At 72.9% G+C, this 175,777-nt stretch carries 142 protein-coding genes and 4 pseudogenes (1 of these 146 running past the window's edge); 70 read left to right on the top strand and 76 right to left on the bottom strand.

Features of this window, described 5'->3' with window-relative positions; all coding sequences use genetic code 11:
* From ACWCV9_RS17950 to ACWCV9_RS17940, 3 genes are all read right to left on the bottom strand, one after another.
* On the bottom strand, positions 1 to 4,721 hold a 4,721-nt coding region (locus ACWCV9_RS17950), incomplete at its 3' end, for a beta-ketoacyl synthase N-terminal-like domain-containing protein (RefSeq protein WP_450787692.1).
* 70 nt (positions 4,722 to 4,791) lie between these two features.
* Positions 4,792 to 6,612: an acyl-CoA dehydrogenase gene (locus ACWCV9_RS17945; RefSeq protein ID WP_450787690.1), complete on the bottom strand. Its 1,821-nt coding sequence runs from the start codon at positions 6,610 to 6,612 to the stop codon at positions 4,792 to 4,794.
* 323 nt (positions 6,613 to 6,935) lie between these two features.
* The gene (locus ACWCV9_RS17940; RefSeq protein WP_450787688.1) at positions 6,936 to 7,640 is read right to left on the bottom strand and encodes an FAD-dependent oxidoreductase; all 705 of its coding nucleotides are present in this window, start codon (positions 7,638 to 7,640) and stop codon (positions 6,936 to 6,938) included.
* A gap of 244 nt (positions 7,641 to 7,884) precedes the next feature.
* Between ACWCV9_RS17940 and lpdA the strand changes: the two genes are divergently transcribed.
* Positions 7,885 to 9,285 carry a dihydrolipoyl dehydrogenase gene (gene lpdA / locus ACWCV9_RS17935; protein WP_385840820.1) on the top strand — a complete coding sequence of 467 codons (1,401 nt, stop codon included), beginning with the start codon at positions 7,885 to 7,887 and terminating at the stop codon, positions 9,283 to 9,285.
* 50 nt (positions 9,286 to 9,335) lie between these two features.
* Here the strand turns inward: lpdA and ACWCV9_RS17930 are convergent, their stop codons facing one another.
* Positions 9,336 to 10,847 carry an IucA/IucC family protein gene (locus tag ACWCV9_RS17930; RefSeq protein WP_450787686.1) on the bottom strand — a complete coding sequence of 504 codons (1,512 nt, stop codon included), beginning with the start codon at positions 10,845 to 10,847 and terminating at the stop codon, positions 9,336 to 9,338.
* 167 nt (positions 10,848 to 11,014) lie between these two features.
* Between ACWCV9_RS17930 and ACWCV9_RS17925 the strand changes: the two genes are divergently transcribed.
* From ACWCV9_RS17925 to ACWCV9_RS17915, 3 genes are read left to right on the top strand one after another with little or no spacing between them, the layout of a single operon-like run.
* Complete coding sequence (locus ACWCV9_RS17925; protein ID WP_450787684.1) at positions 11,015 to 12,532, top strand: IucA/IucC family protein; 1,518 nt, start codon at positions 11,015 to 11,017, stop codon at positions 12,530 to 12,532.
* Between the two features lie 9 nt (positions 12,533 to 12,541).
* Positions 12,542 to 13,804, top strand: a complete 1,263-nt coding sequence (locus ACWCV9_RS17920) for a VWA domain-containing protein (protein ID WP_450787681.1) — start codon at positions 12,542 to 12,544, stop codon at positions 13,802 to 13,804.
* Positions 13,804 to 14,607 carry a hypothetical protein gene (locus ACWCV9_RS17915; protein WP_450787679.1) on the top strand — a complete coding sequence of 268 codons (804 nt, stop codon included), beginning with the start codon at positions 13,804 to 13,806 and terminating at the stop codon, positions 14,605 to 14,607. The genes ACWCV9_RS17920 and ACWCV9_RS17915 overlap by 1 nt, the downstream gene beginning before the upstream one ends.
* Positions 14,608 to 14,700: 93 nt before the next feature.
* Here the strand turns inward: ACWCV9_RS17915 and ACWCV9_RS17910 are convergent, their stop codons facing one another.
* The gene (locus ACWCV9_RS17910; protein WP_450787678.1) at positions 14,701 to 15,327 is read right to left on the bottom strand and encodes a winged helix-turn-helix transcriptional regulator; all 627 of its coding nucleotides are present in this window, start codon (positions 15,325 to 15,327) and stop codon (positions 14,701 to 14,703) included.
* Between the two features lie 81 nt (positions 15,328 to 15,408).
* Here ACWCV9_RS17910 and ACWCV9_RS17905 point away from each other — a divergent pair, with 81 nt between their 5' ends.
* The 5 genes from ACWCV9_RS17905 to ACWCV9_RS17885 all read left to right on the top strand — a co-directional run bounded on the left by ACWCV9_RS17905 (position 15,409) and on the right by ACWCV9_RS17885 (position 21,085).
* Positions 15,409 to 16,617 carry a pyridoxal phosphate-dependent aminotransferase gene (locus ACWCV9_RS17905; RefSeq protein WP_450787676.1) on the top strand — a complete coding sequence of 403 codons (1,209 nt, stop codon included), beginning with the start codon at positions 15,409 to 15,411 and terminating at the stop codon, positions 16,615 to 16,617.
* Positions 16,618 to 16,786: 169 nt separating this feature from the next.
* Positions 16,787 to 18,592: a trypsin-like serine protease gene (locus ACWCV9_RS17900; RefSeq protein WP_450787675.1), complete on the top strand. Its 1,806-nt coding sequence runs from the start codon at positions 16,787 to 16,789 to the stop codon at positions 18,590 to 18,592.
* 39 nt (positions 18,593 to 18,631) lie between these two features.
* The gene (locus tag ACWCV9_RS17895; RefSeq protein ID WP_450787674.1) at positions 18,632 to 19,195 is read left to right on the top strand and encodes a DUF4232 domain-containing protein; all 564 of its coding nucleotides are present in this window, start codon (positions 18,632 to 18,634) and stop codon (positions 19,193 to 19,195) included.
* Between the two features lie 94 nt (positions 19,196 to 19,289).
* The gene (locus ACWCV9_RS17890) at positions 19,290 to 20,450 is read left to right on the top strand and encodes a serine hydrolase domain-containing protein (protein WP_450787673.1); all 1,161 of its coding nucleotides are present in this window, start codon (positions 19,290 to 19,292) and stop codon (positions 20,448 to 20,450) included.
* Between the two features lie 35 nt (positions 20,451 to 20,485).
* A complete protein-coding gene (locus ACWCV9_RS17885) occupies positions 20,486 to 21,085 on the top strand; it encodes a histidine phosphatase family protein (protein WP_450787671.1) in 600 nt (199 codons plus the stop codon).
* 15 nt (positions 21,086 to 21,100) lie between these two features.
* Here the strand turns inward: ACWCV9_RS17885 and ACWCV9_RS17880 are convergent, their stop codons facing one another.
* Positions 21,101 to 25,291: a molybdopterin-dependent oxidoreductase gene (locus tag ACWCV9_RS17880; protein ID WP_450787669.1), complete on the bottom strand. Its 4,191-nt coding sequence runs from the start codon at positions 25,289 to 25,291 to the stop codon at positions 21,101 to 21,103.
* 84 nt (positions 25,292 to 25,375) lie between these two features.
* The gene (locus ACWCV9_RS17875; RefSeq protein WP_450787706.1) at positions 25,376 to 25,909 is read right to left on the bottom strand and encodes a DUF2690 domain-containing protein; all 534 of its coding nucleotides are present in this window, start codon (positions 25,907 to 25,909) and stop codon (positions 25,376 to 25,378) included.
* Between the two features lie 65 nt (positions 25,910 to 25,974).
* Here ACWCV9_RS17875 and ACWCV9_RS17870 point away from each other — a divergent pair, with 65 nt between their 5' ends.
* The gene (locus tag ACWCV9_RS17870) at positions 25,975 to 26,595 is read left to right on the top strand and encodes a hypothetical protein (RefSeq protein ID WP_450787668.1); all 621 of its coding nucleotides are present in this window, start codon (positions 25,975 to 25,977) and stop codon (positions 26,593 to 26,595) included.
* Positions 26,596 to 26,676: 81 nt separating this feature from the next.
* A complete protein-coding gene (locus tag ACWCV9_RS17865) occupies positions 26,677 to 27,105 on the top strand; it encodes an acyl-CoA thioesterase (RefSeq protein WP_385840806.1) in 429 nt (142 codons plus the stop codon).
* On the opposite strand, the gene ACWCV9_RS17860 is transcribed toward ACWCV9_RS17865, so the two are convergent.
* The 9 genes from ACWCV9_RS17860 to ACWCV9_RS17820 form a co-directional block, all read right to left on the bottom strand.
* Positions 27,100 to 27,729: a TMEM175 family protein gene (locus ACWCV9_RS17860; protein ID WP_450787666.1), complete on the bottom strand. Its 630-nt coding sequence runs from the start codon at positions 27,727 to 27,729 to the stop codon at positions 27,100 to 27,102. The genes ACWCV9_RS17865 and ACWCV9_RS17860 overlap by 6 nt on opposite strands.
* 84 nt (positions 27,730 to 27,813) lie before the next feature.
* On the bottom strand, positions 27,814 to 29,181 hold the full coding sequence (locus ACWCV9_RS17855; protein ID WP_450787664.1) for a nucleobase:cation symporter-2 family protein: 1,368 nt from the start codon (positions 29,179 to 29,181) through the stop codon (positions 27,814 to 27,816).
* Positions 29,182 to 29,425: 244 nt separating this feature from the next.
* Entirely contained in the window at positions 29,426 to 30,811 is a 1,386-nt protein-coding gene (locus ACWCV9_RS17850; protein ID WP_385840803.1) for an 8-oxoguanine deaminase, read from the bottom strand.
* Between the two features lie 75 nt (positions 30,812 to 30,886).
* Positions 30,887 to 32,299 (bottom strand): nucleobase:cation symporter-2 family protein, encoded by a 1,413-nt coding sequence (locus ACWCV9_RS17845; RefSeq protein ID WP_450787662.1) that lies wholly within the window; start codon positions 32,297 to 32,299, stop codon positions 30,887 to 30,889.
* 65 nt (positions 32,300 to 32,364) lie between these two features.
* Entirely contained in the window at positions 32,365 to 33,288 is a 924-nt protein-coding gene (gene pucL, locus ACWCV9_RS17840; RefSeq protein WP_450787660.1) for a factor-independent urate hydroxylase, read from the bottom strand.
* 4 nt (positions 33,289 to 33,292) lie between these two features.
* On the bottom strand, positions 33,293 to 33,700 hold the full coding sequence (gene uraH / locus ACWCV9_RS17835) for a hydroxyisourate hydrolase (protein WP_450787658.1): 408 nt from the start codon (positions 33,698 to 33,700) through the stop codon (positions 33,293 to 33,295).
* Between the two features lie 4 nt (positions 33,701 to 33,704).
* Positions 33,705 to 34,217 (bottom strand): 2-oxo-4-hydroxy-4-carboxy-5-ureidoimidazoline decarboxylase, encoded by a 513-nt coding sequence (gene uraD, locus ACWCV9_RS17830; protein ID WP_450787656.1) that lies wholly within the window; start codon positions 34,215 to 34,217, stop codon positions 33,705 to 33,707.
* A gap of 182 nt (positions 34,218 to 34,399) precedes the next feature.
* Entirely contained in the window at positions 34,400 to 34,762 is a 363-nt protein-coding gene (locus ACWCV9_RS17825) for a helix-turn-helix domain-containing protein (RefSeq protein ID WP_450787655.1), read from the bottom strand.
* Positions 34,759 to 35,022 (bottom strand): hypothetical protein, encoded by a 264-nt coding sequence (locus ACWCV9_RS17820; RefSeq protein WP_385840797.1) that lies wholly within the window; start codon positions 35,020 to 35,022, stop codon positions 34,759 to 34,761. Before ACWCV9_RS17820 ends, ACWCV9_RS17825 begins: the two co-directional genes overlap by 4 nt.
* A gap of 160 nt (positions 35,023 to 35,182) precedes the next feature.
* Between ACWCV9_RS17820 and ACWCV9_RS17815 the strand changes: the two genes are divergently transcribed.
* The 4 genes from ACWCV9_RS17815 (at position 35,183) to ACWCV9_RS17800 (ending at position 39,335) form a co-directional block, all read left to right on the top strand.
* Positions 35,183 to 36,022 (top strand): TIM barrel protein, encoded by an 840-nt coding sequence (locus ACWCV9_RS17815; RefSeq protein ID WP_450787653.1) that lies wholly within the window; start codon positions 35,183 to 35,185, stop codon positions 36,020 to 36,022.
* A 42-nt stretch (positions 36,023 to 36,064) separates the two neighbouring features.
* Positions 36,065 to 36,985 (top strand): 2-hydroxy-3-oxopropionate reductase, encoded by a 921-nt coding sequence (locus tag ACWCV9_RS17810; RefSeq protein ID WP_450787651.1) that lies wholly within the window; start codon positions 36,065 to 36,067, stop codon positions 36,983 to 36,985.
* Positions 36,986 to 37,158: 173 nt separating this feature from the next.
* Positions 37,159 to 38,622, top strand: coding sequence for a catalase (locus ACWCV9_RS17805; RefSeq protein ID WP_450787649.1), 1,464 nt, complete (start codon positions 37,159 to 37,161; stop codon positions 38,620 to 38,622).
* A 479-nt stretch (positions 38,623 to 39,101) separates the two neighbouring features.
* Positions 39,102 to 39,335 carry a hypothetical protein gene (locus ACWCV9_RS17800; RefSeq protein WP_450787647.1) on the top strand — a complete coding sequence of 78 codons (234 nt, stop codon included), beginning with the start codon at positions 39,102 to 39,104 and terminating at the stop codon, positions 39,333 to 39,335.
* An 83-nt stretch (positions 39,336 to 39,418) separates the two neighbouring features.
* Here ACWCV9_RS17800 and gcl read toward each other — a convergent pair whose 3' ends face one another.
* Entirely contained in the window at positions 39,419 to 41,206 is a 1,788-nt protein-coding gene (gene gcl, locus ACWCV9_RS17795; RefSeq protein ID WP_450787646.1) for a glyoxylate carboligase, read from the bottom strand.
* Positions 41,207 to 41,474: 268 nt separating this feature from the next.
* Here gcl and ACWCV9_RS17790 point away from each other — a divergent pair, with 268 nt between their 5' ends.
* Positions 41,475 to 42,197 (top strand): hypothetical protein, encoded by a 723-nt coding sequence (locus tag ACWCV9_RS17790; protein WP_450787644.1) that lies wholly within the window; start codon positions 41,475 to 41,477, stop codon positions 42,195 to 42,197.
* Positions 42,198 to 42,230: 33 nt separating this feature from the next.
* Here ACWCV9_RS17790 and ACWCV9_RS17785 read toward each other — a convergent pair whose 3' ends face one another.
* Both ACWCV9_RS17785 and ACWCV9_RS17780 read right to left on the bottom strand, forming a co-directional pair.
* Positions 42,231 to 43,823 (bottom strand): AMP-binding protein, encoded by a 1,593-nt coding sequence (locus ACWCV9_RS17785; protein ID WP_450787643.1) that lies wholly within the window; start codon positions 43,821 to 43,823, stop codon positions 42,231 to 42,233.
* On the bottom strand, positions 43,820 to 45,493 hold the full coding sequence (locus ACWCV9_RS17780) for an AMP-binding protein (RefSeq protein ID WP_450787642.1): 1,674 nt from the start codon (positions 45,491 to 45,493) through the stop codon (positions 43,820 to 43,822). The genes ACWCV9_RS17785 and ACWCV9_RS17780 overlap by 4 nt, the downstream gene beginning before the upstream one ends.
* A 118-nt stretch (positions 45,494 to 45,611) precedes the next feature.
* Between ACWCV9_RS17780 and ACWCV9_RS17775 the strand changes: the two genes are divergently transcribed.
* The 3 genes from ACWCV9_RS17775 to ACWCV9_RS17765 all read left to right on the top strand — a co-directional run bounded on the left by ACWCV9_RS17775 (position 45,612) and on the right by ACWCV9_RS17765 (position 50,419).
* Entirely contained in the window at positions 45,612 to 46,442 is an 831-nt protein-coding gene (locus ACWCV9_RS17775; RefSeq protein ID WP_385840787.1) for a helix-turn-helix transcriptional regulator, read from the top strand.
* A 158-nt stretch (positions 46,443 to 46,600) separates the two neighbouring features.
* Positions 46,601 to 49,420, top strand: a complete 2,820-nt coding sequence (locus ACWCV9_RS17770; protein WP_450787641.1) for an ATP-binding protein — start codon at positions 46,601 to 46,603, stop codon at positions 49,418 to 49,420.
* A 207-nt stretch (positions 49,421 to 49,627) separates the two neighbouring features.
* On the top strand, positions 49,628 to 50,419 hold the full coding sequence (locus ACWCV9_RS17765; RefSeq protein WP_385840785.1) for a S1 family peptidase: 792 nt from the start codon (positions 49,628 to 49,630) through the stop codon (positions 50,417 to 50,419).
* 102 nt (positions 50,420 to 50,521) lie between these two features.
* Here the strand turns inward: ACWCV9_RS17765 and dmpI are convergent, their stop codons facing one another.
* The 4 genes from dmpI to ACWCV9_RS17745 form a co-directional block, all read right to left on the bottom strand.
* Complete coding sequence (gene dmpI / locus ACWCV9_RS17760; RefSeq protein WP_450787640.1) at positions 50,522 to 50,704, bottom strand: 4-oxalocrotonate tautomerase DmpI; 183 nt, start codon at positions 50,702 to 50,704, stop codon at positions 50,522 to 50,524.
* A 93-nt stretch (positions 50,705 to 50,797) separates the two neighbouring features.
* On the bottom strand, positions 50,798 to 51,664 hold the full coding sequence (locus tag ACWCV9_RS17755) for a LysR substrate-binding domain-containing protein (RefSeq protein ID WP_450787639.1): 867 nt from the start codon (positions 51,662 to 51,664) through the stop codon (positions 50,798 to 50,800).
* A gap of 58 nt (positions 51,665 to 51,722) precedes the next feature.
* Positions 51,723 to 52,682, bottom strand: a complete 960-nt coding sequence (locus ACWCV9_RS17750) for an ABC transporter substrate-binding protein (RefSeq protein ID WP_450787638.1) — start codon at positions 52,680 to 52,682, stop codon at positions 51,723 to 51,725.
* Positions 52,679 to 53,806 (bottom strand): LLM class flavin-dependent oxidoreductase, encoded by a 1,128-nt coding sequence (locus ACWCV9_RS17745; RefSeq protein WP_450787637.1) that lies wholly within the window; start codon positions 53,804 to 53,806, stop codon positions 52,679 to 52,681. Before ACWCV9_RS17745 ends, ACWCV9_RS17750 begins: the two co-directional genes overlap by 4 nt.
* 656 nt (positions 53,807 to 54,462) lie before the next feature.
* Here ACWCV9_RS17745 and ACWCV9_RS17740 point away from each other — a divergent pair.
* The 5 genes from ACWCV9_RS17740 to ACWCV9_RS17720 all read left to right on the top strand — a co-directional run bounded on the left by ACWCV9_RS17740 (position 54,463) and on the right by ACWCV9_RS17720 (position 59,378).
* Entirely contained in the window at positions 54,463 to 55,380 is a 918-nt protein-coding gene (locus tag ACWCV9_RS17740; protein WP_450787635.1) for an amino acid ABC transporter permease, read from the top strand.
* A gap of 243 nt (positions 55,381 to 55,623) precedes the next feature.
* Positions 55,624 to 56,211: a winged helix-turn-helix domain-containing protein gene (locus ACWCV9_RS17735; RefSeq protein WP_450787634.1), complete on the top strand. Its 588-nt coding sequence runs from the start codon at positions 55,624 to 55,626 to the stop codon at positions 56,209 to 56,211.
* A gap of 13 nt (positions 56,212 to 56,224) precedes the next feature.
* Positions 56,225 to 57,442 (top strand): acyl-CoA dehydrogenase family protein, encoded by a 1,218-nt coding sequence (locus ACWCV9_RS17730; protein ID WP_450787705.1) that lies wholly within the window; start codon positions 56,225 to 56,227, stop codon positions 57,440 to 57,442.
* Between the two features lie 69 nt (positions 57,443 to 57,511).
* Complete coding sequence (locus ACWCV9_RS17725) at positions 57,512 to 57,970, top strand: RrF2 family transcriptional regulator (RefSeq protein ID WP_385840777.1); 459 nt, start codon at positions 57,512 to 57,514, stop codon at positions 57,968 to 57,970.
* A 301-nt stretch (positions 57,971 to 58,271) separates the two neighbouring features.
* Positions 58,272 to 59,378 carry an aliphatic sulfonate ABC transporter substrate-binding protein gene (locus ACWCV9_RS17720; RefSeq protein WP_450787632.1) on the top strand — a complete coding sequence of 369 codons (1,107 nt, stop codon included), beginning with the start codon at positions 58,272 to 58,274 and terminating at the stop codon, positions 59,376 to 59,378.
* A 15-nt stretch (positions 59,379 to 59,393) separates the two neighbouring features.
* On the opposite strand, the gene ACWCV9_RS17715 is transcribed toward ACWCV9_RS17720, so the two are convergent.
* From ACWCV9_RS17715 to ACWCV9_RS17695, 5 genes are read right to left on the bottom strand one after another with little or no spacing between them, the layout of a single operon-like run.
* Positions 59,394 to 60,698, bottom strand: a complete 1,305-nt coding sequence (locus tag ACWCV9_RS17715) for an ABC transporter substrate-binding protein (protein WP_450787631.1) — start codon at positions 60,696 to 60,698, stop codon at positions 59,394 to 59,396.
* Positions 60,695 to 61,735 carry a hypothetical protein gene (locus ACWCV9_RS17710; RefSeq protein WP_450787630.1) on the bottom strand — a complete coding sequence of 347 codons (1,041 nt, stop codon included), beginning with the start codon at positions 61,733 to 61,735 and terminating at the stop codon, positions 60,695 to 60,697. Before ACWCV9_RS17710 ends, ACWCV9_RS17715 begins: the two co-directional genes overlap by 4 nt.
* Positions 61,732 to 63,243, bottom strand: a complete 1,512-nt coding sequence (locus ACWCV9_RS17705; RefSeq protein ID WP_450787628.1) for a VWA domain-containing protein — start codon at positions 63,241 to 63,243, stop codon at positions 61,732 to 61,734. The genes ACWCV9_RS17710 and ACWCV9_RS17705 overlap by 4 nt, the downstream gene beginning before the upstream one ends.
* Before the next feature lie 29 nt (positions 63,244 to 63,272).
* Positions 63,273 to 65,615, bottom strand: coding sequence for a tetratricopeptide repeat protein (locus ACWCV9_RS17700; protein WP_450787627.1), 2,343 nt, complete (start codon positions 65,613 to 65,615; stop codon positions 63,273 to 63,275).
* On the bottom strand, positions 65,612 to 67,354 hold the full coding sequence (locus tag ACWCV9_RS17695; RefSeq protein WP_450787626.1) for a S1 family peptidase: 1,743 nt from the start codon (positions 67,352 to 67,354) through the stop codon (positions 65,612 to 65,614). Before ACWCV9_RS17695 ends, ACWCV9_RS17700 begins: the two co-directional genes overlap by 4 nt.
* Before the next feature lie 187 nt (positions 67,355 to 67,541).
* Here ACWCV9_RS17695 and ACWCV9_RS17690 point away from each other — a divergent pair, with 187 nt between their 5' ends.
* The gene (locus ACWCV9_RS17690) at positions 67,542 to 67,982 is read left to right on the top strand and encodes an SRPBCC family protein (protein WP_385840769.1); all 441 of its coding nucleotides are present in this window, start codon (positions 67,542 to 67,544) and stop codon (positions 67,980 to 67,982) included.
* Positions 67,983 to 67,995: 13 nt separating this feature from the next.
* Here the strand turns inward: ACWCV9_RS17690 and ACWCV9_RS17685 are convergent, their stop codons facing one another.
* The 6 genes from ACWCV9_RS17685 to ACWCV9_RS17660 form a co-directional block, all read right to left on the bottom strand.
* Positions 67,996 to 68,637: a LysE family translocator gene (locus ACWCV9_RS17685; RefSeq protein ID WP_385840768.1), complete on the bottom strand. Its 642-nt coding sequence runs from the start codon at positions 68,635 to 68,637 to the stop codon at positions 67,996 to 67,998.
* 55 nt (positions 68,638 to 68,692) lie between these two features.
* The gene (locus tag ACWCV9_RS17680; RefSeq protein WP_450787625.1) at positions 68,693 to 69,847 is read right to left on the bottom strand and encodes an XdhC family protein; all 1,155 of its coding nucleotides are present in this window, start codon (positions 69,845 to 69,847) and stop codon (positions 68,693 to 68,695) included.
* 46 nt (positions 69,848 to 69,893) lie between these two features.
* Positions 69,894 to 71,351, bottom strand: coding sequence for an NCS2 family permease (locus ACWCV9_RS17675; RefSeq protein WP_450787624.1), 1,458 nt, complete (start codon positions 71,349 to 71,351; stop codon positions 69,894 to 69,896).
* Positions 71,352 to 71,554: 203 nt separating this feature from the next.
* Positions 71,555 to 73,939 carry a xanthine dehydrogenase family protein molybdopterin-binding subunit gene (locus tag ACWCV9_RS17670; RefSeq protein WP_450787622.1) on the bottom strand — a complete coding sequence of 795 codons (2,385 nt, stop codon included), beginning with the start codon at positions 73,937 to 73,939 and terminating at the stop codon, positions 71,555 to 71,557.
* A gap of 2 nt (positions 73,940 to 73,941) precedes the next feature.
* A complete protein-coding gene (locus tag ACWCV9_RS17665; protein ID WP_385840764.1) occupies positions 73,942 to 74,523 on the bottom strand; it encodes a (2Fe-2S)-binding protein in 582 nt (193 codons plus the stop codon).
* Positions 74,523 to 75,416: an FAD binding domain-containing protein gene (locus tag ACWCV9_RS17660; protein ID WP_450787621.1), complete on the bottom strand. Its 894-nt coding sequence runs from the start codon at positions 75,414 to 75,416 to the stop codon at positions 74,523 to 74,525. The genes ACWCV9_RS17665 and ACWCV9_RS17660 overlap by 1 nt, the downstream gene beginning before the upstream one ends.
* Before the next feature lie 354 nt (positions 75,417 to 75,770).
* Between ACWCV9_RS17660 and ACWCV9_RS17655 the strand changes: the two genes are divergently transcribed.
* The 3 genes from ACWCV9_RS17655 to ACWCV9_RS17645 all read left to right on the top strand — a co-directional run bounded on the left by ACWCV9_RS17655 (position 75,771) and on the right by ACWCV9_RS17645 (position 78,947).
* Positions 75,771 to 77,444, top strand: a complete 1,674-nt coding sequence (locus tag ACWCV9_RS17655; RefSeq protein WP_450787620.1) for a PucR family transcriptional regulator — start codon at positions 75,771 to 75,773, stop codon at positions 77,442 to 77,444.
* Positions 77,445 to 77,619: 175 nt separating this feature from the next.
* Positions 77,620 to 78,384, top strand: coding sequence for a hypothetical protein (locus tag ACWCV9_RS17650; RefSeq protein WP_385840760.1), 765 nt, complete (start codon positions 77,620 to 77,622; stop codon positions 78,382 to 78,384).
* A 68-nt stretch (positions 78,385 to 78,452) separates the two neighbouring features.
* Complete coding sequence (locus tag ACWCV9_RS17645) at positions 78,453 to 78,947, top strand: DUF2231 domain-containing protein (RefSeq protein ID WP_450787618.1); 495 nt, start codon at positions 78,453 to 78,455, stop codon at positions 78,945 to 78,947.
* Between the two features lie 33 nt (positions 78,948 to 78,980).
* Here ACWCV9_RS17645 and ACWCV9_RS17640 read toward each other — a convergent pair whose 3' ends face one another.
* Positions 78,981 to 79,778, bottom strand: a complete 798-nt coding sequence (locus ACWCV9_RS17640; RefSeq protein WP_450787616.1) for a GntR family transcriptional regulator — start codon at positions 79,776 to 79,778, stop codon at positions 78,981 to 78,983.
* A gap of 131 nt (positions 79,779 to 79,909) precedes the next feature.
* Here ACWCV9_RS17640 and ACWCV9_RS17635 point away from each other — a divergent pair, with 131 nt between their 5' ends.
* Together ACWCV9_RS17635 and ACWCV9_RS17630 are read left to right on the top strand one after the other, a co-directional pair.
* Positions 79,910 to 80,737: a (2Fe-2S)-binding protein gene (locus ACWCV9_RS17635; RefSeq protein WP_450787614.1), complete on the top strand. Its 828-nt coding sequence runs from the start codon at positions 79,910 to 79,912 to the stop codon at positions 80,735 to 80,737.
* A gap of 316 nt (positions 80,738 to 81,053) precedes the next feature.
* A complete protein-coding gene (locus tag ACWCV9_RS17630) occupies positions 81,054 to 82,106 on the top strand; it encodes a DUF2637 domain-containing protein (protein ID WP_385840756.1) in 1,053 nt (350 codons plus the stop codon).
* A 137-nt stretch (positions 82,107 to 82,243) separates the two neighbouring features.
* On the opposite strand, the gene ACWCV9_RS17625 is transcribed toward ACWCV9_RS17630, so the two are convergent.
* The 3 genes from ACWCV9_RS17625 to ACWCV9_RS17615 form a co-directional block, all read right to left on the bottom strand.
* Positions 82,244 to 82,741, bottom strand: coding sequence for an ATP-binding protein (locus ACWCV9_RS17625; RefSeq protein ID WP_450787703.1), 498 nt, complete (start codon positions 82,739 to 82,741; stop codon positions 82,244 to 82,246).
* A 309-nt stretch (positions 82,742 to 83,050) separates the two neighbouring features.
* Positions 83,051 to 84,793 carry a pyruvate dehydrogenase gene (locus ACWCV9_RS17620; protein ID WP_450787612.1) on the bottom strand — a complete coding sequence of 581 codons (1,743 nt, stop codon included), beginning with the start codon at positions 84,791 to 84,793 and terminating at the stop codon, positions 83,051 to 83,053.
* 27 nt (positions 84,794 to 84,820) lie between these two features.
* Entirely contained in the window at positions 84,821 to 86,218 is a 1,398-nt protein-coding gene (locus ACWCV9_RS17615) for a protein phosphatase 2C domain-containing protein (RefSeq protein ID WP_450787611.1), read from the bottom strand.
* A gap of 247 nt (positions 86,219 to 86,465) precedes the next feature.
* Between ACWCV9_RS17615 and ACWCV9_RS17610 the strand changes: the two genes are divergently transcribed.
* Positions 86,466 to 86,948 (top strand): DUF456 domain-containing protein, encoded by a 483-nt coding sequence (locus ACWCV9_RS17610; RefSeq protein WP_450787609.1) that lies wholly within the window; start codon positions 86,466 to 86,468, stop codon positions 86,946 to 86,948.
* Between the two features lie 34 nt (positions 86,949 to 86,982).
* Here ACWCV9_RS17610 and ACWCV9_RS17605 read toward each other — a convergent pair whose 3' ends face one another.
* The 3 genes from ACWCV9_RS17605 to ACWCV9_RS17595 form a co-directional block, all read right to left on the bottom strand.
* Positions 86,983 to 88,179, bottom strand: coding sequence for a GDSL-type esterase/lipase family protein (locus tag ACWCV9_RS17605; RefSeq protein ID WP_450787608.1), 1,197 nt, complete (start codon positions 88,177 to 88,179; stop codon positions 86,983 to 86,985).
* 396 nt (positions 88,180 to 88,575) lie between these two features.
* Complete coding sequence (locus ACWCV9_RS17600) at positions 88,576 to 88,797, bottom strand: hypothetical protein (protein ID WP_385840750.1); 222 nt, start codon at positions 88,795 to 88,797, stop codon at positions 88,576 to 88,578.
* Between the two features lie 71 nt (positions 88,798 to 88,868).
* Positions 88,869 to 89,804, bottom strand: a complete 936-nt coding sequence (locus ACWCV9_RS17595; protein ID WP_450787607.1) for an alpha/beta fold hydrolase — start codon at positions 89,802 to 89,804, stop codon at positions 88,869 to 88,871.
* A gap of 126 nt (positions 89,805 to 89,930) precedes the next feature.
* Between ACWCV9_RS17595 and ACWCV9_RS17590 the strand changes: the two genes are divergently transcribed.
* On the top strand, positions 89,931 to 90,566 hold the full coding sequence (locus ACWCV9_RS17590) for a TetR/AcrR family transcriptional regulator (RefSeq protein WP_450787605.1): 636 nt from the start codon (positions 89,931 to 89,933) through the stop codon (positions 90,564 to 90,566).
* Here ACWCV9_RS17590 and ACWCV9_RS17585 read toward each other — a convergent pair.
* The 4 genes from ACWCV9_RS17585 to ACWCV9_RS17570 form a co-directional block, all read right to left on the bottom strand.
* On the bottom strand, positions 90,547 to 92,169 hold the full coding sequence (locus ACWCV9_RS17585) for an MDR family MFS transporter (RefSeq protein ID WP_450787603.1): 1,623 nt from the start codon (positions 92,167 to 92,169) through the stop codon (positions 90,547 to 90,549). The two genes, ACWCV9_RS17590 and ACWCV9_RS17585, sit on opposite strands and share 20 nt — an antisense overlap.
* A 407-nt stretch (positions 92,170 to 92,576) precedes the next feature.
* A complete protein-coding gene (locus tag ACWCV9_RS17580) occupies positions 92,577 to 92,747 on the bottom strand; it encodes a hypothetical protein (RefSeq protein ID WP_450787602.1) in 171 nt (56 codons plus the stop codon).
* A gap of 55 nt (positions 92,748 to 92,802) precedes the next feature.
* Entirely contained in the window at positions 92,803 to 94,020 is a 1,218-nt protein-coding gene (locus ACWCV9_RS17575) for a glycosyltransferase (protein WP_450787600.1), read from the bottom strand.
* A gap of 86 nt (positions 94,021 to 94,106) precedes the next feature.
* Complete coding sequence (locus ACWCV9_RS17570) at positions 94,107 to 95,429, bottom strand: UDP-glucose dehydrogenase family protein (protein WP_450787598.1); 1,323 nt, start codon at positions 95,427 to 95,429, stop codon at positions 94,107 to 94,109.
* Between the two features lie 238 nt (positions 95,430 to 95,667).
* On the opposite strand from ACWCV9_RS17570, the gene ACWCV9_RS17565 reads away from it, so the two are divergent.
* Positions 95,668 to 96,333 carry a TetR/AcrR family transcriptional regulator gene (locus ACWCV9_RS17565; protein ID WP_450787597.1) on the top strand — a complete coding sequence of 222 codons (666 nt, stop codon included), beginning with the start codon at positions 95,668 to 95,670 and terminating at the stop codon, positions 96,331 to 96,333.
* A 27-nt stretch (positions 96,334 to 96,360) separates the two neighbouring features.
* Here the strand turns inward: ACWCV9_RS17565 and ACWCV9_RS17560 are convergent, their stop codons facing one another.
* The 5 genes from ACWCV9_RS17560 to ACWCV9_RS17540 form a co-directional block, all read right to left on the bottom strand.
* Positions 96,361 to 97,740, bottom strand: a complete 1,380-nt coding sequence (locus ACWCV9_RS17560) for a DNA-3-methyladenine glycosylase 2 family protein (protein ID WP_450787701.1) — start codon at positions 97,738 to 97,740, stop codon at positions 96,361 to 96,363.
* Between the two features lie 99 nt (positions 97,741 to 97,839).
* Positions 97,840 to 98,934 carry a ribosome small subunit-dependent GTPase A gene (gene rsgA, locus ACWCV9_RS17555; protein ID WP_450787596.1) on the bottom strand — a complete coding sequence of 365 codons (1,095 nt, stop codon included), beginning with the start codon at positions 98,932 to 98,934 and terminating at the stop codon, positions 97,840 to 97,842.
* Positions 98,935 to 99,204: 270 nt separating this feature from the next.
* Entirely contained in the window at positions 99,205 to 100,713 is a 1,509-nt protein-coding gene (locus tag ACWCV9_RS17550; protein ID WP_450787594.1) for a cellulose binding domain-containing protein, read from the bottom strand.
* Between the two features lie 141 nt (positions 100,714 to 100,854).
* Positions 100,855 to 102,186: a radical SAM protein gene (locus ACWCV9_RS17545; protein ID WP_450787592.1), complete on the bottom strand. Its 1,332-nt coding sequence runs from the start codon at positions 102,184 to 102,186 to the stop codon at positions 100,855 to 100,857.
* A gap of 58 nt (positions 102,187 to 102,244) precedes the next feature.
* Positions 102,245 to 102,919, bottom strand: a complete 675-nt coding sequence (locus ACWCV9_RS17540; protein ID WP_450787590.1) for a pyridoxamine 5'-phosphate oxidase family protein — start codon at positions 102,917 to 102,919, stop codon at positions 102,245 to 102,247.
* Positions 102,920 to 103,087: 168 nt separating this feature from the next.
* On the opposite strand from ACWCV9_RS17540, the gene ACWCV9_RS17535 reads away from it, so the two are divergent.
* The 10 genes from ACWCV9_RS17535 (at position 103,088) to ACWCV9_RS17490 (ending at position 116,424) form a co-directional block, all read left to right on the top strand.
* Entirely contained in the window at positions 103,088 to 104,350 is a 1,263-nt protein-coding gene (locus ACWCV9_RS17535; protein ID WP_450787588.1) for an FAD-binding protein, read from the top strand.
* Between the two features lie 136 nt (positions 104,351 to 104,486).
* The gene (locus ACWCV9_RS17530) at positions 104,487 to 105,734 is read left to right on the top strand and encodes an ROK family transcriptional regulator (RefSeq protein ID WP_450787587.1); all 1,248 of its coding nucleotides are present in this window, start codon (positions 104,487 to 104,489) and stop codon (positions 105,732 to 105,734) included.
* 11 nt (positions 105,735 to 105,745) lie between these two features.
* Positions 105,746 to 107,605, top strand: coding sequence for a glycoside hydrolase (locus tag ACWCV9_RS17525; RefSeq protein ID WP_450787585.1), 1,860 nt, complete (start codon positions 105,746 to 105,748; stop codon positions 107,603 to 107,605).
* A 245-nt stretch (positions 107,606 to 107,850) separates the two neighbouring features.
* Complete coding sequence (locus tag ACWCV9_RS17520; RefSeq protein WP_450787584.1) at positions 107,851 to 109,116, top strand: ABC transporter substrate-binding protein; 1,266 nt, start codon at positions 107,851 to 107,853, stop codon at positions 109,114 to 109,116.
* A 20-nt stretch (positions 109,117 to 109,136) separates the two neighbouring features.
* Complete coding sequence (locus ACWCV9_RS17515) at positions 109,137 to 110,105, top strand: carbohydrate ABC transporter permease (RefSeq protein ID WP_450787583.1); 969 nt, start codon at positions 109,137 to 109,139, stop codon at positions 110,103 to 110,105.
* A complete protein-coding gene (locus ACWCV9_RS17510) occupies positions 110,102 to 110,974 on the top strand; it encodes a carbohydrate ABC transporter permease (RefSeq protein ID WP_450787581.1) in 873 nt (290 codons plus the stop codon). The genes ACWCV9_RS17515 and ACWCV9_RS17510 overlap by 4 nt, the downstream gene beginning before the upstream one ends.
* Before the next feature lie 12 nt (positions 110,975 to 110,986).
* Entirely contained in the window at positions 110,987 to 113,869 is a 2,883-nt protein-coding gene (locus tag ACWCV9_RS17505) for a glycoside hydrolase family 2 TIM barrel-domain containing protein (RefSeq protein WP_450787580.1), read from the top strand.
* Positions 113,866 to 115,032, top strand: a complete 1,167-nt coding sequence (locus ACWCV9_RS17500) for an MFS transporter (RefSeq protein ID WP_450787578.1) — start codon at positions 113,866 to 113,868, stop codon at positions 115,030 to 115,032. Before ACWCV9_RS17505 ends, ACWCV9_RS17500 begins: the two co-directional genes overlap by 4 nt.
* Before the next feature lie 95 nt (positions 115,033 to 115,127).
* Complete coding sequence (locus tag ACWCV9_RS17495; protein WP_450787577.1) at positions 115,128 to 115,712, top strand: TetR/AcrR family transcriptional regulator; 585 nt, start codon at positions 115,128 to 115,130, stop codon at positions 115,710 to 115,712.
* Positions 115,705 to 116,424, top strand: a complete 720-nt coding sequence (locus ACWCV9_RS17490; protein WP_450787575.1) for an alpha/beta fold hydrolase — start codon at positions 115,705 to 115,707, stop codon at positions 116,422 to 116,424. Before ACWCV9_RS17495 ends, ACWCV9_RS17490 begins: the two co-directional genes overlap by 8 nt.
* Here the strand turns inward: ACWCV9_RS17490 and ACWCV9_RS17485 are convergent.
* The 6 genes from ACWCV9_RS17485 to ACWCV9_RS17460 form a co-directional block, all read right to left on the bottom strand.
* A complete protein-coding gene (locus ACWCV9_RS17485) occupies positions 116,355 to 117,167 on the bottom strand; it encodes an isocitrate lyase/PEP mutase family protein (RefSeq protein ID WP_450787573.1) in 813 nt (270 codons plus the stop codon). The genes ACWCV9_RS17490 and ACWCV9_RS17485 overlap by 70 nt on opposite strands.
* Positions 117,168 to 117,301: 134 nt before the next feature.
* On the bottom strand, positions 117,302 to 118,747 hold the full coding sequence (locus tag ACWCV9_RS17480; protein WP_450787572.1) for an NAD(P)/FAD-dependent oxidoreductase: 1,446 nt from the start codon (positions 118,745 to 118,747) through the stop codon (positions 117,302 to 117,304).
* 32 nt (positions 118,748 to 118,779) lie between these two features.
* Positions 118,780 to 119,934, bottom strand: a complete 1,155-nt coding sequence (locus ACWCV9_RS17475; protein ID WP_450787571.1) for an MAB_1171c family putative transporter — start codon at positions 119,932 to 119,934, stop codon at positions 118,780 to 118,782.
* Between the two features lie 66 nt (positions 119,935 to 120,000).
* The gene (locus ACWCV9_RS17470; RefSeq protein ID WP_450787570.1) at positions 120,001 to 121,164 is read right to left on the bottom strand and encodes an MAB_1171c family putative transporter; all 1,164 of its coding nucleotides are present in this window, start codon (positions 121,162 to 121,164) and stop codon (positions 120,001 to 120,003) included.
* Positions 121,161 to 121,772, bottom strand: coding sequence for a toxin (locus ACWCV9_RS17465; RefSeq protein WP_450787569.1), 612 nt, complete (start codon positions 121,770 to 121,772; stop codon positions 121,161 to 121,163). The genes ACWCV9_RS17470 and ACWCV9_RS17465 overlap by 4 nt, the downstream gene beginning before the upstream one ends.
* Before the next feature lie 215 nt (positions 121,773 to 121,987).
* Entirely contained in the window at positions 121,988 to 123,679 is a 1,692-nt protein-coding gene (locus ACWCV9_RS17460) for a DUF2264 domain-containing protein (RefSeq protein WP_450787700.1), read from the bottom strand.
* Between the two features lie 144 nt (positions 123,680 to 123,823).
* On the opposite strand from ACWCV9_RS17460, the gene ACWCV9_RS17455 reads away from it, so the two are divergent.
* Positions 123,824 to 125,503, top strand: coding sequence for a rhamnogalacturonan lyase B N-terminal domain-containing protein (locus tag ACWCV9_RS17455; RefSeq protein ID WP_450787567.1), 1,680 nt, complete (start codon positions 123,824 to 123,826; stop codon positions 125,501 to 125,503).
* A 5-nt stretch (positions 125,504 to 125,508) separates the two neighbouring features.
* Here the strand turns inward: ACWCV9_RS17455 and ACWCV9_RS17450 are convergent, their stop codons facing one another.
* The 4 genes from ACWCV9_RS17450 to ACWCV9_RS17435 form a co-directional block, all read right to left on the bottom strand.
* On the bottom strand, positions 125,509 to 126,918 hold the full coding sequence (locus tag ACWCV9_RS17450) for an RICIN domain-containing protein (RefSeq protein WP_450787565.1): 1,410 nt from the start codon (positions 126,916 to 126,918) through the stop codon (positions 125,509 to 125,511).
* A 1-nt stretch (position 126,919) separates the two neighbouring features.
* Positions 126,920 to 128,011: a glycoside hydrolase family 43 protein gene (locus tag ACWCV9_RS17445; RefSeq protein WP_450787563.1), complete on the bottom strand. Its 1,092-nt coding sequence runs from the start codon at positions 128,009 to 128,011 to the stop codon at positions 126,920 to 126,922.
* Positions 128,012 to 128,197: 186 nt separating this feature from the next.
* Positions 128,198 to 128,587: a VOC family protein gene (locus ACWCV9_RS17440; protein ID WP_450787561.1), complete on the bottom strand. Its 390-nt coding sequence runs from the start codon at positions 128,585 to 128,587 to the stop codon at positions 128,198 to 128,200.
* A 30-nt stretch (positions 128,588 to 128,617) separates the two neighbouring features.
* Entirely contained in the window at positions 128,618 to 130,003 is a 1,386-nt protein-coding gene (locus ACWCV9_RS17435) for an amino acid permease (RefSeq protein WP_450787560.1), read from the bottom strand.
* A 204-nt stretch (positions 130,004 to 130,207) separates the two neighbouring features.
* Between ACWCV9_RS17435 and mmuM the strand changes: the two genes are divergently transcribed.
* Entirely contained in the window at positions 130,208 to 131,140 is a 933-nt protein-coding gene (mmuM, locus tag ACWCV9_RS17430; RefSeq protein ID WP_450787559.1) for a homocysteine S-methyltransferase, read from the top strand.
* A gap of 338 nt (positions 131,141 to 131,478) precedes the next feature.
* Here mmuM and ACWCV9_RS17425 read toward each other — a convergent pair whose 3' ends face one another.
* The 3 genes and pseudogenes from ACWCV9_RS17425 to ACWCV9_RS17415 all read right to left on the bottom strand — a co-directional run.
* Positions 131,479 to 133,032 carry a carboxylesterase/lipase family protein gene (locus ACWCV9_RS17425; RefSeq protein WP_450787699.1) on the bottom strand — a complete coding sequence of 518 codons (1,554 nt, stop codon included), beginning with the start codon at positions 133,030 to 133,032 and terminating at the stop codon, positions 131,479 to 131,481.
* A gap of 135 nt (positions 133,033 to 133,167) precedes the next feature.
* A pseudogene (locus ACWCV9_RS17420) lies at positions 133,168 to 134,415 on the bottom strand (alginate lyase family protein); the annotation flags it as partial.
* A gap of 55 nt (positions 134,416 to 134,470) precedes the next feature.
* Positions 134,471 to 136,383: pseudogene (locus tag ACWCV9_RS17415) on the bottom strand (putative Ig domain-containing protein); the annotation flags it as partial.
* A 341-nt stretch (positions 136,384 to 136,724) separates the two neighbouring features.
* Here ACWCV9_RS17415 and ACWCV9_RS17410 point away from each other — a divergent pair.
* The 5 genes and pseudogenes from ACWCV9_RS17410 to ACWCV9_RS17390 all read left to right on the top strand — a co-directional run bounded on the left by ACWCV9_RS17410 (position 136,725) and on the right by ACWCV9_RS17390 (position 141,073).
* Positions 136,725 to 137,738 (top strand): hydroxyacid dehydrogenase, encoded by a 1,014-nt coding sequence (locus ACWCV9_RS17410; protein ID WP_450787557.1) that lies wholly within the window; start codon positions 136,725 to 136,727, stop codon positions 137,736 to 137,738.
* A gap of 227 nt (positions 137,739 to 137,965) precedes the next feature.
* Positions 137,966 to 138,785: pseudogene (locus ACWCV9_RS17405) on the top strand (LacI family DNA-binding transcriptional regulator).
* Between the two features lie 114 nt (positions 138,786 to 138,899).
* Positions 138,900 to 140,150 (top strand): cytochrome P450 family protein, encoded by a 1,251-nt coding sequence (locus tag ACWCV9_RS17400; protein WP_450787555.1) that lies wholly within the window; start codon positions 138,900 to 138,902, stop codon positions 140,148 to 140,150.
* A 200-nt stretch (positions 140,151 to 140,350) separates the two neighbouring features.
* Entirely contained in the window at positions 140,351 to 140,779 is a 429-nt protein-coding gene (locus tag ACWCV9_RS17395) for a hypothetical protein (RefSeq protein WP_450787553.1), read from the top strand.
* Between the two features lie 90 nt (positions 140,780 to 140,869).
* Positions 140,870 to 141,073, top strand: a complete 204-nt coding sequence (locus ACWCV9_RS17390; RefSeq protein ID WP_450787552.1) for a hypothetical protein — start codon at positions 140,870 to 140,872, stop codon at positions 141,071 to 141,073.
* A gap of 98 nt (positions 141,074 to 141,171) precedes the next feature.
* Here ACWCV9_RS17390 and ACWCV9_RS17385 read toward each other — a convergent pair whose 3' ends face one another.
* The gene (locus tag ACWCV9_RS17385) at positions 141,172 to 141,432 is read right to left on the bottom strand and encodes a hypothetical protein (RefSeq protein WP_450787551.1); all 261 of its coding nucleotides are present in this window, start codon (positions 141,430 to 141,432) and stop codon (positions 141,172 to 141,174) included.
* The gene (locus ACWCV9_RS17380; protein WP_385840697.1) at positions 141,429 to 142,292 is read right to left on the bottom strand and encodes an isocitrate lyase/PEP mutase family protein; all 864 of its coding nucleotides are present in this window, start codon (positions 142,290 to 142,292) and stop codon (positions 141,429 to 141,431) included. The genes ACWCV9_RS17385 and ACWCV9_RS17380 overlap by 4 nt, the downstream gene beginning before the upstream one ends.
* A gap of 226 nt (positions 142,293 to 142,518) precedes the next feature.
* Here ACWCV9_RS17380 and ACWCV9_RS17375 point away from each other — a divergent pair, with 226 nt between their 5' ends.
* Positions 142,519 to 143,151, top strand: coding sequence for a VOC family protein (locus tag ACWCV9_RS17375; RefSeq protein WP_450787549.1), 633 nt, complete (start codon positions 142,519 to 142,521; stop codon positions 143,149 to 143,151).
* Here the strand turns inward: ACWCV9_RS17375 and ACWCV9_RS17370 are convergent.
* Positions 143,138 to 143,875 (bottom strand): VC0807 family protein, encoded by a 738-nt coding sequence (locus tag ACWCV9_RS17370; protein ID WP_450787547.1) that lies wholly within the window; start codon positions 143,873 to 143,875, stop codon positions 143,138 to 143,140. The two genes, ACWCV9_RS17375 and ACWCV9_RS17370, sit on opposite strands and share 14 nt — an antisense overlap.
* 231 nt (positions 143,876 to 144,106) lie before the next feature.
* Positions 144,107 to 145,339 (bottom strand): YihY/virulence factor BrkB family protein, encoded by a 1,233-nt coding sequence (locus ACWCV9_RS17365; RefSeq protein ID WP_450787546.1) that lies wholly within the window; start codon positions 145,337 to 145,339, stop codon positions 144,107 to 144,109.
* 197 nt (positions 145,340 to 145,536) lie between these two features.
* Here ACWCV9_RS17365 and ACWCV9_RS17360 point away from each other — a divergent pair, with 197 nt between their 5' ends.
* The 15 genes from ACWCV9_RS17360 (at position 145,537) to ACWCV9_RS17290 (ending at position 160,511) form a co-directional block, all read left to right on the top strand.
* The gene (locus ACWCV9_RS17360; RefSeq protein ID WP_450787544.1) at positions 145,537 to 147,171 is read left to right on the top strand and encodes an acyl-CoA dehydrogenase family protein; all 1,635 of its coding nucleotides are present in this window, start codon (positions 145,537 to 145,539) and stop codon (positions 147,169 to 147,171) included.
* A 346-nt stretch (positions 147,172 to 147,517) separates the two neighbouring features.
* A complete protein-coding gene (locus tag ACWCV9_RS17355) occupies positions 147,518 to 148,819 on the top strand; it encodes a GAF domain-containing protein (RefSeq protein WP_450787543.1) in 1,302 nt (433 codons plus the stop codon).
* A 182-nt stretch (positions 148,820 to 149,001) separates the two neighbouring features.
* The gene (locus ACWCV9_RS17350) at positions 149,002 to 150,333 is read left to right on the top strand and encodes a hypothetical protein (protein WP_450787541.1); all 1,332 of its coding nucleotides are present in this window, start codon (positions 149,002 to 149,004) and stop codon (positions 150,331 to 150,333) included.
* Positions 150,334 to 150,408: 75 nt separating this feature from the next.
* Positions 150,409 to 150,981: a GNAT family N-acetyltransferase gene (locus ACWCV9_RS17345; RefSeq protein WP_450787540.1), complete on the top strand. Its 573-nt coding sequence runs from the start codon at positions 150,409 to 150,411 to the stop codon at positions 150,979 to 150,981.
* Positions 150,982 to 151,108: 127 nt separating this feature from the next.
* Positions 151,109 to 151,192: a putative leader peptide gene (locus ACWCV9_RS17340; protein WP_309486338.1), complete on the top strand. Its 84-nt coding sequence runs from the start codon at positions 151,109 to 151,111 to the stop codon at positions 151,190 to 151,192.
* 124 nt (positions 151,193 to 151,316) lie between these two features.
* Positions 151,317 to 153,017, top strand: a complete 1,701-nt coding sequence (locus ACWCV9_RS17335; RefSeq protein WP_450787538.1) for a nitrite/sulfite reductase — start codon at positions 151,317 to 151,319, stop codon at positions 153,015 to 153,017.
* Positions 153,014 to 153,196: a hypothetical protein gene (locus tag ACWCV9_RS17330; RefSeq protein ID WP_385840688.1), complete on the top strand. Its 183-nt coding sequence runs from the start codon at positions 153,014 to 153,016 to the stop codon at positions 153,194 to 153,196. Before ACWCV9_RS17335 ends, ACWCV9_RS17330 begins: the two co-directional genes overlap by 4 nt.
* On the top strand, positions 153,193 to 153,903 hold the full coding sequence (locus ACWCV9_RS17325; protein ID WP_450787536.1) for a phosphoadenylyl-sulfate reductase: 711 nt from the start codon (positions 153,193 to 153,195) through the stop codon (positions 153,901 to 153,903). Before ACWCV9_RS17330 ends, ACWCV9_RS17325 begins: the two co-directional genes overlap by 4 nt.
* Before the next feature lie 29 nt (positions 153,904 to 153,932).
* Entirely contained in the window at positions 153,933 to 154,469 is a 537-nt protein-coding gene (gene cysC, locus ACWCV9_RS17320; RefSeq protein ID WP_450787535.1) for an adenylyl-sulfate kinase, read from the top strand.
* The gene (gene cysD, locus ACWCV9_RS17315) at positions 154,466 to 155,401 is read left to right on the top strand and encodes a sulfate adenylyltransferase subunit CysD (RefSeq protein WP_450787533.1); all 936 of its coding nucleotides are present in this window, start codon (positions 154,466 to 154,468) and stop codon (positions 155,399 to 155,401) included. The genes cysC and cysD overlap by 4 nt, the downstream gene beginning before the upstream one ends.
* 2 nt (positions 155,402 to 155,403) lie before the next feature.
* A complete protein-coding gene (locus ACWCV9_RS17310; protein WP_385840684.1) occupies positions 155,404 to 156,738 on the top strand; it encodes a sulfate adenylyltransferase subunit 1 in 1,335 nt (444 codons plus the stop codon).
* A gap of 222 nt (positions 156,739 to 156,960) precedes the next feature.
* Positions 156,961 to 158,067: an aliphatic sulfonate ABC transporter substrate-binding protein gene (locus tag ACWCV9_RS17305; RefSeq protein ID WP_450787531.1), complete on the top strand. Its 1,107-nt coding sequence runs from the start codon at positions 156,961 to 156,963 to the stop codon at positions 158,065 to 158,067.
* 11 nt (positions 158,068 to 158,078) lie between these two features.
* Entirely contained in the window at positions 158,079 to 158,882 is an 804-nt protein-coding gene (locus ACWCV9_RS17300) for an ABC transporter ATP-binding protein (RefSeq protein WP_450787529.1), read from the top strand.
* Positions 158,869 to 159,756 (top strand): ABC transporter permease, encoded by an 888-nt coding sequence (locus ACWCV9_RS17295; protein WP_450787527.1) that lies wholly within the window; start codon positions 158,869 to 158,871, stop codon positions 159,754 to 159,756. The genes ACWCV9_RS17300 and ACWCV9_RS17295 overlap by 14 nt, the downstream gene beginning before the upstream one ends.
* 2 nt (positions 159,757 to 159,758) lie before the next feature.
* Positions 159,759 to 160,511 carry a sirohydrochlorin chelatase gene (locus tag ACWCV9_RS17290; protein ID WP_450787526.1) on the top strand — a complete coding sequence of 251 codons (753 nt, stop codon included), beginning with the start codon at positions 159,759 to 159,761 and terminating at the stop codon, positions 160,509 to 160,511.
* Between the two features lie 14 nt (positions 160,512 to 160,525).
* Here ACWCV9_RS17290 and ACWCV9_RS17285 read toward each other — a convergent pair whose 3' ends face one another.
* The 4 genes and pseudogenes from ACWCV9_RS17285 to mgt form a co-directional block, all read right to left on the bottom strand.
* The gene (locus ACWCV9_RS17285) at positions 160,526 to 160,837 is read right to left on the bottom strand and encodes a hypothetical protein (protein WP_450787524.1); all 312 of its coding nucleotides are present in this window, start codon (positions 160,835 to 160,837) and stop codon (positions 160,526 to 160,528) included.
* A gap of 557 nt (positions 160,838 to 161,394) precedes the next feature.
* Positions 161,395 to 162,024 carry a mycothiol-dependent nitroreductase Rv2466c family protein gene (locus ACWCV9_RS17280; RefSeq protein WP_450787523.1) on the bottom strand — a complete coding sequence of 210 codons (630 nt, stop codon included), beginning with the start codon at positions 162,022 to 162,024 and terminating at the stop codon, positions 161,395 to 161,397.
* Between the two features lie 98 nt (positions 162,025 to 162,122).
* Positions 162,123 to 162,677, bottom strand: coding sequence for a DUF1697 domain-containing protein (locus tag ACWCV9_RS17275; protein WP_450787521.1), 555 nt, complete (start codon positions 162,675 to 162,677; stop codon positions 162,123 to 162,125).
* A gap of 215 nt (positions 162,678 to 162,892) precedes the next feature.
* Positions 162,893 to 164,138, bottom strand: a pseudogene (mgt, locus tag ACWCV9_RS17270) (macrolide-inactivating glycosyltransferase).
* A 136-nt stretch (positions 164,139 to 164,274) separates the two neighbouring features.
* Between mgt and ACWCV9_RS17265 the strand changes: the two are divergent.
* Positions 164,275 to 165,138 carry a phosphotransferase enzyme family protein gene (locus ACWCV9_RS17265; protein WP_450787520.1) on the top strand — a complete coding sequence of 288 codons (864 nt, stop codon included), beginning with the start codon at positions 164,275 to 164,277 and terminating at the stop codon, positions 165,136 to 165,138.
* A gap of 19 nt (positions 165,139 to 165,157) precedes the next feature.
* Here ACWCV9_RS17265 and ACWCV9_RS17260 read toward each other — a convergent pair whose 3' ends face one another.
* Positions 165,158 to 165,883 carry an exonuclease domain-containing protein gene (locus tag ACWCV9_RS17260; RefSeq protein ID WP_450787518.1) on the bottom strand — a complete coding sequence of 242 codons (726 nt, stop codon included), beginning with the start codon at positions 165,881 to 165,883 and terminating at the stop codon, positions 165,158 to 165,160.
* Between the two features lie 102 nt (positions 165,884 to 165,985).
* Positions 165,986 to 167,224 (bottom strand): SAV2148 family HEPN domain-containing protein, encoded by a 1,239-nt coding sequence (locus ACWCV9_RS17255; protein WP_450787516.1) that lies wholly within the window; start codon positions 167,222 to 167,224, stop codon positions 165,986 to 165,988.
* Between the two features lie 294 nt (positions 167,225 to 167,518).
* Here ACWCV9_RS17255 and glgX point away from each other — a divergent pair, with 294 nt between their 5' ends.
* Entirely contained in the window at positions 167,519 to 169,630 is a 2,112-nt protein-coding gene (gene glgX / locus ACWCV9_RS17250) for a glycogen debranching protein GlgX (RefSeq protein WP_450787514.1), read from the top strand.
* Between the two features lie 111 nt (positions 169,631 to 169,741).
* Here the strand turns inward: glgX and ACWCV9_RS17245 are convergent, their stop codons facing one another.
* Complete coding sequence (locus ACWCV9_RS17245; protein WP_450787513.1) at positions 169,742 to 171,007, bottom strand: MFS transporter; 1,266 nt, start codon at positions 171,005 to 171,007, stop codon at positions 169,742 to 169,744.
* Positions 171,008 to 171,088: 81 nt separating this feature from the next.
* Between ACWCV9_RS17245 and treY the strand changes: the two genes are divergently transcribed.
* Positions 171,089 to 173,458 carry a malto-oligosyltrehalose synthase gene (treY, locus tag ACWCV9_RS17240; RefSeq protein ID WP_450787512.1) on the top strand — a complete coding sequence of 790 codons (2,370 nt, stop codon included), beginning with the start codon at positions 171,089 to 171,091 and terminating at the stop codon, positions 173,456 to 173,458.
* A 296-nt stretch (positions 173,459 to 173,754) separates the two neighbouring features.
* Positions 173,755 to 175,005, top strand: coding sequence for a M14 family zinc carboxypeptidase (locus tag ACWCV9_RS17235; RefSeq protein ID WP_450787510.1), 1,251 nt, complete (start codon positions 173,755 to 173,757; stop codon positions 175,003 to 175,005).
* 26 nt (positions 175,006 to 175,031) lie between these two features.
* Here ACWCV9_RS17235 and ACWCV9_RS17230 read toward each other — a convergent pair whose 3' ends face one another.
* Both ACWCV9_RS17230 and ACWCV9_RS17225 read right to left on the bottom strand, forming a co-directional pair.
* A complete protein-coding gene (locus ACWCV9_RS17230) occupies positions 175,032 to 175,502 on the bottom strand; it encodes an SSI family serine proteinase inhibitor (RefSeq protein ID WP_450787509.1) in 471 nt (156 codons plus the stop codon).
* Positions 175,503 to 175,664: 162 nt separating this feature from the next.
* Positions 175,665 to 175,777: the end of an FHA domain-containing protein gene (locus ACWCV9_RS17225; RefSeq protein ID WP_450787507.1), read on the bottom strand. The gene runs 439 nt beyond the window's last position; only the last 113 of its 552 coding nucleotides appear in the window; the start codon falls outside the window, past its right edge; its stop codon occupies positions 175,665 to 175,667.

The following is a 175,777-nucleotide window of genomic DNA, read 5'->3' as shown; positions in this document are numbered from 1 at the left end:
CCCTGACCCGGAAACACAAACACCACCCGACGACCACCCACACCCACACCACTCACCACACCAGAACCCACCCCACCCGACACCAACACACCCAGCTGGGACAGGAGTTCATCGCGATCACCCGCCACCACCACAGCCCGATGCTCGAACACCGACCGCGCAGACACCAGCGCAGCCCCCACACCCGCCAGATCCAACCCCTCACGCCCCGCCACAAACGCACGCAACACATCAGCCTGCGCCCGCAACGCCTCCGCACTCCGACCCGACACCACCCACGGCACCGGTCCGGTGACACCGGAAGCCGGTTCCACGTCGGCGGACGTCTCCGCGGGTACCTGCTCGATCACCACGTGGGCGTTGGTGCCGCTCATGCCGAAGGAGGAGACCGCCGCACGGCGCGGCCGGTCCACCTCGGGCCACTCCCGCGCCTCGGTCAGCAGCTCCACCGCACCGGCCGACCAGTCCACGTGCGAGGACGGCGCATCCACATGCAGCGTCTTCGGCAGCACACCGTGCCGCAGCGCCATCACCATCTTGATGACACCACCGACACCCGCAGCAGCCTGGGCATGCCCGATGTTCGACTTCAACGATCCCAGATACAGCGGCTGTTCGGCCGGACGCTCCTGCCCATACGTGGCGAGCAGCGCCTGCGCCTCGATCGGATCACCCAGACGCGTACCCGTGCCATGCGCCTCGACCGCGTCGACATCCGCCGCGCCCAACCGGGCGTCCGCCAGTGCCTGCCGGATCACCCGCTGCTGCGACAACCCGTTCGGCGCCGTCAGCCCATTGCTCGCACCGTCCTGGTTGACCGCACTCCCCCGCACCACAGCCAGCACCGGATGCCCGAGCCGTACGGCGTCCGAGAGCCGCTCGACCACCAGCACACCCACGCCCTCGGCCCAGCCGGTGCCGTCCGCGCCCTCCGCGAACGCCTTGCAGCGGCCGTCCTCCGACAGCCCGCGCTGGCGGCTGAACTCCACGAACAGACCCGGCGACGACATCACCGTGACACCGCCGGCCAGCGCCATCCGGCACTCGCCGCGCCGCAGCGCCTGCACCGCCAGATGCAGCGCCACCAGCGACGACGAACACGCCGTGTCGACCGTCACCGCCGGGCCTTCGAGGCCGAACGTGTACGACAGCCGGCCGGCGGTGACGCTGCCATGGGTGCCGGTGAGCAGGTAGCCCTCGGTCTCGGAGCCGGCGTCGGCGAGGCGCGGGCCGTACTCCTGGACCATGGCGCCGACGTAGACACCGGTGCTGCTGCCACGCAGGGTGGCCGGGTCGATGCCGGCCCGCTCGAATGCCTCCCACGACGTCTCCAGCAGCAACCGCTGCTGCGGATCCATGGCGAGCGCCTCACGCGGGGAGATGCCGAAGAACCCGGCGTCGAACTCGGCGGCTTCGTAGAGGAAACCGCCCGAGCGTGCGTACGACTTGCCCACCGCTTCCGGGTCCGGGTCGTACAGGCCCTCGACGTCCCAGCCCCGGTCCGTCGGCCAGGACGACACGGCGTCGCCCGCCGAGGCGACCAACCGCCACAGATCCTCCGGCGACCTCACCCCGCCCGGGAACCGGCACCCGATCCCCACGATCGCCACCGGCTCGGCCTCGGTGTCGGAGCCGCCGCCGGACACCACCGGCAGGGACTCCTCGTCCACCACCGACACCCCGAGCAGCTCCGCCCGGACGAACCGCGCCAGCTCACTGGCCGTCGGGTGGTCGAACACCACCGTGCTCGCCAGCCGCAGCCCCGTCACCGCGTTCAAGCGGTTCCGCAGCTGCACCGCCATCATCGAGTCGAAGCCCAGCTCGCGGAAGGAGGACTCGGTCGGGACGTCGTCGTTGTCGGTCGTGCCGAGCACGATGCCGACGTGGGTGCGGATCAGGTCCAGTGCCGCGTCCTGGCTCGCCTTCTCGCTCAGCGCGGCCCACTGGGCGCGCAGCGGGAGGTCCTCCTCGTCCGCCCCCGGGTCCTGCTCGGGCGCGAGGGACGGGGACGCGGGGGTGGCCGGTGCGGTGCGGGCGTCCGGTGCGTCCAGCCAGTAGCGGCGGCGCTGGAAGGCGTAGGTGGGCAGGTCGACGCGCTGGGCGCCGGTGCCGGTGAAGGCGGCGGACCAGTCGACGGCGATGCCCTGCACCGATGCCTCGGCCAGTGCGGTGAGCATGCGCTCCGGGCCGCCCTCGCCGCGGCGCAGGGAGCCGACCGCGACGGGCGTGCCGCCGGTGTCCTCGACGGTCTCCTGGACGCTTGCCGCGAGAATCGGGTGCGGGCTCATCTCGAGGAACGTGGTGTGCCCCGCCTCGGCGAGGGCGCGTACGGCGGGCTCGAAGCCCACCGTGCGCCGGGAGTTGCGGTACCAGTAGTCGGCGTCGAGTCCGGTGGTGTCCAGCCAGCGGCCCTCCACGGTGGAGTAGAACGGCACGGTTCCGGTCGTGGGGGTCACGGTGCCGAGCAGGTCCAGCAGCGGTTCGCGGATCCGCTCGACGTGGGCGGAGTGGCCGGCGCAGTCGATGGGGAGCAGGCGGACGCGGATGTCCTGGCTCTCGCAGTGGGCGATCAGCTCGTGCAGGGCCGGTACGTCTCCGGAGACGGTGACGGCGCGGGGGCCGTTGACGGCGGCGATGGACAGCTGGTCCGCCCAGGGGGCGAGCAGTTGTTCCACCTCGGCGGCGGGCAGCGCGACCGAGGCCATGCCGCCGGTGCCGGCGAGCAGGGCGAAGGCCTTGCTGCGCAGGGCGACGACGCGTGCCGCCTCGTCGAGGGGGAGGGCGCCGGCGATGTGTGCGGCGGCGATCTCGCCCTGCGAGTGGCCGATCACGGCGGCCGGCTGCACGCCGTACGAGCGCCACAGCTGTGCCAGGGAGACCATCACCGCGAACAGGACGGGGTGGACCACGTCGAGGCGGTCGAGGGACAGCTCGGGGTCGGTCTCGCTGCCGCCGCGCAGCACATGGGTGAGCGACCAGGGCACGTGCGGGGCGAGTGCCTGTTCGCAGCGGGCGATGTGTTCGGCGAAGACCGGTGTGGTGTCCATGAGGTCGACGGCCATGCCGGCCCACTGCGAGCCCTGGCCGGGGAAGACGAAGACCGGCCCGGCGGTGCGGGTGGCGGTGCCCTCGGTCAGTCCGGTGGCGGGGCGGCCGGCCGCGAGGGCTTCGAGGCGGGTGCGGAAGTCGTCGGTGGTACGGCCCAGCAGGACGGCCCGGTGCGGGAAGGCGGTGCGGGTGGTGGCCAGCGAGTGGCCGATGTCGAGGGGGGACGTGCGGTCGTCCAGGGCGGCGAGGAGCGCCTCGGCCTGGCCACGCAGGGCGCGCTCGCTCTTGGCGGAGACGAGCCACGGAATCGGCCCGGCGGGGGCCGGGTGACCGGTGGCGCCGGTGTCGGTGTGCCAGTCCTCCAGGACGACATGGCAGTTGGTGCCGCCGACGCCGAAGGAGCTGACGCCGGCGAGCAGCGGGCGGTCCTGTCGGGGCCAGGGGCCGTTCTCGGTGCGGACGCGCAGCCGCAGTTCGTCCAGGGGTATCGCCGGGTTGGGGGTGGTGAAGTGCAGGCTCGGGGGGAGTTCCCGGTTCTTGAGGGCGAGCGCGGTCTTGATGAGGCCGGCGATGCCGGCGGCGCCCTCCAGATGGCCGATGTTGGTCTTGACCGACCCGACGAGCAGGGGTTCGTCCGCGGGGCGGGCGGTGCCGAGGACCTCGCCGAGGGCGGCGGCCTCGATGGGGTCGCCGACCCGGGTGCCGGTGCCGTGCAGTTCGACGTACTGGACGTCGGCGGGGCGTACACCGGCGTTGGCGTAGGCACGGCGCAGGAGTTCGGCCTGGGCCTCGCGGCTGGGGGTGGCGAAGCTGTCGCCGCCGCCGTCGTTGTTGACGGCGCTGCCGCGGATGACACAGTGGATGCGGTCGCCGTCGGCCACCGCGTCGGACAGCCGCTTGAGGACGACGAGTCCGCCGCCCTCGCCGCGGACGATGCCGTTGGCGCGGCTGTCGAAGGTGAAGCAGCGGCCGTCCGGGGAGAGGGCGCCGAACTCGGCGACGGTGAGGGCGCTTTCGGGGACGAGGTCGAGGTTGACGCCGCCGGCGAGGGCGACGCGGGACTCGCCGGTGCGCAGGCTCTCACAGGCGAGGTGGACGGCGGTGAGCGAGGAGGACTGGCCGCTGTCCACGGTGAGGCTGGGTCCGCGCAGGCCCAGGACGTAGGAGAGGCGGTTGGCGATGGCGCCGCGCTGGAGGCCGGTCAGGGTGTGCTGGGTGATGCCGGCGGTGCCGTTGCGGTGGGCGAGGGTGGCGTAGTCGTCCCAGATCGCTCCGACGAAGACACCGGTGGAGCTGGCGCGCAGGGTCTCCGGCAGGATGCCGGCGTCCTCGAGGGCCTCCCAGCCGAGTTCCAGGGCGAGCCGCTGCTGCGGGTCCATCGCGACGGCCTCGCGCGGCGAGATGCCGAAGAAGGCGGGGTCGAACAGGTCGGCGCCGTCCAGGAAGCCGCCCCACCTGGCTCCCGCCCTGCCGGTGCCGTCCGTCTCGGGGCCGGTGTGCTCGCGGGCGTCCCAGCGGTCCGCGGGGACCTCCCTGATCGCGTCGACACCGTCGCGCAGGAGCCGGGCGAAAGCCTGGGGACCGGCGGCGAGGGGCAGCCGGCAGGCCATGCCGACGACGGCGACGGCCTCTGCGGGCGTTTCGGACGTGCGGGCCGGGGACGAGTCTCGCATGGTGCTGCAAACCTTCCGAGCAGGGCAGGTGCAAGGAGCCAGGAGGAGCTACGGGGAGGGCGGGGCGGGGCTACGCCGGGTCGGGGAACGTGGCCTTGGTGAAGGCGGTCGCGTAGTCGGGGTACGCGATCGGCGCGCCGACCAGGTCGTAGGGCACGTCCAGGGCGTCCGCGAGACCCAGGGCGTGCGGGGCGAGGTCCGCGCAGATCTGGTTGAGCAGGCCGGGCAGGGCGTCGGCCTCCTCGGCGGTGAGGAGCCCCTCGGCGAGGTACCAGCCGCTCTGTGCGGAGATCTCGCCGAGCAGGTGCAGGGAGCACACGTCGCGGGCGACGCGGCGCGCCTCGGCGTCGGGCAGCGCGTCGGTCTCGGTGCGGACGAGGTCGGCCAGCAGGCGCAGGGCGTGCGCCTCGGCCATCTGCTCGGCGAGGTCGAAGCGGTCGTTCCAGACGTCGAACTCGGCGAGTCCGTCGGCCCGGGCCTCGCCGAGTTCGGCGACCAGGCGTTCGTGCAGGCGCTGTTCGCGGGCGCCGGTCAGCGCCTGCCACACGGCGGGGTCGCGCAGGTCGCGCTCCTGCGGTGCGGGCAGATCGGCGGTGGGCGGCTGGTAGTCCAGGCCGAGGGCCATGGTCCAGGCGGCGTTGAGGTAGAGGATCTGGGTGCTCAGGCCGGCGGCGTTGAAGGCGTGGGCGAGGCCCTGGTAGTCCAGGAAGCGGTTCTGCGGGCTGAAGCCGAGGACGCCGGAGGCGGCGCGGCCGGCCGCGGTGACCCGCTCGGCGAGCTGGTCGATGGCCGCCTTCAGCGTGAACAGGGTGCGGATCTCGCCGGCGGTGCGTCCGACGGGCTGCGGTCCGGAGACCGACTTGGCGGCCATGCCGGCCAGGTAGGCGGCGGACAGGGCGCCGAAGAGGGTGCGCTGCTGGTTGCGGTAGCGGATCACCGGCATGGGGTCGGCGAAGCCCGCGAAGGTGCCGTTGGTGTAGCGGGCGTGGGCGTGCCGTACGGCGACGGCGGCACCGGCCCGGGTGACGGCGGCGAGGCCGACGGCGGCCACCTCCCAGACGTACCGGATGAGCCGGGAGGCCTGCCGGGAGCGCAGGGCGGGGTTGCTGAGGGCGTCGGTGAAGGTGCCGTCGTCGGCGATGGTGGCGGAGTCCCGCAGCCAGTAGCGGTAGGGCAGGCGGACGCCCTGGAAGGAGACGGTGGCCCAGTCGAGGGGGAGGATCGGCGCGGAGTCCTGCGGTTCGATGACCACGCCGGGGCAGGGTCCGGCGGCGTCCCGGAGCGGTACGACGAAGCAGAACAGTCCGCGGTCCTCGCCGGCGACGACCAGCTTGGCGGTGACGATGCCGGTGCGGGGTACGCCCGGACAGGCCACGCTGGGCGGGTACTTGACGGCTTCGGGGCCGGGCGTGGTGAGGACGAACTCGCGGGTGTCCGGGTCGAAGACGGCTTCGGTGCGGACGGCGGCGTTGCTGTTGCCGTGGCCCAGCTCGGTCATCAGCAGGGCGCCGACGGTGTCGCCGGAGGCCAGCTGGGCGAGGACGTCGTCCAGGTCGTCGCGGTCGCCGCCGAACTCGAGGATGGCGCCGATCGTGGTGCAGTGGTGCAGGAAGAAGGCGTAGAAGAGCGACGGGTCGGCGAGGGCGATCCACTCCAGCAGCGGGAAGAGCAGGTCACGCTGGTGCAGCAGGGGGGTGCCGGTCTCCAGCCGGTCGTTGATGTACCGCAGCCGCTGGTAGGTGAGCGGGTAGCGGTCCTGGTCGGCCAGGCCGGAGGGCCGGGCGAAGAGGTCGGGCGCGAAGATCTTCTCCAGTCGCGGCAGCGCCTCCCGGTAGGAGTCGCCGTGCACCAGCGAGGACAAGGCTTCGTACGTTGAGGTGCCTGGTTCCATCGTGTTGATTCCCCGTCGCGTCTTCTTCGTCGGTTGTCGGAACAGCTGTGCGGAATTCGGTATGTGGCTGTCGTCGTACGGCAGTTGGTGCTCGGCCGGCGCGGGCGGCCGACGGTGTGCCGGAGGGGCCGTGGGGTGCGTGGACGCGGGGACGCTCTGGCCGCACGGGTGCGGGGCCGGTCGGGACGGCGACCGCTGCACGCGGGTGCGGGTGTCACGGCGGGGCTGCCGGCACGGCAGCGGGTGATCGAAGGGTGGGTGGCGGACTGAGTGGTGCGGGGCGGGTTCCGGCCCGGGTACTGCGGCCGGGTCCCGCGGGTGGATCAGTCGTGCGCGGGCAGGTGCTTCCCGGTGCGGGCCGGATGGGCCTCGCCGGGAATCTCGCTCTGGGTGGTGTGTGCGTGGAGGAAGGAGGCCACCTCGTCGGCCGGCGCTTCCCCGTCGACGGTCGGCTGTGCTTCGCCGATCGGCTCGCCGGCAACGGCAAGAGCAAGATCCTCCGTGCTCCCGGTGCGGTCGAGCTCGTCCGGCGCGACCTCCGGCTGGGCGGAGGTGACCCGGGGTACGCCGTCGTCGTCGATCGGCGCGGGGTCGAGGCCCGCGAGGCGCTCGGCGACCAGGATGCCCTCCGCGGAGAAAGCCCTTTCCAGCGCCTTCGAGGCGTCCTCGTCCTCGCCGGGCAGCGTGGCGGCCGGTGCGGAGCCGGCGGCCAGGACGATGTGGCGGTCCGTCAGGACCTGATCGACAACGCTGTCCTTGTACGCGGTGACGCCCGGCATGTCCATACCGCCGAACGTGCTCCGGATGCCGCATCCCGCCGCCTCGCGGGCGGAGTCGGCCACCGCGGCCGAGCGCAGCGGCGCCTTGGTCGGAATACAGCCACGGTCCAGGCGGGTTCCCCCCACCCGGTCCTGTTCGACCAGGGCCACCGAAAGCCCCGGTCCGGCGGCGCGCAGCGCGGCCGCGTATCCCCCCGATCCACCCCCCGAGATCACCACGTCACACGTGTTCTCCGTGCCGTTGAGCACGTCCCCCGTCCCCCTTGGCTCGCCGTTACAACTCCCGCTCGTCACTTGTCAGTACCGAGCGATGGTTTTCCGTCACAGCTGGTCAATGTCTATCACGCGACCGGACTGGTTGGCTCCTCGGTCGACGTGTCCAACGTCACTTCTGGCGAGTCCGCAGGCGTGAGCGCTCTCTACGCCCCGATCTGGCCGGGTCCCGGCCGGGCGGGTTGCACACCGGAGCCTCGCGGGACAAGGATCAGTCCGTGTGAGCCAACATTTCGATGTCCTTGTTCTGGGAGCGGGCCCCGGCGGCTACACCGCCGCGGTGCGCAGCGCGCAGCTCGGCCTCTCCACCGCCGTGGTCGAGGAGCGCTACTGGGGTGGTGTCTGCCTCAACGTCGGCTGCATCCCCTCCAAGGCGCTGCTGCGGAACGCCGAGATGGTCCAGTTCGTCACGAACGAGGCCAAGTCCTACGGGATCTCCGTCGGCGGTGACGTCAGCGCCGACTACGGGGCCGCCTATCAGCGCAGCCGCAAGGTCGCCGACGGCCGGGTCAAGGGCGTTCACTATCTGATGAAGAAGAACGCCATCACCCAGTTCGAGGGCCGGGGCGCCTTCACCGACGACCACACCCTGGTGGTGACCCGCCCCGACGGCAGCACCGAGACGGTGACTTTCGGCCACTGCATCCTCGCCGTCGGCGCGAGCCCGCGGCTGCTGCCGGGCACCGCCCTGTCGGACCGCGTGGTCACCTACGAGAGCCAGATCCTCAGCGAGACGCTGCCGGGCAGCATCGTCATCGCCGGCGCGGGCGCGATCGGCGTGGAGTTCGCCTACGTGCTGCGCAGCTACGGCGTGGACGTGACCATCGTCGAGTTCCTCGACCGCATGGTCCCGCTGGAGGACGAGGAGATCTCCAGGGAACTCGCCAAGCACTACCGCAAGCTCGGCATCGAGGTGCTCACGGGCACCGCGGTCGAGACCATCGACGACTCGGGCCCGCGGGTCCGGGTGACCGTCAACACGGGCGGCGAGCGCCGGGTCCTGGAGACGGACAAGGTGCTCCAGGCCATCGGCTTCGCCCCCAACGTGCAGGGCTACGGCCTGGAGAACACCGGTGTCCGGCTCACCGAGCGGGGCGCCGTCGACGTCGACGGCCGCTGCCGCACCAGCGTGCCGCACATCTTCGCGATCGGGGACGTCACCGCCAAGCTGATGCTGGCGCACGCCGCCGAGGCCATGGGCATCGTGGCGGCCGAGACGATCGCCGACGCGGAGACCATGGAGCTGGACTACCCCATGATCCCGCGGGCCACCTACTGCCAGCCGCAGGTGGCCAGCTTCGGCTTCACCGAGGCGCAGGCCCGCGAGCGCGGCTACGACGTGCAGGTGGTCAAGTTCCCCTTCACCGCCAACGGCAAGGCGCACGGCCTGGGCCACCCGGTCGGCTTTGTGAAGATCATCAGCGACGGCACCCACGGGGAGCTGCTCGGCGCCCACCTCATCGGCCCCGAGGTCACCGAGCTGCTGCCGGAGCTGACCCTGGCCCAGCAGTGGGATCTGACGGTCCATGAGATCGCCCGCAACGTGCATGCGCACCCCACCCTGGGCGAGGCGGTCAAGGAGGCCGTCCACGGCCTGGCCGGACACATGATCAACATGTAGTCGGTGCTCCGCTGCGGTGGCGGCCACGGGCCCTCACCGCGGCGGCCGCGTCACGCCCCTGCCAGCGGGTTCGGCAGGGGCAGATAGCGGGCGTCCGCACCGTCCGCGCCGGTCCAGCGCAGCAGCAGGTTGGTCTTGCCCGGCAGGGTCGGCGCGGCCAGCAGGGCGGGGATCTCGGGCAGGTCGTGCCGGGCCAGTTCGCGGCGGACGGCGGGCCACGGGTCGTAGCCGCCGTGCTGCTCGGCGAGTGCCCCGGCGATCTCCGTGAGGTGGTTGACGACCAGGCAGTACACCAGCCGCTGCCAGCCCGCGGCCCGGGTCACGTCCGGCAGCAGCTTCGCGCCCTCGGCGTCCCGGAACAGCACCTGCACCGGCGTACCGGCCGCGTCGACGGCGACCAGGGTGTTCTGGAGATGGGCCTCGACGACCACCCCGTGACCGTCGAAGGCGGCCAGCGCCGGCGGGACGACCTGGCGCAGATACGCCTCCCACCAGGCGGCCGGGTCCGCGGTGGCGGCCAGCGGGCTGCCCTCGAACCCCTCCGCGAGCCCCGCCGCGAGCAGCGGCACCGCACCGGGCAGCAGATGGCCGCGCAGTCCGTCGCGGACCAGCACGGCCAGCTCCTCGAAGGCGAAGGCGGCCGTGCGGTAGCCGCGGTCGCTCAGCCAGGCCGCGGTGGGCCCGAGCCCGGCCAGGGCCCGCCCGGCGGCCGCGTCGGTACGGCGCAGCCGGGTCAGGTCGTGGCGCCACAGCCGGCGGATGTCGTTGGTGATGCGCACGTCCAGGCTGAACTTCAGAAACAGGTCGTGCCCGGGCTCGTACACCGTGCGCACCGCCGCGGTCGGCCAGGTGTCGAAGGCGGTGGTGCCGAGCCGGAGCAGCCGGCCGTCGGCGAAGGCGGGGGCGAGGTCGCGGCCGACCAGGTCGAGCTGCCAGGGATGGGCGGGCAGCAGCCGGTATCCGGGCGGGGCGGTGCCGAGCGCGTCCAGGGCACGGGTGTCGCCCTCCTCGGCGACCTGGTCCTCGCGGACGCCGAGCAGCACCAGCGGGAAGCGGGCGTGCGCCTCCGGGGCGTACGGCAGCCAGGACGCGACCGGGCCGCCGCCGCGCGCCTTGGGCGCCGGATGGCAGGGATGCCCGGTGATCAGCGACTGCTCGGAGCGCAGATACGGGTCCGCGGGCGGGGTCGCCCGGTCCCGGGCGGCGAGCAGGGCGGCGACCGCGTTCCGGCTGTCGATCATTTCGGCGGGCAGGTCGCCGCCCGGCAGGCCGGTGTGCCGGCGCAGCTCCTCGGCGACCAGTTTCACCAGTTCGGTGTGGCCGACCGGGCGCCAGGCGCCGGCGGTGTACACCTCGGGATCGGCGGGGCGCCGCCGGCCGCGTACCCGCAGCAGCCGGCCGCTGCCGGGCAGCCGGTGCACCGGTTGTCCGTCCGGGCCCAAGGCCGGCTGGGCCACCTCGCGCAGCAGGCAGTTGAGCAGGGGCGCGGCGGCGTAGGCGTCGGCGCGGCGGCCGGCCGCGACAGTGGGGGGTGTGCGGTCCACGCGTTCCACGCGATCCATTCGTCGTTCTCGGTGTCGTTCGGTGGGGGGCCGGCGGGCGGAACGCCGTGGGCCGTCGCGATCAGTATCTCCGGCGTCCGGGACAATCGTGACGCACGGTCCGTGCACCGCGGCCGTGCGTCATGCACCCTGCCCCTGTCCGTGCCCGTGTACCCGAGGAGACCGCCGTGCACCGTCCGCACCCCGGCAGCGAGGCCGAGGTCGCCGAGGAGCTGGCCGTCGTACGGCCCGCCCTGCTGCCCCGGTACCGGGAGGAGCTGCCCGGCGCCCGGGCCGCCGTGCTGACCCGGCTGTGGCGGGCGCTCGCCCATGAACCGCTGCCATGGCTCGCCGGCCGGGTGCGCGGGACGCGCTCCCTGGCGCTGCGGCTCGCCGACGGCCGGACCCTGTACGGGCCGCACCCGGACCCGTACGCCACCAGCGCCTATGTCACCGGTGTCCGGCTCGGCCGCGAGCGGTACGCGGACCCGGCCGCCCTGATGACCGCGCTCGGGATGCCGCACGGGTCCGCCTTCGCCGCCGACCTCGCGCACAGCACCGCGTCGCTGGCGCTGTCCCGGGCGGCCGCGGATCACCCGAAGGAGTGGCCGGAGTACGACTGGGAGTGGGAGCAGCGGGTGGTCGACGGGCACCCGTTCCACCCCAACTGCCGGGCCCGGCCCGGCTTCTCGGTGGCCGACCAGCTGGCGTACGCCCCGGAGCACCGGCCCGTGGTGGAGCTCGGCACGGTGCCGGTGCCCGCGGACGAGTGCCTGCTCACCGGTGGGTGGCCGGCGGAACTCCGGGACAGGGACCGGCTGTTGATCCCGGTGCACCCTTGGCAGGCGGCGCACGCCCTCGGCCGGCCGGTCGCCCGCTGGCGCCCGGCGCACCCCCTGATGTCGCTGCGCACGCTCGCGCTGCCCGGCGGTCCGCATGTGAAGACCGCGCTGAGCGCGCGGCTGACGTCCTCGGTGCGGACCATCTCGCCGTACTCGGTGGCGGCCGCCGCGCCGCTGGCGGCGCTGGCCGAGGAGCTGACCGCGCGCACGGACGGGCTGCTGCACATCACCCGCACCCTGGGCGCGGTCACGGCGCACTCCCCCGAGCTGGCCGCGCTGCTGCGGGAGCCGCCGGAGGCGTACGCGGGCCCCGGCGAACGCGTCCTGCCGGTGGCCGCGCTGGCCGGCACCGGGCTGCCCGGCTCCCCCGACTGGCTCGCCGGGTTCGCCCGGCTGGCGCTCACGGTGGGCCTGCGCCTGCTCGACCTCGGCGTGGCCCTGGAGGCGCACGGCCAGAACCTCCTGGTGGTGCTCGCGGCGGACGGCACCCCGCTGCGCCTGGTCTACCGCGACCTGGCCGACATCCGGGTCAGCCCCGCCCGGCTGGCCCGGCACGGCATCACCCCGCCGCAGCTCGGCGGCCGTCTGGTCACCGACGACGAAACGGCCCTGCGGCGCAAGCTGTTCGGGTCCCTGGTGGCGGGCGCCCTGGCCGGTACGGCGGGCTCCGGACCCGCCCTCGGTACGGCGCTCGGGGCCGTCGTACCGGACCTGCCGGACACCGCCGACCTGGCCGCCCTGCGCCGGGCGCCGCTGCCCGCCAAGGCGCTGACGCTGATGCGGCTGTCCCCGGACACACCCGGTGACCAGTGGGCGCTGCTGCCCAACCCGCTCGTTTTGGAGCCCGGCCCGTCTGATCAATAAGATCCGGCGATGATCAGAAGACAACGGCTGGCGGCGGGAGTCTGCGCTCTGCTCGCCGCCCTGGCGGCCGGGATCGCGTTCCCCGGCGGGGCTGTGGCCGACGAGACGGACCAGACCGCGCCGAAGGTCGAACTCGTCCTGGACGTCAGCGGTTCCATGCGCGCCCGGGACATCGACGGCGGCTCCCGGATGGCCGCGGCGAAGCAGGCGTTCAACGAGGTGCTGGACGCGACCCCGCAGGAGGTCCAGCTCGGCATCCGCACCCTGGGCGCCAACTACCGCGGCAACGACCGCCAGGAGGGCTGCAAGGACACCGCGCAGCTGTATCCGGTCGGCCCGCTGAACCGGACCGACGCGAAGACCGCGGTGGCCACTCTCCAGCCGACCGGCTGGACGCCGATCGGGCCCGCCCTGCTGAAGGCGGCCAACGACCTCGACGGGGGCAGCGGAACCCGCCGTATCGTCCTGATCAGTGACGGTGAGGACACCTGCGCGCCGCTCGACCCGTGCGAGGTGGCCCGGGAGATCGCGGCCAAGGGCATCGGGCTCACCATCGACACCCTCGGTCTGGTGCCGGACGCCAAGACCCGCGACCAGCTCAGCTGTATCGCGGACGCCACCGGCGGCACCTACACCGATGTGCGGCACCGGGAGGAACTGAGCGACCGGGTCAACCAGTTGGTGGACCGGGCCGCCGATCCGGTGGTCACCCCGGTGGCCACCGAGGGCGCGGCCCAGTGCACGGCCGCGCCGACGCTGAAGTCGGGGCTGTACACCGACCGCGAGCAGTTCGGGCAGCAGCGCTGGTACAAGGTCTCCGTCGAGCCGGGCCAGGAGCTGCGCGCCTCGGTGAGCGTGGCCGACGACCGGGCCGTCAACCCCGACTACGGGGTGCTGCTGCGGGCGGTGACGCTGCACGGCCGTGAGATAGTGCGCGGCGAGGCGGCGGGCACCGGCCGTACGGACGTGATCTCCACCGGGCTGCGCTACCCGAAGCCGGAGAGCGACGACGACAACGCGACCGCCGAGACCGTGTGCCTCCAGGTCACCAACTCCTTCTCGGCCGCGTCCGGCGTGAAGACCACGCCGGGTCTGCCGCTGGAGCTGACGGTGGACGTGGTGGACGGCCCGTCGGGCCACCACGACGTGGCCTCCTTCGGGCTCGGCCGCGGCTGGTGGCTGCTCGGCGCACTGGTGCTGTTCGGCTTCCTCGCGGGTCTGCTGTGGGGCTGGCTGTCGCGTTGGCGGGTCGCCGTCTGGAGGACGAACTGATGCGGATCACACGAGCGTTGGGCGCCGCGCTGCTGGCGCTGGGACTGGCCGCGGGTCCGGCCGCCGCCGACTCCCCCTCCCCGTCCCCGAGCGCCTCCGGCGACGGCCAGGCACCCACCCGGGCGGGCACCTCCTTCCGTACGGCCACCGAGATCGAGCAGGGACAGCAGGCCACCGCGTCCGGCTCCACCGGTGACTACCTGTACTGGTCGTTCCCGGCGGACAGCGGTCAGCGGCCGACCGTCAAGGCGACGGTGAAGCTGCCGCAGACGCACGGCACCGAGACCTGGCAGCTCGATGTGTACGACGGGCTGCGGCGCCGCCAGGCCTGCCAGTACGGCGCGTCCACCCGCGCCGCGCAGGGCCCGGGCACGGTGCAGCTGGCCTGTGTGCTGCGTACCGTGCGCGGCTGGTCCGAGGCGTGGGCGAACGACCCGCTGCCCGGCACGTACTACGTCCGGCTGACCGTGGTGGACCTCGGCAACGCCGACCTCGGTCTGCCGGTGAACGCCGAGGTGCGGGTGGACTCCAAGGACATCGGCGGCGCGGCCGCGGTGGACGGCTCGCTGGGCAAGCCGCTGGTCCCCGGGATCGCGGTCGCGTCCAAGGCCGACGGCAAGGGTTCCGGGAAGACCGCGGTGCTGTCCAGCTTCGGCTCCCACGACGGCTGGTCGTCGGGGTGGTGGACCGACCGCTGGGTGTGGACGGGGATCGGCGCCGCGCTGGCGGCACTGGCCGGCATCGGCGGCTACACCCTGACCCGGGGCTCGGGCCGCCCCTCCCGCGTCCCCCCGAACGCCTGACCCGAACGCCCGACCCGACGTCTGATCAGAAGGCCCGCCGCGAGGCGGGCCTTCGCCTTTCCCCGGTCACCCGCGCGCCTCGGGTGCGGGGGCTCAACCGCTGTGCAGCGCCTTGGCGACGGGGCCGGTGCCGGTCACCCGGAGCCGGCCGGTGCGGGCGGCGGCCGTGAGGGTCGTCTCGCCGCGGGCCAGCGCCTCGCAGGTCTCCGCGTCCAGGGTGAGCCGCGCGTCGGGTTCGGCGGGGGCGGGGCCGTCGCCGTACACCGGGCCCTCGTCCGTGCCGAGGCGGAGGTGGAAGGTGCCCTCGTCCAGGCGGACCTCGACGAGGCCCTCGCCCTCCAGGGCGCGCAGCAGCGGCAGGGCGAACCAGTGGGCGCGGACGGCGTCGGTGGGGCGCCGCTCGCCCAGTTCCCGCTCGCCCCAGGTGCCCAGCGCCTGGAGGACCGGCAGCAGCTCACGGCCGCGGGCGGTGAGTTCGTAGACGTAGGCCGCGCCCGGCGGGGGCAGCCGGCGCCGGGTGGCCAGTCCGTCGCGCTCCATGTCCTTCAGCCGGGAGGCGAGTACGTCCGTGCTCACGCCGGGCAGGTCCGCGTGCAGGTCCGTGTAGCGGCGCGGACCCGCCAGCAGCTCCCGGACGATCAGCAGGGTCCAGCGGTCGCCGACCAGGTCGAGCGCACGGGCTGCGGAACAGTACTGGTCGTAGCTTCGGCGTGGTGACATGCGACGCAGTCTAGACAACTTGTTGGACTTTCCAAGCTCGAACTTGGTAAAACCAAGCACCACGAGTTTCCGGAGGGGCGCATGGAGTTCCGGCAGTCGAACAAACTCAGCGAGGTCTGCTACGAGATCCGCGGTCCGGTGATCGAGCACGCGGACGCGCTGGAGAAGGCGGGCCACAGCGTGCTGCGCCTGAACACCGGCAACCCCGCGGCCTTCGGCTTCGAGGCGCCGGAGGAGATCCTCCAGGACATGATCCGGATGCTGCCGCAGGCGCACGGCTACACCGACTCGCGCGGCGTCCTCTCCGCCCGCCGCGCGGTCGCCCAGCGCTACCAGACCCTGGGTCTGGAGGTCGGGGTCGACGACGTCTTCCTCGGCAACGGCGTCTCCGAGCTGGTCTCCATGGCCGTACAGGCGCTGGTCGAGGACGGCGACGAGATCCTCATCCCGGCGCCGGACTTCCCGCTGTGGACGGCCGTCACGACGCTCGCCGGCGGCAAGGCGGTGCACTACCTCTGCGACGAGCAGGCCGACTGGACCCCCGACCTCGCCGACATGGCCGCGAAGATCACGGACCGCACCAAGGCCGTGGTCATCATCAACCCGAACAACCCCACGGGCGCGGTCTACCCGAAGGAGGTCGTGGAGGGCATCCTCGACCTCGCCCGCCGGCACGGCCTGATGGTCTTCGCCGACGAGATCTACGACCAGATCCTGTACGACGACGCCGTCCACCACTCGGCCGCCGCGCTCGCCCCCGACCTGGTCGTGCTCACCTTCTGCGGCCTGTCGAAGACCTACCGGGTGGCCGGCTTCCGCTCCGGCTGGCTGGTGGTGACCGGCCCGCGGCAGCACGCCAAGGACTACCTGGAGGGCCTGACCATGCTGGCCTCCATGCGGCTGTGCGCCAACGCCCCCGCGCAGTACGCCATCCAGGCCGCGCTCGGCGGCCGCCAGTCCATCCGCGAACTGACGCTGCCCGGCGGGCGGTTGCACGAGCAGCGGAACGTGGCCTGGGAGAAGCTCAACGAGATCCCCGGCGTGTCCTGTGTGAAGCCCAAGGGCGCCCTGTACGCCTTCCCGCGCATCGACCCCAAGGTGCACCCGATCCACGACGACGAGAAGTTCGTCCTGGACCTCCTGCTGCGCGAGAAGATCCAGGTGGTCCAGGGCACCGGCTTCAACTGGCCCTCCCCCGACCACTTCCGCATCCTCACCCTGCCGCACGCCGAGGACCTGGAGGCGGCCATCGGCCGGATCGGGCGCTTCCTCGGCGGATACCGGCAGTAGCCCGCCGCCGGTTTCCCTGCGTTCGCGCATCCGTGCGAAGATCGGGCCCGCACGACCGGGGGGCTTCTGCACGGGCAGGCGCCGACAGGTTCCCGGTGCCGCGCCCGACCAGCGCCGCACCGCCGAGCCCCGTTCCCCCCGGACCGGTTGATCAGATCAGGGGGCACCGTTGTTCACGTACCGAATACGCCGGACGTCCGTCGCCGTGCTGTGCGCGGCGGCGCTGACCGGCGCCGCCACCCCGGACGCGCAGGCGGGGACGGCCCCGCCGCCCCGGCCCGGCGCCGGACAGGAGGCCCGGGACGCCGCGCGGTTCTGGACGGCGCAGCGCATGGCGGACGCCGCGCCGCTGGACGGGGGCCGGGCGGCGCCGGGCGGCAGCGGACCCGCGGTCGCGGCGACGGGCCGCCCGCAGGGCACCCCGTTCAAGGGGACCCGCCTGGTGGGCACCTTCTTCGGGTCCGACGGACCGGGCGGCACCACCTGGCACTGCACCGGCAGCGTCATCGACACCACCGCGCGGAACATCGTCCTCACCGCCGCCCACTGCGCGCTGAGCATGAAGGGCGACTACATATTCGTCCCGCAGTTCGTGCAGGGCGCCGGGCCCGACCAGCAGCCGTACGGCATCTTCCACATCCAGCACGTCTACATCGACCCCCGCTATGTGCCCGACAAGGGGTCCACGACCACCAAGAAGGCCGTGTCCGACCTGGACACCGCGTTCGCCCGGGTGTCGGCCAACCAGCGCGGCCAGAGCCTCCAGGACGCGGTGGGCGGCGGCCTCACCTTCACCCGGCCGCGCGGCTACACGCAGAAGAACGTCACCGTCGTCGGCTACCCGTCGTACAGCCACAACAGCGCGGGACGCGCCGTCAAGTGCACCGTGCCGACGACGCAGCTGCCCGGCTACCGGCAGCTCGCCATGGTCTGCGGCGGCTACTACGGCGGGGTGTCCGGCAGCCCCTGGATCACCGACTACCAGGACGACGGCCGCACCGGGCACGTCATCGGCAACCTCGGCGGCTACAACGGCGGCGGCAACGACGCGAACGTCGACTACATCAGCTACGCCCCGGCGTTCGGCGACGCCGCCGCCCAGCTCCTCGCGGACGCGGTGGCCGGCCAGGACCCGCCCGCCGGGCTGCCGGCGTACCACGGGCTGCTGCTGCCCGGCGGCGCGTCCCGCTGGCGCACGGCCTCGCTGATGGCCTCCGCCGACTACACCGGCGACGGCTTCGGCGACGTCCTCGTCGTCTGGTCCGACGGCGGGGTCACCCTGTTCCCCGGGGACGGTCAGGGCGGGTTCGCCGCCGAGCGGCGGCTGGCCAAGGCCAACACCACCTGGACCCACGCCCGGAGCATCACCGGCGGCCTCTTCGGCGCCGGCCGGCCGGGGCTCCTGGTGCGCTGGTCCGACGGCGAGGTCACCCTCTACCCGGATCTCGGCCCCTCCGGGGTGGGCCGGGAGGTGCAGATGGCCAAGCCCAACTCCGACTGGAAGAACGCCGTCCAGCTCACCGCCGGACAGTTCCACGGCGCCAAGGGCGCCACCGACCTGCTGGTCCGCCGGTCCGACGGCAGCCTGGTGCTGTACACCGGGATCCGCTCCGGCTCCTTCGGCACCGGCAAGCGGCTCCTCGGCGCGAACGGCACCTGGACCAAGGCCGCGCTGCTGAGCGGCGGTGCCTTCGGCGGCCGGGCCGGCGCCGATGTGCTCGTCCGCTGGACCGACGGCTCGCTCGACAGCTACGCCGGGGTCTCGGCCGCCGGGCTCGGCACCCGGACCCGGCTGCGCGGCCCCAACACCACCTGGCAGCACGCCCAGGTGATGGCCGCCGGCGACCTCACCTCCGACCACACCGGCAACGACCTGCTCGTGCGCTGGTCCGACGGCGAGACCACGCTGTACGCGGAGACCGGCGCCACGTCGCTCGGCACGGAGAACACGCTGGTCGCGCCGCCGAGCAGCTGACCGGCCACCGACCACATCGACGCCACCGAAGGGGGAACCATGCGAGCGACGACCCGGCTGACCGGCGCCCTCACCGCACTCACCACCGGCCTGGTGCTGACGGCCTGCGGGACGAGCGCCACGGTCTCGACCACGCCGAGCACCACCCTGACCGCCGAGCCGGCCACGCCCCTGCGGGCGTGCCGGACCACCGCGCTGACCTGGACCCTGACCGTCCTCGGCAGCGCCGGCCCGGGCCGGGCCCGGCTGACCGCCGTCAACAAGGGCTCCACCCCCTGTGAGTTCCACGGCTACCCGGCGCTGGAGATCCACAACGGCAAGGCGGACAGCATCGAGGGCGCCGGGCACGGCGCCGGCTGGGCCCTCACCCTGCCCGAGCACGCGCGGCGGACGGTGACCGTCGACCTGCGCTACACGCCCCGCGGGACGAAGGGCGCGGACGACTGGTGCGTACGGCAGAGCGAGGCGGTGGTCCGGGCCCCGCACGACTCCGGCGCGGCCACCGTCCCGGTGACGGACACCCGGCACCGGTCCGCCTCGATCGACGCCTGCGGACAGACCCTGGCCATGGCACCGCCGCGGCTCACCCCGGCCGGCTCCTGACCCCGGCCGCGGCGGCCGCCCGCCGTCCCGGGAATGCCCCGGGTACCGGCCCGTGTTGGTGGACTCCGTGACCGATCACCGACAGGGGGAACAGATGCCGATCGACGTGCACGGGACGGTGGCCGAGGGGTTCGAGGGCGTCCGCGAGGAGTTCGCGGCGGTCCTCGCCGAGCAGCGGGACGACCCGGGGGCCCAGCTCGCGGTGTACTGGCACGGGCGACGCGTGGTGGACCTGTGGGGCGGCGACGGCGTCGACGGGGACACCCTGACCACCCTGTACTCCATCGCCAAGGGCGCCGCCCACCTGGTCGTGGCGCTGCTGGTGCAGGAGGGGGTGCTCGACCTGGACCGCGAAGTCGCCGCCTACTGGCCGGAGTTCGGCGCCGAGGGCAAGGACCGGCTGACCCTCGGGCAGCTGCTGGAGCACCGGGCCGGACTGGTCGGTGACGCCGAACAGCCCTTCTCGATCGAGGAGCTGGCCGACGACCGGCTCGTCGCGGCGCGGCTCGCGGGCCGCCGGCCGCTGTGGGAGCCGGGCACCCAGTGGGGCTACCACGCCTTCGTCATCGGCGCGCTCACGGGCGAGGTGGTGCGCCGGGTGACCGGCCGGACGCTCCAGGAGGTGTACGAGGAGCGGATCCGGGCCCCGTACGGCCTCGACCTGCACCTCGGGCTGCCGGCATGCCTCGAGCCGCGCTGGGCGGAGGTCCAGCCGCTGCGGCCGACCCCACAGGAGGCCGAGCTGCTGAAGGCGCGGGCCATGGCCCCGGACAGCTTCCGGGGCATCGCCTTCAACGCGCACGGGCCCGAGCCGACCGACCTGGTGGCCTTCGGCAACCACCCCCGGGTGCGGGCCCTCGGACCGGCGTCCTCCGGCGTGGTGGGCAACGCGCGCGGGACCGCCGGGCTGTACGCGGCCGCCGTCGACGGGCTGGCCGGCAAGCCGGCGCTGCTCACCCCCGACACCGTGGCCCTGTTCGGCGCGCTGCGCACGCCCGGCGGCCCCGACCTGGTGACCGGCTCCGAGGACCACTTCGCGCTCGGCTTCGAGCATGTCGCCGGGCTCTACCCGCACCTCGGCAAGGGCACCTTCGGGCACAGCGGCGCGACCGGCTCGCTCGGCTTCGCCGACCCGGACAGCGGGATCGCGTACGGCTACACCCGCCGCCGGTTCGCCTTCCCCTCCGGGGTGGGCGCGGCGGTGGAGAACGGCCGTCTGGCGCAGTCCGTCCTGCGGGCCGCGGGGGCCCTGTGACACGGTGCTGACAGGCGAGCGGAAGGGGCGCGGACGTGGGTGACCTCCTTCTCGTCCGGCACGGTGAGACCGAGTGGTCACGGTCCGGACGGCACACCGGCCGGACCGACGTGCCGCTCACCGAGCACGGCCGGGAGGAGGCGCGCCGGCTGGTGCCGCTGGTCCGCTCGCACCGGATCGGCGCCGCGTTCGTCAGCCCGCTGCAACGGGCCCGGGAGACCGCCGAGCTGATCGGCATCCCGGACGCGCGCGTCGACGCCGACCTGTGCGAGTGGGACTACGGCGGGTACGAGGGGGTGACCACCGTGGAGATCCAGCGCGACCGGCCGGGCTGGTTCCTGTTCACGGACGGGGTCGCGCCGGGGCCGCCGGAGCATCCGGGTGAGACACCGGAGCAGGTCGGGGAGCGCGCCGACCGGATGCTCGCCAAGGCCGACGCCGCCCTCGCCAACACGGAGGGGGTCGTGGTGCTGATCGCCCACGGCCACTTCCTGCGGGTGCTCACCGCCCGCCGGCTGGGCCTGCCGCCCGGTCACGGGGCGCTGTTCCAGCTGGCCACGGGGGCGCTGTGCCGTCTGGGCACGGAACACGCCCGCCCGGTGATCGCGGGCTGGAACATCCGTCCGCCCGGCTGACCCGTCGGCCGGCGGTCAGTACACGTCCCGGGCATACCGCTTGTCGGCGGTGAGCTGCTTGACGTAGGTCTCCGCCTCCGCCTCGTCGAGGCCGCCGTGCAGGACGGCGATCTCCCGCAGGGCCCGGTCCACGTCCTTCGCCATGCGGGAGGCGTCGCCGCAGACGTAGAGATGGGCGCCGTCCCGCAGCCAGGACCACAGCAGCGGGCCGTGCTCGCGCATCCGGTCCTGCACATAGATCTTGGTGCGCTGGTCGCGGGAGAAGGCGGTGTCCAGGCGGGTGAGCGTGCCGTCGGCGAGGAAGGCGGCCAGCTCCTGTTCGTAGTAGAAGTCGGTCGCACGGTGCTGCTCGCCGAAGAACAGCCAGTTGGGCGCGCGGTGGCCGCGGGCCCGGCGTTCCTCCAGGAAGCCCAGGAAGGGCGCGATGCCGGTACCGGGGCCCACCATCACCGCCGGTACGGCCGGGTCGGCGGGCGGGCGGAAGTGCGGTGCCCGCTGGACCCGTACCGGCACCGGGGTGTCCGGTGCGGCGTCGGCGAGGAAGGGCGAGCACACACCCTGGCGGGGCCGGCCGGCCGGGTTCTCGTAGCGGACCACGGAGACCGTCACGGACACCCGCTGGGGGTCGGTCAGCGGACTGGAGGATATGGAGTACAGGCGGGGTTGCAGCCGGCCCAGCACGTCCGCCCACTCCTGCGCCCCGGCCCGGATGCCGAACTCGGCGAGGACGTCGACGGCCTGACGTCCCCAGGACCACTTGGCCAGCTCGCCCTTGTTGTCCGGGCGCAGCAGTTTGCGCAGCTCGCGCGGGTCGTGGGCGCGGTCGGCGGCGAAGCGCAGCAGGCCGGGGGTGATCCGGGTGATGTCCAGGTGGCGCAGCAGGGCCTCGGCGAAGGGCAGCTCCCCGACGCCGTCGAGCCGTACGGCCGTAGCGGCGTCCAGACCGGTGACGGCCAGCCACTCGGCCACCGTCTCCGCCCAGTTGACGGGGTGGACGGCCAGCGCGTCCCCGGCCTCGTAGACCAGCGGGGTGTCGCTGTCGCGGGTGTCGAAGGTGAAGCGCCGGACCTCCTTGCCGGCGCCGGGCCGGCTGAGCAGGCGGTTTCCGGTGAGGCGGGCCGTGACCGGGGCGGGCCGGCCGGGCCGGGGTGCCGCGGGGGCGGGGCCGGGCGTGCGGGCCGGGGCGGGGGCCGGTTGCCCGGGGGCGTTCAGCGCGGTGCGTACCCGGTCGAGCCAGGCCTCGGCCGCCGTCTCGTAGTCCGGTTCGCAGTCGGTGCGCGGGACCAGCCGTACCGCGTCCAGCTCCGCCAGCCGCCGGTCCAGGCGGCGGCCGTGCCCGCAGAAGTCGTCGTAGGAGGAGTCGCCGAAGGCCAGCACGGCGTAGCGCCTGCCCCGCAGGCGCGGGGCGTCGGGTGCGGCGAGGGCGTCCCAGAACCCGGCGCCGTTGTCCGGGGCGTCACCGTCGCCGAAGGTGCTGGTGATCAGCAGCAGGTCGGCATCGGCGGGCAGCGCGGCGGGGGCCGTGTCGGCCATGGGCAGGAGGGAGACGGGATGGCCCTCGGCGGTGAGCCGCTCGGCCGCGGCGGCCGCGAACTCCTCGGCGGTGCCGGTCTGCGAGGCCCACAGGATCATCACCTGACGGCGACCGGATCCGTCGCGGGGCTGTGCCGCGCCGATGGGGGCGGGGGCCGGCTCGGCCCTGGAGTACATCCCGGCCAGTACGCCGTTCACCCACAGGGCGTGCTCCGGGCTGAACGGGGCGTCCGGCGGCAGCACCGGGATGCCCGGGGCGCCGGAGGGGATGCCGGCGAGGAAGCCGCTCAGATAGCGGCGTTCGTGCTCGGCGAGCACGGGAGGCGCTGCGGGGTCCAGCCCGAACGCGGTGGCAGCGGGCCCGGCGGAGCGGCCCCCGGGGAGCGCCGGCGCGCCCCCCGCCGGAGTCGTGGCCGCCGGTGCCGTGGCCGCGGGGGTCGTGGCCGCGCGGCTCTTGGCCCCTGGGGTCGTGGCCGCGGTGGCCGCCGGTGCGGGCGTGCGCACCGTCACCGGGGTGCTCACCCTGGTCAGCGACACCGCGCACACCTTTAACTCGGGCTGGTACGACAGCGGGTCGACGGCGTCGCTGGTCACCGCGTTGACGCTCAGGTACTCGCCGAACAGGTCGTTCCAGTGGAAGGGCGCGAAGCAGCAGCCCGGCCTGACCCGGTCGGTGACGAGCGCGGGCAGCACGGCCCGCCCGCGCCGCGAGGCGACCTCCACCGAGTCGCCGTCGGCGAGCCCGAGGGCGGCCGCGTCCCGCGGGTGCACCTCCACGAAGGGGCCGGGGGCGAGCCGGTTCAGCTTGGCGACCCTGGCCGTCTTGGTCAGGGTGTGCCAGTGGTGCTGGAGCCGGCCGGTGTTGAGCAGGTACGGGTAGTCGTCGTCGGGCATCTCCGCGGCCGGCAGATACGGCCGGGCGTGGAAGACCGCCCGGCCGCTCGGGGTGGGGAAGACCGGCGAGCCGTTCTCGTCGAGGTACCGGATCGGATTGCGGTCGGGCCCGTCCGGGGTCGCCGCCGGCCACTGCACCGGGGTCGTCCGCAGCCGCTCGTAGCTCACTCCGCGCAGGTCCCAGCCGGTCGCCGGGTTCCAGGCCCGCTTGATCTCCTCGAAGATCTCCTCGGCGCTGTCGTACGCGAACCCCTTCTCGTAGCCCATGGCGCGGGCCACGGCGGCGATCAGGCGCCAGTCCGCCATGGCCTCGCCGGGCGGATCGGCGGCCGGGCGGGCGAGGGTGAGAGTGCGCTCGCTGTTGACCAGCACGCCCTCGGTCTCGGTCCACAGCGCGCCGGGCAGTACGACGTCGGCGTAGGCGTTCGTCTCCGTCTCGGCGAACACGTCCTGGGTGACGACGAACTCGGCGGCCTCCAGGCCCTCGATGACCGTCTTGCGGTTGGCGACGGAGGCGACCGGGTTGGTGCAGATGATCCAGCACGCCTTGATGTCGCCGTCGGCCATCTGCCGGAACATCTCGACCGTGCCCCGGCCGACACCGTCGGCGCGCAGGGCACCCGGCTCCAGCTCCCACAGCTGTTCGACGAAGGCCCGGTCGGCGTCGACGAGCACCGAGCGCTGTCCGGGCAGGCCCGGTCCCATGTAGCCCATCTCCCGGCCGCCCATGGCATTGGGCTGGCCGGTGAGGGAGAACGGCCCGCTGCCCGGGCGGCAGATCGCGCCGGTGGCGAGGTGCAGGTTGACCAGTGCGTTGGTGTTCCAGGTGCCGTGCGTGGACTGGTTGAGGCCCATCGTCCAGCAGCTCGTCCACTCCTTCGCCTCGCCGATCAGCCGGGCCGCCTCCCGCAGGTCCGCCTCCGGGACGCCGGTGATCTGGGCGACGGTGGCGGGCGGGTAGTCGGCGAGGAAGGCGGGCATCTCCTCCCAGCCCTCGGTGTGCGCGGCGATGAACTCGGGGTCGGTGCGGCCCTCGGCGTGCAGCAGGTGCAGCAGGCCGTTGAGCAGGGCCAGGTCGGTGCCCGGGGCGATCTGGAGGAACAGGTCGGCCTTGTCGGCGGTGGCGGTGCGCCGCGGGTCGACGACGATCAGCCGGGCGCCGGCCGACTTCACCCGCTCCATGATCCGCAGGAAGAGGACGGGGTGGCAGTCGGCCATGTTGGAGCCGATGACGAGGAAGACGTCCGCCGCGTCGAGGTCCTGGTAGGAGCCGGGCGGCCCGTCCGCGCCCAGGGACAGCTTGTAGCCGGTGCCGGCGCTGGCCATGCACAGCCGGGAGTTGGACTCGATGCGGTTGGTCCGGATGAACCCCTTGGCCAGCTTGTTCGCCAGGTACTGCGCCTCCAGGCTCAGCTGCCCGGAGACATAGAGGGCGACGGCGTCGGGGCCGTGCTCGTCGACGATCCGGCGCAGCCGGCGGCCGGTCTCGGCGACGGCGTCCGCCACCGGCGCGGGCCGGGGTTCCTCGCCGCGGTCCCGCCGGACCAGGGCGGTGGTCAGCCGGCCGGGGGCGGCGAGCAGGTCGGCCGTGGTCGCGCCCTTGGTGCACAGCCGGCCGAAGTTCGCGGGGTGCTCCTTGTCGCCGCTCGCCTTCAGGACCGTACGGCGCCCCTCGGGTCCGGTGCCGACGTCGAGGACCAGCCCGCAGCCCACCCCGCAGTACGAGCAGACGGTGCGCACCTTCGTCGTGCCCTCGTTCCCCGAGCCCGGCGCAGCCACCGGCGCCTCCCTTCGCTGTGCTCTGTCCGAACCCACCTCCGGAATCGTACGAACCGCTCATTACACGGGTGTCTCCCGGCCCGATCACCAGGGGTTAATCCCACCGCACAGATCCGGCCGGAGGGATGTGAGCACCGGCCCGGGGGCGGCGGGCCTGCGGTGCCTGCCCCGGCTCAGCGCCAGCGTCCGCAGGACGGCGCGCCGTCCACGTCCCGCCAGCAGAGCCGGTAGGCGCGGTCGGCGCTCACCATCGCGGTACGGGCGCCGAACCGGGGCTGCGTGACGGCCGTGCAGGAGGGGCCGTTCCTGAAGCTCGATCCGGAACTCCCAGCCGTCGGCCTTCTCCGCCTTCGCCCAAACGGCGTGGCACTTCGCCGAGGAGCGGAGCCAGGCGACCGGATGCTTCTGGCTGTCGGGGTGCACAGCGCTCTTCGGCACGTCCTTGGCGTCGGCGCCGCACCCCTGCGCCTGGGCGTCCTTGCCCGTGCACGTGTTGCCGCGGCGGTCGCCGCTCCTGCCCTCTGCATGGCGCGGTCCTCCGGCGCCGCAATCACCGACCGGCCCGTGTTCACCGGAAAGGAGTGCACACGGGAGCTTGACGGGGGCGGGCGTTGTCAGAGGGCGGTCGTACGCTGCGGAGGGAGGGGTCGTCCGGGGGGCGGCCCGCCGGGAAGGAGTGTGCCGTGACCCGACCGCCGAGCGCCGCGCAGCGGCGTGTGATCGAGGCCGCCGATCCGGTCACCGGCCGGCTGCGCGGGACCCCCGCCCAGCTCGCGGCGCTGGTGCGGCACGGGCTCGCGTTCCGGCATCCGCGGCCGCCGCACGACCACTTCCTCACCCCCGCCGGGCACCGGATACGCGAACCGGCGCCCGCGGCCACGCCGGAACCCGCGCCGGATGCCGGGGTGTTCGCGGCGCGGGTCGGCGATGCGCGGCAGGACCCGGTGTCCGGCCCGGAGCGGCAGCGGGAGGTGCACAGCGCCTGGCAGGGGCTGCTGGAGCTGCGCCGGATGACCAACCCGGACGGTGCCGTCGACCGGCCCTGCGGCTGGGAGCGGGCGCATCTGGTCCGGGCCGCCGCGCTCGCTCTGGAGGCGGCCGGGCACCACCCGGCGGACCGGTCGGCGGACGGGTACCGGGTGCGCGCCACCCCGCAGCCGGAGGCGGTCGCCGTGTACGCGCCGGACGCCGGGACGCTGGCGGCCTGTGCGGCCACGCTGGAGCGGGCGGGCTGGCAGTCGGGCGAGTACACCGAGCCGCGGACCCGGGCCCGCTATCTGCTGGCCTCGCCGCGCCGGGTGTGACGGGCGTGTCAGGATCGGAGGCGGCCGTCGCGTCGTCCACGCGATGCCGTACCCGAAAAGCCGTACACACCAGGGGTGTTCGTGAGTGAACCGTTTGCCGTGCGGGTGACCGTCCGCGGCTACGAGACCGATGTGCAGGGCCATCTCAACCAGGCGGTGTACCTCAACTACGCGGAGCACGCCCGCTGGTCGCTGCTCCAGGCCGCCGGGATCACCCAGGCCGAGCTGATCGGCACCGGGGTGGGTCCGGTGGCACTGGAGACGACGATCCGCTACCTGCGGGAGCTGCGCGCCGGTGAAGAGGCCGACGTGACCTGCGCGTTCCAGTGGGGCGGCGGAAAGACCTTCCGGGTCGTGCAGGAGATCCGCAAGGCCGACGGCACGCTCGCGGCGGAGGTCACAGGGGTCGGCGGGCTGCTGGACCTGAAGGAGCGCAGGCTGGTCGCCGATCCCGGCAGGGTGTTCCGGGAACTGGCCGCCGATCCCGCCCTGTTCGGGCTGCCGTCATGACGCGTCCGGGCCGGAGTCCCCATGGGTCGGTACGGCGATCTGGTTGAAGCCGTAGTACACGGCGAGCAGGCCGTGGGCGGCCAGCGTCAGGGGCGCCGAGACGAAGGAGAGCGCCACGGTGAGCGGGTAGCCGAGGGAGCCCAGCGCGAAGCGGGCGCGGGTGGCACGGGCGGCCGCCGTGTCCACGCGGGCGTCGAAGAGGTGGCCGGTACGGGTCAGATGCCACCACAGGGCCTGGAAGGCGAGGGCCATCAGGACCATCACCAGGCTGTACACGGCGGCGGCGGTGTGCGCGGCCCGGGCGCCCTCGCGCAGATACTCCGCGAGCAGCGCCGTCGGCCAGGGCACCACGGCCACCACCATCAGCACCAGCAGGTTCAGGAACATCAGCGTGCGGTCGACGCGGGTGACATAGCTGAAGACCTGATGGTGGTTGACCCACATGATGCCGATGACCAGGAAGCTCACCACATAGGCGGCGTAGGAGGGCCACTGGGCCCCGAGCGCCTGCCACAGGCCGCCGTGTTCGCCGGTCCTGGGCACCTTGATGTCGAGGACGAGGAGCGTGATGGCGATGGCGAACACCCCGTCGCTGAAGGCCTCGACCCGGCCGGATTCGTTCATGGCCCCAGCGTGCCCCACGGCGGGCGGGACCATGGTCGTTTCACCTGGTCCCGCCCGCCGTCGTCGTGATCCGTGCGCGGAATCTCAGTGCGCGGCGGCGATCTCCTCGCCCGCCTCCATCGGATGGGTGACGTCCTGCGCCTCACGCCCTCTGCCGAGGTGGTTGAAGAGGAGGTTGAGGACCACGGCCATGACACAGCCCGTGGAGATGCCGGAGTCCAGGACGATCTTCGCGGTCTGCGGGAAGGAGTGGTAGAACTCCGGCGCGGTGATCGGGATGATGCCGACCGCGAGGGACACGGCGACGATGAGGACGTTGTTGTCCTTGTCGAGGCCGGCCCGGACCAGCGTCTGGATGCCGCTCGCGGCGACCGAGCCGAACAGCACGACGCCGGCGCCGCCGAGGACCGGGCGGGGTACGACCGCGATCAGCGAGGCGGCCATGGGGCACAGGCCCATCAGGACCAGGAAGCCGCCGCCGGTGGCGACGACGTACCGGCTGCGGATCCGGGTCATCGCGACGAGCCCGATGTTCTGCGCGAAGGCGCTGCACATGAAGCCGTTGAACAGCGGGCTGAGCGCGGAGCCGAGGGTGTCGGCGCGCAGGCCGGCCGCGATGGTCTTCTCGTCGGCCGGGCGTTCCACGATCTCACCGAGGGCGAGCATGTCGGCGGTGGACTCGGTCATGGAGACCACCATCACCACGCACAGGGAGAGGATCGCGGCGAGGTGGAACTGCGGGGTGCCGTAGTGGAAGGGGGTGGGGAAGCCCACCACGTCGGCCTTCACCACCGGGGAGAAGTCGGTGACGCCGAACGGTATCGCGATGAGGGTGCCGGCGATCAGGCCGAGCAGGACGGCGATCTGCTTGACGAAGCCACGGGTGAAGCGGCGCAGCAGCAGCACGATGGCCAGGGTGATCCCGGCGAGGGTGAGATAGGTGGTCGAGCCGTAGTCGTCGGCGGCCGGGTTGGGACCCTGGGCCCAGCCGAAGGCGACCGGGAGGAGGGACACCCCGATCAGGGTGATGACCGACCCGGTGACGACCGGCGGGAAGAAGCGGACGGCCTTGCTGAAGAAGGGCGCGGCGATGAAGCCGAGCAGGCCGGCGACCATCACCGCGCCGAAGATGACCGGCAGCGCGTCGGACTTGTCCTTGGCGGAGGCGACGACCGCGGTCATGGGGGCGACACCGGCGAAGGTGACGCCGTTGACGAACGGCAGCCGGGCGCCGATCTTCCAGATGCCGAGGGTCTGGAGAAAGGTGGCGAGGCCCGCGGTGAACAGGCAGGCGCCGGTGAGGAAGGTCAGCTCGGTCGCGGACAGGCCCACGGCCGCGCCCACGATCAGGGGTGGGGCGACGACCCCGGCGTACATGGCGGCCACGTGCTGTAGGCCGGTGGTCGCCATTTTCAGGGCGGGGAGTTTCTCGTCAACAGGATGGGCGGCCACGGCGGCTCCTCCGGGCGGGTAACACGTTCGTCGACGACGACGTGGGTTTCTGGGAGGTGGTGCGGTGCGGTGTGCGGACCGTGACGGAGCGTGAGGGGGGTGAGCGGGGAGTGAGCGGTGACCGTTCCGGGGCGCGTGCGTCCACACGCGCCCCGGAGACGGCTGCCATGGATCCCGCTCGGATCCACGGCTCCGGCCGGGAGCCGTCCCTCTCGGCCGGAGTTCTGGGGAGTGCCGCGCCGGATCAGGCCTGGGCGGCGATGCGGGCGAGGCGCTGGGCCTCCTCGCGGGTGGAGCGGGCGATGGCCTCCTCGTCGACGGCGACCAGGCGGCCGTTGTCCACGATCTGCCGGCCATTGACGAAGGACGCGGTGACCGGGGCCGCCGCGCCGAAGACCAGCGCGGTCACCGGGTCGGCGATGGAGGAGTGGGCGAGCGTGTCCATCTTCCACAGCACCACGTCGGCCAGCTTGCCCGGCTCCAGCGAGCCGATCTGGTCCGCGCGGCCGAGCACCTGGGCGCCGCCGTGGGTGCCGAGCCGCAGCGCCTGACGGGCGTTGAGGGCGGCCTCGCGGTGCGCGCCGAGGCGGTTGATCAGCAGGGCGTTGCGCAGCTCGGTGTGGAGTTCGCCGGACTCGTTGGAGGCGGTGCCGTCCACGCCGAGGCCGACCGGGACGCCGGCCCTGAGCATGTCGGGGACGCGGGCGATACCGGCGGCGAGGCGGGCGTTGGAGGACGGGCAGTGGGCGACGCCGGTCTTCGTGCGGGCGAAGGCGGCGATGTCGGAGTCGTTCATGTGGACGCAGTGCGCCATCCACACGTCCTCACCGAGCCAGCCGGTGGACTCGAAGTAGTCGGTCGGGCCCATGCCGAACAGCTCGTGGCAGAACTTCTCCTCCTCCACGGTCTCCGAGCCGTGGGTGTGCAGCCGTACGCCGAGGCTGCGGGCCAGCTCGGCGCCCTGGCGCAGGAGTTCGGTGGAGACGGAGAAGGGCGAGCAGGGCGCCACGGCCACCTGGGTCATGGCGTCGAAGGAAGCGTCGTGGTGCTTGCGCACGGTCTCCTCGGTCGCGGCGAGCGCGCCCTCGAGGGTCTCGACGGCGAAGTCCGGCGGCAGGCCGCCGTCCTTCTCGCTGCGGTCCATCGAGCCGCGGGCCAGGGTGAAGCGGACGCCCATCTCGGCGGCGGCGCGGATGATCGAGCCGGACAGGTCGCCGGAGCCGTGCGGGAACACGTAGTGGTGGTCCATGGCGGTGGTGACACCGCCGCGGGCCATCATCGCGAGGGACCCCTGCGCGGCCGCGTACGTCATCTGCTCGTCGATGCGCGCCCAGGTGGGGTAGAGCGCGACGAGCCAGTTGAACAGGTTGTGGTCGGTGGCCAGGCCGCGGGTGATCCACTGGTAGAAGTGGTGGTGGGTGTTGACCAGACCGGGCGTGGCCAGATGGCCGCTCGCGTCGATCCGGCGCACCACGTTCTCCAGGCCCTGGGGGGCCTGGCCAGCGCCGAGCGACTCGATCCGGTTGCCGGCCAGGACCAGGTACCCGGAGGCGTACTCCGTGTCGCCCGCGTCCACGGTCGCGATTGCGCAGTTCTCGATGACGATGCGCTGGGCTGCCGATGGTGCCATCGTGCTTCCTTGTCTTTCAGTGGCGGACCCGTGGACAGGAGGACGAAGGGTCCACGGGAAGGGCACGGCAGGACCCTAGGAGGATTTGAGTGCCGCAGCCGGGTGGCGGCTCCGGGTGCCGAGATGATGGAAGAACAGATTGAGCAGGACCGCGACGAGCGCGCCGGCGCTGATGCCGGAGCCGAGCACGGTCTGCGCCCAGGCCGGGAAGCCGGCGTAGAAGGTCGGTGCGGCCAGCGGGATGATGCCGGCGCCGAGTGCGACCGCGACCAGGATGATGTTGGAGCTGTCGTCCAGGCCCGCCTCGGACAGCGTACGGATACCGCTGACGGCGATCGAGCCGAACAGGACGATGCCCGCGCCGCCGAGGACCGGCAGGGGAACCAGGGAGACGACCGCGCCGAGCACCGGGAAGGCGCCGAGGACCAGCAGGGTGCCGCCGGCGACGGCGACGACATAGCGGCTGCGCACCCGGGTGAGCGAGACGACGCCGACGTTCTGGGCGAAGGCGGAGGTGGGGAAGCCGCCGAAGACGGGGCCGAGCAGGGTGGCGATGCCGTCGGTGCGCAGGCCGCGGGTGATGGTCCGGGCGTCGGTGCGGCGCTCGCAGATCTCGCCGAGGGCGAGCATCCCGGCGCTGGACTCGGTCATCAGCACCAGCATCACGATGCACAGCGACAGGATCGCCGCGGGCTGGAACTCGGGGGTGCCGAAGGCGAAGGGCGCGGGCAGCGCGGCGACGGGGGCGGACTCCAGGGCCCCGAAGTCGGCCATGCCGAACGGGATGGCGGCCAGGGTGCCGACGAGCAGTCCGCACAGCAGGGCGACCTGCTTGACGAAGCCGCGGCCGAAGCGCTGGATCAGCAGGATCACCGCGAGGGTGAATCCGGCGAGCGCGAGGTGCCGCATGGAGCCGAAGTCGGGGGCGTTCTTGTCGCCGCCCTGCGCCCAGCTCACCGGGACCGGCATCAGGGTGACCCCGATCAGGGTGATGACCACGCCGGTGACCAGGGGCGGGAAGAAGCGGAGCAGCCGGCCGAAGAAGGGGCCGACGGCGAGGCAGAAGACACCGGCGACCATGACCGCGCCGTAGATGGCGGGGAGCTGGTGGCCCGGGGAGTTGGTCTCGGCGATCGCGAGGATCGGCGCGATACCGGCCGAGGAGGCGGCGTTGACGAAGGGCAGCCGGTTGCCGACGAGGCCCTTGACGCCGAGGGTCTGGAGGAGGGTCGCGACGCCCGCGATGAGCAGGCTCGCGGCGATCAGCCGGGTGCGGGCCGCGAGGTCGAGTCCGCAGGCCTGGCCGATGATGAGCGGAGGAGTGACAACGCCTGCGTACATGGCGGCGATGTGCTGGAGCGCGGCGGGGACGAGCCGCGAGAGGTGGAGCTTCTCGTCCACCGGGTGCACGGACGTGACGGCGTCCTCGGTGTGCACCGGCGGGGTGGAACACGGGGCTGTGTCGGCCCCCTGCGCAGGCTGTGCCATTTCGTTCCCTCCGGTGTGGCGCGCCCCCGGCCCGGGTGGGCGGGGCCGGGGGCGCGCGTCCCGCGTCAGAGGTTGGTCATGTCGACCGGGATACGGGGCTCGACGCCGTCCCGCAGGACCGTGGCCTCGATGAGGCCGTAGGGGCGGTCGGCGGCGAAGTAGACCTCGTTGTCGTTCTTGAGACCGAAGGGCTCGAGGTCGACGAGGAAGTGGTGCTTGTTCGGCAGCGAGAAGCGGACCTCGTCGATCTCGCCGCGGTTGTTGATGATGCGCGAGCCCATCTGGTACAGCGTCTGCTGGAGGGAGAGGGAGTAGGTCTCGGCGAAGGCGTGCAGCATGTGCTTCTTGACCTGCTCGTAGGACTTCTCCCAGTTGGGCATCTTCTGCTCGTCGTCGGTCCAGTTGAACCGCCACCGGGCCGAGACCGACGTGGCCAGGATGCGGTCGTAGGCCTCCTGGAGCGTCGTGTACTTGTCCTTGATGTAGCCCCAGAACTCGGAGTTGGTCGAGTTCATCACCGTCAGGTCCTTCAGACCGGAGATGACCTCGAACTTCTCACCGTCGTAGGTGATCTGGGTGACGCGGGTCTCCTGGCCCTTGCGCACGAAGGAGTGCTTGACCTCGTCCGCGCCGATGAACCGGGAGTTGGCGTCCGAGGTCTCGATCCGCTCCCAGGCGTACTCCTCGATGCGGATGCGCGCGCGGTGGATCACCTCCTGCGAGGTGACGAAGTGGCGGGCCAGGTGGATGCCGAACTGCTCGGCGGACTCGATGCCGTGTTCCTTGGCCTTGGCGAACACCGTGTTCTTGGTGGTGTCGGTGGGCAGGACGTGGGCGTTGGAGCCGGAGTAGTGGACGTCGTCCATGTCGCCGCTCAGGGCGACCGAGACGTTGAGGTCCTTGATGTGGTGGGTGGCGCCGTCCCGCGTGATCTTTACGACTCGGTTCTCGGCCTTGCCGTACTGGTTCTGTCCCAGAATGGTGGGCATTTAGCTAGCTCCCTCGGTAAACGGAGTAGCCGAACGGGTTGAGCAGCAGCGGTACGTGGTAGTGCTCGCCCGGTACGACGGCGAACGTGATCGCCACCTCCGGGAAGAACACAGCCGGTCCGCTGTCCCGAGTCGCGGGGGCGTCCTGCTGCGCATCGGCTTGCTTCTTCGCAGATCTCTCTTCGAAATACGACTCGACGGCGAAGTCGAGCCGTACGTGTGTGGTCCCTTCCGGCAGCGCCGGCAGGTCCTTGCACCGGCCGTCGGCGTCGGTCGCGGAGCCGCCGAGCGCCTGCCAGTCCGCCGCGGGGCCCGAGCGGGCGGAGAGCCGGACGGCGACGCCCTCGGCGGGGCGGCCCACGGAGGTGTCCAGGATGTGGGTGGACACGGAGGCGGTGGTGCTGGTGCTCATGGTGTCAGGCGTCCTCTTCGACGAGTCGGGCCAGGCGGATGCGGTTGATCTTGCCCAGCTCGGTGCGGACGATCTCCCGCTCCTGCTCCGGCGCGTTGCCGATCCGCTCCCTGACCGCGTCCCGCATCTGCTCGCCGGTCCGGCCGGTGGCGCAGATGAGGAAGACGTGGCCGAACTTCTCCTGGTAGGCCAGGTTCAGCTCGAGCATCTCGGCCTTCAGCTCCTCACCGGCGCCGGCCATGCCGCTCTGTTCGCGGGCGGAGGTCGGGTCGCCGGGCTTGGGGCGGCCGATGGGCGGGTGCCCCGCCATCGCCTCCGCCAGGTCGGCCGCGGTCAGCTCGGCCATGGCGGCGTCGCTGGCGGCGTAGAGGGCGTCGGTGGTGGCGTAGGGGCGGCCGGCGAGCAGTCGCCGGATCCACGCGGTGGAGGCGCACGCCTCGTGGAGGGCGGCGTGCGCCGCCGGCTCCTCCAGGTCGTTGAACCGGGCCAGGCCCGGGGGCGTGGAAGTCGTCGTCACGGGAGCCTCCGTGGCCGGAAACGGCCGTCGTGCTTCAGCGGGCTGCCGATAGCTAACGCCCCCGGAAACGCCACGTCAACACTTTGTTGAAAATTCCGCGTAACAACCGGGCCCGTGCGTCACCGGGGGCGAGAACGCCCCCGAGGGACCCGGGGAAGCACGGGCTCGCCCCGGCAAAGTGGCTACGCGCCCTTCTCCCGGTTGAGGTAGTTGTAGACCGTGAAGCGGCTCACCCCGAGCGCGCTCGCCACGGTCTCGACGCCGTGCCGTACCGCGAAGGCACCCCGGGCCTCCAGCGTACGGACGATCTCCTGCTTGGCCTTGCGGTCCAGGTCGGCCAGCGGCCGGCCCCGCCTGCGCTCCATGGCGGCGAGGATGTGGTCGAGGGAGTCGGCGAGCTGGGGCAGGCGTACGGCGACGACGTCGACGCCTTCCCAGCCGAGGACGACATCCTCGGGGCCGGCCTCGTCGGGCGGGAGCATCTCTCCGCCCATCGCGTCGACCAGCGGTTTCACGGCCGCGATGAAGGGCTCGTCCGCGCTCATCTATCGCCCTCCCCGGCGTCGCCGCCCACCACGTTGACCTGGAGCGAGATCCGGGTGGCGCCGGCCTCCAGGCTCTTGCGCAACAACGCGTCCACGGCCGTCAGGACGCGGTCGGCGCCGCCCTCGGCCGTGTTGCCGAACGGGCCGACGTCGACGGCGTCCAGCCCGGCCGTCTCGATGACCTCGCGCGCCGCCAGGGCGTGCGCGGGGGCCTCGTCCAGGTCGAAGGGTTCGGTCGTGAACTCCACTCTCAATCGCACGCGCACAACCTAACGCGCGGCAGGGGTTTTCGGGCCGCCCGGCGAGGACCGGCGATGGGGGCCCCTTGACAAGCCACGACACCCGACGGCAATCTTCCATTAAGCAGAAACGAACTTCCGTAATGCGGAAACACGACCACGGAAGGGAGCGCGGCCCCCGATGGGATTCGCAGACCAGCGCTTCAACGTCAACCTGTCGATCCTCTTCACGGAACTCCCGCTCCTGGAGCGTCCCGCGGCCGCCGCCGCGGCGGGCTTCACCGCGGTCGAGCTGTGGTGGCCCTGGGTCGACTCCCCCACCCCCGAGCAGTCCGAGCTCGACGCCCTGAAGAAGGCGATCGAGGACGCGGGCGTCCGGCTCACGGGGCTCAACTTCTACGCCGGACAGCTGCCGGGCCCCGACCGCGGCGCCCTGTCGATCCCGGGCGAGGAGTCGGAGAGGTTCCGCGCCAACATCGACGTGGCGGCGGACTTCGCCCAATCCCTCGGCTGCACGGCCCTCAACGCCCTCTACGGCAACCGCGTGGAGGGCGTGGACCCGGCCGAGCAGGACGCGCTCGCCCTGGAGAACCTCGTCCTCGCGGCCCGGGCCGCCGACCGGATCGGCGCGATCGTGCTGATCGAGGCGCTGAACCAGCCCGAGTCGCCGCTCTGCCCGCTGGTGTCGGCGCCGGCCGCGATCGAGGTCGTGGACAAGGTCAACGCGGCGACCGGCCTCGGGAACGCGAAGTTCCTGATGGACCTGTACCACCTGTCCATGAACGGCGAGGACCTCCCCTCGGTCATCGAGCAGTACGCGGCGAAGACCGGGCACGTCCAGATCGCCGACAACCCCGGCCGTGGCGCCCCCGGGACGGGTTCGCTTCCGCTGGAGGAGCTGCTCGACCAGCTGAGCAAGGCCGGTTACGACGGCTGGGTGGGCCTGGAGTACAAGCCGGGCGACCGCCCGAGCGCCGAGGCCTTCGAGTGGCTCCCCCGCGAGGCGCGCGCCGCGCGCTGAACCCCCTGACTTTGCACAGCAGTTGAGAGAGGCACCCCCATCATGAGCAACAACAACCTTACGAATTCTTCCCGCCCGACCCGCCCGGCGATCGCGTGGATCGGCCTCGGCATCATGGGCTCCCCCATGTCCGAGAACCTGATCAAGGCGGGTTACCAGGTCACCGGCTTCACCCTGGAGCAGGACAAGCTGGACCGGCTGGCCGCCGCCGGCGGCACCGCCGCCTCCTCCATCGCCGAGGCCGTGCGCGACGCCGACGTGGTGATCACCATGGTGCCCGCGTCCCCGCAGGTCGAGGCCATCTCCTACGGCCCCGAGGGCATCCTGGAGAACGCGAAGCAGGGCGCCCTGCTGATCGACATGTCCTCGATCACCCCGCAGACCTCCATCGACCTGGCGAAGGCCGCCAAGGACAAGGGCATCCGCGTCCTGGACGCGCCCGTCTCCGGCGGTGAGGCCGGCGCCATCGAAGCCGTGCTGTCGATCATGGTCGGTGGTGAGCAGGCCGACTTCGAGGAGGCCAAGCCGATCTTCGAGGCGCTGGGCAAGACCATCGTGCTGTGCGGCCCGCACGGCTCCGGCCAGACCGTGAAGGCCGCCAACCAGCTGATCGTCGCCGTGAACATCCAGGCGTGCGCCGAGGCCGTGGTCTTCCTGGAGAAGTCGGGCGTGGACCTGAAGGCCGCCCTCGACGTCCTCAACGGCGGTCTGGCCGGCTCGACCGTGCTGACGCGGAAGAAGGACAACTTCCTCAACCGCGACTTCAAGCCGGGCTTCCGCATCGACCTGCACCACAAGGACATGGGCATCGTCACCGACGCCGCCCGCACCGTCGGCGCGACCCTGCCGGTCGGCTCCGTGGTCGCCCAGCTGGTCGCCTCGCTGCGCGCCCAGGGCGACGGCGGGCTGGACCACTCGGCCCTGCTGCGGGCCGTGGAGCGCCTGTCCGGCGCGCAGGTCTGATCCGCCCCACCAGACTTCCGGGTCGCGGCGCTGCTGACACCTGTCCTGTCGCGCCCAGGCGGCGCCGCGGCCCGGAATCACATTCAACAAACTGTTGACGCTCAGATCGCCCCACTTCTAGGCTCCACAAAGCGGAAGAATGTTTCCGCTGCCACCCGCACGGAAGGTCCACGATGTCGAAGCGCGTGCTCACGACAGAGTCCGGCGCACCGGTCGCCGACAACCAGAACTCCGCCTCCGCCGGCGTAGGCGGCCCGCTCCTGATCCAGGACCAGCAGCTCCTGGAGAAGCTCGCGCGCTTCAACCGCGAGCGCATCCCGGAGCGCGTGGTGCACGCCCGTGGCTCCGGCGCGTACGGCCACTTCGAGGTGACCGACGACGTCACCGGGTTCACCCACGCCGACTTCCTGAGCGAGATCGGCAAGCGCACCGAGGTGTTCGTGCGCTTCTCGACGGTCGCCGACTCGCTCGGCGGTGCCGACGCCGTCCGTGACCCGCGCGGCTTCGCGGTGAAGTTCTACACCGAGGAGGGCAACTACGACCTCGTCGGCAACAACACCCCGGTGTTCTTCATCAAGGACCCGATCAAGTTCCCCGACTTCATCCACTCGCAGAAGCGCGACCCGTTCACCGGCCGCCAGGAGCCGGACAACGTCTGGGACTTCTGGGCGCACGCCCCCGAGGCCACGCACCAGATCACCTGGCTGATGGGCGACCGCGGCATCCCGGCGTCGTACCGGCACATGAACGGCTACGGCTCGCACACCTACCAGTGGGCGAACGCGCAGGGCGAGGCCTTCTTCGTCAAGTACCACTTCAAGACCAACCAGGGCATCCGCAGCCTGAGCAGCGAGCAGGCCGCCGAGCTGGCGGGCACGGACCCCAACTCGCACCAGACGGACCTGCTCCAGGCCATCGAGCGCGGGGTGCACCCGTCCTGGACCCTGTACGTCCAGATCATGCCGGCGGACGAGGCGGCGGACTACCGCTTCAACCCGTTCGACCTGACCAAGGTGTGGCCGCACAAGGACTACCCGCTCCAGCGCGTGGGCCGTCTCGTCCTCGACCGCAACCCGGACAACGTCTTCGCCGAGGTCGAGCAGGCCGCGTTCTCCCCGAACAACTTCGTGCCGGGCATCGGCCCCTCGCCCGACAAGATGCTCCAGGGCCGCCTGTTCGCCTACGCGGACGCCCACCGCTACCGCCTCGGTGTCAACCACACCCTGCTGCCGGTCAACTCCCCGAAGGCGGTGCCGGGCGGTGCCAGCAACTACGGCCGCGACGGCTACATGGCGCTGAACCCGCAGGGCCGCCACGCCAAGAACTACGAGCCGAACTCGTACGACGGCCCGGTGGAGACCGGCCGCCCGCTGTCCGCCCCGCTGGCGGTCTCGGGCCACACGGGCACCCACTCCGCGCCCCTGCACACCAAGGACGACGACTTCTACCAGGCGGGTGAGCTGTACCGCCTGATGTCGGCGGAGGAGAAGTCCCGCCTGATCGCCAACATCGCCGGCGGCCTGTCGCAGGTCTCCCGCGACGACGTGATCGAGAAGAACCTGGCCCACTTCCACGCCGCCGACCCCGAGTACGGCAAGCGCGTGGAGGAGGCGGTCCGCGCCCTGCGCGAGGACTGAGACCAGCGCCCCACAGGCAGCGTGCGGGATCTGACGGGAGGTCATGATCTCCGCACGCGGCCCGCGCGGCGCGCCGGACGGCCCGGATGAGGGGTGGCCGTACGGCGCGGAGCGCGGGCAGGGCGAGGACCGCGATGGCGTGCGAGCCAGTGCGGTGGTGAAGGAACCGGGTGCCCTTCTCGACCAGAGGGAAGGGAATCCCCGGCTCCGTCGCAGCCATCGCGGTCCCACCCAGGCCCCTCCCGGGCCCCCAAGACCCCGTCCGGCGGCGCGAACGACCTGTCGCGCCCAGCCTCGCGCCGCCGGACGGCACCCACCCCGAACGCTCCCTACGCCGCTGCGATCCCGCCGGCGAGGGAGCGTTCTGCGTTGTCGAGCAGTTCCCTGCGGGCCCGCGGGCTGGTGGGCCGGCCGGGGTCCGCCGCCTCGATGCCGGTCCTCGGAATGCGTATCGGTGGGGGGCGCCGCAGGCTGAAGGTATGGGTAATCCGACGCAGTATCCGCACATCGTGGTCCACTCGCCCGCCCTCGACGGGTCGCGGCGGGTCACCGAGGGGGACGTGGTGCTGGGGATCGCCTCGCATCTCGACGATGTCGTGGAGATCCTGCGGCTGGCCGATCTGGACCGGATCGAGGTCGAGGAGAGTGATCTCATCGAGTGGCAGGGCGGCGGGCCCGACGACTGGCCGGGGCTGTCGGAGCACGAGGTATAGGAACGCGTAAACCTTGGCGGCACACGCAGGAGGGGCGGCCCGTCGTGCGACGGGCCGCCCCTCCTCGGTGGTACCGCGTGGCGTCAGACCTTCAGCGGCTTGATCGACGTCGGGGCGTGACCGGGCTCGGTGGCCAGGTCCTCGAACTCGGAGATGTCACTGATGTCCATGGTCCTGCTCATGGAGATGTTGGTGATGCGCTCCAGGATCGCCTCGACGACGACCGGCACCTGGTACTCGGCGGCCAGCTTCTTCGCCTGCTCGAAGGCCGCGCCCAGCTGCTCCGGCTCGGTGACCCGGATCGCCTTGCAGCCCAGGCCCTCGGCGACCTTGACGTGGTCCACGCCGTAGACGCCGATCTCCGGAGTGTTGATGTTCTCGAATTCCAGGTTGACCTGGAAGTTGATGTCCAGGCCGATCTGCGCCTGGCGGATCAGGCCCAGGTAGGCGTTGTTCACCAGCACATGGACGTACGGGATCCTGTGCTGGGCGGCGACCGCCAGCTCCTCGATCATGAACTGGAAGTCGTAGTCGCCGGAGAGGGCGACCACCGGGGCCTCCGGGTCGGCCTTGGCGACGCCGATCGCGGCCGGGATGGTCCAGCCCAGCGGGCCGGCCTGGCCGCAGTTGATCCAGTGGCGCGGCTTGTAGACATGCAGCATCTGCGCGCCGGCGATCTGGGAGAGGCCGATGGTGGTGACGTACCGGGTGTCCGGGCCGAAGGCCTTGTTCATCTCCTCGTACACGCGCTGCGGCTTCATCGGCACGTTGTCGAAGTGGGTACGGCGCAGCAGCGTCGCCTTGCGCTCCTGGGTGGAGGCCACCCACGCGGAGCGGTCGGGGAGCCTGCCCGCGGCCTTCAGTTCCTTCGCGACCTCGATGAACAGCTCCAGCGCGGCCTTGGCGTCGGAGACGACCCCGTAGTCCGGCGGGAAGATCTTGCCGATCTGGGTGGGCTCGATGTCGACGTGCACGAACTTCCGCTCGCCGCGGTAGACGTCGAGCTTGTAGCCGGTGTGCCGGTTGGCCCAGCGGTTGCCGATGCCGAGGACGCAGTCCGACTCCAGGAAGGTGGCGTTGCCGTAGCGGTGCGAGGTCTGGACACCGACCATGCCGGCGTTCAGCTCGTGGTCGTCGGGCAGCGCGCCCCAGCCCATCAGGGTCGGGATGACCGGGGTCTGGGTCAGCTCGGCGAACTCGACCAGGAGGTCGGCCGCGTCGGCGCCGATGACGCCACCGCCGGCCACGATGACCGGGCGCTCCGACTCCAGAAGAAAGGTGATCGCCTTCTCGATCTGGGCGCGGGTCGCGGCCGGCTTGTAGACCGGCAGCGGCTCGTACGTCTCCGGGTCGAACTCGATCTCGGTGAGCTGGACGTCGATCGGCAGGTCGATGAGGACCGGGCCGGGACGGCCGGAGCGCATCAGGTGGAAGGCCTGCTGGAAGACGCCGGGGACCTGGGCGGCCTCCAGGACGGTGACCGCCATCTTCGTGACCGGCTTGGCGATCGACGCGATGTCGACGGCCTGGAAGTCCTCCTTGTGGATCACGCTGGTGGGCGCCTGGCCCGTGATGCACAGGATCGGGATGGAGTCACCGATGGCCGAGTACAGACCGGTGATCATGTCGGTGCCGGCCGGGCCGGAGGTACCGATGCAGACGCCGATGTTGCCCGGCGTGGTGCGGGTGTAGCCCTCGGCCATGTGCGAGGCACCCTCGACATGGCGGGCGAGGGTGTGGTGGATGCCGCCGCCCTCCTTGAGGGCCTTGTAGAACGGGTTGATCGCCGCGCCCGGCACACCGAAGGCGTCGGTGACGCCCTCGCGCTTGAGGATCTCAACTGCCGCGCGGGCAGCGGTCATACGGGCCATCGAGTACTCCTGCTTCGGCTGTCGGATGCGTACTCCCGTCGCGCCCCGCGGTGAGCACAGTCTCCAGAGTCGACCACTTCCGCTTCATTTTCACGATGCGGAAAGTAATTTCTACTATCTGGAAGCAATGTAGGAGGCGTGGGCGGACGGCGTCAAGGGCGTTCCACCGCCGGGGAGACCCGCAGGACAGGGGAAGTGCCGGACAACAGGGGTGCGGCAGGAGGACGATGGGAGCGTCCCTGTGTGCCGCCGGGGGAGTGGGTGGGCCATGCCCGAGTGCGTACCGGTGCGCTGCCCGGTCTGCCGGCGCGAGCACCTCTACGCCGCGCCGTCCTATCCGTGTGTCTGCGGCGCCCCCACCGCCCCGCGCCTGGACCCCACCGGGCAGCCGGCCGTGGCCGAGCACCGCGCCTGGGAGGACGAGTGGCTCACCGTGCCGTGCGCGGCCTGCGGGCACCCGGGCCAGTGGCCGCACCCGGAGCTGGGCTGCCCGTGCGGCACGGTGCTGCGCATTCCGGTCGCCGGTGCGGCCGCCGCCCCCGCCCCGCCCCCGGAACCGGAGCGCCCCGCGCCCCGGCTCCCCTTCCAGCCCCGGCCCGTGCGCACCGCCCGGGACGCGGTCACCACCGCCGCGCTCTATCTGCGCTGGCTCGGCTACCGGGACATCCGTCGCGCCGACCAGCGGCCGCCGCACGGCATCGGGCTCGCCGCCCGCGGACTGCTCGCCCAGGTGGACCCGACCGTACGGCCCGCCGCGCCGCGGGACGTGGAGTGCCTGTGGCTGACCGCGATGACCGAGTCCGCGGGCTGTGTGTACTTCTCCCTGGCCGGCTACACCGACGCCGCGCGGGCGCGCGCGGGCGGCCTCGGGATACCGCTGTTCGTCCTGGACCTCGCGGGTGTGCCGCAGCCGGTGAACGACCCGGCCGAGGCGCTGCACACCGAGGGCGCGCCGGAGCCGCAGACGCGCACGAGGGACGGACACCGCTGAGCGGCACCCGTCCCTCGTCCCCGCACGCCGGGCTCAGTCCCGGTAGGTCTCGCGCAGCTCCACCTTGCGCACCTTCCCGGACACCGTCATCGGGAAGGAGTCGAGGATCCGCAGCCGGCTGGGGATCTTGTAGTGGGCGAGCCGGCCCTGGCAGAAGGCGTGCAGCTCCTCCAGGGTGAGCGGGTCGGCCGCGTCCTGCGGGATGACACAGGCGAGCACCTCCTCGCCGTACTTCTCGTCCGGTACGCCGACGACCTGGACGTCCCTGATCTTCGGATGGGCGTAGAGGAACTCCTCGATCTCGCGCGGGTAGATGTTCTCGCCGCCCCGGATGATCATGTCCTTGATCCGGCCGACGATCTCCACATAGCCGTTCTCGCGCATCGTCGCGAGGTCCCCGGTGTGCATCCAGCGGCCCGCGTCGATCGCCTCGGCGGTCTTCCCCGGCTCGTCCCAGTAGCCGAGCATCACGCTGTAGCCGCGGGTGCACAGCTCGCCCGCGGTGCCGCGGGGCTGGGTCACCCCGGTCGCCGGGTCGACGATCTTGACCTCCAGGTGCGGCAGCACCCGGCCGACGGTGGCGGTGCGGTGCTCCAGGTCGTCCTCGATCCGGGTCTGCAACGACACCGGCGAGGTCTCGGTCATGCCGTAGCAGATGGAGACCTGCTCCATGTGCATCTCGGCGACCACCCGCTTCATCACCTCCACCGGGCAGGGCGAGCCCGCCATGATCCCGGTGCGCAGCGAGGAGAGGTCGTACGACGCGAAGTCGGGGAGGTTCAGTTCGGCGATGAACATGGTGGGGACGCCGTACAGGGACGTACAGCGCTCCCGCTGCACCGCCTCCAGGGTGGCCTTCGGGTCGAAGGAGGGGGCCGGGACGACGATGCAGGCGCCGTGCGAGGTGGCCGCGAGGTTTCCCATCACCATGCCGAAGCAGTGGTAGAAGGGGACCGGGAGACAGACCCGGTCCTGCTCGGTGTAGGCGATCAACTCCCCCACGAAGTAGCCGTTGTTGAGGATGTTGTGGTGGGAGAGGGTGGCACCCTTGGGGAAGCCGGTGGTGCCCGAGGTGTACTGGATGTTGATGGGGTCGTCGCAGGACAGCTCCGGGTAGCGGGCCTCCTGCGTGGCCCGCGCGAGCAGCGCCGGCCAGCTCCGGTCACCGATGTGGACGACCTCGCGCAGCTGCGGGCAGCGGCCCCGGACCTCGTCGACCATCGCCCGGTAGTCGCTGGTCTTGTGGCTGAGCGAGGCGAACAGCAGGGAGATCCCGGCCTGGTTCAGGACGTACTCGACCTCGTGGGTGCGGTAGGCCGGGTTGATGTTCACCATGATCGCGCCGATGCGGGCGGTGGCGTACTGGACCAGGACCCACTCGGCGCAGTTGACCGCCCAGATGCCCACCCGGTCGCCCTTGGCGACGCCGGAGGCGAGCAGCGCCCGCGCCAGCTCGTCGACGTCGGCGCCGAACCGCGCATAGGTCCAGCGCCGTCCCGTGGCCACCTCGACCAGTGCCTCGCGGTCCGGCCATCTCTCCACGGCCCGGTCGAGGTTGGCGCCGATGGTGTCTCCCAGCAGGGCGGTGCTGCCGGTGCCGTGCGTGTACGACAGCTGAGTGGTCACCGGAAGTCCTCCTCGCGGTACTCGTCCGCCGAGCCCGCGGCGGTGGCCTCGCGCAGCTCGATGCGGCGGATCTTGCCGGAGACGGTCTTGGGCAGCGCGCCGAACTCCAGCCGGCGGATGCGCTTGTAGGGGGCGAGCACCTCGCGGGAGTGCTCGAAGAGGACCTTGGCGGTGTCGGCGCCGGGCTGCCAGCCCTCCGCGAGCACGACGTACGCCTTCGGCACGGCGAGGCGCAGCTCGTCCGGCGCGGGCACGACGGCCGCCTCGGCCACCGCCGGGTGCTCCAGCAGGGCGCTCTCCAGCTCGAAGGGGCTGATCTTGTAGTCGGAGGCCTTGAAGACGTCGTCCGCGCGGCCGACGTAGGTCAGATAGCCGTCCTCGTCGCGGGAGGCGATGTCGCCGGTGCGGTAGTAGCCGCCCGCCATCGCCTCCGCCGTACGGTCCGGGTCGCCGTGGTAGCCGGCCATCAGGCCGACCGGGCGCTCGGAGAGGTCGAGGGCCAGTTCGCCCTCGGTGGCGCCGGGGGCGCCGGAGACCGGGTCGAGGAGTTCGACGCGGAAGCCGGGGCTCGGGCGGCCCATGGAGCCGGTCTTCAGCACCTGGCCGGGGCTGTTGGAGACCTGCACGGCGGTCTCGGTCTGCCCGAAGCCGTCCCGGATCGTCACCCCCCAGCCGCGCCGGACCTGCTCGATCACCTCGGGGTTGAGCGGTTCGCCGGCCGCCACCGCCTCGCGGGGCGGGGTGCGCAGCTGGCCGAGGTCGGCCTGGATGAGCATCCGCCAGACGGTCGGCGGGGCACAGAAGGTGGTGACACCGGCCCGGTCCATCTCGGCCATCAGACGGGTCGCGTCGAACCGTGTGTAGTTGAAGACGAAGACGGTCGCCTCGGCGTTCCACGGCGCGAACAGGTTGGACCAGGCGTGCTTGGCCCAGCCGGGCGAGGAGATGTTCAGGTGCACGTCGCCCGGTTTCAGGCCGATCCAGTACATGGTGGACAGGTGCCCGACCGGGTACGAGGTGTGGGTGTGCTCGACCAGCTTGGGGCGGGCGGTCGTACCGGAGGTGAAGTAGAGCATCAGCGGGTCGTCGGCCAGGGTGGGGCCGTCGGGGACGAAGTCGGCCGGGGCGGTGTAGGCGTCCTCGTACGGCTGCCAGCCGTACTCGGGGGAGCCGCCGACCGCGATCCGGGTGTAACCGCCGGGCACCTCGGCGAACTTGGCGGTGTCCTCCGTCCGTACGATCACATGCTTCACCCGGCCCCGGTCCACCCGGTCGCGCAGGTCGGCCGGGCCGAGCAGCGGGGTGGCCGGGATGACCACGGCGCGCAGCTTCATCGCGGCCAGCGCGGTCTCCCACAGCTCGGCCTGGTTGCCGAGCATGACCAGGATGCGGTCCTCGGCGGCGACGCCCTGCTCGCGCAGCCACCGGGCGACCCGGTTGGAGCGCTCGGACAGCTCGGCGAAGGAGAGCCGGGTCTCGGTGCCGTCCTCCTCGACGAGGTGCAGGGCGGTCCGGTCGTTGCCGGCGGCGATCGCGTCGAACCAGTCCAGCGCCCAGTTGAAGTGCCCGAGCCGGGGCCAGGTGAAGCCCTGGTAGGCGGTGGCGTAGTCCTCTCTGTGCGTCAGGAGAAAGTCCCTGGCGGTGCGGAACGACTCGGTCGCCGTGCTCATGCGTGATTCTCCTTGCTCTTCCGGACCATTGCCGGGCGGCTCTCTGGCATCGTCTAATCCGTGATGCAGGTCTCACTACCCCCGAACGGGGGTGTGGGAAGCCGAAGGAGCGACACAGGTGACGGCAGACGCGGCGGGGGCAGTGGAGATAGGCGGTGCGCTGGCCCGGCTGCGGCGGGCCACGGGGCTTCCGGTCGCCTTCGGCGGGCTGGTGGAGCCGGGCCGGCCGCAGATCCGGATCAGCGAGCTGAGCGGCACCACCACGGCCGCGCTGCGCTCGCTCGCGGTGATCTCCGGCAGCGGGCTCGGCGGCAAGGCGGTGGCGCTGGCCCGGCCGTGCGCGGTGACCGACTACCCCAGCTCCCGGCAGATCAGCCATGAGTACGACGCCAAGGTGGCGGCCGAGGGCATCCGCTCGGTGGTCGCGGTGCCGGTCGTGGTGCGGCGCCGGGTGCGCGGGGTGCTGTACGGCGCGCTGCGCTCGGCCCGGCCGCTCGGCGACCGGGCGCTGGACGCGGCGGTGGCGGCGGCGCGGGACGTGGAGCAGGCGCTGGTGGTGCGGGACGAGGCGGAGGCGCTGCTGACGGCGGCCCGGCCGGGGGCCGGCGGTCCGGCGCACGCCGCCGCCCTGGAGCAGGTACGGGAGGCGCACGCGGCGCTGCGGGCGCTGGCGCCCCGGATAGCCGACCCGGAGCTGCGGGCGGAACTGCTGGCCGCCTGCGGGCTGCTGGCGGCGCCGCGCCCGGCCGGTGCGCCGAGCCTTGCGCCGCGCGAGCTGGACGTGCTGACCTGGGTGGCGGCCGGGGCGACCAACGCGGCGGTGGCCGAACGGCTCGGTCTGGGTACGGAGACGGTCAAGGGATATCTGCGCTCGGCGATGCGGAAGCTGGGCGCGCACACCCGGGGGGAGGCGGTGACCGCGGCCCGGCGGGCGGGACTGCTGCCCTAGCCGCAGGCTCCTGAGGAAACGCTTTCATTCATGCCGAGACGCTTTGAATTTCCCTATGCCTGACCGGTTGTTATTTCCCTCACCACGGCTTCCGTCCGAATTTCAGGGATCGTTGCCTAGAATTTGGCCCGAACACGACACACGAGGGGAGCGGTGAAGTGCGACGGGACTTCCAGGAGCCTGCCAGGTGCCGCTCCGACCTGGTCATCGGCCGCGAAGAGCTGTTCGCGGGCGCCCGTGCGCAGCTCGCCTCCGGCGGCAGTGTGCTGCTCCACGGCCCGGCCGGAATAGGGAAATCGACCATTCTGCGGGCATTGACCGAGGAATACGCCGCGACCGCGCACACCGTCTTGCGCTGCTCGGCCACGGAGTCCGAATCCCACCTTCCCTTCCTGGCCCTGGCCGACCTGCTCGGCCTGGTCCTCGACGAGGTGTCGCCGCGGCTGCCCGCCGCTCAGCGCACCGCCCTGGAGTCGGCGCTCACCGGCCGCGGTGAGTCCAGCCTCCAGCGCGACGGCCTCGCGCTGCGCCTCGCGGTCCTCTCCGCGCTGCGGGCGCTCGCCACCGCGGGCCCGGTGCTGGTCGTCGCCGACGACCTCCAGTGGCTGGACCCGGCCAGCGCCGAACTGCTCGGCTTCGCCGCCCGGCGGCTCGGCGGCACCCCGGTGCAACTGCTGTGCGCGGTACGCACCGAGGGCCAGGAGAACCAGGAGTACGACCGTCATCTGCGCGCCTGCCCGCCGGACACCCTCGGGGTCCGGCTGGGCCCGCTCTCCCACGTCCAGGTGGCCCGGCTGCTGGACCACCGCGGCCACGGCGGGCTGCCCCGCTCCACGGTCCGCGAGATCCACCGCACCAGCGGCGGCAACCCGCTGTTCGCGCTGGAACTCGGCCGCGCCCTCGCCGAGCGGCCCACCCCGCCCCGGCCGGGCGAGCCGCTGCCCGTGCCCACCAGCCTGCGCGCCCTGGTGCTCAGCCGGCTGGACATGCTCTCCGTCGAGGCCCGCCGCACCCTGCTGGTGGCCAGCGCCGGCGCCCGCCCCACGATGGCCCTGCTGCACGCGGCCGGCCGGGAGAACGCCGAGGCGGAGTGCGCCCAGGCCGCCGAACTCGGGCTGCTGGCCACCGAGCCCGACGCCCCCGCCGTACGGTTCGCGCACCCCCTGATCTCCGCCGCGCTGTACGCGGAGGCCCCGGCCCATGAGCGCCGGGCCGTGCACACGGCGCTGTCCACCGCCGCCTCCGACCCGATCGAACGCGCCCGGCACCTGGCGCTGGCGGCCACCGGCGCCGACCCCGAGGCGGCCGCCCGGCTCGCCGAGGCCGCCGCGCTCGCCCGGGACCGCGGGGCCCCGTCGGTCGCCGCCCAGCTGGGGCTGCTCGCCGCCCGGCACACCCCCGCCGACGCCGCGCCCGGCCAGGCCGAGCGCCGGCTCCAGGCCGCAGAGGACGCGATCACCGCCGGCGAGCTGGACCTCGCCCGGGACATCGCCCGGGAGGTGCTGAGCCGGACGGCGGTGCCCGCCGACCGGGTGCGCGCCTGGATGATCGTCATCGACAGCGCCGGGCACACCATGGCCGAGGTCGACGCGGTCTTCCCGCAGGCGCTCGCCGACGCCGGCGACGACCCGCGGCTGCTCGCCCTGGTCCACTACCAGCTGGCCTGGCGGGCGCTGATCGTGGCCGGCGACTTCACCGAGGCCCGGCACGCCGCCGCGCACGCCGCCGAGCTGGCGGCGCGCGGCGGCGACCGGCGCACCGAACTGCTGTCGCTCGCCTTCCAGGCCCAGACCGAGACCCTGATGGGCCACCCGGACGCGCCCCGCACCATCAGACGCGCCCTGACGGAGCCCCAGGACCCACGGGTCGCCTGGCACCACAACGGCGCGGGCAGCGCCCGGTTCCGCTGGCTGGTCATGAGCGACCAGCTGACCGAGGCCCGGGCGACGGTCACCGCGCTGCTGCGCGAGGTACGGCGGCGCGGCTCGGTGGAGAGCGAGGTGCACTTCCTGCGCGGGCTCGCCGAGACCGAGCTGCGCGCCGGGCACTGCGGGCGCGCCCTGGAGCTGGCCCGGGAGAGTCTGCGGCTGGCCCGGGACTCCGGGATCGGGGAGACCGCCTCGGCGATGCTGACCTCGCTGGCGGAGGCGTCCGGCGGCGATGTGGACCGGGCGCTGGCCCTGGCCCGGGAGGCGGTGGCGCACGCCGAGGGGGACGGCGACCAGATGTACCTCTCGCGGGCCCTGGGCGCGCTCGGGTACGCCCAGCTGGTCGCCGGGGACCCGGCAGGCACCGTCCGCTCGCTGCGCCGGGTGCGCCGGCTGGAGCTGGGGCTCGGCATCACCGACCCGGCGCGCGGCCGCTGGCAGGGCGATCTGGCGGAGGCACTGGTCCGGATCGGTGAACCCGCGGAGGCGCAGGACGTCATCGACGCGAGCCGGGAGCACGCGCTGCGGCTCGGCCGGGAGAGTGTCCTCGCCGTACTCGACCGCGCCGAGGCCCTGGTGCGCGCCGCACAGGGCGACACGGAGGCCGCCGTCGCCCAGCTGACCTCCGCTCAGGACCGGCTCGGCAAGCTCGGCTACGGCCTGGAGGAGGCCCGCGCCGCGTTCGCGCTGGCCCGGCTGCGCGGCCGGCGCACCGGTCCTGCCGGATACGACGAGGCGACCCGGATGTTCCGCCGCTGCCGGGCGCTGCCCTGGCTGCGCCAGGTGGACGAGGCGCTGAGCGCCCCCGAGCCGGAGCCGGAGCCGGTGCCGGCCGCACCGGGCCCGCTGGACGCGCTGGCGGTGCTGGCCGCGATGGAACGCCAGGTCGCGGCGCTGGTCATGGAGGGCGCCACCAACCGGGAGATCGCCGCGCGGCTGTTCATCAGCGTGAAGACGGTGGAGGCGACCCTGACCCGGGTCTACCGCAAGCTGGGGATCCGATCGCGGGTCGACATCGTCCGATTGGCGGCGGGTCGGCGCGCGCCCTGAGCTGAGCCCTTGTTAACTGAACCGGACCGAGGGTTTTCCCTCACCCAACCCCCTAGGGGGTTCCCTCATTGGGAGCCAAGGGTGCCGGGTCCTAGCGTAAGGGGCGTGCCGCTCGCCCGGGCATACGGGGGTCGGTCCCGCGACCCCCGTGTACAACCCCCACACCCGCGCGAACCCCCACCGGTGCAACCCCCACTGAGGAGACTCATGTTCGGGCTCACACGTGCCAGAAAGACCGCCGCGACCCTGGTGGCGACGGCCGCCGCCGCGGCGACCGCGCTGCTCGCCTCCCCCACGGCGAGTGCCGCCCCGCAGCCCATCGTCGGCGGTACGACCACCACCACCGCGGCGTATCCGTTCGTCATGCAGATCACGGACGCCTCCGGGAACCAGTTCTGCGGCGGCACCCTGGTGTCCGCCACCAAGGTGGTGACCGCCGCGCACTGCATGGCCGGCGAGTCCCCCAGCAGTGTCCGTGTGGTCGGCGGCCGTACCTATCTGAACGGCACCGACGGCACGGTGAGCAGGGTCAGCAAGATCTGGGTCAACCCGGACTACACGGACGCCACCAACGGCAACGACGTGGCCGTCCTGACCCTGTCGACGTCGATGCCGTACACCCCGGTGTCGTACGTCTCCTCGTCCCAGACGAGTGTGTACGCGGCCGGCACCACGGCCCGGATCCTCGGCTGGGGCACCACCTCGGAGAACGGCAGCTCCTCCAACCAGCTGCGGACCGCGACCGTACCGATCGTGGCCGACTCCAGCTGCCGTAGCTCCTACGGTTCGGACTTCGTCCAGTCCGACATGGTGTGTGCCGGATACTCCTCCGGCGGCGTAGACACCTGCCAGGGCGACAGCGGCGGTCCCCTGCTCATCGGGGGCGTCCTGGCAGGGATCACTTCATGGGGCGAGGGGTGCGCGGAGGCGGGTTACCCGGGTGTCTACACCCGGCTGACCACCTTCTCGGACCTCGTGACCGCGCAGGTCCACTCGTAACCCGGAAGAAGGACACCTGAGCCACACACCCTCAGGTAGATGCCAGGGGGGCGTTGCGGGCCACCACGAGCGGCCCGCAACGCCCCCCTCTCCACCTGCCGGCTACTTGTCGGCGGTGAGCTTCCCGGCGGCGCCCCAGCTCTCCGCCGGCACCTCGTGGATCCACACCTGCACGGTCTCGGCGGGGATCTTGTACGCGTCGACGAAGGCGTCCGTGACCCGCTGGACCAGGTCCCGCTTCAGCTCGACATCGCGCGGACCCTGCTGGACGGTGACGATCGGCATGACCGAACTCCCTTGAGTGACGTTGCCCTTCCGGTGCACCAAGTTCACCGCGGGGCGCGTCCCGGACCAAGAAGCACTCCGCGACCGCAGCGATCATCCTTCGTGATCGTCGCAGGCCAGCAGCAGTTTCTTCAGGTGCGGGGTGGGGTCGGTCACCGGCACCGCCATGCTCGTGGACAGGGCCAGTCCCGGGGCGCGGAAGGGGACGTAGGCCACCCGGGGCGTGTGCAGCACGCGCGCGTGGGAGGCGTAGACGACCGTCCACAGGGGCCGGGCCCCTATGGTGGCCAGCGTGTCCTGGAGGGAGCGGTTGGCCGGCCCCGGTACGGGCTCGAACCCGGCCGCATGGCAGGCCCCGACGACCAGGTCGACCAGGGCCGGGTTGACGCGGCGCGGAACCAGGGCGAGGGGCAGGTCGGCCAGGTCGGCGAGGTCGATCTCGGCCCGTGCGGCCAGCGGGTGCGCGGCGGGCAGGGCGGCCACCAGCGGGTCCGGCCACAACGGCAGCACCCGCACCCCGGGCGGGGGTTCGGCGGCCCGGACGAACGCCGCGTCCAGCCGGCCGTCCGCGACCCTGGCCAGCCGTTCGGCGACGGGCAGCGAGAACAGGTCCACGGCCACGTCCGGCGCCCGCTCGGCGAACCCGGCGAGCACCCGGTCCAGATGGGTGCCGAGCCCGGTGCTGGTGCCGAGCCGCAGCCCGGCCGGCGCCGCCACGGCAGCCCGGGCCTTCTCCGCCGCCGCGAGCACCGTCCGCGCCTCGGGCAGCAGCCGCTCCCCCGCTTCCGTCAGCCGCACCCGGCGCGGCGAGCGGTCGAACAGCGCGGCACCCAGCTCCCGCTCCAGCCGCTGTATCTGCTGGCTGACCGCCGACTGCACGATGTGCAGCTTCTCGGCGGCCCGCCCGAAGTGCAACTCCTCGGCGACGGCGACGAAATAGCTGAGCTGGCGCAGTTCCATGCGCCCGACTGTAGAGGGCCGCCGGGCCGGCCGGGACGGCACGAGCCCGGCTCACCTCTCATGCGTGCTCGGGCGGGTTGATCCGCGAGGTGTCGATCGCGGAGGCGGAGGTGCCCCACTTGGCGAGGATCCGGGCGTAGGTGCCGTCCTTGATCAGCTCGTTGACGGCGGCCTGGAAGGCCTTGGTGAGCGGGGAGCCCTTTCGGAAGGCGAAGCCGACGTCGAGTCGGTGGTACTCGCCGAGGAAGGTGGTCTGTGCGGCGGGCTGCGCCGCCTGGTAGCGCAGGCCGTTGATGGTCGACATGATCACGTCGATGCGGCCCTGCTGGAGTGCGGTGAGGGTCGCCGCGTTCTCCGAGTACACCTTCACGTCGTACGGCTTCTTGCCCGCCTTCGCGCACACGCCCTTCTGCGCGGTGAGGGTCGCCTCGAAGGTGGTGCCGGCCCCGGTGCCGATGGTCAGCCCGCACAGCTGGGTGAGGTCGGTGACCTTCTTCCTGAGCGCGGTGCTGCCCTTCTTCACCGCGAAGCCCTGGCCGTCGTTGATGTAGGTGACGAAGTCGACGCTCTTCAGGCGTGCGGTGGTGACGCCGAAGTTGCCGGTGCCGACGTCGTACTTGCCGCTGCCGAGCGCGGGCAGGATCGTCTCGAAGGAGGCGTCCTGGCGCAGCAGCCTGACGCCGAGCACCTTGGCGACCGCGTCGGCGAGGTCGATGTCCTGGCCGGCGGGGGCCTTGTCCGGGCCGTTCGGGTAGTACGCCCCGGGCGGGTAGCCGACCGCGCTGCCGACCCGCAGCGTGCCCGCCTTGCGGACGCTCGCCGGCAGCAGGGCGGCCACGGAGTCCACCGTGTGCACGGCGGCGACCGGGTCGTCGGTCGGCGCGGGAGGGGCCTGGGCACCCACCGCCGCCGTGCCACCGGAGCCGGTGCCGCAGGCGGTCAGCGTCAGGAGCGGCAGCAGAGCGAGGGCGGCCGCGGTGCGCAGGCGGGTTCCGATCACGCGAGCCAGTGAGGTCATTCGGCCACCGCCGTGAGGGTGCGCGTCCCCCGGGCGGTCCGCTCGGCGTCGCGCTTGGCGACCTCCTCGCGGACGATCGGGATGACGTAGCGGCCGAAGTCGATGGCGTCGTCCAGCAGGTCGTAACCGCGGGCGGAGAGGATGTCCACGCCGAGGTCGTAGTAGTCCAGCAGGGCCTGGGCGACCGTTTCCGGGGTGCCGACCAGGGCGTTGGAGTTGCCCGCGCCCCCTGTGGCGGCGGCGGTGGCGGTCCACAGGGCCCGGTCGTAGCGCTCGCCCTCCTCGGCGATGGCGATCAGCCGCTGCGAGCCGGTGTTCTCCGGCGTTCCGCCGGGGCGGCGCCGCCCCAGGCCCGCCCCGCGCCGCTCCCGGATGGCACCGACCGTGCGGTGCGCCTTCTCCCAGGCCAGTTCCTCGGTCGGGGCGATGATCGGCCGGAACGCCACCTGGATGCGCGGCACGTCGCTGCGGCCCGCGGCCCGCGCGGCGGCCTTGACCTGCTCGATCTGCTCGGCGGTCCGCGCCAGCGGCTCGCCCCACAGGCAGTAGATGTCCGCCTCGGCGCCCCCGGCGGCGTACGCGGCGGGTGACGAGCCGCCGAACGAGACCTTCGGGCGGGGCTGCTGCACGGGGAAGACGTCGCTGACGAAGTCGTGGAAGCGGTAGTGCTCGCCCTCGTGGTCGAAGGGCTCGTGGCTGGTCCAGATCTTCTTGACGATCCGGATGTACTCGCGGGTGCGGGCGTAGCGCTCGTCCTTGGTGAGCGTGTCGCCCTCCCGGCCCTGCTCGTGGTCGTTGCCGCCGGTGATGAAGTGCACGGTCAGCCGGCCCTCGCTGATCCGGTCGAGGGTGGCGAAGGTCTTCGCGGCGAAGGTCGGGTACGAGACGTTCGGGCGGTGGGCTAGCAGGATCTGGAGCCGGTCGAGCCGGCTCGCGATGTACGCGGCGGCCGGCGCCGGGTCCGGCGATCCGGAACCGTAGGCGAACAGCACCCGGTCCCAGCCGTGCTCCTCGTGCGCACGGGCGAGCCGGAGCGTGTACTCCTTGTCGAAGGCGGCGCCGGAGCGCGGGGTGGTCTCGGAGCCGTCGTTGGTGGCGGCGATGCCGAGGAACTCCACGGGCATGGAAGATGGCCTTTCCTCAGGTCCTTGGCGAACGTGCAGGGGTGCCGTGTTCCGGCCGGCACGCGGGTACGGCGGGACAGCCCTCCCGGCGGCCGGGTGTGACGGCGCGGCGCGGAGCGCTGGGACACGGGGTGAAGTGAAGTGATGACGCCGGGGCGGGCGGGATGGCGGCAGAGGTGTCGACGCGTCCGGGCGACGGTGCCACGCGCAGGAGGACTCGGCCCGCGACGGGGTGACCGAGGGAGGGAAGGGCCGGTCAGACGGCCCGCTGCCGCATCAGGCGCAACACGCTGCGGACCACACCCGACCGAAGTCGATGTGGTCACGGGTGACCAGACGTTGATCGGCATCCATGCGATTAATTGAGCAGTACATCTGGCGTTCCGTCAACCATGTCCCGCCTGGCGGACCGGAGTTGAGCGGCCTCCGTGTGGTTGACACATCCGCACAGCGGGACCCTACGATCGGGGCCGGACCGGCTCCGCCGTGCGCGGCAGCCGGCACCGGCCGCGTTGAGGGACGCGGCGAGCGTGATGACGCCGGAACCGGGCCGACCTCCCCTGCCCCCGCGCCGTGTCCGCGCGGATTTCCGTGAACGTGTGTGCCGCCGGGTGGTCACCCGTGCCCGCACGTCCCTCCCCCCTGGAGAACCCCTGATGGTTTCGCCGTCCGACACCGACTCCTCCCGCCTCCCGGTTTCCGTCCCGCCCGTGGAAGGCCCGCAGACCCCCGGCCCCGGCGCCCCCGAGGATCTGCCGCGCATCGTGCCGCGCCGGCACTTCGGCCGTCTGCTGACCGGCGGCGCCGCGCTGCTGGTGTTCGCCATGGTGGTCGGCTCCGTGGTCCGCAACCGCGCCTTCCAGTGGGACGTGGTCGGCGCGTACTTCACCACCGGCGCCGTCCTCGACGGGCTGCTGCTCACGCTCTGGCTGACCGGTGTGGTCACGGTGCTCGGCTTTCTGCTCGGCACCTTCCTGGCCGTGATGCGGCTGTCCGCCAACCCGGTGCTGCGCGCGCTGAGCTGGGGCTATGTGTGGATCTTCCGGTCCACCCCGCTGCTGGTGCAGCTGCTGTTCTGGTTCAACATCGGGGCCCTGTACCCGACGCTCGGCCTCGGCTTCCCGTTCGGGCCCCAGTTCGTCACCGTCAAGACGGTCAACCTGCTCGGCCCCACCCTCACCGCCGTCATCGGGCTGACCCTGCACGAGGCCGCGTACGCCGCCGAGGCGGTACGCGGCGGCATCCTCTCGGTGGACGCCGGCCAGACGGAGGCGGCCCAGGCCCTCGGCATCGGCCGACTGCGCACCCTGCGCCGGATCGTCGTCCCGCAGGCGATGCGCTCCATCGTCCCGACCGCGGGCAACATGCTGATCGGCACCTTGAAGGGCACCAGCATCGTCAGCGTGCTGGCCGTGCACGACCTGCTGTACTCGGTGCAGTTGGTCTACAACCAGACGTACCAGGTCATCCCGCTGCTGCTGGTCGCCACCCTCTGGTACATCGCCGTGACCTCCCTGCTGAGCGCGGGCCAGTTCTACGTGGAGCGGTACTACGCCCGCGGCTCCGCCCGGTGACCGGCCCCGCGGCGTAATCTTTCCTACATTCCCTATCGAATTACTGGGGAATCATTGACGGCCTCCCCGGAAGGTGCGCAGGATGGTGCGCATGTCCCACACGCAGCAACGACTCGTTCGTCGTCGGCATGTCGACTTTGGTCACGTCGTCAGCGCCGCCTGCTGTCGCGCGTAGCGCACGCGCCCGACACCCCGCGTGCCACACGGTTCCTTCTCCTGACGCACCGTTCGAAGGACGACCGCATGACCACGGCACTGCCCCACCCTTCCGGCCCCTCGGCCGTTCAGCTCCCCGACACCCGCCGCCTCCGCCTCGTCGGCGACTTCCCGCCGGGCGGCATCTCCCCGCAGGACGATGACGAGGCGAACGGTTCCCCTCGCCTCGTCGGCTATCTCGTGCTGGTGCCCGAGGGCACCGATCCCGCCCGGCTCTTCGCCAAGGGTGTGACCCCGCCGGAGATCCGGCCGGTCGCCTACCCGGAGCCGCCTCCCGCGCCACCGGCCGGAGACGGTGTCGTCCGCATCGATCCGGCGCGCCGTGCCGCGGAGGTGGACGGCCGCGAACTCGACCTGACGTACCTGGAGTTCGGGCTGCTGTCCCATCTCGTACGGCAGCCCCACCAGGTGCACACCCGCGAGCAGTTGATGGCCGGCATCTGGGGCTACGACCACATCGGGGACGGCCGCACGGTGGACGTCCACATCGCGCGCCTGCGCCGCAAGCTGGGCGCCGCTCACCGGCACCGGATCGTCACCGTACGACGCGTGGGCTACAAGTACGTGCCCGACCGGCAGGAGAGCGCCGACACCGCGCCCTGCCTTCGACCGTGAGGAGACCATGACCATGGGCGTTGCCACGGCGCCGTGCGCACCCGACGCGGAGTCCGGGCGGACCGGGCCCGGCCGTGCGCACTGGCTGCGCGTGGCCCGCGAGACCGCGGACGACCTGGCCACGGACGCGGTGGTCCGGGAGCAGGCGGGCAAGACCCCGTTCGACGAGGTCTCCCGCCTGCGCGAGGCCGGGCTGCTGACGCTCCTCGCCCCGGCCGAACACGCGGGCGGCGGCGCGGACTGGCCCACCGCCTACGCCGTGGTCCGCGAGATCGCCGCGGCCGACGGCGCGATCGGTCAACTGCTCGGCTGTCACTACTTCCTGTCGTGGTGCGCGCCGTTCTTCGCGCAGGCCGACCTCGCCGACCGGGTCGAGCGGCAGTCCGCGGCGGAGCAGTGGTGCTGGGGCGGTGGCTTCGCCCGTCAGGAATCCCCGCTGACGCTGTCCAGGAAGGGCGGCGGCCAGGTGCTCGACGGCCGGCAGAGCTACGCCACCGGGGTACTGGTCGCCGACCGTCTCGCCGTGCGGGCCGTGCGGGCCGACACCGGCGAGCCGCTCGCCGTCGTCGTCGACCCTGCCCGGCCCGGCGTGCGGATCGACGCCGACCCCGACGCCTTCGGCCAGCGGCTCGCGGCCGGCGGGAGTGTCGAGTTCGACGCCGTACCGGTCGCCGCCGACGACATCCTCGGCTCCCTGTCCGCGGACGAGGACGTCCTGTCGCCGCTGGCCGCCCTGGCGTCCCCGGTCGCGCGCCTGCTCTCCGTCCAGCTCCGTGTCGGCATGGCCGAGGGCGTCCTCGCCGAGGCCCGGGAGTACAGCCGGGCGGGCCACTCGCCCTGGCCGGCCGGCTGGGCCCAGGACCCGCACGCGCTGGCCGTCTACGGCGAACTCACCGTCCTCACCCGGTCCGCGTCCGCCCTCGCCGACCAGGCGCTGGACGCCGTGCACAGCGGGCTGGGGCGCGGCGCGGACCTGACCTACGACGAGTCCGCGGAGATCTCGGTCCTGGTGGCGCTGGCCGAGGCCGCCGCCTCCCGGGCCGCCCAGGAGTCCACCGCCCGCGCCCTCGACATCGTCGGCGTCCGCTCCGCCTCCTCGGGACTGGGCTTCGACCGCTTCTGGCGCAATGCCCGGACCCACACCCTGTACGAACCCGTCGCCCACCGGATCCGCGAGGTCGGTGACTATTTCCTCAACGGCGGACACCCTCCGTTCGCCCTGCCCATCTGATCGCGGCTCGTCACCTCCGTACGGCCCCGGCCTGCGGTGACGGCCGGAGCCGTACGGAATAATGGACACATGCGGATCTCAGCCAGAGCGGACTACGCGGTACGTGCCGCGCTCCAGCTCGCCGCGTCGCGGGACGACGGTCCGATGAAGGCCGAGGCCATCGCCGACGCCCAGGACATCCCGCACAAGTTCCTCGAGAGCATCCTGAACGACATGCGCCGGGGCGGCCTCGTCATCAGCCAGCGCGGCGGCAACGGCGGCTACCGGCTGGCCAGGCCCGCCGAGTCGATCAGCATCGCCGATGTCATCCGGGTCGTGGACGGACCGCTGGTCTCGGTGCGGGGGGTCCGGCCGCCGGAGCTGTCCTACAGCGGTCCCGCCGAGTCGCTGCTCCTGCTGTGGATCGCGCTGCGGTCCAATGTGCGCGAGATCCTCGACGGTGTGTCCCTGGCCGATGTCGCCTCCGCCCGGCTGCCCACCGAGGTGTCCGCGCTGACCGATGCCCCGGGGGCGTGGGGAAACCCCTGACACGCTGAGCCGTTCCCACCCTCGTCCCGAGTAGCGAGATGAGGTCGTCCAGCATGCGAACACCCTCTTGGGATGGGCGCCGGCTTCTGCCACGATCCCCACCAGCCAGGTAGGAAAGCTAGGGATGTGGGGGTGGCCATGGGAGCGCTCAGCTGCGCGGACCGGGTGCTGCCCGTGCTGACCTCGCGTCGTCATATCGACTTCGGCCGTACGTCGACGTCCCTCTGTCGGCCGGTCTGAGACCTCAGCACGCCGTTGCACACCTCTTCGACCGCCCTTCCTTTCCTGAGAGGACACCTCTGTGTCTGCCGCAAGACCGCACGCCACCCTGCGCACCCTCGCCGCCGTCGCCGCTCTCCCCCTCCTGCTGACCGCCTGCGGGTACGGATCCCACTCCACCGACGACGGGAAGAAGACCGCGGTCCCGGCGGGCGCCAAGAAGCTCTCCGCCGACGAGGTGAAGATCGGCTACTTCCCCAACCTCACGCACGCCACCGCCCTCGTGGGCGTCCAGGAGGGCCTGTTCCAGAAGGAACTCGGCGGCACCACCATCAAGACGTCCACCTTCAACGCGGGCCCCTCCGAGATCGAGGCGCTGAACGCCGGCTCCATCGACATCGGCTGGATCGGCCCCTCCCCGGCGATCAACGGCTACACCAAGTCGGCCGGCAAGAACCTGCGCATCATCGGCGGTTCCGCCTCCGGCGGCGTCAAGCTCGTCGTCAACCCGAAGAAGATCACGTCCCTGAAGGACGTCAAGGGCAAGAAGATCGCCACCCCGCAGCTCGGCAACACCCAGGACGTGGCGTTCCTCAACTGGATCTCCGACCAGGGCTGGAAGGTCGACGCGCAGAGCGGCCAGGGTGACGTCTCCGTCGTCCGCACCGACAACAAGATCACCCCGGACGCCTACAAGTCCGGCTCCATCGACGGCGCCTGGGTGCCGGAGCCGACCGCGTCCAAGCTGGTCGCCGAGGGCGGCAAGGTGCTGCTGGACGAGGCGTCGCTGTGGCCGGACAAGAAGTTCGTGATCACGAACATCGTCGTACGCCAGAGCTTCCTGAAGGAGCACCCGGACGTCGTCCAGGCCGTGCTGCGCGGCTCGGTGAAGACCAACGAGTGGATCAACGCCAACCCGGACAAGGCCAAGGCATCCGCCAACGCGGCGCTGAAGGAGCTGTCGGGCAAGGCGCTGCCGGCCAAGGTCATCGACCCGGCCTGGAAGTCCGTCACCTTCCTCGACGACCCGCTGGCCGCCACCCTCAGCACCGAGGCGCAGCACGCGGTGAAGGCCGGCCTGCTGGACAAGCCCGACCTGAAGGGCATCTACGACCTCCGTCCGCTGAACCAGGTCCTCAAGGCCGAGGGCAAGAAGGAGGTCGACGACGCCGGTCTCGGCGTCGGATGACGGCACCGCCTCCGCTCAGGGCACCCCGTCGCAGACCGACGGGAGCCAGGTCAGGTCCGGGGTGTGGGACAGGGTGTCCAGGGAGCGGAGCAGGGCGGGCAGGCGGTCGGGGTGGGCCAGGAACTCGATGGTCGCCTCGGCGAAGGCGTCGCGTACCGCCGGCGGCATCGCGTCGGAGGCGTCGAAGCAGTGCACCGCCTGATGGTCGAGGAGGGTCTCGGCGAGCGAGCGGTGCCAGGCCGGGCCGGCGGCGTCCGGGGCGGGCTGGGCCCGGACGTCGGCGGAGAACCCGGACTCCTTTGCGCTCCAGGCGCGTTGGGCGTCGGCCGAGGCGAGGTAGCGGATCAGCTGCCGCGCCTGTGGGGTGGCGTGCAGCAGGGCGACCAGGTCGCCGGAGACCTCCCAGGCATCGGTGGCGGTGGCGCCCGGGAGGAACCGGGCCGAGGGTTCGTAGCGGCCGTCGGCCCTGGTCCAGGGGTGCTGGTTGCGGATGAACGACGCCTGGTGCTCCAGCAGGCAGCCCCGGGGGGTGTCGGCGACCGGCCCGGACGCCCGGTCGTACGGCGTGCCGAGGGCCCGGCGGACCAGGGCCTTGTCGCCACCGGCGCCGACCAGCGTGCCCCAGGTCGTCCAGGCCCGGCGCACCGGCTTCGACTGCCAGGGCAGCTCGCCGCGCGCCCACTGCTGGTAGACGCCCGGGCCGTACTGCTGGAGCAGGATGTCCTCGATCCAGTCCGTGCCGGGCCAGCCGCTGGTGGCACCGGAGCCCAGGCCGACGCACCACTGGGCGGGCTGCCGCGCGGCCTGGCGGCGCCGGTGCTCGTCGGTGCCGGCCGGGTACCAGACGATGCTCTTCAGATCGGCCTTGAGCGGGAACCAGTACACGTGCCCGGCCTGCGGTGTGGTCCAGGAGGTGCCGAAGTCCTCCTCGGGGATCAGGTCTTCGAGCGGGTGGAGCTGCTTCTGCTGGGCGTAGGAGGCGAGTTCGCCGGGGCCGGTCAGCACCACCACGTCGGGCGGTGTGCCGGACTCCACGTCGGCGCCGAGCACCTGGCTCTCGGCGGAGCTGCCCTGGTAGTCGACATGGATGTGGTAGGTCCGCTCGAAGGGCACGATGACCGCGTCGTGGAAGTTCCCCGCGTCGCTGCCGGTCCAGTTGGCGAGCAGGGTGACGGTCGGCTGCTGCCCCAGGGCGCGGGCGCCCAGCACCAGGCCGGCCGCGAGCACGACCAGACAGCTCGCCACGGCGACGAGGGCGCGGCCGAGCCGGCGCCGGGGTGCGCCGCCGCCCGGTGCGGGGCCGTTCCGGTGCGCGCTCACCGGGGCCTGAACCGGTACTCGTCGATGTGCCGCCTGAGGCCCGTCTCGGCCAGTGCCATGAGCAGAGCGCCTCCTGTCAGGATCCACACCGCGGCCGCGGCGCGGAAGCCGGTGTCCATGAGGTACGAGGCGGTCCGCCGCCCCGCGTCGGTGATGGCCGGCCCGGTCAGCGGCCGGTCGAGCAGGGCCCGGGTGTCCGCCATTCCGGCATGGGTCCACACCGTGAACAGCAGCAGGGTGGCCAGTCCGCCGAGCAGCAGGGTTCCGGCCGCGAGCAGCCCCCGGTTCCAGCGGCGCCGGAAGCGGCGGCGCAGGAAGAGCTGGGTCTCCACCAGTGCGGCGGCGAGCGCCAGGGCGAGCAGCAGGGTCGCGCACCAGCCGAGCCGGAGCAGCGGACCGAAGGAGGTCTGGCGGTGCACGGTGGCACGCTGCCGCTCCTGGAGGGCCGTCAGGCGGGACAGTATCCCGGTCCCGTCGTCCTTGAGGATGCTGGTCGCGTAGGCGAGGTAGGCCTCGCGCAGCAGGGTGTCGTCGGAGCGCAGCTGGGCCTGCTGGACCTTGACGGCGTAGACGGTGATGAGTCCGGTGACCGTCTGGAGCGACTGGCGGTCCGCGGTGCCGCCGGCGTCGTCGGCGGCGGCCGCCGACAGGCTTTGCAGGGCGACCGCGATCTGCTTCTGGAAGTCGCTGGTCGGCGCGGCCGCGGTCGCGTCCTGCTGGGCCCGGCCGAGGGCGTACACCGCGGTGTCGAGGGACAGCACCGCCGGCGCGCTGGAGGTGCGCAGCGGGTTGGCGTCGCCGTGCACCCCCTCGTAGGACAGGAACAGCGACAGGGTGAGCAGGGCCGACAGCGCGAGCAGCAGGCGGTGGCGTACGGCGAGGTCGTGGGCGGTGCTGCTGCCGCCCTGCGCACCCGCACCCGTGCCGAGGCCCAGCAGACGGGCGAGGGCCCGGCGGGACGGCGGGACGGCGGCTCCCGGGGTGCCGGCCGGTCTGCCGGCCGGTGTGCTCATCGGGGTGTTGACCGCTGTGTTCATGCGGGCGGCTCCCTCAGCAGGCGTCCGCAGTCGCCGCCGCAGTAGACCGAGTCGGCCGGGCCCAGCCAGTGGCAGTCCGGGCACTCGACGAGGGCGTCGGCCGGGGCGGGCGGCGGCGCGGGGGCGGGGGCGGCGGCCGGTGTGGCGGCGGGCGGGGGCGGGGTCGTCATCGCGCTGGAGAGGATCAGGTGCTGCCAGTCGACGTCCTTGAGGCCGGCGCGGACGCGGCCGGTGCCCGGTCCGTCCTCGATCTGCCGCAGTGCGGCGAGCAGTTGGGTGTCGCCGAGGTCGGCGGCCAGCCCCAGCGCCCGGGCGAGGTCGCGGTCGGCCGCGGCCCGGCCGTGCGGTCCGCGCAGCCAGGCCCGGTAGGCGCGGGCGACGGCGGCGCTCGCCTGCTGGTACAGCTCCAGCCGGTGCACCCCGGGATGCCGGCGCGAGGCGTCGCGCGGATAGCCGGTCCAGCGCACGAGGATCGGCTTCGGTGCGGGCAGCCGTACCGGGCGGCCGAACTCGGGTACGACGACCTCCACGGCGGCGAGCTGGAGGTCCTCCTCGGTCTCCCGGCCGGAGGGATCCGCGGCCAGGACCACCTGGAAGTGCCGGACCTCGTCGCCCCAGGCCCGGGTGACGTACTCCGCGGCGCGCTGCCCGGATCCGGTGGGGGCGGCCAGGAGTTCCTGCTCGCTCGGCACCACCTGGGTGACCCGGCGGATGACCGTGCCGGGGGTGGGGGTGAGCCGGATGCGCAGTTCGGGTACCGCCGTGCCCAGCAGCCCGGTCATCAACTCCTCGTAGGCCGAGGCCAGTTCCGACTCATGGCGGACGGCGCGGGCGCGGCCGTGCAGCCGCCGGGTGATGCGCAGCAGCAGGTCGGCGTCCCAGTCGTCGCCGAGTCCCCAGGCGTCGCAGACGAACCGGCCCTCGCAGGCGTCGAGGACGGTGTCCAGCGGCAGGGCGGACTGCTCGTCGTGCTCGTTGCGTCCGTCGGTGAGCAGCAGGACGTGTTTGATCGGCGCGGGCTGGTCCTTGAGCAGCCGGCGGGCGAGGTCGAGCCAGGTGCCGATGGCGGTGCCGCCGTCCGCGTCCAGGATCCGTACGGCCCGTTCGGCGGCGGTGCGTTCGGCCGGCCCGGCGACCGCCATCACCGCGCGGTCCGGGCCGGGGCGCACCACGGTGGCGTCGAACCGGCCGGAGAGGACGGCGAAGGCGGCCCCCTCGGGCAGCTTGCGGACCGCCGCGACGGTGGCGTCCTTGGCCGCGTGCAGCTTGGCGGCCGGGTCGAGCATCGAGCGCGACGTGTCGACGATCAGCACCTCGGCGAGTGCCGCCCCGGCCCCGTGGGCGGGCCCGGCGGCCAGGCCCGGTCCGCCGTGCCCGTGGACGCCGATCTCCAGGATGGCGTGCATCTCCCGGTCGGGCGGCTGCCCGGGCTCGACCGGGCCGACGGGCAGCTCCTTGTGCTGGCCGACCTCCAGCGTCACCTCGATGTTCTGGGCCCCGGTCGTCACTGTGTCCCCCCACGTGGTCACGGGTGTGGTCAGAAGGTGCTCATCGGCCGGACCGCGTGGGCCAGGTCGAGCAGCCGGCCGTGTTCGCCGGCGGTGCGGGCCTGCGCCGCGAGCTGCCGGAAGGAGTGCTCCAGCAGGGTGCGCAGGCTGTCCTCGTCACCGGGCCCGAGGAGCGGTCCGGCCGGGAACTCCGGTCCCCAGCCCTGCTCGGGCCGGCCGTACAGGGCGTTCTCCCGGACCTCGGCGACCAGCCGGGCCCGGGACTCGCCGTCGGCGGCACCGCCGTCCAGCCGCAGCTCGGGCAGGCGCCGGGCGGCGTCTTGCAGGTCGGCCGGGGTGGGCGGAGTGCCGTGCAGGATGCCGGCGCGGACGCGTACGGCGGCGATGCGGGCGGCGTCGTGGTGCCGGGAGGTGGCCGGGACCTCGTCGAGCACGCGGACGGCGGCGTCCCGGTCGCCGCCGGCCAGATGGGCGCGGGCCAGGCCGAACGCGGCGGCGGTGTGCGCGAAGTCCCGTTTCCACACGGCCTCGTAGAAGCGCATGGCCCGCGCGGGCCGCCGCCGGGCCCGCCCGCCGTCACGGTCCGCCGCGTCGCGTCCGGCCTCCTGTCCGGCGGGCGGGGCCGCCGCCGCTGCGGGGCGGGCCGCGTGTTCGGCGCAGTAGCCGAGGGCGAGCTTCGGCGCGCACTCCCCCGGCAGGGCGCCGTAGACGGCGTCGAAGCGGGCGCCGGCCTCGCCCGTCTCGCCCCTGCTGAGGTGCAGGACGCCGTGGTGCCAGGCGATGCGCCAGTCGTGGGCGGCGGCGCGTTCGCCGAGCAGGGTCTCGGCCTCGGCGAGCCAGGTCTCGGCCGCGTCCTGCTCGCCCCGCCTGAGGTAGGCGCGGCACAGCCACAGCGCCGTCTCGGGGGTGCCGAGCCGGGACTCGCGGGGCCACTGCCGGGCGACCCGGTCGGGCGCGTCGGGCGGGAAGGTGTCGAGGAGCAGGGCGGCGCCGTCGCGGGGGTCCGGGACCGGCTCCGGCAGGGCGCCGGCGACCTCGGCCGCGGCGGGCGGCGAGATGTCCAGGCCGAGCGGGTGCTCGCCGGGGCGGCCGGTCCAGTGGTCCAGGGCCGGGATGGCGCCGAGCCCGGCGTCGAGGCTGGCGCCGACGGCCCGGAACCGGGTGGAGCTCTCCGGCAGCTGCTCGCCGAACTGGAGCGAACGGAACTCCCGCAGCACCTCCCAGAGTTGCCGGGACATCTCGGCGGCCGAGCGGAACCGGGCGCGGGGTTCGGCGTGGGTGGCGCGGTCGACGAGGCGGCGGAAGGAGTCGGAGGCGAGACCGCGGGCCGGTTCGATGTCCCGGGCCAGGGCCTGGAGGGTCATGCCGACGGCGTAGAGGTCGCTGTCCACGCGCCAGCCGCGGCGGTCGATCTCCTCCTCCGGCGGGGCGAAGGTGGCCGTGTACACGTACGCCGAGCTGCGGTCGCCGATCGCGCGGACCGCGCCGAGGTCGATGACCTTGACGGCCCGCCCGAAGTGGATGACGTTGGCGGGCTTCATGTCGCAGTAGAGCAGGCCGCGTTCGTGCATGTACTGGAGGGCGCCGAGGATCTTGCAGCCGTAGGTGAGGACGTGGTCGAGACGGGGGCGGCCGTGGAAGATCCGCTCGGCGTCGGGGGCGTCGAAGAGCTGCTGGAGGGAGCGGCCGCGGATGTAGTCCATGACCAGGTAGCCGGTGGTCGGGCCGCCGGGGGCGCGGTGTTCGGCGTAGGTGATGATGCGGACGATGTCGGGGTGGTGCAGCTCGGTCAGGGAGCGGCGTTCCTCCACCGCGGTGCGCCGGGCGAGTGCGTCGTGGACGTTGATCTGACTCTTGAGGACGACCTGGTGGCCCTCGGCGCGGGTGTCCTCGGCGAGGTGGATCCAGCCGAGGCCGCCGTGGGCGAGGCAGCCGAGCACCCGGTAGTGGCCGGCGACGATGTCGCCCGGGTGCAGTTGCGGGAGGAAGGAGTAGGGGGTGCCGCAGCGGGGGCAGCGGCCGGTGGGGCGGGCGGGCTGGCCGCCGTAGCCGACGCCGATGGTCATGGTGCAGCCGTTCGCGCCGCAGCGGCGGCCGCCGGTGGGCGGGCGGGGGTCGGTGACGAGGACGTCGTCGGGGGCCGGGACCTCGGGCAGCACGACCAGTCCGTGCTGGTCGAGGTCGCCGACGCCGGCGACGGCGTGCACGGCGGGCGGGCCGGCCGGCTCCTCGGCGGAGGCGGCCGGCGGGACCGCGGCCCGGGGCGGGACGGTCGGTTCGCTGCGCGGTTCGATGTGCCGGTGTCCGCAGGTGTCGCAGAAACCGGTGCCCATGATGCGTCCCGCGCAGCCGGGCCGGACACACGAGGTCACGATCCGCCCTCCTCTCGGGGCGCGCCGGCGGGATCGCCGGAACCTGCTGAGGCGGTGCGTTCGGCGGGGCCCGCGGGCCCGGAGCAGAAGGAGAGGAAGCGGTCGACCGCCGTCTCCGCCTGTTCGAGGTCGCAGGGGGTCTGCCGCAGCACGGTCAGGGCCTGTTCGTAGAGCTGGTAGGCGGCCAGCAGGCGGTCGCCGTCCGCGGCGCGCTGCCGGCACAGCGGCCAGGCCGCGCCGACCCGGCCCTGGAGGTCCCCGCGGCGGCGCAGCCGGGTGTCGAGTGCCGCGAGGGCCTGCTCCAGCCGTTGCCGGCGGCGTTCGGCGGCGTCCTCGAAGGTGAACAGCAGGTCGGCACGGCCGGGTTCGCGCTCGTGTGCGGGGGCGTGGGCGACCCAGGCGCGCAGCATCCCGGAGCGCCGTACCGCCGCCTCGGCCTGGTCGAAGAGGTGCTGGGTGCCGGGGGCGGGCAGGACGCGGTCGCGGTGCGCGTCGAGGGACGGGCCCAACACGTCGACGACATGGTCGAGTTCGGCGAGCAGCCGGGCCCAGCGGTCGTGCAGCGGCCGGGTGACGAGGGACTCGGCGGCCTCGGCGGCAGGGCCCTCGGGAGCGCGGAACACCAGCAGCAGCCGGGCGCCGTGCCGGGCGAGCCGGTCCAGCAGGCCGAGCAGGGCGGCGGGTTCGGCGCAGCGGTCGATGCCGACCAGGACGGCGGCGAGCGGGACGCGCAGGGTGCCCAGCCGTTCGGGCCGGGGGTCGTCCGGGATGCCGAGGCGTTCGGCGATCCGGTCCATCACCTCGGTGGCCGTCGACTCCTCGACGTTCAGGGCGAGATCGTGCGCGCCCGCCGGAGGCACCGTCTCGGGCGGGTCCTGGCTGACGGCGCTGGTGTGGTGCCGGGTGCGCAGTTCGCGGTCGGCGAGGGTGACGGCCCGTTCGAGGGTGAAGGCGCGGTCGCCGCCGACGGGGACGACGGTGACCAGCACCGGCCAGCCCTCGCCGCGGTACCAGGAGGCGAGTTCGGTGGCGAAGGGCAGGTCGAGCCGGCCGGCGGTGTCCCGGGTGCCGCTGCGCAGCCGTGGGTCGACGGCCTCGGCGCCGTCGGTCCAGGCGGCGACCTGCGGCAGATGGCTGAGGATGGTCTCGGTGGGGCTCATGTAGCTGAAGGCGGAGGGGGCCGGCCCGTCGTCCACGCTGAGGACGATGCCGATGACCCGGTCGGTGGCGTGGTCGACGACTCCGCCGCCGCTGAATCCGTCGGCGGCCAACTCCCCGGGGGTGAGCGGGCGCAGCTGCACCTGGCTGTCCCGGCCGCGGGCGGCGACCAGGGTGGCGCCGTGCCAGCGGCCGCCCTCGTCGCCGTCCGGGAAGCCGTACATGCTCACGGGTCCGTGCGGTGCGGCGAGCCGGTACAGCCGGGTGGCGTGCCCGGCGGGCAGCGGCCTGGTCAGGCGCAGCAGGGCGAGATCGCCGCTGCGGTCCCCGAAGGCGTCCTCGCTCTGCGGCACGTACTCGTCCGGGCGGACGGTGGCGGGTACGGCGGCGAGGCCGGGGACACCGACGAGCCGGACGGTGTAGAGGCGGCCGGGGTGGACCACATGGGCGGCGGTGAGCACCCGGTCGGCGGCGAGCAGCACTCCGGCGCCGAGGACCCGTCCGTCGGGCGCCTCGACGCGGGTGATCCAGGTCGGTGTGCGTAACCGACCGTTGACGGCTCGTTCCCCCGTGCGCGTCATTTTTCCGAGGTTACTCCGAGTGCCCGTCCGGTACTACTGGTGTGCACGGGGTCGTGGCGGATGGCCGGGGGCTTGGGCGAGCGGGTGCGGGACGGGACGGCTGCGGCCCCGGTGGAACGCCCGGCGGGCGGGTCGCCGCGCGGTGCGAACACGCGGGCCGGAGGCGGTCATTGCCTACGATCGTGCCGTGCCCACCTTCTCCCTCGTACGTACGGCGCCCCTTCCCGTGGCGGAGGCCTGGCGCCGGCTCACCCAGTGGCCCCGCCACGCCGACGCGGTCCCGCTGACCCGGATCAGGGTGCTCACGCCCGCGCCGACCGGGGAGGGCACGCGGTTCGTGGCGCGTTCGGGCGTCGGCCCGCTGGCCTTCGACGATGTGATGGAGGTGACGGTGTGGCGGCCGCCCGCCGACGGCGAGGGCGGGCTGTGCCGGCTGGAGAAGCGCGGCCGGGTGATCCTCGGCTGGGCCGAGATCGAGGTCGGGCCGGGGCCCGGCGGCCGCGCCCGGGTGGTGTGGCGGGAGGAGCTGCGGGTCCGCTTCCTGCCCCGCGCCTTCGACGGCGTCCTGGAGCGGGTGGCCCGTACGACGTTCGGGCGGGCGGCGAACCGGTTGCTGCGACGGCCCTGAACGGGCCGGTGGGTCAGTCCTTGCGGCCCGTCACCGCCACCGTGACGCCCAGGCCGATCATCGTCAGGCCGCCCGCCCCGCCGACCGCGGCGAGCCGCCGGGGTGACCGGGCGAACCAGTCCCGGGCGGCGGAGGCGGCCAGGCCCCAGACGCTGTCGCAGGCGAGGGCGAGGACGTTGAAGACCAGCCCGAGCAGCAGCATCTGGGCCGGGACGTGCCCCTGCTCGCGGTCCACGAACTGCGGCAGGACGGCGGCGAAGAAGACCATGGTCTTGGGGTTGGCCACGCCGACGGCGAACCCTTCCCACAGGGTGCGCAGGCCGCCGTGGGCCGGGGCGCCGGGCCCGGTGAACGCGGCCCGCAGCGAGCCGCGTTGCCGCCAGGCCCTGATGCCCAGGTACACCAGGTAGGCGGCGCCCGCGAGCTTCAGGGCGGTGAAGACGAGGAGCGAGCGCTCCACGAGCGAGCCGACGCCGAGGGCCACGGCGGTCACCAGGACGTACGCGCCGAGCGTGTTGCCGATGACGGTGGTCAGCGCGGCCCGGCGGCCGTGCGCCAGGGCCCGGCCGATCACGAACAGCACGCTGGGGCCCGGCACCACGATGAGCAGCAGCGACAGCGCCGCGAACGCGGCCAGCCGGTCGGAGGACAGCATGTCCTCATGCAATCCGGGCCGGCCGCACGGGGCAAACCGTTTTTCCGGTGTCCGCTCAGGCCACCGAGCCGATCCGGCCCGCCGGCCGCACGGCCGTGGTGTCGTGGTGGATCGGGGTGTGCGCGCCGGTCAGGGAGACCCCGCTGCCGCCGCGCCGGTGGGCGACGATCTCCGCGCCGATCGACAGTGCCGTCTCCTCCGGCGTACGGGCGCCGAGGTCGAGGCCGATCGGGGAGTGCAGCCGGGCCAGCTCCAGCTCGGTGACGCCGACCTCGCGCAGGCGTTCGTTGCGCTCCAGGTGGGTGCGGCGGGAGCCCATCGCGCCGACGTAGGCGACGGGCAGGCGCAGGGCCAGCCGGAGCAGGGGTACGTCGAACTTGGCGTCGTGGGTGAGGACGCACAGGACGGTACGGGCGTCGACCTCCGTGCGCTCGAGGTACTTGTGGGGCCACTCGACGACGATCTCGTCCGCCTCGGGGAAGCGGGTCCGCGTGGCGAAGACCGGGCGGGCGTCGCAGACCGTGACGTGGTAGCCGAGGAATGTGCCGACGCGGACCAGCGCCGAGGCGAAGTCGATCGCGCCGAAGACGATCATCCGGGGGGCGGGGACGGAGGACTCGACCAGGACGGTGAGCGGGGCGCCGCAGCGCGAGCCCTGTTCGCCGATCTCCAGGGTGCCGGTCCGGCCCGCGTCCAGGAACGCGCCCGCCTCGGCGGCGACCGTGCGGTCGAGTTCGGGGTGTGCGCCGAAGCCGCCCTCGTGCGAGCCGTCGGGGCGGACGAGGAGGGCCCGGCCCGTCAGGTCGGCCGGACCCTCCACGATCCGCGCGACCGCCGCGGCCTCCCCACGGGCCGCGGCGGCCAGCGCGGCCGCGAGCACCGGCCGGGCGGGACCGTCCGCCCGGACCGGTGTGACGAGGATGTCGATGATGCCGCCGCAGGTGAGACCGACGGCGAAGGCATCCTCGTCGCTGTAGCCGAAGCGTTCGAGGACGGTCTGCCCGTCCTCGAGCGCCTGCCGGCACAGCTCGTACACGGCACCCTCCACACATCCGCCGGAGACCGAGCCGATGGCGGTGCCGTCGGTGTCCACCGCGAGGGCGGCGCCGGGCTGGCGCGGGGCGCTGCCGCCGACGGCCACCACGGTGGCGACGGCGAAGTCACGGCCCTGCTCGACCCACCGGTTCAGCTCCTCGGCGATGTCCAGCATCTCTCGGTCTCCTTACGTGCGACGGGAAGGGGGGAGGGCGGGCGGGCTAGTGCACGCCGAGCCAGCCCTCGATCGGATGCAGCGCGAAGTAGATCAGGAAGACCACCGTCAGACCCCACATGAAGGCGCCGATCTCGCGGGCCTTGCCCTGGGCGGACTTGATGGCCGTGTAGGAGATGACGCCCGCGGCGACACCGGTGGTGATGGTGTACGTGAAGGGCATCAGGACCACGGTCAGGAAGACGGGGATCGCGGTGGCGCGGTCGGCCCAGTCGACGTGCCGCGCGTTCATCATCATCATCGCGCCGATGACGACGAGGGCCGCGGAGGCGACCTCCTGCGGGACGATCGCGGTCAGCGGGGTGAAGAACAGACCCGCGGCGAACAGCAGGCCGGTGACGACCGAGGCGAGTCCGGTGCGGGCGCCCTCGCCGACACCGGTGGCGGACTCGATGAAGACGGTCTGGCCGGAGCCGCCCGCCACGCCGCCGATCGCACCGCCCATGCCGTCGATGAACAGCGCCTTGGACAGGCCGGGCATCCGGCCCTTGTCGTCGGCGAGCTCGGCCTCGGTGCCGACGCCGATGATGGTGGCCATCGCGTCGAAGAAGCCGGCCAGCACCAGGGTGAAGACGATCATGGTGATCGTCATCGCGCCGACCTTGCCCCAGCCGCCGAACTCGACGTGTCCGAGGAGCGAGAAGTCGGGCATGGAGACGGCGCTGCCGTGCAGTGCGGGCGCGCCGTTGGCCCACTGCCTGGGGTCGATGACGCCGATGCCGTTGAGGACCGCGGCGACGACCGTGCCGCTGACGATGCCGATCAGGATGGCGCCGGGGATGTTCCGGGCCTGGAGCATGAAGATCAGCAGCAGGGTGCCGGCGAAGAGCAGCACCGGCCAGCCGGTGAGCTGGCCCGCCGGGCCGAGGCTGAGCGGGGTGGCCTCGCCCTTGTGCACGAAGCCGGACTTGTACAGACCGATGAGCGCGATGAACAGGCCGATGCCCATGGTGATCCCGTGCTTGAGCGCCAGCGGGATCGCGTTCATGATCATCTCACGCAGGCCGGTGACGACCAGCAGCATGATGACGACGCCGTACATCACACACATGCCCATGGCCTGCGGCCAGGTCATGTTGGGGGCGACCTGCGAGGACAGGACGCCGGACACGGAGAGGCCGGCGGCGAGGGCGAGCGGCACCTTGCCGACGAAACCCATCAGCAGCGTGGTGAAGGCCGCGGCGAGGGCGGTGGCGGTGATCAGGGCCTTCTGACCGAGGGTGTCGCCGTGGACGTCCTTGCCGGACAGGATGAGCGGGTTGAGCAGGAGGATGTACGCCATCGCCATGAAGGTGGTGATGCCGCCGCGCACCTCGCGCGCGACGGAGGATCCTCGTCTGGATATGTGGAAGTACCGGTCGAGCCAGGACCGTCCGGCCGGGATGCGCGAGCCCTCGCCCGCTTCGTCGGCTGCGGTCCTGGGCTCCACTGACTGCTGGGTCATGGTGCCATCTCCCAAGGTTCACAGGGGCACCCGTACACGTTCGAGGTACGGGATTTGGGAATGGACGACCCGGGGGACGGCCCAGGACGAACAAAGGTGGTGTTTCAAGGACCGCGAGCGGTGCGGAACTCAAAGGGTGGTTCCTCCGGGCGGCGCGGCGGAGTGTGTGACGTTCCCTGCGCCGCCCGGAGAGCTGTGCGGTGTTACGCGGTGCCCGTGAGGTGTTCCGGGCGCACGGGCGTCCGGTTCAGCTCCAGCCCGGTCGCGTTCCGGATCGCCGCGAGGACGGCCGGGGTGGACGACAGGGTCGGGGCCTCGCCGATGCCGCGCAGCCCGTACGGGGCGTGCTCGTCGGCGAGTTCGAGCACGTCGACCGGGATGGTCGGCGTGTCGAGGATGGTCGGGATCAGATAGTCCGTGAAGGAGGGGTTCCTGACCTTCGCGGTCTTCGGGTCCACGATGATCTCCTCCATCACCGCCACACCCAGGCCCTGGGTGGTGCCGCCCTGGATCTGGCCGATGACGGAGAGCGGGTTGAGCGCCTTGCCCACGTCCTGGGCGCAGGCCAGCTCGATGACCTTGACCAGGCCCAGCTCGGTGTCGACCTCGACGACCGCGCGGTGGGCGGCGAAGGAGTACTGGACGTGTCCGTTGCCCTGGCCGGTGCGCAGGTCGAAGGGCTCGGTGGGGCGGTGCCGCCACTCCGCCTCGATCTCCACGACCTCGTCCTCCAGGACGTCGACCAGGTCGGCGAGGATCTCGCCGCCGTCGGTGACGACCTTGCCGCCCTCCAGCAGGAGTTCGGCCGTGGCCCAGGCCGGATGGTAGGAGCCGAACTTGCGGCGCCCGATCTCCAGTACCCGCTCGCGGACCAGTTCGCAGGAGTTCTTCACCGCGCCGCCGGTGACATAGGTCTGCCGGGAGGCCGAGGTGGAGCCGGCGGAGCCGACCTGGGTGTCGGCGGGGTGGATGGTCACCTGGGTGACACCGAGTTCGGTGCGGGCGATCTGCGCGTGGACGGTGACACCGCCCTGGCCGACCTCCGCCATCGCGGTGTGCACGGTGGCGACGGGCTCGCCGTTGATGACCTCCATGCGCACCTTGGCGGTGGAGTAGTCGTCGAAGCCCTCGGAGAAGCCGACGTTCTTGATGCCGACCGCGTAGCCGACGCCGCGTACGACGCCCTCGCCGTGCGTGGTGTTGGACAGGCCGCCGGGCAGCTGCCGTACGTCGGCGCCCTCGCTGGACTCCCACTGGCGCTCCGGCGGGAGCGGCATCGCCTTGACGCGGCGCAGCAGTTCGGCGACCGGGGCGGGCGAGTCGACGGGCTGGCCCGTCGGCATGATGGTGCCCTGCTCCATCGCGTTCAGCTGCCGGAACTCCACCGGGTCCATGCCGAGCTTCGCGGCCAGCTTGTCCATCTGCGCCTCGTAGGCGAAGCACGCCTGGACCGCGCCGAAGCCGCGCATGGCGCCGCAGGGCGGGTTGTTGGTGTAGAGGGCGATGGCCTCGATGTCCACGTCGTCGATGACGTACGGGCCGACCGACAGGGAGGAGGCGTTGCCGACGACCGCCGGGGAGGCGGAGGCGTAGGCGCCGCCGTCCAGGACGATCCGGCACTTCATGTGCGTGAGCTTGCCGTCCTTGGTGGCGCCGTGCTCGTAGTAGAGCTTCGCCGGGTGCCGGTGGACGTGCCCGAAGAAGGACTCGAACCGGTTGTAGACGATTTTGACCGGCTTGCCGGTGCGCAGCGCCAGCAGGCAGGCGTGGATCTGCATGGACAGGTCCTCGCGGCCGCCGAACGCGCCGCCGACGCCGGCCAGGGTCATCCGCACCTTCTTCTCGGGCAGGCCGAGGACGGGCGCGATCTGGCGCAGGTCGGAGTGGAGCCACTGGGTGGCGATGTAGAGGTGGACGCCGCCGTCCTCCTCCGGGACGGCGAGGCCGGACTCGGGGCCGAGGAAGGCCTGGTCCTGCATGCCGAAGGTGTACTCGCCCTTGACGATGACGTCGGCCCGCTTGGCGGCCTCGTCCGCGTTGCCGCGGACGATCGGCTGGCGGTGCACGATGTTCGGGTGCGGGACGTGCCCGGAGTGGTGGTCGTCGCGGCCCTCGTGGACGAGGATCGCGTCCGGGGCCAGGGCCGACTTCTCGTCGGTGATGACCGGGAGTTCGCGGTACTCGACCTTGATCTTGGCGGCGGCGCGGCGGGCCGTCTCCGGGTGGTCGGCGGCGACCAGCGCGACCGGCTCGCCGTGGTGGCGTACCTTGCCGTGCGCGAGGACCGGGGTGTCCTGGATCTCCAGGCCGTAGTTCTTGACCTCGGTGGGCAGGTCGTCGTAGGTGAGTACGGCGTACACGCCCGCCATGGCCAGGGCCTCGGAGGTGTCGATCGAGACGATCTCGGCGTGCGCGACGGTGGAGCGCAGGATCTGTCCCCACAGCATGTCCTCGTGCCACATGTCGGACGAGTAGGCGAACTCGCCGGTGACCTTGAGGGTGCCGTCCGGGCGGAGCGTGGACTCGCCGATGCCGCCCTTGGTCTGGGAACCCTGCGTGATCTTCGTAGGGGCGCCGTTGGTCGGCATCGTCAGACCTCCTCGGACTGGCGGGCGGCCGCCAGGCGGACCGCGTCCATGATCTTCTCGTAGCCCGTGCAGCGGCACAGGTTGCCCGACAGCGCCTCGCGGATGTCCGCGTCGGTGGGGTTCGGGTTGCGCTCCAGCAGCTCGTCGGAGGCGACGAGCAGACCCGGGGTGCAGAAGCCGCACTGGACGGCGCCGGCGTCGATGAACGCCTGCTGGATCGGGGACAGCTCGGTGCCCTCGCCGGTCTGCGAGTCGGTTCCCTTGGCCTGCCAGTGCTGGGCGTCCTGGAGGGTCGTACCGCAGGCGCCGGAGGCGCAGCCGCCCTCGGCGCGCTGCTTGGCGTAGTCCGCGAGGCCCTCGACGGTCACCACGTCGCGGCCCTCGACCTGACCGGCCGCGACCAGGCAGGAGCAGACCGGCACGCCGTCCAGGCGCACGGTGCAGGAGCCGCACTCGCCCTGCTCGCAGGCGTTCTTCGAACCGGGCAGGCCGAGGCGCTCGCGCAGCACGTACAGGAGGGACTCGCCCTCCCAGACGTCGTCGGCCTCCTGCGGACGTCCGTTGACGGTGAAGTTGACGCGCATTACGCAGCTCCCTCAGATGCGCGGCGGGCGCCGCGGTACGACTCCCAGGTCCAGGTGAGCGTCCGGCGGGCCATCACACCGACCGCGTGGCGGCGGTAGCTCGCGGTGCCCCGGACGTCGTCGATCGGGTTGCAGGCGGCCGAGCACAGCTCGGCGAACTGCTTGGCGACCGACGGGGTGATGATCTTTCCGTTGTCCCAGAAGCCGCCCTCTTCCAGGGCCGCGTTCAGGAACTCCTCGGCGGTCCTGGCCCGGACCGGGGTCGGGGCGGCCGAGCCGATGCCGGTGCGCACGGTGCGGGTCTCGGGGTGCAGCGCGAGACCGAAGGCGCACACGGCGATGACCATGGCGTTGCGGGTGCCGACCTTCGAGTACTGCTGCGGGCCGTCGGCCTTCTTGATGTGCACGGCGCGGATCAGCTCGTCGGGCTGGAGCGCGTTGCGCTTGACGCCCGTGTAGAACTCGTCGATCGGGATGAGCCGGGTGCCGCGGGCCGCCGACGCCACCTCGACCTCGGCGCCGGCCGCGAGCAGGGCGGGGTGGGCGTCCCCGGCGGGCGAGGCCGTGCCGAGGTTGCCGCCGACGCCGCCGCGGTTGCGGATCTGAGGGGAGGCGACGGTGTGCGAGGCGAGCGCGAGGCCCGGCAGCTCGGCACGGAGGTTCTCCATGATCCGGGTGTACGGGACGGAGGCACCGAGCCGCACGGCGTCCTCGCCGACCTCCCACTCGGAGAGATCGCCGATGCGGTTCAGATCGAGGAGGTACTCGGGCCGGCGGTGGTCGAAGTTGATCTCGACCATCACATCGGTGCCACCCGCAATCGGCACAGCGGTGGGGTGCTCGGCCTTCGCGGCGAGCGCCTCCTCCCAGCTGGCAGGGCGAAGGAAGTCCATGACCGGCTCTCTTCTTCGTCTCGTGGGTCGTACAGATTGAGCCAATCCGTGTGCGGCGGGCCCGGCTCGTTCATGTGCTGTTAACGCGGAGTGGACTCAGTACACCGCCCTGTAGTCCGGCGGGGTCAGTCACCGAAACCATGAAGGAGTTGGCTGGCCGCGGAGGTCATCTTGTAGATTCGTATGAACGGAGGTCATCGGTAACCCCTCCGTTTTCCTGGAGAAACACAGGAATCGGCGGGGACACCCCGGCGCGCGCCCCGGCACGGACCGCGGGAGCACGGTGGCGGGAGTCCGCCCCGGCCCCCTCCAAGATTCATCGTAGGTTTCGAGACAAAGAACGGCGGCGAAGAGATGCGGCTGCGCGCACTGCTGGACACCGACGCGCTGGGCCTGCGGCTGCTCGGCGGCGAGGACGAGCTGGACCGCCAGGTCCGCGGGGTCATGACCACCGACCTGCGGGACCCGAGCCGCTACCTCTCCGGCGGCGAACTGGTGCTCACCGGCCTGGCCTGGCGCCGGGACGCGGACGACTCCGAACCGTTCGTGCGGATCCTGGCGCAGGCCGGGGTGGCGGCCCTCGCGGCCGGCGAGGCGGAGCTGGGCGATGTGCCGGACGACCTGGTGCTGGCCTGCGCCAGACACCGGCTGCCGCTGTTCGCGGTGCACGAGTCGGTGGCGTTCGCGTCGATCACCGAGCATGTCGTACGGCAGGTCTCCGGCGAGCGCGCCGGGGATCTCGCGGCGGTGGTGGACCGGCACCGGCGGATGATGACCTCGGGCCCGGCGGGCGGCGGCCCGGACGTGGTCCTGGACCTGCTCGGCTCCGACCTGGACCTGCGCGCCTGGGTGCTCTCCCCCACCGGCCGGCTGATCGCCGGCTCCAAGGAGGCGGGCCCGGCGCTGCCCGCCGAGACCTGCGCCAAGCTCGCCGCCGAGCACCTGTCCGCCACCCGCACCGGCCGCCGCGGCCCGCACCGCGTGCTGCTGGCCGGCAGCACCTTCTCCCTCTTCCCGATCCGCTCCTCCGGCCGCTCCCCGCAGGCGTCCCGCGATGTGCGCGAGACCGTGCTCTCGGACTGGCTGCTGGCCGTGGAGGCGGACGCGGGCGACTGGCCCGAGGAGCGCCTGGACCTGCTCCAGGGCGTCACCCAGCTGATCTCCGTCGAGCGGGACCGCCGGGACGCGGCCCGTACGGTACGGCGCCGGCTCGCCCAGGAGGTGCTGGAGCTGGTGCAGACGGGCGCCGCGCCCGCCGAGATCGCCGCCCGCCTGCGGGTCGCCGCGCCGGTGCTGCTGCCCGGCCTCGGGGCCGCCCCGCACTGGCAGGTGGTGGTGGCCCGCGTGGAGTGGGAGGACAACGGGATCGAGGGCGGCCCGGTCGCCCAGTCGCTGCTGGAGGAGATCCTGGTCGACCCGCTGGCCACGGGCCCGGAGCCGTCCGACCGGATCGCGGTCGCGCACACCGGCGACGAGGCGATCGCCCTGGTGCCGCTCCCCGCGGTCTCCTCCGAGCACGACGGCTCCGAGACCGGTCTGCTGGCCGACGCGCTGCTCCAGGCCGTGCGGGAGCCGCTGTCGGCCGGCCTGGACGACGACGGGCGGCTCACCCTCGGCGTCAGCGCGGCCGTGCACTCGGCGGAGGGGCTGCGCGGCGCCCTGGAGGAGGCCCGGCACGCCCGCCGGGTGGCCGCCGCCCGCACCGGCCGGGTCTGCGCCGCCGGCCACCAGGAACTGGCCAGCCATGTGCTGCTGCTGCCGTTCGTGCCGGACGACGTCCGCCGCGCGTTCACGGCCCGCCTGCTGGACCCGCTGAAGGACTACGACCGCCGGCACCGGGCGGAGCTGATCCCGACCCTGGAGGCGTTCCTCGACTGCGACGGCTCCTGGACGCGCTGCGCCACCCGGCTCCACCTGCACGTCAACACGCTGCGCTACCGGGTCGGGCGGATCGAGCAGTTGACGGGCCGCGACCTCTCCCGGCTCGAGGACAAGCTGGACTTCTTCCTTGCGCTGCGGATGAGCTGAGGCGAAGCCCCGCCGGGGGCGCGCGACCGGGCAAACCATCTCGCGCCAACTCCCCACCACTTTGTGAAATCTTTCACCCACCCCCTTGGCCCGGCCGGGCGATCGGTGCTGGAATGCCGCCACCACTCAACAGCTCGATGGCGTGCATGGGGAGGGCAACGTGGCGCATACCGCCATGTCTGGTAACGGAACCACCGGTGACGATCCGCTCCAGACCGCGGTATGGCGGCTGCGCAGCCGGGCCTGCTGGGCCGACGCCGCGGCCCTGCTGCCATCCGACACCGCGCCCACGGCGTTGCAGCGGGCCACGCTGTTCGTCGAACGGTGTCTGTACACCGAGCGGGGCTGGGCGGAGGCCGAGGACGCGCTGCGCACCGCGGAGGCGCTCGCGCACAGCGACGAGGAGCGCGGCGCGGCCGCCTGCGAGCGGGGCCAACTCGCCTACGCGGCAACGCTGCACGGCGTCCGGGACCGGGCCGACGAGGCGCGGGCCGCGCTGGGCCGGGCGGCGGCGCTGCTGCCACCCGGGTCGGCCGGGCGGGCGCTGCTGGACTTCCGCCGGGGGCTGCTCGCCGAGAACCTCACCCGCTCCCCGCAGGCGGCCCGCGCCGCCTACCGCCGGGCGCACGCGGCCGCCGCCGCGCACGCCGACCCGCTGCTGCTCTCCTTCACCTGGCGGCACCTGGCCGGACTCGCCCTGCGCGACGGGGAGTTGGCCGAGGCGCGGCACGGCTTCGCCGAATCCCTGCGGCTGCGCGAGGAGTTGGGCTACCTGGTGGGTACGGCACCCGCGCTCGTCTCGCTGGCGGACACGGAGGAGGAGCCGGAGGCCTCCCGGCTGCGCGAGGAGGCCCGGCGGCTGTTCCGGCTGCTCGGCGGAGTGCCCACCTGGCTGGCACGCCAGCTAGCGCCCCCGGCGCCGGGAGCGGCGACGGCCTGAGAAGGAACTGAGAGATTCGTGTGCGAGGGTGGCGCGCCCCCGAAGACCCCTCTCAGGAGAGCGCCCCGATGAGCCTCGTCAACGGCCTTCCGGCCCATGTCCTGCTGGTCCACGTCGTCGTGGTCCTCGTCCCGCTGACCGCGCTCGCCCTGGTGGCCGCCGCGATATGGCCGGCCGCCGCCCGGCGGCTGGGCGTGCTGCTGCCCGGACTCGCCTTCGTGGCTCTGGCCAGTGTGCCGCTGACCACGCAGGCGGGTGAGTGGCTGGAGCGGCACGTCGAGGACGATGCGCTGGTCCGCCGCCACACCGAGCTGGGCGACGGCCTGCTGCCGTGGGCGCTGGGCCTTTTCGTGCTGGCGGCGGTGGTGTGGTGGGCGACGCGCGCCACGACGGGCAGCCGCCGGCTGAACTCGCTGCCGGTGCGGATCGCCGTGGGCGTGCTGTCGGTGGCCGTGGCGGCGGGCGCGGTGGTCGACGTCTACCGGATCGGTGACTCGGGCGCGAAGGCCGCGTGGCACGACGCCTACTCGAAGCAGGGCCACGGAGCGGCCGACGGCTCCTGAGGCCTTCCGGCGGCGGGAGCCGGACCGCCCCCGCTACGCCGCGGTGAAGTGTCCCGAGACCAGTCCCCGCACCGCGTCCGCGTCCCCCGCCACCAGTGCGTCCAGCAGGGCCAGGTGTTCGGTCGCGTCCGCGAGCAGGTCCGCCCGGGTGTGCCGGACCGGGCCGCCGACCAGGGGCCACTGGGAGCGGCGGTGCACGTCCTCGGCGATGCGGACCAGCTGTTCGTTGCCGGAGAGCCCGAGCAGCGCGCCGTGGAAGGCCCGGTCGGTCTCGGCGTACGCGGCCGGGCACCCGGCGCCGGCCGCCCGCACCGTCTCCTCGGCGAGCGGCCGCAGTTCGGCCCACCGCTCGGCGGGCACCGTCCGGGCGAGCCGCAGCAGCACCGGCACCTCCAGGAGCGCCCGCACCTCCACCAGCTCGGCCAGTTCCCGCGCCCCGCGCTCGACGACCCGGAAGCCGCGGTTGGGCACGACCTCGACGGCGCCCTCCAGGGCGAGCTGCTGCATGGCCTCCCGGACGGGCGTGGCCGAGACCCCGAACCGCTCGCCGAGCACCGGCGCCGAATAGACCTCGCCGGGCCGCAGCTCCCCGACCACCAGCGCCGTGCGCAGGGCGTCCAGGATCTGCGCGCGTACCGAGGAGCGCTGCACGGCGGAGCGCGCCGCGGGGAGCGGCCGCTCGCCGTGCGTGTGCTCGCCGCGCGCGCCCGGCACAGCCGTGTCCCGCTCCCGTGCGCCGTCCAGGGCGGCGGCCGCGAGCGTCTGCGCCGGCATCCGGCTCACTCCCTGCTCCACGGGTCCTCCTGGCGGCTTGTCGGTACTTGGGGTCATTAACGGCGGGTTGTCGCTTGTCCGTCAAGCACCTTAGGCGCCCGAGGCGACAGTTCAAATTCGATCGAAAGTGAGTAAGGTAAGCCTTACCTTCACGACTTTGTCCGCGATCAAGGACCGGTGGTTTCGCCATGCCCGCTGCGGCCTCCCCGTTCACCGCCGCGTACGACCGTCTGCACGCCGGCTTCCCCGGCCTGACCGTGACCGTGTCGGCCCCGGGCGAGGAGATCCCGGGCGACGGCGGCTGGGTGGAGGCCGCCGGGCTCGCGGCGGGCGGCGCCGCGCTGGACGCCTATCTGGCCTGGGACGCCGCCCAGGTGCTGCGCGACTACGGCCACGAGGCCCGGCCGGACGTCGTCGCGAGCTTCGGACTGCACCGCTACGCCTGGCCCGCCTGCCTGCTGATCACCGTGCCGTGGTTCCTGCACCGCCGGGTGCCCCGGCTGCCCGTGACACACGTCGCCTACGACCGCGACGGCGGGCGGATGGCCGTACGCGCGCCGCTCTCCTTCTCCTGCCTGCCGGGCGACCCGGCGGCCGCGCTGCCCGGGGCCGTCGCCGTACCGGACGAGGAGGCGCTGCGGGGCGAGGTGCGGGCGGCCGTGGCCGAGCACCTGGAGCCCCTGCTGGCCGCCTTCGGGCCGCGGATGCGGCGGCGCGGCCGGGCACTGTGGGGCATGGCGACCGACGAGGTGGTGGAGGGGCTGTGGTACGTCGCCCGGATGCTGGGCGAGGAGGAGCGGGCGGTGCGCGAGCTGGAACTGCTGCTGCCCGGCGCCACCCGGCCGTACGCCGGCGCGGCCGCGTTCCGGGTGCCGGCCGGCCCCGACGGCGCACCCCTGGCCACCCGCGAGCGGACCAGTTGTTGCATGTTCTACACCGTGCGCCCCGAGGACACCTGTGCCACCTGTCCGCGCATCTGCACCACCGTCAGGCCGACGGCGGCCGCAGCGGCCTGACGGGGCATCGGATGGCTGGAGCACGGTCCGGCGTCCACTAAGATCACCGGCAACGGCAACCCGGAGGACTGCCCGGCCACGGACAGGGCATTCACAACTTCCTCACGAGTCGCAGGAACTTTCCGAGGAACCATCCGTACGGGTAGTCTTATTCGAACTCAACTCCCGCCCCTCAAGCGGCAGTTCGAGCAGAACGCCGTCTTGGGCATCCCCTTGCACCTCCTTGGCGGCCTCTTGCCCCGAAACCCCCTGAGGGCCGTCGGGAGTGGGCCACTATGGCGGGCGTTACGCCCTATCCCAATGCAAGGGACCCCTGATGAGACTGACCGACATATCGCTGAACTGGCTGCTTCCGGGCGCCGTACTGCTCCTGGGCATGCTGGTGGCGGTGGCGGTGCTCGCGCGCGGCAAGCGCTCCTCCGGGGAGAACGCGAACGCGGACGACTCGTGGGAGCGCAGCGAGGAGCGCCGACGGCGCAAGGAGGCCATCTACGGCACGGCCTCCTACGTCCTGCTGTTCTGCTGTGCGGCGGTCGCGGCCGCCCTCTCCTTCCACGGCCTCGTCGGCTTCGGCGAACAGAACCTGGGGCTGACCGACGGCTGGCAGTACCTGGTGCCGTTCGGCCTGGACGGTGCGGCGATGTTCTGCTCCGTCCTCGCCGTGCGCGAGGCCAGCCACGGTGACGCGGCGCTCGGCTCCCGGATACTGGTGTGGATGTTCGCCGCCGCGGCGGCCTGGTTCAACTGGGTGCACGCGCCCCGGGGCGCCGGTCACGCGGGCGCCCCGCAGTTCTTCTCCGGCATGTCGCTCTCCGCGGCCGTGCTGTTCGACCGGGCGCTGAAGCAGACCCGCCGGGCCGCGCTGCGCGAGCAGGGCCTGGTGCCGCGGCCGCTGCCGCAGATCCGCGTGGTGCGCTGGATGCGGGCCCCGCGCGAGACCTACCGCGCCTGGTCGCTGATGCTCCTGGAGGGCGTGCGCAGCCTGGACGAGGCGGTCGAGGAGGTCCGCGACGACATGCGGCAGAAGGAGGAGGAGCGGCAGCGTCGGCGCGACCAGCAGCGCCTGGACCGGGCCCAGCTCAAGGCCATCAGCCGGGGCCACCGCGGCTTCGTCGGCCGGGGCGGCGGCCGCGAGGTCGAGGTCGAGGTGCAGGCGGTGGAGCGCGGCCCCGGGACGGCCACCGCGGAGCCTGCCATATCCACCGCGGAGCAGCTGCCGGTACGCGCCCGACCCTCCCTTCAGCCGGTCCGCCCCGGCGCTGAGCCGGTGACCACCGTCGACCTCACCGCGGAGGACGACACCCAGGCCCTGCCGCGTCTGGACTCCCTGGAGCGCAAGCTCAAGGACCTGGAGCAGCAGTTCGGCTGATCCGTCGGCGGGCAGCCACCGCACAGGGACGGAGACACGGGACGGGGGCGCGACCGCACGGGTCGCGCCCCCGTCCCGTGCCCGTCTGTCGCCGCACCCGCCCTGCCCGCGCGTCGGCAGGATCCGGAAGACAGCGCCTAGGCCGCTTCGGCGCCCAGGTGGAACCACACCGACTTGCCCACGCCGTGCGGCCGTACGCCCCAGGCGTCCGCGAGGGACTCCACCAGGACCAGGCCCCGGCCGTGCGTGTCCTCGTCCCCGTCCGGGGCGTGCACCTCGGGTCTGCGGGCCACGAAGTCCCGTACCTCCACGCGCAGTCCGTCCGGTCCGACGACGGCCGTCAGCACGGCGTCGTGGTCGGTGTGCACCAGGGCGTTGGTGACGAGTTCGCTGGTGAGCAGCTCGGCTATCTCGGAGCGGCCCGGTCTGCCCCAGTGCCGCAGCAGTGCGCGCAACTCCCGCCGGGCCTCGGGCACCGCCCGCAGATCCGCCCGCCCCAGCCTGCGCCGGAGCCGGTGCGCGTGTTCGGTGATGGTGTCGGACCCTGCCCCCACGGCGTCCCCCGCCTCGTCCCCCGTCGTCGCCGAGAAGGCCCCGACGGCCCTGGAACCGCCTCCTCGCGCCTGCCTCTTCATGACCCCCGCCCGCCCGCCGCTCGGACCCTGCCCCTGGTGGTCGAACACGTTCACGGGGGATGCTTGCCCAGCGGGCTCCCGGGCAGTCCTTGGCCCGCCCCGATGACCGGCGGTTCGGCCACGCTCGCGCCCTTCGCCCGGCACCCGCCGGGCGCCGCCGCGGCCCTTCGGCCACCCTCCGGCACTGCGCAGGCCGCCCCGGGCGCCCCGGGACACCGGCCGGGACGGGCCGGACACCGCCGGTGACCCCCTCACCACCTCGGCCGAAACTGGCCGAAATCCGATCCCCGCGGCGAGGGGCGGGCCGGCTCAGGGCCGCGGGACGTTGCGCAGGTTGGACCGGGCCATCTGGAGCATCCGGCCGACCCCGCCGTCCAGCACGATCTTCGAGGCGGACAGGGCGAACCCGGTGACCATCTCGGCGCTGATCTTCGGCGGGATGGACAGGGCGTTGGGGTCCGTGACGATGTCGACCAGCGCCGGACCCCGGTGCCGGAAGGCGTCCCGGAGCGCCCCGGCGAGCTGCTTGGGCTTCTCGACCCGGACCCCGTACGCCCCGCAGGCGCGGGCGACGGCGGCGAAGTCCGGGTTGGTGTTGGCGGTGCCGTACGAGGGCAGCCCGGAGACCAGCATCTCCAGCTCCACCATGCCGAGCGAGGAGTTGTTGAACAGGACGACCTTCACCGGCAGGTCGTACTGCACGAGGGTCAGGAAGTCGCCCATCAGCATGGAGAAGCCGCCGTCGCCGGACATCGAGACCACCTGCCGGCGCCGGTCGGTGAACTGGGCGCCGATCGCCATCGGCAACGCGTTCGCCATCGACCCGTGCGAGAAGGAACCGATGATCCGGCGCCGCCCGTTGGGCGAGACGTACCGTGCCGCCCACACGTTGCACATCCCGGTGTCGACGGTGAACACCGCGTCGTCGGCGGCGATCTCGTCCAGCACGGCCGCCACGTACTCGGGGTGGATCGGGACGTGCTTGTCGACCTTGCGGGTGTACGCCTTGACCACGCCCTCCAGGGCGTCGGCGTGTCTGCGCAGCATCCGGTCGAGGAAGCGCCGGTCCGTCTTCTCCCGCACCCGTGGGATCAGACAGCGCAGCGTCTCGCGGACGTCGCCCCACACGGCGAGGTCGAGCCGGGACCGGCGGCCGAGGACCTCCGGCCGTACGTCGATCTGGGCGATGCGGACGTCGTCGGGCAGGAAGGCGTTGTACGGGAAGTCGGTGCCGAGCAGGATCAGCAGATCGCACGCGTGGGTGGCCTCGTAGGCGGCGCCGTAGCCGAGGAGGCCGCTCATGCCGACGTCGTACGGGTTGTCGTACTGGATGAACTCCTTGCCCCGCAGGGCGTGTCCCACGGGTGCCTTGATCCGCCCGGCGAACTCCATCACCTCGGCGTGCGCGCCGGCCGTGCCGCTGCCGCAGAACAGGGTGACCTTGCCGGCCGCGTCGATCATCTCCACGAGCGCGTCCAGCTCGGCGTCGCCGGGCCGCACGGTGGGCCGGGAAGTGACGAGGGCACTCTCGGGGGCCTTGTCCGGGGCGGGTTCGGCGGCGATGTCGCCGGGCAGCGAGACCACGCTGACCCCGCGGCGGCCGACCGCGTGCTGGATGGCGGTCTGCACCAGGCGGGGCATCTGCTTCGGGCTGGAGATCAGCTCGCTGTAGTGGCTGCACTCGGTGAAGAGCCGGTCCGGGTGGGTCTCCTGGAAGTAGCCGAGGCCGATCTCGCTGGAGGGGATGTGCGAGGCGAGGGCGAGCACCGGGGCCATCGAGCGGTGGGCGTCGTAGAGGCCGTTGATCAGGTGCAGATTGCCGGGGCCGCAGGAGCCGGCGCAGGCGGCCAGCCGCCCGGTGATCTGGGCCTCGGCGCCGGCGGCGAACGCGGCGGTCTCCTCGTGGCGCACATGGATCCAGTCGATGGCAGCGTTGCGGCGCACGGCGTCGACGACCGGGTTGAGGCTGTCGCCGACCACCCCGTAGAGGCGGCGCACGCCGGCGCGCACCAGCAGGTCGACGAACTGCTCGGCTACGTTCTGCTTGGCCATGCACCCATACAGGCACAGGTCGCGGCGTCACGCCTCCCACACGGCCGCAGCCGTACGGTCGTCGGCGTACCCCTTCACCCGTACCTGGACGTCGGCGAGGAACGCGGCGAGACCGGGCGCGGCCCGGCCGGACCAGCGGCGGGCCAGATAGGCGCAGAGGGCGGGCTCGCCGTGCAGCGGGTCGGCCAGGCCCGCGGTGCTCATCACCAGCACATCACCCGGGCGGGCTACCGAGGCCCGGAACCGGAACGGCTCGCGGGGCGGCTCCGGGGCGGGCTCGTAGGGGCTGGGCGGGGTCGGGATGCCGAGGTCCATGGTCAGCCGGTCGCCCTCCGGGGTCCGTTCCGGGACCGAGCCGAAGCCGAGCACGGGCCCGCCGCCGGTGTCGTCCGGCGGCGACGGGCGCGGCTCGATGTCCTGCCACTCGCCGCCGCGCAGCCGGAACAGCCCGCCGTCGCCGACGCCGAAGAAGACGCGGGTACGGCAGTCCGGGTCGGCGGGCAGCAGCAGACAGCGCAGGGTCGCCGTGTACTCCTCGGGGTCGATGCCCTGATCGACGGCGCTCGCCCGGAGCCTGCCGAGGCTGCGGTCGGTGAGCCGGTGCAGACCCGACTTGAGGTCGCCGCGCCGGGCCGCGTGGATGTCCTCCGCCAGCCGCCGATGGCTGCGGCCCACCGCCCGGCCGATCCACCGGCAGGCCTCGGCGGCCGCCAGATGCGCGCCCGGGGTGCCGCGCGCGCCGGTCGCCATCGCGACGAGCAGCAGTGCCTGTCCGCCCGTCCCGAACCGCGCGGTGAGCAGCACGTCCCGGCGGGGCTCGCCCCGGTAACGCGCCGAGTCCCCGCGCACCGACGCGGCCCGCAGCGTGCACGCCCCGTACCGCGCCCCGTCCAGCACGGTGTCCGGGACCAGCTCCTCCAGGGTGTCCGGATCGGCGGCGGGCAGCGCGGTGGGTTCGGCGGCGTAGGTGGGCGGTCCGGAGCCGACGTAGTCGGGGGCGGGGGGTACGCCGGGGGCGGCGGGGGGAGGTGCGGGGGCCGGCGGGGGTGGCGTCGGGCCCGCGGGCGCGGTGGGGGGCGGGGGTGCCGTCGGACGCGCGGGCTCAGGGGGTGGCGCGGAGGGGGGCGGGGGTGGGGTGTGGGCGGCCCGTGGTCGCGGGACCGCGGGTTCCCGGGCGCCGGGATCCACCGCGGCGGGCTCCGGGCCGGTCCCGGCGTCGGGCTCCGCGTCGGCCTGGGGGGTGGGAGGGGGCGGTGGTGGTGGTGGTTCGGGCGGCCGCTCCGTCACCGCCTTCTTCGCCGAGGCGAAGCGGTCGTCCAGGGAATCCGGCGCGGCCGTGGGGCCGGTGTCCGCGGTGGAGTCGTCGTACAGCTGCCCCCACCAGTCGTCCTCCTGGCGGGCGTTGCTTCCCCCCTGCTGGCTCATGTCCTTCATTGTCCACCGCACGGGCTGTATGAAAACGGGGCATCGGGAAAATCCGGCGCGGCACGCATGATCGAGCGGCGTGTCGGGCGAGGGGGCGAACAGCCGTACGAGCAAGGGTGGTTGATGGTCGCCGGCCGGGGTGACGGCCCGGCTCCGGCTGGTCCGGGCCGCCCGCGAGCGGGGCTGGGTCACCCGCCGAGCCGCCCGGTGACCTGCGGCTTCTTCCGATGTCCGGCACTCTGGGCAGATGGGAGTGTGGGAACTCCTGCTGGTCGGGGTTGTGCTCGTGCTCGGCCTGTGCGGAGTGCTGGTGCCCGGGGTGCCGGGGTCGTGGCTGGTGTGGGCCGCGGTCCTGTGGTGGGCGCTGACCGATCCGCAGCCGGTCGCCTGGGGTGTGCTGGTGGGCGCCACCGGGGTGCTGCTGCTGGCGCAGATGGCGCGCTGGGCGCTGCCGCCGCGGCGGCTGCGGGAGAGCGGGGCGACGCCGCTGATGGCGGTGTACGCGGGCGTCGGCAGCCTGCTCGGGTTCGTGGTGCTGCCGGTGCTGGGTGCGGTGCCGGGTTTCATGGCGGGGATCTATCTGCACGAGCGGCTTCGGCTGGGGCGGCACGGCGAGGCGATGGCCGCGCTGCGGACGGCCATGGGCGCGGGGGGCGCGAGCGTGCTGGCGGAGCTGTTCGCGTGCCTGCTGATCGTGGGGGCATGGCTGGGAGCGGTGATCGCGGGCTGAGCCCGCGGGCCGGAACGGCGCGCGGGCTCAGGCGCTACGCCCAGGGGCGCCGGGCGAGGGCCTGGTGGACCGTGCGGGCGATCGCGGCCATGCCCGCGTCGTCGAAGTGAAGGTGGTCTCCGGGGTCGTAGCCGGGCCGGATACGGGTGGGGTCGGCCGGGTCGCGGACGGCGGCGTCGGCGTCGGCGACCGCGTCGAAGGCGCGGCCGGTGCGGATGAAGGCGTTGACCTGCTGCCGTACCGCCTCGCGGGCGGCGGTGTAGGCGGGGTAGCCGCCGAACGGGGTGAGGGTGACCCCGACGACCCGGATGCCCCGGGCGTGGGCGCGGGCGGCGATGGCGCGGTAGGCGTCCGCGTAGGCGGCGGGGTCGCTCGCCTCCGGGCTGCCCTTGATGTCGTTGATGCCCTCGAAGACGACCAGGACGCGCACCCCCGGCCGGTTCAGCGCGTCGGCGTCCAGGCGGGTGAGCGCGCTCGGGCCGACCCCGTCGTGCAGCAGGCGGTTGCCGCCGATGCCGGCGTTGAGGACGCCGAGCCGGTGCGGGCCCAGTTCCTCGGCGAGCCGGTCGGGCCAGCGGTGGTTGGTGTCGGCGGTGGAGCCGGTGCCGTCGGTGAGGGAGTCGCCGAACGCGACGATGCTGCCGGCGGCGGGGCCGCGGACGTCGACGCCGGTGACGTAGTACCAGTGGCTGGTGGTCGTGGTGTACGCGGCGCCGGTCTCGTCGGCTGCCTGGCCGGCGCCGACCGGGGCGAGGTAGCTGGTCTGGAGGGCGCTGCGGTGGTAGGTGGCGGGGCCGTCGTCGTCCGGGGTGTAGACGCTGACGAGCAGGTCGGCGCCGGCCGGGACGCGCAGCGGCACCGGGTCGGTGAGGGTGTCCCGGCCGGGCGGCACGGTGACCGTGCGGGCCCCCCGGAAGGTGGCGGTGCGCAGGGTGCCGGGCAGGGCGTCCGGGCCGGCCGCGCGGCGAAGTGCGACGGTGACGGCCCCCAGGTGCAGCGGCGCGGTGCCGAGGCGGTTGCTGAGCCGTACCCGCACGGCGCTGCCGCCGACGCTGAGGTGGACGACATCACGGACGGCGGCGCCGGGCCGGGCGGCGGCGGTGCCGGACGGCGCCGTCTCCCAGCTGCCGGTCCAGCGCGGCGGCGCCGGTGCCTCGGCCGCCGCCGCCCTTGCCGTGCCCGGCGCCAGCGCCAGCAGCAGGACCGCCAGGAACCGCCCGACCTTGGTCATGCACGTGCCCGCCCTTCCGAGGCTTCCCGAGGCTCCTCGGAGCCGACGGTGCCACACGGCCACGCGGTCCCACCGGAACCTCCACGCCGTACCACCCGTCCGGCGCAGCGGACGGAGCGCGACGGGCCTCGGACGAACGATGCGGAGCTATGCGGCCTCGGGTCGCTCCGTACGCCGGGCCGGGGCGGGATCCGGTGCGTCCTCGTACGTGCCGGACTCGGCGTCCCCGAAGTCCGGGGCCTGGAAGGGGTTGTTCGCCGGAGGCGGCGATGCCGGGGCGGAGGAGCGGGGCTGGCCCTCCGGGGCGGAGAACAGCGAGGTCAGGTCGATGGGAGATCTCTCTTTCGTGTCAGGCCCCGGACGGGGCCTGGTGTGCCGTGACCGGGCACAGCGGTTCTACAACTTGGTCATCTTGGCGTAGGGGCTCAGGATCCGCATCTGTGCCGAGCCGAAATCCACGAGCGCGGCGATGCCGTCCTCGATGCCGACGACCCGGCCGAGGCCGTACACGTCGTGGGTGACCTGGTCACCCATGGCGAAGTGCTTGGGAACCGGTACGACCGGGGCCTTGAAGGGGCTGGTGGGCAGATGGCGCTTGGGTGCAGCAGACGGGGTCATAGCTCAGTATGCGCCCATCCGGGGACAGCTCGCTGTGGTTGTCGACACAGATCCGCATCGGAACAGCCGCGTCACGGCACCGACGGGCGGTCTCGCTCGGTGTCCGTCATGAAGTCCAGCATGGCCCGGTTGGTCTCGGCGGCCAGGTCGATCTGGGGGCCATGGCCGGTGCCGGAGAGGATGTCCGCCCGGGCGCCCGGTATCAGCCGGGGCACGCGCTCGGCCTGCCGCTGCGGGTGCACCAGCAGGCTGCGCCTGCCGAGCACCAGGTACAACGGGGTCCGCACGGTGGCCAGTTCGGCGTCCGACAGGGGCAGCGGGGCCGGCCGGCGGATGCGGTAGGCGCGCACCCCGGCGTGGACCATGGCGCGCAGCTCCGGCACGACCAGCACGGGCTGTTCCAGCCAGGCCGCGAGCCGGGGCCGCAGCGCCTTGGGGGCGAAGGTCGCGAGGAGGCTGACGAAGATCCATGCGAAGAAGCGCAGTCCCACCTTCTCCAGTCCGCCGGGGTCGAGCAGTGTGACGGAGGCGAGGCGGTCCGGCCTGCGGTGCGCCTGGTTCAGGGCGAGCCAGCCGCCGTAGGAGGTGCCGACGAGGTGCACCTGGTCGAGGCCGAGCCCGGCCAGCGTCTCGTCCAGCCACTCGGCGGCCCGTGCGGGCTCGTGGAGGGGGGCGCGCTGGACGCTGCGGCCGGGGTCGCCGGGGGTGTCGATCGCGTAGACGGTGCGTTCGGCGCTGAGCGCGGGGGTGTTCGGGTACCACATGGCGGAGCAGGAGCCCGCGCCGTGCACCAGGACGACGGGGGTGCGGTCGCGGGCGGCCGGGTCGGCGGGGTCGTAGCGGTAGACGTGGGTGGTGCCGGCGGACGTCTCGACGTCCTGCTCCCAGGACGCGGGTGCACCCAGCGCGTAGACCGCGTCGCAGGCCGCGTAGTAGCGGTCGCGCCAGGCGTCGCTGACGAAGCGGCCGACATCGGGCCGGGAACGGGCGCTTGCGGACTCGGGCACGGCCACCTCCGGGGTAGTCGATCTTTGTGATACGACCGTACCACGATGATGGTACGGCTGTATCATCAAAGGGGGCCGCGGACGCGGCCCGTCCCGAGCGCCGGCGACGATGCGGAGACCCTGACCATGCCCAAGCGGGTGGACCACGCAGCGCGGCGGACCGAGATCGCCGAGGCCCTGGTCCGGGCGGCCGCACGGCTCGGACTGCACGCCGTGGGGATGCGCGACGTGGCGGCGGAGGCGGGCGTCTCGCTGCGGCTGGTGCAGTACTACTTCGAGACCAAGGAGAAGCTGCTGCTCTTCGGGTTGCGCCACCTCACCGAGCGGTTCGGGCAGCGGGTGACCGCCCGGGTCCGGGCCGCTGGTCCGGAGCCGGGCCCGCGTACGGTGCTGGAGGCGCTGCTCACGGCGGCCCTCCCCGTCGACGAGGAGAGCCGCACCTTCCACCACCTGTACACGGCCTACGCCGTCCTGTCCGTCACCGACGAGGCACTGGCGGCCCAGCCCTTCATCCGGGAGCCGGACGCCGCCGAGGCCACCGTGGCCCGGCTGCTGGAACAGGCCGCGCGGGACGGGAAGCTGCGGCCCGGGACGGATCCCGGCGCGGAGGCGGTGGCGCTGCTCGCGCTGTCCGCGGGCCTCGGCACCGCCGTGCTGGTCGGCCAGCGCAGCCCCGAGTCCGCCGCCGCCGTCCTCGGCTACCGGCTGGACCGCGTCTTCCTGCCCGAGGGAGAAGGCCCCGCTACTCGTCCGCCAGCGTGAGGTCCGGTACCCGCCAGGCCGCGAGCAGGAAGGCCACCAGGGACACGGCCGCGCCGACGAGGAAGACGAGGCGCATCGAGGAGACGTACCCCTCCAGGAACGGCCGCGCCGCGGCGGGGTCGAGGGCGCGCAGGAAGGCGGAGTCCTCCAATTCGACCCCGCCGCCGGGACGCACCACTGACGCCAGGGCGTGCGCGGTGTCGGGCTGCTCCAGCAGCCGGCGGTAGGCCGGGTCGTGGCGGGCCTCGGCCAGCCGGCCGGCGATCTTGCCGGCCGCCGTACTGAACAGCACCGACAGGAAGGCCGCCGTACCGACCGTGCCGCCGTTGGAGCGGAAGAAGTTGACCGACGCCGTCGCCGCGCCCATGTCGGCACGCGGCACCTCGCTCTGCGCGAGCGTGGTGAGCGTCTGCATCGACGCGCCGAGCCCCGCACCCAGCAGCGCCATGCCCAGCGCCGCGTGCCACAGCGGGCTGTCCACCCCGAGCGTCGCGAAGACCAGCAGCGCCGCGGTGAGCGAGCCCGCGCCGGCCACGAGATGCACCTTGAACCGGCCGGTCCGGGCGATCAGCCGGCCCACCAGCAGGGTCACCGCGAGGTTCGCGGCGACCGTGGGCAGGGAGGCCAGGCCCGCCCCCATCGGGCTCAGCCCGCGGACGAGCTGGAGGTAGAGCGGCAGCGTCGTCATCGCGCCGAACATGGCGACGCCGACGACGAAGTGCAGCCCGACGCCCAGCCGGAAGGCACGGATGCGGAACAGGCGCGGCGGCAGCAGCGCCGCGTCGCCCATCCGCCGCTCCACCACGGCGAACCCGGCGAGCCCCAGCGCGCCGACGCCGTACATCAGCAGCGCCCGGGGCGATCCCCACCCCCAGCTGCGGCCCTGCTCGGCGACGGTGAGCAACGGCACCAGCCCGACGGCCAGCGCCAGCGCCCCGAGGTGGTCGAGCCGGTGCCGCACCCGCCGATGCGGAAAGCGCAGGACGCGGACGATGGTGACGGCGGCCACGGCCGTCAGCGGCACGTTGATCAGGAAGATCCAGCGCCAGCCGGCGATCCCGAGCAGGGTGGCCCGGTCCGCGAAGGCGCCGCCCACCAGCGGGCCGACGATGCTGGCACCGCCGAACACGGCCATGAACCAGCCCTGGTAGCGGCCCCGCTCCCGGGGCGTGGTGATGTCGGCGACGATCGTCATCGCGAGCGACATCAGCCCGCCGCCGCCGAGGCCCTGTACGGCGCGGAAGGCCGCGAGTTCGTAGATCGACCCGGCGCCGCCGCACAGCAGCGAGCCGGCCGCGAACAGGGCGAGCGCCACGAGATAGACGCGCCGGCGGCCGTGGATGTCGGACAGCTTGCCGTACAGCGGGGTCGCCAGCGTGGCGGTGATGAGATACGCGGTGGTCACCCAGGCCTGCGCGGTCAGCCCGTGCAGGTCGTCGGCGATGGTCCGCAGCGCGGAGGAGACCACGGTCTGGTCCAGCGCCGCCAGGAACATGCCGAGCACCAGCCCGGACAGGACGGTGGTGATCTGCCGGTGGGTAAGCCGCGCGGGCGCATCCCCGGCCGCGCCCTGTTCTTGTATATCGGGGTCGGAGAAGGTCACATGCGGTCCTCGGGGGGAGGGGTGGGGTGGGGAGGTTGGCGCCGGCCGGGGCGGCCCCGGTGGTGCCCCGGGTGGCCCTGGTGGTGCCCGGGGCCACCGCGGCGCGTGGGCCTGCCGGCCGGTCGAGCCGGTCAGTCGATCCCAGCCGGTCGAGCCGGTCAGCCGGTCAGCCGGTCAGCCGATCCCAGCTGGTCAGCCGGTCAGCCGGTCAGCCAGTCCGGCCGTCCGGCCGGTCGAGCCGGTCGGCCGATCCCAACCGGTCAGCCGGTCAGCCGGTCGGGCCAGTTGAGCCGGTCGGGCCGATCGAGCCGATCGAGCCGATCGAGCCGATGACAGCCGGTCAGCCAGCCGAGCCGGTCGGGGCCGGTCGAACCGATCAGCCGATCCCAGCCCGTCAGCCGGGCGGGTCAGACGGGCCGGTCGGGCCAGACGGGCCGCTCGGGCCAGTCGGGCCAGTCGGGCCAGACGGGCCAGACGGGCCAGACGGGCCAGACGGGCCAGTCGAACCGGCCGAACCGGCCGTACCGATGACAGCCGGTCAGCCAGTCGACCCGGTCGAACCGATCAGCCGATCCCAACCGATCAGCCGACCCAGCCGGCCCGGCGACCCAGCCGGTCAGCCGGGCGAACCGATCAGCCGCTGGTGCCCGCGATTTCCTCCAGGTCGCCCACCGCCTGCTCGATCCCCGGCAGGGTCAGCATCGCCAGCTGGGCCGCACGGGCCCGGGCCCGGGGTGCCGGGTCGGCCAGGAGTTTGCGGCACACCTCGGCGATGCCGGCCGCGCTGCGCTCGGTGACATGACGGCCGAGGCCCAGTTCCTCCACCCGGTCCGCGTTGGCGGGCTGGTCGCCGAAGTGCGGCAGCACCGCCAGCGGGGTGCCGGTGCGCATCGCCTCCCGGATGCTGTTGAACCCGCCGTGGGTGACGAACAGGTCAACCGACTCCAGCAGCAGCGGCTGTGCCACCCGCTCGGTGACATGGACGTGTCCGGGCAGCCCCGAGGTCTCCACCGGTATCCCGGACGTCGACACGACCACCGTGCAGTCCTCCAGTTCGGCCGCCGCCGCCAGCAGCGTGCGCAGACTCGCGGTGGCGTCCGGCAGCTCCATGACCGGCGGATCGGACGGGTCCGCCGCCCGCTCGTGCATCATCGGCAAAGCGGTGCCGACCGCGGCGTACACCAGCGGCCGGTCCACGGGCAGCGCGGCGGCCCACTGCGGCAGCTTCCCGCCGCGTTCGACGTCCACGGTCTGCCGGTAGGCCCAGCTGTGGGGCAGGTGCCGGGCGAAGGAGAAGGCGGCCGGCACATAGTCGATACGGCCGTGCGGTACGACGGACAGCGGATCGTCGCTCACCGGCAGCCCCAGCTCCCGGCGCCGCTCGCCGAGCCCGGGCAGCAGCTCGGCGGGGTCCACGGTGTTGCTGAACCCGGAGGGCGTCGGCAGCTGCGGTACGCCCAGCAGTTCGGCGGTGAGTACGGCGGCCATGTCCATGCCGTCGCGGAGGATCAGGTCCGGGCGGTACTGCCGGGCGAGCGGGAGCAGGATCTCCAGGAACCGCCCGACGCCCGGCCCGGAGACGGCACGCGGCAGCAGCCGGGTGAGCTCCGCCATCTGCTCCGCCGGGTCGGCGATGGCCCGGAGTTCGCCGAGGTACGGCCCCATCATGGCGGACGGGTCGAACTCCGGTAAGACGGGAAGGACGTCGACCGCGTCCGCGCGGAAGACGGAGGCGAGGGTCTCGTTGGTGACCACGCGCACCTGGTGCCCGGCCTCGGCGAGGGCGCGCAGCAGGGGAAGTTGGGCACGCCCGTGGGAGGGGCTGCCGAGCGTCGTGCACAGAACCCGCATGGGGGGTGGGCCTTTCTCTCGAAGGAGTTCTCTCGAAGGAGTTCTCTCGAAGGTGTTCTCTCGAATGCGTTCGGGGATCCGGGCCGTCAGGCCGCGGCGGCCGGCGCGGTGGCGCGGCCGATGCCCTGCCAGGTCAGTCCGGCGCGGGCGAGCCGGTCCGCGTCCAGCAGATCGCGGAAGTCGTGCACCTGGTGGCCGCTCATCCGCGCGGCGATGGCCGCCCAGTCCAGGTCGCGCAGCTCGGGCCACTCGGTGAGGACCACACAGGCCACCGCGCCCTCCGCCGCCCGCACCGGGTCGTCCACGAGGTCGACCAGATCGCTCAGGTCGGGCCGCCGGCTGCGCAACGCGGGGTCGTACGCGGTGAGTTCGGCGCCCCGCTCGCGCAGCAGCCGGGCCACGGCCAGCGCGGGCGAGTCGCGCAGGTCGGAGGTGCCGGCCTTGAACGTCAGGCCGTACAGGGCGAGCCGTACGCCGTGCAGCGAGCCGTCCTCGCCGCGCCCGCAGGCCGCGGCCACGCGGGCGACGAGCCGGCGCTGGTGGGTGACGTTGGTCTCGATGGTGGCGCGCAGCAGCGGGAAGTCGACGCCGGCCTGTTCGCAGGCGGTCAGCAGGGCGTGGGTGTCCTTGGGCAGGCAGGAGCCGCCCCAGCCGGGACCGGGCCGCAGGAACGCCGAGCCGATCCGCGGGTCGCGTCCGATGCCCTCGGTGACATCGGCGATGTCGGCACCGAAGCGCTCGCAGACGGTGGCGAGGTTGTTGGCGAAGGACAGCTTCATCGCGAGGAAGAAGTTGGCCGCGTACTTGGTGAGTTCGGCGCTGGCCGGGTCGGTGAGCACCAGCGGCGCGTCCAGCGCGGCGTACAGGTCGGCCACGCGCCGGGCGGCCTGCCGGTCGGCGGCGCCGATCACGATGCGGTCGGGGTGCAGGAAGTCGTGGACGGCGCGGCCCTCGCGCAGGAACTCGGGGTTGCTCACCACGGGTATGTCGTCCCGGCCGAGGAGCGCGGCGACCCGCTCGCTGGTGCCGACCGGCACGGTGGACTTGTTGACGACGACCACGCCGGGCGGCAGCGCGTCGCGGATCTGCGCGGCGACCGCCTCGACGGCGGCGAGATCGGCCGCGCCGCCCGCGCCCATGGGGGTGGGCAGGCAGAGGAAGACCACCTCGGCCTCGGTGACGGCGGCCACGGTGTCGCCGGTGAACTCCAGCAGGCCGGCGTCCAGCGCCTCCCGGACGGTCTCGGTCAGGCCCGGCTCCAGGATGTCGACCTGGGCCTGGCGCAGTCGTTCGACCTTGGTCGGGTCAGCGTCCGCGCACACCACGGTGTGCCCGAGAGAGGCCAGACAGGCACCGGTGGTCAGGCCGACGTAACCGGTTCCGATCACGGCAACGCGTCGAAGGGGCACAGAAGATCACCTTTTCCGGGTCGGTGGGGCGTGCCGCGCGCTACGGCTGCGGCGGCGCACGGCGGGTGAGGTGCACGGCGTCTATCAAAGTCATCAATCGTTGACTGCTTCAGGTATGGCACGCGGCCCGAACACAAGTCAACGTTTGATGACAACGGTCGCTGACTTTGAGACAGCGGCGGCACCCTGGAACATGGGCGGATGCCGCAGGGCCCGTGGACGACGGAGGTGCAGTGACGTGACGGAAGCGCAGAACGGCGAGGCGTCGAAGGCGGTGGCCCAGCGCGCCGCCCACAAGCGCTCGGCCTCGGCCACGCGCACCGCGCTGCGGGCCGCCGCGGCCTTCCGTTTCGGCAAGTACGGATACGAGGGCACGAGCGTGCGCGACATCGCGGGCGACGTCGGGGTGGACGCGGCCCTGGTGTACCGCTATTTCGGCTCGAAGGCAGCGCTGTTCAACGATGTGGCGGCCCCCGGGCGGATATTCGAGCCGCTGCTGGCGGAGCCGGTCGAGGCGATACCCGACTGGATCTGCGCACTGCTCCGGGGCGCGCCGAAGGAGGACGGCTTCCCGCACCCGGTGCTGACCCTGCTGCGCTCCTCCGGCCGCGAGGAGGCGGTGGAGCGGCTGCGCGCGGAGTTCACCGAGGTGTTCTCCAAGCGGCTGGCCGCCCGGCTCGGCGGCCCGGATGCCGAGCTGCGCGCGGAGCTGCTGGCGGCCTGGATGCTCGGCACCAGTCTGATGCGCACGGAGATCCGGCCCCCCGCCCTGGCCGCACGCGACGACGCGACCCTGGAGCGCTATCTGCGGGCCGCCCTGGACACCCTTCTGCACCCGGCACCGGCCCCCACGGACCCCACCACGGACCCCACCACCAAGGCCGCTACCGACGAACCGTCCTGACGCACCGCGGACGGCCGAACGTCTCCCTCACCACTCCCCCGCCACCCGCAGATGCCGCACCGCGTACGACCGCCACGGCCGCCACGCGTCGGGCAGCTCGGCCCCCGGCGGGGCCACGTCCGGATCGCCGAGCGCGCGGACGCGGATCGCGGCGACGGCCTCCGGGTCCATGCCGGGCAGGGCGAGCAGCGCGTCCCGGGCCGCGTCCCGGTCGGCGCCGGGGTCCAGCCGTAGCGTGCCGTCGGCGAGCGCGGCGGCCAGCGCGCCCAGCGGGCCGTCCGGCTCGGCCTCGGCGAGCACACCGGGTTCCGGGAACAGCCGGGTGAGGCTGCCCGAGGGCGCGTCCAGCGCCTTGCCGTACCGCCGCACCAGCTCCGCGGCGCGTTCCGTGCCCACCAGGGCGCGTACGGCGGGCTCCAGCGGGTCGACGGCGCCGGGCGAGCGCAGCCCCGGCCGGGCGGCGACCAGCGGGGCGAGCCGGGGGTCGGCGCCGAGCCGTTCGTCGACGGCATAGGGGTCGGCGTCCAGGTCGAACAGCCGCCGCAGCCGGTGCACGGCGGTGGTCAGGTCCCGGGGGTCGGTCAGCCGCAGCCGGGCGTCGAGCCAGCCGCCCGGATGCGTGCCGGTGCCCGCCCGCGGGGCCCGGGTGCGCTCGGCGACGGCGACGATCCCGGTGCCGTACGGCAGCCGCAGGGTGCGCCGGTAGGTACGGCCGCCGGGGCCGCCGGTCACCTCCTCGACACCCGGCACCGCCTCCGCCGCGAGCAGGTCGAAGACGGCGGCGGCCTGGTAGGGGCCGCGGTGGGCGAGCCGCAGCGGGATACCGGTGCCCGGGGCGGCCCGGCGGCCCTGCGGCGCGGCGGCCCGCAGCCCGGTCGGGGTCGCCGCGTACACCTCGCGGACGGTGTCGTTGAACTGCCGGACGCTGGCGAACCCGGAGGCGAACGCGATCTCGGTGACCGGCAGCTCGGTGGTCTGCAACAGCACCCGCGCGGTGTGCGCCCGCTGCGCCCGCGCGAGCGCCACCGGCCCGGCGCCCAGCTCGGCGGTGAGCTGCCGCTGCACCTGCCGGGTGCTGTAGCCGAGCCGGGCGGCCAGCCCCGCGACGCCCTCCCGGTCCACGACCCCGTCGGCGATCAGCCGCATGGCCCGGCCGACGGCGTCCGCGCGCACGTTCCACTCCGCCGACCCGGGCACCGCGTCCGGCCGGCACCGCCGGCAGGCCCGGAACCCTGCGCGCTGCGCGGCGGCGGCCGTCGGGAAGAACCGCACGTTGCTCCGCTTCGGCGTCACCGCCGGGCAGCTGGGCCGGCAGTAGATCCCGGTGGTCTCGACGGCGAAGAAGAACACACCGTCGAACCGCCCGTCCCGGCTCCGCACGGCTTCGTACCTGGTGTCCTCGTCCATCACACTGTCCAGTGTGGGGACGGGGACACACGCACGGCCAGCGGAAATCGGACACGGCGACCGAGGTGTTCCCTCCCGGCGGCCGCGAGGGAACGGCTGCTACCGCAGACGCCCCCGCTTGAGGTCCATCGCGGCCCGCCCGGCGGCGCCCTTGCGCTTCCAGTCCCGCCGCAGCTCGGCCCGGACCCGGGCATCGCTCTTCGCCACGATCCACTGGTTCTCGCGCATCAGCTTGCGGTAGCTCTCCAGCCGCCGTACCGCCAGGGCCCCGCTCTCCGTCGCCTCGCGCACCGCGCACCCCGGCTCGCTCTCGTGCGCGCAGTCGGAGAACCGGCAGTCCTCGGCGAGTTCCTCGATCTCGGCGAACACCTGCCCGACCCCGCCCTCGGCGTCGTACAGGCCGACCCCCCGCAGCCCGGGGGTGTCGATGAGCACCCCGCCGGAGGGCAGGGGCAGCAGATTGCGGGTGGTCGTGGTGTGCCGCCCCTTGCCGTCGACGTCCCGGGCGGCCTGTACGTCCATCAGGTCCGCGCCGACCAGCGCGTTGGCCAGCGTCGACTTGCCCGCGCCGGACTGACCGAGCAGCACGGAGGTCCCGGTGCCGACCAGCGCGCGGAGCGGATCGAGCCCGTCGCCGCCGAGCGCGCTGACGGCCAGCACGGGCACCCCGGGCGCGCTGGTCTCGACGTCCTGCACGAGATGGGCCAGGGTGACCGGGTCCGGTACCAGGTCGGCCTTGGTGAGGACGACGACGGGCTGGGCGCCGGACTCCCAGGCGAGGGCGAGGAAGCGTTCGACGCGGCCGAGGTCCAGCTCGACGGCGAGGGACACGGCGACGACGGCGTGGTCGACGTTGGCCGCGAGGATCTGTCCCTCGGACCGCTTGGAGGAGGTGGAGCGGACGAAGGAGGTGCGGCGCGGCAGATACACGCGGACGTAACGGGGATCGCCGGCCGGGTCGACGGCGACCCAGTCCCCCGTGCACACGACCTTCATCGGATCGCGGGGCACGACGAACTCGGTGTCGGCGCGCACGACCCCGTCGGGGGTGACGACATCGCACTGGCCCCGGTCGACCCGGACGACCCGCCCGGGCAGCAGCCCCTGAGCGGCGTACGGGGCGAACGCGTCGGCCCAGTCCTGGTCCCAGCCGTAGGGAGCGAGCGCGGCGGACACTGCGGAGGTGGAAGTCAAGGGAGACCCTTCACAAGGGTGGCCCCGGGCGGGCGCGGGTGACGCGCTACGGGTTCAGCCGGTGGCCACGGAGGTGGAGTGGACGAACTTCTGGTCGCGGGCAACGCCCGTCGCAGGGACAGTCATCGGTCACACACCTCCCGTTTCTCACTCGACAGACGGCAGCGGCCGCCGGCCACTGCCTGAAGCGGGTCCCACCCTAGAGTCGGCCGCATTCCGACACCACCGAATTTCCGCCCCGGTCCCCCACCGTGCAGTGGTGACCACGCGTCAGCCCGTCGTGCAGGGGGATCCGTTCAGCGTGAAGGCGTACGGCGTGCGGTTCTTCTCCTGCCAGGAGGCGAGGAAGCCGAAGGACAGGGTGGCGTGGGCGGCGACGGACCGGTTGTAGTCCGCGGCGGTGGCGGTGACCCGCGGGCCGTCCTGCCGGGCGGTGGCGTCCCACATCTGGGTGATCCGCTGGCCGTCGCGGAAACTCCAGGAGACATGCCAGTCGGTGAGCGCCGAGGCGGTGGTGACGGTGACGGTGGCCTGGAAGCCGTCGGGCCACTGGTTGACGAGGTCGTAGGCGACCCGGCAGGCGGGGGCGGTGGCGGGCGCGCTGGTGGGGCCGGAGGCGGGGCGGTGCGTGGTGGCGGAGGTGCCCTGGGGTTCGGGGTCGGGCTTGCCGCCGGCCGGGGTGGGGCGGGTGCCGGTGGCGGAGGGGACACCGGCGGAGGTGGAGGCGGAGGCAGAGGCGGAGACGGAGACCGAGGTGGAGGGGGTCGCCGGGGCGGGGGCGGTGGTGGTGCGGGAGATGCCGGGGTCGGCGATCGGGCGGCTGTCGTCGTGGGCGGAGGCGGTGCCGTCGCCGGAGCCGCCGAACGGCATCATCGACACGGCGAGCGCGAGCGCCGACAGCAGGACGGCGGCGGCGATCAGGCCGCCGCGCAGCGCACGGCCGCGGCCCGGCTCCTGCTCGGGTTCCCCGGTGCCCGCCCGGGCGGCGGCGCCGAGCCGGACCTCGGTGGCCCGGCGGCGGCGTTCCAGGTAGGCGAGGCCGCCCCAGCCGATCACTCCGCCGGCGAGGGCGGCGGGCAGTCCGCCGCCGTGCAGCCGCAGGCAGGCGGCGGCCTCGGCGCACCGCACACAGGTCGCGAGGTGCCGGGAGAGGTCCTCCGGGGTGTCGGCGGCGGAGCGGGTGACCGCGTCCAGCAGCCGGGCGTAGCTACGGCACTCGGCGTCCATCGGGGTGTCGAGGTGCGCCCGGTGGCAGCGGTCCCGGAACAGCGTGCGCACCTGGTCGAGTTCGTCGGCGACGCGGGCCGGGTCGAGGCCCAGCCGACGGGCGACCGTGGGCAGCGGCAGCGCCTCCACCTCGGCCAGCCACAGCAGCGTCGCGTCGGCCTCCTGCATGTCCCGCAGGCCGCGCAGGGCGACGGGGCGTTGCAGGGGCGGCCCGGCATGGCGGGCCGCCGCCGGGGAGTTGAGCCACAGCCGCAGGTCGGGGTCGAGCCGGTGTCCCTGCCCGGCCGCCTCCCAGCCGGCGGCGGTGTCGCGGACGGCGGTGAGCAGCGCCGGGACGGTGGGCAGCCGGGTGGTGCGCCGGGCGGCGCCGCGCACCTGGGCACCGGCGGCGCCGCGGACCTCGCGCATGCCGAGGGTGAACGCCTCGGTGGCCAGCTGATGTGCCGTCAGGGACCCGGAGGTGCACAGGTCCGCGTAGGAGAGCACCGCGTCCCAGCACTCCGAGAACAGCGCGGACTCGGTCGCGTCCTTGGGGGTCGGCAGGTCGGGCATGGGACTCCTGCATCCACGTGCGAGGTCAACTCACCAGGCGGGAAAGGGAGTTGTACGGAACCTCGCGGCAGGACACAGAGCCTTTCACGCTATCGACACAACTGACAAGCGACCTGTTCACAACCGGTTGCGCCCCCGGCCTCACACCTCGGCAGGCTCCTCGGCCGGGTCCTCGGCGGGCAGGCTGTCCATGAAGGAGCTGACCGAGAAGACGGCGCGGCCGGGGCCGGGCGGGCCGTAGCCGGGCGGGGAGGACAGCCCGAACTCCTCCATCGTCTGCCGGTAGGCCTGGAGCAGCCGGATGTGGTACTCCAGCGGCGCGCCCTGCGGGTTGGCCTTGCCGAGCGGGGTGGTCGGCTCCGGGCACCAGGTGGTGAAGCGGGGCGTGATGCCGTGCGACATGAAGAACCGCAGGCCCTCGATGGTGGAGGCGATGGCCTCGTCCACGGTGGTGAAGCCGAACGGCTCCGCCATCTCCACCCCCGCCACGAAGTTGGGGATGACGTTGCGGGCGCCGAAGACGTCCGCGGAGTCCAGGATGCGCCGGTGCCACTCGTCCCGCCCGACGTACCGCTCCTTGCCGGGGCAGTACAGCTCGAACAGCCGGCGGTCCCACACCTCGAAGTTGGGGTGGTAGATCTGTACGCCGTAGTCCTTGAACCGCTGTACGTCCGCCTTGGGCAGCGCCTGCGCCACGACCTTGCCGATCCAGCGGCCCGGGAAGCGCTCCTCGATGGCCTTGGCGTAGTGGCCGTAGAAGTCGGCCTCGTCCCGCCCGGCGACCGTCTTGGTGATCGCACCGCCGGTCAGCGTGTAGGCGGTGGACGCCCGCTGGGTGTCGTACCGGTCGATGATCTCGAGGGCCTCCAGGACCTCCTCGACGTCCTTCACCCCGGTGTAGGGCCGCCCGGCCGCCTTGTGCTGGCGCCAGTTGTGGTTGATGTCGCAGTACTGGCACTCCTCCTTGGCGCCGAAGTACTGGCACACCCGGAAGACGGTCAGATAGATCAGGTAGCCCCACTGGATGGTGGGGGCGACCTCCATGACCGACTTCCCGTTGGAGAGGGTGTGCCGGTAGTACTCGGGCATGGGCGGCACCCCGACGTCGGCGATGCGCCGGCCGTCGAGGTAGAGCCCGAGCAGGCCCGCGTCGTCGGCCGCCACCCGGTACGGCGAGGCGGGGTTCACCCGCACCGAGACGACGGTCCGCCGCAGGTCGTACGGCCCGCCGGTGAGGATGATCTCCTCCGGGGGCCGGCGCAGCGCGGCCTCGCCCAGCTCGGGCAGGGTGCCGTGGTCGAAGGAGAAGATGAAGTACGACTTCGGCTTGACCTCGCCGCCCTCGTTGTCACTGAGCGCGGACGGGTCGAAGGCCACTCCGCCGCGGAGCAGGTCCTCCTTGAAGACGGCCTCCCGCGGTACGTGCGGGAACCGCTCCATCAGATCCTCGACCAGCGCGGTGCGACTGCCCATCCGTCTGTCTCCTCCCGGCTCAGGCGTTCGCCTCTCACCGTATGCCCCCGCCCCCGGCTCAGCCGTGCCGGGTCCCCGCACGGCGCGCGATGTGTTCCGGTAGGGCGGTGCCCGGCGGCAGCGCCGGGTCGGCCACCGGGTCGCCCCACGCGGCGGTGAGCGGCAGCACCCCGGCCCACAGCCCGAGGGCCGCGTCGGGGCCGTCGCCGTCGTCGGGGGCACCGGTGCGGATCTTGACGGAGGCCTCTTCGAGGGAGAGGGCGAGCAGGGTGGTGGCGGCCAGCTCCTTGCGGTTCGGACGGCGGGCGTACGACCACTGTCCGGGCGCGGTGCGCTCGGTGAGCAGGCGCAGTCCCGTCAGCTTCTCCTCCGGATCGGTGACCGGCCGGGCGTCGCCGTGGATGACGGCGCTGCGGTAGTTCACGCCGTGCTCGAAGACGGAGCGGGCGAGCACCAGCCCGTCGACGTGCGTCACGGTCACGCACACGGGCGTCCCGCCGGCCAGGCTGCGGCTGGCCACGGACCCGTGGACGTACAACCACCGTTCGTCCCGCCCGTACACCGTCGGCACCACGAACGGCCGGCCGTCCACCACGACGCCCAGATGGCAGACGAACCCCGCGTCGAGGATCGCCTCCAGATCGGCCCGCTCCAGGCTCCCCTGCTCGCGCAGCCTGCGGTGCCGGGTGCGGTCGGTGACGGGAAGCTGGGCGGGGAGCGGTTCCGGAGTCATGAGCCAGACGGTACCGATATCGCAGCAGGAGGCGCGATCGATTTATGGAAACAGCACTTATCTCTGCTCCATACGACTAAATCAGCACTACCGCAGCAACCGCTCTCTACCGTGGGCCGGAGCGAATGAGAGGGTCGACGGACACGGACTCTCGGGAGGGACGCAACGATGACGGAAACGGCCGGGACCGCCGGGTCGGTCGCCAACTGGGCGCGCACCATCACCTTCACGGCCAAGGAGTTCCACCGCCCCGCCACGGTCGACGCGCTCCGGGCGCTGGTGGCCGGCAGCACCCGGGTGCGGGCGCTGGGCAGCGGGCACTCGTTCAACCGGATCGCGGACCCGGGCCCGGACGGGGTGCTGCTGTCCACCGCCGGGCTGCCGCCGGTGATCGAGGTGGACTCGGTGGCCCGCACGGTCCGGGTGTCGGGCGGGGTGCGGTACGCCGAACTGGCCCGCGCGGTGCACGCGTACGGCCTGGCGCTGCCCAACATGGCCTCGCTGCCGCATATCTCGGTGGCCGGTTCGGTGGCGACCGGCACCCACGGCTCGGGCGTGGGCAACGGGCCGCTGGCGGCGGCGGTGCGGGAGGTGGAGCTGGTCGTCGCGGACGGTTCGACGGTGACGATCGGCCGCGGTGACCCGCGGTTCGACGGCGCCGTGACCTCGCTGGGCGCGCTGGGCGTCGTCACCGCGCTGACCCTCGAACTGGAGCCGGCGTTCGAGGTGGAACAGCGGGTGTACACCGAACTTCCCGGGGAGGGACTGGACTTCGAGGCCGTCATGGCGGCCGGTTACAGCGTGAGCCTGTTCACCGACTGGCGGGATGCGGGGTTCCGGCAGGTGTGGGTCAAGCGGCGCGCCGACCGGCCGGCGGTGGACTTCCCGTGGGCGGCGCCCGCGGCCTGCGCGGTACACCCGGTGCCGGGCATGCCCGCGGAGAACTGCACCGAGCAGCTGGGCGTGCCGGGGCCCTGGCACGAGCGGCTGCCGCACTTCCGGGCGGAGTTCACGCCGAGCAGCGGGGAGGAGATCCAGACGGAGTACCTGCTGCCGCGGTCGGCGGCCGTCGACGCGCTGAACGCGGTCGGCCGGGTACGGCGGGCCGTCGCCGGAGTGCTCCAGATCTGCGAGGTGCGCACGGTCGCCGCCGACGCGCAGTGGCTCAGCCCCGCCCACGGCCGGGACTCGGTCGCCCTGCACTTCACCTGGGTGCGCGACGAGACGGCCGTACTGCCGGTGGTGCGGCGGCTGGAGGAGGTGCTGGAGCCGTTCGGGCCACGCCCGCACTGGGGGAAGGTCTACGGCATCCCGGCCCCGGCCCTGCGGCAGCGGTACCCGCGTCTGGCCGCCTTCCGCGAGCTGGCTCGCTCCCTCGACCCGGCCGGCACGTTCAGCAACGCGTTCGTCCGGGACCTTCTCGACAGCTGACCGCCGTACCCGGGAGGGACTTTCTCCAATCCCTTTCCTAACCCCTTGTCGAAAGTCCTCCGCAGCCCATAGCCTGACGCCCGCGCCGGTGCGAAGCCGCCCGGCCGGGCCTGGACGGGATGGGAGGGGCAGCCTCGTGAAGCGCACGTCACGTGACATCCGCACCGCGAACCGCTACGAGGTGCTGCGCCAGATCATCGCCGAGTCCCCCACCTCCCGGCAGGAGCTGGCGGCCGCCACCGGGCTGAGCCTGGCCACGGTCGCCACGCTCGTCGGGGAGCTGCTGGACCTCCGGATGATCACCGAGGTCGGTTTCGAGGACTCCGCCGGGGGCCGCCCCCGGGGACTGGTGGCCGTCAACGCGTCGGGGGGCGCGTTGATCGGCGTCGACATCGCCGAGACCTATGTCCACGTCGAGCTGTTCGACCTGGCGCTGAACGTGCTGGCCCGCGCCGACGAGGAGATCGGGCCCGGCGAGAGCCGCCCGGAGCAGGTCGTCGGCCATGTCGCCGCCGCCGTCGGCTCGGTGGTCGCGCAGGCCGGTGTCGAGGCGGCGCGGGTGCTCGGGGTCGGGGTGAGCGTGCCGGGCCAGGTCGACCGGGACACCGGCGTCGCCGAGTACGCGCCCAACTGGAACTGGCACGACGTTCCGCTGCTGGACCTGCTCGCCGAACACATCGCCTACCCGCTGTACCTGGACAATCCGCTGCGCGCCTGCGCGGTCGCCGAGCTGTGGTTCGGGGCGGCGCGGGGCCGCGGGGACGCCGTCGTGGTCAACCTCGGCACCGGGGTCGGCGCGGGGCTGGCGCTCGGCGGCGGACTGCACCGGGGGGTCAGCAACAGCGCCGGGGAGTGGGGGCACACCACGCTGGTGCTGGACGGCCGGCTGTGCCACTGCGGCAACCACGGCTGCGTGGAGACCTATGTCGGCGCGCCCGGCATCATGCAGAACCTGCGCGAACTCAGCCCACAGTCACCGCTGCTGCACCCCGACGACCAGACGGCGACCGTCGACGCGCTGGCCCGGGCCGTCGCCGCCCAGGACCCGGTGGCGCTCAAGGTGCTGCGGGACACGGCCCGTTACCTGGGCGCCGGCATCTCCGACCTGATCAACCTGCTCAACCCGGAAGTGATCGTGCTCAGCAGCTGGGTCGCCTCCCGGCTCGGCGAGCCGCTGCTCGCCGAGGTCCGGCAGGCGGTGGCCCGGCACGCGCTGCGCCGACCGCTGGCGGCCACCGAGATCGTCCTCTCCCCGATCCCCACCGACCCGGTGTCGCTGGGCGCGGCGACGTTCGCGCTCGAAGGGGCCTTGCAGGCCGTGGGGCAACGGGCCGCCGCAAAGCGCACCACCCTCGCAAGGAGCCGTACCGCACCACCTTCATGACGACGGAAGGGATGCACGTGTCTCACCCCCGCAAGAGATCCCTGCTCGGGTCGGCCGCGGCCGCGCTGGCCGCCGTGGGAGCCCTGCTCACCGCCCCGCCCGCGAGCGCCGGTGACACCGCGGCGGGCGGGGCCCCGGCCGCCGCCGAGGTCTCGCCGCACGCCGCCCAGACCATCGACGACATCGGCGCCTCGGGCGCCTGGTGGGTCAACGACCTCCAGCACTTCTCGCCCGCCGTCCAGGCCCGGGTGGCGAAGCTGCTGTTCTCCCCGCAGGGCCTGGCCCTCAGCTCGTACCGCTACAACATCGGCGGTGGCGGGGTCGGGGTCACCACGCCCGCCCGCGCCGCCCAGGACTTCCTGAACGCCGACGGCTCCTACGACTGGAGCAGGGACAAGGGCGGCCGGACCTTCCTCACCTACGCCGCGCGGTACGGCGTCAAGGACCTGATCGGCTTCGTGAACAGCGCGCCGGGTCGGTGGACGACCAACGGCAAGAGCTGCGGCGGCCAGTTGCTGCCGGAGCACGAGGCCGACTTCGCCCGGTACATCGCCGATGTGACCGGCCATTTCGCCCGGCAGGGCGTCCGGCTCGACTACATCAGCCCCTTCAACGAACCGGACAACAGCTTCGCCGACTGCGGCCAGGAGGGCATGCCGGTCCCCGTCGACCAGCGCGACGACATCGTGCGGGCCCTCGGCGCCGAGCAGCGCGCCCGCCACCAGCGGACCGGGATCATCGCGGACGAGTCCAGCAAGACCACGCAGTTCACCACCGAGCTGCCGCGGTGGATCTCCCAGCCGGGCACCGCCGGATATGTCTCCCGGCTGGCGCACCACACGTACAACAACCCCGACGACGGCCAGCTCGCGAACGTCTACGAGACGTCGAGGTCCGTCGGGAAGGCCCCCTGGGCCACGGAGATCTGCTGCTTCGGCAAGGGCACCACGGGCTGGAACCAGGAGTACGACCCGACCATCGACAACGCTCTGCTGATGTCGCGGATCATCTACAAGGACTTCGCGACCGCGCACGACTCGGCGTTCCAGTGGTGGGTGGCGCTGGCGAGCGGGTACGGCAGCGATCCCACCACCAGGAACGACTCCGGCTGGAACGACGGCCTGATCTACTACGACCCCGACTACGCCACGAACGGCAACCAGTCCCTGTACTTCACCAAGCGCTATTACGCACTGGGCCAGTACAGCAGGTTCGTACGGCCGGGCGCGGTGGTGCACGACGTGACCGGGGCACCGGCCGGGGTGGAGGTGTCGGCGTACGCCAGGAAGGGGCAGTGGGTGGTCGTGGTGAACAACCACAACACCACCGACACCCCGCTGGACCTGCACTTCCCCGGCGCGGCGCCCGGGCGGGCCACCCGGGCGGTGCGGACCTCCGCCGAGGAGAACTGGGCCGAGGTCGCGAAGCCGGCGGTGCACGACGGCACCGTCTCCGCCACGCTCGCCGCACGCTCCGTGACCACCTATGTCTTCTCCCGTGCCGGGCACGGCAGTTCGCCGCTGACCGGTGCCCTGGTCGGCAGCCAGTCCGGCACGTGCCTGACCGCCGGCCCCTCCGGAGCCGTGATCGCGTCCTGCACGGGTGCGGCGGACCAGTCGTGGTCGTACGACGCCGCCGGCACCCTGAAGAGTGCGAACGGGTATCTGACCGCCGGGAGTTCGGGGCTCACGGTCGACGCCACGGCGACCGGGGACGCCACCCAGCGCTGGCTGCTGAACGCGAACGGGCAGATCGTCAGCGAGGCGTCGGGTACGTGCCTCGACGTCAGCGGACAGGCCACCGCCGACGGCAGCAAAGTGATCCTGTACAGCTGCAACGGCGGTTCGAACGAGGTGTGGACCAGGCGCTAGCCCGACCCTCCCCCTGACCGAGGGCCGCCGGCCACACCCCTGACCCGGCGGCCCTCATCTCCCTTGCCCCGTACGCTCGTTCGGGATCCCGAACCGGACACAACGCTTCGCACACAGCCTTCGTCCAACCCCTTGCCGAAGCCTTAGTCGAAGGTTAACGTCCCGCTCCGCACCCTCTCTTTCGAGCCATCGGGCCGCCGGGGGCGAAGCCATCCACAGCCGCACGAACAGACAAGGACGTCAGCATGCCGGCACTGAGCAACAGCAACTGGGACCGCCGATCGATACTCCGGGCCGCGCTGGGCGTGGCCGCCGCCGGCGGCCTCGCCGCCTGTGGCAGCAACAACGGGCGTGGTGGCGGCTCGGGTTCGGGCAAGCAGCTGACCCAGTACTTCCACGCGTACGGCGAGGCCGGGGTCGAGCAGGCCGTCAAGCGCTACGCGAAGGCCTACAGCAAGGTGAACGTCACCACGCAGTGGATCACCGGCTCGGACTACGAGACCAAGCTGTTCGCCGCCCTGCTCACCGACCAGGCGCCCGACGTCTTCGAGTTCCACCCGCAGATCCAGCTCGTCAAGAGCGGTCAGGTGGCCGATCTGACCGACATCATCGCGCCGGTCAAGGACGACTTCAACCCGGCCGACATCGCCTCGCACACCGTCGACGGCAAGATCTACGGCGTCCGGATGATCGACGACCCGCAGTTCCTCTTCTACCGCAAGTCCATGCTGGAGAAGGCGAACGTCGCCGTGCCGACCACCCTCGACGAGCTGATCGAGGCCGCCGCCAAGCTCACCACCTCCAAGGTCAAGGGCCTGTTCCTCGGCAACGACCTGCACGCGATCGAGGCGCCCCTGATCTGGTCGGCCGGTGCCGAGCCGCTCACCGCCAAGAACGAGATCGGCTACCACACCGACGAGGTCGTCGCCGGACTGCGCCAGCTGCGCAAGCTGTTCACCAGCGGCGACCTGCTGCTGGACGCACCGGCCGACTTCTGGGACCCGTCCGCGATCAGCCAGGGCCTGTGCGCCATCCAGTTCTGCGGCATGTGGGCGATGCCCGCCATGCAGCAGGCGCTCGGCGACGACCTCGGCGTGATGCCCTTCCCGAAGGTCGGCAGCAAGGGCAGGCCGTCCGTCTACAACGGCGGCTGGTCGATGTTCGTCAACGCCAAGGGCAAGGACGTCGACGCGGCCAAGGAGTACGTCAAGTGGCTGTGGATCGACCAGAAGCAGTACCAGGAGGACTTCGCCACCTCCTACGGCTTCCACATCCCGCCGCGCAGGACGATCGCCGCGCAGGCCGGCAAGCTCAAGTCCGGGCTGGCCGCCGAGGGCGTGAAGCTCTTCAACACCTACGGGCACTTCGACAACATCGGCTGGACCCAGGCCATGTGGAGCGCCTGGGACTCGGTCATCGCCGACTGCGTCCGCAAGGGCGGGGACCCGGAGGCCGCGCTCGACAAGGCGGACAAGACGATCGACCGCGAGCTGAAGAAGCTCTTCGGATAGGCCGGCGGACGGACCACGACATGTCGACCACCACCACGCGCGGGGTCGCCCGACCCGCCCCGGCCGCGGCCGGCCAGGCCCGGCCGCGGCGGGGCCTCGGGACGCGCAACACGCTCAACTTCTGGCTCTTCACCGGGCCTTTCCTCATCGGCCTGGTGATCTTCGTCTTCGTGCCCATCGGCTGGAGCATCTGGCTCAGCTTCTTCGACGCCCGCTTCACCGTCACCCCGAGCCACTTCGTCGGTCTCGACAACTACACCCACATGCTGTCGAACAGCGACTTCACCGGCTCGCTGCTGACGTTCACGGTGTTCGCCGCGTTCATCGTGCCCACCACCTGGGCGCTGTCCCTGGGGCTCGCCCTGCTGGTGCACCGGCTGCGCTCCCTGCGCGCCTTCTTCCGGTCGGTGTTCTTCCTGCCGACCGCGTGCAGCTATGTCGCCGCCGCGCTGATCTGGAAGATGTCGATCTTCAACGGCGTCCGCTTCGGCCTGGCCAACACGGTCGTCGGCTGGTTCGGCGTGGAGAACATCGCCTGGGTCTCCAACCCGTCCCCGCCGTGGTACTGGCTGGTCATCGTGACCGTACGGCTGTGGCTCCAGTCCGGCTTCTACATGATCCTGTTCCTGGCCGCCCTCCAGAACATCCCCGGGGAGCTGTACGAGGCCGCGGCCATCGACGGCGCCAAGCCCGGCTGGCAGACCTTCCGGCACATCACGCTGCCCCAGCTGCGCGCCACCTCGACCGCGGTGATCCTGCTGCTGCTGATCGCCGCCTACCAGGCCTTCGACGAGTTCTACAACATCGTCTCCACCCGGGCGACCTGGGGCCAGACCCCGCTCATGGTGCTGTACAAGACGGCGCTCGGCGCCAGCCAGGACTACGGCTCCGGCAGCGCCGGCGCGGTCATCCTCACCGTGCTGATCTGCGGCGTCACCCTGCTCCAGGGCAGGTTCATGGGCTTCGGAAGGGGGGAGGAGTCCAGGTGAGCACCACCGCACCCCGGACCACCACCGCACGCCGCACCGGGCGCGGCAGCGTCCTCGGCAACACCGGTCTGTATCTCGCCGTGAGCATCGCCGCGGTGCTGTTCCTGATCCCCTTCTATCTGATCGTCCGCAACGCCCTGTCCACGGACCAGGAGATCACCGGCGAGAACTGGAAGTTCCTGCCCTCCCACGTCCAGTGGGGCAACATCTCCGAGCTGTTCGACGACCCGACGGTCGACTTCGGCCGGTCGATGCTGAACTCGCTGGTCGTCGCGGTCCTGATGACCGCCGGCATCCTGCTGGTCTGCTCCCTCGCCGGCTACGGCCTCGCCCGCATCCCCTACCGCCACGCCGACAAGGTCTTCTACGCGGTCCTCGCCACCCTGATGGTGCCCACCGCCGTGACCTTCGTGCCCAGCTTCGTGCTGGTGTCGTCGCTCGGCTGGGTGGACAGCTACCGGGGTCTGATCATCCCCGGCCTGTTCAGCGGTTTCACCTGTTTCCTGTTCCGGCAGTACTTCCTCGGGTTCCCCAAGGAGCTGGAGGAGGCGGCACGCGTGGACGGACTCGGCCACTGGGGCGCGTACTGGCGGATCGTCGTACCGAACTCGCTGAACTTCTTCGCGGCGATGGCCACCATCACCTTCATCAACGGCTGGAACGCCTTCCTGTGGCCCCTGGTGATCGGCCAGGACCCCAGCGCCTGGACGGTGCAGGTCGCGCTGTCGTCGTACATGACCAACCAGACCGTCAACTACCACCTGATCTTCATGGCCACCGCCGTTTCCATCCTGCCGCTGCTGTTCGTGTTCCTCTTCCTCCAGCGCTGGCTGGTGCAGGGGATCGCGCAGACCGGAATCAAGGGCTGAGCGAGGAGTCCGATGTCCTTCCGCACCCGTACCGTCACCGATTACGTCGAGGACGTCTCGCCGGGCTCCGGGGCGCTGCCGCCCCGCGCCTGGTACGCCGCCTCCGACGCGAGGTCCCTCTCGCTGAACGGCACCTGGCGGTTCAGACTGTCCCCGACCAGCGACGCCGAGGACGACTCCTTCGCCGCGGCCGGGTACGACGCCGGTGACTGGGCGGAGGTGTCGGTCCCCGGCCACTGGGTCCTCCAGGGCCATGGCGCGCCGATCTACACCAACCACCTGTACCCGTTCCCGGTCGACCCGCCGCGGGTGCCGACCGAGAACCCGACCGGTGACCATCTGCGCGTCTTCGACCTGCCGAAGGACTGGCCGGAGCCGTCCGAGGGCGGTGCCGTGCTGCGCTTCGACGGGGTGGAGTCCTGCGCCCGGGTGTGGCTGAACGGCACCGAGATCGGCGAGTTCAAGGGCTCCCGGCTGCCGCACGAGTTCGCGGTCGGCCAGCTGCTGAGGCCCGAGGGCAATGTGCTGGCGGTCCGGGTCCACCAGTGGTCGGCCGGCTCCTATCTGGAGGACCAGGACCAGTGGTGGCTGCCGGGCATCTTCCGTGACGTCACCCTGCTGCACCGCCCGGCGGGCTGCGCGCGGGACTTCTTCGTGCACGCCTCATACGACCACCGGGACGGCACCGGCACCCTGCGCGTCGACTCCGAGGTGCCGGGCCGGGTCACCGTGCCGGACCTCGGCATCGACATCGCCACCGGTGAGAGCGCCACCGTGCCGGTCACGCCCTGGTCGGCCGAGGTGCCCCGGCTCTACCCGGGGGTGCTGGCCACCGAGGGCGAGCGGGTGCCGCTGCGCATCGGCTTCCGCACGGTCGAGCTGGCGGACGGCCTGATCAAGGTGAACGGCACCCCGGTGCTGTTCAAGGGCGTCAACCGGCACGAGTGGCACCCGGAGCGGGGCCGCGCGCTGGACCTGGAGACGATGCGCGAGGACGTGCTGCTGATGAAGCGGCACAACGTCAACGCGGTGCGCACCTCGCACTACCCGCCGCACCCGGCCTTCCTCGACCTGTGCGACGAGTACGGCCTGTGGGTCGTCGACGAGTGCGACCTGGAGACCCACGGCTTCACCGAGCAGGACTGGCGGGACAACCCCGTCGACGACGACCGCTGGACCCCGGCCCTGCTGGACCGAGCGGCCCGCATGGTGGAGCGGGACAAGAACCACCCGTCCGTCGTCATCTGGTCGCTGGGCAACGAGGCGGGCACCGGACGCGGACTGACCGCGATGGCCGAATGGATCCACGGCCGCGACTCCTCGCGCCTGGTGCACTACGAGGGCGACATCACCTGCCGCGACACGGACATGTACTCGCGGATGTACGCCGACCACGCCGAGGTCGAACGGATCGGCCGGGACCTGGACGGGGGCACCCACAAGCGGCGCGGGCTGCCCTTCATCCTGTGCGAGTACGGGCACGCCATGGGCAACGGACCCGGCGGACTCGCCGACTACCAGCGGCTGTTCGAGACCTACGACCGGCTCCAGGGCGGGTTCGTCTGGGAGTGGATCGACCACGGCATCGCCCATCCGGAGCTGGACCACGCCTACGGCGGCGACTTCGGGGAGGAGCTGCACGACGGCAACTTCGTCTGCGACGGCCTGCTCTTCCCGGACCGCCGGCCCTCCCCCGGCCTGGTCGAGTACAAGAAGGTGATCGAGCCGGTCGGCATCGCCGGCGACCCCGCGGACGCCACGGTCCGCATCACCAACAAGTACGACTTCGCGGACCTGTCGGCGCTCGCCTTCACCTGGGCCTACGAGGTCGAGGGTGAGGTGGTGGAGAGCGGCGCCCTGTCGGTGCCCGCGCTGGGACCCGGCGAGTCCGCCGAGGTCAAGCTGCCCGAGCCGGTGGCGGGCGCACCGGCCGGCGAGGCCCACTGGACGGTCCGCGCGGTGCTCGGTGCCGACACGTCGTGGGCGCCGAAGGACCATGTCGTCGCCTGGGGCCAGATCCGGGTCGCCCAGCGGCGCCGCCCGGCCGTCCCGGCGACCGCCCGGCCGGTCCCCGGCGACGGGGTGATCACACTCGGCCCCGGCACGTTCGACGCGCGCACCGGCGCCCTCACGGCGGTCGGCGGGGTGGCCGTGTCCGGTCTCCGGCTGGACGTGTGGCGGGCCACCACCGACAACGACGACGGCGCGGCCTGGCAGACCGACCTCCGCTACGGCCTGCGCTGGCGCAAGCTGGGCCTGCACCGGATGCGGCACCGGCTGGACGCGGTGGAGACCGGCGGCGACGCGCTGACCGTCCGCACCCGGGTGGCGCCGGCGGCCTGGGAGATCGGGCTGTCGACGGTGTACCGCTGGACGTCGGACGGCGACCGGCTGCGGCTGACGGTGTCCACCACCCCGGAGGGCGACTGGACCGTGCCGCTGCCCCGGCTCGGCATCCGCTTCGGGCTGGCGGCGGCCGACCGGGTGGAGTGGTACGGCGGCGGCCCCGGAGAGGCCTATCCGGACACCAGGACCGCGGCCGCGGTCGGCCGCTGGCGGTCGACCGTGGACGGCTTGCAGACGCCGTACGTCCGTCCGCAGGAGAACGGCGCCCGGATCGACGTCCGCTGGGCCGAACTCGGCGGTCTGCGGATCGAGGGCGATCCGGAGTTCTTCCTGACCGCCCGCCGCTGGACCACCGAGCAGCTGGACGCGGCCGCGCACCGCACGGACCTGGTGGCAGGGGACACGGTCTGGGTCAACCTCGACCACGGCCTGCACGGCATCGGCTCCCAGTCCTGCGGCCCCGGCCCGCTGCCGCAGTACCACCTCCTGGCCCGGCCCGCCGAGTTCTCGTTCGTGTTCTCGGAAAGCACGTCGCCGGAGACCGGTTGACCGGCACGGCCCTGACGCCCTCCGCGGCCGGCCGGCTCTTCAGCCGGCCGGCCGCGGTCGCGTCGTGCGGGGGTTTCGTCCTCATCGGCATGCTCCAGGCGCTCTACGGCCCGGCCGTGCCCGGTCTGCGCACCGCGTACGGTCTGTCCCCGGCCGGTGCGGGGCTCGGCCTGAGCCTGCACTTCACCGGCGGCGTCGCGGGGGTCCTGCTGTTCAACGCCGTCCACACGCGGATCAGCAACAGCGCGCTGCTGGCGGCGAGTTACGGCCTGATGGCGGCGGGTGCGGCCGGGTTCGCGCTGGCACCGGCCTGGCCGCTCGCGCTGGTCTGCGCCTTTCTGGGCGGGCTCGGCTTCGGCGGCCTCGACTACGGCCTGAACCAGCTGTTCGCCGTCGGCTTCGGCGACCGTTCCACGGCCATGCTGAACGTCCTCAACGCCCACTTCGGCATCGGCGCGGTGCTCGGCCCGGCGGTGGTGGCGTGGGCGGGCCCGGAGCACTACACCTGGGCGTTCGGGGGGTGCGCGGCGCTGGCGGTGCTGCTGGTGGCCGGTGGCGGGCGGGGCGTCCGCGCCCGCCCGCCCGAGGAGGGGACGGCACCGGCCGCCCCCGGCCGGCCCGGTGTCCTCCTCGGCTTCCTGGCCCTGTACATCCTCAATGTGGCCGTGGAGGCGGGCGTGGGCGGCTGGGAGCCGACCCATCTGGAGACCGTCGGGTACGGCAGCGCCGTGGCCGCGTCGGCGACGTCCGTGTACTGGCTGATGCTGACGGCGGGCCGGTTCCTGGTCGTCCCGCTCACCCTGCGGCACTCCCCCGAGCGGATCCTGACGGTGTGCACGGCCGGTATGACGGTCTGCCTGCTGCTGGCTCTGGTACGGCCGCTCGCGCCGGTGGCGTACGCGGGCGTCGGCCTGTTCATCGCACCGGTCTTCCCGACCGGCCTGCCCTGGCTCAACCGGGCGCTGCCCGGGGCGAGGCGGGCCGGTGCCTGGGTGATCGCCGCCTCGATGACCGGCGGTGTGGCGGCACCGCCGCTGCTGGGCCTGGGCATCGAGGCGTCCGGCATCCACGCGGTCCCCTGGCTGCTGACCGCCCTCTCGGCGGCGTCGCTCCTGCCGACGGTGGGGCTGATCCGGCTGACCAGAGCGACCGCTTCCTCCTAGGGATCCTAGGATGTAACCTAGGGACCCTAGGAATCGGGGAGGTCGTGTCCCCGGCCGGTGAGGGCCCGTTCGCCGCGGCCCGGAGGGGATGTGCCATGGTCCGAGCGGGCCTCACCGTCGACCGGGTGGTCGCGGCGGCAGCCGAACTCGCCGACGAGGCAGGCTTCGAGAACCTCACCCTGTCCGCGCTGGCCCGCCGCTTCGGGGTGAAGGACGCGAGCCTGTACTCGCACGTCCGCGGCCTGGAGGACCTCCGTACCCGGCTCGCGCTGCACGCCGGCGGCGAGCTGATCGAGCGGATCGCCGTGGCCGTGGCCGGGCGCGCGGGCCGGGCCGCCCTGGCCGCGTTCGCCGACGCCTACCGCGCCTACGCCCTGGAACACCCCGGCCGGTACGCGGCCACCCAGATCCGTATCGACCAGGCCCTGATCGCCGACTCCCCCGCGCTGCACCGTACCGCCGAGATCACCTACGGCATGCTGCGCGGCTACGGCCTCGGCGAACCCGACCTCACGGACGCCGTACGGCTGCTGCGCAGCACCTTCCACGGCTACTGCGTCCTGGAGGCCGCGGGCGGCTTCGGCGCCGAGCGGGACGTACGGGCGTCCTGGCACAAGGCGGTCGAGGCCCTGCACCTGGCCCTGACCCACTGGCCCCGGGAGACGACGACCGATGACTGAACCACCGCACCACGACCGCACCGGCACCGGCCCCGTGCTGCTTCTCCTGCCCGGCGGGGCCGGCCACCCGATGGGCCTCGGACCGCTCACCGAGCGGCTGGCGGCCCGCTTCACCGTGGTCACCTACGACCCGCTCGGCCTCGCCCACGGCCGGCTCGGCCTGCCGGTGCCCGAGCAGCGGGTGACGGACTGGAGCGACGGGGCGCACCGGCTGCTGGAGGCGGTGCTGCCCGAGGGGGAACAGGTGTATGTGTGCGGGACCAGTTCCGGTGGCATCGCGGCGCTGGACCTGCTCGCCCGGCACCCGGAGCGGCTCGCGCACGTGGTCGCGCACGAGCCGGCGTGCGTCGCCGCGCTGCCGGACGGCGCCGAGCGGCGGGCCGAACTGATCGCGCAGTTGGACGGGGCCGAACGGCCGCCGGCCGAGGGCGCGCAGGCGACACCGTTCGGGGTCTTCCTGGCCCGGGTCCTGCACCCCTTCACCGCCTACGTCCCGGTCCGCGAAGCACCGCCCGGCCGGCTCACCGTCGCCGCCGGCTCCGACTCGCGCGGTCAGGTGCTGCACCGTACGGCCGGGTTCCTGGCCGAGCGGCTGGGCGGCGGCTTCGCGGAGTTCCCGGGCGGGCACCTCGGCACCGTCGATCATCCGGCGGAGTTCGCGGACCGGCTCACCGGGGTGCTGCTGGGAGCCAGTGCCTGGACCTCGGCGTAGGAGGGTGCCGTACCGCCCGGCGCCCGCCCGGCGGCGATGTCGGCCACCGCGTCCAGTGCCGCCCCGAGCGCCCGCCGGTAGAGCAGTGAACCGAGGCTGACCCGGCGGACGCCGAGGTCGGCGAGGTGGCCGAGGGCCGGTCCGGCGGGCGAGTAGAGGATGTTGAGCGGGACGTCGAGACGGCGGACGAGGGCGGCGATCCGCGCCGGGTCGCTCAGCCCCGGCACGAACACCCCGTCGGCACCGGCCTGTTGGTACGCGTCCAGCCGCCGCAGCGTGTCGGTCTCGTCTCCGTCGCCGGACCAGTGGGTGTCGGTGCGGGCGTTGACGAACAGGCCGGGCACGGCCGCCTTCACGGCGGCGATCTTCTCCGCGTGCCGCGCGGCCGGCCCGAGCCCGTCCTCCAGGTTGATCCCGACCGCGCCCGCGTCCCACAACCGCCGTGCCAGTACGGCCACTTCCGCGGGGTCGTCGCTGAAGCCGTCCTCGGCGTCGACCGAGAGGAGCCAGGGCCCGGCGCCCAGGGTCAGGGCGAGCCGCAGGGTGTGCTCACGGGTCGTGCCCGCCCCGTCGGGCAGCCCGGCGGCCGCCGCCACGGCGAGGCTGGACGTGGCGACCGCGGGGAACCCCCGGGCGGCCAGCGCGGCGGCCGAGGCGTGGTCCCAGGCGTTGGGCAGCAGCAGCGGTTCGCCTGGGCGGTGGTGCAGCGCGGCGAACGGCGACACGGTCGGGTCTGCGGTCATACGGCCACCCTAGGGCCTGCCTTTCGGATCTTGCCGGCGTCGCAGCCGACCTGATCCGAAAGGCAGGCCCTAGGCGGCCGTCGCTTCGGCACCGGCCGAACCCTGCGGGCCACCGCGCGTCCTCGCCGTCGGGGCTACCGAAGGGGCACGGAGTTGCTCGGCTCCGGCGAACCCTTCTTCAACCGGTCGAGGACCTCACGCTCCGCGGACGACAGCGGAGGCTCGGCGGTCGGCGGGAGGTACGGCCCGGTCAGGGCGGCCAGCAACGTGTTCGGCCACAGCACCCGCGCCGGGGACGCCCTGAGGCTGGTGACGTCCCACAGTGCCGCCGCCGCGTCGAAGGAGCCCGTCGCGGCCCTGGTCAGCCGGCGCGCGTAGCGGGCGGCGACCCGGTCGGCGAGCGTGGGCTCGCCGCCGGCCACGTCCGGGTACAGGACGTCCATGCCGACGGCGGCCCGCCAGGCGGTGTCCACATGGCGGGCCGCACCGTTCAGGACCCGCCGGGACAGGCCGGGGCGGTCCAGGCCGCCGCGCCGCACCTCCCGGGCCAGCACCTGGGCGCCGAGCGCCGCGACCGACATGCCCTGGCCGTAGACCGGGTTGAAGGTCGCGAGCGCGTCGCCGAGCACGACGAACCGCTCGGGCCACCGCGGCGACCGCTCGAAGTACCGGCGGGAGTTGCTGGTGCTGCGGCCGCGGCTGACCACCACGTCGGTGAGGGGCTCCGCGCCGGAGATGAGCTGGCCGACGATCGGGTGCGGCAGGCTGAGCGTGTACGCGAGGAAACCCTGCGGGTCCTGCGGAGGTTCGCCGCCCCGGGTGCCGCCCGCGCTGACCATCCAGCGGTTGCCCTCGACCGGGAGCACCATGGCGCTGCGGCCGGGCCGGCCGTCGTAGGGGTTCGGCTGCACCAGCGTCAGAGGGAACGATTCGGCACCCGCCGGTGTGCGGTAGATCCGGGTGGCGTTGGTGAGGCCGGAGTCGAGCCGCCTCTCCTCCACCTCGCTGACGCCGATTCCGGCGAGCCACGTCAGGCTCCCCGAGCCACGACCGCTCGCGTCGACGACGAAGTCCGCCTCCACCTCGGACCCCAGCGTGGACTTCGCTCCACCGACCCGGACGCCGTGGACGCGCTCGGCGGTGCCGAGGAGCCCTTCCACCGTCGCCCGGTGGATCGAGACACCGGGGTGGGAGTCGAGCAGTGCCTGCCGCACGACCCAGTCCAGCAGCGCGCGCGTGCAGGTGATCATGGCGGGGCCGCCGTGTCGCCATCGCCGCAGCCACCCGCTGTCGGGGGTGAGGGCCAGCATGCCGTTGCCGAGGGCGACCTGGTGGGCGCCCGCGTCCAGGAGGCGGTCGCGCACGCTCACCGGGAAGAGCGACTCCATGGCGGCCAGCCCGCCGGCCATGAGCAGATGGGCATGCCGGCCCTGGGGGACGCCACGCCGGTTCTCGGGGCCGTCCGCAAGCTCGTCCCGTTCGAGCAGGAGGATCCGCATCGAGGGATCGGCGACGGCCAGGGCCGCGGCGGCCACCAGCCCGGCGATGCCGGCTCCCACCACGACAGCTCTGTGTGACAACTCTCTCTCCCTGTAGTGCTCGTCGGCCGGCGTCACGTGGTTCCCACCTGGCCCGGTGCCGCCTTGCGAAGGCCTTGCACGGCGTGCGCCAGCTCGACCAGATCGATGGTGACGCGGAACTTCTCCGGCGGATCGGCAGGGCCGTCACCCTGGCCCGACGCACGGCGTATACCGTCGATGATCATCGCTTCCTCCGAAGCGGCACGCGCCCTCTCCCCCGCCTCGCCGCGTGCCACGGCGGCCGCGTACGTCGTGTGGCCGACGCGCTGATCGATGTAGGCCGTCAGCTGGAGGAGGGCGTCGCGGATGTTCGCTTCCATGAGGTAGAGGCGGTTGCTGGGCAGCTGCCACCAGAACTGCCACCAGGTCGGTTCGGCGACCGGGGCCGTGGCCACGTCCTTCACCGCCGACCAGAGGGGGCCGAGCGCGCGGTAGGTGGACAGGCTCTGCCGCTCCACGGCGGCCGCGGAGGCGAGGCGGGGCAGCACGAACCCGGCGCAGTAGATCAGCGCCCCGAGGGAGGCGGCGGGGGGAGCGACGTCGGTGGACAGGAAGTCCAGGTCGTATCCCAGCCAGCGCGCGACGACCGCGGTGACCTTGGCGAGGGTGAAGCCGAGGGCGTCGAGCAGCAGCCCGGCCAGGATCAGCCGGAGGCCGAGCCGGAGCAGCCCGGTGACCTCGTCGCGCGCCCACTTCAGACAGACCGCGCTCAGGACGATGGTGCTGGCCAGATGACCCGTCAGGTACAGGGCGATCATCTCCCGCATGTACGGGGTGTTCGCGTAGTAGGTGTCCAGGTCGGTGAGGCGCTCGGTGTGCGCGTCCGCGAGGCCGAACAGCACGACGATGGCGAGGATGAGGGTGCCGTAGACGACGACCGCCATCCGGGTCATCCGCCGGATCCGTTCCCTCGGCCCGCCCTTCCAGTGGAACAGCAGGACGATCAGGGAGCAGCTGAAGGCGGAGATGCAGCTGTACGTCAGCGGGGCGCCCGCGTTGGGAACGCCCGTGACGTCGTTGACCGCGGCGAGCGTGACCGGAGCGGACAGGAAGAAGCAGACGGCGGCGATGAACGCGGTGGCCCGGGTGGCGACGGACAGCGGGGAGCGGGGAGTCCTGCGCGGCCGGCGCAGCAGTATGGCGGCCAGGGCCAGCAGCGAGGACGCCAGGTACACGAGAAGGCTCATGTTCTTTCGCGGACTCCGTTCAGGGCCTTCGGACGCATGGGGGGGTTGGGGAACACGGATCCGGGGTCAGGCGGAGCGGGCCGGGGCGTGGCCCGGCTCGACGGCGCGCGCCGCACGCTCGGACCTCTTCACGGCGTCGGCGATCAGGACCAGGGACGCGGCATCGCGCGGAGGGGAGAGCCGGGGTGGCGCGTCGGCGGGCCGGAGCACGGGCCCGGTACCGCGCCCGACGGCCTCGGCGATGGTCACGGCCCACGCGGCCGATGTCGCCCGGGTCCAGTCGCCGGTCTTCTCGAACTCCGCGAGGAGTGTTGCGTCGTGGAGCATCTCGTCGTAGAGCGTCTCGATCGCGAGGAGACCGTTGTGGATGGTGCTCCAGCGCCACGTGCCCCACAGGAAGGGGGAGCGCGGCCGCTCGACGCGCAGGGCGCGGTCCGTCAGCACCGGGTCCAGCACCGCGTCGAGGGGTGCCAGCCGGACGTAGTCGCGCCAGGCGGACAGGTGCGGGCCGGCCAGCGGAAGGAGCACGCCCACCACGGTGAGCAGCGCGCCCAGTCCGGCGCAGACGGGCGGGATCGACGTGCCGAGGACCGACCAGTCCCGGCCGGTCCACCGCGCGACGACGGCGGCCAGCTTCGCGATGCTGTACCCGGAGCTGATCACCGTGCCCGTGCCGATCAGGAGCAGACTGGTGCGCAGCCAGGGCCGCTTGCGGACCTCCTCCTCGAAGCCCCAGCGCAGCGACCAGAGGGCGCTGACGGTGACGGCCGTGAGATGCGCGACGAGGTACAGGACGACCATCTCGGCGATCCAGGGGCTCGTCGCGTAGTACGTGTCGAAGTCGCTGCGGCGCTCCTCGGCGGCGTCGCCGAGGGCGAAGAGGAGGGCGACACCGGCGAGGACGGCGGTGTACCCGAGGATCCAGCTCCGGGTCGTCCGGCGCAGCCCGGGACCGCCCCGCCAGCAGGCGATCATGATCAGCAGTGCCGCGCTGTAGGCCGTGATCGAGGCATAGGTCAGGGGAGCGGCCAGGTTGGACACGCCGCTGACCCGGTTGATCACCCGCACCGAGGCGGGTGCCCCGAGCAGGAAGCAGAGCGAGGCGATCGCCAGCACGCCGTTGACGGCCCGCACCGAGGGTTCGCGCCAGTGCCGGAGCAGATCCGGCAGCTTCACCAGCAGGCCGGCCCACAGCAGGCCGCAACTCGTGTAGTTGATCGTCCCGCTCATGTCCGGGTCCCCCGATAGTGCAGCGCGTCCGCGATACGGCGGGCCGTTTCGCCGGTGATGACGTCCCGCTCCATCAGCGCACGCATCTCCTGCCCGATCCGGATCCCGAAGAGCTCGGCCTCCTTCTCCGGGTCCTCGTCGAAACGGGACCGCGCGGCGGCCGGCAGGGCGCCGTGGGCGTGCCCCGACTCCAGTGCCTCCCAGGCGCCGCTCGCCAGTTGCTCGGGCGTGAACCCGTCCTTCTGCCGCATGTGCCACAGCTCGTGTCCGAAGATCTGCGCCTGATGCCAGATCTCCGCGTCCTGCTCGATGATGACGTCGTCCCGGTCCGCGCGCTCCAGCCACATGCCCGTGGCCCTGAACTCGCGGGGGATGTGCACGCGGTGCACCACGAGCGGCCGGTCGCCGCGCCACCGCTGGGCGGACTCGACCAGGGCCTGGAACAGCGCTTCGGGGTCCTCCGAAGCCGCGCCGGCCGGCGTCTCGTCCGCACAGGGGCCGCTCAGCTTGGCGCTGATGGGGGCCATCAGCGTCTCGACGAACAGCCGCATCTCCCGGTCGCGCCGCCGTAACCTCTGCCACTGGCGCAGCCGGGTCAGCGCCGTCACCGTCCGCGCTCCAGGGTTTCGGCCAGTCTTGCGTAGGCGTCGTCTGCGGCCACCGAGTAGGTCTCCTGGGGCGTTGCTGAGCAGGGGTGTCGGGCTGACGCGAGGGTAACCGGCGGCACGTGGGCCGGTCGACAGGGGCGGGGAAACCTGCGTGAATGTGCGGGCTCGGCCGGCATGTCCGGTTCGGGCGGCCGCATCGCGCTTCGGCCCCGCGCTCACCTCTGCGTGGTGACCTCCACCCCTGGCCCGGCCAGGTCCACCAGCAGCCGCCCGCCCCCGCTCCAGCCGACCTCCAGCAGCCCGGCACCCGGCGCCCGCACGGTGACCAGGCCGGCGAGCGGGGCGGGGTCCGGGTCGGCGGTGAGACGGCACAGGGCGACGAACAGGGTGGGGGTCGCGCCGGTGGTGCCGGTGAGGGCGTCGGAAAGCCCTACGGCGGGCAGGAGTTCGGACCGCAGCCCCGGCCGGGCCGGCCAGCCCGTCACCCGTACCGGGGTTCCGGGGGCCGCCCCGGTGACCAGATGGGCGCGCACCTCCGCCGCGCCCTCGGCGAGCACCACGCTGGTCACCGTGATGCCCTCGCGGACGGTGTGCCGGGAGGCGATCCAGCCGTCGCCGGTGCCGAGCGGCTCGATGTCCGTGCGGCTCGGGTCGCCGTCGACGAACACGCTGTTGTCGTACGACGGTACGGGCGTGGTGGCGGTGGAGTAGCCGAGCCGGGTGTAGTAGGGGTCGTAGCGGACGTCCTCGCTGCCGTGGTTGTGCAGCCGTACCAGACCGTCCGAACGGGTCGACTGGAGAAGCCAGTTGGGGACGGGCAGCGGGCGTACGGTGTCCGCGCGTTCGGCCGGGCCCGGTTCCTCCGGTGCCGTCCACACCGGGTGATCGGCCGGCAGCAGCAGGCCGAGGAAGCCCTTGCTCGCCCAGTAGGGGGAGGCCGGTCCCGAGTACCCCTGGAGCACGGTCTCGTCCGGGCCGAGCCAGCCGAGCGGCAGCAGGCCCCGCGCGTCGACCGCGCCACCGTCGAGGAAGTACCGCAGGGCGCCCGACGCCAGGCGCCGGGTCTCCCCCGGGGGCAGCGGGGTGTGGCCGGTGAGCGCGCCGAGCCAGAGCGGCGCGGCGGTCGCGAACCGGTAGGTCAGGGAGCGGCCCTGGTGCAGGGGGGCGCCGTCGCCGCCGAAGAAGTGGGCGTAGTCGGCGAGATGACGGGTCAGCCGCCGGCCGTAGCGGTCGAGCAGTTCGGCGTCCTGGGCCAGCCAGGCGTGCAGGACCGGGTACAGATGCATGGCCCAGCCGTTGTAGTAGTCGAACTTGCGGCCGTCGCCGTCGGTGTACCAGCCGTCGCCGAGGTACCAGTCCTCGATCCGCTCCAGCCCCCGGTCGATCGTCTTGCGCGCCGCCTCCTGCTGGTGTCCGATCTCCTGGAGGAAGCCGCCGACGGTCACCGGGAACAGCTCCCAGTTGCACGGCCAGGCCTCGGCGGTGAGCGCGTCCTCCAGCCAGCCGGCCGTGCGCTGGCGTACGGAGTCGTCCAGGCGGTCCCAGAGCAGCGGCCGGGTCAGCCGCAGGGCGAGCGCGACCGAGGCGGCCTCGACGAGCGGCTGGCCGCGGTCCTCGATCTTCGGCCAGACCCCGCCGGGGCCGGCCGCGAGGCCCTCGGCGTACCGGCCGAGCGCGGTCTCGTCGCGGCGGAAGGCGGCGAGCAGCAGGGTGCGGGCGTACCCTTCGAGGCCGTCGGAGAGACGGCCCGACCAGCTCTCGCGTGCGCCGGGCAGATGGTAGAGGGCGCCGTCGACGGTACGGTACGGCTCGACGGCGGCGAGCAGGGCGTCGGCCGCGGCTTCCCAGTGGGCCCGGGTGTACCCGGTGTACGGGCTCGACGCGCGGTCGTCGGCGGGCAGTTCCATCACGTCGGCGCCTCTCCCTTCCTGGCGAACCAGCCCGGGTCACCCCCGGCCATGCTCCAACTCCCTTGACCTTGCCCCCTGGAAAGCGCTTACGCAAGGCGATACGGTCCAGCCGCTGAACCCGTCCCCGAAGGAGACCCCCCCATGTCCGGATCCCCGCACAGCGCCCTCACCCGCCGCACCTTCGTGCTCGGCAGCGCGGCCGCCGCCGGCACGGCGGCCCTGGCCGGGCCGCTCGCCGGTTCGGCGGCCGCCGCGGGCTTCGGCTGGAGCGACGACGGCTCCAACTACGTCGTCGACACCGGCGCGAACCTGGTCTTCAAGGTCAGCAAGACCAACGGCGACCTGACCTCGCTGGTGTACAAGGGCACCGAGTACCAGGGCTACGGCGGCCGGAACTCGCACGTCGAGTCGGGCCTCGGCGCCTCGACCGTGACCCTCGCGCGGTCCGGCCCGACCATCCTGATATCGGTCGCCCACGGCACGCTCCGGCACTACTACGCGGCCCGCAGCGGCGAGAACAACATCTACCTGTGGACCCACAAGGCCGACGACTCGGTCACCGCGACCCGCTACATCGTGCGCGTGAGGGCGGGCCTGTTCCGCAACGACGAACCGGACTCCTACACGTACACCACCAGCACCGTCGAGGCCTCGGACGTGTTCGCGAAGCCCGACGGCCAGACCCGCTCCAAGCACTACTCCCGACACCGGGTCATCGACTACGACTACATCGGCTGGAGCACCGGCAGCGTGGGCCTGTGGATCGTGCGCAGCAACCACGAGAAGGCGTCCGGCGGCCCGTTCTACCGCTCGCTGCTGCGCCACCAGAGCGCCGACGGCGGCGGACTGTACGAGATCCTGTACTACGGCGAGAACCAGACCGAGGCCCAGCGGTTCGGGCTCCGGGGGCCGTACGTCATCGCGTTCACGGACGGCGGCGCACCCTCCCCGGCGCTGTACCACGGCACGCTGACGACGCCCTGGGCGGACTCGCTCGGGATCTCGGGCTACGTCCCGGACAGCGGCCGGGGCCGGGTGGCCGGCGTCGGCATCACCGGGCGGGACACCGCGTACCCGTACACCGTCGGCCTGGCCAACTCCACTGCCCAGTACTGGGGTTCGGTCCGCGCCTCGGACGGGTACTTCTCGATCGCCCGGGTGCTGCCGGGCACGTACACACTGACCGTGTACAAGGGCGAACTGGCCGTCTACAGCACGCAGGTGACCGTGTCCGCGGGCGGGACCACCACGCTGAACACGATCACCGTCCCGTCCTCCAACGACCCGGCCAACGCGAGCGCCCTCTGGCGGATCGGCACCTGGGACGGCACGCCCCGCGGCTTCAAGAACGCGGACCTGATGACGTACGCGCACCCCTCGGACGTGCGGGCCGCCTCCTGGACCGGCAACGTGGTCATCGGCAGCGGCACCGAGACCTCCGCCTTCCCCTGCTATCTGTGGAAGGACGTCAACAGCGGTCTGCTGGTCTACTTCAAGCTGACCGCGGCGCAGGCCGCCGCCGCGCACACCCTGCGGATCGGCGTGACCACGGCCTACGCCAACGGCCGCCCGCAGATCACCGTCAACGGCGCCTGGACCTCGGCGGTCCCGGCCCCGCCCGCCCAGCCGGGCACCCGGTCCCTGACGGTGGGCTCCTACCGGGGCAACAACCACACCTTCACTTACAGCATCCCGGCCAGCGCCTGGCAGAAGGACACCAGCCGGTACAACGTGCTGAAGATCGACATCGTGAGCGGTTCCGGCACGACCGGCTTCCTCAGCGCGGGCACGGCGGTCGACGCGATCGACCTGCTGGCCTGATCGCCTCAACCACCGCGCTTCCACTGCTGGTTGGCGCCGCCGTTGCAGGCGTAGGTGATGACCGGCGCCGAGTCGGCGGTGGACGCGCCGGAGACGTCCAGGCACTCTCCGCTGGTCCGGGCCCTGAGGGTGACGTAGGAGCCGGAGGCGGCCACCGACCACTGCTGGCTGGTGGCGCCGGTGCAGTTCTCCTGGGTGACGTCGGTGGCGTTCTCCTGGAGACAGAGCGAGCTGCCCCGGCCCATCAGCGCGTAGTAGCCGTTGCCGAGGTCCTTGAACCACCACTTCTGGTTGCCGCCGCCGTTGCAGGTGTACTGGCTGACGGCGACGCCCTGCCACAGCGACTGGTTCGGCACGTCGGCGCACTTGGAACTGTGCCGGGCGATCAGCGTGTTGTACGTCGCTGCGGTCCCGGCGATCGTGCCGGCGGCGGTGTCGACGGTGATCTCCGGGTACCAGGACATCGTCATCGAGGTGGCGGTCGGGAAGGCCAGCGGCAGCCACACGTAGCGCGAGTCGTTGACGGTGCCGCCGAAGGAGTTGCCCCAGCGGTCGCCCATGTACAGGTACGAGGTGCCCGACGTGCCCTGCACCGGCAGGACGTAGGCGGTCTGCGAGCCGTAGGCGGTGGAGTCGCCGACGCTGGTCCAGGAGGTCCAGGGGCCGGTGAGGGAGGTGGCGGTGGCGTACTGCTGCTGGTTGGGGTCCCAGCCGGTGGCGCCCGAGGTCAGCATGAAGTACACCCCGCCCCGCTTGAACAGGGCCGGTGCCTCGCGGTGGCCGCCGGGCCAGGGGTTGGCGACCAGGCTGTCGACACCGGTGTAGTCGGCGGTGAGCCGGTAGATGTGCAGGTCGTCGTTGTTGTTGGCCGAGGACACCAGGTAGCCGGTGCCGTCGGTGTCGACGAAGGTGGTCAGATCGCGGGACTGGTTGTCGCCGAGCGGCTGGAAGCTGCCCCGGTAGCTGTAGCTGCCGTCGACGGTGGCGGAGACGGCGACGGCGGTGCGGGCCTGGCTGTAGTCGACGCCGTTCTCCTTGTGCATCCACATCACGAACCGGCCGGTGGCCGCGTTGTAGACGACCTTCGGACGCTCGATGTAGGCGGTCTGGAGCTCGGCGGCGGACGACTGGCTGAGGACATGGCCGCGGAACTCCCAGTTCCGCAGGTCCGTGGAGCGGTAGCAGTCGACGTAGCGGAAGGTGTTGTCGGCGTTGCGGTCCTCGCCGAACCAGTAGTAGTACGCGCCGACCTTGATGACCCCGCCGCCGTGGGCGTGCACGGCGTTGCCCGAGGTGTCGGTGAACTGGACGCCGTTGGTGATGGTCTGCGCCGCCGCCTGGGCGGGGCCGGCCGTCGCCAGGGCCGCCGCGAGGGCGCAGGCCAGGGCGAGCAGGAGCGCGTAGGCACGTCTCATCTCACTCACTCTCCTTCCCGGTACCGGCGGGGGTGTCCGCCACGGGGACGCCGAAGTCCGGGGTGCCGTCCGGCTTCCAGCCGAGCTTCTGGATCCGGGTGTGCCGGTTGGGGTCGTTCAGGGGGTCGCCGGTGATCTCCTTGTAGGGGCGGGCGTGGTAGACGAGGACGTCGCTGTGGCCGTCCTCGGCGACGGTGAAGCAGCTGTGGCCGGGGCCGTACTGCCGGGTGACGTCGCTGCTGGTGAAGACCGGGACCGGGGACTTGGTCCAGCTGGCGGCGTCCATCAGGTCGCTGTCGGCGTCGGCGGTCAGCAGGCCCATGCAGTAGTGGTGGTCGGTGGCGCTGGCCGAGTAGGTGAGGAAGACCCGGCCGTTGCGCTGGAGGGCGTACGGGCCCTCGTTGACCTTGTAGCCGACGCACTCCCAGTCGTACTCGGGGGTGGACAGCCGCACCTGGGGGCCGGTGAGGGTCCAGGGGTCGGCCATCCTCGAGATCCACAGCGCGGTGTTGTTGTCCATGCCGGGCTCGTGCTGGGCCCAGACCAGGTAACGGGTGCCACGGTGCTTGAAGGTGGTGGCGTCGAGGGAGAAGGTCTCCCAGGCGGTCCGGATCTGTCCCCGTTCGGTCCAGGTGCCCTGGAAGGGATCGGGGTGGGCGTTCTCCAGGACCCAGATGCGGATGGCCCACACGTCCTCGGCCGGCGCGGAGGCGAAGTAGATGTACCACTTGCCGCCGATGCGGTGCAGCTCCGGCGCCCAGATGTGGGCGCTCATCGGGCCGCTGGTGTGCGCCCGCCAGATCACCGACTCGGCGGCGGTGGCGAGGCCGTTCAGGGTGCGGGCGCGGCGCAGGACGATGCGGTCGTACTCGGGCACGGTGGCCGTGAAATAGTACTGGCCGTCGACGTGGCGGACGATGTGCGGGTCGGCACGCCGGCGGACCAGGGGGTTCAGGTACGGGGCGGTGTGGCGGGCGCCGGGGGTGGCCTGGGCGATGCCGGGGGCCGCGGCGAGGGCGCCGGCGGCCAGGGCGGCGCTCTTCAGCATCAGTCGGCGGCTGGGGGCTTCGGGCAGATCGTGGTCGCGGCTCATGCGGAGTGCCTCTCGGTGGGGAAGGGCAGGTCCGGGAGAGAGCCGGCCGAGGCGTGATCGATATACCGGACGGCATCTGTGATCCCGAACGCCGAAAAGGTACGGGTGAGCCACCGGGGGGTCAATGGGTTGGACGCGAGAAGAGGGAAAGCCCTTTCCGAGAGGCGAACTGGCTGATGCGCGGAATCAGTTGAGGTAGTCCACGCGCCCGTCGTCGTCCATCTCCAAGGGACCGTCCGGGATGATGCAGAACTCGTTGCCCTCGGGGTCCGCCATCACCAGGAATCCGCCCTCGGCGTACTCCTCCAGCCGGCGCCCGCCGAGCGCCTCGACCCGCTGCTGCTCGGCCGCGGGATCGGGGGAACTGATGTCGAAGTGCATCCGGTTCTTGCCGGACTTGGGCGCGGCGGTGCGCTGGAAGCCCAGGCCCAGGCCGTCCTCCCGGCGCAGCCAGACATAGGGGCCCGTGCGGGCCACGACCGGCCTGCCGAGCAGCTCGGACCAGAACAGGGCGAGCCGCTCGGGGTCCACGGCGTCGACGACGAGGGCGTTGATCTGCATGCGTGCGGCTGTCATGCCCCGATCCTCTCAAGCGGGCCGGGGCGGTCAGGCCTCGACCGGCGGTTCGGCGCGGCCACGCAGCCACACGTAGACCGGGATACCGGCGAAGAGGAACAGCACCCCCTGGTAGACGGCCGCGTACCCGGCGCGCGCGATCAGCCAGAAGGAGAAGGCGAAGGAGAGCGCGGCGACGACGAGGTCGCGGACCAGGCCGGCCGGGCGGACCCGGGCGCGGGAGCCCCGGACGAGCCAGAACAACTGGGCGGCGGCCGACAGGAGATAGGGCACACAGCCGGTGAAGGTGGTGATGAGGACCAGCACCCGGAAGGTGGCGTCCGGGCCCGCCGTGTAGTTCAGGGCGATCAGGACCGTGCCGAGCACCGCGCAGGCCCACACCCCGAAGCCGGGCACGCCGCCCGCACCGGCCTTCGCGAACGGCGCCGGGAAGAGCCCGTCGCGAGCGGCGGCGTACGGCATCTGCGCGGCGAGCAGGATCCAGCCGTTGAGGCAGCCGACGACGGACACGACGGCGACCAGGGCGATCGCGGTGCCGCCCCAGTGCCCGCCGGTCATCGCGTTCACCGCGTCGGCGAACGGCGCACCGGACCCGGCCAGCCGCTCGTGCGGGACCAGGCCGAAGACGGCGACCGTGCCGAGCAGATAGACGAGGGCTGAGCCGAGGGTGCCGAGGACGCTCGCGCGGCCCACCGTGCGCTCGGGGTCCGCCACCTCGCCCGCGCTCACCGCGGCCGACTCGACCCCGAGGAAGCTGTACAGCAGCAGCGCGGCGGAGGCCGCGACGGCGCCCGGGACACTCTCCCCGGAGGCGTTGAACGGGCCGAAGTTGTCCTCCCGGACGAAGAACAGGCCGATGGTGGCGACGAGGACCAGCGGCACGAACTTCAGCACGGTGCAGACGAGCTGCACCACACCGACGACCCGGGTGCCGGCGAAGTTCGCGGCGGCGGGCAGCCACAGCGCGGCCAGCGCGACCAGCCCCTGGAGCAGCCGGTTGCCGTGCAGCGGAATGAGGACGTCGACGTAACCGACGACGGCGACCGCGAGCGCGGCGATGCTCACCCAGCACATCGTCCAGTACGACCACGCCGACAGAAACCCCGCGAACGGCCCGAACGCGTCCCGCGGATACACGTACAGCCCGCCGGTGACCGGGCTGCGCCGGGCCAGCCTGCCGAAGAGCAGGGCCAGAAGGACGGCCGCCACGGACAGCACGGCGAACGCGAGCAGGCTGACGGTGCCGTACGGGGCGACGGCGGACGGCAGGGCGAAGATGCCGCCGCCGATGATGTTGCCCATCACCAGGGCGGTCGCGGTGGCCAGGCCGAAGGTGCGGCGCCTCGGCGTGGGAGCGGCGGGCGTGTCGGCCGCTTCGGCGGGGTGGGCGGGTCCGGTGGAGCTGGGGGCTGTCATGGCGGTTCCGTCACGGGAAGAAGAGCGGGGAGGGGTGGGGGCGTGATCGTAACCCCCGAGTCCACATGGTGGGCGATCTGTTCATGAAATGGACACAATCAGCGGCGGATCCCAGGGTTTCCGCAGGTCAGACGCGGCATGGTGGGCTGTTCACCTGCTGGACGGCCCGATCCGGCCGGGCTCCGCTTCGACTAGCGTCGGGACATGACCAGCTATCCCTCCCCCAGCCTCGCCGACGCCCTCGCCGCCGGAACGGTCGTGCTCGACGGCGGTATGTCCAACCAGCTGGAGTCGGCCGGGCACGACCTGAGCGACGCCCTGTGGTCCGCGCGGCTGCTCGCCGAGCGGCCGGAGGCGGTCACCGAGGCGCATCTCGCCTACTACCTCGCCGGTGCGAGCGTCGCCATCACCGCCAGCTACCAGGCCACCTTCGAGGGCTTCGCCCGGCGCGGCATCGGCCGCGAGGAGGCCGCGCGCCTGCTCGCGCTCAGTGTGGAACTGGCCCGCGACGCGGCCCGGCAGGCCCGGGCGGCGGGCGTCGGGCGGCCGCTGTGGGTGGCCGCGTCGGTCGGGCCGTACGGCGCGATGCTCGCGGACGGCTCCGAGTACCGCGGCCGGTACGGGCTGAGCGTGGCCGAGCTGGAGCGCTTCCACCGGCCGCGGCTGGAGGTGCTGGCCGCCGCCGCGCCGGACGTTCTCGCGCTGGAGACCGTGCCGGACAGCGACGAGGCGGTCGCGCTGCTCCGGGCGGTGCGCGGGCTGGGGGTGCCGGCCTGGCTGTCGTACACCGTCGACGGCCGGCAGACCCGCGCCGGGCAGCCGCTGGAGGAGGCGTTCGCGCCCGCCGCCAAGGCCGAGGAAGTGATCGCGGTGGGCGTGAACTGCTGCGATCCCGAGGATGTGGCGCCGGCCGTGGAGATCGCGGCGCGGGTCACCGGCAAGCCGGTCGTGGTGTATCCGAACAGCGGCGAGGCCTGGGACGCGGAGGCGCGGGCCTGGACGGGGCGCACCCGGTTCGCCGTCGGGCAGGTCGCGAGCTGGCAGGCGGCCGGGGCGCGGCTGATCGGGGGCTGCTGCCGGGTGGGGCCGGAGGGGATCGCCGCGCTCGCGGACGCGGTGGGCGGGCAGGGCGCGTAGGGCGGGACCGTCCGGTGGGGCGCGGGAGACGCTCGTGCGGATGCCCGGGTTCCGGCTCCGCAGTCCCCCGCGCGAGGGGTACGGGTGTGCCCGACGGCCCGGCGGGTGCGCCTTTCAGCGCCTGCCCGCGCGGGGGGCGCCAGCGGGCGCCCGGTGATCGAACAGCGCCTCCTGACGCCGGTGACGGCGCGTGCTCGGCTCAGTACTGTCGGTTGCGGGGGCCGGGGGATGCGCCCGGCCGACACCTCAGTGACCCGCCCCGCCGCCCCACAGCCGTCGGCCGCCCGGACCTCCCACCGGGCGGCCGGCCCCTTGCGCCGCACCGGCCGCCGGGGGCCTCACCGGCGCCGCGCCCCGACCGACCGGCGGAGTCTGCGCACCGCGCCCGCCAGTTCCGCCCCCGGGGCGCGGATCTCCGCGGGCGGGCCGGGTTCCGCCGGCCACAGGGCGATCTCCGCGTCCCGGGGACCGTACGCGGTGGAGGGATCGCCCTCCCCGAAGACCCGTACGGGGTGGGTGGCGTCCCACGGCTGCCAGCCGGGGTCCGCTCCGGCGGCGAACCGGACCCATGCCGCGTGCATCGCGTCGCACAGCTCCTGCGGCGCACCCTCGCCGGCCAGCCGCCGGGACTCGGGTACGGCCGCCGAGTCGAAGACGAAGCCCAGTTCCAGGGCGTGGCAGGCGCCGAGGCCGGGGAGGCGGGAGGGCCAGGCGAACTCGTAGAGCCAGGAGCTGCCGGGGCGGGCGTCGGCGAGGCGGTGCAGCGGCGCGCGCAGCAGGTGGTCGGTGACCATCTGGCCGACGATCTCCGCGGTGCCCGCGTCCGGGTGCAGGGCCCGGTAGGCGCGGGGTACCTCGTGGCCGGTGTGGCAGCGGGCCATGGCGCCGGCGAGGGCGACGGCGCCGAGCCGGTCGACGCGTTCCAGCAGTCCGCCGGGCACGAGCCACAGCCGGTACTCGTCGCGGGTCCAGCCCATGAGCAGCTCGACGTCCGGGGCGGCGTCCCCGTCGAGCAGGGCCTTGAGCGGGTCGCGGGGGACGAGGTCGCCGTCCACGACGATGCCGAAGGCCGGGCCGCCCAGCACCGGGCTGCTGAGCCGGCCGACCTCGGCCTGGGTGCGCAGCAGCAGCTCGCGGTCGACGGCGGCGAAGGCCTCGGCGGTGGCGGGGATCTTCAGCCGGGCGGCCATCCGGCGCACCATCCGCCGTACCTTGTCGCGGTCCGCGGCCTCGGGCGGGCCGCTTTGCAGCACGGCGCGCCGGATCAGGCCGCGGGCCGGGGGCGCGGCGAGCAGGGCACCGACGCTGATGGCGCCGGCGGACTGGCCGCACAGCGTGATCCGGCCGGGGTCGCCGCCGAAGGCCTCGATCGCGTCGTGCACCCAGTGCAGCGCGGCGAGCTGGTCGCGCAGCCCCGGGTTGGGCGGTGCGTCGGGAAAGAGTCCGTAGCCTTCGACGCCCAGCCGGTAGTTGACCGAGACACAGACGACGCCGTCGCGGGCGAAGGTGGCGCCGTCGTAGACGGGTACGGCGGAGGAGCCCCTGGTCAGGGCGCCGCCGTGCAGCCAGACCAGGACCGGGAGGCGGGCGCCGGGGTCCGGGTCAGGGGTCCAGACGTTGAGGTTGAGGCAGTCGTCGCCGGGGATCACCGGATCGGACAGATAGTGGGCGAACGCCTCGGAGTACGGCGGTTTCGGCGCGGTCGGACCGAACGCGGCCGCGTCGCGCACCCCGTCCCAGGGGTCGGGTGGCTGGGGCGGGCGGAACCGCCGGGGGCCGAAGGGCGGGGCGGCGTAGGGGATGCCCCGGAACACCGCGACACCCCGCTCGAACCGGCCGCGTACGGCCCCGTGGGGGGTTCTGACCACGGGGCCTGTCTGGTCTGCCGTCATCGCCACCAGCCCTTCGCCGGACTGTCGCACCGCGCTCGGCGACGCGCGTGCCCTGTACACATCAGAGCACCACACTGCGCGGAGGTATTCCGGTGCCGGGGCCGGTCGCTGGGCCGTTCGGCGTACGCGCGGCTCCTTGGCGTACATCAGCGTCCCGAAGCCGAGCTGGTCGTAGCCGCCGGAGGTGGAGCCGTAGTCCCCGCCGCCGCCCTCGGGGGCGACGGAGTCGCACATCCGGGCTATGTAGCGGTCGTCGAGGTGGAGGCGCCGGTTGTAGTGGTAGTGGAGCATGGCCCACACCGGGCGGACCTGGCCCCGGGACTCGTCGGAGATGACGGTCTGGGACTGCTCGGCGCAGTCCTGGCCGCTGCCCCAGGTGTAGGTGGTGAAGGGGACGTCCTCGCCGAGGTTGTACTTGGCGACGTACTGGGCGGCCTTCATGAAGCGGCGGCCGTCGTAGGAGTACAGGTCGTCGCCCTGGTTCCAGGCCATCTCGCACAGGGCACCCATCTGGCCCATGCCCATCAGGGTGTGTCCCTGGTCGCGGCCGGACTCCTGCCACTGGCCGAGTTCGTGGCCGTCCGCGTCGGTGTGGAGGTAGGGCACGGCGTGTCCGATGGAGCCGTTGCCGGCGCCCTTCTTGAAGTAGGTGACGGCCTGGTCGTAGGTGGAGGTGTCGTCGGTGAGGATGCCGATGGCCATGACCGAGGCCATGGTGCAGAGGTCCCAGTTGGCCCAGTAGTGGGTGACGCAGGCGTCGTTGTGGCCGGTCAGGAACTGGTTGTTCAGCGGGTGGAAGACGCCCGTCATCATCTCCTGGAAGGCGCGGAGGTCGAAGCCCGGGTAGCCGCGCATCAGCTCGGCGGCGTTGGCGAACTGCCAGCCGTAGATGCCCGCGGCGAGGAAGCGGTCGGAGTTGCCGGTGATGGTGGTGAGGGTGGACGCCCAGGCGTTGAGGATGCGTACGGCGCAGTCGCCGTGGGCGGCGGTGCCGGCGATGTTCCAGCGCAGGGCGTTCTGGTAGGCGGCGGCGATGTCGTGGAAGAGGATGCCGTAGTTCTCGCCGGTGCCGCCCCGGACGATGGTGGCCTGGGGGTTGGGGGTCCAGGTGGACTGGGCGTGGTCGTTGGCGGTCAGCCGGTGCCAGCCGGAGAGCCAGGGGTCGTCGCCGGCCGCGACGCGGATCTTGGCGCGGTTGATGTCCCCCGCGTTGTGGAGCATGCCGGGGTGAGTGAAGGCCGCCGGTGCCGCGTCCGCCCTGGGGGCGGCGGACGCAGAGCCGACGGCGAGGGTGGCGGTGAGGCCGGCGGCGGTCCGCAGCAGACCGCGGCGGCTCGGCGCGCCGGTGTGGGGGTGGGGGTGGTGTTCTTCGCGGCGGTTCATCGCGATGTTCTCCTCGTGGGGGGAGGTCAGGTGGGGTTCTCCTCGTGGGGGGAGGTCAGCTGGGCGTGACGCTCACCTGGTCGAAGTGCGCGGTGCCGAGGGCCGACGGGTCGCCGGAGCGGACCACCAGGCCCACGTGGTAGGGGGCGTCGCCGGAGCCCGGGATCTCACCGGTGGCGAGCGGGGTCCAGGTGGCGCCGTCATCGGTGGAGACGGCCGCGGCGAAGGCGGGCCCGGTGCGCTTCAGCCGTAGCAGCAGGGGCAGTCGGACGGGGGTGGTGCCGGTGAAGGCGGAGGCGCCGGCGACGGTGGGGCGCAGCATGAGCTGGGCGCCGGTGCCGCCGGTGACGATCGCCCCGGCCGCATGGTCGAACGGCGACAGGGACTTGGCCATGAGCAGCCCGGCCCGGTCGGCGCCGGCCCCGGTGCGGGAGACCAGCCGGGCGGTGAGCACGCAGTCGCCGCTGACCGGCTGCCGTACGAACTGGCCGGTCATCGCCTGGTTGTTGACGTCGAGGCCGACCCCGGCGCCGCGCACCACGAAGCCGTCCTCGACGGCGGTGCTGCCCGGGGTGCGGATCGCGACCACGCCGAGGGTTCCGAAGGCCCGGTCGTCCAGGACCGGGTCGCCGAGGTCGCCGTAGGTCCAGGGGGCGGGCGGGGGTGTGCCGACGGTGAGGGTGAGCGTGCCGGTGCCGGTGCCGGAGGCGTTGCCCGCGGTGAGGGTGACCGTGCGGACGCCGGTGGTGCTGGGGGTGCCGGAGATCAGGCCGGTGCGCCGGTCGAGACGCAGGCCGTCGGGGAGTCCGCCGACGGTGAACCGCACGGGTTCGTGGCTGGCCCGCAGGCGCAGCCGGAAGGGGTCCCCCTGGTTGGCGAACGCAGTGAGCCCGGGCGGGAGTTCGGGGACGGACGGGGTCGGCATGGTGGCGGCGGCAGGTGCCGACAGCGGTCCGCGTCCGCCGCCGCCGGTCTTGGCCACGGCGTAGTGGTACGTGGTGCCGGGTGTGCCGGTGGCGTCGGTGTGCCGGATGCGAGTTCCGGTGCCGACCGGGCCGATGCCGGTGGCGAGGGTGAGGTAGGGGCCGTCGGCGTCGGTGGCGCGCAGCACCGTGTAGCGGGCGCCGGGGTCCGGGTCGGTCCAGGCCGGTTCGACGGCGTCGGCGCCGGTGGCCGCGGTCAGTCCGGTGGCGGTGCGGGCGGGCCGGGGCGTGGTCCAGAGGTCCCCGGAGGCGGTGGTCACCCTGACGTTGTCGAAGGCGCCGCTGCCGGTCTCGGCGTAGTCCGCGTCGACGCCGAGGCAGGAGGCGAGGACCAGGCCCGCGTACGCGGTGTGCGGCAGGTCGCAGACCGTCGACCCCACCTCGGTCCACCGGACGCCGTCCGATGAGATCGCCCCGGTGCACCGGTCGCCGCGGCGGCTGATCCGTACCCAGTACGGCGTCCGCAGCCGGTAGCCGCCGTCGGCGCCCTCGACAGGGGGGCCTGGAGCGGGGTGGCCGACTCGGGCAGTTCGCCGAGGTCGGAGAGCGGGAAACCGGCGTTCACCGTGATCGCCTTTTGTTGGGTGAGTGGTACCGGTGTGCTGCCGGTGCCCGAGACGGCCGCGCCGGTGGTGGGCCGTACGCTCCACACGCCGCTCCAGGTGTACAGCGGCAGGCCCTGGATCAGCATGGCGGCGTGCGCCGCGTCCGCGTCGAGGGAGGCGCGCAGGGTGACGCCGGTTCTGGAGTACTGGGAGCTGAGCGGCCATACGATCCGCGCGGTGACGGTGCCGTCGCCGGGCAGCGGGAGATGGACGAGGCGGCCGGTGTGCGCGGTGCCGGATGCCTCCAGCAGGAACCGCTCCCCGTCGAAGGCGGCGGCTCCCGGAATCCGTACGGCTCCGAGGTCCTGGCTCTGCCAGGGCTCGGGCAGCCCGGCGGCGGCCGCGGCGAGGGCCGACTCGCCGCTGGTGCCGAGGGAGTTCGGGGGTGATGCCGTGGGCGTCCGGCGAGTTCATGTGCTGACTCCTCGCGGGCGGTGAGCAGATGAGGGACGCGGTGGGGTGCGATGTTTCAGCAAGCGTTTGCTACGAGCAGTGCACCGGAGCTTCCTTCCCGGCACCCGGCACGTCAAGAGGCTCGGCGAACTTCGAAAACAGTGATGCCCCCGGGCGAGCAGGTCCCAGGGTCGGCACCCCGGGCCGCACCCCCACCCGGCCGGGTCATTGACCCGCGATTCCTGCCAGATCTACGGTAGAAGACGCTTTCTGAAAAGGTTTCCGGCGCCGCCCCCTCTCATCCCCCCCATCCACTCCCAGGAGAGCCATGCCCAGCCGCCAGCCGCCGAGGGCCGTGTTCGCGATGGATCCGGTGCACCTGCCCCTGCTCTTCCCGCCACCGCTCATGGCCCGGCTGCGGCAGACCTGCGACCTCGACCCGGCTCTGGTCGTACGGGACTTCGCCGACCCGGCCGCCCGGGCCGCCCTCGCCGGCGCCGAGGTGCTGATCACCGGCTGGGGCTGCCCCGGCCTGGACGCGGACGTGCTGGCCGTCGCGCCCGGCCTGCGCACCGTCCTGCACGCCGCGGGCTCGGTCCGCTCGCTGGTCGGCGAGGCGCTGTGGAAGGCCGGGGTCGCCGTGTCGAGCGCGGCGACCGGCAACGCGGTGCCCGTCGCGGAGTACACGCTCGCCATGATCCTGCTCGCCGGCAAGGACGCCTTCACGCACCGCGAGCGGTTCCGCGCCACGCACGCCTACCCCGCCCACGCCGAGACCGCGGCCACGGGGAACGTCGGCCGTCGCGTCGGGGTCATCGGTGCCTCCCGGGTGGGCCGCCGGCTGCTGGAGCTGCTGCGGCCGTTCGACTTCACGGTCCTGCTGCACGACCCGTATGTGAGCCCCGCCGAGGCCGCCGCCCTCGGTGCCGAACTGCTGCCGCTGGACGACCTGTTGCGGCGCAGCGACATCGTGACCCTGCACGCCCCTGACCTCCCCGAGACCTACCGCATGCTCGACGCCGGCCGGCTCGCCCTCATCCGGGACGGGGGCGTGCTGATCAACACCTCCCGGGGCGCCCTGGTCGACCCGGACGCGCTCACCGGGGAGCTGGTGTCGGGCCGGCTGCACGCGATCCTCGACGTGACCGAGCCCGAGCCGCTGCCCGCGCAGTCCCCGCTGTACCGGCTGCCCAACGTGTTTCTCACCCCGCACATCGCGGGCTCGCTGGGCAACGAGCTGGAGCGGCTCGGGCGCATCGTCGTCGAGGAACTGGAACGGCTGGCCGCGGGGCAGCCCTTGGCCCATGAGGTACGGCACTCCGACCTGACGCGGGTCGCATGAGCGCGCCCGGCGGCCCCCGGCCACCGGCAACACGAGCCACGTGCACGGCAGTCCGCGCCCGCCGCACCCCGGTCGACGCCGGCACCGGCCGGCGAGCGCCCCTGCCGGCGCTTGTCCACGGGGCAGGCCGCCCCGCAGCCGGCATCGGATACGGTTTCCGCAACCCGCACCGAAGGGGCCCTCGGCCCGCGGGTGACCGGGTCACTCACGCGAAGGAGCCGCGAAGGGTGGGTCAGCGCAAGGCGGTGAGCGAGGCCGGACGGGCCACCATCCGCGATGTGGCCGAGCGGGCGGGCGTCTCCGTCGCGAGCGTGTCCCGCGTGCTGTCCGGCAACTACCCGGTCTCGGAGGACCTGCGCCGCCGCGTGATGAGGGTCGTACGCGACCTGGACTACGTCACCAACGCCCACGCCCGCTCGCTGGCCGGCGGCGGCACCCCCACCGTGGCCATCCTCATCAACAACATCACCGGTGCCGCCTTCGCCCATGTCGCCAAGGGCGTCGAGGGCGCCGCCTACGCGATGGCCAGCCATCTGCTGTCGGCCGGGCACCGCCGGGTCCTGGTGCTGCCCGGTCCGGCCGAACTGACCACCGCGCAGGGCAGGTTGCGCGGCGGGCCTTCGAGGCGTACGGCGTGCCCTTCGACCCGGGCATGGTGAGACACGGCCCGTACGACGACGAGCACGGGTACCGGGCCGTCAGGTAGAGCCTGTGCGAGGGGCTGGAGTTCACCGCCGTACTGCCGGCACGGACGTGGTCGCGCCGGGCGCCATGCAGGCTCTGCGCGCGGCCGGGAAACGGGTGCCGGAGGACGTGTCGATCGTCGGCTACGACGACATCCCGCTCGCCTCCCAGCTGACCCCCCAGCTCTCCACCGTGCACGTGCCCTACGAGGAGATGGGCCGGGTCGCCCTGCGCGCGGTGGCCGACCGGCGCGAGGGCGGTACGGGCCGCCGCAGGGGCGCCGACGGCGAGCATCTGGTGCTGGGCACCCATGTCGTCGTACGCGACTCCGTGCGGCCGCCGGCCCCCGCCCCGGGTCGCTGAAGCCGCGTCCGGACAGCGCAGGTCCCGACGGACGTGTCCGCCGGGTGGGCTGTACAAGCGGCCCTCGACGCCGCACTGTTGGCCGGTATCCGTCATACCGTCAGGAGTCCCGGCTTGTCCTCCCACCTCCCTGCGCCCACGTCCGCCCACGTCGTCGATCCCGCCGGCGGCTGCCCGCACGCCCTGAACGCCGAGCTGCGGGCCGGCGGGCCCGTCGCGGATGTCGTACTGCCCGGCGGGGTGCCCGCGGCGGTCGTGCTGGGGCACGACGCGCTCAAGGAGTTCCTCTCCCACCCCGACGTGGCCAAGGACGCCCGCCACTGCCCGGCCCTGCACGACGGCACGATCCCCGCGGACTGGCCGCTGCGGGTCTTCGCCGACGCCCGGGGCATGCACACCGCCGACGGCGCCGACCACCGCCGGCTGCGCTCCCTCGTCGGCAACGCCTTCACCGCCCGCCAGGTGGAGCGGCTGCGGCCGCGCATCGAGGAGCTGACCGCCGGTCTCCTCGACGACCTCGCCCGGGCCGCCGCGGAGGACTCGGACGGCATCGCGGACCTGCGTACCCATGTCGCCCTCCCGCTCCCGCTGAGCGTCATCTGCGAGCTGCTCGGCGTGGACCCCGAGCACCGCGCCCGGCTGCACGACCTCACCTACACGATGGTCATCGCCACCGACGCCACCCCGGCGGAGGTGATGGCCGCCGTACGTGAGCTGACGGAACTGCTCGGCACGATCGCGGCCGCCCGCCGGGCCGCCCCCGGCGACGACCTGACCAGCGCCCTGATAGCCGCCCGCGAGGACGGCGGCGACCGGCTCAGCGAGGCCGAACTCATCGGCACCATGCGCCTGATGCTGGTCGCCGGCCACGAGACCGCCCTCAATCTGATCAGCAACGCGGTCCGGGCGCTGTGTACCCACCGGGACCAGCTGGCGCTGGTCCTGGACGGCAGGGCCACCTGGTCGGACGTGGTGGACGAGACGCTGCGCTGGGACGGCCCGGTCAGCTGGTTCCCCTTCCGCTACCCCACCCGCGACCTGGCCCTCGGCGGCACCGTCATCCCACGGGGCACCCCGGTACTGGCCGGCTACACCGCCGCCGGGCGGGACGAGGCCTTCCACGGCCCGGACGCCGACCGCTTCGACGTCACCCGGCGCGGCGCGGCCCGGCACCTCTCCTTCGGCCACGGCGCGCACTACTGCGTGGGCGCCCCGCTCGCCCGCCTGGAGGTCACGATCGCCCTGGAAGCGCTCTTCACCCGCTTCCCCGACCTCGACCTGGCCGTGCCGGAGGCCGAACTCCCCCGCCAGCGCAGCTTCATCGGCAACAGCGTGCAGGCGCTCCCGGTCCGCCCGGTGCGCTGACGGTGTCGGGCCGGGAGTGGTTCATCCGGCGGGGTGCGGCATTCCTCACGGGGCACCGTCGTCCGTCGAGCCCCTGAATCACTCCACGAGCACATAACATTCAGGTCCAATTGACCAACAGCCGCAGTTGCCCGCCTAGTTGGAGAATTCTCCACACATCGACCAAGGGCGACTGCGCAAGGGGGAAGGAAAGAACCGAGATGACGTCATCCCGTCTCCGCCGACGTGTCGCCGGAACCGCGGTCACCGCTCTGCTGATCGGCACCGGCGCGCTGGCGACCGCGCCGTCCGCGGCGGCCAAGGCCAATCTGCTGGCCATCGACAAGGTGTCCCTGCACACCCCCGGCATCCAGGTGAAGGTCACGTACTCCTGCGACGTCGGCATGGACCACGAGCTCGTCGGCAACGCGACGACGCTCAACCACAGCACCCACGACCAGTCCATCGCGGCGGGCACCATCAAGAAGGACCACCTGATCTGCGACTACAACGACCATGTCGCACTGCTGAACCTGCGCCCGGCGGTGGGCTCGCACTTCGCCAAGGGGGACAAGGTCAAGGTCACCGTCTTCTACTTCGACAACGACGGGTTCCGGTACGCCGACGCGCAGACGGTCGCCGTCCTGTAGGGCGGGTCCGCCCCGGCAGACGGCGCACTCCGCCCGCCCGTTCGGCCGCACCCTGGTGACCTTGCCCGGTGCGTACCTGTTTGTCTGGGTATGAACCTCACCACGCGTTCCGCGGCGGCCCTCGCCGTGGCTTCCCTCGCCCTGGTCGCCGCCTACGGCACGGCGCACGCCGCCTCTCGCACCCTCGCTCCCGGACAGCACCGCGCCACCGTGCTGACGGCCGTCGACGAGCACGACCCGAAGGAGGACGTCGAGCTCGACGAGAACGGCCGGCCCGACCTCGGCGAGGACTGAGACGCGGTCCCCTTCCGGGGCCGGACGGACGGCGGCCGGGCACCTCGCGCGGGAGGTGCCCGGCCGCCGTTGTCCGTGGGTGGGGCCGGTGGGCCGGGTCAGTCCGCCACGCCGTGCCGGTGCGCGGCCCCGACGATGGCCTCGACCACGTCCACGGCGCTGCCGTCGTGGTCGCTGCCCGCGGTGCCGCTGCCGGTCTGGACGTTGGCCGCACGGTCCACTTCGAGCCAGGAGTCGGCGTGCGAGTTGTCGATCACGGTGATCAGACTGCCGGACGCGGCCGCGGGACCGACGCCGGCGCCGAGGAGCGCGGCGGCCACGGCGGTCGCCACCCCGAGCCGGGGCAGGGCGCCGCTCACACGCCCACACCCTCGGGGATGAGCCGCTCGCGGGCGATGTTGCGCTCCAGCAGACTGGTGGACGCCCGCACGCCGACCCCGCTCGCCGGGTCGACCTCCGGCAGCCGGCCGTCGGCCTCCTTGAGGGACGAGAGCGCGGAGTCCATCGCCTGGTGCGCGGCGAACAGGCACGGGGTGCTGTAGATCGCGACGTCGACGCCGAGTTCGGACAGCTCGCCCAGGGACAGCCGGGGCGACTTGCCGCCGGCGATCTGGTTGAACAGCAGGGGCTTACTGCCGACCACCTCACGGATCCGCTTGATCCACTCGACACTGCGCACACCGTCGACCAGGACGACGTCCGCGTCGGTGGCGGCCAGCCGCTCCGCGCGGTGCAGGATGTCGCGCTCGTCGGTGGCGTCGGTACGGGCGACCACGACGAGATCACGGCGGGTCTCCAGCACCTGGTGCAGCTTCTCCAGGTACTCCTCGAGCGGCAGCACCTGCTTGCCGTCGGCGTGACCGCAGCGACGCGGCCGCTTCTGGTCCTCGAGGATCACGCCGGAGGCGCCGATGCGCTCCAGTCCCTCGACGACATGACAGGCGACCTCCGGGTCGACGTACCCGTCGTCGATGTCGACCAGCAGGTGGTGGTGCGGGAACGCGCCCCGCAGCCGCTGGACGAAGGCCACCATGTCGGGCCAGGCGATGAATCCGATGTCCGGCAGGCCGTAGTACGACGCGGCGAAACCGAAGCCCGAGACGAACATGCCGTCGTAGTGCTTGGCCGCGATCGACGCCGAGTACATGTCGTACACGCCGATCAGCGGGGTGGTCCCGGGCCCGGCGATCCGGTCGCGCAGCTTCTTCCCGTAAGTCAAGGTCCGGCTCCTTTTGTGGGTGGGTGACGCGGAGCGGGGGCCCCGCCGCGTCTCGACGCCCTTTACCAAGCCAAGAGCATCTCTAGATACTCATGTGACCTTCTACTGAGACAAGCTTTACTCACCTGAATGGGGGAACGCTTTCACCGCAGAAACGTCACTCGGCGAGCCGTGCCGGCCCGAACCCCCTTGAGACGTCCGGCCGCTGACCGTAGCCTCCCCCGGGATGAACGCCATCCCTCCGTACCTGGACCATCTTGTCCTCGCCACGCCCGATCTGGCCGCGACCGTCGCGGAGTTCACCCGGCGGACCGGGGTGACCCCGGCGCCCGGCGGGGTGCACCCGGGCCTGGGGACCCGCAACCATCTGGTCGGGCTCGGGGGCCGCAGCTATCTGGAGATCCTCGGCCCGGACCCGGACCAGCCCGCACCGGCGGGGCCGCGGCCGTTCGGTGTCGACCGGCTGACCGGGCCGCGCACGCTCACCTGGGCCATCAGCCCGCCGGACCTCGACGCGGCGATCGAAGCGGCCCGCGCGCGAGGCTACGACCCCGGCCCCGCCCGGCCGATGAGCCGCCGCACCCCGGACGGCACCCTGCTGCGCTGGCGGCTCACCGACGGCGCCGCGGGCCACCCGTCGGGCCTGGTGCCGTTCCTCATCGACTGGGGCGACTCCCGTCATCCCGCCGCCTCCGGCCTGCCGGTCACCCCGCTGTTGGAGGTCACGGCCGCCCTCCCCGCCCCGGAGGAGGTGCACGGCCCGCTCGCGGCCCTCGGCACCGGACTGTCGCTCACCCGGGGCCCGGCCGGACTCTCCTTCACCCTGGACACACCCCACGGACCGGTCACCTTCCGCTGAGCCCCGGGGCCCGGACGCCCTTCGGCCTGTGCCGACGTCGATCCGCCGCGACGGAGGGAACACCGAAGAGCGGGAGACCGTGGCGGGTACGGAAGCGGCGGGCGTAGGCGAAGCTGGCCAGTGCCGTCAGGGCGAGCAGCAGCAGGGACTGGGCCCGGACGAGCAGCGGCACCGTGTCGGTGGGCAGGGTGAGGGCGGCGAGCGTGCCGAGGCCGCCGTCGAGCAGTTGCTCGGTGCCCCACAGCAGGGTGAGGACCCGCAGCCCCCGGCGGAACTCCGCGGAGTCCTGCCAGAACCCGGCCCGCGCCAGGGCCGCCGGTTCCCGGTGCAGTCTCTGTCCCAGCTGGAAGGCCAGCGGTCGCCGGGTGAGTCCCGTGCCGAGGACCCAGGCGCCCACCACCAGGGACAGCGCCGCGTCCTTGCACAGGAGGAGCCGGGTGCCACCGCCCAGCAGGGACGCCAGCGCGGCGGCGGCCAGCAGCACGGTGAAGAACAGGTCCACGCCGTCCACCCGGCGCCGGCGCACCGCAACGGACAGCAGGCGCACAGCCGGGGGCGCGCCGCTCAGCAGCAGCGCCGGTGCCTGGCCGGCGCCGAGGGACCGGGCCGCGTAGTAGACGAGGAGCGGCAGCAGGATGTCGACCGCGAGCGAGAGCAGGGGGCCGCGGGCCGTCCCGCCCGCTTTCCCTCGCGCACGCGTCGTGCTGCCCGTCCGGTGCGCCATGGGGTCCTCCTCGCTCCGCAGCGGATTCCGTGCCGGGCGGTGCCGGCCTGGGAAAACGCTAGGCGCGGGGCGGGGTCCGGCGGATCGGAGCAGGGGTGGAGAGCCGGGTGGAAAACAGGTGGAGGCCAAGGTCCGCGAGCTCCGGCCGGCACTCCACCCCACGGTGGAGCGCTCCTCGGGGACCAGGAGTCGGACCAGAAGTCGAGCCAGACGTCGGACCAGGAGGCGGACCTACCTCTGCGGGCCCGCCGTGTCCTCGCTCCCCCCGTTGCCTCCGTCCACCCCGTTCACGCCGTTCACGCCGTTCGCCTCGTTGCCCGCATGCCCCTTGTGGACGTGCTGGCTCTTCACATGCGTGCGCAGGCGGGAGGTCACGTCCTCCGGCGGCAGGAAGCGGGACCAGCGCTCGGGGAACTCCGACGGCATGTCGGGGTCGTCCGGGTCGTCGGGATCGTCGGAGTCGCTCTCCCGGGCCGCCGCGGCGCGGGCGACGTACTCGGCGACCTGGGCCTCGCGCATCCGCTCGTTGGCCGCGCGGGCGGTGGCCGTGGCGGCGGCCGGCCACACCCGGTCGATGGCGGCGTTGACGGCCGCTCCGACGAGCACGGCGAAGGCGGCGACGCCGATCCACAGCAGGACGGCGACGGACGCGGCGAGGGAGCCGTAGATGGTGGCGCCCTCGATGGTGTGCGTGAGGTAGATCCGCAGCAGGAAGCTGCCGAGGACCCACATGGCGAGGGCGACGAGGGCGCCGGGGACGTCCTCGATCCACGGTGAGCGGACCGGCACGGACACGTGGTACAGGGTGGTCAGGAAGACGATGGACAGGACGATGACCACCGGCCAGTACAGGACCTGGACCACCGTCGCCGACCAGGGCACCACCCGCACCACCGCGTCCGGCCCGGCCACCATCAGCGGCAGCGCGACCGAGCCGATCAGCAGGGCCACGATGAACAGCAGGAAGGCCATGATCCGGGTCTTGACGATGCCCCGGACGCCGTCGAGGCCGTACATGACCGTGATGGTGTCGATGAAGACGTTGACCGCACGGGAGCCGGACCACAGGGCGAAGAGGAAGCCGATGGAGATGACGTCGGGCCGGCCGCCCCTCATCACGTCGTGCAGGATCGGCTGGGTGATCTCCTTGACGCCCTTGTCCGACAGGACCGTCCGCGAGGCCTCGAGGATGTTGGTCTCGAGGCTGCGGATGGTGTGGGCGCCGGTCCAGGTGTCGACGTAGGCGAGCAGCCCGATGAGGCAGAGCAGCAGCGGCGGCACCGACAGCAGCGTGAAGAACGCGGCCTCGGCCGCCAGGCCCAGGATGCGGTACTCCATGCAGGAGTTGACGGTGTCCTTCAGCAGCAGCCAGGCGGTCCTGCGCTTGGATACGTTCCGGTACAGGGCTCTGGCCCGGTGGAGCCGCCCGGGCGGTCGCTGGGGGGTGTCACTTGCTGGCTGCACGACCCAAAGGTATCCGCAGCGACGCGCCCGGCTCACCTTGCGGGGCAGGTGGGCGGGATCCGGCCTCACGGCGTGCGGTGCTGTGCCACTCTGGAGGCCGACGACAGGCCGGTACCAGGCGGTCACCGAGCCGGCATGAGCCGCCATCACGCGGCCCATAGGTCATCATCAGCACCGTCCCGGGTAGGTTCGCAGTCATGGCAGGCACCTCCACCCACACCGTGACGAACCAGCCGCCGCCGCTGGCCGGGTACGACGTCTTCACCGCCGACCGGGCCCTTGCCGAGGCGGTCGAGCGGCACACCGATGCCGGCGTGCTGGACGAGGTGCGCGCGGAGCTGTCCGCGCTGGGCCGCGCCTCGGGATCGGCGCAGGTGCAGGAGTGGGGGGCGCAGGCGAACGAGAACCCGCCCCGGCTGGCCACCCATGACCGCTACGGCCACCGGATCGACGAGGTCGAGTTCCACCCGGCCTGGCACCGGCTGCTCGGCAAGGGCGTCTCGGCGGGCCTCACGGGCGCCTGGAGCCGGCCGGCGGGGCATGTGCGGCGGGCGGCCGGATTCCTGATCTGGACGCAGGTCGAGGCGGGCAACTGCTGTCCGCTGTCGATGACCCACGCGGCCGTGCCCGCGCTGCGCACCGACCCCGAGCTGGCCGCCGTCTGGGAGCCCCGGCTGTCCTCCACGGTCTACGACCGGGAGCTGCGGCCCGCCGACCGGAAGGCCGGCGCCCTGATGGGCATGGGCATGACGGAGAAACAGGGCGGCAGCGACGTACGGGCGAACACCACCGAGGCCCGCCCGCTCGCCGAGGCCGGTACCTACACCCTCACGGGGCACAAGTGGTTCTGCTCGGCGCCGATGTCCGACGCCTTCCTGGTGCTGGCGCAGGCCCCGGACGGCCTGACCTGCTTCCTGGTGCCCCGGGTCCTCCCCGACGGCACCCGGAACGTCTTCCGGATCCAGCGGCTGAAGGACAAGCTCGGCAACCGGTCCAACGCCTCCGCCGAGATCGAGTTCGACGGCACCTGGGCGCGCCGGGTGGGCGAGGAGGGGCGCGGGGTACGCACCATCATCGGGATGGTCGCGGCGACCCGGCTGGACTGTGCGCTCGGTTCGGCGGGTCTGATGCGGCAGGCGGTGGCGCAGGCGATCCACCACTGCACCTACCGGGAGGCGTTCGGCGGGCGGCTGGCCGACAAGCCGCTGATGCGCAACGTCCTCGCGGATCTCGCACTGGAGTCGGAGGCGGCGACCGCGCTCGCGCTGCGGTTGGCGGCGGCGTACGACGACGGCGGCGAGCAGGAGCGCGCCTTTCTGCGGCTGGCGGTGCCGGCCGCCAAGTACTGGATCACCAAGCGCTGTGCGCCGGTGGCGGTCGAGGCCGCCGAGTGCCTGGGCGGCAACGGCTACGTCGAGGACTCCGGCCTGCCCCGGCTGGTACGGGAGTCGCCGCTGAACTCGGTCTGGGAGGGCGCGGGGAACGTCCAGGCGCTGGACGTGCTGCGGGCGCTGCAACGGGAGCCGGGTGCGCTGGATGCGTGCCTCACCGAGATCGGCCGGGCCCATGGCGCCGACCACCGTCTGGACCGGGCGGTGAAGGACCTGTTCACCGAACTCGCCGACCTGGACGGCATCGAGGGCCGCGCCCGCCGTCTGGTGGAGCGGCTGGCGGTAGTCCTCCAGGGCTCGCTGCTGGTCCGGCACGCCCCGCCGGAGGTCGCCGACGCGTTCTGCGCGTCACGCCTGGGCGGCGACCACGGGGCGTCCTTCGGCACGTTGCCGGCAGGCCTGGACCTGGCCTCGGTGGTCGAGCGGGCACGGCCGGCCTGATCCGGCCGGGGGCCACGGGGAGCCGCCCGGCCGGCCCGGGCGCTCCGGCGCACGCCGGCGCCGCGCGCGGGGCGCTGCCGCCGTGCGGCGGCCGGACTCCCGGCGGGGGTGGTGCTGCGCCGACACGGCACCACCCCCGCTCAGGGTCAAGTCTCGGCCGATCCCGTACGGTTCACCAGGGTTGCAGGGGGTTGCAACTTGTTGGCGCACATGCGCGGAGTCTGTGCCTCCGGCCTGCCCCTGAGGGCAGTATGTGAGGCACAGCCGGACCGGAAACCGCCGCCCGGACGGCTTGACAAATGTGTTCGATGCCCTTTCCGGGAGGACCCCTGTGGTGAACCCGCCGATGAACGTGGCGCGTCTGGCCGCCGTGGACGCGGCGCAGGCGGCGCGGGTGCTGTGCGAGGTGCGAGAGGCCACTCTCGCCGGTCGACGTGCACGGATCGCGCCGCGGCCGGTGATCGAGCAGTCCTGGGGGCGGATGCTGCGGCGCGGCGTCGACCCCGATCGCGACTGCCGGTCCGGGCTGTTGCCCTCGGACGAGGTGCTGCGCCGGCGGGCGGAGTCACCGTTGCGCCATGTGTTGCCGGTGCTGCGCGAGGGACTGCTTTCGGTCGTCGACGTGGCCCAGCACATCATGGTGGTCGCGGACGCCGAGGGCCGGGTGCTGTGGCGGGAGGGGGCCGTTCCGGTACTGCGCAAGGCCGACGGCCTGGGGTTCGAACTCGGCGCGGACTGGCGGGAAGACGTCGTCGGCACCAACGGGGTGGGCACCCCGGCGGTCGTACGGCAGCCGGTCCAGGTCTTCGCCGGTGAGCACTTCGTCCGCTCGCAGCTCTCCTGGACCTGCACGGGTGCCCCGATCAGCGATCCCAGGGACGGTCGGCTGCTCGGGGTGGTGGATGTCAGCGGCCCGCTGGAGACCATGCATCCGGCGACGCTCGCCTGGGTGGACACGGTGGCCAAGCTGGCCGAGGCGCGGCTGCGCGAGTTGCATCTGGCCTCGCTGGAGCGGCTGCGGGCGGTGGCGGCGCCGGTACTGGCCCGGCTGGACGGGCGGGCGCTGGTGGTGGACCGGGACGGCTGGGCGGCGGCGGTGACGGGCATGCCGTACGTCCGGCGGGTGACGCTCCCCAACTCGCTGACGCCGGGGCGCCGGTGGCTGCCCGGGCTCGGCTCGTGCGCGGTGGAGCCGCTGGCCGGGGGCTGGTTGCTGCGGGCGGAGGAGGAGCCGCGCGGAGCCTCGGCCACCCGGATCCTGGTGGACCTCGCCCGGCCGGACCGCTGTGCGCTGACGGTCTCCGCCGCGGCGGGTTCCTGGTCGCGGGAACTGAGCCCGCGACACGCGGAGTTGCTGTTTCTGCTCGCCGAGCACCGGGCCGGGCGGGGCGCCGCGGCGCTCGCCGAGGACCTGTTCGGGGATCCCGCACGCACGGTGACGGTACGGGCCGAGATGTCGCGGATCCGGCGGTATCTCGGGGAACTGCTCTGCCATCGGCCGTATCGATTCTGCGAGACCGCGGAGGTCGAGGTGGTGCTCCCGGCCGACCCGCGTGACCTGCTGCCCCGCTCGACGGCGCCGGCGGTGGCGCGGCGCCGCACCGCCCTGATGCCCACCGAGCCCGCCCGCAGCCCCGAGGCCCCTTGAGCCGGTCCGCCCGGTGTCTACGGCGTGTCTACGGGCCAACTGCGGAGTCTTCACCCGGCACGGCCTGCCACTGCCGTAGCATCGCTGTGCGGTCTCCCCGCCTGCTTCTCGGTTCAACCTACGGACCAGAAGACGCAGTTGGTGACGGAGGGCCGTGCGGAGGGCCTGGAAGAGGGGTCGGGATGATGCATCGCGGCAGACACCGCCGGCGCAGACGGGGCGCGGCCCTGCGCGCGGTCCTGACCGGGGCCGCGCTGGCGCTCACCGCCGCCGCCACCCTGATCAGCACGTCCCAGGCCCAGGTCGCGGAGAACCCCGGCGCGCTCAGGCCGCTGACCGCCCCGGCGGACACCGCCCCGCTGCGGCTGCGGGAGCAGCTGGTCCCGCAGCGCACGCTGGACCGGCTCGCCGCGGGGATGGGGCGCCCGGTCGGGGTGGACGCCGTACTGCGCAGCGCGGACCGCCGGATGCGCGAGTCCGCCGACTGCTCCGCCGCCGACCGCGCCTCGCTGCCCGTCGCACCGGCCGCCGACCACGCCTACTGCTGGGACCCGGCCGACACCGGTTCCACCGCGTGGCGGCCGGCCTCGGTGACCACCTCCGGCGACGCCGACGACGACGGTGTCTGGGGCACCCACCGGGTCGTCCTCAGCGGCTGGACCCGCGGCGCCGCGGACGGCCCGGCCGCCGGGCAGGGCCTCGCCCGCGTCGCTTTCGTGAACGCCGACGACCCCGCCCGCCTCGCCTACCGGTGGGTGCTGCTGGTGGTGCCGGTCGACGGCGGCCGCGACTACCGGGGGCTGGCCTCGGGGATCTCCGGGATGGTCTGGTACCAGGGCAAGCTGCTGGTCACCACCACGGCCGGCAGCGCCGACGCGCTCTATGTCTACGACGTCGACCGCATCGAGCGCACCACGGTCGCCGGGTCCGCGATCGGCCGGGTGCCCGGGGGCTGGTCCGCCGCCGGCTACCGGTATGTGATGCCGGCGGTCGGCTCGTACCGCTTCTCGGCCGGCCGCTGCACCTCCTCCGGCGCGCCCTGCCCCGGCGCGCTCGCCGTCGACCGCGGCACGGTCCCGGACAGTCTGGTCGCCGCGGAGCGGACCGATCCCGGGGACGGGCACAGCCGGCTGTGGCGGTACGCGTTCAGCACCGCGCCCGGGCGGGGCGGACTGCTCGCCACGGACACCCGGGGCCGGGTGGAGTCGGTGGAGGCGTACCGGACCCGGGCCACCGGGATCCGGGGAGTGCTGTCGTACCGGCAGGCCGGGGCGGAGGTGTCGTCCTGGTATGTGGGACACCTGCCCGATTACCGGGACGGGCACGGCGGGCTGTGGCGGCAGGACGTCGGCGGCGCGAAGGCGGCGCGCTGTGGCGCGGACGCCTCGCACCGCTGCTGGGCCGCGTCCGCGGGCTCCCTGTCCTACTGGCAGGAGACCGGCGAGGTCTGGTCCCTGTCGGACCGCATGCTGTTCTGCCTGCCGCTCGCCGCACTCGACCGCACGGTGCAATGACGCGTCCGGCCGGCCGCCCCTGCGCGTGACCTGGTCGATCGACAGATCCGGTGCCGGGATGGTTCCCTGGCTCGCATGAGCAGCGTGCCCGTCACCACCTGGTCCCTGGAGCAGACCTCCCCGGCCGACCTCCTGCCCGCCGCCGCGCCCGACGGCGACGTCCGGATCGTGCGCGCCGAGGTGCCCTCCCCCGAGCTGAGCCGCTTCCTGTACGCCTCGGTCGGCGGCGACCTCCGGTGGACCGACCGGCTCCCCTGGACCCATGCGCAGTGGCGGGAGCACCTGGAGCGGCCCGGGGTGGAGACGTGGGTGGCGTACGAGCGCGGCACCCCGGCGGGCTATGTCGAGCTGGACCCGCAGGACGAGGGCGTGGTGGAGATCGTCTACTTCGGGCTGCTCCCGGCCTTCCGCGGTCGCGGCATCGGCGGTCATCTGCTGTCGTACGGCACGGCCCGCGCCTGGGACCTGGCCGAGCGCTGGCCGGAGCGTCCGCCGACGAAGCGGGTGTGGCTGCACACGTGCAGCCTCGACGGCGAGTTCGCGATGGCCAACTACCAGCGCCGCGGTTTCACCCTGTTCGACACGAAGGTGGAGCTTGAGCCGGATGTGCCCACCCCGGGACCGTGGCCCGGCGCATACCCTGCCTGACCTGCCGGGACAAGCCTTCGCACGGCACATGTGAGCGACGACACTCTCGTCTCGCGTTACGAGACAGAGACGTCCGCATGATGGACAAAGCTGGACTGTGTCCAGATCGCCATGACACGCTTCCGTCATGTCTGGAACTGGAATTGCCTTGGTGAGTCGGCGGCACGTCGACCTCGGCCGCATGTCCAGCGCCATCTGTCCGGCGAGCTGATCCCACCAGCACCGCCGACTTCCCCGTAGCTGATTCCGCCTGCGCGATGATGCGCAACCATGCCCGCGTGCGCTCGTATGCGCAGGTCAGAGCCGATTCCTCCGGTCCCGAAGGACGTACAACCATGGCCGCCAGCCCACAGAACCCCGCCGCCTCCGCGCCCCGCCGCAAGGTGAGCCGTCACCGCGGTGAGGGCCAGTGGGCGGTGGGCCACTTCACCCCGCTCAACGGCAACGAGCAGGTCAAGAAGGACGACGACGGTCTCAATGTGCGGACACGCATTGAGACGATCTACTCCAAGCGCGGCTTCGACTCCATCGACCCGAGCGACCTGCGCGGCCGGATGCGCTGGTGGGGTCTGTACACCCAGCGCAAGCCCGGGATCGACGGCGGCAAGACCGCGGTGCTGGAGCCGGAGGAGCTGGACGACCGCTACTTCATGCTGCGGGTGCGCATCGACGGAGGTGCCCTCACCACCCGTCAGCTGCGCGTCATCGGCGAGATCTCGCAGGAGTTCGCGCGCGGCACCGCCGACATCACGGACCGGCAGAACGTCCAGTACCACTGGATCCGGATCGAGGACGTGCCCGAGATCTGGGAACGGCTGGAGGCCGTGGGCCTGTCCACGGTCACGGCCTGCGGTGACACCCCGCGTGTGATGATCGGTTCGCCGGTGGCGGGCATCGCCGAGGACGAGATCATCGACGGCACGCCGGCGCTGGAGGAGATGAAGCGCCGCGTCCTGAACAACAAGGCCTACTCCAACCTCCCCCGGAAGTTCAAGACGGCCATCTCGGGGTCGCCGGTGCTGGACGTGGTGCACGAGATCAACGACGTGGCCTTCGTCGGCGTACGCCACCCCGAGCACGGCCCCGGCTTCGACGTCTGGGTCGGCGGCGGTCTGTCCACCAACCCCAAGCTGGGCGTGCGGCTCGGCGCCTGGGTGCCGATCGACGAGGTCCCGGACGTCTACGAGGGCGTCATCTCGATCTTCCGTGACTACGGCTACCGCCGGCTGCGCAACCGGGCCCGGCTGAAGTTCCTCGTCGCCGACTGGGGTGCGGAGAAGTTCCGCCAGGTGCTGGAGGGCGAGTACCTGGGCGGGCGCAAGCTGATCGACGGGCCCGCCCCCGAGCAGCCGGTGCAGCAGTGGCGCGACCACATCGGTGTGCACCGGCAGAAGGACGGCCGGTTCTACGTCGGGTTCGCCCCGCGCGTCGGCCGGGTGGACGGTGCCACGCTGACGAAGGTCGCCGACCTCGCCGAGGCGCACGGCTCCGGGCGGGTGCGCACCACCGTCGAGCAGAAGATGATCGTCCTCGATGTCGAGGAGGACCAGGTCGACTCCCTCATGGAGGGCCTGGAGGCGCTGGACCTCACCGCCCGGCCGTCCTCCTTCCGGCGCGGCACGATGGCCTGCACCGGCATCGAGTTCTGCAAGCTCGCCATCGTCGAGACCAAGCAGCGCGGTTCGACGCTCATCGACGAGTTGGAGCGCCGCCTGCCGGACTTCGACGAGCCGATCACCATCAACCTCAACGGCTGCCCGAACGCCTGCGCCCGTATCCAGGTCGCGGACATCGGTCTCAAGGGCCAGCTGGTCCTGGACGACCAGGGCCGGCAGGTCGAGGGCTACCAGGTGCACCTGGGCGGCGCCCTCGGTCTGGAGGCGGGCTTCGGCCGCAAGGTGCGCGGTCTGAAGGTCACCGCGGAGGAACTGCCCGACTACGTCGAGCGGGTGCTGCGGCGCTTCCAGGCCGAGCGCGAGGACGGCGAGCGGTTCGCCACCTGGGCGGCCCGTGCTTCCGAGGAGGCCCTGTCGTGAGCGAGCGGGCCGCGCCTTTCTACTGCCCCTACTGCGGCGACGAGGACCTGCGTCCGGGTGAACAAGGGCACGGCGCCTGGGAGTGCGGGGCGTGCAACCGCGCATTCCAGCTGAAGTTCCTCGGGCTGCTCGCCCGGGGGCTCCAGCGGGCCGACAACGGAGGGGACGACCGGATATGACGACGGCCCGGCAGGACCGTACGACCGAGGAACTGAAGGCGCTCGCCGAGCAGGCGGGCCGGGACCTGGAGGACGCCTCCGCCCTGGAGATCCTCCAGTGGGCGGTGGACACCTTCGGCGCGAAGTTCTGCGTCACCTCCTCCATGGAGGACGCCGTGGTCGCGCATCTCGCCTCGCGGGTGCGAAAGGGCGTGGACGTCGTCTTCCTGGACACCGGCTACCACTTCCCGGAGACCATCGGCACCCGGGACGCCGTCGAGGCCGTGATGGATGTCAACGTCATCACCCTGACGCCGCGCCAGACGGTCGCCGAGCAGGACGCGGAGTACGGCCCCCGGCTGCACGACCGCGACCCCGACCTGTGCTGCAAGCTGCGCAAGGTGCAGCCCTTGGAGGCGGGCCTCAGGGAGTACGACGCCTGGGCGACCGGGCTGCGCCGCGACGAGTCCCCGACCCGGGCGAACACCCCGGTGGTCGGCTGGGACGAGAAGCGGCAGAAGGTCAAGATCTCCCCGATCGCCCGGTGGACCCAGGACGACGTCGACGCCTACGTCGCCGAACACGGCGTCCTCACCAACCCGTTGCTGATGGACGGCTACGCCTCCGTCGGCTGCGCCCCCTGCACCCGCAGGGTCCTCGAGGGCGAGGACGCGCGGGCCGGCCGCTGGGCCGGGCGGGCCAAGACCGAGTGCGGGCTGCACGGATGACGCATCATCAGACCTCTTTGGAGAACGACGTGAACACCGGAGCCACCGTCTGGCTCACGGGTCTGCCGAGCGCCGGCAAGACCACCATCGCGTACGAGCTGGCCGCCCGGCTGCGCACCGAGGGCCACCGCGTCGAGGTGCTCGACGGCGACGAGATCCGCGAGTTCATCTCGGCGGGCCTCGGCTTTTCCCGCGAGGACCGGCACACCAACGTGCAGCGCATCGGCTTCGTCGCCGAGCTGCTCGCCCGCAACGGCGTCAAGGCGCTGGTCCCGGTGATCGCGCCCTACGCCGACAGCCGGGACGCGGTGCGCACCCGGCACGCGGAGAACGGGACGCCGTACCTGGAGATCCATGTGGCGACCCCGGTCGAGGTGTGCTCGGTGCGGGACGTCAAGGGGCTGTACGCCAAGCAGGCCGCCGGCGAGCTGAGCGGGCTCACCGGGGTCGACGACCCGTACGAGCAGCCCGAGAAGCCCGACCTGCGGATCGAATCGCAGAACCAGACCGTGCAGGAGTCCGCGGCGTCCGTGTACGCCCTGCTCAGCGAGAGGGGACTGGCATGACGACCGTGGCCAAGGCCGAGAGCGGCACGAACAGCCCGTACGCCCTGTCGCACCTGGACGCGCTGGAGTCCGAGGCGGTGCACATCTTCCGCGAGGTGGCGGGCGAGTTCGAGAACCCGGTGATCCTGTTCTCCGGTGGCAAGGACTCCATCGTCATGCTGCATCTGGCGCTGAAGGCGTTCGCCCCGGCCGCCGTTCCCTTCTCGCTGCTGCATGTGGACACGGGACACAACTTCCCGGAGGTCCTTGAGTACCGGGACGGTGTGGTCGACGCACATGGGCTGCGGCTCCATGTGGCCTCCGTACAGGACTACATCGACCGGGGTGTACTCAAGGAGCGTCCCGACGGCACCCGCAACCCGCTCCAGACCCTGCCGCTCACGGAGAAGATCCAGAGCGAGAAGTTCGACGCCGTCTTCGGCGGCGGCCGCCGGGACGAGGAGAAGGCCCGCGCCAAGGAGCGGGTGTTCTCGCTGCGTGACGAGTTCTCCCAGTGGGACCCGCGCAGGCAGCGGCCCGAGCTGTGGAACCTGTACAACGGCCGGCACGCGCCCGGTGAGCACGTCCGGGTGTTCCCGCTGTCCAACTGGACCGAGCTGGACGTCTGGCAGTACATCGCGCGCGAGGGCATCGAGCTGCCGCAGATCTACTTCGCGCACGAGCGCGAGGTGTTCCGGCGCGGCGGGATGTGGCTGACGGCGGGCGAGTGGGGCGGCCCGAAGGACGGCGAGACCGTGGAGAAGCGGCTCGTGCGGTACCGGACCGTCGGTGACATGTCCTGCACCGGTGCCGTCGACTCCGACGCCACCACGCTGGACGCCGTGATCGCCGAGATCGCCGCTTCCCGGCTCACCGAGCGGGGCGCGACCCGGGCCGACGACAAGCTGTCCGAGGCCGCGATGGAAGACCGCAAGCGCGAGGGGTACTTCTAAGCATGAGCACGACGACGACCGAGGCGCTCTCGGCCACCACTCTGCTGCGGTTCGCCACCGCCGGCTCCGTCGACGACGGCAAGTCCACCCTGGTCGGGCGGCTGCTGCACGACTCCAAGTCGGTCCTCGCCGACCAGCTGGAGGCCGTGCAGCGGGTCTCCGAGAGCCGTGGCCAGGACGCCCCGGACCTGGCGCTGCTCACCGACGGCCTGCGCGCCGAGCGGGAGCAGGGCATCACCATCGACGTGGCGTACCGCTACTTCGCGACGCCCCGGCGCCGGTTCATCCTGGCCGACACGCCCGGCCATGTGCAGTACACCCGGAACATGGTCACGGGTGCCTCCACCGCCGAGCTGACGGTGATCCTGGTCGACGCCCGCAACGGCGTGGTCGAGCAGACCCGCCGGCACGCGGCGATCGCGGCCCTGCTGCGGGTGCCGCACGTCGTCCTCGCGGTCAACAAGATGGACCTGGTCGACTACGAGGAGACGGTCTTCGCGGCGATCGCCGAGGAGTTCACGGCGTACGCGACCGAGCTGGGCGTGCCCGAGGTCACCGCGATCCCGATCTCGGCGCTGGCCGGTGACAACGTGGTGGAGCCCTCCGCGCACATGGACTGGTACGGCGGTCCGACCGTCCTGGAGCACCTGGAGACGGTGCCGGTCAGCCACGACCTGGCGCACTGCCACGCGCGGCTGCCCGTGCAGTACGTGATCCGGCCGCAGACCGCCGAGCACCCGGACTACCGGGGCTACGCGGGGCAGATCGCCGCGGGTTCCTTCCGGGTCGGCGAGGAGGTGACGGTCCTGCCGTCCGGGCGGACCACGCGGATCTCCGGCATCGACCTGCTCGGCCGGCCGGTCGAGGTGGCGTGGACGACGCAGTCGGTGACGGTCCTGCTGGAGGACGACATCGACGTCTCCCGCGGGGATCTGATCGTCCCGACCAAGGACGCGCCGCCGACCACGCAGGACGTGGAGGCGACCGTCTGCCATGTCGCCGACCAGCCGCTCACGGTGGGCCACCGGGTGCTCGTCAAGCACGGCACGCGCACGGTCAAGGGGATCGTGAAGGACATCCCGTCCCGGCTCACCCTGGACGACCTGTCCCTGCACCCGCACCCGGGCCGGCTCGTCGCCAACGACATCGGCCGGGTGAAGATCCGTACCGCCGAGCCGCTGCCGGTGGACTCCTACGCCGACTCGCGCCGCACGGGCTCGTTCATCCTGATCGACCCGTCCGACGGCACCACGCTCACCGCGGGCATGGTCGGCGAGTCCTTCGCCTCCCCGGAGCCGGTCACGGACCCGTCCGACGACGACGGCTGGGACTTCTGAACATGCAGCCGACCGATGTCTACGGGACGTTCGCGAAGGAGGGCGGCCGGATCGGCAGCGGCGCCGTCGGCAGCGGAGAGGGCGGGGTGGCCCGATGTGCGCGCTGACGTACGCGCACCGCTCGCGCGCCCTCGCTCCCCGTCGTCGTAGACGAAGACCTGCCGATCTCCCGGCCACGACCTGACCGACGTGACCGCCGGGCCAACGAGAGGAACGCCTCCCGTGCCTGCCAGCTCGAAGCTCCTTCGGCGCGGCGCAGCCGCGCTCGTCGTGCTGCCCCTGCTCGCCCTGTCCGCCTGCGGCTACGGCTCCAAGGCCGCCGACACCGGCACCGTGAAGATCGCCGCCGGGGCCAGGAAGATCGACGGACTCGACTCCGTCAGGATCGGCTACTTCGGCAATCTGACGCACGCGACCGCGCTGGTCGGCAACCAGAAGGGCTTCTTCCAGAAGGAGCTGGGCGCCACCCGGGCCACCTACCAGGTGTTCAACGCTGGTCCCTCCGAGATCGAGGCGCTCAACTCGGGGTCCATCGACATCGGCTGGATCGGTCCCTCCCCGGCGATCAACGGCTACACCACGTCGGACGGCAAGAGCCTGCGCATCATCGGCGGTTCCGCCTCCGGCGGCGTGAAGCTCGTCGTCAACCCGAAGAAGATCAGGTCCCTGAAGGACATCAAGGGCAAGAAGATCGCCACCCCGCAGCTGGGCAACACGCAGGACGTGGCGTTCCTCGACTGGGTGTCGCGGCAGGGCTGGAAGGTCGACGCGCAGAGCGGCCAGGGCGATGTCTCCGTCGTCCGCACGGACAACAAGGTGACCCCGGACGCCTTCAGGTCCGGCTCCGTCGACGGCGCCTGGGTGCCGGAGCCGACCGCGTCCAAGCTGGTCGCCGAGGGCGGCAAGGTGCTGCTGGACGAGGCGTCGCTGTGGCCGGACAAGAAGTTCGTGATCACGAACATCGTCGTACGCCAGAGCTTCCTGAAGGAGCACCCGAAGGCCGTCGAGGCGGTGCTGCGGGCCTCCGTCGAGACCAACAAGTGGATCAACGCCGAGCCGGAGCAGGCGAAGGCCGCGGCCAACAGGCAGCTGGCCCTCGACAGCGGCAAGGCCCTGCCCGCCGGTGTCCTGGACCCGGCGTGGAAGTCCATCCGCTTCACCGACGACCCGCTGGCCTCGACCCTGCGCACCGAGGCGCAGCACGCCGTCCGGGCCGGCCTGCTGGACCGCCCGAAGCTGGACGGCATCTACGACCTCACCCTCCTGGACAAGGTCCTGAAGGCCGAGGGCGAGAGCACTGTCAGCGACGCCGGTCTCGGCGTCAAGTAGCCCTGTAGCCGATGAGTTCCCAGGAGGTGACGTCCATGGCCACGACCCTCGCCGAGGCCGCCCGGTCCGTCGAGCACGCGGCGCGCATCGACCACGTCTCGAAGTCCTTCCCGACCCCCGGCGGGCAGCAGCTCGTCCTGGACGACATCAGCCTCGATGTCGCGCCGGGCGAGTTCGTCACCCTGCTCGGTGCGTCGGGCTGCGGCAAGTCGACCCTGCTGAACCTGGTGGCGGGGCTGGACGAGCCCTCCGCCGGCAGCATCACCACCGAGGGCCGCCCGGCCCTGATGTTCCAGGAGCACGCCCTGTTCCCGTGGCTGACCGCGGGCAAGAACATCGAACTGGCCCTGAAGCTCAGGGGTGTGCCGAAGAGCGAGCGGCGCGAGCGGGCCGAGCAGCTGCTCGAACTGGTCCGGCTGAAGGGCGCCCACGGCAAGCGGGTGCACGAGCTGTCCGGCGGTATGCGCCAGCGTGTCGCCATGGCCCGCGCGCTCGCCCAGGACAGCCGGCTGCTGCTGATGGACGAGCCGTTCGCGGCCCTGGACGCGATCACCCGGGACCTGCTGCACGACGAGCTGACCCGGATCTGGGCGGAGACGGGTCTGTCCGTGCTGTTCGTGACGCACAACGTGCGTGAGGCGGTGCGGCTGGCGCAGCGGGTCGTCCTGCTGTCGTCCCGGCCGGGCCGGGTGGCCCGCGAATGGCGGGTGGACCTCCCGCAGCCCCGGCGCATCGAGGACGCGCCGGTCGCCGAACTGTCCCTGGAAATCACGGATGTACTGCGTGAGGAGATCCGCCGCCATGGCCAGCACTGAAACGACCGGGACGGCCGGGGAACTGGCGAGCGTCGAGGCGGGCCTGGACGCGCTGGAGACCACGGTCCCCGGCCGGCCCCCGCTCCGGCAGACCTTCGTGGGCAAGATCCTGCCGCCGCTGGTGGCCACCCTGGTGGTGCTGGCGGTGTGGCAGGGCCTGATCTCCTTCAAGATCGTCGATGACCCGGCCAAGCTGCCCTCCCCCGCCGACGTCGGCGCCGAGTTCCGGGACGCCTGGCTGGAGGGCAAGCTCCTCGGCTACATCTGGACCTCCGTCTCGCGCGGCCTGCTGGGCTTTCTGTTCGCCCTCGCCATCGGTACCCCGCTGGGGCTGCTGGTGGCCCGGGTGAAGTTCCTGCGGGCGGCCATCGGGCCGGTGCTGTCCGGGCTCCAGTCGCTGCCGTCGGTGGCGTGGGTGCCGCCCGCGGTGATCTGGCTGGGGCTGAACAACTCGATGATGTACGCGGTGATCCTGCTCGGCGCCGTACCGTCGATCGCCAACGGCCTGGTCTCCGGCATCGACCAGGTGCCGCCGCTGTTCCTGCGGGCCGGCCGCACCCTGGGCGCGACGGGTCTGCGGGGCGCCTGGCACATCGTCCTGCCGGCCGCGCTGCCGGGCTATCTGGCGGGCCTGAAGCAGGGCTGGGCCTTCTCCTGGCGGTCGCTGATGGCCGCGGAGATCATCGCCTCCTCGCCGGACCTGGGCATCGGTCTGGGCGCGCTGCTGGAGAACGGCCGCAACGCCAGCTCCATGTCGATGGTGTTCGAGGCGATCTTCCTGATCCTGTTCGTCGGCATCGCCATCGACCTGCTGATCTTCAGTCCGCTGGAGCGGTGGGTGCTGCGCAGCCGCGGTCTGCTGGTGAAGGGCTGACCATGCGCAACGAGTCCGTTCTCCTCCTCGTCGCCCACGGCAGCCGCGACCCGCGGCACGCCGCGACCGTGCACGCCCTGGTGGAGCGGGTGCGGTCGCTGCGGCCGGGGCTGCGGGTGGAGACCGGCTTCCTGGACTTCAACGTGCCGTCGGTGCACGGGGTGCTGGAGTCACTGGCGGCCGAGGGGGTGCGGGACGTGGTGGCGCTGCCGCTGCTGCTGACCCGCGCCTTTCACGCCAAGGCCGACATCCCGGCCGTGCTGCGGCAGGCGCCGGCGCGGCTGCGGATCCGGCAGGCGGAGGTGCTCGGCCCGTCGCCGCTGCTGCTGTCGGCGCTGGAACGGCGCCTGTACGAGGCGGGGCTGAGGCCCGCCGACAAGTCCTCGACCGGGGTCGTGCTGGCCTCGGCGGGGTCCTCCGACCCGGAGGCGATCGCAGTGATCGCGGATATCGCGCGGGAGTGGTGGCACACCGGTTGGTGCGCCGTGCGGCCTGCGTTCGCCTCCGCCGGTTCTGCCGCGGGGTTCCCCCGCACCGAGGACGCCGTGGCCGAGCTGCGGGCCCTCGGCTGTGCGCGGGTGGCCGTGGCGCCGTATGTGCTGGCGCCCGGCTTTCTGCCGGACCGCATCGCGCGGGGGGCGGCCGGCGCCGATGTGCTGGCGGACGTCCTGGGCCCCGCGCCGGAGGTGGCGCGGGTGCTGCTGGAACGGTACGACGCCGCCGCCCGGCCGACGCTGGCGGCGCTGGGCGCCTGACGCCGGGCTTGCGCTCACAGATCGAGAGCCTGCGTGAGGTGCCGGGTGAAGGTGAGACTGGCGCTGCCGGCCGAGGCGGCGATGGCGACGTCCTCCAGCGCGGTGCGGATCCGGCCGCGGTTGGGCGGCAGGCCGTCCTCGGCGGAGAGTGCCAGCTCGCTCTCGATGGTCTCGCCGCGGTCGACGAGGCCCGGGTATTCGGCGTGCAGCGCCTCGGTGAGCCGCTCGGCGACCGCCATGAGGGTCGCCAGATCCACTGTGCCGCGCCGGGGATCGATACCGAACTGGCCCGGGCCGCCGACGTTTCCGTAGTTGTACGTGCTCATGTCCTGTCCTCGCTTCAGGCCCTGGCTGCCGAAGATGGCGGGACCGCTGACGTTACCGATGTGGTGGGTGTGCCTGCCGACGGTGACGTCAAGCTCCCGGTGACCGCGGTCGGGCGGGGGCGCGGGGTGCCACTGCCGGCGAACGGCCCGGTCGCGAACGGGCAGGGGGGCGCAGGCAAGGAGGTTGGCTCGATCGTGACCGTACCGCGTGCCCGAGCGGGCCGAGAACAGCCACCCATCCGGGTGATCCGGACCCGTTGACCCGGGTACCGGTCCGCCCGTACCGATCATCCTTCGCCTGCTCCCGCCCGCTCGCTCCGCTCCGGCCGTTCCGCGCGCTTCACCCTAGGGACAGGACGGTGAGTTTGTCGCGAGCTTCGGCAACCGGGGCGCATGGGAGGCGGATGCGTGGTAGCGGCCGCGCGGTCCGGCGCTCCCCTGCGACGTCGGACCGCGGCGGCTCTTCGTTCTGCGTCGCCCAGGACACCGATGTCACACGCGGCGTGCGTCCGGCGCCGGGGAGCGACGATTATCGGCCAACCGGCCTTCCCTGCGGGTCAGTCGAAGCGGAGGGCGCCGGTGCGGGTGCGCTTGAGCTCGAAGAAGTCGGGGTTGCGGGCCAGCAGCCGGAAGCCGTCGAACAGCTCGGCGGCCGCCTCGCCGCGCGGTACGGCGCGCAGCACGGGCCCGAACCACACGGTGCCGTCGACGTGCAGGGTGGGGGTGCCCACATAGCCGCCGGAGTCCGGCTCGGTCCCGGCCTCGTGCCGACGGCGCACGGCGGCGTCGTACGACGGGTCGTGCGCGGCCTCGGACAGGCTTGCCGGGAGGCCGAGTTCGGCCAGCGACTCGGCGACCACGGTGTCGAAGTCCTTGATGCCCTTCTCGTGGATGCGGGTGCCGAACGCGGTGTACAGATCGCGCAGCACCGCGTCCCCGTGCTGCTCGGCGGCGGCCGTGGCCACCCGGACCGGGCCGATCGAACGGTCCACCAGATCCCGGTACCAGTCGGGGAGTTCGTTGCCGGTGTTGTGCAGATAGAGGCTCATCACCTGGAACCGGAGGTCCAGCGGGCGCAGCCGCTCGACCTCCAGGATCCAGCGGGAGGTGATCCAGGCGAAGGGGCAGGCGGGGTCGAAGTAGAAGTCGACGCGGGTCGGTTCGGCGGGGGTGTCGCTGTACGTCATGGTCGCGACGCTACCCGGGCGGTGGCGCGGAATCCCGACCCAATGGCAGCCCTTTTCCCTGGCCCAATTCCGCCCGCGCGCCAATCGCCCGCGGATGTTCAGGCGTCCGGGGCGGTCAGCTCGACCAGTTTGAGCACGGTGTTCCAGTTGCGGGTGGTGGCGATCAGACCGCCCGCCGTGTACCGCGGCCGGGACAGCACTTCGGCCAGCTTGGACCGGCCGAGGCCGTCCGGGGCGTACAGGTACAGGCAGCGGTCGCCGAGCCGGAACTCCTCGGGCAGATGGGCGGCGGGGTCGATGCCGGCGTAGCGGTCCGGGGTGACCGGCTGCGAGAAGTAGGTGACGTGGAGCTGCTTGGGCTGGAGTCCGGCGGCCGGGAAGGGGCAGGCCTCGGCCACGGCCCGGAGATAGGCGTGATCGCGCACGATCACGTCCACGGGGAAGCCGAACCGCTCCTCGATCGCCCCGGACAGCTCCGCCGCGAGCGACTCCTCGTCGCCCCGGACGGTGTTGAAGACGGCCTGGCCGCTCTGGAGATGGGTGCGTACGCCGGTGTGGCCGAGGTCGCTCAGGAGTGCGCGCAGGTCGGCCATGGGGAGCTTCCGGCTGCCGCCGACGTTGATTCCGCGCAGCAGCGCCGCATAGGTCGTCATCCGGCCAGCGTAGAACGGCCGTCGTGCCCCGTGGGGGCGGGCACGACGGCCGGGTCCCGCGGCAGGCGGGCTGCGCGAAACTCTGGCCGATCGGCGGGGTGCGGATCAACCTCTACGCGCAGCTGTGACTTGTTCAACAAGTCTTCGTAATCACAAAGTGGATCTCTGGCGTCGGATCGGACACCGGGGCGGGCGCGGCGCGGCCCGCCGATCCGTCACTGCTCCGACGGCCGTATGCGATCGGCGAGTTCGGCCTCGATGAGGTCGGCCGCCCGTCGGGTGCCGCCCTCCTGCGCCATCTCCTTCCGGATCCCGGCCAGCCGGTGCGCGACCTCCGGGTCGTCCACCAGGGCGAGGGCGGTCTCGCGCAGCCGCTCGGCGGTGGCCTCCTCGGTGTCCAGCCGCCGGGCGACACCGAGCGACTCGAGCATGTCGGCGTTGCCGAACTGGTCGACGGCCTGCGGTACGGCGATCATCGGCGTGGCGGTCGCCAGGCCCTCCTGGCTGCCGCCGGCCCCCGCGTGGGTGACGAACAGGTCGGCCTGGCGCAGGATCGCGAGCTGCGGTACCCAGTCGCGCACCTCGACCCCGGGCGGCACCTCGCCCAGCTCGGCCGGATCCACCTGGCTGCCGATCTGGAGCACCAGATGCCAGCCGGGCAGCCCGCCGAAGGCGCGCAGGCACTCCCGGTAGAACGCGGGCTGCTTGGTGAAGGCCGAGCCCAGCGACACCAGCACGACCTTCTCGGCGCCGGCCGGCCGCTGCCACTCGCCCTGCTCCGCGCGGTCCCCCTGGCAGGCGCCGACGAAGCGGTGGACGCGTCCGTCCACCCGGTCGGCGTGCGGCTGGAGGGCCCTGGGGATGAGCACGATCGAGCGGTCCGGGCGGCCGACGAAGTGGTCCGGGTGCTCGGTGATCCCGTTCTCCGTGAGCCAGGCCGCGAAGCGCGCGTAGTAGGCCTGCCCGCGCGCGGTCCGCCGGGGCTCGGCCCACATCGGCTCGGCGACCTCCTCCTCGTACCCCTCCCAGGCGACGAGGTTCGGGGAGAGGGAGATCGCCGGGACGCCCCAGCGGTGGGCGAGGACCCGGGCCGGGTAGGAGGTGATGTCGTGCAGGACGAGGTCGGGTTCGTCGCCCGCGAAGGCCTCGGCGAGCTGCGGCAGCGCCTGCACGGCGTCCGCCAGGAAGGGCTCCACGTGGTCCAGCAGGGTGCTCCCCCAGGCGCTCGGATCGGCGTCGGGGGCGGGCAGGGTGGAGGTGTACGGCACGGGCCGGGCGCCGGTGGCGGCGACCTTCTCGGTGAACACGGGCGGGATGGCGTAGCTGACCCGGTGTCCCCGGGCGACCAGTTCACGGATCACCTCCAGGCTGGGGTTCACATGGCCGTGGGCGGCGACGGAGAACATCGCTATATGGGCGTTCATGAGGACGACCGTAGACGAGACGAGACGTCTCGTCCAAGCGTTTTCCAGGGCGGGTAGGGCCGCGCGGCCCCGGTTCCTCACCGAGGGCCCACGCACCTGGTCCGACCTGTGGAAATGGGAGACTGGCGGCGCGGCACAACGGCGGTACGACGGCAGCGGCGAAAGGCACGAGGATGGACGAGGCACGGGCGCGTGACGTACTGGACGCGACGGGAGTCCTGCCGGGGCCGGCCCGGGACGCACGACTGCTCGCCCTGGGCGAGAACGCGGTGTTCGCCGCCGGGGATCTGGTGGTCAAGGTGGGCCGCGACGCCGAACTGCTGGAGCGGGCCGGGCGCGAGCTGGCCGTCGCCGGCTGGCTGGCGGAGGCGGGCGTGCCCGCGGTGCGGGCGGCCGAGCCGGAGCCGCGGCTGGTGGCGGGGCATCCGGTGACCGTGTGGCTGCGGCTGCCCGAGGCGGTCCGGCCGGCCGAGCCGCGCGACCTGGCCGAGCTGCTGCGGGTCGTGCACACGCTTCCCGCTCCCCCGTTCGCGCTGCCGCCCCGGGATCTGCTGGGCGGGGTGGAGCGCTGGCTGCGGCTCGCGGGGGACGCGATCGACCCCGCGGACGCGGCCTATCTCCGGGCCCGCAGGGACGGCTTCGCGGCGGCCGCGGCCGCGCTGACGCCCCGTCTGACACCGGGGCCCGTCCACGGCGACGCGCTGCCCCGCAATGTGCACGTGGGGCCGGACGGGCCGGTGCTGGTCGATCTGGAGACCTTCTCCATGGACCTGCGCGAGCACGACCTGGTGGTCATGGCTCTCTCCCGGGACCGGTACGGGCTGCCCGCCGAGCGTTACGACTCCTTCGTCGAGGCGTACGGCTGGGATGTGCGGGAGTGGGAGGGGTGCGCGGTGCTGCGCGGGGCGCGGGAGACCGCCAGCTGTGCGTGGGTGGCCCAGCACGCGCCGGGCAATGCGGCGGCACTGGCCGAGTTCAGGCGGCGGGTGGGGTCCTTGCGGGACGGGGACGAGACCGTGCGGTGGTATCCCTTCTGAGCCGCCGGCCCCGCCGGCGCTACGCGGGCCGGGCCGCGGTCAGCTCTCTCAGTGGCCAGGTGCCGTCCACCACCGCGTCCGCCTCGCCCTTGCGGCGCAGGAAGTCCTGGAAGTCCGCCGCCCATTCCGCATACCACTCGATCTGGAGCCTGTGCAGTTCGGCCGGGCCGAGCGCGGCGATCTTGGTGTGCCGGTCGGCTATCGCGGTGGCGAGGCGGGCCGCGGCCAGGGCGTCGGCGGTGGCGTCATGGGCCGCGCCGAGGACTATGCCGTACTCCGCGCACACCGCCTCCAGGTTCCGCTTGCCCCGGCGGTAGCGGTCGACCCGGCGGTCGATGGTGTACGGGTCGACGACCGGCGCCGGAGCCCGGCCGCCCAGCCGCTCGGAGAGCGACGGCAGGCCGTGCCGCAGCAGTTCCGCGGTGAGCAGGGTGAGGTCGAAGGCCGCGTTGTAGGCGACGACCGGCACGCCCGCCTGCCAGTAGGAGACCAGGGTGTCCGCGATCGCGTCGGCGACCTGGTCGGCCGGTTCGCCCTCGGCCGCCGCGCGTTCGTTGCTGATGCCGTGCACGGCCACCGCGTCGGCCGGGATCTCCACTCCCGGGTCGGCCAGCCACTCCCGCCGCCCCACGGGCTCGCCGGCCCGGACCTCGATCACCGCGCCGGTGACGATGCGCGCCTCGCGCGGATCCGTTCCGGTCGTCTCCAGGTCGAAGCCGATCAGCAGCTCCCGGTGCCAGCCCATGGGTGGTCCCCCTCCTTGGTGGTGCTTTCCCCCAGTGGGCTCCACCATCGCACGCGGCACTGACAATCCGAGGAGCGCGTTCCGCCCGGGACCGCGGGCCGTTCAGGAGACGGGGCGGGAATCCGCCCAGGCCAGCTCGAACTCCTCCCGATAGGTAGGGAAAAGTCCGGCTTCGCCCACATCGTCCGACCTGACCAGCTTGCTGCCGTTGCGCAGCACCAGTACCGGTGACTCCATGCCCCGCGCCCCGCGCAGATAGGACTGCACCACGGCGACGCCGTCGGCACCGTCGCCGTCGACCAGGTAGGCGGTGAAGCGGGGCGTCTCGTCGTACACCTGGATCTCGAAGGCGCCCGGGTCGCGCAGCCGGGAGCGCACCCGGCGCATGTGCAGGATGTTCATCTCGACCGAGCGGCTCAGCTCGCCGCGCTTCATGCCCAGTTCGCGCTCGCGGCGCTTGACCGAGCTGGAGGCGGGGTTGAGGAAGAGCAGCCGCACCCGGCAGCCGGACTCGGCGAGCCGGACCAGGCGCCGTCCGGAGAAGTTCTGCACCAGCAGGTTGAGGCCGATGCCGATGGCGTCGAGGCGCCGGGCGCTGCCGAAGATGTCCTCGGCCGGGAACTGGCGCAGCAGCCGTACCCGGTCCGGGTGGACGGCGACGACGTCGGCGTACCGGTCCCCGACCAGGTCCTCGACCGCGTCGACGGGCAGCCGGCGCGCGGAGGGCACGTCACCGCCCGCGCCGAGCATCTCCAGCAGGCGGGCCGAGGCCCGCTCGGCCTGGCCGAGGACCGCCTCGGACAGCGCACGGTTGCGGGAGACCACGTTGCGGGTGACCTCCAGCTCGTCCAGGGCGAGTTCGAGGTCGCGGCGCTCGTCGAAGTACGGCTCGAAGCACGGCCAGTGCTGCACCATCAGCTCGCGCAGCTGCGGCAGGGTGAGGAAGCTGAGCACGTTGTCGTCGGCCGGGTCGAGCAGATAGCCCTTGCGGCGGCTGACCTCCCGTACGGCGACCGCGCGCTGCACCCACTCCTGGCCGGCCGGACCGGCCGCGGCGACCACCCAGTCGTCCCCGTGGACGGGTTCGTAGACGGGCCGCAGGACGGCGGCGACGACCGCGCGCAGCCGCTGTTCGACGAGGTTCAGCCAGATGTAGGCCCGGCCGGCCCGCTGGGCGCGGGTGCGCACCTCGTGCCAGGCGTCGGCGTCCCAGTCCAGCTCCGGCCCGATGGATCCCGCGTCCATCGGCCGGGCCAGGGACACCGCGCCGGGCGGGACGTCCGCGGAGTTCCCCTCATGACCCTCGTCACCAGGGGGCAGCTCCAGCCCTCCCGAGCCCACCCGTGCACCGCCTTCCGCTTTCCGGGCTTCTCCCCGTCTCAACGATCAAGGAAGGGTACTCCGGGAGCAGTACGCGGTGCAGCCGGATGGACAGGTCGGTTTCCCGGATGGTTTTCTCAACTCCTCTGCCTTCCACGGCCGTTCCGCCGTGGCCGTGCGCGGGGAGTGAGCGGATTCATAGCCGCCGTGCGCGAGCCGCTGTGACCCCGGGCGCGGGAGATCCGCCGCACTTTCGGCGAGACTCGCTGGGCGACCGGGCCCCGGCCGGGCGGCACACCTGGGAGAGTCGTGTCCATGCAGGTCTGGCCTGGAACGGCGTATCCGCTCGGCGCCACCTATGACGGCGCCGGAACCAACTTCGCGGTCTTCACGGAGGCCGCGGACCGAGTAGAGCTGTGTCTGCTGCACGACGACGGCTCGGAGACGGCGGTGGAACTGCGCGAGAGCGACGCGTTCGTGCGGCACGCGTACCTGCCCGGCGTGATGCCGGGGCAGCGGTACGGGTTCCGGGCGCACGGTCCGTACGACCCCGGGCGCGGACTGCGCTGCAACTCGGCGAAGCTGCTGCTCGACCCGTACGCGAAGGCGGTCGCCGGGGCCGTCCGGTGGGGCGAGGAGGTGTACGGCTACCACTTCGGGGCGCCCGAGCGGCGCAACGACCTGGACTCGGCGCCGCACACCATGACCTCGGTGGTGATCAACCCGTACTTCGACTGGGGCGACGACCGGCCGCCGCGCACCGAGTACCACCACACGGTGATCTACGAGGCCCATGTGAAGGGCCTGACCATGCGGCATCCGGGGCTGCCCGAGGAGTTGCGCGGCACCTACGCGGGGCTCGCCCATCCGGCCGTCATCGAACATCTGACGGAACTGGGGGTGACGGCCCTGGAGCTGATGCCCGTACACCAGTTCGTGAACGACCACCGGCTGGCTGATCTGGGTCTGAGCAACTACTGGGGCTACAACACCATCGGTTTCTTCGCCCCGCACAACGCGTACGCCTCCTGGGGCGACCGGGGCCAGCAGGTGCTGGAGTTCAAGTCGGCGGTGCGGGCGCTGCACGAGGCCGGCATCGAGGTCATCCTGGACGTCGTCTACAACCACACCGCCGAGGGCAACCATCTCGGGCCGACGCTGTCCTTCAAGGGCCTCGACAACCCGTCGTACTACCGGCTCGCCCAGGACCGCCGGTACTACATGGACACCACGGGCACCGGCAACTCACTGCTGATGCGGTCCCCGCACGTGCTCCAGCTGATCATGGACTCGCTGCGGTACTGGGTCACCGAGATGCATGTCGACGGGTTCCGCTTCGACCTCGCGGCGACCCTGGCCCGGCAGTTCCACGAGGTGGACCGGCTGTCGTCGTTCTTCGACCTGGTGCAGCAGGACCCGGTGGTGTCCCAGGTGAAGCTGATCGCCGAGCCGTGGGACGTGGGCGAGGGCGGCTACCAGGTGGGCAACTTCCCGCCGCTGTGGACCGAGTGGAACGGCAAGTACCGCGACACCGTCCGGGACCTGTGGCGGGGCGAGCCGCGGACGCTCGCGGAGTTCGCCTCCCGGCTGACCGGCTCCTCCGACCTCTACCAGGACGACGGGCGCCGCCCGCTCGCCTCCATCAACTTCGTCACCTGCCACGACGGCTTCACGCTGCACGACCTGGTGTCGTACAACCACAAGCACAACCAGGCCAACGGTGAGGAGAACCGGGACGGCGAGAGTCACAACCGGTCCTGGAACTGCGGGGCGGAGGGTACGACCGACGACCCCGGGGTGCTGCGGCTGCGGGAGCGGCAGATGCGGAACTTCATCGCCACGCTGATGCTGTCCCAGGGTGTGCCGATGATCAGTCACGGGGACGAGTTCGCGCGCACCCAGCACGGCAACAACAACGCCTACTGCCAGGACAACGAGCTGGCGTGGCTGGCGTGGCCCGAAGAGGGCGGCGGCACGCTGTTGGACTTCACGCGCGCGATGGTGTGGCTGCGGCGCGACCACCCGGTCCTGCGGCGGCGGCGCTTCTTCCACGGCCGTCCGGTGGAGGGCACCCATGACGAGCTGTCCGACATCGCCTGGTTCACTCCGGAGGGGCGGGAGATGACACAGCGGGACTGGGACTCGGGGCGGGCCTCCGCGCTGACCGTGTTCCTGAACGGCAACGCCATCTCCGAGCCCGGTCCGCGCGGGGAGCGCATCACCGACGACTCCTTCCTGCTGATGTTCAACGCCTCCCCCGAACCCCTGGAGTTCGTGGTGCCGGTCGACCACGGCCGGCAGTGGCAGCTGGTGGTCGACACGGCCCAGGAGGACGGAGTACCGCCGGGAACCGGCGAGAAGGTGGCGGCCGGCGACCGCATCACCCTCCCGGACCGCAGCCTGACAGTCCTCCAACGCCCCGCCTGACCTCCCGCCGGGCCGGCCCCATCCACTGAGGCCGGCCCACAACCTGGCTCGGTTCGCGCCCACGCGCGCGCGGACAGGCGGGCCCCCTTAAGTCGTCAGCCGCGTCCCGGGTCAGGTCGCGTCCGCGCGTGCGGGGGCGGTGGAGGCGGTCGGGGGCGGAAAGGGTGCTGGGCCGGCTGTCAGGGCGATGGTGAAGGCGAGGGCCGCGGACGCGGTTGCCGTCGCGAAGGCTGCCGAGGGGCCGTGGGAGTCGGCCAGGGGGCCGGTGAGGGCGACCGCGAGGGCCTGGCCGGCGACCAGCGAGCTGGTCGCGGAGGCCATCGCCTCGGCCAGCCGGGACGGTGGCACGGCGCGTTCGGTGAGCCCGAACACCGTGACGAGGTGCGGCGCGTAGGAGGCGCCGAGGACCGTGACGACGGCGTACAGGCCGGGCAGGCCGTGGGTGACGGGCAGCGGCAGCGACAGCAGGAGCGCGGCGCCGGTCGCCAGCCGCCAGCGCGTGCGCAGCCCGATCCGGGCCGGTACGGCGGCCATGGCGAACCCCGCGAGTGCGCTCATCACCCCCATGGCCGCGTACACGAGCCCCGCCTGGTCCTCCTGCCCGAGCCGGGCGGTGAGCGCGGTGATCCCGGCCTGGCAGGCCCCGAACATCGCGCCCTGTAGCGCCAGTGCGGCCCGCAGGGCGTGCACGGAGCGGGGCATGGGGCTGCGCCGCCCGGGGGCGGGGCCGGCCGGGGTCGGGCGTACGGCGTGGGCGGTCGGGTGGAGGGCGAAGCCGGTGCCGCAGGTGGCCGCGAGAAGCGCGGCGGCGGCCAGTGCGTACGCCGGATGGGCGAGCACGGCGGCGAGGCCCACCAGGGCCGGGCCCAGGACGAAGGACAGCTCGTCCAGCGTGCTCTCGAAGGACAGTGCGGCGCCGACCGTGTGCTCGGGGGCGCCCGCGCGGCGGGCGAGGGCGAGCAGCCGGGCGCGGGCGAGCGGCCCGACGAGCGGCACGGTGGCCCCCGTGACGGCCCCGAGGAGGGCCAGGAGCGCCGTCGGCAGCCCGGTGAGCGCACCGGTGACGAGGGCGGCCGTGGCGAGCGCGTGGGCGAGCGAGAACGCGAGCACGACCGGACGCTGCCCGTGCCGGTCCGCGAGCCGTCCCACCAGCGGCCCGCAGACCACCTGGCCGAGTGCGAGGGCCCCGCCGGTCAGCCCGGCGGCGGACAGCGAGCCGCTCGTGCGGGCGACGAGCAGCACGCTGCCGAACTGGACGGTGGCCGTGGGCAGCCGCCCCAGGAACGACACCCCGGGCAGCAGCGGCCCGGTCAGGCCGATCACGTCCCGGTAGGTGTCCCGTGTGCGGCGCGGGCCCGGTGTCCCCGTTGTTCCCATCGCTCGACGCTAGGCACACGTGCGGGGGGCCGTGCAGGGGGCGATGACACGAAAGGCGGCGGGCTGGGTACGTAGCTTTCCATGACCTCTGCGCGCCCCCGGCCCCAGGTGCCCACGGCCACCTACCGGCTGCAAGTGCAGCCCGCGTTCCCGTTCGCCGCCGCCACGGCCGCCGTGCCGTACCTGGCGTCGCTCGGCGTGTCGCACCTGCATCTGTCCCCCGTCCTGGAGGCCGTACCGGGCTCCACGCACGGCTACGACGTCGTCGACCCCGCGCGCGTGCGCGAGGAACTGGGCGGCGAGGCGGGCCTGCGCACACTGGCGCGGACCGCGCGGGAGCACGGTCTGGGGCTGGTGGTGGACATCGTGCCGAACCACATGGCGATGGCGCCCCGGCACAACCGGGCGCTGTGGGAGGTGCTGCGCGCGGGGCCCGGATCGCCGTACGCGCGCTGGTTCGACATCGACTGGGAGGCGCAGGGCGGCCAGGTGCTGCTGCCGGTGCTCGGCGGGCCGGTCGGCGAGCAGCTGGCGCACCTGGTGGTCGACGGGGACGTGCTGCGCTACCACGACCACGTCTTCCCGCTCCGCCCCGGCACCGAGGAGCTGCCGCTGCCGGAGCTGCTGGACGCGCAGTGGTACCGGCCGGTGTGGTGGCGGCTGGCCCGCACCGAGCTGAACTACCGCCGGTTCTTCAGCATCTCGGAGCTGATCGGGGTGCGGGTCGAGGACCCGGAGGTGTTCGAGGCCACCCACGCCAAGATCCTCCAGCTGGTGCGGGAGGGCGTGATCGACGGGCTGCGGATCGACCACCCGGACGGCCTCGCCGACCCCGAGGGCTATCTCACCCGGCTGCACGAGGCGACCGGCGGCTGCTGGACGGTGGTGGAGAAGATCCTCGCCGACGGCGAACGGCTGCCGGTCTCCTGGCCGGTCGCGGGCACCACCGGCTACGACGCGCTGCGGCACGTCGACGGCCTGTTCACGGACCCGGCCGGGGCGGCGGAACTCCTCACCGAGTACCGGCGGTTCGCGGCCCCGCAGACGGACCGGGGCGGCGACTGGGACGCCACCGCCCGCCGGGCCGCCTACGAGGTGCTCCGGCACGAGCTGGCCACCGAGGCGGACCGGCTCACCCGGGTCGCCGCCCGGCTGTGCGCCACCTCGCCGGACCTCTCGCTGCGCGACCGGGCGCCCTGGGCGCTGCGCACCGCGCTGGAGGAGCTGCTGGTGCGGCTGCGGGTGTACCGGCCGTACGCCGGCGGCGAGGTGGCCGAGGTGGTCACCGCCGAGGCGGCAGAGGAGGCCCGGCATGCCTTCGTGGTGCCCGAGGAGGCCGACGCGGTGGACGTCGTACGACGGCTGCTCCTGGAGCCGCACGGTGACCCGTCGGCCCCCGACCACGCCGGCCGGGTGGAGTTCTTCACCCGGTTCGCGCAGACGGCGTCGGCGCTGCGCGCCAAGTCGGTGGAGGACACCGCGTTCTACCGTTATGTGCCGCTGCTGTCGGCGACCGAGGTGGGCGGCGATCCGGGCCGCCCGGGGGTGTCCCCGGCGGAGTTCCACGCGTACTGCGCGCGCGTGCAGCGCGACTGGCCCGCCACCGGCACGGTGGTCTCCACGCACGACACCAAGCGCAGCGCCGATGTGCGTGCCGCACTGGCCGTGCTCACCGAGTGCCCCGGGCGGTGGGCGCAGCTGCTGGCCGAGGTCAGCCGGGGCGAGTCGATCGTGCCGGACGGACAGCTGGCCTGGGCGGCCTGGCAGACGGTGTTCGGGCTGGGCCCCGCCGAGGAGGAGCGGGTCCGGGGGGCGCTGCTGAAGCATGTGCGCGAGGCCGGTCTGTACACCAGCTGGACGGAGCAGGAGCCGCCGTACGAGGAGGCGGTGACGGCGTTCGTCGGGGCCGGGCCGTGCGGGCCGCCGGGCGAGCGGGTGGCCGCGTTCCGCAAGGTGCTGGAGCCGTATGTGCGGGCCAATGTCCTCGGCACCGCGCTGGTCCATCTGACGATGCCGGGCGTGCCGGACGTGTTCCAGGGCACGGAGGGCGAGTACCGGGCACTGGTGGACCCGGACAACCGGCGGGTGGTGTCCTTCCCGCCCGGGCTGCCGGGCGAGAAGGACGCGCTGACGGCGGCGGCGCTGCGGCTGCGGGCCCGCCGGCCGGGCGCCTTCGGCCCGGCGGGGACGTACGACCCGCTGGCCGCCGAGGGCCCGGCGGCGGAGCACTGTGTGGCCTTCGCCCGCTCCGGCGAGGTGGTCACGGCGGTGACCCGGCTGCCGCTGCGGCTCGCCGAGGCGGGCGGCTGGCGGGAGACCCGGCTGCCGCTGCCGCCGGGCCGCTGGACCGGTCTGCTCGACCCGGGGCGGGAGTTCTCCGGGTACGCGCGCGTGGCGGAGCTTTTCGAACGGCTGCCGGTCGCCCTGCTGGAGCGCGCCCCGGAGGACTGAACCGGCCGGTGCGACCGTCCGGTCGGATCCGCGGGCCGAGGCCGATCCGGAGGGCGGGCGCGGCTCCGCCGGGCGCGGTGAGGGGGGAGGGCGGATGCGCCGGAGGCGCCGGGGGTGGTGCTGCTGAGGCCCGCGAGCCGTGCCGCGCCTCCTGAGGTGTGCCGGGGAACGCAGGGGACGCGTCACCGTTCCGGGTTCGCGTCCGGGCGCCCCCGGGCGCCTCCCCCGCCGTGTCCTTGACAGTTCACCCGTCCCGTGCGGGACTGGGAGGGCGAAGCCGGGCGGACTAATCGGGGGTGAGTCTCCTGCCGGAGCTGCGCTACCCCAGCGTTCCCGAACTGGTCGGCTTTGCCCGGGCATTGACCGCTCGGGCACCCGGGCTGTGCACGCTGCGCCAGGTGGGGCTCTCGCGCGCGGGACGGCCGCTCCATCTGCTGTCGGTGGGGCACGCGCGCCGGGCGGTGCTGGTGGTCGCGGGCGCCCACGCCAACGAGCCGACCGGTGGCAGTACCCTGCGCGTGCTGGCCGAACGGGTGGTCGCCGAGCGGGAGTTGCGGGCCGGCGTCTCCTGGCACTTCCTGCTGTGCGCGGATCCGGACGGGGCGAGCCTGCATGTGACGCCGGCGCCGCGCAGCCTGCTCGACTACCACCTCGGCTTCTACCGGCCGACGGGCGCGGAGCAGCCGGAGTGGTCGCCGTCGGTGCTGCCTCCGGACCGGCTGCCGCCCGAGACACGGGCGCTGACCGGGGTGATCGACGAGCTGCGCCCGTACCTCCAGGTGACGCTGCACGGCACCGATCTGGGCGGCAGCTGGGTGCAGTTGACGCGGGACGTGCCGGGCCTCGCCGAGCCGTTCGCCAAGTCCGCGGCGGAGCTGCACATTCCGGTGGAGACGGGCGCCTCGGACGCCGCGGGCTGGCCGGTCCTGGGGCCGGGGGTGCATGTCATGCCGGGGCCCGAGACGGGCGTCGCCTACCCGAGCATGCCGGACGACGCACGGCACAGCACCTGGTACCACGCGCACCGCTACGGCGGTCTGACGGCCGTGGTGGAGGTGCCGATGTGGGCGAGCGACCTGGTGGACGATCCGGCGCCGCATCCGGCGCCCGCGGTGGCGATGCAGCGGCTGGCCGGGCGGCTGCGGCGGGACGCGCTGGAGGTGGAGCGGATACTCGCCGACGCGCTGCCCCGCCTCGACGGCGCGGACGGTCCGCTGCTGCGGGCCGCGCGCTGGGTGCTGGAGCTGGTGCCGGGGCTGGCCGAGGACTGGGTGCAGACGCCTCCGGCGGCGGGCACGATGGCGTACATCGGCAGCGTGGACGCCTTCGGCCGGCGGCTGCCGCTGCGGGCGGCGGCGATGCTGCTGCGGGTGCTGCGGGAGGCCGACGACCGGGCGGCACCGCGGCTGGAGCGGCTGGTCGTCTCCTGGTGCGACTCCTTCGCGGTGCGTTTCCGGGCCCGCTGGGTGCCGTTGGAGCACCAGGTGGAGCATCAGTCCCGGACGGTGCTCGCGGCGGCCCGGCAGGCCCGGCAGCAGGACGCCTGAGCCACCGCGGGCGGCCCCGGCGGGGTTCAGTCGTCCAGGGCGAAGAGGGAGCCTGTCCGCGCGTTCATGACGCAGGTGTTGGTGTACGTCTGCCGGAACGCGACGGGCCGTCCGTGCCACCACCCGCGCGCGTGGGCGGTCACCGGCGCGTAGAGCATGGTGCAGAAGACGTTGCGGGGCGGGATGCGGCCGATGTCGCCGTCGGCGGCCGCGAGTTCGGCGCACGCCTCCGCGGCGTGCGCGTGCCCCTGCGGCGGGTCGCACAGCAGCAGCGTGCCGCGCGTGTCGTGGGTGTAGGCGTCGCCCCTGGTGACCGTCAGATACAGCCGGTCGACGGAGCCGGACAGGGGTCCGGAGTCGCGGGCCGCCGCCCGGGCCGGGCCGGCGGCGAGGAGGCCGGCTGCCGCCAGCAGCGCCCCGGCGGCCGCGGCCGTTCGGACAGGACGGATGCGGCCGGGGAGCAAAGTGGGACCGGTGAGCCTGGTGGGATGTGTCATCCCCGAAGCATCGGCGCGGCGGCGCGGATTCCGCAGCGCGCCGCTCCCGGCCTCACCCGATCGGGAGACCGCACGCGCGCGTGGCGGAGCGCCAGTTCGAACCCGGCGGGCCCGAACACACACGCGCCCCCCCAGAGGCACGGGCACGCGGGGCGGCGGCGCTCAGCTCACCGCGAGCCGGAAGGCCATTCTGCCGAAGGCGACCTGGTCGCCCTCGCGGACGACGACCGAGCCGATCACGCGGCGGCCGTTGACCGTGGTGCCGTTGGTGGAAC

The sequence above is a fragment of the Streptomyces sp. NPDC001606 genome (genome assembly GCF_053596835.1).
This window is presented reverse-complemented; position numbering and strand designations above follow the sequence as displayed.

Bases quoted from the DNA above. Each gene is read 5' to 3' on its own strand.
- ACWCV9_RS17945 (WP_450787690.1), bottom strand. From the start codon at position 6,612: ATGGAACCAGGCACCTCAACGTACGAAGCCTTGTCCTCGCTGGTGCAC.
- ACWCV9_RS17930 (WP_450787686.1), bottom strand. From the start codon at position 10,847: ATGGATCGCGTGGAACGCGTGGACCGCACACCCCCCACTGTCGCGGCC.
- ACWCV9_RS17920 (WP_450787681.1), top strand. From the start codon at position 12,542: ATGATCAGAAGACAACGGCTGGCGGCGGGAGTCTGCGCTCTGCTCGCC.
- ACWCV9_RS17915 (WP_450787679.1), top strand. From the start codon at position 13,804: ATGCGGATCACACGAGCGTTGGGCGCCGCGCTGCTGGCGCTGGGACTG.
- ACWCV9_RS17910 (WP_450787678.1), bottom strand. From the start codon at position 15,327: ATGTCACCACGCCGAAGCTACGACCAGTACTGTTCCGCAGCCCGTGCG.
- ACWCV9_RS17905 (WP_450787676.1), top strand. From the start codon at position 15,409: ATGGAGTTCCGGCAGTCGAACAAACTCAGCGAGGTCTGCTACGAGATC.
- ACWCV9_RS17895 (WP_450787674.1), top strand. From the start codon at position 18,632: ATGCGAGCGACGACCCGGCTGACCGGCGCCCTCACCGCACTCACCACC.
- ACWCV9_RS17890 (WP_450787673.1), top strand. From the start codon at position 19,290: ATGCCGATCGACGTGCACGGGACGGTGGCCGAGGGGTTCGAGGGCGTC.
- ACWCV9_RS17860 (WP_450787666.1), bottom strand. From the start codon at position 27,729: ATGAACGAATCCGGCCGGGTCGAGGCCTTCAGCGACGGGGTGTTCGCC.
- ACWCV9_RS17850 (WP_385840803.1), bottom strand. From the start codon at position 30,811: ATGGCACCATCGGCAGCCCAGCGCATCGTCATCGAGAACTGCGCAATC.
- ACWCV9_RS17845 (WP_450787662.1), bottom strand. From the start codon at position 32,299: ATGGCACAGCCTGCGCAGGGGGCCGACACAGCCCCGTGTTCCACCCCG.
- pucL (WP_450787660.1), bottom strand. From the start codon at position 33,288: ATGCCCACCATTCTGGGACAGAACCAGTACGGCAAGGCCGAGAACCGA.
- uraH (WP_450787658.1), bottom strand. From the start codon at position 33,700: ATGAGCACCAGCACCACCGCCTCCGTGTCCACCCACATCCTGGACACC.
- ACWCV9_RS17825 (WP_450787655.1), bottom strand. From the start codon at position 34,762: ATGAGCGCGGACGAGCCCTTCATCGCGGCCGTGAAACCGCTGGTCGAC.
- ACWCV9_RS17815 (WP_450787653.1), top strand. From the start codon at position 35,183: ATGGGATTCGCAGACCAGCGCTTCAACGTCAACCTGTCGATCCTCTTC.
- ACWCV9_RS17810 (WP_450787651.1), top strand. From the start codon at position 36,065: ATGAGCAACAACAACCTTACGAATTCTTCCCGCCCGACCCGCCCGGCG.
- ACWCV9_RS17805 (WP_450787649.1), top strand. From the start codon at position 37,159: ATGTCGAAGCGCGTGCTCACGACAGAGTCCGGCGCACCGGTCGCCGAC.
- ACWCV9_RS17800 (WP_450787647.1), top strand. From the start codon at position 39,102: ATGGGTAATCCGACGCAGTATCCGCACATCGTGGTCCACTCGCCCGCC.
- gcl (WP_450787646.1), bottom strand. From the start codon at position 41,206: ATGGCCCGTATGACCGCTGCCCGCGCGGCAGTTGAGATCCTCAAGCGC.
- ACWCV9_RS17790 (WP_450787644.1), top strand. From the start codon at position 41,475: ATGCCCGAGTGCGTACCGGTGCGCTGCCCGGTCTGCCGGCGCGAGCAC.
- ACWCV9_RS17780 (WP_450787642.1), bottom strand. From the start codon at position 45,493: ATGAGCACGGCGACCGAGTCGTTCCGCACCGCCAGGGACTTTCTCCTG.
- ACWCV9_RS17765 (WP_385840785.1), top strand. From the start codon at position 49,628: ATGTTCGGGCTCACACGTGCCAGAAAGACCGCCGCGACCCTGGTGGCG.
- dmpI (WP_450787640.1), bottom strand. From the start codon at position 50,704: ATGCCGATCGTCACCGTCCAGCAGGGTCCGCGCGATGTCGAGCTGAAG.
- ACWCV9_RS17755 (WP_450787639.1), bottom strand. From the start codon at position 51,664: ATGGAACTGCGCCAGCTCAGCTATTTCGTCGCCGTCGCCGAGGAGTTG.
- ACWCV9_RS17750 (WP_450787638.1), bottom strand. From the start codon at position 52,682: ATGACCTCACTGGCTCGCGTGATCGGAACCCGCCTGCGCACCGCGGCC.
- ACWCV9_RS17745 (WP_450787637.1), bottom strand. From the start codon at position 53,806: ATGCCCGTGGAGTTCCTCGGCATCGCCGCCACCAACGACGGCTCCGAG.
- ACWCV9_RS17740 (WP_450787635.1), top strand. From the start codon at position 54,463: ATGGTTTCGCCGTCCGACACCGACTCCTCCCGCCTCCCGGTTTCCGTC.
- ACWCV9_RS17735 (WP_450787634.1), top strand. From the start codon at position 55,624: ATGACCACGGCACTGCCCCACCCTTCCGGCCCCTCGGCCGTTCAGCTC.
- ACWCV9_RS17730 (WP_450787705.1), top strand. From the start codon at position 56,225: ATGGGCGTTGCCACGGCGCCGTGCGCACCCGACGCGGAGTCCGGGCGG.
- ACWCV9_RS17725 (WP_385840777.1), top strand. From the start codon at position 57,512: ATGCGGATCTCAGCCAGAGCGGACTACGCGGTACGTGCCGCGCTCCAG.
- ACWCV9_RS17710 (WP_450787630.1), bottom strand. From the start codon at position 61,735: ATGAACACAGCGGTCAACACCCCGATGAGCACACCGGCCGGCAGACCG.
- ACWCV9_RS17695 (WP_450787626.1), bottom strand. From the start codon at position 67,354: ATGACGCGCACGGGGGAACGAGCCGTCAACGGTCGGTTACGCACACCG.
- ACWCV9_RS17685 (WP_385840768.1), bottom strand. From the start codon at position 68,637: ATGCTGTCCTCCGACCGGCTGGCCGCGTTCGCGGCGCTGTCGCTGCTG.
- ACWCV9_RS17680 (WP_450787625.1), bottom strand. From the start codon at position 69,847: ATGCTGGACATCGCCGAGGAGCTGAACCGGTGGGTCGAGCAGGGCCGT.
- ACWCV9_RS17675 (WP_450787624.1), bottom strand. From the start codon at position 71,351: ATGACCCAGCAGTCAGTGGAGCCCAGGACCGCAGCCGACGAAGCGGGC.
- ACWCV9_RS17670 (WP_450787622.1), bottom strand. From the start codon at position 73,939: ATGCCGACCAACGGCGCCCCTACGAAGATCACGCAGGGTTCCCAGACC.
- ACWCV9_RS17665 (WP_385840764.1), bottom strand. From the start codon at position 74,523: ATGCGCGTCAACTTCACCGTCAACGGACGTCCGCAGGAGGCCGACGAC.
- ACWCV9_RS17660 (WP_450787621.1), bottom strand. From the start codon at position 75,416: ATGGACTTCCTTCGCCCTGCCAGCTGGGAGGAGGCGCTCGCCGCGAAG.
- ACWCV9_RS17655 (WP_450787620.1), top strand. From the start codon at position 75,771: ATGCGGCTGCGCGCACTGCTGGACACCGACGCGCTGGGCCTGCGGCTG.
- ACWCV9_RS17650 (WP_385840760.1), top strand. From the start codon at position 77,620: ATGTCTGGTAACGGAACCACCGGTGACGATCCGCTCCAGACCGCGGTA.
- ACWCV9_RS17645 (WP_450787618.1), top strand. From the start codon at position 78,453: ATGAGCCTCGTCAACGGCCTTCCGGCCCATGTCCTGCTGGTCCACGTC.
- ACWCV9_RS17640 (WP_450787616.1), bottom strand. From the start codon at position 79,778: ATGACCCCAAGTACCGACAAGCCGCCAGGAGGACCCGTGGAGCAGGGA.
- ACWCV9_RS17635 (WP_450787614.1), top strand. From the start codon at position 79,910: ATGCCCGCTGCGGCCTCCCCGTTCACCGCCGCGTACGACCGTCTGCAC.
- ACWCV9_RS17630 (WP_385840756.1), top strand. From the start codon at position 81,054: ATGAGACTGACCGACATATCGCTGAACTGGCTGCTTCCGGGCGCCGTA.
- ACWCV9_RS17625 (WP_450787703.1), bottom strand. From the start codon at position 82,741: ATGAAGAGGCAGGCGCGAGGAGGCGGTTCCAGGGCCGTCGGGGCCTTC.
- ACWCV9_RS17620 (WP_450787612.1), bottom strand. From the start codon at position 84,793: ATGGCCAAGCAGAACGTAGCCGAGCAGTTCGTCGACCTGCTGGTGCGC.
- ACWCV9_RS17615 (WP_450787611.1), bottom strand. From the start codon at position 86,218: ATGAGCCAGCAGGGGGGAAGCAACGCCCGCCAGGAGGACGACTGGTGG.
- ACWCV9_RS17610 (WP_450787609.1), top strand. From the start codon at position 86,466: ATGGGAGTGTGGGAACTCCTGCTGGTCGGGGTTGTGCTCGTGCTCGGC.
- ACWCV9_RS17605 (WP_450787608.1), bottom strand. From the start codon at position 88,179: ATGACCAAGGTCGGGCGGTTCCTGGCGGTCCTGCTGCTGGCGCTGGCG.
- ACWCV9_RS17600 (WP_385840750.1), bottom strand. From the start codon at position 88,797: ATGACCCCGTCTGCTGCACCCAAGCGCCATCTGCCCACCAGCCCCTTC.
- ACWCV9_RS17590 (WP_450787605.1), top strand. From the start codon at position 89,931: ATGCCCAAGCGGGTGGACCACGCAGCGCGGCGGACCGAGATCGCCGAG.
- ACWCV9_RS17575 (WP_450787600.1), bottom strand. From the start codon at position 94,020: ATGCGGGTTCTGTGCACGACGCTCGGCAGCCCCTCCCACGGGCGTGCC.
- ACWCV9_RS17560 (WP_450787701.1), bottom strand. From the start codon at position 97,740: ATGGACGAGGACACCAGGTACGAAGCCGTGCGGAGCCGGGACGGGCGG.
- ACWCV9_RS17550 (WP_450787594.1), bottom strand. From the start codon at position 100,713: ATGCCCGACCTGCCGACCCCCAAGGACGCGACCGAGTCCGCGCTGTTC.
- ACWCV9_RS17545 (WP_450787592.1), bottom strand. From the start codon at position 102,186: ATGGGCAGTCGCACCGCGCTGGTCGAGGATCTGATGGAGCGGTTCCCG.
- ACWCV9_RS17540 (WP_450787590.1), bottom strand. From the start codon at position 102,919: ATGACTCCGGAACCGCTCCCCGCCCAGCTTCCCGTCACCGACCGCACC.
- ACWCV9_RS17535 (WP_450787588.1), top strand. From the start codon at position 103,088: ATGACGGAAACGGCCGGGACCGCCGGGTCGGTCGCCAACTGGGCGCGC.
- ACWCV9_RS17525 (WP_450787585.1), top strand. From the start codon at position 105,746: ATGCACGTGTCTCACCCCCGCAAGAGATCCCTGCTCGGGTCGGCCGCG.
- ACWCV9_RS17520 (WP_450787584.1), top strand. From the start codon at position 107,851: ATGCCGGCACTGAGCAACAGCAACTGGGACCGCCGATCGATACTCCGG.
- ACWCV9_RS17515 (WP_450787583.1), top strand. From the start codon at position 109,137: ATGTCGACCACCACCACGCGCGGGGTCGCCCGACCCGCCCCGGCCGCG.
- ACWCV9_RS17505 (WP_450787580.1), top strand. From the start codon at position 110,987: ATGTCCTTCCGCACCCGTACCGTCACCGATTACGTCGAGGACGTCTCG.
- ACWCV9_RS17495 (WP_450787577.1), top strand. From the start codon at position 115,128: ATGGTCCGAGCGGGCCTCACCGTCGACCGGGTGGTCGCGGCGGCAGCC.
- ACWCV9_RS17490 (WP_450787575.1), top strand. From the start codon at position 115,705: ATGACTGAACCACCGCACCACGACCGCACCGGCACCGGCCCCGTGCTG.
- ACWCV9_RS17485 (WP_450787573.1), bottom strand. From the start codon at position 117,167: ATGACCGCAGACCCGACCGTGTCGCCGTTCGCCGCGCTGCACCACCGC.
- ACWCV9_RS17475 (WP_450787571.1), bottom strand. From the start codon at position 119,934: ATGAGCCTTCTCGTGTACCTGGCGTCCTCGCTGCTGGCCCTGGCCGCC.
- ACWCV9_RS17470 (WP_450787570.1), bottom strand. From the start codon at position 121,164: ATGAGCGGGACGATCAACTACACGAGTTGCGGCCTGCTGTGGGCCGGC.
- ACWCV9_RS17460 (WP_450787700.1), bottom strand. From the start codon at position 123,679: ATGGAACTGCCCGCCGACGACCGCGCGTCGAGCCCGTACACCGGGTAC.
- ACWCV9_RS17455 (WP_450787567.1), top strand. From the start codon at position 123,824: ATGTCCGGATCCCCGCACAGCGCCCTCACCCGCCGCACCTTCGTGCTC.
- ACWCV9_RS17450 (WP_450787565.1), bottom strand. From the start codon at position 126,918: ATGAGACGTGCCTACGCGCTCCTGCTCGCCCTGGCCTGCGCCCTCGCG.
- ACWCV9_RS17445 (WP_450787563.1), bottom strand. From the start codon at position 128,011: ATGAGCCGCGACCACGATCTGCCCGAAGCCCCCAGCCGCCGACTGATG.
- ACWCV9_RS17440 (WP_450787561.1), bottom strand. From the start codon at position 128,587: ATGACAGCCGCACGCATGCAGATCAACGCCCTCGTCGTCGACGCCGTG.
- ACWCV9_RS17435 (WP_450787560.1), bottom strand. From the start codon at position 130,003: ATGACAGCCCCCAGCTCCACCGGACCCGCCCACCCCGCCGAAGCGGCC.
- mmuM (WP_450787559.1), top strand. From the start codon at position 130,208: ATGACCAGCTATCCCTCCCCCAGCCTCGCCGACGCCCTCGCCGCCGGA.
- ACWCV9_RS17425 (WP_450787699.1), bottom strand. From the start codon at position 133,032: ATGACGGCAGACCAGACAGGCCCCGTGGTCAGAACCCCCCACGGGGCC.
- ACWCV9_RS17410 (WP_450787557.1), top strand. From the start codon at position 136,725: ATGCCCAGCCGCCAGCCGCCGAGGGCCGTGTTCGCGATGGATCCGGTG.
- ACWCV9_RS17395 (WP_450787553.1), top strand. From the start codon at position 140,351: ATGACGTCATCCCGTCTCCGCCGACGTGTCGCCGGAACCGCGGTCACC.
- ACWCV9_RS17390 (WP_450787552.1), top strand. From the start codon at position 140,870: ATGAACCTCACCACGCGTTCCGCGGCGGCCCTCGCCGTGGCTTCCCTC.
- ACWCV9_RS17375 (WP_450787549.1), top strand. From the start codon at position 142,519: ATGAACGCCATCCCTCCGTACCTGGACCATCTTGTCCTCGCCACGCCC.
- ACWCV9_RS17370 (WP_450787547.1), bottom strand. From the start codon at position 143,875: ATGGCGCACCGGACGGGCAGCACGACGCGTGCGCGAGGGAAAGCGGGC.
- ACWCV9_RS17360 (WP_450787544.1), top strand. From the start codon at position 145,537: ATGGCAGGCACCTCCACCCACACCGTGACGAACCAGCCGCCGCCGCTG.
- ACWCV9_RS17355 (WP_450787543.1), top strand. From the start codon at position 147,518: ATGAACGTGGCGCGTCTGGCCGCCGTGGACGCGGCGCAGGCGGCGCGG.
- ACWCV9_RS17350 (WP_450787541.1), top strand. From the start codon at position 149,002: ATGATGCATCGCGGCAGACACCGCCGGCGCAGACGGGGCGCGGCCCTG.
- ACWCV9_RS17345 (WP_450787540.1), top strand. From the start codon at position 150,409: ATGAGCAGCGTGCCCGTCACCACCTGGTCCCTGGAGCAGACCTCCCCG.
- ACWCV9_RS17340 (WP_309486338.1), top strand. From the start codon at position 151,109: ATGTCTGGAACTGGAATTGCCTTGGTGAGTCGGCGGCACGTCGACCTC.
- ACWCV9_RS17335 (WP_450787538.1), top strand. From the start codon at position 151,317: ATGGCCGCCAGCCCACAGAACCCCGCCGCCTCCGCGCCCCGCCGCAAG.
- ACWCV9_RS17325 (WP_450787536.1), top strand. From the start codon at position 153,193: ATGACGACGGCCCGGCAGGACCGTACGACCGAGGAACTGAAGGCGCTC.
- cysD (WP_450787533.1), top strand. From the start codon at position 154,466: ATGACGACCGTGGCCAAGGCCGAGAGCGGCACGAACAGCCCGTACGCC.
- ACWCV9_RS17310 (WP_385840684.1), top strand. From the start codon at position 155,404: ATGAGCACGACGACGACCGAGGCGCTCTCGGCCACCACTCTGCTGCGG.
- ACWCV9_RS17300 (WP_450787529.1), top strand. From the start codon at position 158,079: ATGAGTTCCCAGGAGGTGACGTCCATGGCCACGACCCTCGCCGAGGCC.
- ACWCV9_RS17295 (WP_450787527.1), top strand. From the start codon at position 158,869: ATGGCCAGCACTGAAACGACCGGGACGGCCGGGGAACTGGCGAGCGTC.
- ACWCV9_RS17290 (WP_450787526.1), top strand. From the start codon at position 159,759: ATGCGCAACGAGTCCGTTCTCCTCCTCGTCGCCCACGGCAGCCGCGAC.
- ACWCV9_RS17285 (WP_450787524.1), bottom strand. From the start codon at position 160,837: ATGAGCACGTACAACTACGGAAACGTCGGCGGCCCGGGCCAGTTCGGT.
- ACWCV9_RS17280 (WP_450787523.1), bottom strand. From the start codon at position 162,024: ATGACGTACAGCGACACCCCCGCCGAACCGACCCGCGTCGACTTCTAC.
- ACWCV9_RS17275 (WP_450787521.1), bottom strand. From the start codon at position 162,677: ATGACGACCTATGCGGCGCTGCTGCGCGGAATCAACGTCGGCGGCAGC.
- ACWCV9_RS17265 (WP_450787520.1), top strand. From the start codon at position 164,275: ATGGACGAGGCACGGGCGCGTGACGTACTGGACGCGACGGGAGTCCTG.
- ACWCV9_RS17260 (WP_450787518.1), bottom strand. From the start codon at position 165,883: ATGGGCTGGCACCGGGAGCTGCTGATCGGCTTCGACCTGGAGACGACC.
- glgX (WP_450787514.1), top strand. From the start codon at position 167,519: ATGCAGGTCTGGCCTGGAACGGCGTATCCGCTCGGCGCCACCTATGAC.
- ACWCV9_RS17245 (WP_450787513.1), bottom strand. From the start codon at position 171,007: ATGGGAACAACGGGGACACCGGGCCCGCGCCGCACACGGGACACCTAC.
- treY (WP_450787512.1), top strand. From the start codon at position 171,089: ATGACCTCTGCGCGCCCCCGGCCCCAGGTGCCCACGGCCACCTACCGG.
- ACWCV9_RS17230 (WP_450787509.1), bottom strand. From the start codon at position 175,502: ATGACACATCCCACCAGGCTCACCGGTCCCACTTTGCTCCCCGGCCGC.